Here is a 230686-nt window from a genome sequence, read left to right on the forward strand (position 1 = left end):
GCCCATGCCGATCAGCCAGAACCACTGCATCGGACCGATATGCGTGAGCGTCAAAGGCGCGATGAGCGGCGCGATCAGCGGCAGACAGATCACGCCGACCGCGCATTGCGTGAGCGTCAGCAGATGCGGGCGCATTTCGCCGAGGCTCTTCGCGATCAGCGTGACGCTCGCATACAGCAGCGAGCCGAGCAGCGCTTCGCTCAAACCGATCAGATAGCTGCTGTGGCCTTGCAGGTTTCCGGCCGCGATCACGCCCGATGCGAGCACGAGCCCGACGAACGCCGTCGCGATCCAGCCGAGCCGGTCCGCGCCGAGCCGCTCGTTAAAGAGCGCCGCGCCGATCAGCACGACCCAGAACGGCTGCACATGAAACACGACGGTCGCGACCGCGATGCTGGTGCGATGAATCGCATCGAAAAAGCCGACCCATTGCATGACCATCAGCACACCGGAAATCAGCGCGAGCGCGACCGTGCGGCGCGTGAACTGCGCGCGCGTGAAAAAGCCCTTCCATGCGCAATAGGCGGCGAGCGAGAGAAAGCCGAACAGGCAGCGGAAGAACACGAGCGTCAGCGCATCGAGCCGCGCCTCCTCGACGAAAACGCCGATCGTGCCCATCAGCAGGCCGCCGCTCGCCAGCGTGATCGCGCCTTGTTGACGTGAGGTGAGGGACATGCGCAACGACTCCGTAACATGATGCCTGCGAGTATTGCGCCGCTTGTGGCCCGTTCACAAACGAATTAAATTGAGCAAATCCATAAGCGCGGTTGATAAATCGTGAACCCTGAATTCGACGTCGATCTGTTGCGCAGCTTCGTCGCGGTCGTGGAGGCGGGCAGCTTCACGAAGGCGGCGGCGAGCGTGCATCGCTCGCAGGCGGCGGTCAGCATGCAGATCAAGCGGCTCGAAACGATGCTCGGCACGACGCTGTTCGCACGCAACACGCGCAACCTGTCGCTGACGCGGCCCGGCAGTACGCTGCTCGAATACGCGCGGCGCGCGCTTGCGTTGCAGGAGGAGGCGTGGTCGGCGATCGTGCGGCCCGAGGTGACCGGGCGGGTGGTGCTCGGCGCGCCGGACGACTATGTGTCGTCGCTGCTATCGCCGGTGTTGCGGCGTTTCGCGACGCTGTACCCGCGCGTCGAGATCGAGATCGTCTGCGCGCAGAGCACGGCACTCGCGCCGATGCTCGCGGACAACAAGATCGACCTCGCATTCGTCACGCGCGACCGCAGGATGCGCGGCGAGTTCGTGCGCAGCGAACCGATGGTGTGGGTGGGGGCGTCGGTCGATACGCCGGTGCTGAAGGCCTCGCCGTTGCCGGTGGGGTTGTACGAGCCGGGCTGCGTCGCGCGCCAGCACACGCTGGCTGCGCTGGATGGCGCGCGCATCCGTTATCGCGCGGCGTTCAGCAGCGCGAGCCTGATGGGGCTCGTCGCGACCGTGGATGCCGGTTTGTCGGTGATTGCGCTGACGCGGTGCAGCGTGCCGCCGCGGCTCGCGATACTCGGCGACGCGCAAGGCCTGCCGAGAATCGCGCCGCTCGAAATCGTGGTCGCGCGCAGCGCGAAATCGGATCGGCCGACCTGCGATTATCTGGCGCAGCAGATGGTGCAGGATCTGTCGCTGCGGTAGCCGAGCGTGCCAGCCTTAGCCGTTCAGGCACGCGAATAGGCGGTCACTTCACCCTCGACCGCGAGCCGCACGCGCTCACCCGGACGCGGGCACAGATAACCGGGCACGCGCGCGCGCACCATCGCCCGCGTCGCGGACTGCAATTGCAGCGCGACGCTTGCGTCCTGCCCCTGGAAGATCACGTCAGTGACGAGCGCGTCGTGCTCGGCGCCTGTGCGCGCGGTTTCATCGGCGCGCAGCAGGCGGATCTGCTCGGGACGCACCATCACGTCGACCGCACCGTGGCCGACGGGCGCGACCAGTGCGAGTTCACCGAGCTCGCAACTCGCGCGATCCTGTTGCGCGATGCCCGGCAACAAGACCGCCTCGCCAATGAACGACGCAAGCTCGCGCGTCACCGGCCGGCGGTATAGCACTTCGGGCGTCGCGGTCTGGATCAGCCTCCCATTCCACAGCACCGCGACCTCATGCCCGAGCGACAACGCCTCGGACTGATCGTGCGTGACCAGCACGGCAGTCGCGCCGGCCGCGGCCAGCGCACTTGCGACCGCCAGGCGCGTTTCGACGCGCAGCGCGGCGTCGAGCGAGGAGAACGGCTCGTCGAGCATGATCAGCGTCGGCGCGGGTGCGAGCGCACGGGCGAGCGCGACACGTTGCTGTTGACCGCCCGACAGTTGCTGCGGCGCGCGCTCGCCAAAATACGCGGGCAGGCCGACCAGCTCCAGCAACTCAGCGACGCGATGGCGCGCGCGGCGCTGCGCGCGTGGCAGACCGAACACGATGTTGTCCGCGACCGACAGATGCGGAAACAGCGCGCCTTCCTGTGGCACGTAGCCGATGCGGCGTTGCTCCGACGGTACGTGCAGGTTGTCGCCGACGACGCGCCGGCCATCGATCTCGACGCTGCCGCCGTCCGCGCGCTCGAAGCCGCACAACAGGCGCAGCAGTGTGGTCTTGCCGCTGCCCGAGGGCCCAAGCAGCGCGAGCAGCGTGCCGCGCTCGACCGAGAGATCGAGGCCGTGCAGCACCGGGTGACCGTCGAACGATTTCTGCAGTCCGCGGATACGAAGTTCGCTCATGAAAATCCGAAGTAGTCGAACAAAAGCAGCGATGAAAAAGCCGGCGCGTGTCAGCCGCGCTCACCGAGCAGCGCCGAGCGGCCGAGCAGCGCGAACAGCAGCCCCGACGCGCACAGCGAGATGCCGGTCAGCAGCGCCGCATACGGCGCGGCGGCGGCGAACGCCATCGTCGACGTGTCGGCCCACACCTGGGTCGCCAGCGTTTGCGTGTCGAGCGGCGACAGCAGCAGCGTCGCGTTCAGTTCGGTGACGACCGAGATGAACACCATCGCCGCGGCAGCGCCGAGCCCGGGGCCCGCGAGCGGCAGCACGACGCGCACGAGCGTCTGCGTCCAGTCAAGGCCGAGCGCGCGCGCGGTTTCCTCGAGGCGCGGCTGCGCCTGCATGAATGCCGCGCGCACGCTGACGAGCGCGACCGGCATGAACAGGATCGCGTAGGCGACGATCAGCAGCGTCGCGCTTTGATAGAGCGGCTGCAGCGCATGCACGGCGAGCGAGACGATCGCGAGCGCAATCACGAGCCCCGGTACGCCCTGCGCGAGAAACACGGTGCGCTCGAACAGCGTCGCGAAACGCGTCGGATAACGCACCAGCAGAAACGCGAGCGGCACCACGAGCAATGTGGTCAGCGCGGCGGCCGCGAGGCCGAAACCCAGCGACGAACACGTCGCGTTCCACAGCAGTTCGGGCGATACGTCGGCGGGCGTCACGGCGGCCGCGCCCGGCTGCGTGAGCCAGAAGCCGATCATGCCGAGCGGTACGCCGAGCGTCGCAAGCGTCAGCAGCGCAAAGCCCGCGACGACGAGCCAGCGCCACCCGCCGAGCTCGTAGCGCAACACCGCGCGGCGCGTGCCGCGATCGACGCGCTCATAGCGCGCTGCACCGCGCACGCGAAACTCGAACGCAAGCACGACGAGGCAGATCACGATCAGCAGACACGCGAGCAGCGATGCACCGCCGCCGTCGAAACTGGTGCGATATTCCGCGTAGATCTGCGTGGTGAACGTATGAAAGCGCAGCAGCGTGAACGCGCCGAATTCCGATAGCACGCCGAGCGCGACGAGCAGCATGCCGCCGAGCAGCGCCGGCCGCAGTTGCGGCAGCACGACGCGCGCGAAACTCGTCCAGCGGTTGCAGCCGAGTGCGCGCGCGCTTTCTTCGAGTGCCGGGTCCATGCCGCGCAGCGCGGCGGCGACCGGCAGATAGACGAGCGGAAAATACGCGCAGGTCAAGACCAGCAACGCGCCGTTGAAGTCCTGCAAGTCCTCGCTCAACGACACCCACGCATAGCTCGAAATGAAGGCAGGCATCGCGAGCGGCGCGGCGCACAGCACGGCCCACGCGCGCCGTCCGGGAAGATGCGTGCGCTCGACGAACCACGCGGCGGCCGTGCCGATCACCGCGCAAACGAGGGTAGTCGTGACGGTGATCAGCACCGTATTGACGAGCAGCTCGCCGACGAGGGGCCGCCAGATCAGATCGAGCGCGTCGCCGATGCCGAAGCTCGCCGCGCGCCAGAACGTAAACGCAATCGGCAGCAGCACCAGCGAAGCGCTGAGTGCTGCCGCCGCAAAAAGGCTGCGCGGCGCGCGCGTCCGGCCGCGCGCCGGGGCTGGGGGGACAGCCGGCGGACCGGCTGACAGTGCTTCGCTCATTTACAGCAGGCCTGCCTGACGTAGCAGCTTGCCGGCCTGGCTATCGTCGCCGAGCTGCTGGATCGTCAGCGTGGGCGGAGTCAGTTCGGCAAACGGCTTGAGGATCGGGTCCGGCGCGACACCCGCGTGCAGGGGATATTCGAACATCACGTGGCTGTTGGCCATCAGCTGCTGTGCGCGTTCGCTGACCAGATAGGCGAGAAACTTCTGCGCGCCGTCCGCGTTGTGCGCGGACTTCAGCACGCCCGCGCCCGATACGTTGACGAGCGCACCGGCGTCGCCGTGGCCGAAGTGATAGATCGCGCTGCGGGTTTTCGCATCGCCGATTTCCGCATGCAGACGCGCCCAGTAGTAGTTGTTGATCAGACCGGCCGCGACCCCGCCGCGATTGACCGCGGCGACCACGCCTTCGTCATCGTCGAAGATCTGCGAGTTGGCTTTGAGACCCTTCAGCCACTCGAGCGTCTGCTCTTCACCCTTCAGGGCCAGCACCGCGCTCACGAGTGGCAGGAAGTCGGCGTCGCTCGGCGCGATGCCGACCTTGCCTTTCCATTCAGGCTTCGCGAGGTCGAGCACCGATTGCGGCAGTTGCGACGGCTGCAGCTTCGTCGTGTTGTATGCGAGCACGCTCTCTCGCGCGGTCACGGCGACCCATACACCGCTCGGCGAATTGAAACGTGCCGGCACCGCGCGGAGCGTCGCTTCGTCGACCTTCGCGAGCAGCCCCTTTTCCTCGAGCAGCATCAGCTCCGGCGAGTTCTCCGTGAAGTACACGTCGGCGGGCGAGGCCGCGCCTTCCGCGACGATCTGCGCGGCGAGCGCCGGGCCTTCGCCGTTGCGCACTTTCACCGAGATGCCCGACTGCTTTTCGAAGTCCTTCGCGAGCAGATTGACGACCTGCTCGTGCTGCGCGTTGTACAGCGTGATCGACGCCGAGTGAGCCGCCGACGGCATCGTCGCGAGCGCGGTGAGCGACAGCGCGGCCATGCTGCCGAGCGCGCGCAGACGGGTGGCAAACCAGGAATGAGCCATGTTGCAGAAGTCCGTTTTGATTGTGTTGAGTGAGCCAGGCGCTGCACGCCCGGCGTGCTTCATTTGCTGCATCACGTCTCGAACAGCCCCGCGCCGACGTACGAACCCGGCTTCGCGCCCGGCGGCACGACGAAAATCGCGCTGCCGACGTGGGTCGTGAACTGGTTCATCATGTCGAACTTCGCGAGCCGGTCGTTGATCGGGATGAAGCCGCTGCGCGGGTCGCTCTGGTGCGCGATGAAAATCAGCCCCGCGTCGTACTCGGTTTCCTGGCGCCACGGCGGCCAGCGCTCGATATAGAAGTTCGTGCCTTCGTTGTACGAATACGAGCGGCGCAGAATCTGCACGCCGTTGTTGCTCGCCGGATTCGACAGACGCACGTGCGAATTCTCGGGGATCACCGGGTTGCCGTCCTTGTCCTCGGCCTTCAGATCCACCGCGTCGAATTCATGCTTGCTGCCGATCGGCGCACCGCTGTACTTGTGGCGGCCGAACACCTGTTCCTGGAAACCGAGCTCGGTGTTGTCCCAGTGTTCGAGCGTGATGCGGATGCGGCGCACGACCGTGTAGGTGCCGCCTTCCATCCACGGCGCGTCGTCGGTGGCGCGAGCCCACACGAACTGGTTCATCAGCTCAGGCTTCGCGGTCGCCGGATTGTTGGTGCCGTCCTTGAAGCCCATCAGGTTGCGCGGCGTCTGAGCGCGCGGCCCGGACAGGAAACCGGCCTGGCCCCAGCGCATCGCCGCGACGCCGTAGGCACGGCGCGTCAGTTGGCGTACCGCGTGAAACGCAACCTGCGCGTCGTTCGCGCACGCCTGGATGAACAGGTCGCCGCCGGTCTTCTCCTTGATCAGTTGATCGCCGTTGAAGCGCGGCAAATCGACGAGCGCGGCGGGGCGGCGCGACGCGAGCCCGTAGCGGTCCTTGCCGTCCTTCGTGAAGAGGCCGGGGCCGAAGCCGAACGTGACGGTCAGACCGTTCGGGCCGAGGCCCAGCACGTCGCCGGAATCGGGGGCGGCCCGGTCGCCGCCGTCGTCGCCGGCGGGCAGCGCGAAGGCCGTGCCGCCTTGCGTCAGGCGCGCGGCTGCTTCGGTCCACGTGCGCAGCAGGGCGATCACTTCGTCGCGCTTGTCGGTGGTCAGATCGAGCGCGGCGACGTAGGTGTGGCTCTGCTGCGGCGTGACGATGCCGCCTTGATGCGGACCGTAGAACGGCTCGGCCGCGAACTGCGGATCGGCGTTCTGGGCGCTATGCGCGGGCGCCTTCGCGAGCGCGGGCGGCGAGGTCGCGAGGCCCGCGCCGAGACTCGCGCCGGCGGCGACCGCCGCGCCCCCCGCCTTCAGGAAGCCGCGTCGTGACGGCCGTGGGGGGTGATCGTTTGTCATGGTCAGTTCACCTTCTTGAAACCTGCGTGGGTGCCGCCTACTTCGCGAGCACCAGTGTGTTCACGTCGTCTTCGACGTAGTAGAAGCCGTCGCCTTCCGGCGTCATCGCGATACCGAACAGGTCGCCGTTGCCGGGGGGCGATTGCGCCTTGTCGGTATCGATCCAGCGTGCGTACAGCTGCTTGCCGGTCGCCGGATCGATCTCGACGACCTGGCCGTTCAACGCGTTGGTCACCAGCAAGTGGCCATTGGGCGCGGTGACCATCGCGAGCGGACGATGCAGCAGGCCGTCGGCGGTCAACTGGCGGCCGACGCCCGCGCTGCTGTCGCGCGTGAGCGGATCGTCGATCTCGGTGATGCGGTTGCCGATCGCATCGGACACGTACAGCAGCTTCTGATCGGCCGACAGCGCGAGGCCGGTCGGCCCGACGAGGAACACGCCCTTGTCGGCCTGTGCGCCGAAGCCGCTGCCGATCACGGTTTCCTGCTTCACGACGGGCGGCTTGCCTGCCGGCACGTCGAGGTCGAGGCGCAGCACGGTGGCCTGCTTGAACACGGGCGGATTGCCTTGCGCGTCGCCGACGCCGAAGCCCGCGTTGCTGACGAACAGCGTTGCGCTCGTGCCGTTGTCGACGACCGCCATGTTGCCCCACGGATCGTTGATGTTCGGCGTCGAGATCGTCGACGCGATCTTGCCTTGCGGGTCGATCACGATCAGGCAGCCAGCGCCCTTGGTGCCGGTCGTGCCGTCGTTGCTCGGCGTGCTGCCGACGATCACCCAGCCCGACTTCAGCATCGTCATCGCGGTCGACAGGCCGATGCCGCCCGGGCATTCCTTCAGATCGCGCGGCACGGTCGCGAACACCGTCATCTGTCTGGTGTCCGGGTGATAGTCGATGATCGTGCTGCCGGTGCCCTGCAGGTTCGTCGAGTTGTTGAAGTTGCCGACCAGCACGTCGCCTTTCTTCACGGTGCCCGCGCTGACCGGCGCGACCACGAGCGCGTACGGATTCTGGTCGCCGTTATCCGGCACGGTGTTGATCAGCGTCGTGTGATGCTTGATCGTTTCAAGGAAGCCTTGCGGCTCGGCCTGCGCGCTGGCGGCCATCGTGAGAGCGGCGGCGCCGGCCATCGCGGCGAGCAGGGCTCGCGCGGCGCGCGCCGCAAGCTTGCGCGTGAGTTGATTCACGATTGGGCCTCCGTGCGGGTGCACAAAGCGGGAGTGGCGGTGACGATAGAAAGCATGGGAAGTGCTGGTCCGGTTGCGTGGGGTGGCATGTGCTTGCGAGGATGAAAGCGCGCGGCGGGCGGCGTCAGAAGTTGATATTGGTCCGCATACCGACGACGAAGGTGTTGCGCAGCGGCTGCGTCGGGTCGTTCGGGTTCTGGCCCGCACCGGCGTTGAACGTGTATTGCGCGTCGGCCTGCAACTGCCACCACGGATTGACCTGGTACTGGTAGGTCGCCTCGAGCGTGGTTTCGCTGGTGCGCACGCCGTAGGGGCTGCCGTTGAATGCCAGGAAGTCCTTGTCGAGTCCGTTCACGTGACTGCCGACCTTGATGTAGGTCAGCGCGAGACCGGCGCTGTCGTTGTCACGGCCCTTGAACGGCGCCTTCAGCACGACGCCGAGGTTGGCCGCGACTTGCACGAGGTTGCGGTCGCCCGGCGCGCCCATCACGCGCGCGAACACGCCGAGACTGCGTGGTTCGTCGGGGTCGGGGCGCCACACCATCTGATCGGCGACCGCATAGAAGCTGTAGTTGCCGCTGTGATTCGCGGGAATGCCGGTCGACGCCGGATTCGCGAGCGACAGCCCCATGTTGTCGTAGCGCTGATCGGCGAACTTGTTGGTGTTGTACCAGACGCCGAGCTTGTAGGTGCCCGGCAGACCGCCGCCGCCCATGCCGACCATTTCGCCTTCGGCCGGCTGGTTGATCGAGTACTGCAACTCGCCGATCCACAACGCGCCGTTATGCAGGTTGAAGTTCGTGCCGCTCATGTTGTCCGGGTCATTGCCGAGCGGGTCGCCCGAATACACGCCGGCAAGCGCGGTCAACGAAGGGGTGATCTGGCCGCGCACGCGCACGCCGAGACCCGCGAGCGGATAGGCGGGACCGCCCGACGGCATGTCGTACGAGGGCAGCGCGGGCCAGCCGAACATCGTGTTGAGGAACAGGGCCGCATACGTGCTCGTGATGAATTCCTGGTCGAGACTCTGCTGACCGATCTTCACGTCCACGCGCTTGTTCAGGAACGACTGCTGATACCAGAGCTCCCACAGACGCGTCGCGTCGTCGGCCTCGATGCCGCTCGCGGTATTCAACGTGCCGAGCTTGTTCGCGCTCAGGTTCGCGCCGTGAATTTGCAGTGCGCTGACGTTGAAGAGGCCGCCCGGCAGGCCGAACGCCTTTTGCGTATCCATCTGCAAGGTCGCGGTGGTCAGGCCGTCGTAGTCGACGCCGCGCGCGAGACCGCCGCGCAGATTGGCCAGCACTTCGCTGGTTTCGGTCAGCGTGAAGGTCATGCCGTACTTGCCGAGCCACGGACGCAGGCCGCCCATGTCGCCGAGCAATTGCTGGCGGTTCCAGAGGCCCGTCCACTGGTCGGTTTGCGTCGCCTGAATGTTCAGGTCGGCCTCGGGCGCTTCCGGGTTCGCATCGGGATTGGCTTCGGCCAGCGCCGCGTGGCCGCTCAACGAGGCACACGCGAAGGCCGTGCACAGTGCGACGCGCCGCATCGAAGGCAAACGCGTACGATGAGTTGCGCCGGGACCTGCGCAAGCGTCGCAAACCGGACGCGCATTGGCACGCGATCCATTGAGTTGGGCGAACTTCATCGAAATCCTTATGAGTGTTGTTTCGATCGATGTGATCAATCTGCGACTGCCTGGCGCGACATCGCGTGTTGTCCCAGGCTGCCAAAGCGGTTGATGGCGTGATCGTACGCAGGCGTATTGCGGCAGTCAACACAAATGAGAACGATTCGCAACAATATTACTGGCATGTAATTCCCGGATTTACGGACTGCGTCTAAACTTTATGAGGACGTAAACAGATATTCATTGGCGCGTAATGAAAACGTATTGATGTAGTCAGGCCGAACGTGCGAAACGGCGAGGTGTCGAAGCGCACGAGTCACCCCGAAAGTCAAAGTAAGGAGGTAGAGATGGGCAAGCGCATTCTTCTGGTTTCGTTGCTGGTGAGTGGTGGTCTGTTGCTGGGCGGCACAGCGCACGCGCAGTTGAATCTGAAGCAGTTCGGCATCGGCGGGGGCGGCGATAGCGCGGCGGGTGCCGGGGCGTCGTCGGGCGGCGTGTCGCAGTTGCTGCAGAGTTACGTGGGCGCGAACCAGCAGGTGCTGAGCGGACAGTCGAGCCTCGCGTCGGCGATGGGCATGACGAGTGCCGCCGGCCAGGCGCAGCAGGCGGCGGGGCTGCTCAGCGGCGGCACGCCGTCGGTCAGTCAGTTGACGCAGGTCGGCAGCACCCAGCAGTCGCTGTCGCAGAAGCTGACCGATGCGTTCGCGAATCATGCAAGTGGCGGCGCGTCTGCGACGCCGGTCAACAAGGAAGCGTTCACGCAGGGTCTGTCGTCGCTCGGCAAGGGTGTGAGCCAGTATTCGAGCTTGCAGTCGGGGCTCGGCAGCCTCGGTCAGATGAGTCCGTCGTCGCTGCTGCAATCGGGCCTCAACCCGCAGACCGCGCAAAGCGCTTCGTATATCGCGCAATCGGCGCCGGGGCAGTTGCAGTCGCTGATGTCGACGCTGAGCTCGGCCGTGCAGTTCGCATCGAGCCACGGCATCACGGTGCCGTCGATCGCGACGTCGGCGTTGAAGGGCTTGTAGGCGCGTTTTCGCTTCGTCCCGCGCGCGGTCGAGTCAGCGCCGAAAGCCGCTATGACCGCGTCGAACCCGCAACCCAACCGGAATTCCGCCGATGTCCCACACCATCAATCTGGAAAGCTACTTCGCCCGGATCGGCTATCAGGGCCCGCGCGCCGCCACGCTCGACGTGCTGCGGGCGATTCACCGGCTCCATCCCGCCGCGATCCCGTTCGAGAACCTGAACCCGTTGACGCGCCGGCCCGTCAGGCTCGAGCTCGAAGCCGTCGAACGCAAGCTCGTGACCGAAAAGCGCGGTGGCTACTGCTTCGAGCAGAACATTCTGTTCGCGAACGTGCTGATGCAACTCGGCTTCCGGGTCACGCCGATGCTTGCGCGCGTCGTGTGGGGCCGCGACCCCGGCACGATTGCGCCGCGCACGCATATGGTGCTGCGCGTCGATATCTCCGGCGACGCATGGATCGCCGACGTCGGCTTCGGCGCCGTGACGCTGACCGCGCCGCTGCGGCTGACCGCCGGCCTCGCGCAGCCGATTCCGCTCGGCACGTTCCGTCTCGCCGACGCGGGGCGCGACACCGTCTATCTCGAGGTGCTGGCGCCGGACGAGAGTTGGACCCGCGTTTATCACGTCGATCTGCGCGCAGTCGAGTGGATCGACTACGAAACCTCGAACTGGTACACGTCGACGTCACCGGATTCGAAGTTCGTTCATAACCTGCTGGCGTGCCGCGTGTTGCCCGAACTGCACCTGGCGCTATTCAACGATCAGTTCAACGAGCGCGACGCACGAGGGCGGATCGTCAACGAACGGCGCCTCGCGAGCGCCGCCGAACTCGCCGACTGTCTGCGTGAGCGTTTCGGCTTGAATCTGGAGGACATCGATATCGCCGACGTGTTCGAGCGCGTGCGCACGCGCGATGAGGCCGCATGAGCCGACCGCTCAAGGGAGCCGCGATGGTCGCACGTCTGATCCTGCAATCGCTGGCGTGGCTGGTTTTCATGGGCGTGCTGCTGTTCGGCGCGGCCGGCACGCTCGCGTGGCCGGCAGCGTGGTGGTATCTGTTCGAGCTGGCTGTATTGAGCCTGTGGCTCGGCTTGTGGCTCGCGCGTCATGATCCCGCGCTGCTCGCGGAGCGGCTCGCGCCGTTCGTGCAGGCGCAGCAGAGCCGCTGGGATCGTGTGTTCATGGCCGCGATCGGGGCCGCGTGGTGCGGCTGGCTGATCCTGATGGGTTTCGACGCGATGCGGTTTCGCTGGTCCGCGCCGCTGCCGTCGTGGCTCATGGGCCTCGGCGCGTTGTCCGTGTTCCTGTGCATCTTCACGTGCCGGTTCGTGTTTCGCGCGAATAGCTATGCCGCACCGGTGGTCAAGATTCAGTCGAGCCGCGGGCACAAGGTCGCCGACACCGGGCCCTACGCGTACGTCCGTCATCCGATGTACGCGGCCGCGCTGGTGTTCTTCGTCGGCACGCCGCTGATGCTCGGCTCGTGGTGGGGGCTCGTGGCGCTGCCCGTGATGGCGTACGGGATGGGCTGGCGCGCGGTGCGCGAGGAGCGGCTGCTCGCCGGGCAGCTCGACGGCTACACCCAATACATGGCTCGTGTGCGTTACCGTTTCGTGCCGTTTATCTGGTAGCGCGTTCCGGCCGTCTTCCAGCGTCGAACCGGGTAAGATTGGGCCCGGCCGTCGGAGAACCGGCCACGGTGTACCTCATGTACCACCGGCGAACCACCGATGAGGTTTGGAGTGAAAACAACGACACAGGCGCGTATAGCGCCCGCCGCACAGGCCGAGCAGAAACAGCATTCCGCCGAACGCGATCGCGATCGCGACACGCCGGTCAAGGCGATGCCCGCCTACGAGCAGATCAAGCGCTACGTGCTTCAGCGCATCAGCGAAGGCGCATGGAAGCCGGGCGGGCTGATCCCTTCCGAAACGGAACTGGTCAAGGAGTTCGGCGTCGCGCGCATGACGGTGTCGCGCGCGCTGCGCGAGCTGACCGCCGAGCGCGTGCTCACGCGCGTGCAAGGCTCGGGCACCTTCGTCGCGCCGCAGCGGTATGAATCGACGGTGCTGGAGATCCGCAATATCGCCGATGAAATTGCCGCGCGCGGTCATCGTCATTCGGCGCGCGTGCTGACGCTCGAACCGAGCGACGACGCCGACGCGCTCGAAGCGCTCGGTCTCGCGAACGGTCCCGCGTTTCATTCGTGCATCGTGCACAGCGAGGAGGGCGAGCCGATCCAGTACGAGGACCGCTTCGTCAATCCGAAGGTGTTCCCTGAATATCTACAGCAGGACTTCTCGGTCGAAACGCCGAATCACTACATGGTGCGGCTCGCGCCCGTGCAACGCGCCGAGTTTCGCATCTACGCGCAAAAGCCCGACGCCCATGTGCGGCGTCATCTGATGATGGATATCGGCGAGCCGTGTCTGCTGCTGTGGCGGCGCACGTGGGTCGGCGAGAACGTCGCGACGTCGGTGCGGCTATGGCATCCGGCGTCGCGTTTTCATCTGGCGGGGACCGTCTAGTACGGTTTCTGAAGCGCGCGTTATCCCTGGCGCTGCGAGGTCTTCGGCGAAAAGCGGCAGCCGAGCCGGTAGCGCGAACCCGGATGCACGAAACGCGCGAACGTCACGGCGACGCCGCCCGTCCATGTGCGGCGCGTCAGCGTCAGGCACGGCTCTTCGGCGTGAATTTCGAGCAGCGCTGCTTCGGCAGGCGTCGGCAGCGCCGCGTCGACCACGTGTTCGAGATCGTGCATCGGCACGACCGTCAGCAGATACTCGGACGGCTTCAGCGCCGAGAAATCGTGCTGCAGAAAATCCGGCGCGACGGCCGGATTCACATAGCGATCTTCGAGTTGCACCGGCAGACCGTTCTCGCGATGCACGCAGATCACATGAAACACCGAAGCGCCCGGCGCCAGCCCCAAGGCGTTCGACACCGTGACCGACGCGGTCTCGCGCTGCAACAGCACCATATCGCAGCGATAAGCGTGGCCGCGCGAGCGGATCTCGTCGCCGATATGGGCGATCATCAATAGCGTGGACTGCGGCTTGTTCGGCGCGACGAAAGTACCGACGCCCGATAGGCGCGTGACGAGCCCCGCGTCGGCGAGTTCGCGCAGCGCGCGGTTGACCGTCATGCGCGAGACGCCGAGCGTCGCGACGAGGTCGAGCTCCGAAGGCAGACGGTCGCCCGCCTGGCGTTCGCCCGAGCCGATGATCTGGCGAATGTGCTGTTTGACCTGCTCGTAGCGCGCGGCCGGCGCTTCGTCGCTGCCGCGCGCGATTTTGGCCGCGGCGCTGGCCGCGCTGGCGGACGATTTGCCATGAGGCTTGTTGCGAACGGTGGCGCTCATAGGGGTGGGGTGTCGTCGGGGCCGCGCGTCCAGAACGCATTGCGGTCGAAGTAGTTTTGCAGAAACTGCCGCAGACGCGGCTGCGCGGCATCGTGAAACACGTCGCGCGGTTTGCCCTGCACGGCGATGCGGCCTTGATCGATGAACACGACCTTGTCGGCGACCTGCGCGGCAAAGCCCATTTCGTGCGTGACCACGGCCATCGTCATGCCGTCGCGCGCGAGCTGCTTCATCACCTGCAGCACCTCGCCGACCAGCTCCGGATCGAGCGCCGAGGTCGGTTCGTCGAACAGCATGATGTGCGGCTCCATCGCGAGTGCGCGCGCAATCGCGACGCGTTGCTGTTGACCGCCCGACAGTTTCGCCGGATACGCGTCGCCCTTGTGCGCGAGGCCGACCGTCTCCAGCATCGCGCTCGCGCGGCGGCGCGCTTCGCCGTGCGACAGGCGCCGCACGCGCAGCAGCGCTTCCATCACGTTGCCGAGCGCGGTCATGTGCGGCCACAGGTTGAACTGCTGGAACACCATGCCGACGTTGCGGCGCACGCGGTTGATCTCGCCCTGCGAGGCGCGCACGCGTTTGCCGTTGCGCTCGGCATAGCCGAGCAGTTCGCCTTCGATGCGCACGTCGCCGTGATCGTAGGTTTCGAGCGCGGCGAGGCAGCGCAGCAGCGTGCTCTTGCCCGAGCCCGACGGCCCGATGACGCAGACCACTTCCGAGCGCGCGATCTCGAGATCGACGCCACGCAGCACCTCGACATCGCCGAAGCGTTTGCGCAGATCGCGCACCTCGATCAGCGGCGCGACATTCGATGCGTTCGCCGTTGCGCTGGCGGACGGCGCGGAAGATTGCGCGGGGGAGGACATGTCGGCGATGGCGTTCATAGGTGTTCCGGAATCATGCCATGAAGCGTGCGAGGCGGGCTTCGGCCCACATGCCCGCGCGCGAGGTCAGCTCGACTAGAGCGAGATAGCACACGCACAGCACCAGCAGGGTTTCGACGAAAGCGAAGGTGGCCGAGCCGATGCCGGTCAGCACGAACGTCAGTTCGGGCACCGTGACGATCGACAGCACTGCCGTTTCCTTGCTCAACACGATGATCAGATTGGTCAGCGCGGGCACGATCAGCACCAGCATCTGCGGCGCCTGGATGCGTACGATGGCCTGCCAGCGCGTGAGTCCGAGACACGCCGCCGCTTCGAGATGGCCTTTGGGCACCGACTGGAAGCCGGAGCGGAACGCCTCGGCGAAATACGCGCTGCCGTAGAGACCGAGGCCGACGATGCCGGCCGTCATCGGTTCGAGCGTGAGGCCGATGGACGGGCCAGCGTAGTACAGCAGAAACAGCTGCACGAGAAACGGCGTGCCGCGCAGCAGCTCGATGTAGACGCGCAACACGGCGCGCAGCCAGCGTCCGCAGAACAGTTGCAGCACCGCGATCAGAAAGCCGATCGCGAGCCCGATCGCGACGCCCGCGAGCCAGCTGGCGAGCGTCGTCGCGAGGCCGGCGGCGATCGGCTGCACGTTGTGCGTGATGACGGTCGGGTCGAACGTTTGCATGGCGAGGTTCGCTTAAACGTGAGTCGATTCAGGCCTGCTGCAAACGGTGTTCGGCCGCATGCGCGACCAGCGCGAGCGAACCGCAGATCACGAAGTAGATGAGCCCGGCCGCGACATACGCTTCGAGCGGCCGGTAAGTGCTCGCGGCGATGTTCTGCGCGGTGCGCGTCAACTCGGCGACGCCGACCACCGAGATCAGCGAAGAAGCCTTGATCAGCAGCACCATTTCGTTGACGAGCGACGGCAGCGTCAAACGGAATGCTTGCGGCACCAGAATGCGCCGCAGCGTATCGAGCGGGGAAAGCCCGAGCATGCGCGCGGCTTCGAGATGTCCGGGCGGAATGCTCAGAAAACCGCCGCGCAGAATTTCGGCGATATACGACGCGGAGCACAGCGACACCGTGCTGATCGCGGCGACGATCGGCGACACGTTGATGCCGGCGAACGGCAGCAGGTAGTACACGAGCAGCAGCTGCACGAGCATCGGCACGCCGCGAAAGAAGAACACGTAGGCGCCGCCCGCGAGGCGCGCGGCGCGATGCTGCGACAGCCGCGCGGTGCACACGCCGATGCCGACGAAGAATCCGATCACGAGCCCCGTCAGCGAAATGCCGACGGTGGCGAGCGCCGCATGCAGCAGCAGCGGCAGGCCCTGAACGAAGACGGTCGTGTTGAACATGGGTCGCGGCCGATGGAAGGGGAAGGGCGACGCGCGCCGCGCTACGGCGAAACGATTGCACGTCGCGGGACGCCCACGTTGAAGACGCTCAGTAGTTCGGCGTGGGCATCGTGGACGGCATCTCCATCGCGACACCGAACCACTTTTTCTGCAACGCGGCGAGGCGGCCATCCTTCTGCATCTTCACGAGCGCTGCGTTGAACGCGTCGGCGAGCGGTTTGCTGTCGGCGTCCTTACGCAATGCATACGCGAAGTACACCTTTGCGCCGAACGGCGGCTGCACGACCGCGAACATCTCGGGGCGCTGCTTCGCGACATACGCGATGTTGGTCATCGAGTTCGCTGCCGCGGCGATGCGGCCCGCCGCGAGGTCCGCGTAAGCCTGATTGTTGTCGACGTACTCGCGGATTTCAGGCTGCTTCGGTAGCGTGGCCGCGTAGCTCTTCAACTGGTCCAGCTGCGCGGTGCCTTTGCCCGCGCCGACCGTCTTGCCCGCGATATCCGACGATTGCTTGATCGACGCATCGTTCGCGCGCTTGAGCAGCGCGTCGGTCGCATCGGCGACGGGCAGCGTGTACGTGTAGCGTTCCATGCGCGCCTTCGTGACCGTCAGAGGGCCACCGACCATATCGAACTTGCCCGCTTCGAGACCGGGCAGCACGCTCGGCCACGGCAGATCGATGAAGCGCACCTTGACGCCGATTTCCTTGCCGATCTGCGCGAACAGTTCCTTGTTGAAGCCGGCTTGCTGACCGTTCTCGAGAAAGTCGAATGGCGCGAACTGCATTTCGGTGCCGACCACCAGTTCGCCGGCTTTCTTCACTTTGGCGAGCTGGTCTTCGGCGTGCGCGGCGACGCTTGCCGCGCACAGCGCCAGCATGACCAGACGACATTTCCAGCCTGCAAGGATACGCATGGGGTTCTCCGGGGGCGAATTGGTGTTGGGTTGCCGGCGTGTCGAAGTCTTCGTTAGGACCCGCCGCGCCGGCGGCGCGATGCGGGCCTCGCTGGGCAGTATATACCGCGTTTCCGGCGAAAAATAAATGCTCGCTTGAGTAGAGAAAAGCCCTGATCGCGAGGCGTGCGAAGCAACTTGCGGCGCTGCTTTTGGCGGTATATACCACTGCAATACCGATCCTCGAAGGAGCCGCGCGATGGCCGTGACCCGCATTCCGATCATCGATGTCGCCGGCGTGCGCGCGGGCGATCAGCAGGCGCTCCGACGCGTCGCGAAGGAAATTCATGAAGCCTGTACGACGATTGGTTTTTTCTACATCGTCAATCACGGCGTGCCGCAAGCGAAGATCGATGCCGCCGCGCAGGCCGCGCGCACTTTCTTCGCGTTTCCGGTCGACACGAAACGACGCGCGGCGGTCAATCATCGGCATCGCGGCTTCAATGCGCTTGGCGACGCGACGATGTATCAGGCGAAGCGGCCCGATTACAAGGAGTTCTTCAGCATCGGACTCGAACTGCCGGAAGACGATCCCGACGTGCTGGCGGGCCAGGCACTACGCGGGCCGAACAATTGGCCGGACTTCATGCCCGGGTTGCGGCCGGTGCTGTATGACTATTACGAAGCGGTCGGCGCGTGCGGGGCCGATCTGCTGCGCGCGGTCGCGGTGAGTCTCGGCATCGAAGAAAATTTCTTCGCGCCGCGCTACACGAAGCGCATGCAGCGCACGCAAATGGTCTACTATCCGCCGCAGCCGCCACAGTCGGACGAAGATCAGTTCGGCGTCGCGCCGCACACCGACTACGGCTGCATCACATTGCTGTGGCAGGATCAGGTCGGCGGCCTGCAGGTGCGCGAAATCGCCAACGATACGTGGGTCGAGGCGCCGCCCGTCGAAGGCAGCTTCGTCGTGAACGTCGGCGATCTGCTCGCGCGCTGGACCAACGACCGCTTCCGCTCGACGCTGCATCGCGTGATCAATGCATCGCGGCGCGAGCGCTATTCGATCGCGACGTTCTACGATCCGACCTACGGCGCGCTCGTCGATCCGCGTGAGCTCGGCGCGAGCGACGCGCAAAGCAAATATCAGCCGGTCGCCGCGGGCGACTATATCCTCGGCCGCATCAACGATTCGATGGGCTACCGCAAGAAACTCGCCGCGACCGCACAGTAAGGACCTCCTGCATGACAGAACCGAGCATCACCGACGACAAGACGACCCAGACCGCAACCGCAACCGCACCGCTCGCGACGACACTCGAGGCCTTGCGCGCCGCGCTCGGCGTCGACGCGGTGCGCGTCGGCGAGCAGATCGGCGAACGCGCGCTGACCGACTGGACGCGCCACGAGCCGACGCGTCCGGCGGCGCTGCTGATGCCGCGCACGACCGACGAAGTATCGCGTGCGCTCGCGATCTGCCACGCCGCGCATCAGCCGGTGGTACCGCAAGGCGGTATGACCGGACTCGCGGGCGGCGCGATCGCGCGCGCCAACGATATCGCGTTGTCGCTGGAACGCCTGAGCGGCGTCGAAGAGCTCGACGCGGCGTCGGCCACGCTGACCGTACGTGCCGGCACTACGTTACAGGCCGCGCAGGAAGCCGCCGAAGCCGCGGGCTTCGAACTCGCGCTCGACCTCGGCGCGCGCGGCTCATGCCAGATCGGCGGCAATCTCGCGACCAACGCGGGCGGCAATCGCGTGATCCAGTCCGGCACCGCGCGCGACCAGGTGCTCGGGCTCGAAGTGGTACTCGCCAATGGCGACGTGCTCAGTTCGCTCGGCAAGATGGTCAAGAACAACACCGGCTATGACCTGAAGCACTGGTTCATCGGTTCGGAGGGCACGCTCGGCGTGATCACGCGCGCGGTGCTGCGGCTGCATCCGCGACGTGCGGCGCGCAATACGGCGCTCGTCGCGCTCGACGATTACGATGCCGCGGTGAGCCTGTTGCGCCGTCTCGCGACGCGCTTCGGCAACGACATCGGCGCGTTCGAGATCATGTGGCCGGACTTCTACGATTTCGGCGTGAAGCTGACCGGCGCTCGCTCGCCGTTCGACGCCGCGCATCCGCTCTATGCGCTGATCGAACACGCGGGCTTCGATGCCGACGACGCTGGGGAACGTTTCGCCCAGGCGCTGACCGATGCGCTGCAAGCGGGCGCGCTGCGCGACGCGGTGATCGCGCAATCGGTCGCCGATGCGCGCGCGCTATGGGCGATCCGCGAGTGCACCGCGGAGTTTCCGCTCAAGCTCGATCCGATCAACTTCGACGTGAGTCTCCCGATCGGCGAGATCGGCACGTTCGTCGACCGTTGCCGCGCGGCGCTCGATCAGCGCTGGCCCGGCAACGAAGCGTATTTCTTCGGGCATATCGGCGATTCGAATCTGCATTTGACCGTGGATGGTCATTCGATTCCGGGCGTCGAACATCACGCGGTCTATGCGTTCGTCTACGAGATGCTGAGGCCGTTGCGCGGGTCGGTGTCGGCGGAACATGGCATCGGTTCGCTGAAGCGCGAGTTCCTGCCGATTTCGCGCTCACCGGCCGAGCTTGCGGCGATGGTCGCGATCAAGCGTGCGCTCGATCCGAACGGCATTTTGAATCCGGGCAAGCTGTTCTGAGTTTCGATGAGAAGCAAATCAACGACTTCTCCCTCGCGTGCAAGTCCGCCATATTTTCACGATCAGCACATAAAGAACGATCGCCACAATCAGATCTATGGCCGTCATTGCGGCGATGTAAAGCAGTTCATAGTCGGCCACTTCGACACGCCGGCTGCTATCAAAATCTCTTGTTTTATGCCTGGCCTTATTGTCCGAATGCGTGGCGCATCGGCAATGCAGCCGTGTCAATGCGCATTCAGATAGCCGACGATCAACGGATAAACATCGACCGCCGCGTTCTTGCCGAAGATGCAGTCGATATGCCCATACCCTGGGATCAGATGCCGCTCGTACGGCTGCTCGGGGAAGCGCTCGCGCAGCAGGTCGTAAGTGCGCGCGGTGCTGACCGGCAGATAGGTTTCGTTCTTCTCGCCGTGAATGAAGCCGATCGGCAAACGCATGCCCTCGAGTCCTTTCATGCCGTCCGCGCCGGTCAGATACACGTCGTCGCCGCGCGCATCGACGACCTGGCCCGCGCGCACCATCGTGGCCAGATGCTGGAACACGGCCATGTCGTGAATGCCGAACAGTTCCTGCAGGTTCGCATGCAGCGCCTCGTTCAGCTTGTCGTGCTCGTAGAGCAGGCCATACAGGAACGTCGCGCGATGACAGATCGGATTGCCGCAGCCCTCGCCGTGATCGAGCGGATAGAGACGCAGCGCTTCGTCGAACAGGTTCGCGGGCCACGAATCTTCCTGCGTATAGGCGGTGAGGTCGCGTATGCGCAGATGCTGCATCAGGTCGGGAATATGCAAGCCGGCCTTGATCCGTTGCAACGTGCCCGGCACCGGATGCGCGGACACCTGCGAAATCACCGCCGAGCGCACGCCGTCGAGCCCATGAAGAAGCGACATGCTGAGCGCGAGGCCGCCCAGGCAGTGGCCGAGTACCTGAATGTTCGGCGCGCCGGTCACTTCGCGAATCTTCGCGACGGCGGCGGGAATGTCCTCGCGCGCGACTTTGTCGACGTTGGTCGGCACGAGCACGCTCGGCAGTTCGATGCTGACGCGCAGATCGACGAGCCACACGTCGTAGCCCGACGCGTACAGATATTCGACGAGGTTGGTCGGTATCAGATCGGTCGAGAAGATGCGGCTCGATACGCCCGAGCCGTGGATCAGCAGGATCGGCTTCGCGGCTTTGCCCGCGGCCGGATCGCAGTAGCGCGTGAGCTTGAGCCGCGTGCGGTCGGGTGTGTCGAAGTACGTGACCTGCGGCGCCGGCGCGCGCAGCGTGCGTTTCGCGCGCGGCGGTATGTATGGATCGTAGAACTGCAGCGGCGCGGCCACGCCGCCGTATTCGGTGAACAGCACGCCCGCGAAGAACTTGCCGAACTTCAGCGTCCATTCGAGGCGCGTCTTCAGGTCGGGCGCGTGTGTGACTTCGAGCGTGCGTTGCTGCTTCAGGAAGTTTTCGGGCGTGATGATCAGCGTCGCGGTGCCGACGATGGGCGCATCGTCCTGCGCCGCGGCGCGAATCTCCGCATACAGCGTGTTGGTCTGCTCCCACAGGTTGATCGGCGACGTGCGCGTGATGATCTTCTTGCCGGTCAAATACCAGGTGTTGCCTTCAACCGCGTCGAGCGTCATCCGGTAGTTCATGTTGCGTTCGTCGACGTCGGATGCGTCGACGACGAACAGGTTGAAGGTGCCGTCGCTGATCGTCAGCGGTTGGGCGGACAGGGCGGGGCAGGTCAGTGTGCCGGCGGTGCGCGCGAGGTGATTCGGGTTGCTCAGCATGTCGGCGAGATCGTCGGACTCGACCGTCAGCGTGAATTCGATCGCGCTCTTCGCGGCTTCGCCCGCCATGCTGGGCGTGTAGGTGCCGACCATCGTCTCGGTGAAGCGCAGGCCGATCTTCTGTGCGGGCGGCGCGGCGGCGGTGCCCTTCGAGATGTAGTCGATCGACCAGTCGTGCGCTTTGGCCAGTAGCGCGCAATTGCGCTCTGCGAGCGCGGAGATGGTCAGGAGCGGATTGACGCCGAGCGACATCGGCATCACCGCGCCGTCCATCACGTAGAGGCCGTCGTGCACCGCGACGCCGGCCGTGCTGCTGAACACGCGGCCCAGATGATCGACCACGCCATGCGCGGCGTCCTCGCCCATGCCGCAGCCGCCGAGCGGATGCACGGTGACGGTGTGCCGGCCGGCGATCTTCGTCGAAATCGGGTTGCGCAGATATTTGCCGCCGAGCGGTTTGGTCGCCTCGATCAGCACGTTCTCGATGCTCTGGAAGATCGGCTGGCGCCCCGCGTTTTTCCATTCGATGCGCGCACGGCCTTTGTCGCCGACCGTGATGCGGCCGCTTTCGTCGTCGTGCGCCATCACGAGGTAGCTTTGCGTGTGATTCAGCGCACCGTGGTACGGGCCGCGGATCAGGCTTTCGAGCGCACGCGCGTCATAACTCATGCGCTCGAGCAACGACGGGGCACCAGCCGCATCCACGCCTTCGAGCGGCGCGAGCGCGCCGAGCATGCCGACGAGCGCCTCGCCGACCGCACCGGCCAGCGAGCCTTCCTCGATCACATAGCCGTCCTTGACGTTTTTCTCGTCGGCGCGATTGTCGATCAGGCCGGTGATGGTCGGCCCGACCGGCGGAATCTGCCCCGGCTTGTGCTCGCCCCAGCCGACACCGTTGATCGTGTCGCTGGTGTTGTACGCGAAGGCGAGCACGTCGCCGTTGCCGGTGAAATGCTGGCCGAGCATCTCCGACGTGCTCAAGCCCGCATCGCGCGAGCGCAGCAGCAGCGCGGTCGAGCCGATCGTGCCCGCCGCGACGATGACGACATCGGCCAGCACGAACAGATCGGGCGCGTCGTAGCTTTCGCGGCCGAGCTTCACGAGCTGGAAGTTGAGCTTCCATTGCTGCGTGTCGGGATCGCGCAGCACCGAATGCACGGCCGTGCCGGTGAAAATCTGCGCGCCGTGGGCGACCGAGTCGGGCAGATAGTTCATGTGGGTCGAATTCTTCGCGTCGTAGTTGCAACCGGAGTTGCAATCGCCGCAACCGACGCAGCGCTGCTGCTCGACGCCGGCCGCGTTCGGGCCGTCCTTGAACGTGACCGTGATCGGCGGACGACTGAAGCGGTCGGCCATGCCGAGCGCCTGCGCCGATTTTTCGAGCGCCTGCAGCTTCGGCAGCGGCGGGAAGTCGTCGGGCACCGGCGACGGTGACAGCATTTTCCAGGCGAGCGCATAGCCGTCGTCGCGTCCGGCTTGGTCGGCGCGCAGCGCGGCCGGCCAGCGCGGGTCGTCCCACAGGCGCGGATCGGCCTCGAGCGCGACGTTCGCATTGATCAGAGACGTCCCGCCGAGCCCACAGCCCACCACCGCGTTGACGTCTTCGTTCACGTGCACTTCGATCAGCGCGAGCGGCGAACCGATCTGCGCCTCGGCCGTGTTGTACTGGATCTGCTCGACGCCCTGCACGGGCGTGCGCGGATACTCGCCGGCCATGAATTCGCGGCCGCGCTCGAGCACGCACACGCGACGGCCCGCGCGCGCCATGCGGCTCGCGGCGATCGCGCCGCCGTAGCCCGAGCCGATCACGACCACCTCGTAATGCCGTTGCAGCGCCGTCGGCGCGCTCGATAAGCGGTTCATCAGGACCACCTCGTCTGGAATCGGATGCGGGGAACGGAAGCTCGACTTCGGAACAAAGACGGCGTGCTGCGGGAGCTTTTTTATCGTAGGCGGAATATCGGCGCAAAAAAAGCGCGCCGTGGAGGGCGCGCCGAAGTCGTAGCGTGCGACGTTCAGGGCGGCACGCCCGGCCGGCCGTTGCCGGGTGTACCCGGCCGTACGGGCATGCGCACTTATCGCGCTTCTTATGTGGCCTGTTGGTTATCCGAACTATTACGCGGCCACTTCATGGAATTCGCTATCGCTCGATTCCGCCGCGAGCAGATTCAGCGCAACCAGAATCGCCGCGCGATTGTCGACGTCGATCTCGATGCCGAGCGCGTCGGTGAGCCAGCGGCCGAGCTTGGTGTTGGAAAATTCCTCGGCGCCGGCCGTCTTTTTCATGGTGACGCCGAGTTTGACGGCGCGATAGTGATAAGAGGGCACCCGATGCCGAGCCGCGACCGCCGAAAGCCCGCCTTTGCCTTCGGAGCACCAGCCGAGGCTGCCGGCCAGCACGATCCGCTCGGGTTCGTCGAGCCCTTCGATGAACTCGCGTGCCGCGCGCCGCACGCGCTGTTCGTCGAGGCCGTATTGCAGCAGCACGCTTTCCACCGGGTCTTCGAGCGCGTGCGCGTGCAGATCGATTTCCTGCGCGACGCCCTCGGTCTCCATCGACACATTGCGCTGATGGCACGCGCTGCGCAGGCAGTCGATCAGATAGCGGCGGAAATACGCGCATACCGCGTAGCTGTTGGACGGTGCGCTGTCGGCGCGCGCGTTCGTTTCGGTGTGGCCGGGCGCGAGGCGCAACACCTTCGCGTAGATGAACTGAGCGACCAGTTCTTCCTTGTCCTCGCCGAGCGCCTGCAATTCGAGCGGGTGGTAGGTCCGCAACGCGCGCTTGACCAGTTCGACCATCGACACCATTTCGTCCGCTGAGAGCCGGGTGCGCCTGCGCCACAGATCGGGGAGGATCGCGTCGTCGAGTTGGCGGGCGAACTCGTAGCTCGGGACTGCGCCCATGGAAAACCTCCGTCGATTGGCAGGGAGCGCGGCGAGCCGCGGCGCGTGGGCCGCGAGTCGAGGGAAGGTGGTTGAAATGCCGCGCTGAAACGTGAATGCAGTATGGTTCGCGGCAAGGCCGTCGCCTATATGGATTAAGTGTTAGCCGATGGGTAAACTGCCGGGTAAACCTTCCGGTGGATTGCTGACGATTCGTCTGAAGAGCGGGCATTCGCCGTAGAATAGACCGCGCGGGCGGCGCATTAGGTCGCCCGAATCGACCCGCGATTGCCACGAAGTGCCGGAGCGCCGCTGCTTCGTCAGTGTTTCGTCTCAACGAAGTTGCCATGCCCCCGCGATAAAGCTGCGTGGGATCGGCGTAAGCGCTAAAGCGCTCACGCCGATCGACAGAGGAGACCGCCCCATGCGGGCCGACCCGATCCAGCGTGCCATCGACGAAGACCTCGTGCGCGTGCTCTACGCGCAGGATCCGATCGCGTTCTTTTCGCACTGGTTTTCGATCGCGGTGCTGGTGGCGATCTACTGGCCGCATGTGCCGGCCCCGCCGCTGTTTATCGCGTGCTTCGTTTTTTATGCGCTCGCCAATTGCGCGGGCCTGGCGCTGTGGATTTGCAATCGCCGCTATCCGCAGCTCGTCTCGCCGCGCGACTGGATCTATCTGCACGCGCTGCGCGGCGTGCTCCTCTATAGCGGGCCGGGCTTCGCGGTGTGGTTCGCGTTCCAGAGTCCGCAAACCGATCTGCCGTTATTGCATACCGTACTGCTGGTGACGCTCGCGGCCGGCGTGTTCATGTCGAATGGATTCGATCTCCTCAATTTTTCGACCTCGATTCCGTTTCTGCTGCTGCCGTCGATCGTGCTGCATTTCGGCTCGCATACGTTCGATCGCACGATTCTCGCGATCGTGCTCGCGTTCTTCTTCTGCGCGATCAACGTCTACGCGATGAGCTATCGCAAGCTGTTTCGCCAGGTCGTGCAGGCGCGTGTCGATCAGCAATACCTCGCGGAATCGCTGGCCGCGCAAAAGCGCGTCGCCGAAGAAGCGAGTCTCGCGAAGACGCGCTTTTTCGCGGCGGCAAGCCACGATCTGCGTCAGCCGCTGCATGCGATCGGCCTGCTTGCGGCATCTCTGAACGATCCGGCGGCGACGCCCGCGCAGCACGCGAAGACGGCCGGGCACATCGTCTATAACGTCGAGGCGCTCAATCAGCTGTTCAACCAGGTGCTCGATCTGGCCCGGCTCGAAAGCGGCGTGACCCAGGTGATCCGGTTGCACTTCCGGCTCTCCGAGCTGTTCGAACGGGTCGGTAGCCAGTATCGTCCGCAGGCCGCGGCGAAGGGGCTCGCGCTGCGCATCGCGCCTACGACGATGGTCGTCTACGACGATCCGGTGCTGCTCGAACGCGTGTTGAGCAATCTGCTGTCGAACGCGGTGCGTTATACGGAGCAAGGCGCGATCTGGCTCGGCTTCCGGCGCGCGGGGCGACAGAAGGGCGGCTATATCGAGGTGCGCGATTCGGGCGTCGGCATTGCGCCGCAAGAGCACGAGCGGATTTTCGAGGAGTTTTACCAGGTCGAGAATCCGCAGCGCGACGCGCGTCAGGGGCATGGGCTCGGGCTGCCGACCGTCAGGCGGCTCGTCGGCCTGCTCGGCGGCGAGTTGCAGCTGCGCTCGGCACCGGGGCGCGGCTCGGTGTTCCGCTTTGCGGTGCAGGCGGGCGACGCGAGCGGCATCGTCGCGAGTCTGAACGATTCGGTCGCGGGCGGCCCGGCCGCGCAGGGGCGGCGCGTGCTGTGCATCGACGACGAGCCGTCGATACTCGAAGGCCTCGCGAGTCTGCTCGAGCGCTGGGGCTGCGACGTGCGCGGCGCGCGCGACGAAGCCGGCGCGCTCGCCGCGCTCGCGGACGGCTTCGTGCCCGACGCGGTGCTGTGCGACTACCAGCTCGCCAATCACCGCACCGGCGCGCAGGCGCTGAGCGCGATACGGGGCGTGCTTGCGCGGGAGGGGCACGGCAATGTGGTGACGCTGCTGATCACCGGCGATATGGCGTCGGCGGAGCTGACGGCGCTCGCGTTGCAGGGGATTCCGGTGCTGCACAAGCCGGTGACGCCGGCGCGCTTGCGGCGCACGCTGGAAATGCTGTGGCAGCAGGCGGAGCTCGATCAGGGGCGGCCGGCGGGTGCGGTGGTGTTGGGGGGCGGAGCGCCGGACGACCCAGCGCCGTCGCCCGCCGCGGCCGGCTCGCCGCAAGCCGAAGCGGGCTCAGGGGCGCAAAGCGAAACGCAGCCTTAGAGGCTGGAACCAAGACGGGTTGGGCTTGCGGCGCAGCACAAAGCGCTACAACGTCTTCCCGGCCTCCAGCCATCCATTGATTACGGCGATCGCCGTCGACCGGTTATGCACACCAAGCGCCCGAAAGATCACCGACAGATGCACCTTCACCGTGCCTTCGGCGACGCCGAGATCGCGCGCGATCATCTTGTTGGTCCAGCCGCGATGCACGAGCCGCATGATGTCCTGCTGACGTGGTGACAGGTTCTCCAGCAGATGCTGCTGATGCGGCTGCAGCGACGGTACCTGCGTGACCGGTTCGAGCTGCGGGACGGTGCCGGGGCCCGGCCCGCGGACGGCTTGCGCGGCGGCGCCTGGGGCCAGCACACGTGCCGATCCATCCGCATCGGTGCTCGCCCGCGTCTCGCGCGAGCCGAGCAGACTCAGCGCCTCCATCGGCACATAGGCACCGCCGGACAGCACCAGTTCGATCGCCTTCAGCATCACGCTGGCGGGCTGGCGCTTGGGGACGAAGCCGAGCGCGCCGGCCGCGAGCACCGCGCGCATCTCGTCGGGCGATTCCTCGGCGGACAGCACCACGACCGGCAGCGCCGGATTCGCCTTCAGCAGCGTTTCGAGCGACGTCGCGCCGCTCATGCCCGGCATATGCAGATCGACGATCGCGAGATCGTGATTCGCGTCGGGGCGCGCGGCGGCCGCAAGGGTTTCCCAACTGTCGGCTTCGTCGAACTGGGCGTCGGGATCGAAGCCGCGCAGCATGCCTTTGACGCCTTGCCGGATCAGTTCATGGTCGTCGGCTACAAGAAACTTCATGATGTCTCCGCGAGTCGAGCCCGTCCGTTGAGGGCTGCCGCCGTTGCACATGCCGCAGTTGCAGGCTGCGCAGTTGCGCTGCGACGCGCGTGGCCGGCTGCCGGCATCGTTCGATGCGCTTCGTGATGTTAAGGCAGGTCTCCCGCGCATAGGTTCCGGCTTGCTACGTAGACGAGCCGCGCGCCCCGTTTTTGAAGCGCTGACGCGCACGATCCGGAAGGTTATGCCCGCCGGATCGACACGGGTTCGCGCGCCGCTATCTGACCGCGAACAGCGTCGCATTCATGAGAAGCCTGAAGGCGAAGCCGAGCGACATCGCCGCGCTCACGCCGAAGCACCATAGCGCGATGAACCAGAGCCAGCCCGGCAGTTTGCGGCTGGGCGTCGCGGCAGTGGCGGTGGGAGCCGACGCACTGGCACCCCGCGTTTCAGTGATAGTGATGTTGGTCGCCATGGCGCACCTTGCCTCGAAAGACCCAGTAACCCATCGTCGTATAGGCGACGATGATCGGCAGGATCACCGCCGCGCCGGCCAGCGTGAACGTCTGGCTCGAGCGTGGCGCGGCGGCTTCCCATAGCGTGATGCTCGACGGAATCGCATACGGCCACAGACTCACGAGCAGCCCGAGATAGCCGAGCAGCACGAGCGCCAGCGCGAGCACGAACGGCGTGTTGTGATGGCGCTCGCGCACCGCGCGATGCATGAAGAACGCGCAGATCGCGACGAGGAACGGCACCGGCAGCAGACGGTAGAAGATCCCGTCATGGAACCAACGTTGCGCGATGCCCGCATCCATCAGCGGTGTCCACAGGCTCACGAGCGCGATGAAGCCGAGCAGCACCAGCGTCAGCGGCCAGACCACGCGATGCAGCCGTCGCTGCAGATCGCCCTCGGTCTTCGCGATGAGCCAGCAGCAGCCGAGCAGCGCGTAGGTCGCGACGAGTCCGAGGCCCGTCAGCAGGCTGAACGGCGTGAGCCAGCCGAACGCGTCGCCGGCATAGGCGCCATCGGCGACCGGAATGCCTTGCAGGAACGCGCCGAGCACGATGCCCTGGAAGAACGCCGCGCCCGCCGAGCCGCCGATGAACGCGAGATCCCACAGATGCTTCGTGCGACGCGACTTCGCGCGGATCTCGAACGACACGCCGCGAAAGATCAGGCACACGAGCATGAACACGAGCGGCAGATAGAGCGCCGACAGCACGGTCGAGTAGACGACCGGAAACACCGCGAACAGCGCGGCGCCGCCGAGCACGAGCCAGGTTTCGTTGCCGTCCCACACCGGCGCGACCGTGTTCATCATCAGGTCGCGTTCCTTTCCGTCGGGGAAGAACGGAAAGACGATGCCGATGCCGAGGTCGAAGCCGTCCAGCACGACATACATGAAAAGGCCCAGCGCGATGATCGCGGCCCATACGACGGTTACGTCCATTTTTTCTTTCTCTCGAAGCGTAGGTTAGACGGCGTCGATCATCTGATCGGCGGCGGACAGCGGGCGGCGCGCGGTCTGCGCGGGCGTCGGCCGCGGCAGGCCGTGGGACATCTCGTTCGCCTTGCCGCCAGGCAGCGTGGGACCGGAGCGCATCAGCTTCAGCATGTAGTAGATGCCGGTGCCGAACACGAGGAAGTAGACGGCCACGAACGTCATCAGCGACAGACCGACCTGCTGCGTGGTCAGCGGCGACACCGCCTGCGACGTGCGCATCACGCCGTACACGACCCACGGTTGACGGCCCGCTTCGGTGGTGACCCAGCCGGCCAGCAGCGTGATGAAGCCGCTCGGCCCCATCGCGACGCACAGCCGCTGGAACCACTTCGCTTCGAACAGGCGCCCGCGCCGGCGCAGCACCCAGGCCGCGATCGACATCGCGATCATCAGCACGCCGAGGCCGGCCATGATGCGGAAGCTCCAGAACACGACGGTCGCGTCCGGCCGGTCCTGCGGCGGGAATTCCTTCAGGCCGCGGATTTCGCCGTCCCAGCTATGCGTGAGGATCAGGCTGCCGAGGTGCGGCACCGACACCGCGTAGCGCGTGGTCTCCGCCTTCATGTCGGGGATGCCGAACAGGTTCAGCGCGGTGCCGCCTTTTTCGGTATCCCACAAGCCTTCGATCGCCGCGATCTTCGCCGGCTGATACTTGCGCGTATTGAGGCCGTGCTGATCGCCGACGAATGCCTGGATCGGCGTGAGGATCAACAGCAGCCACAGCGCCATCGAGAACATCTTCTTGACGGCGGGATCGCGCCGGCCGCGCAGCAGATGCCACGCGCCGACCGCCGCGACCACCAGCCCCGCGACGATGAACGCCGCGAGCGCCATATGCGCGAGCCGGTAGGGGAACGACGGATTGAAGATGATCTTGAACCAGTCGAGCGGCACGACATGACCGTCGACGACCTCGAAGCCCTGCGGCGTCTGCATCCAGCTATTGGACGCGAGAATCCAGAAGGTCGAGATCAGCGTGCCGATCGCGACCATCAGCGTCGCGCCGAAGTGCGCCCGCGGACTCACGCGCTGCCAGCCGAACAGCATGATGCCGAGGAAGCCCGCTTCGAGAAAAAATGCGGTCATCACCTCGTACATCAGCAGCGGACCGGTGATCGGCCCTGCGAAACTCGAGAAGCCCGACCAGTTGGTGCCGAACTGATAGCTCATCACGACGCCGGAGACGACGCCCATGCCGAAGGCCACCGCGAAGATCTTCGACCAGAACAGACAAAGATCTTTGTAGTAGGCCTTGCCGGTTTTCAGCCAACGCCATTCGAGAACGGCGATGAAACTGGCGAGACCGATGCTGAGCGCGGGGAAAACGATGTGAAAAGAAACGGTGAACGCGAACTGAATGCGCGCGAGATCGAATGCCGATAGTGCGGAGTTCATGATCCTGTTGTGCGTGATGGCCGCGTGAGCAGACTTACGCGCGTCGACCGATGTCGGTGCGCACTGCGCTGGGCAGATGGCGCAAGAGTAGGGGATCGAAACAAAAAGTGTTGCGATGCGATGTGCGTCAAAAAACCGCCTTGTTTTATGCGAAATACGCTTATCGATGAGGCAAGCCGTTGTTGAATATCAAGTTTCTTTTGGCGGTTGATACGTGGCCGTGTGTGCCTCGTCGCGTGAGCTGCGTCAATCGACCGCGCTGCAGCAATGCGTTTCGCGCAGCCTTGCGCGGCAAGGTCGCGGGCGGTGTCTGTCGCCAGCCGACAATCGATCCATCCAAACCGACTTCGTCGGTGGGCGTGCTGGTCAGGCGATTTTTTTACTTCTACGATGCACGCTGCCGCGTGGCCGTTTCAGCTTTTACTCTTCAGTATTCGTTGCGCATTATCCGTTCGCCATTCGTTTGGCGTTGATATTATTTCGCGGCGGAATTTCTCAATAGGTCATGACTCATAGCCGCATTCGCACGGCGTTCTGTCATGCGTCGCGCGCATGCTTCGTGAGCAGCTTGCGCTTCATCCACCTGCCGGCGACGGCAGACTTCATCGACAAGGAGTCAGCAGATGAGCACGATCAGGACGAAAGACGGTACCTCGATTTTCTACAAGGACTGGGGCCATGGCCGCCCGGTCGTGTTTTCGCACGGCTGGCCGCTGACCGCCGATGCATGGGATGCGCAGATGCTGTTTCTCGGCAGCAAGGGCTTTCGCGTGATCGCGCACGACCGGCGCGGTCACGGCCGCTCGGAGCAGCCGTGGGACGGCAACGAGATGGACACCTACGCCGACGATCTCGCCGCGCTGATCGAACATCTCGATCTGCAGGACGCGACGCTGGTCGGCCATTCGACAGGCGGTGGCGAAGTTGCGCATTACATCGGCCGGCATGGCACGGGGCGCGTCGCGAAGGCTGTGCTGATCGGCGCGGTGCCGCCGCTGATGCTGAAGACCGCCGATAATCCGCTCGGCCTGCCGATCGACGTGTTCGACGGCATCCGCAAGGGCGTCGCGGACGATCGCTCGCAGTTCTTCAAGGATCTGGCCGTGCCGTTCTACGGCTACAACCGGGAGGGCGCGAAGGTGTCGCAGGGCGTGATCGATTCATTCTGGCGCCAGGGCATGGCCGGTTCGATCAAGGGGCTATATGACTGCATCGAGCAGTTCTCCGAAGTCGACTACACCGAAGATCTGAAGAAGATCGACGTGCCGACCCTGGTGCTGCACGGCGACGACGACCAGATCGTGCCGATCGACGCAGCCGGCCGACGCACCGCGGAGATCGTCAAGAACGCAACGCTGAAGGTTTATCCGGGCGGCCAGCACGGCATGTGCACGGTGGAGGCCGACAAGGTCAATGCCGATCTGCTCGAATTCATCGGCGCCTGAGCGAACGTAACGATGTGATCTGTTGAGGGCGCGGGCGGCATACGGACTCCGCTCGCGTCGGACGCCACGCGCCCGCTGGCGTCGGGTAAATCCACTCCTGGAACAAAAATTCACTCAGGTTATACGATGTCGCACGAATGCGATGTTCCTATGCCTTTGTTTTTTAAAGAGGTACGAAACTGCCGCGCAATAATTTAAGGGTAAATGCGGAGTTGAAATCCGCTTGTGCATCGTTGATAGTACGTTATCGTACAACTTGAGTGTGTTATGCGACGCGCGCAGCGCGATTCGCCGGCCGCTCAGATCCTCTGTCTGTTCTCTGAAGACCTCGCGCGCGGCGCAGTAAAAGGAACCCCTATGAAGAAGATTGCCCTGAGTGGCGCCGGCGGCCAGCTCGGCTCCGTGGTACGTGCTGAATTCGTCGCGCGTGGCGTGCCGTTGCGCTCGGCCGCGGGCTCCAAAGTCCTGACGCCGCTCGTCGACGGCGAAGACGTGATGAACGGCGACCTGCGCGATCCGGCGGTGGTCGACCGTCTGCTGAACGGCGTGGACGTGCTGATCCATTTCGCCGGCACGAGCGTCGAGCGTCCGCTGCCCGAGATCATCGAGAACAATCTGCGCGGCCTCGTCGAAGTCTACGAAGGCGCGCGCCGCAACGGCGTGAAGCGCATCGTGTTCGCGAGCTCGAACCACGCGATCGGCATGTATCCGGTCACCGAGCATCTGAGCCTCGACTGCGAACTGCGCCCGGACGGCTTCTACGGCCTGTCGAAGGTGTGGGGCGAAGCGCTCGCGCGCATGTACTGGGACAAGCACGGCATCGAAAGCGTGTGCGTGCGGATCGGCAGCTGCCTCGAGCGTCCGACCGAGCAGCGCCATCTGAGCACCTGGTTCGGCCACAAGGACCTGATGCATTTCCTCGAGCGCTGCATCGAAGCGGAAGACGTCGGCTTCCTGACCATCTGGGGCGTGTCGGCCAATACGCGCAGCTGGTGGGACAACAGCGGCGCCGCGCGTCTTGGCTACGAGCCGAAGCAGAACGCCGAGGACTACGCGCAAGACATCCTGTCGCGCCCGAATCCGCTCGATGAGCTGTGCCAGCGCTACCAGGGCGGTAGCTTCGTCGGCATCGACTATTCGCGCAAGGCTTGAGTCCCGTTCGGCTTGACGGGCAATGCATCACGAGGAGTAGCAGCAATGAAGATCAAGGGTATTCGCTGGTGGATGGTCGCGCTGGTCGCGGCCGGCCTGATCATCAACTACCTGGCGCGTAACACGTTGTCGGTTGCGGCTCCGACGATGATGAAGGAGCTGAACATCACGACCGAGCAGTATTCGCACGTGGTCGTGGCATGGCAGCTCTGCTATGCGTTCATGCAGCCGGTCGCCGGTTTCGTGCTCGACACGATCGGCACCAAGGTCGGCTTCGCGGTGTTCGCGCTGGCGTGGTCGGTGGCTTGCGCGGCGGCGGCATGGGCGACGGGCTGGCGCAGTCTCGCAGTGTTCCGCGGTATCCTGGGTCTCGCCGAATCGGCCGGGATTCCGGCTGGCGTGAAGGCGACCAGCGAGTGGTTCCCGGCGAAAGAGCGTTCGGTTGCGATCGGCTGGTTCAACATTGGCTCGTCGATTGGCGCGGTGCTTGCGCCGCCGCTCGTCGTGTGGGCACTGTTTCACGGCCGCTGGCAACTCGCGTTCGTGATCGTCGGCGTGGCGGGTATCGTATGGAGCGTGCTGTGGATGACCATCTACAAGCATCCGCGCAACCAGAAGCTGCTGGCCAACGCGGAGCGCGAGTACATTCTGAGCGGCCAGGAAGCGAAGCATCACGATGACATCAACGCGCCGAAGCGCAACTGGCGCGCGATGCTGGCGAGTCGCGATTTCTGGGCGATCGGTATTCCACGAATTCTGTCCGAGCCGGCCTGGCAAACGTTCAACGCGTGGATTCCGTTGTACATGATGACCGAGCGTCACATGAACCTGAAGGAAGTCGCGATGTTCGCGTGGATGCCGTTCCTCGCCGCCGACATCGGCTGCGTGCTCGGCGGTTATCTGAGCCCGCTGTTCCACAAGTACGCGAAGGTGTCGCTGTTCACGTCGCGCAAGATGGTGTTCGTGGTCGGTGCGCTGTTCATGATCGGGCCGGCGTGTGTCGGTCTCGTCGAGAGCCCGTACATGGCGGTGGCGCTGCTGTGCGTCGGCGGCTTCGCGCACCAGACGTTGTCGGGCGCACTGTACGCGATCAGCTCGGACATGTTCGGCAAGCACGAGGTCGCGACCGCGACGGGCATGGGCGGCATGGCTGGATATCTGGGCGCCGCGGCGTTCACCGCGCTGTTCGGTGTGCTCGTCACGCAGATCGGCTATAGCCCGCTGTTCGTCGTGCTGGCGGTGTTCGATCTGATTGCCGCGGTCGTGGTCTGCCTGATGGCCAGGAGTTCGGAAAAGATGCCGGAGCCGAAGTGGGCGTCGGCCGGTGCGGTGACGGCGAAGTAAGGCGAAGTGCGGTCGGCTTTAGTGGGCCGATGTTGTGAAAGAAGCGGCGCCCATGAGTGGGCGCCGTTTTTTTGGTGCGCCAGGCATGGCGCGTAGCGCCGTGACTGGCGCTGTCCGACCCGCTGTGGTGGCGAGCCGGATGACTTGGGGGTGAAAGTCCTCTGCACACCCGGCAAGGGGAAGTGCTAGCTGAACGGCAAGGGTGTCCGTCGTAAGGCGGAATCTGAAGGAAGCCGCAGGCAAAATGCTGGCCTGACGAACAGGAAGCGGATATCAGGCGGTGTGGCGGGGTGAGCAGTCCAAGATCTGTAAAGCCCAATACTTGCACGGAACGCCACGACGTAGATCCGACAGGCATAAGCAGGAAGGTCGCGCGCATTACCCTGGGAGCCCCGTCAGTCTGCCTTGTGCTACTGGCATCGCAAGGTGCCGGGATGGGCTGGCGGGAGTCAGCAGAGGCCATAGTAGCGGCTCGGAACCGGAGCAGTGAAGGGCCGAACCTGACGAGAGTGGATAGTCACGCGTGCTCTCTGAGCGTTTGGGCACAAGTCTCGGCACAGCCGGGAGCCTGCGATCAAACTTGACGGCCGGAAGCCTGAGAGAGGTTGGGGTGTCCATTGAACGACAGGCGACACGACGAACGAAACGAAGCTCGCTGGAGCAATCCAGTCGTCAGGAAACGCCGGATACGTGATCCGTACGTCCGGTGTTGTGGGAGGACGGCGGGGGCAACCCCGCCTCCTACCCGATTCGGTTTTGCGGCCGTTTGCAGGATGGCGCTGTTGCGCCGTGAGCGTTGCAGCCGGCAAGCAGATTAGTCGCCCAGCAGACGTTTTAATTCGTCAAAGAAGGATGCGGTAGTGTATCCCCACAATTTCGGATGGAAATTAAATCCATAATCTTCGTAAAACTTTTGGTCAAGATTTTCGCCTGCTTCTTTTTTATATTTATCTATTTCGCGCAGCGTCTCTGCAATTTCTTCTGTAGAACTGTCTCCCTTGAAGCACGATACAACCTGCTCCAGAGTGTCACCCCAGAGATCGCTATCTTGGTTGAGATATCCCCCGAACAGGACATAGAACTGGGGATATGATTCTTCGTTCATCATTTCAGTAGATAAGACGTCAAAATGTAATATGGCATTCCATTGTATTTCTCATATTTCAAGACAACCTGAACCATACTCATACCCTTTACTTGCCCGGTTTCTCGGTTAATTCCATAACCTACAGTTTTTCCAACGTTATGGAATAGAGTTAACGCATGTCTCGGATTTGATTGAGCCCAACTCCTGATTTTCAGTGTGTTGGATTCCATAACCTTGGAGATCGCCCATTCCGCCGTCGGTAAATCCCGAAACGACGATACTACGTCTCTTTTGGGTTCCAAGCGCAGCCTCTCGCGCAATTGCGCCTCAGTCCGCCCGACATGCTTTTCGATTGTATGCCCGCCGATCCGGCTACCGTCCTTCGCTTCGTGCTCCATCAGTCCGATCCGGCCCATCACGATCTGCGAAGTCCGTACAGCCTTGATCGAACCAGCAAAGCCAAACGGCACGACCATATCGAGCCACAGACCGATATTGTTCGCCATCTCGGGACTGGCATTCATCGCTTCGGCGAGTTTCGTCGTGCCCTGCTGGGTTAGCGTCGCCGTATCTCGCGCCGTCCAGATCTGACGCAAGCCAGCGGCCGCTGTGTTTGAGCCGTGTACGCCGAACACAACGCATCCGGCCTTGCTTGCCATGGTCGGTTCTGGCATCACACACAGCGCGCCGGCCCCGACCATTTCCAGCAGACCGCCGACAAGTTGCAATCCGCCCCATAGCCGGTTGGAAAGCATTTCGCTGTGGCTGATCGATTGGCGGGTCAGCACCGCCGCCAGTTGTGGCGCACTGAGTACGACGCGCACGCCATCCGAATCCTGGTTATATGACACTCCGGACTGGGGCTATCAAGCTAACAGCCGGGTACAGAGCGAGGGAATGGGCGAAGGATGATTCTTGTGCCAGCCAGTGCGTCCCGATGGTTCGCTCGATCGGACGTTAGTTGGATTGAATGGCGCAAGGGCATGGGGGCGAATGCCATGGCAGCCCGGTCACTACCCACGCCGTACGCTGTGACAGGCGCAAGAGGGGCGCGTAGCTTGCAATAAAATTGCGAGAGCATCTGCCGTTAATGAGGAGACTAAAGGTCGCGAGCTATGCTCACGCGGTGATGGTCATACGCTGGTTAGAAGCGTTGGATCAGGCGGCAATTCAGAGCGATGCCGCGGCGGAAGCCGTCATGGTCGACCGTGAGAAGAGCATCGCTCCCGATCAGACGACGAATTGCGATCGAGCCGGCCATCGGTCACATGCGGACAGACGGAAAACCCGATCGCAACTGTGAAGTGGCGCCGTGCAACAGCGCGCTTACGCGCTCTTCTGACCGATCTCGTGATTCGCGAGCACTTCAAGCGCGCGCACCATCGCCGAGTGGTCCCACGCCTTGCCGCCGTGCGCGACGCACGCGTTGAACAGCGCCTGGCAGGTGGCGGTGTTCGGCAGCGACACGCCGAGCGCCTGCGCGGTCGACAGCGCGAGGTTCAGGTCCTTCTGGTGCAGTTCGATGCGGAAGCCCGGATCGAACGTGCGCCTGGTCATGCGCTCGCCGTGCACTTCGAGAATGCGCGACGATGCGAAGCCGCCCATCAGCGCCTCGCGCACGCGCGCCGCATCGACACCCGCCTTCGACGCGAGCAGCAGCGCTTCGCCGACCGCCTCGATGGTCGCCGCGACGATCACCTGGTTGGCGACCTTGCACACCTGGCCCGCGCCGACCGAACCGATCAGCGTGACGTTCTTGCCCATCATGTCGAACAGGGGCTTCACGCTGTCGAACGTGGCCTGTTCGCCCCCGACCATGATGGTCAGCGAGCCGGCCTTCGCGCCGACTTCGCCACCGGACACCGGCGCGTCGAGATAATCGGCACCGGATTCGCGCACGCGCGCCGCGAAATCGCGGGTCGACATCGGCGAGATCGAGCTCATGTCGACGACGGTCTGGCCGGCGCGCAGCGCGCTCGCGAGGCCGTTCTCGCCGAACAGCACGCGTTCGACGTCCGGCGTGTCAGGCACCATGATGAAGATCACGTCCGCGTTGGCGGCGACCGCGGCGGGGTTGTCGCATGCGAGGGCGCCGGCCTGCGTAAGCTCGGCGGGCACGCCGCTACGCGTAAAGGCGGCCAGCGACACGCCGTTTTTCAGAAGGTTGGCGGCCATGGGCTTGCCCATGATGCCGAGTCCGATAAAGCCTGCTTTTTGCATGGAATGCTCCGAAGATGTCGTGGCGGCCGCGTTCAAGCCTCGCCCGCCGGTTTCTGCATGAAGTGTTTCTGTGCCGCCTGCGCGGCGCCCTTGAGCAACCCGAGATCCGCGCAGACCGCGACGACGCGCGCGCCCATCGACAGATACCGTTCCGCGTCGGCCTGCAGCGGCGCGAGAATGCCGCTCGACTTGCCGGCCGCCTGCGCGCGTGCGAACACATGCGCGATCGCCTGCTGCACGTCCGGATGGCTCGCATTGCCGAGGTGGCCATACGACGCCGCGAGGTCGGACGGACCGATGAAGACCGCGTCGATGCCGTCCACCGCGAGGATGCTGTCGATATTCTGGACCGCCTTGCGGCTTTCGATCTGCGCGATCACGCAGACGTTGTCGTTGGCGATCGCGAAGTAGTCGGACACGGTGCCATAGCGATTGCCGCGATGGCCGACCGATACGCCGCGAATGCCCTGCGGCGGATAGCGTGTCGACGCGACCGCGCGGGCGGCGTCGTCGGCGCTGTCGACGAAGGGCACGAGGAAGTTCGAGAAGCCGCTGTCGAGAAAACGTTTGATCACGACGCTGTCGTTGGCCGGTGGTCGGACGACCGGTGCGCTGCCGCTGTCCTTGAGCGCCATCAACTGCGGGATCAGCGTGAGCACGTCGTTGGGCGCGTGTTCGGCGTCCAGCAGCATCCAGTCGAAGCCGACCGTGCCCAGCAGTTCAGTGGCGATCGGGCTGGCGAGCGACGCCCAGCAGCCGATCTGGGTTTTTCCCTCGCGCACCGCGCGCCGGAAGCGGTTGGGCAAGGATTCGTAAGGCGTGACGGCGGGCATGCGGTGTCTCCTCGAACTGCGATGGATCGGGAAAAGCTGCGACAATGCTAAACCGCGAAATGCGAGTTATAAGTCGTCGTATGACTGGCTACAGATTAGCACCGCACGGCCCGGTTGTAATGGGCGAGTATACCCGTATGCGCCTGTCAGACAAGCGTTTCGGGTTGCATAGGGACCCCGCGACGTTGTAGGATGACCTATATCTTTAGCCTTCATTAAAGGAAAGTCAAAAATGCCTATTACCGGCGAAATGCTGATCGGTCGCAAAGCCGTGCGCGGCGAAGAAAAACCGCTGCGCGCGTTCAATCCTGCCACGGGTTCGGAGATTGCCGAGCCGGTGTTCGGCAGCGGCACCGTCGAGAACGTCGAGCAGGCCTGCACGCTCGCGCAACAGGCGTTCGACGCCTACCGTCAACTGCCGCTCGCAGTGCGCGCCGAGTTCCTGGACCGTATCGCTGACGGCATCACCGCGCTCGGCGACGAGCTGATCGAGCGCGCGCAGGCTGAATCGGGACTGCCGAAGGCGCGTCTGGAAGGCGAGCGCGGCCGCACCACCGGCCAGTTGAAGCTGTTCGCGCAGACCGTGCGCGCGGGCCAGTGGCTCAACGCTACGCTCGATTCGCCGCTGCCGGAGCGCAAGCCGCTGCCGCGCTCGGATCTGCGCATGCAGAAGATCGCGCTCGGTCCGGTCGCGGTGTTCGGCGCGAGCAACTTCCCGCTCGCGTTCTCGGTAGCGGGTGGCGACACCGCCGCGGCGCTGGCTGCTGGCTGCCCGGTCGTCGTGAAGGCGCATCGCGCTCACCTCGGCACGTCGGAGCTGGTCGGTCGCGTGATCCAGCGCGTCGCGCAGGAAATGGATCTGCCCGAAGGCGTGTTCTCGATGATCGTCGGCGCGGGTAACTCGGTCGGCGAGGCACTGGTTGCGCACCCGGCCATCAAGGCGGTCGGCTTCACCGGTTCGCGCGCGGGCGGCACTTCGCTGATGCGCGTCGCGGCGGCGCGTCCGGAGCCGATCCCGGTGTACGCGGAAATGAGCAGCATCAACCCGGTATTCCTGCTGCCCAACGCTCTTGCGGCACGCGGCAACGGCATCGCGCGCGGTTTCGTCGACTCGCTCGTGCTCGGCGCGGGCCAGTTCTGCACCAACCCGGGCCTCGCCATCGCGATCGACAGCGACGCGCTGAAGGGCTTCGTCGCGACGGCATCGGAAGCGCTCGCGGCGAAGCCGGCGCAGACCATGCTGACCTCGGGCATTCACGCCGCGTATGAGGAGGGCGAAGGCAAGCTGGCCGCGACGAAGGGCGTCGAAGTCGTGGCACGCGGCGTCGCCGCGACCGGCCCGACCCAGGCTTGCGCGGCGCTGTTCGTGACCGACGCGCAGACGTTCCTCGCGAACCCGGCGCTCGAAGACGAAGTATTCGGCCCGGTGTCGACGATCATCCGCTGCAAGGACGAGCAGGAAATGCTGAAGGTCGCCGAACACTTCGCGGGCCAGCTGACCGCGACGCTGCAGATGGACAGCGCCGACGTGGCGGCTGCCAAGAAGCTGGTGCCGATTCTCGAGCGCAAGGCCGGCCGGATTCTGGTCAACGGCTTCCCGACCGGTGTCGAAGTGTGCCACGCGATGGTCCACGGCGGCCCGTTCCCGGCAACGTCGGATAGTCGAGCGACCTCGGTCGGCACCACGTCGATCGATCGCTTCCTACGCCCGGTTTGCTACCAGGACTTCCCGGCCGAGCTGCTGCCGGAAACGCTGGTTGACGGCAATCCGCTCGAACTGTGGCGTCGTCGCGATGGGGAACTCACGCGCGGTTAATCGCGTGACGCCGTCCTGAACGGATGCGCGCCCGGGCCGGCCGGGCGCGCATCGAAGTGAGGGGCGGACGCAATCGCAAGATAAAAAAATGGCCGGGAGATTCCCGGCCATTTTTTTCGCCCGCGAGCTTCGTGAGAATCAGCTGTTCGCTTCGCTCGCTTCATTCGCGCGACGCAGCCGCTCGCGGCTATTCGACAGATGCATGCGCATCGCCGCGCGTGCGCCTTCGGCGTCGTGCCGGCTGATCGCCTCGAGGATGCTTTCATGCTCGAGGTTCACGAGCGACAGATACGCATCAGGATCGGCGCGCGCGATGCCGGCCGAGTCGAGCCGGTTGCGCGGAATCAGCGCGCTGCCCATTTGCGACAGGATGTCGACGAAATAGCGGTTGCCGGTTGCGCGTGCGACCGAGATGTGGAACTGCAGGTCGGCCTGCACGCTGTCGAGCCCGTTGTGGCGCGTGGCCTCGATCGCGTCGAGCGCCGCGCGCATGCGCGCGAGGTCGTCCGGTTTCGCGCGTTGCGCGGCGAGACCGGCGCATTCGGTTTCGAGGCTGATGCGCAGCTCCAGAATGCACAGCACGTCGCGCAGCGTGGTGGCGGGCACCATGTCGATGCCGAGCTTTTCGCGTTGCGGCTCGAGCACGAAGCTGCCGATACCGTGCCGCGTCTCGATGACCTTGCCTGCCTGCAGGCGCGAGATCGCCTCGCGAATCACCGTGCGGCTCACGCTGAGTGTGCTCATCAGCTGCGATTCAGTGGGGAGTTTGTCGCCCGGCTTCAGCAAGTTGGCCGCGATCTGCTCGGTGACGTAGTTGACGACGAACTCGGCAAGATTGCGAGCGCGTCGTGGCGGTGCCGCGGATGCTAGTGGTGTAGCCATCGAAAACGCTCCTTGTTTGAAAGATCGCTGGGAATCGTGCATTTTTATTATATCGTCGTCTGACGACTGATTATAGAAGGCCGGATCGTTTCCGGCGCAAATGTCACGCATATCGGCGCAGGCCCGAAGTTCGGCGCCTCGGCGCGGATAGATCGCGCGAGGCGCCGGGTCGGTCGGCCGGAAGTACGATAACCGCGACGATAACCGCGACGATAACCGCGACGATAACCGCGACGATAACCAAGCCTATAACGGGCTCACGCCGGGCGCAACTCGACCCGCCGGATGTCCTTGACGATCACCAGATAGCTGATCACGGTCAGCAGCGCGTTCGCGCCGACGAACACCAGCGCGCCATTGAACGAGCCCGTGCGCGCGACGAGATAACCGATCACGATCGGCGTCACGATGCCGGCGATGTTGCCGAACATGTTGAAGATCCCGCCGGACAAGCCGAGCGCTTCCTTCGGCGACGTATCGGCGACGACCGCCCAGCCGAGCGCGCCGATGCCCTTGCCGAAGAACGCGAGCGACATCAGCGCGACGACGACCCAGTCGGTCGACACGTAGTTGCAGCCGATGATGCAGGTCGACAGCAGCATGCCGCCGACGATCGGCACCTTTCGCGCGACGGTCAGCGAACAGCCGCGGCGGATCATTCCGTCCGACAGCACGCCGCCGAGCACCCCGCCGAGAAAGCCGCAGATCGCCGGCAGCGAGGCCACGAGGCCCGCATGCAGGATCGTCATGCCGCGCGCCTGCACGAGGTAGATCGGAAACCACGTCAGGAAGAAGTAGGTCAGCACGTTGATGCAGTACTGCGCGAGATAGACGCCGAGCAGCATGCGGTTGCTGAGCAACTGACGCACGAGCGTCCAGCCGCCGGCTTTCGAAACATCGTCCGGGTGCGTCTTGCGCGCACCGCTGACGAGGCCGCCGCCTTGCTCGATGTACTCGAGCTCGGCGCGCGACACGCGCGGATGGTCGGCGGGATTCTTCATGACCTTCAGCCACGTCAGCGCGAGCAGCAGCCCGGCCACGCCCAGTACGACGTAGACCATTTCCCACCCGAACGCGTGCGTGAGCCACGCCATCAGCGGCGTGAACACGACCGCGGCGAAGTATTGCGCGGCGTTGAAGATCGCCGACGCGGTGCCGCGCTCGTTGGTCGGGAACCAGCTCGCGACGACCTTCGCGTTCGCCGGGAACGCCGGCGACTCGGCCGCGCCCATCACGAAGCGCAGCGCAAACAGGCCGGTAATCGCCGCACCGGCGCTGCCGAGCAGGCCGACCGAGCTCTGCAGCAGCGTGAATAGCGACCACGAGAAGATGCTCGCCGCGTACACGCGGCGCGCGCCGAAACGGTCGAGCAGCCAGCCGGCCGGCAGTTGCGACAGCACGTAAGCCCAGCTGAATGCGGAAAAGATATAGCCCATGCGGATCGCGTCGAGGCTGAACGCGGTGCGCATTGCGGAACCGGTGACGGACAGCGTCGCGCGGTCGGCGTAGTTGAGGGTGGTGATCACAAAGATCAGCAGCAGGATCCCGTAGCGGACCTTGGTGCGTGCCGCGCTAGAAGCGGCGTCGGTGGAACTGGCCGAGCGGCTCAAGTCCATGGTCATCTCCTGTATTGTCGGGCGAGGTGTAGTCTGCACACCGGGTGGCCCGCAGACCACCTGCCTGTCGGGCAAACACACGAACGCCCGGCGACGTTGCTGTGCCGGGCGTTCGCCACGCGGCCGTCTAGGCGGCCCTCATCGATGAGGCTCGCGAGCTACTTCGCTCGAAGCCCTGACGCCGGTGCCTTACTGCGGTCCGAGCTTCTTGATCAGCGCGTCGAGCTGTTCCATTTCTTCCGGCGTCAGATCGGTCAGCGGTGCGCGCACCGGACCTGCGTCGTGGCCGACCAGCTTCGCGCCAGCCTTGACGATGCTGACCGCGTAGCCGGCACGGCGGTTGCGGATCTTCAGGTACGGCAGGAAGAATTCGTCGATCAGCTTGCCGACCGTCGCGTGGTCGTCAGCGGCGATCGCGCGATAGAAGTCCATCGCGGTCTTCGGAATGAAGTTGAACACCGCCGACGAGTACACCGGCACGCCCAGCGCCTTGTAGGCGGCAGCGTAGACTTCCGCGGTCGGCAGGCCGCCGAGGTACGAGAAGCGCTCGCCGAGGCGGCGGCGGATCGTCACCATGTTTTCGATCTCGCCCACGCCGTCCTTGAAGCCGATCAGGTTCGGGCAACGGTCTGCCAGACGTTCGAGCATGTCGGCGTTGAGCTTCGAGTTCGCGCGGTTGTAGATGATCATGCCCATGCCCGGAACAGCCTTGCAGACCTCTTCGGCGTGCTCGGCGATACCGTCCTGGCTTGCTTCGGTCAGGTAGTGCGGCATCAGCAGGATGCCGTGCGCGCCGAGGCGCTGCGCTTCCTTCGCGTAGGCGATCGCCACGCGGGTCGGGCCGCCGGCGCCGGCGAGGATCGGTACCTTGCCCTTGCAGACCTCGACCGCGGTCTTGACTACTTGCGTGTAGTCGTCTTGCGTCAGCGAGAAGAATTCGCCCGTGCCGCCGGCGACGAACAGCGCCGATGCGCCGTACGGAGCGAGCCATTCGAGACGCTCTGCGTAGGTGTCGGCGCGGAAGTCGCCTTTAGCGTCGAAGTCGGTGACGGGGAAGGACAGGAGGCCTTCCGAAACGATCTGCTTGAGTTCCTGCGGTGTCGTCATGATCAAAGTATCCAGGCGTCGGATTGGGTCGTTGTTAGTTCCAACCAGTACAACGGACGTCGTACTAGTAGAAAATCTTTGGAAGTCAGATTTCTTATACGTCATCGTACAACAACAAATCCGGTAACTCAACGGGGTTTTCACGGCATAATTCACGCTATAGGGTAAATACGGAACATCCGGGCGAAACTTCGCGTTGTAGGATGACGTATGATTACTGGCGAAGCAGGTCTATCACGCCTCAAGGATCGATCAATGGAACAAACTCCGCTCTACATCCGCGTTCATCCCAATGACAATGTCGCGATCGTCGTCAACGACGGCGGTCTGGGCGAGGGCGCGGTATTTGCCGATGGCCTCAGGCTGCGCGAGCGTGTGCCGCAGGGCCACAAGGTCGCGGTGGCCGATCTCGCCGAGGGCGACGAGGTCATCCGCTATAACGTCGTGATCGGTTATGCGCTGAAGCCGCTGCCGAAGGGCAGCTGGATCAACGAGCACGTGATCCGCATGCCGAGCCCGCCGGCACTCGAAGACCTGCCGATCGCCACCACCAAAGCGCCGGACATGCCGCCGCTCGAAGGCTATACGTTCGAGGGCTACCGTAACTCGGACGGCTCGGTGGGCACGCGCAACATCCTCGCGATCACGACCACCGTGCAGTGCGTCGCCGACGTCGTGCAACACGCGGTCACGCGCATCAAGGCCGAGCTGCTGCCGAAATATCCGAATGTCGACGATGTCGTCAGCCTCGGTCACACCTACGGCTGCGGCGTCGCGATCGACGCGCCCGACGCGATGGTGCCGATCCGCACCGTGCGCAACATCGCGCTGAACCCGAACTTCGGCGGCGAAGTGATGATGGTGAGCCTCGGTTGCGAGAAGCTGCAGCCCGAGCGTCTGATGCCGCCGGGAACGATTCCGATCGCGGCCGCGGCGGTCGTCGACGACGTCGCGGACATCGGTAATGTCGCGCTGGACCAGAACGGCGACGTCGTGGTGTTGCAGGACGAATCGCACGTCGGCTTCCAGTCGATGATCACGTCGATCATGAGGATGGCCGAAGGGCATCTGAAGCGCCTGAACAACCGCCGTCGCGAAACCTGTCCGGCGTCGGATCTGGTGATCGGCGTGCAGTGCGGCGGTAGCGACGCGTTCTCGGGCCTGACCGCGAACCCGGCCGTCGGATTCGCAACGGACCTGCTGGTGCGCGCCGGCGCGACCGTGATGTTCTCGGAAGTCACCGAAGTGCGCGACGGCGTCGATCAGCTGACCGCGCGCGCGGCCAATGCGGACGTCGCACAGGCGATCATCCGCGAGATGCAGTGGTACGACGATTACCTGAAGCGCGGCGGCGCGGACCGCAGCGCGAACACGACGCCCGGCAACAAAAAGGGCGGCCTCTCGAACATCGTCGAAAAGGCGATGGGCTCGATCATCAAGTCGGGCAACTCGGCGATCTCCGGCGTGCTGTCGCCGGGTGAGAAGGTCAATCAGAAGGGCCTGATCTACGCGGCGACGCCGGCCAGCGACTTCATCTGCGGCACGCTGCAGGTCGCCTCGGGCATCACGCTGCACGTGTTCACGACCGGCCGCGGCACGCCGTACAGCCTCGCCGAAGTACCGGTCATCAAGGTCGCGACGCGTTCGGACCTCGCGCGTCGCTGGCACGATCTGATGGATATCAACGCCGGCACGATCGCGACCGGCCAGTCCAGCATCGAGGAGGTGGGCTGGGAACTGTTCCGCCTGATGCTCGAAGTCGCGAGCGGCCGCAAGGAAACCTGCGCGGAGAAGCTCGGACTGCACAATGCGTTGACGCTGTTCAACCCGGCGCCGGTGACCTGAGCAGGCACCGTGCCCCGTCAATACTCGGGCGAGCGCCGGTCCAGCCGGCGCTCGCTTTTCCGTTCAGAAGACCCGATCGCAATCACAACATCCAAGAGACATGACCGATTTGAACGTTGACCGCTCCGCGGCAAAGAAACCCTTCCGCCGTCTGCTGCTCACCGGCGCCGCGGGCAACCTCGGCAAGCAACTGCGTCCCGCGCTCGCGCAATGGGCCGACATCGTGCGCGTGTCCGATATCGCTGCGCTCGGCGAAGTCGCCGCGCACGAGGAAGCGGCCGTCGTCAATCTCGCCGATGAAGCAGCCGTGCACGCGCTGCTCGAAGGCGTGGACGCGGTGGTGCATCTCGGCGGCATCTCCGTCGAAGCGCCGTTCGAAGACCTGCTCGAAGCGAACATCCGCGGCCTCTACAACGTGTACTCGTCGGCGCAAAAGCATGGCGTGAAGCGCATCATCTACGCGAGCTCGAATCACGCGGTGGGTTTCCATCCGGTGACGTCGGTTATCGATACCGAAGTGCCGCTTCGTCCGGACGGCATGTACGGCGTGACGAAGTGTTTCGGCGAATCGTTGTCGCGCTACTACTTCGACCGCTTCGGTCTCGAGACCGTGTGTTTGCGGATCGGCTCATCGTTCGAGCAGCCGAAGACCGCGCGCATGCTCATCACGTATCTGAGCTACCGCGATTTCATCGAGCTCGTGCGCTGCTCGCTGTTCACGAACCGCGTCGGTCACGCGATCGTCTACGGCGTGTCGAATAACCGCATCTCGTGGGTCGACAACACGAACGCCGCGTTTCTCGGCTACCGTCCGCAAGACAGCTCGGCGCAGTTCGAACACCTGTTCCCACCGAGCGCCCCCGACACGCGCTTCGATGACCCGACCCAGCTGTACCAGGGCGGCCCGTTCGTGCTAGCCGGTCCGATGGAGCCGAAGCGGGAGCCTAAGCAATGAGCGCGAATCCGCAAGTGGAGCGCTTCGAAGCGGCCGGTCGGTTGCCCGCGGCCACCGGTGAAAGCCCGGTCTGGCGCGCGGCCGAGCAGGCGCTGTACTGGGTCGACATTCCGGCGAAAAAGATCGTGCGCGGTTCGCTCGCGACGGGCCAGCGCAGCGAATGGCTGCTGCCGGAGCAGGTTGCCTGCATCGCGTTCGATCACGCCGGCACCGTGCTCGCCGGCTGCGAGACCGGGTTGTTCGCGCTCACGCTCGCGGACGCGTCGAAAGCGGCGAGCGGCGAGCCGCTGACAGCGTCGCTGCGCAAGCTCGCGGCGCCTGAATTCCCGCACGGCGGAATGCGTTTCAACGACGGCCGCTGCGACCGGCAAGGGCGTTTCTGGGCCGGCACGATGGTGATGGACATGGCCGCGGCGATCCCGGGCGGCGCGCTGTACCGCTTCGACGAGAAGGGCGTGCTGTCAGCGCCGGTCGTCGCTTCGCTGATCACGCAGAACGGCCTGGGCTGGTCGCCGGACGGCACGACGATGTATCTGTCCGACTCGCATCCGCTGCGCCGGCTGATCTGGGCGTTCGACTACGACGTCGACAGCGGTGAGCCGCGCAACCGCCGCGTGTTCGCCGACCTGCATCACTATTCGGGCCGTCCGGACGGCGCGGCGGTCGATGCCGACGGCTGCTACTGGATCTGCGCGAACGACGCCGGTCTGCTGCTGCGGTTTACGCCGCAGGGCAAGCTTGACCGGCAGGTTCCGGTGCCGGCCATCAAGCCTGCCATGTGCGCGTTCGGCGGCCGCGATCTCGATACGCTGTTCGTCACCTCGATTCGTCCCGCCAACGGCGCGAGCGAGCACGACGGCCACGTGTTCGCGCTGCGGCCCGGCGTGAGCGGGCTGCCTGAGCCAGAATTCGCAGGGCAACTGTAACGTTGCTTGCATGAAGCATGCGCCGGGATGAAGTTTTTCTCCCGGCGTTTTGATTTTTCAGGACCATTCGTGTGGCCCTTTATTTGTCACTCGTCGTACAACGTGTTGTGTGAAGACCACGCCGCCACGTATTTCTTCAGCAAAAATACCACAGCTCCGCAGACTGTACCGATTCCGTCCCCATCCAATGCCGGACGGCGTGGGACCTTGTGGCATGCCACGCCGGTCATCCGTACCGGCGCTTTTCTTGATGCGGGTAAATACCGTCTGTACAAGATAAAACCCCTTTTATAGACTTCGTATGTTGTCGTACAACATATAAGCCCAAACAAATGGCTTTCTGTGTTGGTGTGACAGTGCAATTCGGTGGGTTTCAAGGCATTCGTGCCGCCGCGGTCGATGCGGCATGCATATCCGAAGCCGGCCGGCGTGATTGAAGTAAGTAGTCGAGTAGTCGAGTTGTCGACTGGAGTGCTGGGTCAACTGTGCCGGGGAAGTCGCACAGCCAGTACGGCCAACGCCCGCACCTGCGAAGGCAGTGAGCGTGAAGCCGGAGACGCGTCAAAACCATGTCACATCCGCTGTTGCTGGGATGGTCTATTTTTCAAGGAATGTCACGATGAACAAGAAGTTTGCCTCTTCCCATGTTTCGATGATCGTCGCGGCCGCGGCGTTGGCGTTCAGCACGATGTCGGCTGAAGCGCGCGTGTTCCGCGTCGCCGATGTGCACGGCGACACCTTCCCGACCAACATGGCCGTGAAGTACATGGGCGAGGAGATCAGCAAGGCGACCGGCGGCAAGGACTCCGTGAAGGTGTTCGGCAACAGCGCGCTCGGTTCGGAAAACGACACGATCGACCAGGTCCGTATCGGCGCGCTCGACATGGCCCGTGCCAACGGTGCTGCGTTCAACGAAATCGTGCCGGAATCGATGATCCCGTCGCTGCCGTTCCTGTTCCGCGACGTCGACCATTTCCGCAAGGTCATGTACGGTCCGGAAGGCCAGAAGATCCTCGACGCCTTCACCGCGAAGGGCATGATCGCACTGACGTTCTACGAGAGCGGCGCACGCTCGATGTACGCGAAGAAGGCGATCAAATCGCCGGCTGACATGAAGGGGCTGAAGGTCCGCGTGCAGCCGTCCGACCTGATGGTCGACGAAATCAAGGCAATGGGCGGCACGCCGACCCCGATGCCGTTCTCGGAAGTCTATACGGGCCTGAAGACCGGCCTCGTCGACGGTGCCGAAAACAACCTGCCGTCGTACGAAGAAACCAAGCACTTCGAAGTTGCTCAGATCTACTCGGAGACCCAGCATTCGATGACGCCGGAAGTGCTGGTGTTCTCGAAGAAGGTGTGGGACACGCTGTCGCCGCAAGAGCAGCAGATCATCAAGAAGGCCGCGGCTGACTCGGTGCCTTACTACCAGAAGCTGTGGACCGCGCGCGAAGCCGACGCACAGAAGGCCGTCACGAAGGGTGGCGCAACGGTCATCGCGGCTTCGCAGATCGACCGCGCGGCTTTCGTGAAGGTGATGCAGCCTGTGTGGGCGAAGTACGAAAAGACCCCGCAAATGAAGCAGATCGTCGACGAGATCGAAGCAATCAAGTAAGTCACGCGTCCCGGACGCAATCAGCAATAGCAACGCTTGTCGCAACAGCGGCGTGAATGGTCCCGCGAGGAAACTCGCGAGACCTTCCGCCGCGCGATTTCGCGCGCGCGTGCGGATCGCGTCGCATCGGGACGGCTGAATCTCAAGCACAGGTCGGTCGTAAGCAAGGACAGGGTCATGAGTTTCCTGAAACGCCCAAATGATTTTCTTTTTCGCGTGCTGCTGGTCGTGGCGTCGCTTAGCCTCGCCGTGCTTTGCCTGCTCGTGATTTATAGCGTGGTGATGCGCTACGTGTTTAGCGACGCGCCCGATTTCGTTGAGCCCATCGCATTGTTGCTGGTGATCCTGATCGCGATGTTCGGCGCCGCGCTGAAGGTTCGCGAGGGCGGTCACATCGGACTCGACTCGCTCGTCAAGAAATTGCCCGAGAAAGGCCAGGTGATCGCGAAAGGGATTCAGCACCTGTGTCTGGTCGCTTTCGCGGTGGCGGTCTTCGTCGGTTGCCTCGAGATGGCGGAAACCACGATGGGCGACCGCATTCCGATCATCGGCGTGCCGGAAGGCGTGCGCTACTGCATCCCGATCTTCGCGAGTGTGTGCATCGCGTTGTTCTCGATCGAGCATCTGCTCGAACTCTTCGCGGGGAAACGGGAAGAGCCGGCGCTCGAACTCTCCGCCACGGAATAAAAGTAGAACCATCATGGAACTTGCCCTTCTTACCGCCAGTTTTCTAATCTTCCTCTTCCTCGGGGTTCCGGTTTCATTCGCGTTGGGCCTGTCCTGCGTTCTGACGTACCTGTTCGAAGGCTTGCCGACCGCGACCGCGATGCAGTCGATGATCTCGGGCATGAACGGTTTCTCGTTCCTCGCGGTCCCGTTCTTCATCTTCTCCGGCGAGCTGATGCTCCACGGCGGCATCGCTGACCGCATCCTGCGTTTCGCGCAGGCCTCGGTCGGCCATTTCCGCGGTGGCCTCGGCATGGCCAACGTGGTCGCCTGTACGCTGTTCGGCGGCGTGTCGGGTTCGCCGACCGCGGATACGTCGGCCATGGGCGGCGTCGTGATCCCGCTGATGAAGCGCGAAGGTTATAGCGCCGCATACGCGGTCAACGTGACCACGCACTCGTCGCTCGCCGGCGCGCTGATGCCGACGTCGACCAACATGATCATCTACGCGTTCGCCGCGCAAGGCGTGAGCGGCGTGCTGAACGGCAAGCAGATGAGCGGCGTGTCGATCGGCGATCTGCTGTTCTCGGGTCTGTTGCCGGTGCTGTGGGTGATGGGCCTCGTGCTGATCGCCGCTTACTGGCAGGCCGTCAAGTTCGGCTACCCGCGCCGTCCCGACGGTTCGACGGAACTGCAGCGTTTCCCGGGCTGGATGGCGGTGCTGCGCACGTTCGTCGGCGCGGTGCCGGGTCTGATGGTCATCGCGATCATTCTGTTCTGCGTGGCGCGCGGTATCGCCACCGCGACGGAGGCGGCCGCAATCGCCGTGGGTTATTCGCTGATATTGACCATCGTCGTGTATCGCTCGCTGTCGATGAAGAAGCTCGGCCATGCGCTCGGCAAGGCCGCGAAAACGACCGGCGTGGTGCTGCTGCTGATCGGTGTGTCGAACATGCTGCGCTACCAGATGGCCTATCTGGAGATCCCGGAGGCGATCGAGCGCATGCTCGACGGCGCGACCTCGCTGCCGTGGCTGATGTTGTTGTACATCAACGTGATTCAGGTGTTCCTCGGTACGTTCGTCGACATGGCGGCGCACATCCTGATCACAACCCCGCTGTTCCTGCCGATGGCCATGCACAACGGGGTGGGCCCGGTTCAGTTCGGCATCATGATTCTGCTGAACTGCGCATTGGGTCTCGTGCATCCGCCGATTGGCTCGGTGCAGTTCATTGGTTGCGCAATTGGCAATGTGTCGATAGGGGAAACTACTAAGGTGGCTTGGCCGTATTACCTCGCTATCTTCTCGGCCATCAATATTGTCACCTATGTCCCGTGGTTCTCGACCTGGTTGCCGAGCATCATCAACGGCCATCCGGTGTTCTGATCCAAATAAAACGTCTTACCCACACTCAGCGGCGCTCGCATAGGCCGCATTAGAAAGTTTTTAACAGAGGAGTAAAAATGAAAAAGACTCTCTTAGCTTCGGCCTTGGGGTTGGTCGCCCTGGGCGCACATGCGCAAAGCAGCGTGACGCTTTACGGTATCGTCGATACGGGCCTGGGTTGGCAGAACAGCTCGGCGTCGCTGACCACGGCGGCGAAACCGCAGACCGTCGCTGGCAACTCGCAAGTCAAGATGATCAACGGCATCTGGGCAGGCAGCCGTTTCGGTTTGAAGGGCTCGGAAGATCTGGGTGGCGGCACGAAGACGATTTTCCAGTTGGAAGAAGGCTTTAACAGCGCAACTGGCGCGCAAAGTGTGTCGGGTCTGGCATTCAACCGCCAGGCATGGATCGGTCTGACGAACGCTCAGTTCGGTACGGTGACGGCAGGCCGCGGGTACACCTCGTACTACACGCTGCTCTCGCCCTATAGCCCGACCACGTGGCTGACCGGTGCATACGGTGCGCATCCGGGTGATATCGACTCGCTGGATACGACGTTCCGGGTGAACAACCAACTGGTTTATACGTCGCCGAGCTTTGCCGGTCTGACGGTTAGCGGTTCGTACGCACTGGGCGGCAACGCGGGCAGCTTCGCAGCCGGCCAAACCTGGAGCGTTGCGGCACAGTACCTGAACGGCCCGATCGGTCTCGCGGCAGGTATCCAGCGCATTGACAACGCGGCGACCGTTGGCACCCCCGCGTGGAATTCCACGGCGTCGAACAACGGCGCTCAGCCGTCCGTCTCGGCAATCAACAACGGCTTCCAGACCGCAGCGAAGCAGCAGCGCATTGCGGTGACGGGTGGTTACGCGTTCAACTCGCAGTGGGACGTTTCGTTCGCATACTCGAACGTTCAATACGCTGCGGGCCAGGCTTCGCTGTTCCACGACACGCAGATCTGGAATACCGGTGGCGCAGTGCTGCACTGGAAGCCGATCTCGGTGCTGGACCTGGCCGCTGGCTATAGCTACACCCGTGCAACGTCGTCGAACGGCATTGAGAGCACGGCTAGCTACAGCCAGTTCAACCTGTCGCAGTACTACTCGCTGTCCAAGCGCACCGGCCTGTACGCACTCGAAGCGTATCAGCGCGCTAGCGGCCAGACGCTGTCGGGCAACGGCAAGTCCATCATCAACGCAGTGGCAAGCATCGGTGACGGCCAGAACGGTTCGCCGTCCTCGTCGCGCAGCCAGACCGCGGTTGGCGTGGGTATCATCCACAAGTTCTAAACAGTTACTGAATACGTGGCGGCACGTTGTTTTGCCGCCACATCGACGCGTTTTTTTCGCGTCGTCAGTCTCGCAAAGCTGCGCACATTACGTGCGCAGCTTTTTTTTGGTGCGCCAGGCATGGCGCGTAGCGCCGTGACTGGCGCTGTCCGACCCGCTGTGGTGGCGAGCCGGATGACTTGGGGGTGAAAGTCCTCTGCACACCCGGCAAGGGGAAGTGCTAGCTGAACGGCAAGGGTGTCCGTCGTAAGGCGGAATCTGAAGGAAGCCGCAGGCAAAATGCTGGCCTGACGAACAGGAAGCGGATATCAGGCGGTGTGGCGGGGTGAGCAGTCCAAGATCTGTAAAGCCCAATACTTGCACGGAACGCCACGACGTAGATCCGACAGGCATAAGCAGGAAGGTCGCGCGCATTACCCTGGGAGCCCCGTCAGTCTGCCTTGTGCTACTGGCATCGCAAGGTGCCGGGATGGGCTGGCGGGAGTCAGCAGAGGCCATAGTAGCGGCTCGGAACCGGAGCAGTGAAGGGCCGAACCTGACGAGAGTGGATAGTCACGCGTGCTCTCTGAGCGTTTGGGCACAAGTCTCGGCACAGCCGGGAGCCTGCGATCAAACTTGACGGCCGGAAGCCTGAGAGAGGTTGGGGTGTCCATTGAACGACAGGCGACACGACGAACGAAACGAAGCTCGCTGGAGCAATCCAGTCGTCAGGAAACGCCGGATACGTGATCCGTACGTCCGGTGTTGTGGGAGGACGGCGGGGGCAACCCCGCCTCCTACCCGATGATGCTTCATTTTGATGCATCGCAGGCGCTGGTCTCGCCAGCGGTGCCAGATCTCGGTTGGGATTGCCTCGCGCGCGGGCTTTCGCGTTACGATGAAAGCCCGGCGCGCTTTCCTGCGCCGTTTCGCGAGGAGACGCCGATGCGTGAATTACGATGGGCTTCGGAAGAGGGCGATGGCATCGAACATCTGGTATTCGATGCGCGCGACGATGGCTTCGCCGTTGAAAGCGTCGTGGTCGGGCAGCGCTACGGCAAGGCGTACGGGCTGCATTACGCGGTGCGCTGCGATGCGCGCTGGCGCACGCGCTACGCGCGGCTGAAGATCGTCGGCGGTGGCGAGCTGGAGCTGCATGGCGATGGCGACGGCCACTGGCACGACGGGCACGGCCTCGCGCTCAGCGCGATCGAAGGCTGTATCGACATCGATATCGCGGCGACGCCGTACACCAATACGTTGCCGATCCGTCGGCTGCAACTGGCGCAAGGCGAACGTCAGCCGATCGAAGTCGCGTATATCTCGACGCCGGACTTGCAGGTCACGCGCGCCGAGCAGGCCTACACGTGCATCGAGTTGAATGGCGAGTACCGCTACGAAGGCATTTTTCGCGAATTCACCGCCAATTTGCGCGTGGATAGCGATGGTCTCGTGATCGACTATCCGACCTTGTTCACGCGTTTGCCGCGCGCGCGTTAGGTTGTGCGTTCGGCGTCGCCTGCTGCGTTTGAGTCGTCGTCGGGCCCAGTCGATGCGCCGCGGCCGAGCGGGCGTTGCATCAGCGTCGTGTCGAGCCAGCGGCCGTGCTTGTAGCCGACAGCCTTCAACGTGCCGGTCAGCTCGAAGCCGAGTTGCGCGTGCAACGACAGTGAGCCGCCGCTGCCGCCATCGGCGATCACTGCGATCATCTGACGCCACGGTCCGGTCTCGCAACGTTCGATCAGCGCCTGCAGCAGCACGCGTCCGATGCCGCGTCCGCGATACGCGTCGTTGACGTAGATCGAGTCTTCGATCGTGTTGCGATAGGCGGCGCGCGGGCGATACGGCGTCGCATAACAATAGCCGGCCACGTCGCCGTCGATCTCCGCGACCATATATGGCAGTCCGTGGCTGCGCACGCTTGCGAGCCGCGCGCGCAGATCGTCGACGGACGGCGGGGTTTCTTCGAACGACGCGACACCGGTCAGCACGTGATGCGCGTAGATCGCCTGGATCGCGGGGAGGTCGGCTTCGCTGGCGTCGCGGATCCGCGGGGCGTCGAGCGGAGGGCGGGGTGAACTCATGCGGGGTCCTGTCGTGGCGGGCGCAGTTTGGCGGAAGTCTTCACTATGCCTGTCGCCGGGGCGGATTTGAAGCGGGTCAAAGATCGCATTGATCGAACTCGCTCTGCAGCTCGCGATTACGCGCCACGCGTTCGTCGATAGCCGGTCCACGCCGTTCGACGACCGCCGAGATCAGCGAATCGACGTAGGAACCCGACATGCCGTCCGAATAGAACACGCGCGGGCGGATGTATTCGAGATAGCTGTAGAACGCGTTGCTGATGCCGCGCGTCGATTGGATGCCGAGGATGTAGACCGCATCGGCGTTCGCCATGCGCTCGGCGACGCGCGCGAAGGCCGGCGAGCGCGCGAGTTCATACACGTGCCGGATCGCGCCGATCTCGAGTTCGAGCGATTGGGCGAGCGCGGCGTCGCGCGGCGAGGAGCCGTCAGCGACGCTCGGTTCATGAAGCTCAACGGTTTGCGCGCAGTCGCTCGGGCCACGACGGAACGCGGCGCGGGGCGCTGGTTGTGCCAATCTGCGAAATGATGACAGATCGATCCACGGCTCGCGCAATTCGATCCTGAAAAAGTCTGTTCGCCGTGCGACGGTCGAGCCGCGTCAGACCGGCCGCCGCACCGGCGCGGCGCGCGAAAAATGCCGTGCGCCAGCCACGCAGGCGACCACGATCACGGTGACGATGATCATCGATGGCGGTACCTGCTCGTGCAGCAGCACGCCGGCGAGCAGCAGCCCGAAAAACGGCTGCAGCAGCTGCAGTTGGCCGACCGCCGCAATGCCGCCGAGCGCGAGCCCGCGATACCAGAACACGAAGCCGATCAGCATGCTGAACAGCGACACGTACGCGAGTCCCCACAGCGCGGCGGCGCCGACACCGTCGAACGACACGGGCCGCGTCCACCATGCGAGCGGCAGCATCAATGGCAGCGACAGCACGAGCGCCCACGAAATCACCTGCCAGCCGCCGAGATGACGCGACAACCGCGCGCCTTCCGCGTAGCCCAGCCCGCACACGACGATCGCCGCGAGCATCAGCGCGTCGCCGAGCGGCGAGGCGTCGATGCCGTGACGCAGCGCGAACGCGGCCACCGCCGCGCTGCCGAGCGCCGAGAACAGCCAGAACGCCGGCTGCGGCCGCTCGCCGCCGCGCAACACGGCGAAGATCGCGGTGGCGAGCGGCAGCAGGCCGATGAACACGACCGCATGCGCGGCGCTCACATGACGCAGCGCGAGCGCGGTCAGCAAAGGAAAGCCGACCACGACGCCGAGCGCGACCACGACGAGCGGCAGCAGATCGCGCCGCTCCGGGCGCGTCTCGCGGAACACCAGCAACAGCAGCAGTCCAAGGATGCCCGCGATCGTCGCGCGCGCCACGGTCAGAAACACCGGATCGAGGCCCTGCACGGCAAGCCGCGTGGCCGGCAGCGAGCCGCTGAAAATCAGCACGCCCGCGAAACCGCTGAGCCAGCCGTTGGTGGTTTTGTCCATGGCAAACGTCCCTGCGCTGAAAGAGTCTCATGATGCGCGCCGCGGCCGTAAACGTTAAGCTACAGATCAGTACAGTTCGTACAAACTGTACCGAACATGGGAGCAGTACAGATGGCGGAAAGCGAGAACAACGAGACGGTGCCGGGCACGCGTGTCGGCCTCGTGATGAACAATCTGCGGGAGCGTATCGCGAGCCGCTCGCTGATGCCGGGCGCCCGCGTGCCGTCGATCCGCGCGATGACCGACACGCTCGGCGTGTCGAAGTCGACCGTGGTGGAAGGCTACGACCGTCTCGTTGCGGAAGGGGTGATCATCGCGCGGCGCGGCTCGGGCTTCTTCGTGTCGGGCCATGCGCCGCCGCTCGCGCTCGCCGATCTCGGGCCGCGGCTCGATCGCGAGGTCGATCCGCTGTGGCTCATGCGGCAGTCGCTGGAGACCGGCTCGAAAGCGCTGAAGCCCGGCTGCGGCTGGATGCCGGCTTCGTGGTTGCCGGAAGATGGCGTGCGGCGCGCGCTGCGCGCGGTTGCCCGTGATCCGCAATCGCTGCTCGCGGATTACGCGAGCCCGGCGGGCTTGCCCGCGCTGCGTCAGCAGCTTGCGTGGCGGCTTTCCGCGCACGGGGTCGATGCGCCGCCCGAGCAGATCCTGCTGACCGACGGCGGCACCCATGCGCTCGATCTCGTGTGCCGCTTCCTGCTCGAACCCGGCGACACGGTGCTGATCGACGATCCTTGCTATTTCAATTTTCAGGCGTTGTTGCGCGCGCATCGCGTGCGGATCGCGAGCGTGCCGTACACGCCGCAAGGACCGGATCTCGCGGCGTTCGAGCGCGTTCTGGTCGAGCAGCGTCCGCGGCTCTACGTGACGAACTCGGCGATCCACAATCCGACCGGCGCGACGCTCGCGCCGGCCGTCGCGCACCGGCTGCTGAAGCTCGCCGGTGAGCACGATCTGCTGATCGTCGAGGACGACATCTTCGCGGACTTCGAAGACGAAGCCGCGCCGCGCCTTGCCGCATTCGATGGCCTCGCGCGCGTCGTGTCGATCGGCAGCTTTTCGAAGACGCTGTCGGCGGCGGTGCGCTGCGGCTATATTGCGGCACGCGCCGAATGGGTCGAGCCGTTGATCGATCTGAAGCTCGCGACATCGTTCGGCAACGGTCAGCTCGCGGCGAGCGTCGTGCATCGGATGCTAGTCGACGGCACCTATCGGCGTCATCTCGAGGCGATGCGCGCGAAGCTGGCCGATGCGATGGGAGAGACCATCAGGCGTCTCGGCTATGCGGGCCTCGATATCTGGACACGGCCGCGCGCGGGCCTGTTCGTGTGGGCGCGCTTGCCCGGGGCGCTCGATGCCGCCGACATCGCCCGTCATGCGCTGACGGCGGGCGTCGTGTTCGCGCCGGGCAACGTGTTCAGCGCGTCGCAAGCGGCGGCGGGCTTTCTGCGTTTCAACGTGTCGCAATGCAATTGCCCGAAGGTGTACGAGGCATTGCAACGGGCGATGCAAGCGTGCACGGTGTCGGCCGGCGCGGGGCGCGAGCGGGTCTGAGACGAACTCAGGCGAAGCAGGCGTTCGCGGTCCCCCGCTACAGCGTTATTTGCACAGCAGAAGCATCCGTTCTTCTTCCGAGCAAGGCGTGTGCGGTTTCGGCGCGGGTTGCGCGGCCGCCGCGCTCATCGCCGCGCTGCGGTTCGCGAGACACGCGCGCAGATGCTTCTCGACCGGACCGTAGTACTTCCACCCACGAACGAGCGTCGGCAATTCGAGCTTCACCTGTTTCCATTTCGGATGGCCATGCTCCTGCAGATTGTCGAAGTTCGCGCACAACGAGTCGGCGAAATGATCCAGATTGCTGACTGTGTCGCGCAAGCCGTAATCGTAGGTGACCAGAAACGCTTTGACGGTCAGACCCGGCACGTCTTCCTTCAGCCAGCCTGGGTAGCTGCTTTGGTGGATCGTAGTCGGAAAGTAGGTCTGCTTCGCGCGGTTCGTCTCCGGCGCGTTGGGATCGACGGGCAACAGACGCAACTGTGACAGCAGGTCGGGTTTCATGTCGTTGAACAGCTTTGCCGGCTGCCCGACCACGATGATCGCGACGTCGATCTTCTTCACGATCAGCGCGGCGAGCGCGTCCTCGTTGCTCAGATGCACGACGTTCTGCTCCGGAATCGGCTGGCCGAACATCAGGCGGTAGAGCGTCGTCGCCGACTGCGCGGTGCCGCTGCCTAGCAGGCCGACGCTGATGGTCTTGTCCTTGATGTCGGCGAGCGTTTTCAGCGGCGAATCCGCCCGTACGACGACGTTAATTTCCTCGTCGTAGAGCGGCATGATCAGTCGCAGCGGCCGGATCGTCGTGCCCGCATCGGGGTTGCCCGAGTTGGCCATGTCGATGAACGCCTGGTACACGTCGGACTGCACGAGCGCGAGCTTCACGCCGGGCTCGAAACGCATGCGCTGCACGTTTTCGGCGGAGCCTTTCGACGCCACCACTTCGAGGTCGATGCCAACCGGCTGGGCCACCCATTTCGACAGGTCATTGCCGATCTGGATATATGTGCCGCGCTCCGGCCCGGTGACGATCTTGTAGTGCGCCGGTTCCGCGCCGGCCAGCGAACATACGACCAGTACCACCAGGCCCAGCCAGCCCGCGAGGAGTCTCTTCAGCATGATCTTTCTACCTATCGGTCAAATTGATCCCGCTTCACGCGTGGCGCGTGGAAGCACCAGTGATCCGGTTGCCATGTCATGTTCAAACTGCTGCCAGGGTCGCTCCGTCTGTTTCCGCTCAGAGGACGCACGATAATGTGCGAATCGGCACAGACGGCGGCCATTTGATCTGGTATGCGAAGCAATGTTTTTGCGCGACGGCGCAGCAGTTTGCGTCTCCGGGACCCGGTTCGGACCGTCGCGTCGCGCGTGAGCGCTAGTTGCTCCGCGGCGTCGCGGTTCTCACGACGCCGACGTTCGTTGCAGTCACGACCGGTTCGCCGTGCGCTTGCATGCCGACGGGCAGCGGTGCCTGCGCTTGCGCTTGCGCGAGCGGCGCGCCCGGCGCGGCATCCGTCGTCGCCGCATGCGGCGGAGTCAGCGGCGCCCAGCCGGTCTCGCGAATGACGCGCTCGAGGATCACTTTCGCCGCGTCGTTGCCGCTGTCGATCGCGAGCGCCTCGTTCGCGTGCTGACGCGCGCACGGCCACGACTGCTGCGCGACGCAGGCCTGCGCGGCCTGTAGCGCAGTATCGCGACGCTGGACGAGCGGCCGCATCTGATCGGCCAGACCCTGCGCGTCGCTGTTTCCGGGTTGTAACGTTTGCGCGGCGGCGAGAGCGGCTTGGGCGGCGGACAGATCGTTCGCGCGGAACGCTGTCTTCGCGACCTGCAATGCTTGTCCGGCGTCGTGGAATTGCGGCGCGGGCCGCATGGGCGTCGCGGCCATCGGCGGCGCGGCAGGCGGCGCGGCTGGTGTCGCTGGAATGACAGGAGCCGCGGGCACGACGGGCGCGGGCTTCGCCGCCAGTGCGGTCACGGGCGGTGGCGCAGGCTTGGCCGCGGCCGGCGCGTGCATGGTCTGTGCTTGAGCAATCACCGGGGCGGACACAAGCGGCGCGATCATGCCGGTCGTTGTTCTGGCATCCGGCGTAATCTGCTCCACGCCTTGATCCTCCGATTCGCCGCCGTCGCTGAATAGCGTATAAGCGACATACGTCAGGCCGATTGCGACAACCGCGCCGATCACGTACAGCACGCGCCAAATCGTCTGCGCAGTGTTGGGCGGCGCATACATCGGATCTTCGTAAGGTGGGATAGTGGTGTCGGTCGACACGAGCGCCGTGTGCATGACCGGCTCGGTCTGCAACAGGGGTTCGGACGCCATCGCGGCAGCGGCGATGGCGGGCTCGTCCCGTGTGCCGAGCTGGTTGTCGAAACGGGGCAGGGGCTTGTGCGTGGCGCTCGCACGGCTGCCTGGAATACCGGTGCGGATGTGCGGATCGTCCTGGTCGAACGGATGCGCAGCGCCACAGTAGGGGCAGGCGTCGACTTGTCGGTACAGTGCGCCACCGCAGCGTTTGCAGGGCGTGGGGAAAGTTTGGCCGGTTGCTGTCTGGGTGGACATGCCGTGGACCCACCTTTGGAAAACGATGCCGTAAAGGCATGCTTCGGATCGTGTAGAGGCAGGAGCCTTGTCCGCGGAATCACGATCCACATGCGCCGGAAGTCGTGGAGACGTAGGCAGCGGCCGCGTTTCCACGGGTTCCAATATGTGGCGTTTCACGGGGGACGTCAACGCGGTTGGCCCCTGGATTGTGTGCGCTACCGCTCATTTGGAGGTATGAAGAAACCTTGGCCATACATTCGAAACGAGTGTATGTCTCTGTTGTTTCACGACAAATGGAAGGTAACCGGAAGCATCGCGCTGCATGAAGCGAGCGCGACAAAAAAACAACGAGGCCGACGCGTCGTGCGTGCGGCCTCGTGATCGACCTTCTATCTGGCGCCTGCCGGTACGCGTTTACATCAGCTTCCCGATCAGGCGTCGAAGTACGCTCAGTGCTTGCGCAACGGATGATCCTTCAGCAGCCATGCGAGCACGAAGGCGAGCACCACGACGCATGCGGCCGACAGATACACGGTGTGCAACGCACCCGCGAACGCATGCAGATAGTCGTTGCGCAATGCTTCGGGCAGCTGATGAATCGCTGCGGGACCCAATGCCTGCGGAAGTTCGGTGTCGGGCGGGATCAGCTTTTCGAGGCGTCCGGCGAGGCCGTTCGAGAACACCGCGCCGAAACCGGCCACGCCGATCGAGCCGCCGATCGAGCGAAACAGCGTGACGCCCGACGTCGCCACACCCATATGCTTGAACTCTACGGTGTTCTGGACCGCGAGGACCAGCACCTGCATCACCATGCCGAGGCCGCAGCCGAGCAGACCCATGTACAGATACATCACATGAATCGGCGTATCGATCTGCAGGCGCGCGAGCAGCAGCATCGCCACGGAGACGAGGAACGTGCCCATGATCGGGAACAGCCGGTACTTGCCGATCTTGCTGATCACGCGGCCCGTCACCATCGACAGGATGAACAGGCCGCCCATCATCGGCAGCATCTGCATGCCGGCTTGCGTCGGCGTCGAGCCCTTCACGACCTGCAGATAGAGCGGAATGAACGTCACGGAGCCGAACAGCGATACGCCGATGATGAAGCTCACGAGGCTGCTGATCAGAAACGTGCGCTGTTTGAACAGTCCGAGCGGCATGATCGGTTCGACCGCGCTGCGTTCTTCGTGAATGAATCCCCAGATCGCTGCGAGGCCCATGCCGAGCGTGAACCACAGTTGCGGCGACGACCACGGCAGGATCGTGCCGCCCTGACTCGTGAACAGGATGATGCAGGTCAGCGCGCCGGCGAGAAACGCGGCACCCATGTAATCGATCGTGTGCTTCACGTGGCGCACGTGCGGCTTGAACACCGCGCCGATCACGATGAGCGACACGATGCCGAGCGGCAGGTTGATGTAGAAGATCCAGCGCCACGTCAGACGCTCGACCAGAAAGCCGCCGAGCAGCGGACCGATGACGGTGGCAAGACCGAAGATGCCGCCGAACACGCCCTGGTAGCGGCCACGCTCAGCGGGCGGAATCACGTCGGCGATCGCCGCCATCGTCACGACGAGCAGGCCGCCGCCGCCGAGCCCTTGCAGCGCGCGCAGCACGATCAGCTGGCTCATGTTCTGCGCGATGCCACACAGCGCCGAGCCGACGAGAAAGATGACGATCGCCGTCTGCAGCACGATCTTGCGGCCGAACAGATCGCCGAACTTGCCGTACAGCGGCACGACGATGGTCGAACTGAGCAGGTAGGCGGTCACGACCCACGACAGGTTATTGAGCCCGCCCAGTTCGCCGACGATGGTCGGGAGCGCGGTCGAGACAATCGTCTGGTCCAGGGCGGCGAGCAGCATGACCAGCAGCAGCGCCGGAAACAGCAGCCGGATCGGCGGATGGTCGGCCGCGGGGTCGACTGACAGGGTCGTAGCGGGTTGTTCCATGGCGGCAACGCGTTGAAATTAATTAACTGAGAGATTAATATATGTGACATCGTCTCTCACGTCAAATTCAATGCAATGACAAGGATCTCGCCTGACGACGCCGCGGCGCACAATGCCGTGGCAGATACGGGGCCGCCCGCGCGAATTGCCGCGAAAGAGCGCGACGCGTCGAAGCCCAAACTCACGGCAGCGCCAACGGATATTCATGCCGCGAATATCGGCAGCAGCGCACCGGCTGGATCGGCCGCCCGCCGCCCCGGCCGGCCGTCGGGCGCCGCGCGCGGTCCCGCGCAGCGTGCGCGCTTGCTCGACGCCGCGCTGACGCTGTTCGCGAGGCAGGGCATCGTCGAGACATCGCTGGGTGAGATCGCCCGCGAGGCCGGCGTCACGCCCGCGATGGTGCACTACTACTTCAAGACGCGCGATCAACTGCTCGACGTGCTGATCGACGAGTGTTTCGTACCGTTGCGCGCGAGCCTCGGGCTGCCGTTTCAGGAGAATCCCGACGATCCGGTCGCGGCAATCACGCAACTCACGGAGCGGCTCGTGCAGATCGCGAGCGACAACCCGTGGTTCGCGTCGCTGTGGGTGCGCGAAGTGATCAGCGACGGCGGGCTGCTGCGCCAGCGCATGCATGAGCGCTTTGGTTTCGCGCATCAGAAGGCGTCGCTGCTGGCGATCGCGCGCTGGCAGAAGGAGGGGCGCCTGAATGCATCGCTCGAACCCGCGCTCGTGTTCGTCACGCTGCTCGGCATGACGATTCTGCCGCTTGCCACCTCGAAGCTGTGGCGCAACGATCCGTTGCGCCACAGTATCGGCGGCGCGGAGATTGCGCGGCACGCGGTGGCGTTGCTGGTGCAGGGCATCGGGCCCGGCAAGGGCGATTGAACTGGCGCCCGGTGTGGCGCACCGGTCGCCGCGTCGTTTGAAAACGCCCTAGCTTTTGCGATTTTTCTTCCACTCGTCGAACGCCGCCTTCGTCTCGTCGTTCGGCGGATAGGTGCCGGGCAGAGCGGCGCCGGCACGAATCCTTTCGGTGAGAAACGCCTCGAGCTGTTCCTGTCCGGCGGCGGCTTGCGCGACGTCGTCGGCCATCTTCAGCGGAATTACCACAACTCCATCCGCATCGCCGACGATCACGTCGCCCGGAAACACCGCGACTCCACCACAGCCGATCGGCACGTTGATATCGACCGCATGATGGCGGATCAGATTGGGCGGCGCGCTCGCGCCGGCGCAAAACACCGGCATGTCGAGCGCGGCGATCGTCGCGCTGTCGCGCACCGGGCCGTCGGACACCATCCCGGCAACACCGCGCACCTGCAAACGAAGCGACAGAATCGAACCGAACGACGCGCTGCCGCGCTCGCCGCGGCAATCCTGCACGAGCACGTGGCCCGGCGCAATGGTCTCGACGCATTTGCGTTGCGCGTACTCAGGGTCCGCGAACAGTTCCAGTACGTCGATGTCTTCGCGCGATGGGATGTTGCGCAGCGTGAACGCCGGCCCGACCAGATTCGCGCCGCGCCGCGGACCGAGCGGCGCGACGCCCTGCATGAAGGTGTTGCGCAGACCGCGCTTGAATAGCTGCGTGGTCAGCGTGGCGGTGCTGACGTGACGAAGGATGTCGAGCGTCGCGGCGGAAAGCGCGGGCGATGTGGCGGACATGGTGTCGGTTGACCTCGGGTTGAGATGAGGGGCATCGGTAGGCGCGCATGCGCGCCCACGATGATAGCGCCGCGACACCACCGGTTAGCAGGCCAGCGCCGTTCATCGCGCGACATCGGCAACCGCGACCGAGCCCTTCTTTACGTGACGCGAACCGCTGCAATGAGGCACGCGACGTGCTTGCAGTGTCGTCGGATGCGAGCGACGCAAAACGAACGGCAGCGCCGCGTTGTGCAAACAATACGAAGGGCAGAATCGATACCGGGCGGCGAAGGCCGTACGAACGGGGTTCGTACGAACCGCGCCGGAACATCGGGTGCCGGCGATCGGCGAGCCGCGGAAAAACTGCGGACACTGAGCAGCTAAATCGCGGTGTGCGTCGAGCGCCGTTTTTTCATCGACGTGCAATTTTGGCGCGTTACCGTGCGCAAGCGTTGTACTCGGGAAGATGTGGCGCAATGTTTTACAAGCGCGGACCTGTCTGCAACTCGGCGTGCGAAATCGGGTCGGAATCATGGACAGCAACACCGTGGCCGCGCGAATCGGCTGCAATCAGCAAAGTGAAATACAAAGTGAAACCTCCGCCCCCTCGGACGGCCTAACCGGTTTTTCAGAGCAACAACATACGATGAACGCAGCAATGAGGCTCGATCAGGCCACGATCGTGCTGGTGGAGGACGACCCGGACAGCCGGGAATCGTTGACCTTGTTACTCGAGGCGGAAGGCGCGAAGGTTTGCGCGGTCGCCGATGCGGAAGAGGGCGTCGTCGCGGCGATGCGGTTGCTTCCCGACGCGGTCGTCTGCGACCTCGACTTGCCGGCCATGGATGGCTTCTATCTGATCCAGCGGCTGCGCGACCACGAGATTTGCGGCGGTCATTCCCCCTCGGTGGCAGTGGCGCTCACCGGCCATACCGACGACGCATACCGCCTGCGCAGCATCGGCGAAGGCTTCCAGCATTTCATGACCAAGCCCGCGTTACCCGAAGCGCTCGTGACGCTGCTGCACGACGCGATCGACGCCCGCGCGGCGGGTTGATCGACGCTTCGCAGCTTCGCAGCGGCTCTCGTGGGAGCGGGTTTTAGACAGAGCAGGCCGGCGCGCGGCGGGAGATGTCGTTTCTCGAAGCAGCGCACGGCCATCGACGCTTGGCAGCGCGTCACACAGCGTTGCGCACCCAATATGGCGCGCCGCTATTTCGCCGCGGCCACCAGCGCGGCCGCGCTGGCCGCTTTGGCCGCCTGACAGGCGGCACACAATCCCTTCAATTCGATTTCGTCGCTCGCGAGCCGATAGCCCGCCTCCTCGATCTGCGCGACGAGGGCCTGACGCAGCTTCGGTTGATGCAATTCGGTGACGCTGCCACATTGCTGGCATACGACGAGAATGCCGTGCTGGCATTGCGTCAGATCATGGCAGACCGTGAACGCATTGATCGATTCGATCCGATGCACGAGCCCCACCGACAGTAAAAAATCCAACGCGCGATAGACGGTCGGCGGCGCCGAGCCGGCGTGGATCTGGCGCATTTCGTCGAGCAGCGAATAGGCCTTGGTCGCGCGTCCCGAGTTCAGCAGCAGTTCGAGCACCTTGCGCCGGATCGGTGTGAGTTTTTCGCCGCGTTCGCGGCAATATTCCTCGGCGAGTGCGAGAGCCGCTTCCTGCGACGGGCCATGTGCGTGCGACGGCTCGTGCACATCGTGATGCGCTCGACGATCGTGTGCATCGGCGGCGGGGGCGGCGGGGGCGGCAGGTGTGGGAGCGACCGAACGGCCGGTCGCGGCGGGCTTGGCGGTTTTCATGCGTCGATTATAGAGGCAGGGGGATGCAAGTGCCGCGCCGGTCGAAGCGTCGAGAGAATCGGGATTGCCCAGATTTGGCTTACAACTGACAACAAACGAAAAATAGGGTCTTTACTGGCAAAAAATGCCTATTCTTTGTCAGTCAGTCTCTGAATGTGTTTGATGGGATCTCGATGAGACAACTGCTTCACCCATCGCGGGCAGTAGCCTTAGCTTTTCTCTTTGCGATTGCCGCAGGGACGCTCCTTTTGAGGTTGCCCTTGTCGCAGGCCCAAGGTGAGGCAGCGCCGTGGCTGAGCGCTTTTTTTACCGCTACCTCCGCGGTCTGCGTGACTGGACTCGTCGTTGTCGATACGGGCACCTACTGGTCGAGCTTTGGACAGTGGGTCATCCTCGGCCTGTTTCAGATTGGCGGTTTCGGCATGATGACCGCAGCCACCTTGCTGGGACTCATGGTCAACCGGTCCTTGCCGCTGCGAGCGAAGCTGATCACCCAGGTCGAGACGCACACGCTCCGTCTCGGGGACATCGGCAGCGTGGCGCGCCTGGTGCTCGTCGTGACGCTCGTCACTCAACTGACCACGGCACTCTGGCTGACGGTCAGGCTTCATCTCGGGTACAACATCCAATGGGGCGAGGCCGCATGGAGTGGATGGTTCCATGCGGTCTCCGCGTTCAACAACGCGGGCTTTTCAATTCACCCGGACAGTCTGATGCGCTATGCCGCCGACGCGTCGATGCTGGTACCGGTGATGGTCGCGATTGTCGTCGGCGGAATCGGGTTTCCGGTTCTGTACGATCTGCGGGAAAAACTTCGGGGTGCCCGTCGGCTTTCATTGCACACCAGGCTCACTTTAGTGGTCACGGGGGTGCTGCTGCTCGGCGGATTTCTTGCGTTGCTGCTGTTCGAATGGACCAATCCGCAAACCCTGGGTCCGATGCCGTTCGGAGAGAAGCTCCTTTCGGCAGCGTTCGCCTCGGTATCCGCGCGCACGGCGGGTTTCAACTCGCTCGACATCGGCGCAATGCGTCATGACAGCTGGGCCCTGCATTTCTTCCTGATGTTCGTTGGCGGGGGCAGCGCGGGGACGGCAGGGGGTGTCAAGATCGGCACCATCGCCATTCTGGCCTTGCTGGTGATCGCAGAGATCCGCGGGCGTGGCGATATCGAAGCGTTTGGGCGCCGTGTCAGCGTGTCGGCGCAGCGGCAAGCGATTACCGTGGTGGCGCTGGGTGGCGTGATGATCACGCTCGGCACACTGATCATTTTGCACATCACCGATTTTCCTACCGATCAGGTCATCTTCGAAGTTGTTTCGGCGTTCAGTACGGTCGGTCTGTCAACGGGTATCACGGGTGATTTGCCTGCGCCGGCACAGTTCGTGATCATCGCGCTGATGTACGTCGGCCGGGTTGGAACCATTACCTTTGCGACGTCGTTAATGCTGGTTGAGCGGCGTGCGCAATATAGCTACCCGGAGGAGCATCCAATTGTTGGCTGACCTGTTCAAGATTTCGCTCTCTTTTTCGAAAGGCGACAGTGTGGTCGTCATCGGTTTGGGGCGGTTCGGCTGTGCCGTGGCCCAGTCGCTGCTTCGGCTTGGCCATGACGTGATGGGAATCGACCGGGACGAGCAGCAGGTGCAGTTATGGGCGGACCGCTTGACGCATGCCGTCCAGGCCGATTCGACCAACGTGAATACCCTGCGCCAATTGGGTGTTGCGGACTTCCCTCATGCGATCGTGGGCATTGGAAGCGACCTTTCGGCGAGCCTGATGACCTTGATGGCCCTAACGGAACTTCAGATCAAGGACATCTGGCTGAAGGCGGTGACCGCGGAACACGGCCAGATTGCCCAGCGCATTGGCGCGCATCACGTGGTTTATCCGGAAGCGGAAATGGGTGAACGGATCGCTCACCTGATCGCAGGCCGAATCGTGGACTACATTGAATTCGGCGAAGGATTTGCCGTCGCCACGATTCATGCCCCGGCGCCGACACACAACCGTCCGCTTGCAGATTGCGGCGTTCTGGAGGCGTTCGGTGTCATGGTCATGGCCGTCAGGCGCGCTGGCGAAGAGTTCCAGCACGCGGGGCCTGACACGGTTGTTGTGCCGGGGGATCTGCTGATCGTGTCGGGCCCCGCGAGCAAGGTTGAAGAGTTTGCAGGTCGCGCGCATACCTGAACTGTTTCAGCCGACCCGCGCCATGCTCAGGTCAACGGGAAATCCACATACTTCTTGAACCCGGAACGCGTCGTGAGACGCGAATACCAGCGCTCCAGATTCGGCAGCGGCGGCCGCTGCAAACCGTCGAGGCCGAACCAGCGCTTCGCGTACGCGCCGATCACGATATCGGCGAGCGTAAACTTGTCGCCTTCGAGAAAGAAGCGGCCCTGCAGATGCGTGTCGAGCAGGCGCCACAGGACGGTGACAGCCTTCGCGTCGGCGGCGAGTTTGGCGGCGTCGCGCTCGGCCTCGGGCGTGCGCACGAGGGTCCAGAACACGGGACGTTCCACTGGCTGCAGCGTCGACAGCGACCAGTCCAGCCAGCGGTCGATGCTCGCGCGCAGTTTCGGGCCGGCCGGATACAGCAGGCTCGATTCGCCGTATTGCATCGCCAGATAGCGCAGGATCGAGTTGGATTCCCACAGCACGAAGTCGTCGTCGACCAGTGTCGGGATCTTGCCGGTCGGGTTCATCGCGAGATAGTCGGGTTCGTTGTTGCGGCCGAATTGCAGGCCCGCGTCGATGCGATCGAATGGCAGCACGAGTTCGTCGCAGCACCACAAGACCTTCTGGACGTTGACCGAATTGGCGCGTCCCCAGATCGTAATCATCCGGTAAATCCTTTTCTCTTACGGTTGGCAAGCCGCGCGGCATGCGTGGCGTTCAGCCAGTAACGATACACGATGTGCGCGCCTTTGCGCGACGGGCCGCCCGGCCGACATTGCGTTGCGTACAATGACCGCACTGCGGATTGCCCGCTGAAAACACGCATCCCAACTCATTGAGGCATTGCATGGCCCGCATTGTTCCCGACGACTGGAAGAGCCTCGAAGCGACCGGCGCGGCGGCGCGCGAACGTGAAACGCTCGCGCTGCTCGAAAAGGCACTGCCCGCCGACTACACCGTCTACCACGGCGTGCATTGGACGCGCCTGAACCAGAACTTCTCCGTGTTCGGCGAGGCCGATTTCGTGATCGTGAGTCCCGCCGGGCGCCTGCTGATCATCGAGCAGAAGACCGGCTTTCTGCGCGAAACGCCGAAGGGGCTCGTCAAGGTGTATCTGCAAACCGAGCGAAACGTCGCGATCGCGCTCGCGCATACGATCGAGAGTCTGCACCGGCGTTTTACCGCGGCGTTCGGCGCGGGCGCCTATTTCATCGAGGAACTGCTGTACTGTCCCGATCACATCGTCAAGGATGCGGCGATCGCCGGCGTGAATCCCGCGCGCATCGTCGACGCTACGCGGCGCGAGCGTCTCGCGGCGATCGTCCGCGAAGCGCTGCCGGCCGATGAACCGCGGCTTCCCTGCGCGGCGAAAATCCACCACTTTCTTGCCGACGAACTCGCGTTGACGCCCGACACGAGCGCGCTCGTCGGGCAGGCGGGCACGCTCGTCACGCGCCTTTCGGGCGGACTTGCGACATGGGCCCGGCGGCTCGAATTCGCGCCGTTCCGTTTGCGCGTGATTGGCACGGCGGGCTCCGGCAAGACGCAACTCGCGGTGCAGGTGATGAAGGACGCGGTCGCGCGTGGCGAGCGGCCGTTGTACGTGTGCTTCAACCGGCCGCTCGCCGATCACATCGCGCGGGTCGCGCCGCCGGAGGCGAAAGTCGCGAACTATCACCAGCTTTGCGACTGGATCGCGCGCGACGCGGGCCGCGCGCCCGATTTCCGGTCGGCGCAGGTGTTCGATCAACTGGAGGCCGTATTCGCCGACACGCCGATCGAACCGCGCTGGCAATTCGACGTACTGATCGTCGACGAAGGGCAGGATTTCCAGCAGCCATGGTTTGCCGCGCTCGAGCGGCTGCTGCGGCCGGGCGCCGCGTGGTGGTGGCTCGAAGACCCGCTGCAGAATCTGTACATGCGTGAGCCGGTCTCGTTGCCCGGCTGGACCACGCTGAGAGAAACCACCAATTACCGCAGTCCTCGCGACATCCTCGATTATCTGCGCGACGTGCTGGGCGCGTCGGTGCCGCTGGCCGCGGCACTTACGTCGGGCAGTCCGTTCGACGGCTCCGAGGTTTCGGTGTCGGTCTACGACGAAGCGCAGGGCGTCGATAGCAGTATCGACGCAACCAAGCGCGCCATCACGCAGGCGCTATCGCTCGGTTTTCGCAAGCAGGACATCGCGGTGCTGTCGTTCCGCGGCCGCGAGGGCTCGGCGATGAGCGCGCTCGATCATCTCGGACCGCATCGGCTGCGCAGTTTCACCGGCAAATACGATCTGTTCGGCAACCCGGAGTATCGTGAAGGTGACGTGCTGTTCGAGTCGATCTACCGCTTCAAGGGGCAGGCGGCGCCGTGCGTGATCTTCACCGAGATCGACTTCGACGCGTTCGACGAACGCAGCGCGCGCAAGCTGTTCGTCGGCGCGACGCGCGCGACGATGAAGCTGATCGTCGTCGCGTCGCAGCGGGCCGCGCGGCATTTGCAGTTGCGCGAGGCGAAGGACAGGTAGCGGCGGCGTTCGGGCGCTGCGCCCACAAGGAACGTTGCGCTCAACTCCACGCCCTTGCGCTCACCAAAATCCCCGTGCGCGTCAGCGCATCCCACCAGATCACGCGCAGCAGCGGCGCTTGCTGCGCGATCAGCAGCGCCTGCACCGGATCGCTTTCGACGAAGTGCGTGACACCCGCGCGCAGCGCCGCGCTCGCCTTGTGCGCGGCCGCGCCGGCGGGGCTGTCGTCGTGCCGGCCGGGCGTGCGCATCGCCAACTGCATGTGAGCGAAGCCGTGTCGCGCGAGCCAGGCTTCGGTGCGCGCGCGATCCATCTCCGGGCGGCCCGTGATGATCGTGCGCACCTGCTGCAGGTCGATGCCGGGCAGCACCTCGAACGGCAGCAGCGCGTCGCGCTCGGCGAGCGCGGCGGCGAGGTCCTCGTCGTAGCGCGCGAGTGGTACGTCGGGCAGCAGGATGCCGTCGAGGTCGATCGCGTAGGCCGCGTACTCGTGGTCGTTGGCCATCGCGGGCGCGGCGCCGGCTTCGACGCGCGCCCAGTCGTCGCGGTAGCGCTCGGTGTACGCCTGGCGCTCCCATGGAAAGAGGGCGAAGTAGCCGCGCGCATCGATCGCGTAGTCGGGCTGTGCGCGGCTCAGATCATCGAGCGCGGCGGTCAGGGTTTTGACTTCGAGCCCGTGCGCCTGCAGAAACGCGATGCAATCGACGAGCGTAAAACCGCGTCCCGCGATGTCCTCGCACAACAGCACTTTCGATCCGGCGGGCGGGATCGGCAGTGTCGAATCCCATGCGACCGCGCGCGTCTGGCGATCGTAGCGCAGGAACGCGACCGGCGCGCCGACCGCGTGCGACACCATCAGCGCGAGCGGCGCGCCGCCGCGCAGAATCCCGAGCGCCATCGAGAAACGCTCGGCGAGCAACGCGGGTTGCAGCGATTCGATCCAGTGATCGAGCTGTTCGTACGTCAGAGGCAGGACCGGCTTGTTCATGACTATCGAGGCGCCGCGTGGCGCGATGGAAGGCAATGGTCCGCGGGGATGCGCGCGCGGCGCGCGCTGACGCACTGGCGCGACATCGCGGGTCCCCGTTTTTGAGTCAGCGCATTTTGGCGATATTATGCATGCGGGTCAAAGGTCGCGTGTCGGGGTGGCACGCGTTTGACGGCACGGTACGGCGCAACACTTCGCGTGGCATGAGATCGGCTGACCGTGGCGCCGCCCGCGGTCCGGCGAATCAACGAAATCGGATAAAAAAAGCAAATGGCCAATCTGATTGCAACGCTGCGCAACGCAGCCAGCGGAACCGGTGGGCCCTGGCGGATGCGCTGGCTGACGGGGCTGGCGGCACTGATCGTCGGGCTTTCCGTCTGTTGCGCGCATGCGCAGCCGGGCGCGCGGCAGTCGCCGGCGCTGGCGCTCGACGTGCAGGGCAAGATCGCCAATACCAACGACGCCGCGCATCGCACCTATCACTTCAACGAGGCTCAACTGCTCGCGCTGCCCGTGCATACGATCACGACCTCGACCACCTGGACGCCGCGCTCGACGTTCACCGGGCCCAGGCTCGCCGACATCCTGAAGGCCGTCGGCGCGCACGGCACCCAGATCGAACTCCACACGTTCGACGACTACACCTACACCGTGCCGGTGTCGGACTGCGAACGCTACGGCGTGATCGTCGCGTACAGCATGAACGGCCAGCGCCTGAAACTCAGCGACTTCGGGCCACTGTTTCTGATCTATCCGCGCGACGCTTTTCCAGATGAACTGACTGGCGCGGTCGGCGACTCGAAATTCGTATGGCAGATCAAGGCCCTCATCGTCAAATAGCGCGCCGTCCGTGGCGGCGCGTGTTGAACGTGCTGATCTGGCTGATGGCGCTCGCGGCGCCCGCCGGCGCGATCGGCTATCTGCTCTATGCGAACCTGTTGAACCCGCGCGCGACCGAGCAGCTGACCGGTACCTACGACGGTTTCTACTGGGACGCCGCGCAACTGCAGATCGCGTACGCGCGCTTCGAGAACCAGCTGCTGCTGTATCAGTCCGGTGCCGACGACGATTATCAGCAGTTGCAGCTGCGCTTCCAGCTGCTGCAATCGAAGCTGCGCGTGATGGCCGGCTCGACGCATCGGCTCTCCGCGCAGCTCGCTCTGTTGCAACGGCAGCTCGACGAAATCAAGACGCTCGAGACTGTGCTCGACGACATCCAGCCCGAGATCGACGTACTGCAGCGCGACCGTGCGCGTGCCGCGCGGATCGACGCGCAGCTGCGCCAGCACTGGAGCGAGGTCAACGATCTCGCGCTGTCGCGCCGTTTCGCCGATGTCGCCGACCGCGAGGCGATGAACCGCGATTTCATCGACAAGCGCCGCATCCTGTTCGCGGGCGGTCTGGTGCTGCTATTGCTGTCGGCGGCGGCGACGCTGCTGCTCGTGCTCAACGGCCGGCGCCGCACGCGGCTGATGCGCCAGCAGCGCGCGGCGCTGGAAGCCGAGCATCAGGCGAGCCGCGCGGCGCGCGAGGCGAGCCTCGCGAAGGATGCGTTTCTCGGCATGATCGGCCATGAACTGCGCACGCCGCTGCATGCGATCGTCTCGTCGGTGGAACTGCTCGGCTTCAACTATCACTCGGAGGCCGACCGCAAGGTGATCCAGCGGCTCGAAACCGCGGCGCGCCATCTCGAGGCGCAGATGAAGGACCTGACCGACTACGCGCGCCTTGGCGCCGGCAAGCTCGAACTGCGGCACCAGCATTTCGAGCCGCGCGAGCTGCTGGCGTCGATCGTCGATGAACACACGATCTCCGCCAGGACGCGCGGGCTCGAGCTCGAAAGCGAGGCGAGCGGCGCGAGCGGGCTCGTCGAGTCGGACCCGCACCGCATCCGGCAGATCGTCAACAACCTCGTCACCAACGCGATCCGCTACACCGAGACCGGCACGGTGCGCGTCGAACTGCGGCAAGAGCCGGCGCTGCTGATTTTCGTCGTCAGCGATACGGGGCCGGGCGTGCCGTCCGAACAGATCCCGCTGATCTTCAAGGAGTTCACGCAGCTCGACGCGTCGCGCACGCGCCGCTTCGAAGGCGCGGGGATGGGGCTCACGATCGTGCAAGGGCTCGTGAAGCTGTTCGGCGGCACGGTGGATGTTGCGAGCACGGTCGGCGAGGGCACCAGCTTCACGGTGACGATCCCGGTCGTGCCGGTCGCAACCGTCGAGCCGGCCGAGGTCGCGGAGCAAGCCGAGCCGGACGGCGCGCAGCCGTGCGTGCTGATCATCGACGATAACCGGCTGATCCGCGAGTCGCTCAGCGAAATGGTCGCGCACATGGGCTACGACTCGCTCGCATTCGGCAATGCCAACGACGCGCTCGCGTGGCTCGACACCCACCGCTGCGAAGTGGTGCTGCTCGATCTGCACATGCCGGAGCGCGATGGCTACACGTTTCTCGAAGACTTCGCGATGCGCGACGGACCGTCGGCGGGCGTGCCGGTGATCGTGGTCAGCGCGTACGCGCCGGAGGTCGTGCGGAATGGCGAAAGTGGCGCGACTGGCGTGCCGTCGGTGTTCGAGGCGCTGTTAAAGCCAGTCCATTACGAGGATCTGAAGCACGCCCTGCAGCGGGCGCTGGCGGCGCGGCATCAGGCGTGAGCGCGTGAGCGCGTGAAGGCGGCGCTGCCGCGAACGGGGCGCGCATCGGCGCCCGCGCTTCAGGGGCGGTTCAGCCGCTTCGACAGATCGGCGACGAGGATCGCCATGCGCGCGGGCTTCTCGTAGCACGCGACGTCGTAATCGCGGATCACCTCGCTGATCTCCGATTCGCTGGCCTTGCCGGTCAGCAGTTCTCCGGTGAGCACGAAGATCGGCGCGTCCGGGTTCTCCGACGCGCGCACCGCGCGAATCGCGGCCGCCGAGGTCTGCGAGCCGAACAGCCAGTCGATGATCACGCCGTCGAACACCTGCGTCTGCAACTGCTCGCTGAAGGCCGCGAGCCCATAGATCGCGACCGCCGTGAAGCCGCTGCGCTCCAGATAATCGCGCAGGTTATCGGCGCTTGCACGATCGTCGTCGACCACCGCGATGGCCGGCTTGTCGGTCTCGGCGCGGCGCGGATAGATCTCGATCTTGTGGACTTCGTACGCGCTCTGATACAGCGCGCCATCATGACGCGAGACGCGCCATTGACCGAGCCGCGAATAGGCGACGAATTCCGGGCGGCTACCCGGTTCGAGCGCCGCGCCGACCCACGCGGTGCAGGCGATTTCGGTCGCGCCGATGCAGAACACCGCCTCCTGGGCGATCGCGCCGACGACGCCCGGATCGAGCGACTGCGCGCCGAATAGCTGCGCCGCGGGTTCGTCGAATACCTCGGCGACTTTCTTGATCTGCGACAGCGTCCACGGACTATTGCCGCGCAGTTTGCGGTGCCCCTGAGAAAAACTCAGATCGAGGATGCGGCATAGCTCCGTGGTTTGCTGTCGCTTGCCGATTCCATGCCTGCTCATCAACTCGCGCACGCGCTCGGCAACCGCGATGGAGTCGGGTGAGTGTGTTTCGTTGGCCATGCTGGGTGAAAATCCGCCGGGTTAAAAGGTACATCTGGAGCGCGGTCGGCAGGCGCAAGCCGACCCTGCGCATGCTATGCGCATGAATCGGCCACGCGGGGACAGCAAATGTACCGTAAAAAAATCACCATTTATGATTTTGTCAGACCGGCCGCCGAGTCCGCTGATGCAAGCGACGCCATGGCCGTGCCGGTGACGTTTGATGCATTGAGCATCAAAAGGCATTCTACCGGTGAAACGATGACGAAACCGTAGGGAATCCACGAATGAGTAGTGCGCAAGGCGACGGATCCGGCCGCTTGCCGCAAAGCCCGGCAGGTCCGCCCTTGCGGAAAAGCCAGGCGAGAGGCGCAATGAAAAGTGTTCAGCTTGCCGGCATCGTGTCGAGCCGGGCCGCCGAATTTTGAAGTCCTTTGAAAATCCGCTCGGCGACCTTGCCCGGAAAGCGCTCGGGCAACTCCGCCGAGACCCGCTCGATCACGCCGGGTGTCTGCTCGATCAGACGCTGGAGCAGCGGCTCGGCGTCGGCGCCGTACGAGCATTTCAACGCCATCGCGTTGAAGTGTCGCCGCTGCACGTCGCGAAACGCATCGTGCTTGCTGCGCGACCATAGACCCATCGCAAGCCGCGCCTTGTACCACGACCACTGGTTCGGGCCGTTGCCCTCGACCGGCCAGATCGACATCACGTCGTAAAGCGGTGTCAGACGGTACTGGCCACCGGCGAGCAGGCGGATGCTGAAGTTCTTCGCGTGGCCGTCCGGCGCGGCCAGCATCCAGAACAGGATCTGGCTCGCGAGCAGGGTCTCGATGTCCTGCCGCGCCTCGACCGATTGCTGCAGAATCCGCGCGAGGTCGAGCACGCCGGGGCCGCCCTCGTTTTCGTACTTGCGATGCGACGGCACGCCGAACACCTGGCAGAAATCTTCCTGCGGCAGACGCAGCAGCCAGCGGCCGCTCGAATGCATCTGCCGGTCGAAGCGTTCGACGGCGAGCACGCGCTGCTTGCCGAACCTGAGCACCTCGGTGTTCGCGACCGGCAGGCCGAACGCGCGCAGAATCTGCAGACACAGCCACTCGTTTTCGACCGACGTGCTGAGATCGGCGAGCCGGTTGCCGACCAGCCCGAGCGGCAGCTTGAAGATATGCGTGGTCGGCGTCGCGCCGTGCGGCCGTTGCCATTGGCCGTCGTGCCACAGCAGCGCGGTTTTCTCCTGCGCGCCGGCGAGCGAGATGCGGAAATCGTCAAATTCGTCGGGCGCGCCGAGCGTCGGTTTGCCGACCGTCTGCGCGAGCAGCGCCTCGATGTCGTCGTCGGAAAGCGGCGTGCCTTCGATGCGCTGGACCCCGGCCGGCGCGTCGTCTTCGGCGAGCAACTGGACCGCGCCGACGCAGTCGCGGCCGATGGCCTGCAGCAGGTCGAACGCGTTGAGCGTTTCGGTCCGGTAGCGCTGCGCGATGCGTTTGCGGATGACGTCGCTGTCGGGCAGCAGGTTGTCGAAGTAGTTGAGCACCCGCGGCCCTTTGTGCGTCATGTTGCCGGGCGTGAACGGCAGCGACAGAGACAGCGGACGACCCGCGGGCGACGCGATCCAGGCGGCGTCGTAGGCGAACTCCATCGGGCCGCGCGCGGGCAGCCGCCAGAGCCCGACGCGCTCGCCGTTGGCCCACACCGACAATGCCTTCGAAGCGGTTTGCCGGGCCATCTCACCACTCGACGTTCGGTGCCGGCTCGGAGCTCGGCTGATTTTTGTCGCGCAACTGCAGTTGCAGGCCGTAGGCGCCGCACAGCGCGAGCAGCTGGGTGAGCGTGAGCCCGCTCGCATCGGTTTCGAGCGCGGAAATGCGGCTTTGGCTCACGCCGACGCGCGCGGCGGCCTCGGTCTGCGTGAGGCCGGCCTGGCGGCGGCTGGCCGCTAGCAACTGCGCGAGCTGGTCCGACGTGGCGATCAGATGGAGCATGGCGGATTATCTGCGAGACGAATAAACGCAATTTATGCGTGAGATGAATATTTGTCAAATATTTGTGTGACGCATAATCGACGAATATTCGTGTGACGGATAATCGGGCATTCCGGCAGGCGCCGGCCGCGCCGTCCCGGCTGCGACCAGCCGCGGTGCCGACTGTCGCTCGTCATTGCGGACGATGGCTCCCACTGCGAAGATGACACCCACATCTCCAACCCGCCCACCCATGACCACGACTTACCCGCTGCACTCGACCTTCACGCCCGCCGACCAATCGTTTCCCAGCCACGCCGACGTCGTGATCGCCGGTGCCGGCATCATGGGCTGCGCGGCCGCTTATTACCTGGCGCGGCGCGGCCTGTCGGTGGCGGTGCTCGACAAGTCGCGGATCGCCGGGTAGCAGTCATCGCGCGCGTGGGGCTTCGTGCGTCAGCAGGGTCGCGAAGCCGCGGAGGTAAACCCCGCGCAACCCAGCCCGATGCAACCCAACCCGACCGATACCGCCGATGATCGAACCCGTTCTCCGCCACGCCGACGTCCCGTACTACACGCAATGGGGCAGCCCCGAGTGGGTGCGCGCCATCGTCGAACAGCAGCGCGACCCGTGCGACGATCCGCACTGGCAGCGCAGCGGTTTCGCCGACCCCGAGCGCTATCGCTTCTGGGCGCAACGCCTGTGCGGGCTGACGTGCCTCGAGTCGGCTCTCGACTACTGGAGCATCGATCACGCGCCGCGCGCCGCACTGCTCGACGACGCGCTGCGGCACGGCGTATACCGGTTGCGCGACGATGGTGGCGTCGACGGTCTGATCTACCGGCCGTTCGCCGACTGGGCGGGCCCGGCGTTCGGCCTCGATATCGAGGTGCTGCCGCAGGCGTCGCTCGAGGAGATCGCGGCGCGGCTCGACGACGATACGCTCGCGATCGTGTCGGTGAGTCCCGAGATCCGCTATCCGGAGCGGACGAACCAGCGGCGGGGCGGTCATCTGATCCTGCTGCACGGGCGGGATCGCGGCGGCGTGTGGTTTCACAACCCGTCGGGCGTCGCGCCGCATCAGTCCGACGTGTACCTGCCGTTCGCGACGATGTCGCGTTTCTATGCAGGGCGGGGGATGACGCTCAGCCGCGGCACGAGCTAGCCAGCGCGCTGGGCATCAAGCGGAGTTCGCGATTCGGCGGGCAGTAGACGTCCACACGACTGGTCAATTTTTTCGCGCTCGGTTACGGTGACGTCATGCCCACTCCATCCCCCATTGGATCGTTCCGCCCATGACCCGCCCGACCACGCAGATCTTCGACGCCGCCGCCACCGCGCGGCTGATGCCTTACGCAGCGCTTGTCGACGCGTTGAGGCGCGCTAGCATCGACTACGCGCAACGACGCATCGTGTGCCCCGAGCGGCTCGTCGTGCCGCTGAACGCCGGCGGCGTCATGCTGTCGATGCCCGCCACCGCGCCCGATCTCGCGATCCACAAGCTCGTCAATGTGTGCGCGAGCAACGGTGCGCGCCATCTGCCGACGATCCACGGTCAGGTCATGGCCTTCGATGCCGATACCGGCGAGACGCTGTTCATCCTCGATGGTCCGACAGTGACGGGGCGCCGGACCGCGGCGATGTCGATGCTCGGCGTCGCGACGTTCGCCGCGCGCGCGCCGCGTGAATTCCTGCTGATCGGCACCGGCACGCAGGCGCTCAATCATCTGGAGGCGATCGGCGAACTGTTTGCCGACGCGCGCGTGTGGGTCAAGGGCAGCGCGCCCGCGCGCGCCGAAGCGTTCTGCGCGGCGCAGCGCGGCAAGGTGCGTGAGCTGCGGCCGCTCGCGGATGCGGGCGCGACGATTCCCGCTTCGGTCGACGTCGTGATCGCGTTGACCACGAGCAAACAGCCGGTCTACGACGAGACGGCGCGCGCCGAGCGGCTCGTGATCGGCGTCGGCGCTTTCACGCCGCAGATGGTCGAGATCGGCGCGACTACGATCGCGGGCAGCGCGCTGTTCGTCGACGATCAGGCTGGCGCAATGCACGAGGCCGGCGATTTCATCCAGGCCGGTGTCGATTGGGCGCGGGTGGGCGGGATCGCCGCGGTGCTCGAGCAGACGCAGCCCTTGCCGGCGGGGCCGGTGGTGTTCAAGAGCGTCGGCTGCGCGGCGTGGGATCTGGCCGCATGCCGGGTCGCGCGTGACGCGCTGGCGCGCGGCTGACCGTCAGCGGCCCAACCGGCAAATAATCCCGCAAAATATCCGGAAAAAACGACTGTCTGGCGCGCAAGGTTGGCAACTTGCGCTAACCTGCGGCAGATGCTGCCGTGCAAACTATCTCAAAACGTTGCACCATGGATGTTTGCCGGAAAAAGCGCCATAGCGGACGTGAGCCGTAGCCCGTCCGCCCGCCGCCGATTCCTGATCGACGCCTTCCCCCTAGACGCTGCGACCGTGCCATGACGACCCAACAAGCTCCTGCCACACCCGACCTGCCGCTCGACATGATCATCTTCGGCGGCACCGGCGACCTGTCGTTCCGCAAGCTGCTGCCCGCGCTGTACATGGCGCATCTGCACTGCAACCTGCCGCCCGACACCCGCATTCTGACGATCGGGCGCAAGCCCTGGTCGCGCGAGGAATACATCAGCGAATTCATGGAGCAGAAGGCCAAGCCCTTCATCGACGAAAAAGCGTTCGACGCGTCGGCGTGGGACAAATTCCTCGCGATTTTCGAATACGTGCGGATGGACGTCGATGCGGCCGAGGACTACCTGCGCCTGAAGGAAGCGTCGCGCGACGGCGTGAACCGCTGTGTTCTATCTCGCGACCTCGCCGGATCTGTTCACCCATATCTGCGACAACCTGTCGTCGGCCGGGCTCGTCGACGGCAATTCGCGGGTGGTGCTCGAAAAGCCGCTCGGCCACGATCTCGCGTCCGCTCAGGAGATCAACAACGCGGTCGGCAAGCATTTCGAAGAAGCGCAGATCTACCGGATCGACCACTACCTCGGCAAGGAAACCGTGCAGAACCTGATGGTGCTGCGCTTCGGCAATCCGATTTTCGGGCCGCTGTGGCAGGCGCCGTACATCAAGAGCGTGCAGATCACAGTGGCCGAAACGGTCGGCGTGGGCAGCCGCGCGGGGTTCTACGACAAGACCGGCGCGCTGCGCGACATGGTGCAGAACCACCTGCTGCAACTGCTGTGCATCGTCGCGATGGAGCCGCCGGTGTCGCTCGATCCCGACGCGGTGCGCGACGAAAAGCTGAAGGTGCTGCGCTCGCTGCGGCCGATGACGCCCGAGGACATCGCGCGCGACACGGTGCGCGGCCAGTACACGGCGGGCGCGGTGGATGGCGAGGCGGTCAAGGGCTACCTCGAGGAAGACAACGTGCCGGCGGGCAGCCGCGCCGAAACCTTTGTCGCGTTGCGCGCGCGGATCAACAACTGGCGCTGGGCCAACGTGCCGTTCTTCCTGCGCACCGGCAAGCGGATGCAGAAGAAGCTGTCGGAGATCGTCATCGAATTCTCCGATCTGCCGTTCTCGATCATCCCGAGCGGTGGACGAACCTACGGCAATCGTCTGGTGATCCAGTTGCAACCCGAAGAGTCGATCCAGCTGCAAGTGCTCGCGAAAGAGCCGGGCAGCGGCATGCACATGCTGCCGGTGAGCCTGAACCTCGACCTGCAGCAGGCGTTCACCGAGCGTCGCGCGGAAGCCTATGAGCGGCTTCTGATCGACGTGATCCGCGGACGTCTGACGCACTTCATGCGCCGCGACGAACTCGAAGCGGCATGGGCGTGGGCCGAGCCGATTCTCGAAGGCTGGGCGAAGTCGGGCGAGCGGCCGCGCTCATATTCGGCGGGCACGTTCGGACCGGCGGCATCGACCGCGTTGATGACGCGGGAAAACGCCGTGTGGGCGGAGGAATCGCAGTAACGGGCTTTTGACAGCGCGCTATTCGAAGCGGCTCGCGACGTTGCAGTGGCGTCGCGAGCCGCTTTTGCGTGTGCTGTCGTTGCCGCGCTGATCATTCGTCATTCATACGGCTTGCGCCTATGATGGTTTCCTTGTCCGCGTCACTCAGCGGCATTCCAAACGGGGCATCGATGGGGCGAATTCTCGTGGCATTGATCTGGGCGGCAAGCGTGGCAATCACCCTCGATCTCACGGCTTGCGCCAGCAGCAGTCTCGATGCCCGGAGCGATCCGCCGAAGGTGATCATCGACAGCGACTACAACACGCTCGGCGACGACGGCCAGCTCGGGGTGATGGCCGCGCAATTGCAGGCGCAGGGCGCGCTGAAAGTGCTCGGCCTTACCGTGGTGTCGGGCAATCAGTGGCTGAAGCAAGGTGTTGCCGATGCGCTGAAATCGGTCGAACGACTCGGCGTCGAACAACAGATCGGCGTCTATGCGGGCGCCAACTACGCACTGACGCACGACTTCAAAACGATCCAGCGGGAACTGAAGGAATTCCCCGGCGGCGATGGCTATGTTGGCGCATGGAGCAAGCCCGAGCCGAAATCGGCTAGCGACCTCGTCGCGCCGCCGGACGGCTTCGCGACGCACACGAAGGTGCAGAGCCAGAGCGCGATCGACTTCATCGCCGAATCGGTCAAGCGGTACCCGGGCGAGGTGACGATCCTCGCGATCGGCCCGCTGACCAACATCGCGTTGGCCACGCGCGAGCATCCCGAGATCGTGCCGCTGATCAAGCAGATCATTTACATGGGCGGCGCGATCGACGTGCGGGGCAATACCACGCCCGCCGCCGAATTCAACTGGTGGTTCGATCCCGCAGCGGCGAAAGCGGTGCTGCGTCTGCCGATCAAACAGACGGTGATTCCGCTCGACGTGACGGATACCGTGAAAATGGACAAGGCACTGTACGATCGCGTCGCGCACGATCCGGCGAAGCAGACCATCATCACGCAACTGTTCAGGACGTTGAACGGCTACGGATACGACGGCAAGAACGGCTTCGAGACCGATCCGAACTACACGACGAACATCTGGGACACGCTGACGCTCGCTTATCTGATGCATCCGTCGTTCGCGACGCAGACCGTCGAGGAGTGGGTGGATGTGGATACGGGCTTCGGCGCCAACGATGGCAAGGCAAGGGGCTACACGAGTTCGCCGCCGCCGGGTTTGCAGAAGATGACGGTCGTCAAACGATTTGATAATCCGGCGTTTTTTAATTTCTATGTCGATCTGCTGACGCGGCCGGTGCCGGTGCGGCCGTTGGACTAGTCAACGCGCGAGCGCCGCGCGCCCGGACCCGCACCCGCTTCACGCGGGATGTAGGCCGCGCAGCAACTGACGCACGCGCGACAGATCCTGCTCGACGTGCCCGGCTTTCTCGAACAGCTCCGCGAGCCAATCGACGAACGCGCGCACGCGCGGCGACACGCGGCGGTTCTTCACATACGCGACCGAGACCGGCATCGGCACGGGTTTCCATTGCGGCAGCACCTCATGCAGCAAGCCCGAATCGAGGTAAGGCTGCGCGGCGATGCGCGCGGGCTGGATTATGCCGAGGCCTTGCAGTCCGCAGGTCAGGTACGCCTGTTCGTCGCTGACTTGTACGAAGCCGTTGAGCTTGACCTTGCGCGCTTCGCCGCTCACTTCGAAATCGAAGTCGCATTCGCGGCCGCTATGCGGCGACACGCAGTTGACCGCGACGTGCGCGCGCAGATCATCGAGATCGGCGGGCGTGCCGTGGCGGGCCAGGTAGGCCGGACTCGCGCAGGTGACCTGATCGAGCGTGCCGAGTTGCCGCGCGACGAGATTGGAATCGGGCAATTCACCGAGCTGGATGCTGCAGTCGATTGCTTCGGAGACCAGATCGACGGTGCGGTTGCTGACGCCGATCGCGAGGTCGAGGTTCGGGTAACGGGTGTGGAACTCGTCTAGCGACGGCAGCACGATTGCACTCGCTACCGCGCTGGGCATTTCGATGCGGAGGCGGCCGGTGAGGTTGTCGGTCGAATTACGGAGGCTGGCTTCCATTTCGTCGATGTCGGCCAGGATTTGCGCGCAGCGTTCGTAGTAGGCGGCGCCCTCCGGCGTGATGCTCAGGCGGCGCGTCGTACGGACTAACAGCGCTGTGCCCAGCAGGGCTTCCAGGTTCTGGACGATCGTCGTCGCCGTTGCGCGCGGAATGTTTAATGACTCCGCTGCGCGGGTGAAGCTGTTGGTGTCCACAATTCGGATGAATGTGCGCATTGCAGTTATTCTGTCGATCACTGGGATGCTCCAAATGGTTTTCTCTTTTTTTGCCTGCGGCGGATTTGTCTTTGTTCTTGTGGTGTTGGCCTTTCCTTGCTGACTTATCGGTCTATTAGCGTTGCCCCTGTGCGGGGCGGCACCTACTTTCTTTGCTGCTGCAAAGAAAGTAGGCAAAGAAGACAGCTCAAACCGCTAATTCTTAAGCGGGCACCGTGCTCCACGAATGGCAGTGGTGCATCTGGAATCCGTGCCCCCGCACATTCCACGGCAGTGACAAAGCCGTCATCCATCCCACTCCGCACTACGTGCGTCGCGGACGGGTACGCAAGGAAAACCAGAGTGTTTTTTTAGGTTAGTGGGACCATTGGCCGCGCCTCGGCAGTACGCCGAAAACGACCAATGGTTTGAGACCAGCGCTTCGGCGCGCGCAGCGCCGCCGGAAGAATGATGGCCTTGTCACTAACGCGGAGTGTGCGGGAACACATATTCCAGATGCACCACTACCCGAGGTGGACAAAGGGACCCGCTTAAGAGTTAGCGGTTTGAGCTGTCTTCTTTGCCTACTTTCTTTGCAGCAGCAAAGAAAGTAGGTGCCGCCCCGCACAGGGGCAACGCCAATAGACCGACAAGAAATCAAGGAAAGGCCAACGCCCTAAGAACACAGAAAAAAAGGGCGAAGGCAAAAAAAACACAACAACAAAACAGAACCCCGCGCCGCAGGCGCAAAAAAACCACCCGCTGCGCGGCCAAAAAAGTTGCTATTACTTCCGCATCGAATCCATATCAACCACAAACCGATACTTCACATCGCTCTTGAGCATGCGCTCATAAGCTTCATTAATCTTCTGCATCGGAATCATTTCAATATCAGAAGTAATGCCATGCTTGCCACAGAAATCGAGCATCTCCTGCGTCTCGGCAATACCGCCAATCAGCGAACCAGCAAGGCGCCGCCGCTTGAAGATCAGATTGAACACCTGCGGCGACGGATGATCGTGCTCCGGCGCACCCACCAACGTCATCGTCGCGTCACGCTTGAGCAGATTCAAAAACGGATTCAGATCATGCTGCGCAGCCACCGTATTGAGAATGAAATCGAAGCTATTCACATGCGCTTCCATCTCCTGCGGATTCTTCGAAACCACGACTTCATGCGCGCCAAGCCGCTTCGCATCCTCGATCTTCGACGGCGAAGTCGTAAACAGCACGACATGCGCGCCCATCGCCCGAGCGAGCTTCACACCCATATGGCCGAGTCCACCGAGGCCGACAATCCCGACTTTCTTGCCCGGGCCCACGCCCCACGTGCGTAGCGGCGAATACGTGGTGATGCCCGCGCACAGCAGCGGCGCGACACCCGCGGCGTCGAGATTCCGCGGCACGCGCAGCGTAAAAGCCTCATCGACGACCAGTTGCGTCGAATAGCCGCCGTAAGTGACCTGTCCGTCGACGCGATCGACACCGTTATACGTGCCCACCCAACCGTTCTCGCAATACTGCTCGAGACCTTCCGCGCAGCTTGAACAGGTGCGGCACGAATCGACCAGACAGCCGACCGCGACCAGTTCACCGACCTTGTACTTCGTCACGTTCGGACCAACCGCGGTCACACGGCCTACGATCTCGTGGCCCGGCACGACCGGGTAGATCGTGTTCTTCCATTCGTTGCGCGCCTGATGCAGGTCGGAATGGCACACGCCGCAGTACAGCACTTCCATCTGCACGTCATGGGCGCGGGGTGCGCGGCGCTGGATTTCAAATGGGGCGAGCGGCGCGGTCGCGTCGGTCGCTGCATAGGCATACGTCGTGCTCATGGATGGCTCCAGCAAAGAGGGTGATGGCGCAACATGCGACGCGCCGACGATGCGCAACACTGGGTTGCGGATGCGGCGGGCCGCAGCATGAACCGGGATCGGGGCGCGAGCGTTGGGGGCCGCCGTTGGCAAGCTGTCGGCGCATGGCGGTCGATGACCGCGCACGCTGCGCGCGTCGAAAAAGGCGATCCGGCAGGGTTCCCATCTTAGGGACCCGGCGCTGCCCGGGGAATACCTGATCGTCTTGAAGGTTTGCCTAAAACTCCGGAGGGGCAGCGCGACAGGCTGTTTGATGCTAAATTTCAAGCATTATTCTCTTGGCCGTCGCCATATCGTCATGTCCACTCAAGCTGTCGGTTCCATTCCGGAAGACCCCGCGCAACGCCGCTTGCTCGAACTGTTCAACCTGCTCGCGCCGAATGCCGGCATGACGCGCTCGAGCCTCGAAGGCGTCAGCCTGCTGCGCGCGAATCGTCCGATGCCGCGCATGCCGGTCATGTACGAGCCGAGCATCGTGATCGTCTGTCAGGGGCGCAAGCGCGGCTATCTCGGCGATCAGGTGTTCCAGTACGACGCGCAGCAGTACCTGGTGCTGTCGGTGCCGTTGCCGTTCGAATGCGAGACCGAGGCAAGCGAACAGGAGCCGTTTCTCGGCATGTCGGTGCGCGTCGATCTGACGATGGTCGCCGAACTGCTGATGGCGCTCAACGAAACCCAGGGCCTCGCGCAATACGAACCGGCCGGCATGTATTCGACGCCGCTCGATGCCGCACTGAGCAGCGCGGTGCAGCGTCTGCTGGAGGCGCTCGCGTCGCCGCTCGACGCGCAAATCCTGGCGCCTGGCATCGTCCGGGAAATCTGTTATCGCGTGTTGACCGGCGAGCAGGGCGGCGCGATTCGCGCGGCGCTCACGCATCAGAATCACTTTGGCCGCATCGCGAAGGCGCTGCGGCGCATTCATGCGGACTACCACGCGTCGCTCGACGTCGATACGCTCGCGGCCGAGGCCGGCATGAGCCTCGCGGTGTTTCATGCGCAATTCAAGGCGGTCACCGCGACCTCGCCGATGCAGTACGTGAAGACCACGCGTCTGCATCACGCGCGTCTGTTGATGGTGCAGGATGGCTTGAATGCGGGCGCGGCCGCCGTGCGGGTCGGTTACGAAAGCGCGTCGCAGTTCAGCCGCGAGTTCAAGCGGCTGTTCGGCCTGAGTCCCGTCGACGAGGTCAAGCGCATGCGCGTCGCTCACGATGCGCCGCCGCCGCGCGCGCACAAGCCGGTGCCGCGTTATGTGACCGCGGTCTAAAGCCCGCTGAACCAGTTGTAGCCCTGATCTTCCCAGTAGCCGCCCGGGTTCGTGTTGGTCACGAAGATCGCGGCGATGTGCTTCGGGTTCTTGAAGCCGAGCTTGGTCGGCACGCGCAGCTTCAGCGGATAGCCGTATCTGGCCGGCAGCGGCGCGTTGCGGAAATCGAGCGTCAATTGCGTTTGCGGATGCAGCGCGGTCGCCATGTCGAGGCTCGAGTAATAGCGGTCCGCGCATTTGAAACCGACGTAGCGCGCGCTCAGATCGGCACCGATCAGCTCGAGAAACGTGCGAAACGGCACGCCGCTCCATTGTCCGATCGCGCTCCATCCTTCGATGCACACGTGACGCGTGATCTGCGAGACCTGCGGCAACCTGCGCAGCTGCTCGAGACTCCAGCCGCGTTTATCCGCGACGAGCCCCGATACTTCGAGCCGATAGGTCGAGCCGTCGATATCGGGCGCGTCGAACTCGGGATAGAACGCGTTGAACGGAAACGGATCGGTGATATCGCGCGCCGAATAGGTCGGCGCGAGTTTGTTGCGATTGAACAGCCACGCCTGCACGCGGTCGTTCCAGCGCGACATCGCCCATAGCACCTTGTCGACGGAATCGTTGTCCTGCAGGTTGCAGCCGGACAGCATCGCGAGCGCGCCGATCGATAGCGACGAGCGCAGAAACAAGCGGCGTTGCAACTGCTCGATCCGCGGCCGGTGCTCGGCAAGCACGATGCGTGAGCGGCGCGCGTCTTCTGTATTGGCGTGCGTATCGTTCGCCGTGTCGGTTCGTTGCGGGGCGCTCATGCGCGAGTCCTCTCGGAGGCTTGATCGATGCGCTGCGCGTTGCGCCGGGCGCGTCCGGTGACCATCGGCGGCAACGTGCGAGGCACCAGCAGCACCAGCAGCAGATGCACGACGACAAAGCCGACCACGCCGGCCATCGCGACGAAATGCACGCGGCGCGCAAAATCGAAGCCGCCGAACAGCGCGGTTAGCCACGACAATTGCACCGGCTTCCAGATCGACAGTCCCGATGCGACCAGCAGCAAGCCGAGCAGCAGTACCAGCAGATACAACGCGCGCTGCACGGCGTTGTACTTGCCGGTGTCGTGCGGCAGTCTGAGGCGCAACGCCAGCGCCGCGTCGCGCGCCAGCTCGCGGGCACGCACCGGCAGCAGCTTGCGACGCAAATGGCCTCTCGCGACGCCATGCGCGAGATACAGCAGGCCGTTCGCGCACAGCAGCCACATCGCCGCGAAGTGCCATGCGATCGAGCCGCCGAGCCATCCGCCGACCGTCGCCCACACGGGGAACCGGAACGGAAAGATCGGCGACGCGTTATAAATCGCCCAGCCGCTCATCACCATGCAGACCATCGCGAACGCATTGATCCAGTGCGTCACGCGAACGACGAGGGGATGAACGACCAGAAATGCTTGCGAGTCGGGCATAGTCTTCAAAGACGAGGGGGAGGAAGACGAACGACGCGCCGCTTTACATCGGCGGCGTCACGCCATGCTCGCCGGCCGAAATGAAATTCGCCGCCATCGCGCCGTCCGCTTCCTTGTGCGCGAACAGCACGACCTTCGTGCCGGGCGTGAGCAACGCGCGGTTGCCCGGCTCCAGACTGACGATGGGCACGTCCTGCGGAATCACGATCTTCTTCTCGCCATCCTTGTACTTGATGGTAATCGTGCGGCCGTTGCTGACCACGAGCGAGCCGACCGTGCCGTTCGTCATCGTGCTGTTCGCGCCGAGATCCCACGGCCGATGACCTTCGCCCGAACCGCGCATGCTCGGCGGGAATACATGCACTTCGAGCGCCTTCAACGTGCCGTCGGGCTGCGGAATCGCGGCGGTGCCGACGTAGCTGTCCGGCTTGATGTCGCTGACGTTGGCGAGCGTGACGCCGCGAATCGGCGTGTCGGCGGCCAGCTTCACGTCGACGTCCTGACCATTGCGCGTGTGGACTTTGAGCAGATCGCCCGACAGCGACGTCACCGTGCCGCGCACGCCGGTCGGCGCGGCGGTCTGGGCCGAAGCCGCGAATGTCGTCGCGAGCAGCACGGCGGCGAGTGCGGGGACGGCGAGGGCGCGCAGCGTTCGTGCGCGGGCGATCTTCATGCGGGTCTTCATGAGGCAACTCCAGGAAGGGATGCAGCGTGGTGGACGGTGCGTTCAGACTAGCCGTCGCATCGGCTCATCAGAGTGACGGGAGGATGACAAAAACGTCATCAAGGGTCGATGGCGGCCACGTAGAATGGCCGCCGGGAGCGCTGCGGTTGTTCTCGAGCGCTGTCATCAGGCTTTTTGCGCGTGCGAGCGCGGCCTTTACGGTCGCATCGCGCGAGAGGAGCAGCGGGCATCATGAGCATTCTGGTCATCGAAGACGATCCGAAAACCGGCGACTATCTGAAGAAGGGCCTGCGCGAGCATGGCTACGCGGTCGACCTCGCGCGCACCGGCACGGACGGCCTGCATCTGGCGCTCGAGCATGAATACGAACTGGTCGTTCTCGACGTGATGCTGCCCGGCATCGACGGATGGGAAATCATGCGGGCGTTGCGTGCGCGGCGCGATCTGCGGGTGATTTTCCTGACCGCGCGCGATCAGGTCAGCGACCGCATTCGCGGTCTCGAACTCGGCGCCGACGACTACCTGGTCAAACCGTTTTCGTTTACCGAGCTGGTGCTGCGCGTTCGCACGCTGTTGCGCCGTGGCGTGATCCGCGAGAGCGACGTGTTCGAAGTCGCCGACCTCAAGCTCGACGTATTGCGCCGCCGGGTCACGCGCGAGGGCGTCGACATTGCGCTGACCAACAAGGAGTTCATGCTGCTGCATCTGCTGGTGCGCCGCGAGGGCGAAGCGCTGTCACGCTCGCAGATCGCGTCGGAAGTGTGGGACATGAACTTCGATAGCGACACCAACGTGGTCGACGTGGCGATCAAGCGCTTGCGCGCGAAGGTCGATCACCCGTTCGGGAAGAAGCTGATTCACACGGTGCGCAGCATCGGCTACACGTTCGGCGACGGCGCATGAAACTCTGGAGCGAACGCTCGCTGATCGCGCGCACCACGTTGCTGTTCGCGCTGATCGCCTGCGCGGTGATCGGCTCGCTCGGCGCGTATTTTTATCATTCCGCCGAAGTCTCGCTGCAACGCCGCGCCGACGTCGTGCTGAGCGGCCGTGTCGAGCATTTCAGCCGCATCGTGCACGACCTTTATTCGGTTAGCGAATTAAAAAAGCGCCCGCTGCTGTTCGAGACGATGCTCGGCGCGGAAGAGGACGTGCTGATCTTCCGACGGCCGGGCGAAGCACCGTTCGTCGACGTGAATCCGGGCAGGCTCGCGGTGCCTGATCTACAGGTCGGCCCGGCGGGCAATCCGCCGGGTGCCGCCGACATGCGTCAGACGCGCCTCTCCGACGGCGTGCCGGTGCATTGGGCGATTGCGACCGCGACAGCGCGCGAGGATGGCGCCGAAGTCGAGGTGATCGCAGGCCATCCGATGACGAACGAAATGCGCATGCTGGACGAATACCGCAACCGCATCGTGCTGGCGACGCTGAGCGGCATGCTGGCCGCGACGCTGCTCGCTTACGGCGTGCTGCGCCGCGCGCTGCGACCGGTTCGCGAGATCGCCACGCGGGCCGCGCAAATCAGTCCGACGAACCTGGCGGTCCGGCTCGACGACGAAGCGGCGCCGGTGGAACTGCGTCAACTTACGCACGCGTTCAACGCGATGCTCGATCGTCTCGCCGACGGCTATCAACGCCTGCAGCAGTTTTCCGCCGATCTCGCGCACGAGATTCGCACGCCGGTCGGCGCGCTGGTCGGCCAAACCCAGGTGGCGCTCGCGCAGCCGCGCGAACCCGACGAATATCAGCACCTGCTCGAATCGAATCTCGAGGAGTTGAATCGCCTGAGCCATATCGCGGAGAACATCCTGTTTCTCGCGCATGCGGATCATGCGGCGTTGTCGATCGAGCGGCAGCCGGTCGATCTGCGTGGCGAGCTCATCAGGATCGCCGACTATTTCGAAGGCCTGGCCGACGAACGCGGGATGCGTTTCGAAGTCGACGCGGCGGGCGTCGCGTCTGCCAATCCGATGCTCTGCCGCCGCGCCATCAACAATCTGGTCGTCAACGCGGTGCGTTACGGCGCGGGCGACACGATCGTGCGCCTGCGCGGCGCGCAGGACGAAGCAGGCGCGCTGGTGACGGTCGAAAACGAGGGCGAGCCGATTCCCGCCATGCAACTCGACCGGCTGTTCGACCGCTTCTATCGCGGCGACGCGGCACGCAGCGCGTTCACCGAATCGAACGGACTCGGGCTCGCGATCGTGAAGGCGATCATGCATCTGCATGGCGGCAGCGCGCGTGTGGTGTGTCCGCTGCCAGGCGTCGTGCGCTTCGAGCTGCGCTTTCCGGGCGCGTGACTTGCTTGCGGGGTAAGTCCGGCGCCGCCTCAGCCGACGCCGCCTATACTTTTCAAAGCGCTTTGAAAGGACCGTTCGCTGCCGAACTCACCAGGAGTCGCATCATGGTCAAGCTCGCTTTGTATGTCCGTCTGGAAGCCAAGCCCGGTAAGGAAAAGGAAGTCGAGGCGTTTCTGCTCGGCGGCCTGCCGCTCGTCGAGCAGGAGCCGGCCACCGCCGCGTGGTTCGGTCTGAAGCTCGGTCCGTCGACGTACGCCATTTTCGACGCGTTCGAAGACGAAGCCGGCCGCGACGCGCATCTGAACGGCAAGGTCGCGGCCGCGTTGATGGAGAAGGCGGGCGAGCTGTTCGCGTCGCCACCGAGCATCGTCAAGCTGGATGTGCTCGCGGCCAAACTGCCGGGCTGAGGTTGAGCGTTGCGTTGGCGTGGTGAACGCCTGACGCCGGCGAGCGTTACTTCGCCGCCGCGTCCGCCCCCGGCTGCGCCCCGTAGTGCGCGCGCTTTTCCTCGTACATCAGCAGGTCGGCGCGCTGCACGCCCGCTTCCAGCCGATCGCCGCGCTGGCAGGTTGCCGCGCCCATCGAGAAGCTCAGCGGCGAGCCCGGATAGAACTGGTTGTTCATCTCGACGAGCTGGCGGATCGCGTCGATCATCGCCGCGCCGCCGCGCTCGTCGGTATCGGGCATCAGGATCGCGAACTCGTCGCCGCCGATGCGGGCCGCGTGGAACGGTGATTCCATCGCCTTCGCGAGCACTTCGCCGGCACCCCGCAGCAGCGCGTCGCCGGCCGCGTGACCGAGCTGATCGTTCACGCGCTTCAGGCCGTTCAGGTCGGCCATGATGATCGTCACGGGCCACGGTCCCTTGCGTTCGAGCCGGTTCAGCTCGTCGACGTAGAACGAGCGGTTGCGCAGCTTGGTCAGCACGTCGTGCTTGCCGAGGAATTCGAGGTAGGCCTCGGCCTTCTTGCGCGCGGTGATGTCGGTCAGCGCGACGAGTACGAGGTCCCAGTCCTGTTCGTGGCCTGGCAGCACCGAGAATTGCAGGTGTACGTGCACCTCGTTGCCGTCGAGTGAATAGTTGAGCACCTCGCGCTGCTGGAACAGCTTGTTGTCCCACAGCTCGATCAACTGCTCGCGGAAATGCGGACGCATGTCGTCGCGGAACACCGAGGCGAGATTGCTCGTCAGCGTGTCGAAATCGGCGGCCTCGAATTGCGTGAGCGTCTGGCGATTGACCTTGATCACGCGGATGCGATGAGCGCATTCGGCGACGCGGCGCGGGTCTTCGGCGAAATGGGCGCGCAGATCGGTCACGCCGGCGGCTCGCCACCCGTCGAACAATGCGCGCACGCCGCTGAAATCTTCGAGCCACAGCGACACGGGCGCGAGTTCGAACATCCCGGAGTCGTCGTTGATGGGCGCGGAGCCGCTCGTGAGAGTATCCAGCATGAGGTTCTCGGGGGCGGAAGTGCGGCTATTTTAGACAGGTTGGCGCCGGCCGAAAATGAAAGACGATTGGCCTGTCGTTTTTGCGCAGATGTGATATGAAGCGCAGGCGGCGACCGAGGTCCGCTATTTCTGATCGTCGCGCGCCGCGCGCGTGCCGATGTACTCGTACTCCTCGGTATTGAGCCGCGACATGCGCAGTTCGACCGCGCTGCGGCGATACGAGTACGCAATGCGCCGGATCTCGAGCAGCGGCGCGCCGACTTCGACGCCTAGTTGTGTGCTTTCGAGCTCATTGGCGAGCGCAACGCTCACATGCTCATCGGTCTCGACCACGTTGATGCCGAAACCGTCCTGATAGAAGTTGTACAGCGTGTTCGGCCGGTTGCGCAGCTTGCTTTCCGTCAAGCCGGGAAACAGCGCTTCGGGCACGGTGATATGTTCTATCAGCACGGTCTTGCCGTGCAGCGCGAGCCCGTTGACGAACTGCAGAACGCGCGCGCCGGTGTCGATGCCGAGCGCGGCGGCCGCCTCGCGCGAGGCACGCGCCTTCCTGAACCCGATCAGCGTGACGACCGGGTAGGCCTTGTCGCCGTCGCGCCGCACGATGCGAAAGAAGCGGAAGAAGTGCCGGTCGCGCTGATGCATCGCCACGAACGTGCCGAGCCCCTGATGACGGATCAGAATGTTCTCGGCGCACAGTTCGTCGATGGCTTTGCGCAGCGTGCCGATCGACACGCCGAAGCGTTCGGCGAGGCGCTTTTCCGAAGGAATGCATTCGCCGCCTTTCCATTCGCCGGCCGCGAGCGCCGCGAGAATCGCGCTCTTGACCTCCTTGTACCGTGTGCCTCCCACTGCGGGCGGATTGATCGCGAGCGTGCTCATGAAAACCTCTGGGATACGCGAGTCGTGCCGCTCGCCGGGGTTGAACCTGCCCTGATTCTAAACGACCAGGTCATCTAATCCATCTGGATGAATCGTATGTTGTCGGTGAATCGCGACAACAGCCCGGTTCTCGCCCAGTCGTCTAACACATATATATGATCTAGTTGACATTGGGTAAGTCGCCGCCTAATATCGATTCACCGCGGCGCACCTGGCTGCGCTGCCCCGGCGGCACCCTCACCGCATTCAAACTACGAATGGAGAAGCTCATGGGCAATCCCACGGCAGACATCAACGACACCGCAGCGGGTGCGTCGGCGCCGCGCAGAACGATCCACATCGTGCTGCACGAGGCGAAAGACACGGTCGGTGTGGCGGTGGTCGAGGGCATCAAGGCGGGGACGCTGCTCAACGCATGGATCATGGACGACGACGAAATCGTCACCGTGCCGGCGAAGCAGGACATTCCGATCGGTCACAAGATCGCGCTGAAGGACATGGCCGTTGGCGACACGGTGTTCAAGTACGGCGTCGACATCGGCAAGGTGGTCGCGCCGATCAAGGCCGGCGAGCACGCCCACGTGCACAACATCAAGACGAAGCGCTGGTAGGCCGAGCAGCGCCGCGCGCGCTGAGCGGCGCGAACTTCGGCTGCGAAGCGGGCTGGTTCCTGACCGAGGAGGGCGAGCGCTCGCGCATCGGCCACCTGTTCTGGGTGATCGACCCGGGCGCGCTGGCCGGCGACGACGCGTATCTGTCGCGTGTCGAGGCGCTGATCGAGATGATGCTGATGGATGACGACGTGCGCCTGCCCGGTTATCGCCGGGAGCAGCTTGCGCAGGCGGCATACGAGGAGGGCGTCGAAATTCCGGATGCGCTGATCGCGCAACTGGAGGGCCGCGCTTAAACGAGCGTCCCACCGCACCCAACCGATCTCACCCGACTGGACACGCCGTCGAAAAAAGCGCATAGCTGAAAGCGAAACCGAAACTATCGGTGCGCCAGATAGTTTTGCTCGCAAATCGCGATTTCCCTTGTGAGGCAGGTGCGAATACGATGGTCGGTATTGGATGAGCAGCGCGTATGACGCGCGCTTCGGCCCACCAGAAGCAACGACGGAGATGGCCATGGAGCACCACGCCCGCACGCAGAACGAACGGCTCGATGTCAAGACCACCACCTGCTACATGTGCGCGTGCCGCTGCGGCATCCGGGTGCATCTGCGCGACGGCGAGGTGCGCTATATCGACGGCAATCCGGAGCATCCGCTCAATCAGGGCGTCATCTGCGCGAAGGGTGCCTCCGGCATCATGAAGCAGTACTCGCCCGCGCGCCTTACGCAGCCTTTGATGCGCAAGGCCGGCGCGCAGCGCGGCAGCGCGCAGTTCGAGCCGGTCTCGTGGGACACCGCGTTCGACGTGCTCGAAAAGCGTCTCGCCGCGATTCGCTCGAGCGATCCGAAGAAGTTCGCGCTGTTCACGGGCCGCGACCAGATGCAGGCGCTGACCGGCCTGTTCGCCAAGCAGTTCGGTACGCCTAACTATGCGGCGCACGGCGGCTTTTGCTCGTCGAACATGGCGGCCGGCATGATCTATACGATCGGCGGTTCGTTCTGGGAATTCGGCGGACCGGATCTCGACAGCGCGAAGCTGTTCTTCATGATCGGCACCGCGGAAGATCATCATTCGAATCCGCTGAAGATCGCGATTGCGAAGTTCAAGCGCGCGGGTGGCCGCTTCATCGCGATCAATCCGATCCGCACCGGCTATGCGGCGATCGCGGACGAATGGGTGCCGATCAAGCCTGGCACCGACGGCGCGCTGTTCATGGCGTTCCTGCACGAACTGATCGCCGCCGACGCGTGGGATCACGAGTTCGTGCAGCGCTACACGAACGCGGCGGAGCTGATCGATCTCGACGAAGCGAGCGAAAACTTCGGTTTGTTCGTGCGCGATCCCGAACGGGCCGAAGGCAATCCGCTGTTTCCGCAGAATCATCTGTGGTGGGACCCGGCCACCCAGCGCGCGGTGCCGCATCATGCGAGCGGCGTGAGGCCCGCGCTCGACGGCCGTTACACGCTCGACAACGGCAAGCCGGTAACGCCGTCGTTTGCATTGCTGCGCGAGCGCGTCGCCGAGTGCACGCCCGAATGGGCGGCGGCGATCACCGGCATCGCGGCCGAGACGATCCGCCGGCTCGCGGGCGAGATGATCGAGACGGGCCGCCGGCACCGCATCACGCTGCCGATCCGCTGGACCGACGCGTGGGGCGAAACGCACGAGACGGTCACGGGCAACCCGGTCGCTTTTCATGCGATGCGCGGGCTCGCCGCGCATTCGAACGGCTTTCAGTCGATCCGCGCGCTCGCCGTGCTGATGTCGCTCCTGGGCACGATCGACCGGCCCGGCGGCTTTCGTCACAAGTCGCCGTTCCCGCGCGCGGTGCCGCCATCGGCGAAACCACCGAACGACCCCGCCGCGGTGAAGCCCAATACACCGCTTGCGACGGGCCCGCTAGGCTGGCCCGCCGCGCCCGAGGATCTGTTCATCGACGAGCACGGCGCCCCGGTGCGCATCGACCGGGCGTTCTCGTGGGAATATCCGCTCGCGGTGCACGGCGTCATGCACAGCGTGATCACCAACGCGTGGCGCGGCGATCCGTATCCCATCGACACGCTGATGATTTTCATGGCCAACATGGCGTGGAATTCGTCGATGAACACGATGAAGGTGCGCGAGATGCTCGCCGACAAACACGCCAACGGCGACTACAAGATTCCGTTTCTCGTCGTGTGCGACGCGTTCCAGTCGGAGATGACCGCGTTCGCCGATCTGATCCTGCCGGACACGACTTACCTCGAACGTTACGACGCGATGTCGATGCTCGACCGGCCGATCTCCGAGTTCGACGGCCCCGTCGATTCGGTGCGTGTACCGGTCGTGCCGCCGACCGGCGAATGCAAGCCGTTCCAGGAAGTGCTGATCGAACTGGCGTCGCGCCTGAGGTTTCCGGCGTTCACCAATGCGGATGGCAGCCGGCGCTTTCGCGACTATCCGGACTTCATCGTCAATCACACCACGTCGCCCGGTTCCGGGGTCGGCTTTCTGATCGGCTGGCGCGGCAAGGATGGCGACAAGACGCTCGTCGGCGAGCCGAATCCGAATCAATGGGAGCAGTACGCGAAGAACAACTGCGTATTCCATTACCGCTTGCCCGAGACCTTGCAGTACATGCGCAACTGCAACGGACCGTATCTCGACTGGGCGGTCAAAAACGGTTTCCGCAAATTCAGCGAACCGATTCTGATCCAGCTTTACTCGGACGTGATGCAGAAGTTCAGGCTCGCCGCGCAAGGACGCACGAGCGGCCGGCAGCCGCCCGACCATCTGCGCGCGCGCGTCGACAGGTACTTCGATCCGCTGCCGTTCTGGTACGCACCGCTCGAAAGCGCGGCGACGGATCTCGCGCGATTCCCGCTCGCCGCGGTCACCCAGCGGCCGATGGCGATGTATCACTCGTGGGATTCGCAGAACGCGTGGCTGCGGCAGATTCATGGGGAAAACTACCTTTATGTGAATCCGAAAACGGCGAGCGCGAACGGCATCGCCGACGGCAGCTGGATCTACGTCGAATCGCAATGGGGCCGCGTGCGCTGTATGGCGCGCTACAGCGAGACCGTCGAACCGGGCACCGTATGGACGTGGAACGCGATCGGCAAAGCGGCGGGCGCATGGAATCTCGGTCCCGACGCGAACGAGTCGCAGCGCGGCTTCCTGCTCAATCACCTGATCACCGACGAGCTGCCGGGCTGCGACGAGGCACCCGCGCGCATGTCGAACTCCGATCCGGTGACGGGCCAGGCCGCCTGGTACGACGTGCGCGTGCGCATCTATCCGGCCGAAGCCGACGCGCGGCACACGCTGCCGCAGTTCGAGGCGATGCCCGAATTGCCCGGCGCGGTTGCACAGAAGAGTGTGGTGTCGCGCATCGTCCAGACCTATTTCGCGGGACGCGGAGAATTCGCGGCTCGCCTGCGCGGGACGTTGCGCCGCGCCGAACATAACGGCGACGACCGCTAAAGCCACGGCAAGGAGCTTGCAATGACCCAGATGGCGCTGGTGATCGATCTGAACGTATGCGTGGGATGCCAGGCGTGCGTGACGAGCTGCAAGGAGTGGAACACGTCAGGCGAATCGGGCAGCCTCGCCGATTTCAATCCGTACGACGCGGACCCGTCCGGCACGTTCTTCAACCGTGTGCAGAGTTTCGAAGCGGGCAGCTTCCCCGACACGGAGATGATCCATTTCCCGAAGTCGTGCCTGCATTGCGAGGACCCGCCGTGCGTGCCGGTGTGTCCCACGGGCGCGAGCTACAAGCGCAAGGAAGACGGTCTAGTGCTGGTCGATTTCGATCGCTGCATCGGCTGCAAGTATTGCGCCTGGGCGTGCCCGTACGGCGCGCGCGAACTCGACGAAGCGCGCAAGGAGATGACCAAGTGCACGCTGTGCGTCGATCGCATTCATGACGAGCATCTGTCCGAGCGCGATCGCAAGCCGGCCTGCGTGCTCGCATGTCCGACATCCGCGCGGCTGTTCGGCGATATCCACGATCCGGAGTCGGTGGTGTCGCAAGCGATCCGCGAGCGCGGCGGCTATCAGTTGATGCCGGAGTGGGGCACGCGTCCCGCGAATCACTATTTGCCGCGCGTGCCGATCGCGTCCGCGAGTTGCGGCGGCGACGGATGCTCGTGCAAATCGTCAGGAACGACCACCGGCGATGCCACGCACACGTCGGGCTCGCCCGACTCGCAGCTCGAGGGGCAGCTCGCGCATGGCGAAGTGCATCTCGCGTCGATCGCGAAGCGCATTTGAACGACAACGAGGCCATACGATGAATCCGGCTTTTTCCGTAGTCTTCCTGACCACGCTGAGCGGCGCGGCGCAGGGGCTGTTGATCGCGCTCGTCGGCGTCGAGAGTGCGGCGTGCCTGGGCGTCGTTGCGCAACCCGCCGCCACCGCGTTCTACGTGAGCGGCGCGGCGCTCGCGGTGCTGCTGGGCGGTCTTGGTCTGATCGCGTCGTTCTTCCATCTTGGCCATCCGGAACGCGCGTGGCGCGCGATCGCGATGTGGCGCACCTCGTGGCTGTCGCGCGAATGCCTGTGCCTGCCGGCGTTTCTGGCGTGCGCGTTCCTGTACGGCGTCGCGCACTGGCTCGGCTCGCCGTGGTCGCTCGCGCTCGGCTGGCTCGGCGTGCTCGCGAGCGCCGCGCTGTTCGTCTGCACCGCGATGATCTATGCGTGCCTGCGCTTTCTGCAGGAGTGGGCGACGCCGCTGACGCTGGTGAACTTCGTGCTGCTCGGCTGCGCATCGGGCTTGACGCTCGCGACCGCACTGAGCGCATGGTTCGCGCCCGCGCTGACGGCGGGACTGGCGGTCTGCGCGTGCCTGCTGACGCTCGCCGGTTGCGCGAGCCGCTACGCGTCGCTCATGCGCAATGCGCGCTTGCGGCCGAAATCGACGGTGCAGAGCGCGACGGGCATCCGCAATCCGAAGCTCGTGCAGGTGTCACGAGGCTTCACCGCCGGTGCGTTCAATTTGCGCGAGTTCTTTCACGGCAAATCGGCGCGGACGTTGCGTGCCGTCAAATGGGGCTTTCTCGTGAGTGCGTTCGTCGTGCCGGTCGTGTTGATCGTGCTGGGCGCGGGGCTGCGTTCGCCCGGCGGGTCGTTCGGCTTGCTGGCCGCGGCTTGTCTCGTGCAGTATGCGGGGCTCGTGGCGGAGCGCTGGTTTTTCTTCGCGGAGGCGAAGCATCCGCAGAATCTTTACTACGCGAGGGTGGGGTGAGGCATAGCCTTCAACGAGCGCGTTTGGCCTCCGGGCCAGCGCGCTCCTCGCCTCACACTACCCGCACGCCCCCACCTCCCCACACGCGGTACAAAAATCGCAGCCGTCCTTGCGAATCACCGCATTCGCGCCACACGAAGCGCATTTGCGTCCGAGCATCGTGTGCAGTCCTTGCGTGCCGTTCGGCTGCAGCAAGGTGTCGGCGCTATCCGCTGGATTCGGACGGATGCCGAAATCGGCGGACAGCGCCATGTCGGTTTTCATGTGCCCGCGCGGCAAACGCGCGAGCATCCGCGACGCGACCTGATTGCCCTCGGCGTCGAGAAAGCCGCGTCGATACAGGATTTGCTGGATCGCGAACGCGAGCGCCGCCACTTCGGAATCGTGCCAGCGCGGCGCGCGATGACCGTCGAGACGCTGCACGTCGCCAAGCCGCACCTGTCCGCGATCCCATGACACCTTGCGCATGTCCTGCAGATTGCGCGCGACGAAGCCGCCGCGCGCGGCCAGCGACAGCGAACGCATCGTCGCGGTGATCCACTGCTGCGACTCGTCGCGCTGACCGGTCGGAATGAAGAACTCGATCGGCCGCTCGATCGTCACGTCCTCGCCGCCGAGCCGCCCCGTCACCTCGATGAAGGACGCCGCGACGTACAGCGACTTCTTGCCCGCCTGGGTCAGATACTCGACCTTCTCGATGATCGCCGGCAACTCGCCTCTGGGCCGATGATCGATCGCGATACGCAGCGGGTCCTGGTCCATCTCGGCGAGCGTGTCGTCGGCCTGCGCGGGCGTCACGCTCAGCACCGCGCCGAGCGTGTCGTTGGGGCGATAGGTGGCAAGGCCCTTCAGCCCGCTTTTCCATGCATCGAAGTAGAGGCTTTCGAACGCGTCGAACGGATAGTCGGCTGGCACGTTGACGGTCTTCGAGATCGACGTGTCGACGTATGGCTGGACGGCCGCCATCATGTCGAGATGGTCGCGCGCCGACATCTGCAGCGCGCTGACGAAATAGTCGGGTAGCCGGCTCACGTCGCCGCCGAGCTCGCGATAGAGCCGGTACGCGTAGTCCTCGACGTCGAACGATTCGCGGCCGCCGTCGGCCATCACTTTCACGCGCGTATAAGTCCACGAGAACGCCGGCTCGATGCCGTTCGACGCGTTGTCGGCGAACGCGAGGCTCACGGTGCCGGTCGGCGCGATCGACAGCAGGTGGCTGTTGCGAATGCCGTCGCGGCGGATCGCCTGCTGAATGTCATCGGGCAGGCGCGAGGCAAACGTGCCGGCTTCCAGATAGCGCGCGGCGTCGAACAGCTCGAACGCGCCGCGCTCCTTCGCGAGTTCGACCGACGCGCGATACGCCTCGTCACGCATCAGCCGCGCGATGCGCACCGCGAAATCGCGGCCTTCCTGCGAGTCGTAGCGCAGGCCCATCATCACGAGCGTATCGCCGAGGCCGGTGAAACCGACGCCGATGCGCCGCTTCGCGCGCGATTCGTCGTATTGCTGCGGCAGCGGCCACAGCGTGACGTCGAGCACGTCGTCGAGAAAACGCACCTGCGTGCGGGTGCGCCGCGCGAGGCCGTCCCAGTCGAACGAGGGCTGGCGGCCCTGCAACTGCGCAAACGGATCGACGACGAAGCGCGTCAGATTGAGCGGCCCCAGATTGCAGCAGCCGTACGCGGGCAGCGGCTGCTCGCCGCACGGATTGGTGGCGCGGATCGTTTCGACGGCGCGCAGATTGTTGTCCTCGTTCATCCGCGAGATGAACACGATGCCGGGCTCGGCGACGTCGTACGTCGAGCGCATGATGCGGTCCCAGATCGCGCGCGCAGGGTGTTCGCTGTAGACCCACAGGCCGTCTTCGCGCTGCCGCACGTCGCCGGCCGCGCGCAGCGCCGGCGACGGCTCGGCGCGATGGACCAGTTGCCACGGCTCGTCGTTTTCGACCGCGCGCATGAACTCGTCGGTGACGCTGACCGACACGTTGAAGTTGTTCCAGCGTCCCTTCGAATGCTTGGCCTCGATGAATTCGAGCAGGTCGGGGTGGTTGCAGTCGAGCACCGCCATCTGCGCGCCGCGCCGCGAGCCCGCGCTTTCGACGGTACGGCACGACGCGTCGAACACGTCCATGTAGCTGCACGGACCCGAGGCGGCCGAACTCGTGGTGTGAACGCGCGCGCCCTTCGGCCGGATCGCGGAGAAGTTGTAGCCGACGCCGCCGCCGCGCCGCATCGTTTCGGCCGCCTGCAGCAGCGCCACGTAGATGCCGGGCAAGCCCTGTTCATCGACGCCCTGGATCGAATCGCCAACCGGCTGCACGAAGCAGTTGATCAGCGTCGCGGCGATGCCGCTGCCCGCCGCGCTCATGATGCGGCCCGCGCCGAGCGCGCCGTGGCGCATGTTGTCGACGAACTGTTCCTCGACCGACGCGCGCAATTCGGGCGGCTCGGCCTCGGCGACGCCGCGCGCGACGCGGCGATATACATCGTCGGCCGATTGCTCGTCGCCTTTCGCATACTTTTCGAGCAGCACGTCGAGAGAGAACTGCTGCGGCGGGATTAGCAAAGCGGGAGGAGCGGAGGAGGCGGGAGGCGTGGAAGCGGCGTTGGCCGCGCGGGTTTGCGGCGTGTCTTCTGCCATGATCGGCCCTCAAACGGCGTCGCGGCGGGCGCGGCGCGGTGGTGGAAGGCGCGCGGCCGGCACCGGATAGCGAGCCGGCGGTCGGGCGGGCGCAACGAGTCCACCTTAACGCACGAGGCGCGGGGCGGCAACCGGCAGCGGGGCCGGCGCGGCGCCGCATCTTGCGATGCCGCGGCCGCCGGGCACGCGCTCGCTAAGGGCACGTGGGCAGTAGGGAGATCGCCGCCGGAACAACGGGTTGAAACCCGCGCTTAGTGCGCGGGACTCGGGAACGTTCCGTGCGTCAGGCCGCTTCAAGCAGCGGTTCGAGGATTTCCGCGCAGATCATCGCGGACGCATTCGACGGCGCCGGGCGCTCGGCCGGCTTGAACACCGGGTCACCGCGACGGATCTTGCGGCGCGACACCGCGCAGGTGCCGGAAGAATGCGCCGAGCGACGGCGCCAGCGCTGCTCACCGTAGTGGCAGCGGCCCGGCTCGACCCAGCGGATCACCAGCGTCGTGACGGAGCTCTCGAGAATTTCGATGCGCACGCCATTGCTACCGTCGAGGGGGATGGACTCCAGGGTCATCATCGGCTCCGTGTTGTGGAGTGCCGAATGTAGTCCCGCGCGCGCCGGATAGCTATTGTGTCACCGTTGAAACACCGTTCCGGAATTAGCAATAATCAGACTTGACATTCGCGATTTGCCGAAACCACAGGCGTTGCAAGCATTTTTTATGTGATTTTTTAATAAGGCATATTTTTGCAACGCTGTGTTGCCTGTGGCGCGACGAGGAGGGCGGCCGGGAAAGAGGCGGCAACGCTTCCTTTAAGATGTCGAATGTCGGGCGGCGAACTGAGCCGTCAGTGTAGCGGGTTTGAATTTTTCAGGTCGGCTCGCGCGCGCACCGTTCAAAAACACAAGAGTTCACATGATTCCACGCCCTCCCGCCGTCCCCCCCAACTCTCCCGAAGCGTCGTCCGTCGCCGCCGAGCGCCTGAAAAAGCAGAAGGCCGCATCGATCGCGCTCTATATCGGTCTCGCGCTGCTCGCATTGTGGGTGGTGCGCGATTTCATCGTGGTGGTGGCGTGGGCCGGGGTCGTCGCGATCGCGCTGTGGCCGCTGCTGCACAAGGTGGCGGGCAGCCACTGGTTCAAGGGGCGCGCGACCTTGCTCGCGACGGTCTTCACGCTGGTGATCGCCGTGCTCGTGCTGCTGCCGGTCGGGCTCGGCATCGCCCAGGCGCTGCGCGAGGCGCACGATCTGAACGACTGGTTCCGCAGCGTGCAGGAGAACGGCATCGCGCTGCCGGACTTCATCAACCGTCTGCCGTTCGGCGTGCAGCAGATCACTTCCTGGTGGCAGGCCAATCTTGCTCAGCCGCTGCGCGACTCGGCCGCGATGAAAGGCTTGCACAGCAATACGGTGATGACGCTCGGCCGGCATTTCGGCGCGCGCGCCGCGCATGCGGCAATGGTGTTCGCGTTCATGCTGGTCACGCTGTTCGTGATTTTTCAGGCGGGGCCGCGGCTGTCCGGCTCGCTGCTGAAGGCCGCGCGACGCGGTTTCGGCGATAGCGGCGCGGACCTCGTCGCGCATATGGGTACCGCGGTGCGCGGCACCGTGTCGGGGTTGATCGTGGTCGGCGTCGGCGAAGGCCTGTTGCTTGGCGTCGCCTACTTCGCGACCGGGCTGCCGCATGCGGCGCTGCTCGGCTTCGTCACGGCGATCGCCGCGATGCTGCCGTTCTGCGCGCCGATCGTGTTCGGTCTTGCGGCGCTGTGGCTGCTCGTGCAGGGCTCGATGGTCGCGGCGGCCGGGCTGCTGGTGTTCGGCGCGGTCGTCGTGTTCGTCGCCGAGCACTTCGTGCGGCCTGTGCTGATCGGCAACTCGACGCGCCTGCCGTTTCTGCTCGTGCTGTTCGGCATTCTCGGCGGCGCGGAGACGTTCGGGCTGCTGGGGATTTTCATCGGCCCCGCGTTGATGACGGTGCTGATGGTGCTGTGGACCGATCTCGTGGAGTAGCGCGGGCGTCGAGGGAAGCGGGGCTGGGCGGCCGTGCGCCTCGCGTGCCGCGCCGGCTCAAGGGCGCTGATTCGACGGATGCTCCTGCGCCGGCGGCTTCACGCAGCCGAGCGTGTATTTGAGCGCGGCGGGCAACAGCGCGCTCCACACGTCCCACGTGTGGCCGCCGTCGATGATGCGCAGCGCCGCCGGATTGCCCGCGAGCCGCAGGTGCGTGTACAGCAGCGAGGCGTTGGCCTGGATGTCGAGGTCGTCGTCGCCGGATGCGATGAACATCGGCAGGCGGTACGCCTGGCTCATGTAGCGGTCCCACTGCGCCGGATAGTTGAGCTCGTGCCACACTTGCGGATCGAACTGGCGCTCGCCGAATACGCCGACCCGCCGCGCCGCCGACGCGCGCGGCGGCTCGTTCGCGTAGATCGCCGGACTGAGCAGCAGCGCGCCGCAAAACATCTCGGGCTGCGTCAGCGCGTAGCGCAGCGCGCCGAAGCCGCCCATCGACACGCCGCCGATCATCCGGCCGCCGCGCTGCGTCGCGACCGCGTAGTGCGTTTCGATCTCGGGCAGCAGATCGTCGAAGAACGCGCTCTCCATCTTTTCCTTGCGGTCGACGTACCAGTCCGTGCCGCCTTGCGGCATCACGATGACGACCGGGGCAATCTCCTTGCGCTTGATCAGCGTGTCCGCGGCGTTCTGCAAATGACCTTGCGTGAGCCAGTCGTTGGCGTCGCCGTTATTGCCGTGCAGCAGGTAGAGAACCGGCAGGCGCGGACCGTCCGCGCGATAGCCGCCCGGCAGGTAGATCGTGTAGTTCCAGTCGCGGCCGAGCGCATCGGAATGGAAGCTGCGGCTCGCGACCGTGCTCGCGAACGCGAACGCGGGCGCGCCGACGGCGCAGGCAAGCAGTGCGAGGGCGAAACTGAGGAATCGACGCATGTCAGTAGGGAAGGCCGGCGGGCGCGGGACTCGCGCGCGGCCGTCATGCTATCAGCATTGGCGCCAGATTTGAGATGGAAAGCGGCGCAGAGAAGGACGGCGCTTTATGCGCGCAAAGTTCTTCGGGCGCCAAGGGGACGTCAAGTGCCCCGAAGATCGCGACGCGTCAGGGACGCGCTCGAAGGGCGCTCGAAACGTTGCCGAAAAGTTCTTCAGCCCGACGTCCGCAGCCGCCCGTCCACGAGCCGCCCGACGACCCGCTTCAGCGGTTCCACGGCCAACGCGACGGCAAACAGCGCGCCGACCGCGGCCGCATCGGCGAGCAGTCCGAGCGGATAGTTCAGGTAACCATCGGTCGCCGCGTAGAGCAGCGAGTCGATCACCAGCGAAATCACCGCGCCGGCAATGAAGCACAGCAAACCCTGACGCCCGATCACGCCGACCCACGGCAGCCGCCGCGCGACCTTCTTCGCCCAGCCGAGCTCGACCAGATTGGCGACGAGCCACGCGATCGCGAGGAAGTTCCCAGCGCGCAGGTAGGACAGGTTCTGCTTGAGGCTCGCGGCAAGTGGCGCATCCAGCAGAACGAGCTTGTAGTACGCGGCGCCCACGACCACCGCGAACGCCAGCACGCTGACGAGCCACCCGGATCGATGCGCGCTGGTGCGCTGATACACCGGCTGGCAGCGCGCGAGCACGCCGAGCACGAACATCAGTTGCCACGCGAACGGGTTGAAGTCCCAGTGCATGTCGGGCGCGGCGGGAAGGTACTGGCTGACCGCCGGTGCGCCGGCCCACAGCGCGACGCTGCCGGCGACCAGCAGCCAAGGCTTGCTGCGCGCGAGCGGCAGGATCGCGGGCACCAGCAGCGCGAACAACGCGTACATCGGCAGCACGGACGCGAGGTACGGCTGGCGGCGTAGCAGCACGATGTCGCGCAGCGCGGCAAGCGGCGTGTCGATCAGGTCGTCGAGATCGGTCGTGGCGAGATTCGGCCCGTCGATGCTGAATGCGGTTAGCACCGCGCTGACCAGCAGCATCAGCCCGGCGGTGACGAGAAACGCGCGATAGATCTCGAACGAGCGGCGCAGGAAGCGGCCGCGTGCGATCGTCTCATTGCGCCGCTCGGCGAGCGTCGCATAGGCGGTGGCGGTCGCGAAGCCGCCGAGGAACACGAATACTTCTGCGGCATCGCACAGCGCGTACGCGTGCAGCGTCACGCGCGACAGAATGCTGCCGCCGATGTGATCGACGACGATGATCAGCAGAACCAGTCCGCGGAAAAAGTCGAGCTCGATCAGGCGGGAAGATGACTTGGCCATTGTTTGCGTCAAAAGCAGCCCCGTGCGACGGCGCGCTGATCCAGCGCGGCGGGCGTCTCACAAGGCTTTTTAATATGGGATTGGGTGCTGCGGCGGTGAGGTGATCCGTGCTGGCGTCGCCTGTGGCCCATCTCGCCACGCTCGACCGGTATCGCAAGGCGGCCGTGTCAGCGGGCTGTGAAGATGACCTTCGCGGTGACGCCGAGTTCCGTTGCATCGCAGCAAGGCGCAGGATTATATTTCTTTTCATGACAATGACGCAGCGAGACGGGCAGCAGCGGCTGCTGTTTACCTGAAGCGACGTTACGAAAAAAGAGGCAGCAACACGCAGTGGAGAATTAGCAACATTCTCGATGCTTGGCGCATCCACTCATGGACGCCCGGACGATGTCATGTGAGGATTTCCGGAAAAGCGCAGCCATTGGAGCAGTCTTCAGAACTGCTGGAAAAGTGACGAGAATAAAGAGCAAAGAGAACAAAGCGGCCGGATCGAGTTGTCCTATCACTCGCGGTGCAGGGAGATCATCATGAACAAGCAAGTGTTCGCGCTGGCTGTCTCCATTGCTGCGTCTGCCGTTCTTGCCGCGCCTGCCGCCGCGCAGACTAGCGTCACGCTGTACGGCGTGATCGACGAAGGCATCAACTACACGAACAATGTCGGCCACGGCCATGTTTATGAACTCGCCAGCGGTCTTGCGCAGGGAAGCCGCTGGGGCCTGAAGGGTTCCGAAGATCTCGGCGGCGGCCTGAAGGCGATCTTCCAGCTCGAGAATGGTTTCGATCTGAATTCCGGGCGGCTCGGGCAGGGCGGCCGCCTGTTCGGCAGGCAGGCTTTCGTCGGACTCAGTTCAGAGGCGTACGGCACGCTGACGTTCGGCCGGCAATATGACTCGGTCGTCGATTATCTCGCGCAGACCACGGCCAACGGCAACTGGGGCGGCGAGCTGTTCTCGCATCCGTACGACAACGACAACACCGACAACACGTTCCGCCTCGACAACACCGTCAAGTACACGACCCCGTCGATCTCGGGCTTCCAGTTCGGCGGCACCTACAGCTTCAGCAACGACACGAACTTCGCCAACAATCGCGCCTACAGCTTCGGCGGCCAGTACACGTACGGTGGGCTGCTGGTCGCGGCCGCCTATCTGCAGGCCGACAATCCGGGCAACGGCTCGAACGGGGCGATCACCGCGAACGACGCCGGCTTCGTCGCGACGCGCCTGCGCGTGTTCGGCGGCGGCATCACCTATACGTTCGGACCGGCGACGGCGGGCTTCGTCTATAGCAATTCGAACTACCTGGAGCCGACCGCAAACGGCTATCTCGGCATCGAGCCGCTGGTGCCGCTCGTGCCCGTCACACCGCCGGGCGTGCTGCTGAATTCGCTCAAGTATCAGAACTTCGAGTTCAACGGCAAATATCAGATTTCGCCGGTGCTGTTCGTCGGCGCGCAGTACGTGTACACGATGGAAACCTACGACGCATCGAACGGCGGCGTGAAGCCGCGCATCCATACGTTCGGCCTGATGGCCGACTACAACCTGTCCAAGCGCACCGACCTCTATCTGCAGGGCGCCTATCAACAGGTCACCGGCGATTCCACCCTATCGATCCTCGATTTCGCATTCATCCCCGGCACGCAGTCGCCGTCGTCGACGTCGAAGCAGGTCGTCGTGCGCGCGGCGATCCGGCATAAGTTCTAGTTCGGTGCCCTTCAAACGCAGATCGGCCAGCCTTCGGATTTCGAAGGCTGGCCTTTTTTGCGCCCTCCGACGCGACGCATGGCTATTCAAGTTCCCCTCCCGCCTGCCGATAAGTCGAATGTCAACAAGTCTGAACGCGCCGCGGCGAAGCGGTGATGTGTGCGTCGTTGGCGTCCCGATACACGTGCGGGTCGTAACGCGGAAATACGGCTCGTAAGGTGTGTATCAGAGTGTGTGGGGCAGGCGTTTCTATTAAACGACACTTTAGAATTCCGCGAGAAATTTGATCGGCCAGCAGGCAGGAAATGAGCGCCATACGAGGCGGCTTCGCCGTGCCGTCGGGAAGGCCGCGCGGCCGAAGATCGCGCACCTCGTCCGCGGCATCGGGCTATCCGGCTTGCGCATTCATAGAGCAGGAGTCGAACAGGATGAGAATGCGTTTCGACAGAACGTTATTGGCCAGTCTCGCCGGCGCGTGGGTCGCGCTGGCCGTCAGCGGTTGTGCGAACGTCGGGCAGCCCAATGCGCAGAACGGTGCGGCAACCAGCGCCAATGCGGCGTCCGGCGTGCCGGCGGCGAATGCGACAGGAGCGGCGTCCGGCGACCCGGCGGCAGCCGCGCCGCTGTCGATCGACGCCAGCGATAACGCGCCGCTGAAAAAGTCGCCGCCGCTCGTGTATCGGGTCAGGCGCGGCGACACGCTCGCGCGGGTTGCGCAGCATCATCACATCAGCGTCAAGCAGTTGCAGGTATGGAACGGGTTGAAGGCGTCGGCGCGGCTGAAGCCGGGGCAGGTGCTGCACGTTGCGTCGCCGGAAACGGTGCGCGCGGTGCAGGCGGCCAATGCGGCGGCCGCCGCATTGGCGGCGGCGCAATCCGCGGCGCAGCGTGCGTCACAAGCGACAGCGCAAACGTCGGCGCAAGCTTCGACACAGTCCGCCGCGCCGGCTCCGGATGCCACCGCAGTGCGCGAAGTCACGCAGGAAACCCGCCGGCACGCGAGCAGCGTGACGCTCGCGTGGCCTGCCGCGGGCAGCGTCGTCGAAGCGTTCCAGCCCGGCGAAACACGCGGCATCGAAATCGGCGGCAACGCGGGCGATCCGGTGCGAGCCGCCGCCGACGGCAAGGTGATGTACGCGGGCACCGGACTGAACAGCTATGGCAGTCTGATCATCGTCCAGCACAACAAGGATTTTCTGACCGCGTATTCGCACAACCGCAAGCTGATGGTCAAGATGGGCGACATTGTCCGCAAGGGACAGCAGATCGCGGAGATGGGCGACGAGAACAGCTCGCGTGTGTCGGTGGGGTTCGAAGTGCGGCGCGACGGCAAGCCGGTCGATCCGCTGCCTTATCTGCCGCAGGGGCGCGGCTGAGCTTCCACGTTCCCGCAAAAGCTCACCTTGAATTTATTCAGCTAAACCAGGTAATTTGATCGACCGCGCATTCCGGCGGTCGACGAATCGTTGCAAAAGTACCTTCACGTCAGAGCATTCCGCTCGATCTGCGCAAGAATACCGACGATCAACCATGCGGCCTCGACCCGCAGCCGTTTATGAACGGTGAGGCAATGCAGGAGCCGGCAGGCAGCGCACGCGCCGCCGCCGTGCCTGTGCGAATCGCCGTTACGTCGTTTGCCCTCCGCGCAGCAGCCGCGCTACCTCGCCGTGGTAATGCAGGATCGCGGGATCGGCCTGCAAGAGCGGCAGATAACGCGGCAGGAAGTGATTGTGCGGTTGCTCGGGCGAGAACAGGCCGACCACGGCCTCGGCGGTCGCGAGACGGTCGCCGGCCTCGGCTTCCGCGTCGTCGAGAACTTCGTCGACGCTCGCGATCACCGTCGACAGCGGCGTCAGCCAACGAAACCCCGAGCCGTTGATCAGCACCTGCAGGAATGCCGCCGGCGTTACCGGGCCGAACTCCTTTTCGTACGCGGCGCGTTCGTGATCGAGAATCGCCTTGTGCAGCGCAAGCAATGGTCGGCGAATGTCCGTGAGGAATTGAGTGCATTGCGGGTCGTTCATCGGCGGCTCCAGCGGCTGAGGTGATTCGACGGAATCGTGCGTCGCAACACCACTCAGTGCGATGCAGCGGGTCGCGCGATCACGCTAACGGATCGATTCGTCGATGGTAACGCATCGCTCCAGCCCACACATGCGATCCACCGCGCACAGCATGCGATGTGCCGCCTGACACCGTCAAAGCGAACTTCTTTCGACACGACTACAATCGGCCGGTTTTCTTGCGACACCCGCTCGCTCACAGGCCGCATTTCATGGCTTATTAGCGCGACACGCCGAACAAAACCGGTGCATGTCGGCGGTCTGGTGCGGTGTCGCGATCTAAACCGCGTGACCACAACAACATCCCCATCCGGAGCCGCTCATGACAACGCTCAATATCAACGGCGAAACCCATACCGTCGATGCCCCGCCCGACATGCCCCTGCTGTGGGTGCTGCGTGATCTCGTCGGGCTGACCGGCACCAAGTTCGGCTGCGGCATCGCGCAATGCGGCGCATGCACCGTGCATCTCGATGGCGTCGCGGTGCGCTCGTGCGTGTTCCCGGCGGCGGCGGTCGGCGACCGCAAGATCGTCACGATCGAAGCGCTCGGCGCCACGCCCACGGGCCAGAAAGTGCAGCAGGCCTGGCGTGAGCTCGACGTCGTGCAATGCGGCTACTGTCAGTCGGGGCAGGTGATGTCGGCGGCGTCGCTGCTCGCGCGCAATCCCAATCCGAGCGACGCCGACATCGACGCCGCGATGGCGGGCAACATCTGCCGCTGCGGAACCTATCACCGCGTGCGCGCGGCGATCAAGCACGCCGCGAAGGGGGCCTGACATGTCCCAGGGATTGCTCGATGCACAGAACGGCGCGCAGCCGGCTGACACCGACACGCGGCACGCACGCGGCATCTCGCGGCGCGGCTTCCTCAAATTCGGCGTGACGGTCGGCGCCGCGGCCGGCGGCGGTCTGCTGCTCGGCTTCAGCATGCCGGCCGCGAGCCAGGATCAGAAGGCGGGCAAGAGCGTGATCGGCGGCGATGCGAACGAGGCGCCGCAAAGCGGCGTGTTCGCGCCGAACGCGTTCATCCAGATCGACAACGCCGGCAAGGTCACGCTCGTGATACCGAAGGTCGAGATGGGTCAGGGCGTCTATACGTCGATTCCGATGCTGATCGCCGAGGAACTCGAAGTGCCGCTCGGCACGGTCATGCTCGATCACGCGCCGCCCAACGAAAAGCTCTTCATGGACCCGCTGCTCGGCGGCCAGTTGACCGGCGGCTCGACGTCGATCCGCTTCGCGTGGGAGCCGATGCGCCGCGCGGGCGCGACTGCGCGCGTGATGCTGATCAACGCGGCCGCGCAGCAGTGGCAGGTCGATCCGGCGAGTTGCCATGCGCAGGCCGGTCAGGTGATCCACGCGGCCAGTAATCGCAGCGCGAGCTATGGTCAGCTCGCGCAGGCCGCCTCCGCGCTGCCCGCGCCGCAGAACGTGCCGTTGAAAGACCCGAAGGACTTCAAGCTGATCGGCACGCCGGTGAAGCGTCTCGATTCGCCGGAGAAAGTCGACGGTACCGCGCAGTTCGGCCTTGACGTGCGCTTGCCCGAGATGGTTTACGCGGCGATCGCGAACTGTCCGGTGTTCGGCGGCACGCTCGCGAGCGTCGACGATACGCATGCGAAGACGATCCCCGGCGTGCGCGAGGTCATCAAGCTCGACAACGCGGTCGCGGTGATCGGCGCTCACACGTGGGCCGCGAAGCGCGGCCTGCAGGCGCTCGACATCAAGTGGAACGAAGGCGCGGGCGCGCAGTTATCGATGAAGCGCATCGTCGACGATCTCGCGGCGGCCTCGCAACATGGCGGCGCGGTGGCGCGCAAGGACGGCGACGTCGGCCGCGCGTTCGGCGATGCGAAGTCGCGCGTCGACGCGGTCTACCAGCAGCCGTTCCTCGCGCACGCGACGATGGAGCCGGTCAACGCCACGGTCCACGTGCGCGGCGACGCCTGCGAAATCTGGCTCGGCTCGCAGGTGCCGACGCGTGTCGTCGATGCGGCGGTCGCGGTCACGGGCTTGCCCGCCGACAAGATCATCGTGCACAACCATCTGATCGGCGGCGGCTTTGGACGGCGGCTCGAAACCGACATGGTCACGCAGGCCGTGAAGGTCGGCAAACAGGTGCCGACGCCGGTCAAGGTGCTGTGGACGCGCGAGGAGGACATCCAGCACGACATGTACCGGCCGTACTACTACGACACGATCTCGGCCGGGCTCGACGCGAACGGCAAGCCGATCGCGTGGCAGCATCGCATCGCCGGGTCGTCGATCATGGCGCGCTTCGCGCCGCCCGCGTTCAGGAACGGGCTCGACCCCGATGCGGTGGAGGTCGCCGCCGATCTGCCGTACGACCTGCCGAACCAACTGGTCGACTACGTGCGCGTGGAACCGCACGCGGTGCCCACCGCGTTCTGGCGCGGCGTCGGGCCGACGCGCGGCACGTTCGTCGTCGAGAGTTTCATCGACGAACTCGCCGCGCACGCGAAGATCGATCCGGTGCAGTACCGGCGCGATCTGCTCGGCAAATCGCCGCGCGCGTTGAACGTACTCAACCTGGCCGCGCAAGCGGGCAACTGGGGCAGCGCGCTGCCCAAGGGGCAAGGGCGCGGCATCTCGGTGATGCACGCGTTCGGCAGCTTCTTCGCGATCGTCGTCGAGGTCGCGGTCGAGCAGGGCGAAGTGACGGTCAAGCGCGTCAACTGCTCGGTCGATTGCGGGATGTTCGTCAACCCGAACACGATCGAAGCGCAGGTGCAGGGCGGCATCATCTTCGGCATCACGGCGGCGCTTTATAGCGAGATCACGATCAAGGACGGTCGCGTCGAGCAGAACAACTTCACCGACTACCGGATGCTGCGCATCAACCAGACGCCGCCGATCGACGTGCATATCGTGAAGAGCGGCGAGGCGCCCGGCGGCATCGGCGAACCCGGCACCGCGGCGCTCGCGCCCGCGCTGACCAACGCGATCTATGCGGCCACCGGCACGCGGCTGCGGCAATTGCCGGTTGGCCGCCAACTGCACAACGCCTGACGCGAAAGGAGCCCGACATGAAAAAAATGCTGAAGGGTCTTGGCGCGGCGCTATGCGTCGCGTTGCCGTTTATCGCCCAGGCGCCTGCTGATGCCGCAGCTCCGTCAGCCACCGGTGCAGCCGATCAAACGCTCGTGCAACGCGGCGCTTACCTCGCTCAACTCGGCGATTGCGCCGCCTGCCACACCGCGCCGAAAGGCAAGCCGTTCGCCGGCGGCCTGCCGATGAACACGCCGATGGGCCGCATCTACGTGACCAATATCACGCCCGACGCACGGACCGGCATCGGCGGTTACACCGAAGCTGACTTCGCGCGGGCGCTGCGTGAGGGCGTCGCGAAAGACGGCCACAACCTGTATCCGGCGATGCCGTATCCGTCCTACGCGAAGGTCGACGACGACGACGTGAAGGCGCTGTACGCGTTCTTCATGCACGGCGTCGCGCCAGTGCAGCAGGCGAATCGCGAGTCCGACATCAAGTGGCCGTTGAACATGCGCTGGCCGCTGATGTTCTGGAACATGGCGTTTCTCGAGAAGGGTGCGTATCGCGACAAGCCGGGCAAGGACGTCGCGTGGAATCGCGGCGCGTATCTGGTGCAAGGGCTCGGACATTGCGGGTCGTGTCACACGCCGCGCGGTGTTGCGTTCCAGGAAAGTGCGCTCGACGAAAGCGGCAGCGCATTCCTGAGCGGCGCGCTGCTCGATGGCTGGTTCGCGTCGAACCTCACGGGCGAGCACAACACCGGGCTCGGCCGCTGGAGCGACGAGGATCTGCGCACGTTCCTGAAGACCGGCGCGAATCGCCATGCATCGGCGTTCGGCGCGATGACGAGCGTGATCAACAACAGCACGCAAGCGATGAGCGATCAGGACGTCGCGGCAGTCTCGACGTATCTGAAGTCGCTGCCGCCGGTCGGCGGCACCGGCGCGGCCGCCTATACGTACGATCCGCAGGCGACGAAGGTGTCGCTCGATCGCCCCGCGAACGATGCCGGCGCACGCGTCTATACGGCGTATTGCATGCATTGCCACGGCGTCGACGGGCACGGCTTCGCGCCGATGCTCGCGCCGCTCGCCGGCAATCCGAACGTGCTCGCGAAGGACGCGTCGTCGCTGATCAACGTCACGCTGAACGGCACCGGCGATCTCGTGATCGACGGCGTGCCGTCGCCGTTTCCGATGCCCGGCTTCGCCGCGGTGCTCGACGATCAGCAGATCGCCGATGTGCTGAGCTTCGTGCGGACTGGCTGGAACAACGGCGCGCCGGCGGTCGGTGCGGCGGAGGTGGCGAAGTTGCGGCAGTCGACGCAGGCGGGGCGTTGATCGGCCGCTAAGTGCGGCGCAGAAGCGCGCTTGCCGACCTCGCGCCGTTTCAGGTTGTGGGCCAACCGACGGCAGCTATCATCGTGGGACGGCACACCGCGCCTTCGTCGATGGACTCGCCGTCGGCCAATGCCGACATTTGCACCACGACCGATACAGGCGCATTGGTCCTATGGGAGTCCCCGTCGTGTTCGAACGGCTCTCGGAATTGGCAACGACCTTCGTCCGCCGTGCGGCGTCGAAGTCTCTGCGCGAAGCTGATGGACTTCCGACATGACCCTATCCAGTCAAGCCCGAAACGTGTCGGTCACACCGTCGGCTTCTCGCCTGTCGACGCTCAGTCACATACAGATCGCGTCGCTGTGGTTTGCGCTCTTTACCCAATGGATGACGGTCGTTCCGGTGCTCGTGCCGGCACAGGTCGCCGATATGCTCGGACGCGATGCCGCGTTGAAGGAAGGCGTGGCCGGCTCCGTCATTGCGTCCGGCGCATTCATTGCGATGATCGTGGCGCCACTGGCCGGCGCGCTTTCAGATCGCTGCTCTGCAAAACATGGACGCCGGCGACCGTTTCTCGTCACCGGCGTGTTCGGCATTGCGGTTGCACTGGTATGGCTTGGTTCATTCAACGGCGGGGGGAGTCTATGGATGTATACACTCGCGTTCCTGCATCTCCAGTTCTGGTGGAACTGGGCGGCGGGGCCGTACGCCGGGCTGGTGCCCGATGTCGTGCCAAAACAGGAAACCAACCGCGCGAGCGCGTGGCTCAACGTGATGACCGTGCTCGGCACGATCACTGGCAACGTGGTGCTCGTTGTCCTCTATTCGCCGGGCCACCTGTATCCTACGGTTGCCGCGTTCATTGCGATCATGTTGCTCTGCCTTTGGCTGACGATTCGCGGCTCGCGCGAGCCGACACCTGTCAGATCCCGACAACGGTTCGAGCTCGTCACGTTCATGCGCTCGTTCTATCTCGATCCACGCCTGCACCGAAACTTTTACTGGGTGCTGGTAACCCGTCTGTTCGGCAACATGGGAATCTGGTCGATCTTCGCCTTCATGTTGTACTACCTGCAGGACGTGATCGGCATTCGTCATCCGACCAGTCTCCTGAATGGGCTGCTTGGCGTCGGCGTGGTGCTAGCGATCCCGGCCAGCCTGCTGGGCGCATGGCTCGCCGACCGGCACGGTGTCGTTCCCGTCGTCCGCCTGACCAGCTGGATCATGGCCGGAGCCGCGATTGGCTTTGTCCTGCTGGCGTTGCATCCAAACCTGTTGCTGGTGATCGCGGTCGGGCTGGTTTTCTGCGCCGCTTACGGAACCTATCAAGCCGTCGACTGGGCACTCGCGTTGCAAGTGTTGCCAGACGATGCGTCCAGCGGCAAGGACATGGGCATCTGGCAAGTGTCGATGGTGCTACCGCAGATCCTCGGCCCTGCCGCCACCGGGTGGATGCTGTCATGGGTCAAGGCGTTTGCCGGTGCCGGACCCGCCTATGTCGTCGCGTTCGTCGTCGCAGCGGGGTGGTTCGTGCTCGCGGCGTGGTTCGTCTCGCGCATCAAGATTGCTTCCCGGCAGCACGTATCCGTGACTTGAACTACAGACCGCGAATCACCTCACCTCACCGATGCTGTCCCGCCTTCTGCCGCTTTTCGAGCACGCGAGCATACCAGGTCAGCGGAAAACACATCGCGAAGTAGATCATCGCGACCATGCCGTAGATCGGAAACGGCCGGAACGCGGCATTCGTGATCATCGTGCCGGTCTTCGTCAGTTCGGCGAAGCCGATGATCGACGCGAGCGCGGTGCTCTTGACCACCTGCACGAGAAAACCGACGCTCGGCGCGACCGCGATCTTCAGCGCCTGCGGCCACACGATATAGCGCAACTGCTGGCCGAACGTCATGCCGAGGCTCGCACCCGCGGCCCACTGACCGCGCGGCACCGCTTCGACGCAGCCGCGCCAGATGTCGACCAGATACGCGCTCGTATAGAGCGTCAGCGTGACGGTCGCGGCGGCCCACGGCGACACGTCGATGCCGATGAGCGGCAAGCCGAAGAAGGCGAGAAAAAGCTGCATCAAGAGCGGCGTGCCCTGAAACACCTCGACGTACAGCACGACGATGCGGCGCAGCCACGCGATCGGCGACACGCGCATCGCGAGCAGCACGAGCCCGACGATCCCGCCGCCGACGAACGCGATCAGCGACAGCAGCACGGTCCAGCGCGCGGCGAGCAGCAGGTTGCGGGCGATGTCCCACAGCGTGAATTCGACCATGATCAGCGCTCCGTCGGCAGGGTGCGCGCGCCGCGCCACATCAGGCGGCTGCGCCAGTTGCGCGGCAAGCCGTCGTTGCCGCTACTACTGCTGTTGTTACCTCGTGCCGCACGGCCCGCGAACAGCCCGCGGCCGAAGCGGTTCAACAGCTGCCGCAACACGATCGACATCAGCAGATAGGCAGCCGTGATGATCACGTAGCTCTCGAACGAGCGGAAGTTGCGCGACTGGATGAAGTTCGCCGCATAGGTCAGGTCGGGCACCGAGATCTGCGACACGACGGCCGAGCCGAGCATCACGATCAGCACCTGGCCGAGCAGCGCGGGAAACACGTTGGCGAGCGCCTGCGGCAGCACGACGTAGCGGAACACCTGGCGCCCATGCAGGCCGAGCGCCTGTGCGGCCTGCACCTGACCGCGCGAAATCGAATCGATGCCGGCGCGCACGATCTCGATCGCGTACGCGCCGAGATTGACGGTCATCGCAAGAATCGCGGCCTCTATCTCGTCGATATGAATGCCGAGGCTCGGCAGGCCGAAAAACACGAAGAACAACTGCACCAGAAACGGCGTGTTGCGGATCAGCTCGACGTAGCTCGCGACGAGCCAGCGCGCCCACTTCGGCCCGGCCGCCGCGATGCTCGCGCCGGCGATCCCCACCATCCCGCCCGCCAGGGTCGACACGGCCGTGAGGCCGAGCGTCACGGCGGCGCCGCGCGCGAGCATCCCCGCATACAGGCCGAAGCCGCTGAAATCGAACGCGTAAGTCATGGCCTCGTGCCCATCGTAGGATCAGATCGCGGCGCGGCCTTCACGGCGCCACGCCACAGGTTTCAAAAATCGGCCGGCAGCGGCGCGCGCAGCCACTTCTGCGAGATCGCGTTCATCGTGCCGTCCTTGCGGGCCTTGGCAATCGTTTCGTCGACCTTCGCCTTCAGGCGCGGCTCGTTCTTGTTCAGACCGACGTGATCGGGCGAGCTGAACAGCGCGAACTTCTGCTCCGGATCGTTCGCCGGATGCCGCGCGAGAATCGTCGCGCCGACGTCGTTGCCGACCACCATCAACTGTACCTGACCAGAAAGAAACGCCGAAATAGCGCCGTTCGGATCGTCGAAACGTTTGATGTTCGCCGACGGCGGCGCGATCTTCGTCACGCTCAGGTCTTCGAGCGTGCCGCGCGCGACCGAGATCGACTTGCCGCCGAGGTCGGCGGCGGTCTTCACCGGCAGCGACTTCGGGCCGAACACCGCGAGGTAGTACGGCGCGTAGGGTTGCGAGAAGTCGATCACTTTTTCGCGCTCGGGCGTCTGGCCGACCGACAGCAACATGTCGGCCTTGTGGTCGGCGAGAAAGGCCATGCGGTTGTCGCCGGTGACCGGCACCAGTTCGACCTTCGCGTTGAGCGCCTTACCGATCAGATTGGCGACGTCGATGTCGTAGCCGACCGGTTTCATGTCCGGACCGATCGAGCCGAACGGCGGATAGTCCTCGAATACGCCGATGCGCACGGTGCCGGACTTCGCGATGTCGTCGAGCGCGTCGGCATGCGCGGCCGACGGCAGTGCGCACAGCGCGCCGAGCGCGGTCATCGCGAGCGTCGCGGCGAGCGTCGCGAACACGCGGCGGGTCGATTGGAGAGCGGGGCGCTGGTTCATGATGGGTTCCTCTGTCGTAATACGGTAGTTATTCAGGCAAAGCCGTATGATGGGTTCGGGTATCAGGCGGCGCGCGCGGCGATCAGCTTGCACGCGTGCGGCGGCAGCTCGGCGAGCACCGGCATGCCGAGCGCGAGCCCGGGCGTTTCGCGCGGCGTGGTCGCGGCGGTCAGCGTGAAGCCCACGCAATCGATCGTCGCTTCGAGCGAGGCGCCGACGTCGCGAATGAACGTGACGGTACCGGGCAGCCGGTTCGGGTTCGGTGCTTCCGTGGCCGCCTTCACGCAGATGTCCTCGGGGCGAATCAGCAGGCGGATCGCGTCGCCGGCCGCACCCGGCTGCCGCGCATCGGCGAGCGGCGCGCCCGGGTTCGGCGTCACCGCGATGCGCCGTCCGCCCGGCAGGCTCACGACGCCCGCGCCGTCGTACCGCACCGGCAGAATGTTGCCGAGCCCGATGAAGTCGGCGACGAACTCGCTGACCGGATCGCGGTAGATGTCGAGCGGCTTGCCGACCTGCGCGATGCGGCCTTTCTCCATCACGACGATCTCGTCGGCCATCGTCATCGCTTCGCGCTGGTCGTGCGTGACCATGATCGTCGTGATGCCGAGGCGTTGCTGCAGCAGGCGGATTTCGACCTGCATCGCTTCGCGCAGCTTCGCGTCGAGCGCGGACAGCGGCTCGTCGAGCAGCAGCAGTTGCGGCTCCGAAGCGATCGCGCGAGCGATCGCGACGCGTTGGCGCTGACCGCCCGACAGTTGCGTGACCGGCCGATTCGCCATGTGCGGCAGCTGGATCAGCTCGAGCAGTTCGGCGACGCGGCGCGTTTGCCGTGCTTTCGCGACCTTGCGCAGCTTCAGCGGATACGCGACGTTCTGCGCGACCGTCATATGCGGAAACAGCGCGAGCGACTGGAACACCATGCCGAAGTCGCGCCGGTTGGCCGGCAGTCGCGTGATGTCGCGGCCGGCGAAATGGATGCTGCCCTCGGTCGGCGTTTCGAGGCCTGCGATCATCCGCAGCAGCGTGGTCTTGCCGCAGCCGGACGGGCCGAGAAAGCACACGAGCTTGCCGTCGGGCACGCTCAGGTCGACGTCGTCGACGGCATGCACGGCGCCGAAGCGCCGCGTGACGGCCTGCAAGGTCAGATGGGTCATCGGAAGCTCCAGCAAGGTGACGGGTTCACAGCGCGACGCCTTCGTCGCCGATCAGCTTTTCGAGCAGCCAGATCAGCGCGAAGTCGATCGCGACGATGACCACCGCGAAACAGAACACGGTCGGATCGAGCGACGACACCGTGCGGCTATAGAGCCACACCGGCAGCGTGATCGTATCGATGCTGTACAGGAAGAACGTCACCGTGAACTCGTTGAACGACACGATGAAGGCGAACAGCATGCCGGCGAGAATGCCGGGGCGCATCAGCGGCAGCACCACGTCGATGAGCGCGCGGCCGGGGCTCGCGCCCATCACGAGCGCGGCTTCCTCGAACTCGGGGCCGATCGACGCGACCGACGCCGCGCAGTTCTTCACCGTGAACGGCAGCGCCAGGATCACATGCGCGATGATCAGACGGCCGACGCCCAGCTCGACCGGCAGCACGTTGAACACCAGCAGCAGCGACAGGCCGAGCATCACGAGCGGATAGACGAGCGGCAGCGCGACCAGTTGCTCGACCATCGGCTTGCCGCGAAAACGGTAGCGCGACAGCGCGTACGCGGCGGGCACGGAGACCAGCGTCGCGATCAGCATCGTCGCTAGCGCGACGACGAGACTCGTGCTCAGCGCGGCGCCCATCGACAGCGTATCGGTCGCGTCCGGTGACACGAAGCTGTGCCACGCCGCGCGGTACCAGTGCAGGCTGTACGCGTGCGGCGGGAATTCGAGCGTGTCGGCCGCGCTGAACGACATCGCGATCATCGTCAGGATCGGCAGCGCGGCGAGAAACAGCACCACGCCCGCGACGAGCGCGGTCGCGCGGCCGAGCTGGCCGGGCATCGTCTGCGGCAGGCGCGGGAAGCGCGGGAAGCGCGGCGAACGAGGTTCGGTGCGCGGCAGGCGCGAGGTCGGCAGCGGCGTGCTCATGCGTGAGGCTCCCCGGTCAGACGCTGGGTGCGGCGCACGAGCCGTTGCGACAGCGCCATTACGGCGAGCGTCGCGATCATCAGCGCCACGCCGGAAGCGGAGGCGGCCGGCCAGTTCAAGAGCGGCGCGACCTGATCGTGCACCAGCACCGCGAGCATCGGCACACGCCGGCCGCCGAGCAGCAGCGGCACCGCGAACGCGCTCGCGTTGTACGCGAACACCAGCAGCGCGCCCGACACGAGGCCCGGCATCGCGAGCGGCAGCAGCACGTGACGCAGCGTTTGCCAGCGCGTCGCGCCGAGCGTCGCGGCGGCTTCCTCGTACGAGATCGACACCGCGCGCATCGCGCTGGACAGCGGCAGCACGGCGAGCGGAAACGCGGTCTGGATCAGCCCCAGCAGCACGCCATGCTCGCGATACAGCCACATCACCGGACGCTCGACGAGTCCGCTCGCGAGCAGCGCGTGATTGAGCAGACCCGCCGGGCCGAGGATCACGAGCCAGCCATAGCCTTGCAGCAGCAGATTGACGAGCAGCGGCAGCAGCACACCCGCGAGCAGCAGCCGGCGCGCGAGCCGCGATGTCGTGCGCGCCATCGCGAGCGCGACCGGAATCGCGAGCACGACCGCGCACAGCATGCTCTGGAACGCGAGCCGCAGCGTCAGCCACAACGATTTCAGGAAGTAGCCGTCGAGCAGGTCCGCGTAGTTCTGCAGCGTGAAGCTGCGCCATTCATTGCCGGACGTGCCGAAGCTCATGCGCAGCACGACCAGCGCAGCCGCGCCGAGTATCGCCAGAAACAGCAGGATCGGCGCGAGCAGCAACCACGGCCGGGCTTTCGCGAGCGTCGTTGCGCCGGCAGCGGGGTCGGTCACGGCAGTCTCGACGACTGCGCAAGCGCAAGCAGCGCCGCCGGGCGTCGGGCCCGGCGCCGCTTCGTCCGGCATCATCGCGGCACGCCGCGGGAAGCGCGCGAGCATCGTGGTTACGCCGAGAAGATTTCGGTGTAGCGCTTGATCCATGCCGGCTGCACGGCGGCGAGCGCCTTGTCGTCATGCAGCACGGCTTTCTCGGCGATCTGCTGCGGGCTCGGCACGAACGCGCGGCTCGCGGCCGGAATCATCGCTTTCGAATTGACTGGGCCGTTCAGCACATCGGCCGCCATGCGGCCTTGCACGCCGGCGTCGAGCGAGTGATTGATGAACGCGTGGATCAGGTCGGTGTCGCCCGGGTGCGCTTTCGGAATCACCGTGAACATCAGTTGCGTCGCGAAGCCTTCCTTCATGCCGTAGGTCACGCCCATCTTGTATTCGGGCTTGCGGATCTGATCCGGGAAAAACGCGGGCGAGTAGATGCCGCCGATGTCGAGCGAGCCCGTGCGGAACAGGTCGGCCACCTGGTTCGGGTTCTCGCCGAGCGTCATCACGCGGTCTTTGAGCTGCGCGAGCTTCTTGAAGCCGGGCTCGATGTTCTGCTGCGAGCCGCCGTTCATCTTCGCGGCGATGATCGCGAGATCGACCGCTTCGGCCCATTCGGGCGGCGGCAGGAAAATGCGGCCGGCGTATTTCGGGTCCCACAGCGCCTCGTACGACGAAGGCGGCGTCTTGACCGTCGCGGTGTTGTAGATGAGGCCGTCGGACCACAGCAGATAGCCGACGCCGAAACCGTTCGCGCCGGTGCGGTATGGCGGCGCGACTTCTTTCAGGTTCGGCAGGCGGTCGAGGTCGGGCTTCATCAGCAGGCCCGCGTCGGCGAGGCCGGAGGCGCCGACACCGGCGAGCGTGATCACGTCATAGGTGGGGCGCTCGCCCGCTGCCTTGACTTTGGCGACCATGCCGGAGGTGCCGTCGGCGCGGTCGGCGATCACCTTCGCGCCGGTCTTCGCCGTGAAGGTCGCGGCGATGTTGCGCAGCGCGGCCGTGCCGGTATCGTCCGACCACGTCAGGATGCGCAGCGTCTTGCCGCTGAAGTTGTGCTCCTGCGCGCGCAGATTGAGGAACGGCATCGGCAGCGCGGATGCCGCGAGCGCCGTACCGATCGTCTTGATGGCCTGCCTTCTACCCCGTTTGATCTGCTGCATGGCGGTCTCCTGTGTTGAACGCCCGTTGCCCATGATTCGCCGTGACCGCTGCCGGATATACCGTGCGTGGATGCACTGTAGGTTTGCCAAAATCACGCAACAATCGAAATATGCGCATGGATCGCATGACGTACGCTCATGGCTCGCCGCCGGCGAACGCGGTGGCGAGCGATTGGGCGACGCGCCGGGAAGCTACGGGCGATGGCTTATCCGGGTTAACGTCCATATCTGGCTGAGGAATCCCAGCGCGCGTCGAGGTATGAGGAAAGCTCGGTTCTGGTGCGGTTGCTGAAGGCTTTTTTGCACCGCGCCGGTGCGACATTCCTCGGTACGGGCGTTTTTCACGCATGCCATGAGTCGAACGCATGCGGGTTTGCCTGCGCGCCCACTCGTGCGCGCATAGCCGATCGCGTATGCTGTGGGCTTGGCGGGCAGGGCGGCGAGGGGCGCTGCCGCAGCCAAGCAATGATTTTTTCTGATCCTGGACATCCGATGCGACGCCTACCGCCGCTCAACGCGCTGCAGATTTTCGAAACCGTCGCGCGCCATCGCAGCTTCACGCGTGCCGCCGACCATCTGTGCCTGACGCAAGGCGCGGTCAGCCGGCAGATCATCGCGCTCGAGGAGTACTACAAGTTTCCGCTGTTCAAGCGGCACGCAAAGGGGCTGACGCTGACCGCCGAGGGCGAAATGCTGCTGCCGGCGGTCAAGGAGAGCTTCGCGCGGATCGAGGAAATGTCGCTGCGCTTGACGAGGCAGCGCACCGATCTCGCGCTGAAGGTGCCGACCTGCGTGATGCGCTTGATGCTGCCGAAGATCATGCGCTTCCAGTCCGACTATCCCGATCTGCACGTGCAGATCACGACCACCTGGCAGCACGACGTCGATTTCCAGAGCGAGCCGTTCGACGCGGCGATCATCTATGGTTCGTCGCCCGGTGCGGACGTGCAGGCGGTGTCGCTGTTCGAGGAGCGTCTGACGCCGGTCTGCACGCCCGAGCTGCTGAAGGACAAGCCGCTCGCGCAGGTGGCCGATCTCGGGCGCCACACGCTGCTGCATCCGACGCGCGATCACCGCGACTGGAAGATGTGGCTCGCGAAAGTCGCGGAAGCCGATTCGGCGGGCGCCGCGACGATCGACGCGGAGCTCGGCCCGAGCTTCGATACGCTCGACATGGCGACCAACGCCGCCGCGCAGGGCTTCGGTGTCGCGATCAGCGACCTCGCGCTAATCGACGAGGACGTCGCCGCCCGGCGCCTCGTGCGGCCGTTCGATACCGTGCTGAAGACCGGCTGGCGCTATTACTTCGTGTATCCGGACTCAGTCGCGCAACAGCAGAAGCTGAATCTGTTCCGCGACTGGATCGCCGAGCATTGGGAAGAGTGAGGTTGCCGTCCGCCCGTGCCGGATAAGGCATCGCGTCACGGCGCGAACGACAGAAACAGATAAGCCGCGAACAGCGACAGATGCACGGCGCCTTGCAAAATCGTCGTGCGCCCGGTGCTGAGCGTCAGCGTGGCGACCACCAGCGTGAGCGCGAGCAGCACCATGTCCTTGCCATCGATGCCGAGCACGATGGGCTGACCGATGTACAGGAACACGCCGGCAACGGTGGGAATGGTCAGGCCGATACTCGCCAGTGATGAGCCGAGCGCAAGGTTCAGGCTGGTCTGCAGACGGTCGGCGCGCGCTGCGCGCAGCGCCGCGAGTCCTTCCGGCAACAGCACCAGCGACGCAATCACGATACCGACCACCGCCGGCGGCGCGCCCGCGCTCAGCACCGCTGACTCGACCACCGGCGACAGCACTTTCGCGAGCAGCACGACCGCGACGAGGCTCACGAGCAGCAGCACGCCGCTGATGGCGGCGAGGCGCGCGCCGGGCGGCTCGGCATGGACGTCTTCGTCGGGCACGCCGGCGAGGAAGTAGTCGCGATGGCGCACCGTCTGCACGAACACGAACACGCAGTACAGCACCAGCGACGACACGCCGGCAAACGCGAGCTGCGACGGCGACAGGACAGGCCCGGGGCTGGTGGTCGTGAAATTCGGCATCACGAGCGTCAGTACCGACAGCGACGCGAGCACCGCCAGCGCGGCCGCCGCGCCGCGGCTCTGGAAGTCCTGTTCCAGATGGCGGATGCCGCCCACCAGCAGACACAGCCCGACGAGCCCGTTGCAGACGATCATCACGGCCGCGAATACCGTATCGCGCGCGAGGCCGGCTTTCTCGGGACCGGACGTCAGCATCACCGAGACGATCAGCGCCACCTCGATCACCGTGACGGCGACCGCGAGCACCAGCGTGCCAAACGGCTCGCCGACGCGATGCGCGACCACTTCGGCATGATGCACGGCGGCAAACACGGCCGCGCATAGCGACATGCCGGTCAGTGCGAGCAGCAGCGTGTTGCCCGGCATCGCGTAGGCGGCGCCGAGCACGATCCAGCTAACGATCGGCGCGACGAGAGTCCAACGAGGCAAGACGGTCGCGGACGAAGTCATGCGGCCTTCCTTTCGGTGCATGTATAAACTTGAAGTAATATCTTAACAAGTGACGTTAAGCTATTAAATTATCGGGAATAACTCGTTACGAGAAGCCGTCGCCACGCGGTCGGGTGGTCATCGCGACGCGCATAGCGCATTAAAAATATCGCGGTTTCGGGGGCGCGGGGAATCGCCGCGTCGGATGGTGCGATGGCCGCACCGTGAGGCAATGGTGTCGAGCGCTGCATCGGAGGGTGAATTGGCGTCCCGGCGGAGCTTTCCGCCGTCGACGCCAGCTTGCTGCTGTTATCGCAACTTCTTCGGCCGTTCGACCGGATTACTGGCCCATCGCGCGGATCGACAGCGCGCTCTTCACCGACGTCACGCCTGCCACGCCTTGAGCGGCGTTCGTCGCGAGTTCGATCTGAGCCTGTTCCGGCACCGAGCCTTCCAGCGTGACGGCGCCTTCGCGTGCGCGCACGGTGATGTTGCCGACGGTCAGGCCCTTCGTACGTGCGAGCGTCGCGCGGACCTTCTTCTGCAGCGCGCGATTAGCCGCGCGAGTCTGCTTGGTGGTCGGTGCCGTTGCCGCCGGCGCTGCGGTCGCGGCCGCCTCGCTGCTTTGCGCGTACGCATTGAGGGAAGCGAGAACGACCAGCGCGCCGCCGATCATCTTGATTGCCGAGAATGCTTTCATTCAACCATCTCCTGTTGTCGTAGAACGTCGATCCCCGGATGGGATCGATTTTTTTTACACCAGCGGGTACGGCGGGATTCCATGCCAATGGAACAGGTACAGCAGTCTGCGAACGCTTTCAGCCGACACGCGGTTTCAGCGAGCCGCGAAGCGCGCGCCGAAACATGCAAACGGCCGTGTGACCGGCCGGATGAACACAATACAACAATTGGTGCCATGTTGACTTCCATGGCGCAGAAAATGAGGCTTCGGTACAACGAATTTGTCGAGCGCAACCGGTCGATGACGTGAGAGTAGGGCGACTGCGCGCTTGTCGCGAGGCCGTAGGTTTCAGCACCGATTTCAGCACCGACTCAAGGACACCCAGCGCATGCGAAACGAAGCTCTTCCGATCCGACCGTTGCGCCGCGAGGATCTGCCGATCGATACCGTGGAACTCGCGCGCTTCATGGTCGGCAAATATCTCGTGCACGATCTGCCCGAAGGACGCCTGAGCGGACGCATCGTCGAGACCGAGGCGTATCCGCTCGGCGACTCGACGAGCCATGCGTTCATCGGACGTCGTCCGTACAACGGGTCGATGTTCCTCGCGCGCGGTCATGCTTATGTGCGGCTGACCTACGGCGTGTCTTACATGCTCAACATGTCGTCCGAAGCGGAGGAGGTCGGCGCCGGCATCCTGCTGCGCGCGATCGAACCGCTCGAAGGACTCGCGCTGATGGAAGCGCGCCGTCCCGGCGTGCCGCTGCGCGATCTCGCGCGCGGACCCGGCCGGCTGACGGTGGCGTTCGGCATCGGCCAGGCGCTCGACGGCCGCGATTTGTGTACGGGGCGGGGGCTATGGATCGGCGTGATCGAGACTGGCGACGCGCCGATCGGCGTGACGACGCGCATCGGCCTGTCGCGCGAGATGCACCGTCCGTTGCGATTTTTCGAGCCGGGCAGCGCGTTCGTCAGCGGCCCGCGCAAGCTACTGACGATTCCGCATTCGGGCGCATGACGTCGCAGCTACGCGCGTACATCGATTCAGACGTTTCGGCGTGCGGGGCGGGCGAATTTTTTCTTCGATCAGACGTATTTCGGAAACATCAGACGCAAAGGTGACGATCCGGGCAATTGTTACCCCGAAGATCATGCTAACGGAGGCGGTTCCACGATATTTCCCGAGATCGTTGCGAACCGAGCAATTTTCTATCTCGAAATTAAGGGTTTTCCCTTGGCAGTGCGGTGACTAGACTCAAGTGATTCGCTGGACACCGAAGTGTCGGCGATGCAGATAAAACCACATTGGAGGGAAGTCACCATGAAATCGCTGATCAAGGCAGTTGCCATTGCGGCCCTTGTCGCCGCGCCGGTCGTATCGTTCGCGCAGTCGAGCCAGCAGCCGGTCACCCGCGCGGAAGTCCGCAGCGAACTGATCCAGCTGGAGCACGCGGGCTACAACCCGTCGACCTCGAGCGACCCGAATTATCCGGCCGACATCCAGGCCGCCGAGCAGCGCGTGCAAGCGCAAAATCCGGCCGTCGCGCAAACCCAGCCGAGCGCTGATACCAGCGGTTACGGCGCGCCGATGAGCGGATCGACCCAGGCGGGCGGCATGAAGCAGCCGATGAGCGGCCCGAAGAGCGTCTATTTCGGTAACTAATTTCGGTAACTAATTTCGGTAACTAAGCAGGCAGCAGAATCTGTGTGCGCGTCGTTTGACGGCGCACACAGCGTTTCATACCCGGTACTGTTTCAAACGAGCGCGCCGCACTCATGCGCCCGAGAGCGTGTTATCCGCGCGCGTTGCGTTCCTCTTTCCGAAGGAACCTCCACTGCCGCAAGGTAGCTTGGCCCAAGCTCTTAGAGGTTTGGGCTTTTTTTGCGTCTGGTCCCGCGCGGATGATCGATGCGGTGTCGCTCAGCGAAAACCGTGCTGCCTGTCAGAGCCGTTCGCCGTGAATATAGAACTCGAGTTGCTGAATCGTGAACTGCTGTTCCGCGATGATGTCCTTCACGAGGTCGCCAATCGACACCATGCCGACCAGCCTCTCGTTGTCGATGACAGGCAGGTGACGCATGCGCCGCTCGGTCATCAGCGCCATGCACTCTTCAGTCGTCTGGTTCGGACGAACGAAGCGCACCGCCTTGCTCATGATGTCGCGCACCGGCGTCGCCTTCGACGACCGGTCCATCAGCACGATCTTGCGCGCGTAGTCGCGCTCCGTGATGATGCCGGCGATGCTGTCGCCGTCCGTCACCACCAGCGCGCCGATGCTTTTCTCGGCCATCAACCGGATCGCCTCGTAGACGGAATCGTCGGCGCCGATCGTGTAGACGTCGGAGGGGTTCGGTTTCGTTTTAAGAAGCTGTGCAACGCTTGTCATGGAGCGGCTCCGTTTCGCAATGCAGCACGCCGAAGTGGCGCACTGTCGTGAGGGACAGGCGATACCAGTATAGGCGCGACGTGCGCCCGCGGTACACCGGGAATACCTCGGGCGCGCCGGACGATGCCCGCTGGATTGACGCGGTCCGCGCGGGCTTGTTTCGGGTCTCGGGCTCGTGTTTCTCGTGATGCGCGTGTGCCTGGTGCGGCTTGTCGCGGGGCAGCGTCCCGTGCAAGCGAAGGGGCATCCACGTGCTGCATGCGGATTAGCGGTAAACTCGCAGTCCACACCTTATCCCCGGCTCGACCGGGTTCATGCCAGCACCATTGTTCAACGCCATGCTCACGTCTCAGGATCCATCGCCCGCAGCGGACGGCGCCGTCACCGGCGAATGCGTCGTGCTCGACGCCACCGCTACGCTGCCCACGCGCTACGGCACGTTCACTTCCTATGTGTTTCGCGTGGTCGACAGCGGCGCCGAACATCTCGCGCTCGTGATGGGCGATGTCGCCAACCAGTCGTCGGTGCTGACGCGCCTTCATTCGGAATGTCTGACGGGCGACGTGCTCGGCTCCTATCGCTGCGACTGCGGCGAGCAGCTCGATCTCGCGCTGCGCTATATCGCGGCAGAGGGTTGCGGCGTACTGCTGTATCTGCGCGGCCACGAAGGACGCGGCATCGGTCTGTCGAACAAGATCCGCGCGTATGCGCTGCAGGAGCAGGGGCGCGATACCGTCGAAGCCAACCTCGATCTCGGCCTGCCCGACGATTCACGCGAATACGATTCGGCCGCGGGCATCCTGCGCACGCTGAAGGTCACGTCGGTACGGCTGATGAGTAACAATCCCGAAAAGTTCGACACGCTGTCGAAGCACGGCATTCCGGTGTGCGAGCGTGTCGCGCTCGCGATTCCGATGCGCGAGGAAAACGAGCGGTATATCCGCACGAAGCAGTTGAAGTTCGGGCATTACTTCGACGAGAACGAATAGCCATGTTTTCAGGCTTGCCTCGGTAAGGCCAAAGCCTTCCCGGGATATGCCGCAAGTAACTGAATTTTAAGAAAAATATTAACACTTCAGGCCCATCGGTTGGTGTGTCGATGCGTGTCTCCGCTTACCCAAACTTGTGATGCTGGCATAGGTTTTTGTGCCGTTATGCAGAAAACCTGCGCCGAGGGAAGAATGCGCTTTGATGCACGTGCCGTGGCCAGGCTGCCGAGCGGCGAGCACATGACGTTTGAGGGATTTCCAGGCCTACGCCTACCAGGCTTCAACGAGCCGCAAGTCATGGACGTATCGCTATAAGTCGCCGATCGACGGTCGCATGCGACAGGTGAAGTTCGTGAGTGGCCGTCGACCTCATTTGCCGCAGCGATCGCTGAGTGGCAAACGAAGCGCGTCGAACGCGATTCCGGTGCCGAACCTTCGACACTGCGGAGAACGGGAATCAGCGGCTGCGCACCCAGGCGATTACACCGTCAGACAGCTGTGCCGCGACTATCTGGAAGGGTATGTAGAAGTAAATCGGAAGACCAAGGGAGCGGTCGAGGTCGCACGTATATTCAAGGCGATGCTGGGGCCTATAGGGGATATGCGCGTCACAGCCGTCACACGCGCCCAGGCTTTCGATTTCCTCGAGTCGTACCGGTCGACGCCGGCGCCTTCGCATGGAACTGGATAGCGCCTGGCATTACGCGCTTGATGCTGGTCGTCTTCCTGAACAACATCAGCAAGAAGTGGATGATGCCGATCCGCGACTGGAAGGCCGCACTGAACCGCTTCGCGATCCAGTTCAAAGAGCGGCTGGTGCCGGGTTAAACCTCAACCCGTTTACACAAAATTCCGGACACCCCCCGCGCTTGCCCGTCACGCATTGGTCCGCCCACGACCTTCGACGCGCAACTCGGACGCTTCTTGCAACGCTGGGATGTCCCAACGATATTGCCGAGGCAGTCCTCGGCCACGTACAGCCCGGAATCATCGGCGTCTACAACCGCCATACTTATCACAGGGAAAGGCGTGAGTGGCTCACGCAGCTGTCGCATGGCCTGGCGGCTCCAGCGCCGCCCAGATCTCGTTGCTTATTTTTCGTCTTGTCGTCCTGCCAGGATATGGCGTTTGGGCCCAGCCGCGCTGTCCAGGTTGTAGCTGATCACGTCGGGTGGAAATCGATAGCCAACATAGGAGAGCGGGTTGTCGACGGCGGTATCGTTCTGTTGGGCGGCTGCTTTCATGAACGAAATCATCGCCGGGCCCCCTTAAACCTGCCGATACGTGAACAAAGCCTGGAGAGTATCTCCGTCTTAAGCATCCTTTCAGTTTCGTCTGCATACCATACGATTGTCCATTTCGTCCGGTGGCCCAGCCGATGTCCACGTGATTTGGTGGCGGTCGAATTGATCACCAGGAAAAGAGTCCAGGGGCACCTTCATGACCTTCGGGGACTTTCGTGTTCCGCCTGACTCGCGGCGGTTCCCATGATCCATAAAAGTTCGACCGTTAGCGTACCGGCCGTGACCGACGTGCCGCGGCACATTGCAATCATTATGGACGGCAATGGCCGCTGGGCGGCACAGCGCAAGCTGCCCCGAGTGGCCGGTCACGTGAAGGGTGTCGAAGCGGTCCGCGCGATCGTCGAGGGCTGCGCGCGGCGCGGCGTCGAATTCCTGACGCTGTTTGCATTCAGTTCGGAGAACTGGCGCCGGCCGGAGGACGAAGTGTCGTTCCTGATGCGTCTGTTCGGGGCGACGCTACAGCGTGAAACGGCACGGTTGCACAAGAATGGCATCCGCTTGCGCGTCGTTGGTGATCTATCGGCGTTCGATGCGCACCTTCGGGCGCTCGTGAAGCGAGGGGAAATCAGAACCGCCCACAATACACGTATGACGCTGACCATTGCGGCGAATTACGGCGGTCGCTGGGATATCCTTCACGCTATAAGCGAGCTACCCGCACGGAGTGCCGTCGATGGTCACGCCGTGCCGGTCGACGAAGCCAGCTTCGCGCAATATCTGGCGATGGCGTACGCGCCGGAACCCGATCTGCTGATCCGGACCGGAGGTGAGCAGCGCATCAGCAACTTCCTGCTATGGCAGCTCGCGTACACTGAACTCTACTTCACCGACATATTCTGGCCAGATTTTGACGACGCCGCGCTTGATGCAGCGCTCGCATCATATCGGGCGCGCGAACGTCGTTTTGGGCGCGCAAATGCATGACAGAGGTGTGAAGTATTCACTCATGCTAGACGCCTACTTTATCGGGAGGAGAGGGGTCACTCAGACAATCTCCTGCTGTACGAAATGGCCGGTGCCATTCTGTCAGCCGCGCCGCGATCGCGGCACGCCACTGGCGAATTGCGCAACCGCTACTTTTCCCCGCTCGTCGAAGTGCTTGAGGCCGTCGAGGCCTGTTTCCGACACTGGATCAGGTCAAACGAGATTTTGCGAAGATTATGCTGCATTATTCAAGACGCTCTGTTTAGTTATCGCGACCCAGCGACATTTGGCTCAAAAGCTGTGATTTGCAGGAGACGAACTATGGGCTACTGGGCTTATAAGGAGGTTCGGTCCATGCATTTCCTTGGGACTCGGTGCTCGCCGTGCAGGATTCGCTCAGGCGGGCTGGCCTGTGGTTGCTGCAATGCGGAGACGCCGGGTCATTTGACCAACGTCAAAACCCTGCGGTGCAATGAGAAGAACGTGAGAGAAGTCCAGGATGCGAAGCTTATCTGATGCTTAGCGACGTCATGTTTGGGATGACTGAACAAACCGGAGCGATGCTTCGAGCCGTGGGATTTCTCATGTAATCAGCGTACTCCTGGGCAACTTAAGGCGGAGGTTAACGATGCGCATCAACGGCGAAGGTGTCGAAGCGTGCATTGTCGGCGCGCTATTGGTGTTCAATGCCGCGCCCGGCCTCTTTCAGGAAGAGCAGGCAAATGGTGTCGTCGATGCATTGAGGCAGCGCAGAGTCGGCTCGGTGTCGATCCGGCTCGCGCGTTATCGTGATGATGTGGGCCGCCGGCCTTCAATGCTTCAGGCAAGTGTCGGCGTTCTTCCATGTGCAGACGTCGAGTCCGGTGTGAATGACCGGAGGTACCGACTTCCCTTCCGCGAGGTCACGCATGACCATCGCGGCGCGGTAGCCCATTTCCTCGGGCCGCTGGCCGACGAGCACATTCACCTTGTGTTCCTTGAGCGCTTGCAGTTCGGGCCCGAGCGTATCCGCCGAGACGATCACGAACTTGCCGTTCTTGATCTTGTCCATTATCGGCGCGACAACCTGCGAATAGGCCTGCGGCGCAAAGAGAGGCCAGCCGCCCGCTAGCAGAAAGGCGTCGAGACCGGTAGGGTGGGCGGTCAGCGTGTCCTGCATCATCTGGTTCGCCTTGGCGGCGTCGTCGTTCACGTAGAGCGGACAGCCACTGATCTCATGCCAGCCGTTCTCGCCAGCGAGCTTCGTGATCCCTTTCTTCCCGGAGAGCACATCGCGCGCGCCCTGGGCCCGCTGGTTGATGTTCTCCGCTGCCGGATTGCCCATCACCAGGCAGACATTGCCGCCTTTGGGCATCAGCATCTTCAACTGCTCGCCAAGCTTGGCGCCCAGTTCGTAGTTGTCGGTGCCGACATAGGCCTTGCGCAGCGACGCATCCTTCGGCAGCAGATCGGCATCCGCGGTGATGATCGGGACCGATCCGCCGCGGCGGCGCAGCACCTCCGCCACAGCCGGCGCGTTCGCGGGCGAGATCGCCATGCTCGCGACGCCCTTGGTCAGCAGGTCGTCGATGATCTGCACTTGCGCGCTCTCGTCCGCGGCGGTCGCGGGACCGGTGTAGTAGCAGTTGTAGCCTTCCTTGTTGAGTTCCTTGTTCGCCCGTTCGCATCCTTGATGCATGAGGTCGAAGTACGGGTTGTCGAGACCCTTCACCACCAGCGCAAGGGTCTTATCGGCCGCGAAGCCAGAGGACGCCAGCATCGCGAGTCCTCCAGCCGCGGCAAGACACATCCACAGTTTCTTCATTGCTTCCTCCTGTTCGGCGCCGGCTCTACGGTGCCCATGTGGGCCTACACAGTCTTCATAACGATCCAACGTCAGGCCCGAAATCGGAACTCGGCCTTGGAGCGGATCCTCGCGGTCTTGTGAACCCATGCGTGCGGCAGTTCCGCGCCTGATCCGGCCGCACCCGCTTCCCGCGGCACCGGCCGGGAAGCGGCCGGCGCGTCCAACGACATTTCAATCTCCTTGCCGCTCGCCACCGAGCCTGTTAAAGAGCACCGCGACGACGATGAAGCTGCCGACGACCGTGCCCTGCCAGAACGCGTCGACGCCGAGCAGGATCAGGCTGTTGCGGATGACCTCGATGAGCGCCGCGCCGACGATCGTGCCGAAGGCGCTGCCAACCCCGCCGATCAGATTGGTCCCGCCGACCACGGTAGCAGCGATCACACGCAGTTCGTCGCCGGTGCCGAGGCCTGTCGTCACCGCGCCTAGCCAGCCGACTTCGAGAATCGCCGCGACGCCCGCCATGAGGCCGCAGAGCATGTAGACGGAACAAACGATGCGGCGCACCGGTACGCCGGTGAGAGTCGCCGCATGACGGTTGCCGCCGATCGCGAACACGTAGCGGCCCCAGCGGGTCCAGCCGAACGCGAACCAGAACAACAGCCCAAGCAGGATCAGGAACCACACCGGATTGGCGACGCCGAGCGTCGCGCCGCCGCCGAGCGCGAGGAGCTTGCTGCCGTCGGGGCCGAAATCGAAAATGGTCCGGCTGCGGGAGATCACGAGTGCGAGGCTGCGGCCGACGCTCAGCATGGCGAGCGTCACGACGAAAGGCTGCATGCCGAGATACGCGATGAGCAAGCCGTTGACGAGGCCGACCAGCCCGGCGGTCAGTAGTCCCATGCCGATACCGGCCCAGATCGGGTAGCCCGCGTTCATGACGACCGAGAGCACGATACCGCTGATGCCGATCGTCGAGCCAACCGAAATGTCGATGCCGCCCGTGACGATCACCGCCATCATTCCCAGCGCCACGATGGCGACGAAGGCGAAGTTTCGCGTAACGTTGAAAAGATTCTCGGAGGTCGCGAAGGTCGAGGTCGCGAAAGACAGGGCGATACAGGCGACGATCGTTGCCAGCACGACCCAGAACACCTGGCTTGCGAGCATTCCCGACCAGCGAGTATGCGTCCTCGCGGACTGTGGATCATCGAGCAATGGCGGGGTTGTAGGGGGCCTTCGCGGCGCGTCGTTCAATGTGGTGGCTCCGATGCGAGGCAGTTTCAGGCAGCGGCGATGGCGCCGGTGATCAGTCCGGTCACTTCTTCCGGGGAGGACTCTTCGGTCTTCTTGTCCGCGACCTTGCGCCCGCGCCGCATGACAACCACCCGTTGGGCAACGGCGAATACGTCAGGCATGCGGTGGCTGATGAGGATGACGGCGATACCGTGTTCGGACAGGCGTCTGATGAGATCCAGCACCTCGACGACCTGGCGCACACTGATCGAGGCGGTCGGCTCGTCCATGAGGACGAGCCTTGCTTCCGAGAGACGTGTGCGGGCGATGGCCACCGCCTGCCGCTGTCCCCCCGACATTTGCCTGACGAGGTCGCGCGGGCGCGTCTCGGACTTCAGTGCCTTGAACAGTTCACCCGCACGCCGATACATGGTCGCGTGATCGAGCACGCGGATAGGCCCGAACCCGACCCGCGGTTCGCGGCCAAGGAAAACGTTGGCGGCTGCCGTCAGGTTGTCGCAGAGCGCGAGATCCTGATAGACGACTTCGATGCCGCGCGCGCGCGCGTCGACCGGCTTGTTGAAATGCACGGGATTTCCATCGATGAGAATTTCGCCGTGCGAAGGTGGAAAGTTGCCGGCGACGACCTTCACCAAAGTCGATTTCCCGGCCCCGTTATCGCCCATGAGCCCCACGACCTGACCTGGCTCCAGACTGAGCGTCACGTCGGTCAGGGCCTGAATGGCGCCGAAATGCCTGGAAACGCCTCTGAGCTCAAGAAGACTCATGGACAGTCGTGCTCGCTGGAGTGGGGGCGTCCATGGCATTGGCCGGACGGCCAGTAGACACGCGAAGGAAGTAAATATTTTTTAGCGCACGATAGGGCATTTAGCAAGGCACTTTGGCCACCTGTCGAACGTGCCGCCGAATCGGAAGGCGCGTCCAGTGCGGCTGCGCACGAAGCGGCGAGCGGTGGCCGCTGAGGGGCGTCGAGCCGCTCGCGTCCATCGGAAAATGTCATCCAGCGGACTTCGCGCCACAGGCGCCGCTCCTGGCATGACAAGTACGATCGCCCCAATTGAGGCAGGCCTGAAAGCTTCTGGCGCGTCCGTGCGAGGGTAATCACCCATTAGCCCAAGCGGTCTTGGATGTCTTGAGAATGGGTCGTACGGACACGGGCTAAAGGGCTGGCACGCGGAGATCGTCGCTGGCGCGCCGGCCGTCGACGAACGCTCATCCCTGGCGCCGCTGCAAGATCACCAATCTGGCGATTTGGCCGCTGCGCCAACCAGTGGTGTCTGTTGAACCTGAAACTGCCCCAGCGCCCAACCGAATGACTCGATTTCCCGCTTGTGCAGCATCGCGAGCTTCAACAGGCACCGCTCGCCTTTTTCCGTCAGGTGGACCTGCACGAGTCGCCGGTCGGAAGCGTCGGGGCGACGCTCGACGAACCCGGCGGCTTCGCAGCGGGACACGAGCGCCGCGGTGCCGTTGGGCGCGGCCTGCAACCGTTCAGCCAGTTCGCCGATACTGGCCCAGGAGCGCTCGGGAAATCCCCTGACGTGAAGGAGCATCTGATATTGCAGAGGCGTGACTCCTTCCGCGTGAGTAATTTCTTCCGAATACCGCAGGAACCTGCGTAACTGGTAACGGAATGCCGACATGGCTTCGAGATCCTGCTTGTTGGGCATGCCGACCCGGATGTGCGGTGATGTTTGCTTCACTTTGCTACCTGTCTCGTTCGGAACATGGACCAGGCGCCTGAAACCGGATTCTCTGCAGCCTTGCTGAAATCCTGTTGCTCTATCGCAAAGCGCACCGGCAATGCGGCGTGACGGGGTGACAGCGCAAAATCGTATCAGATGGATTGCGTGCCCGCGCCGGATCTGGATGCGGTGAACGGTGGGTGTTCCGTATCGCCACGACCATCAAGGTTGGTGAACACGCGTTGATAGGACTATAGTGCATGGCACGGCATGACATGATTGCCGAGGCCTGTCTACCCGGTCGCACCGACCGATTCAGGCGGGCGGTGCGATGTTCGATCATCCCCCAAGACCGCTCGGCTTCTTTCTGCGTGGACCTTGTATTGCGTGCATGGGACCGCTCGAGGCTCCCGCGCCGAACGATGACGCGGTGTTGTCATGCGAGGAGAAGCGGGATATGGCCCCCACGAAGCTCGACGGCAAGGAAGGAGATTCGGCGCCTCCTGAAAACGCGCAAGAAGTCGTGAAGCCGCTCGACCTCTATCGCATGAGCATGCTGGGGTTCTGCCTAGGGATCGTGACCGGTTTTGGCGCGGTCGTGTTCAGGATGCTGATCGGCACTATCCATAATGCGGCGTTTCTCGGACGCCTTTCGCCGCTCTACGACGCGAGCCAGTTTACCCCGCCGTCGCCGTGGGGCGCATGGGTGATTCTTGTGCCGGTAGCAGGCGGCTTCGTGGTCACGTGGCTGGTAAGCCGCTTCGCACCGGAAGCAAAAGGGCATGGCGTGCCAGAAGTGATGGACGCGATCTATTTCGGGGGCGGCGTGATCCGTCCGGTCGTGGCGGTCGTCAAGTCGCTCGCATCGGCGATCGCGATCGGCACCGGTGCGGCGGTGGGCCGGGAAGGTCCGATCATCCAGATCGGTTCGGCAATGGGCTCGACGCTGGGTCAGTGGCTGCGGATGCCCGCCAGTCAGCGGATCATTCTCGTTGCGAGCGGCGCGGGGGCCGGCATTGCCGCGACGTTCAATACGCCGATCGGCGGCGTACTGTTCGCGACCGAACTGATGATGCCGGAAATCAGCGTGGGGACTTTTCTGCCCGTCGCACTGGCAACGGGCACCGCCACGTTCGTGGGACGGCTGTTCTTGGGCGGAGCAGCGGCTTTCCTGGTTCCCCCTCAGCTCGGAGCGCTCGATAACCATCTCGCGAGCGGCTTCACGCTGCTGCTTTACGCGCTGCTCGGGGTCGTGGCCGGCGTGGCGGCCGCGTTTCTGATTCGCGGATTGCACTGGGCGGAGGACGCCTTCGATCGCGTTCCGGGGCGTTTTGCGCGCCACGCGCTCGGCATGCTGTTCGTCGGCGTAATGATGTATCTGCTGATGCGCTACGCAGGCCGCTACTACGTGGAAGGCGTGGGCTACGCAACGATCCAGGCGACGCTCAATGAACAGTTGCAAGGTGGCCTGTTCCTGCTGCTGCTTGCGCTGTGCAAGATGGCCGCGACGTCGGTTAGCCTCGGCTCCGGCTCGTCGGGCGGCGTGTTCTCGCCGTCGCTGTTCATCGGCGCGACGTTGGGCGCCGCGCTGGCGTCCCTGTTCCATCTGCTGGTGCCGGCCGCTCCGGTCAGCGTGCCTGCATTCGCGATGGTCGGCATGGGGGCGGTGGTCGCGGGCGGCACGGGTGCCGCGATGACGGCAGTGGCGATGATCTTCGAAATGACGCGCGATTACGACATCGTGCTGCCGATGATACTTGCGGTTGCGTTCAGCATCGGCACCCGCCGGCTCCTCTCGCGCGAGACGATCTACACGATGAAACTCGTCAGGCGCGGTCATGTCATTCCCGATGCGTTGCACGCCAATATGTTTCTCGTGCAGAACGCGGGGGCGATCATGGAGGCCGACATACTGGTGCTCGACGTGGAGGTCCCGTTTCGCGATCTCCTCGATCGCATGGGCGTCGCGCCGTTCCGGCACATCGTCGTCACGAAGGCAGGCATGCTGTACGGCGTGCTGCGCATCAACACCGGCCTGCGCCGCGCGGTCAGCCATGACAATCCGACGGTCACGATCGGGCAACTCGCGAATCGCAACTTCATCGTCGTGAAGCGATCCGATGCGGCGTTCGAAGTGATCAGCGAACTCCGGCAGCGCCGCGCGGTGATGGCGGTGGTCCTCGTCGATGCCGCTGTCGATGGCGCGTTCGACGTGTCCGGCGTGATTGCGAAGGAGCATATTGCGGACGCCGTCGCCCGCAGTATCGATATTTTCCAGCCCCGGGCTCGCGGCAGGACCGCCACGCCGATGCAATCCGTGCGCGTCAACGACGCTTCGTATGCCGTGCACGGCAGGGGTCTCAAGGTGAGCGACCGTGAAGCTGAAAACTGAGTGGCGGACGTTGCGCGAGCGGCTCAAGGCCGCGGTGCACCTTGCGGATTCCGGGAGTACACGGGAAGACCGTTCGCCCGACGCAACCCCCGACCCGCGCGAGTGGGTGATCGTCTATCGCACCGAGCGCGGGTTCTGCTGCATGTACCGGGGCGAGCCGGTCGAATTCGACGAGATGCTGGACGTGCAGATATGGTCGGAGGAAGAGGACGTGCGGCTCTGGTACTTCGGGCTTTGAACTGGTCCGCGCGTCGTGCGCTGCGCGATTAGCGGTACACCAGGTCGGCGCGGCGATTCTGCGACCACGACGCCTCGTCGTGCCCCAGCGCAACCGGTTTTTCTTTGCCCAGGCTGACAGCTTCCAGTTGCGTCCCGGGCACGCCAAGCGTTTCCAACTCACGCATGACGGCCTGCGAGCGCCGCTCGCCCAAGGCGAGATTGTATTCGGTGGTGCCGCGCTCGTCGGTGTTGCCCTGTATCAGCACATGCTGGGACGGATGCCGGCGCAGATAGTCCGCATGTGCCTGGAGTAGCGCCTGATAGTCATCCCTGACCGTATAGCTGTCGAAATCGAAATAGATGCTTCGCTTTGCAAGCGGACTGTTGGGATTGTTCAGTGCGTCGATCGTCGAGGGACTGGTACTGAGCGCCGACGCATTGGCAGCCTGGCCGCTCGATGTGACCGTTTGCGGCGTTTTCGTTTCATGACATCCGGCGAGCAGCGCGAGCATCACGAACGTGAGCCGGATCGTGCATTTTTTCATTCTGTCTCCCAGAAAAGTGACGACGTGGAGCAGGGCAGTACGTCGAGGGAAGCGACGTCTTGAAGTCTATGTGGCGTTTGCGTGGTGTGCCTCCGTATTTTCCCAGGCGATGCCGCCATCGGAGCAGCCGCCGTTATCTCGCGAAGGTCATCTGAATGAACTCCTGCCGTGTTCCCCCTTCCTGGTTTTCCGAAGAAGGTGCAGGAATCGCTTGAATGAATGTCACAACGTGCTTATCCTAGGGGCTAGTGGTGTGGGACCTGGCGTGCCGATATTGCATGTTATGGCGTATGGTCCGGCAGCAAGCCCACTCGTTTTCAGGCGACAGAAGGCGATTCCCCTCCGCCCAGCTTCACGGCTGGGCTTTTTTTTTCGTTGATCCCTATCTGACGTTGAAACCGTCTGCCACTTTCTTCCGCATCCTGGACAGAAGAACGCTGCAACATGTTCGGCGGCTTTGGTTCCACTATGGAATCTTCTGGGTGGGCCCGTTGGTCACCGCTCTCGTCGCAGTGCTGGAAGCGCATCTGATTGATGCAGATTGTGACATATTGCGGCGTGCCGACGATCCACGTCGGCGCATCGCTGATGCTTAACCTGCGGCACTTCCATCCCGCGCGATTTCGGACCATCCGCTACTCGCCGTCGCGGTGCTGCTGATCGGCGTCGTCTCCGGGTTGGCAAGGCCTTCGTGATTGTCATCGCGATGATCAATAGGAACGCACTGGTCATTCGCTGATGGCGACCGCGCTGATTGCCAGCCGCATTTCGAGGTTTTTGCGCCACCACTTTACGAGGCACGGGCGGAGCGTTACAGATATATCGGCATGTAGTACTGGATTTCGGATGGGCCGCTTTGAGGCGAGCGTTGCCTTGCGACATCCGTGCAATGAAGTTGTTCATGGCATATGCGCTGAGTTTGCGCAAATTGTCGGACAGGTGGCTGGGCAAGGCATGCGCGGCCGCTGCGGGGCCATATCCGATCATCGGGGTAAGCACCGGGTGCGGGATCCATCGGTGCGCTGCACTCGCAGATAGGGAGTAAACACAGATTTATTTGGCAGAGGCCACCCGCTATCATGCAGCGACTGTGCCGTGAGGCGGCAAGTTCCAAACGTCTGAATTCTGAAGTGACACAGCGATCATTCATGAAGTCTGCGCCAGACTCATCAAAACTCCTTCGCAAGCTCACCAAGGCCGTGCTGTTGGTCGCGACAGCCATTTGCGGCAGCGTGAACGCGATGACAGGTGATCGTATGCTGGACGAGTTAGTGCCGCTGGATTCCTCTGGTCCATGGGCCAAGATGAGGTCTTCGAGCAGAGGCTCGACCTCTGAGGCAGTATCCTCTCCAACGACACCATGGTATCCGGAGCGCGCCGATCCGTATTCCCGGTCTTCTTTGGCGGACATATCGCTGGCAGCGCACGGCGAAATCCTGGCGTTTGACGATGCATACACGCCGTCACGTAATGCGTTTGGCGCAGGAAGTTTCGCACTTAGCGCATTGGGTTTCGGGGCTTCGAGCCTCGATTAATCATCTCAATCGCGGTAGCGAGGGCCGTGGCTGGTCTTGCCTGATTGCGGAGGGGAACTCACCCATTCGAAATCGGCCATCTCTGTAACGGATGCCGCGCACGAAACGCCGATGTGGTCCCACAATTTCGCGTTCGCTTTGGCGCAATCTTTGACAGCGGATCGGTTGCGAGCGCGACCACTGCCTACGATGCTGCCAGATCTCCCAACACCCGGCGCGAGCATCGGAGTTGTTCCAGATGCCTCAATGGAGGAAGGGTTCTTCAGAATGGAGGTTTTCCCGAGTCTCTTTCATGCGCATCCCGGGACATTTACTGAAGCGCTTTACCCGCGCACCGCGCCGGTGTGCGTTGAATCACCGCGATAGACCGGCTGGCACTCAGACGTTTCGTTACATCTCATGGAATTATGTCATATCGTGCACTAACATTTGATATGCGTTGGAAATCCGAAGCGTAGAAATCGGAACCAGCTTTCCCAGGAGGAGAGCGCGAGCATTGCTCGGACGTGTCCATTCTGTGGGAGACCGAAATGGGAAGACTATCGACCGCGGGCCGACGGCATCGCCGGCTCGTACTGAAGGCTGCTGCCGCAGCCGGAATTGCGCAGATCGGCGCACCCTTCATCATCAAGGCGCGCGGAGAGGTTCCAATCAAATTCGGGCTCGACGACCCGCTGACAGGTACCTATGCCGAACTCGGCAAGAACGAGCAAATGGGTTGCGAATACGCGATCGATCAGATCAATGCGCGCGGGGGCATATTGGGTCGTCCGGTTCAGCTCATCGTGGAGGATTCCACCAGCGCGGATACTGGCGCTGCTGTACAGAAGGCGCGCAAGCTGATCGAACGTGACAAGGTGGACTTCCTGCTTGGCAATGTCAACTCGGCCATGGCGCTTGCGATCGGGCAGGTTTCAAACGAATTGAAAACACTGCATATCGTGACGGGTGGGCATACCGACGCCGTGACCGGTAAAGATTGTCACTGGAACGTCTTTCGGGTCTGCAATACGACGAGGATGGAAACCAACTCGGTATCGAAGGTCCTGTTCGACCGGTACGGAAAAAAATGGTTTTTCATCACTCCAGATTACGCATTTGGCCACACCTTGCAACTCGGCTTCGAGGCGAGCCTGAAGAAGTTCGGAGGGGTGGAGGCTGGAGCCGCGTTGGCGCCGCTTGGCACCACCGACTATTCGTCATATTTGATCAAGGCGCAGGCTGCCGATCCTGACGTCATCCTGTTTCTTACCGCAGGTCAGGATGCTGTCAATTCGCTTAAGCAGGCGGTGCAGTTCGGCCTTAACAAGCGTTTCCACATCGCCGGGGCGCAGCAGGAACTGGAGGTGCTCGAGGGCTTGCCGCCGGATGCGCGAATCGGGACGTGGGTATTCGAATGGTACTGGGACCAGCCCAATGTACCCCACGTAGCGGAATACGTGGCCGGCATCCGTAAGAAGGCCGGGAGAGTGCCGACTGCCAGACACTGGTTCGGGCACGTCGCTGTCAATAGCGTTGCACTCGTCGCTAATCAGGAGAAGACGCTTGACGCGGTGAAACTGGCGCGGGCGCTCGAAGGCTTCAAGTTGCCGCCGGACGTAGGGCTGATGCCGGACACACCGTTCTATCGGGCCGGCAACCATCAGCTCATGCCGGATCTCTATGTGGGACATGCGGTAGCGCAGGGACCTAGACCTGATGATTTATTCCACGTCGATCAGCTGGTAAAGGGCATCGACGCGGCGCTGCCGGTCAGCGAAACCGGCTGCCGTCTCACATGGGCATGACCGGTTCGGGGAGCCAGACAGGGGACTGAGTGCCTAATGATGTCGCGCTGCCGCAATCGCCGCGCGACCGATGAGCCGGGACATCGGAAGCGGACGTCGGCAGCACAGGTAACGGTATGACGCAATTGATCCTGTTCAACGTTTTCAACGGTATCGTCATTGGCGCGTTTTACGCGCTAATGGCGCTTGGCCTGTCGCTGATCCTGAATCTGAGCGGTGTCATCAACTTCGCGCACGGCGGATTCCTGGCAATTGGCGCTTACCTCGCCTACACGATCATGCCGTATGTCGGCTTTTGGGCGGCGCTTGTTATTGCCCCCTTGCTGACGGCTGCTCTCGGACTGCTGATCGAGCGGGTACTGATTCGCCGGCTGTATGGAAGAGATCCCCTATACAGTCTGCTGCTCACGTTCGGGCTCGCGTTTCTGCTGCAGGACGGTAGCCGCTATATCTGGGGGCCTCAGACATTGCCATACCAGATTCCGGACGCGCTGAACCGGCCATTGACGTCCTCGTTCTTCTTTCTAACGGGCTATCGTGTGTTCATGGTCGTTCTGGTTGTGATCGTCGTGGCGGCGCTCTTCATGTTCCTGAAGTTCACTCGATCCGGCATTCGTATCCGCGCTGGTGTCGGAGACCTCGAAACGGTCGCGACACTGGGCGTGAATGTACGGTGGCTTCGCAGCATGAATTTCGGCCTCGGCATCTTTCTCGCGGGGCTGGCTGGCGTACTGGCAGCCGGCATGCTCGGACTGCAACCGACCATCGGTGATTCGCTCATCATGCCGAGTTTCGTTGCGATCATCGTCGGGGGACTGGGCAGCCTGCCGGGTACGCTGCTCGGCGGCATTCTCATTGGCGTCGCTTCTGGCCTGACTTCTGTCTTTTTCCCGTCCGCGACCGAAGCGGTGATTTACGTCCTGATGGGGCTAGTGCTGCTCGTACGTCCGCGCGGACTGCTGGGTGAGGAAGGGAGGGTCCAGTGAGATCATCACTGCAACTCGCGGGGAATGCGGCGGTCTGGCTGGCGCTCGCAGCCATGCCGTACTGGATCACCTGGCTCGGCGGCTATACGGCACTTGGTACACGCGTAGTAGTAATGGCATTGGCGGCGATGGCGCTCAATTTTCTACTCGGTTTTACTGGCGTGTTGTCGTTCGGTCACGCGGCATATTTTGGTCTCGGCGCGTATGGCGTTGGTATGACGATCCGTTATCTGGTGCCGAATACGCTGCTTGGTATCGTCATTGGGGTCGCGGCCGGCACGCTGGCGGCGGCGCTCATCGGCGCGCTGATTGCCAGGCTTCGGGGCGTCTATTTCGCGATGGCGACGATCGCATTCGGCCAGGTGTTCTACTTCGTCGCCTTTCGCTGGAACGCCGTGACTGGCGGCGACGATGGGCTCTCCGGATGGCATCGCATGCCTCTCCACTTTGGCCAGCAGAGAATCGACATTCTTGGCAACAGCACCGTGTTTTACTATTTCGTTCTGCTTTGCTTTGCCGTGTCGGTTGCCGTCATGACTGCGCTGTTGCGCTCTCCGTTTGGCCGTACGCTTCTGGCGATACGCGAGAACGAAAAGCGGGCGCGCTTCCTGGGGCTGCCGGTGGAGCAGCATATCTGGCTGTCGTTCGTGATCTCCTGCTTTTTCGTGAGTTTTGCCGGTACCTTGTACGCGCTGCTCAATAACTTCGCCGATCCGCATGATCTGCGGTGGGACCAGTCAGGCGATTTTGTGATCATGGCCGTGCTGGGGGGAATGCGCTCGTTGTGGGGACCGCTGATCGGCGCGGCCGTCTTCGTGCTGGTTCAGGATTACATCTCCACACGGACTGAGAACTGGATGTCGTTTATCGGCCTGCTGTTCATCCTCGTCGTTCTGTTCTTTCCCCGTGGCGTGCTGGGCATCCGGACGGGCGGGGTGCGTTCATGAGCCTGCTCGTAGTCGATCACGTATCTCACCGGTTCGGCAATCTTCGCGCGGTTAGCGATGTTTGCCTGACTGTGGAAGCCGGTGAGCTTCGCGCGGTAATTGGACCTAACGGTGCAGGAAAGACGACGTTCTTCAATCTGATCAGTGGGTTCTTTCCGCCTACGTCGGGGCGTATCGTGTTCGACGGACGCGACGTGACCCGGCTTGCGCCTCATCGCCGCGTTGCCATGGGAATGGCGCGGACTTTCCAGATTACGGAAGTTTTTCCTGAGTTGTCCGTTCGCGATAATCTGCGGATTCCGGTCGAACTTCGGGCCGGGCACAGGCTCTCGCCGTGGCTATCGAGGGCGGCGCGCGCGACCGTCAACCAGCGGCTGGAAGAATTGCTCGTGCTCGGCGGACTCGAGCAGCGTGCGCGCCGGTTGGTGGGCGAGCTGTCGCTTGGCGACCAGCGAGCCACGGAAATCATCATGTCGCTCGCACTCGAACCCAGGCTCCTGCTCCTCGACGAACCGACCGCGGGGATGGGAGATCAGGAAACCTACGACGTGACGCGACTGATACGACGCCTGCACCGCGATCGATCGCTGACGATGATTCTGATCGAGCACGACATGCGCGTCATCTTCCAACTGGCACAGCGCATCATGGTGCTCGCCGAAGGCAGGATTCTGGCAGAAGGAACGCCGGAAGAAATCACCGGCAATCAAGCCGTGCAAGCAGCCTATCTGGGAACAGCAAAATGAGTGCCCTGGTTGCCGAGGGACTGCAGACCTGGTACGGCAAGAGCCACATTCTGCATGGCGTATCGGTGGACGTTGACGACGGCCAGATTGTCGCCCTGGTAGGGCGCAACGGCGCCGGCAAGACGACAACCATGCGAAGCCTGATGGGATTGACCCGGCCACGCGCGGGAAGGGTGAACATTCTAGGCCGCGAAACGACCGGCTGGCCGCCAGACCGGGTCGCGGCGCTCGGTGTCGGATATGTGCCGGAGGGTAGGCGCATATTCGCGGGTCTCAGCGTGGAAGAAAATCTGCTTGTGCCCAACGGGCGCACCGGTCCTTGGACGATCGCACGTGTGTTTGAGCTTTTTCCCCGGTTACGCGAGCGTCGGAACAGCAAGGGCCGGCAACTCTCCGGAGGGGAGCAGGAAATGCTCGCGATCGCACGCGGCCTGCTGCTCAACCCACGCGTACTGCTTCTCGATGAGCCGTCTCAAGGTCTCGCACCGCTGATGGTGCGGGAAGTGTTTGATGTTATCGTCAGAATGCGCGCCGAAGGCATGTCGGTGCTTCTGGTTGAGCAGAACGTTCGAGCGGCTGTCGAGATTGCCGACGCGGCTTGCGTGCTGGACGATGGTCGGGTCGTTTTTTCCGGATCCGCGCGAGAACTTGCGCGCGACGAAGCTCGTGTGCGTACTCTGGCCGGGGCCAGTGCGAGCGATTGGCGCATGCTCGACGATGCTTGAATCGCATGAAGCCATGCACGAATTTGAAATGGCACAGTGTGAACTAACGCTCGTCGAAGCGCACAGGCATTTCCAAGCCCTTTAATTGTCGCTTCGGTTCACGGCGGGAATTTTATCGCCGTTTATGCGGTCGAAGCGTTCAGGATGAGCCGTTCATGTATGACGGTGCGCGGATGCGCACCGCCTCTTTCGCGCAACGCCGGTTCAAAAACCGAACTCCGGGGCAGGCGCAAGGAGACCAGAAATGAGCACGATTTCCGACCTGACGCTATCGGGCAAACTGCGTCGCGATGCTGGGATAGTGGGGTTGCTGTTCGCAAGCACCACTAGCATGATTGGTTCAGGGTGGCTGTTCGGCGCCTACCATGCATCGAGAATAGCCGGTCCGTTGAGCATAGGCAGTTGGGCGCTTGGCGCTGTCATCATCATGCTGATTGCGCTATGTTTCGCGGAGCTTGCCGCCGTTTTTCCACGTAGTGGGGCGCTGGTTCATATGAGCCACGCGAGCCATGGCGACGGACTTGGAAGGTTGTGGTGCTGGCTGCTCTTCCTCGCCTATGTCCCGGTGCCTGCAGTCGAAGCCGAAGCAATCGTCACTTATGCAAGCAACTATCTGCCATGGCTGATCCGTCCTGGCTCCGCCGGGGTGCTGAGTTTGGCGGGCTTCTTCGTGTGCGCCGGTTTGCTCGGAATCACCGCGCTCCTGAATCTGATGGTGATCAGATGGCTGCTCAACGTCAATTCAACCATTACGTGGTGGAAAATTCTGGTACCGATACTGACCATCGTTGGCTTGATGGCAGCGAGCACCCACTGGGATGTCGTGCGTGCGGCGCCTGACACCTACAAGCTCTCCGGCATGTTCACGGCACTACCCGCAGCAGGTATCGTTTTCAGCTATTTGGGCTTCCGTACTGCGATCGACCTCGGCGGCGAAACGGCCAATCCACATCGCGACATTCCGCTAGCCGTGATTGGCTCGGTCGTGCTCGCTGCAGTGGTTTACATCATGTTGCAAGTGGCCTTTATCTGGGCGCTGTCGCCGGTCGATCTCGCGCACGGATGGGCACACCTCAGCTTCAAGGGGGAAATGGGACCGTTCGCTGGACTTGCCGCGACGCTCGGGCTCGGCTGGATGGCGACGCTTCTATACATCGACGCCTATATATCGCCTGGCGGCACGGGGCTGATGTATGTAACCGGCGGATCGCGCGTCCTCTTTGCTACGGGCGAAATGGAGGCAGGTCCCCGCGTGCTGACAAAGCTGAACCGCAACAAGGTGCCATGGCTGGCGGTTCTCGTGATGTGGGTGGTTGGCACCATTTTCCTGCTGCCGTTTCCTGCATGGCAGAAGATGGTCGACTACATTACGTCGGTTACGGTGCTGACATATGGTCTTGGTCCGATCGCGTTGCTGGTGTTACGCCGTAACCTTCCGGAACTGCATCGTCCATTTCGCATGTGGGCCGCGCCCGTGCTGGCGCCAGCCGCATTTATCTGCAGCAACCTCGTAATATATTGGACTGGCTTTGCAACGAACACCTTTCTGTTTGCGCTGGTGGCGATCGGTTTCGTACTCTACGCGGCGTACTATCACATCGTCTTGCGCAAAGCTGCGAAAGACTTCGGCTGGAACAACATTGCGTGGCTGTTGCCGTGGTTTGGGGGCATCTGGTTATTGTCGTGGCTCGGCGGCATCGGTGGCGGACTCGGTGTGATCGGATTCGGTTGGGACATTCTTCTAGTGGCGCTCTGGAGCGTGATCGTGATGAGGCTCGCAATGCGCTGCGCGTTGCGCGTCGAGCAGACGCGAGCAATGATGGAGCGAATGGACGCGACGAGTTGACTGGCAACGCCATCGTTCAGCGAGGGAGGAGTCAACGGAAGCTCGATCCGTTAGCGGGGCGCTTGAAGGGACTACCCGAGTACCCGCCTGAACTGCAAGCCAGACTTCCAACGGTGAGATCTGGTCAGGGAGTCGCGCTCATGTAATGAGCGGCGATCGAGCAAGACTTGTCTAACCGGAAGCGACGGGCAGAATGAGCGCCCTCTAACGCCGATGATCACGAGTATGTGCGATGAACCTGACGTCATTGCGCATCAGAAGCGGCAGTGGTCGCTTCGCGCTGCTAGCACATCATGCGAACGCTAACTGGCGAGGTCCGGTTCTTCGCACTACCCAGTGCTGCCGCCTTGCGTCCGGATGGCTCCTTATTAAGCGTCCTTTAAGCACCACGGCCTAGCTTTAAAGCGTCAACTGTTCGAAGTTCAAGCCCTGTGAAAGTCTCGCATGCCATATGCGCCGCCGATGTGAGCGCGCAAGGCCGCATGCGACGTCTGGAACTGGACACTCGCTGAGGAGAATGAACCATGAAAAGGCATCAGGTTATCGCTGTCACGTGCGCGTTGCTCTCCGCCGCCTATTGTGGTGCGACCGTGCAGGCCGCCGAGTCCCCGCGGGCCGTCGCGTCGGACATGGGCAAAGTCTCGGGGAAAGGAAACGAGGCCTTCCAGCAGATCGAACTTGCGCGACTCGCAATCTTCAACGGTAACGGTTCGGAGGCCGCCACGCTTGTAAAAGCCGCCCAGAAATCACTGCAGGAAGCGCAGGCTGACAATACTGCTTTTACCAAGGCTGAAAAAGACTTGAAACTTCCACCCACGGCTTCCGGCGCGCCGCATGTCCAAGCGGACGTCGCTCACGCTTCGCAGGAGCTGACGTGGCTTCCGGTTGGCGCTGACGTAACTATCACCGACAATCTCGCCCAGTCTTCCGAGAAATCCAAAGCGGTGGCATCCGCGAATGAGCACATCAAGCAAGGTCAGCGGGATCAGGCGCTCAACGCCCTGAAGGTCGCGAATATCAACGTTGCCTACACCATGGAACTCGTTCCGCTAAAACTGGTGATCGCGGACGTCAATGACGCTGCGAGGCTGATCTCTCATCACCAGTACTATCAAGCAAATGACGCCCTCCGGCAGGCGGTGGCGAGCGTGCGGTATGACTGGGTCGACCTGGACGCCATTCCTCAGCACGCACAAACCGCACAAATGGCTTCGAAGCCTGCCGGGCATCCCGCCTCGTCCGCGAGCGCACGATGAATCTGTCCGCGATGCCAAAGCGTCCCTGGCGGTACAGAGGGACAATTTAGCGTTCGCTTATTCTGGAGGGTCATCACGCCCCCAAAGAGCAGTCGATCATGGCATTTATTGCCTCCGCTTATGCCACAACACAACGAACGTCGTGCGCAGCTAATGAGCGCTGCCCGCGAGTTAGATTCATGTCGACCTGCCTGCGCGCCGGTAAGGTACGGTCCGCGCATCTGATCTTTATATAGCACAATGTGACATATTGGCCTACACTTTGGATATCGAGATTAGCGCAAGCCTCGTTGCTGGTTATAAGCGTCGATTGCATCAGGCGGCCGCCTCGGCGGCACAGTTGTCCTTCGCGGAGAGGTCTGTATGCTTGTTACGTTCAAGTGCCGTTCAACTCCGGACGTCGTCATGCTGCGGAACCTCGCGGAATATCTCCTCGCAGCCATTGGTAAGCAAGTCGCCACTCGTGGCGTCATCAGCCACGACGAACTGGGTACGATGATAACGCGACTTGAACGCGCTATCGAAGATCAGACACGCACTGAATTAGCCCTCAACGTCCTCCATCACGTGCCGAACGACCATAGTTCAAACAGTGCGGCCGCGACCGTCGAACATCGCGCCTGGCCATTGCTCGACATGATGCGCGAGGCCCATCGCCATGGCGACGATATTCTCTGGGGTATTTAGACCGTTGGAGCGCTGAGGTGCCGGCGCATGTCCTCGTTATCGCGAGACAGCGCCGATGCCGTTGTCAGCGCAAGAGCGTTCCAGGGGATAGACGCGATAAGTCTGCAGATGCGACCTGACGTTCATTAGCGACCTGCCGCATCGGATCAATAATTCTGGCTCTTTTAAAAACTCAGTGGGTAATGCGGCTCACGAGGCATGCGGATTGAGTGCTGAGAAGTCGAGCTTGCCCGCGATGAGAAACAGCACGGTGCGCATGGTCTTGAAGCTGGCGTATCCCCGTGCCTTGCGTTTGGCGGCCTGAAACAGGCCGTTGATCGCTTCGATGAATCCGTTGGTCTGACGCGTCTGCGCCCACGCGATGATGCCGTCGAAATGACGACGGATCATGCGCGCGACGTCCTTCATGGGTTCGACTTTCGAGCGCATGACGTTGCCGCACCACCGGCGAAGCATTTTGGAGACGACGTGGATCTGTTTGCGATCGAGAATCTCGCGCAGCTGCTCGCGGTACATCCACGCACGCGCGGTGCGGTTGGTGGTGTACTGGCTGATCAGGGCCTCGAGATCGGTCAGTTGTGCGAGATCGAGCTTCCCGGCATCCTTGAGCAGCGACCAGCGCATACCCTTCAGCGACGGATCGGTTTTCTGCTGCGCGCGGCGCACGCCATCAAGCGCTTTGGACGCGTGCGCGACGACGTGAAACTTGTCGAAGGTCACCCGCGCATCGGGCAGATGCTCCTCGACGCCCTTGATGAAGGCGGGCGACATGTCGATGCTGACCGACTCGATCTGCGCAGGCGTTGCGTTGTGTTCCTCCAGGTGCCGGGCAAAGCGTTCGACAACGCCGGCATCTTTGCCTGGCGTGACGAAGACCACACGCCGCCCGTCCATGTCGGCGACCAGCGAAACATAGTCGTGGCCACGCCGGCACGAAGTCTCGTCAATAGCCACCGCAGTGACTTCGGACAGGTCAGTCGCGGCCACGGCCAGGTCCACGTAACGGTCACAGATGGCTTTCACCCGATGCCACGACAGGTTCACCACGCGTGCCACCGCGGCAAATGTCATCTCCCGGCACAGCGCCAGCACGAGTGCTTCAAACAGCAGCGTAAAGCCGTCCAGCTTGCCCATCCAGTCGGGTTCGATCAGGCGCACCGAGCCGTCCGGCAGACGTACCCGCGGCACCCGGACCTCCAGATAGCACTCATGTTGAAAGAAGTTGAGGTGCCGCAGCCGCTTGATCTGGGTGTCGTGAGCCGGGTGTTCGCCCGCCACACCGGGATATGGAAAGCGCGTACCCGCGACAAAGTCCACGGCAATGGTCAGCTCACGCCGCGCGGCATCGAAATCGACGCCTTGCACGTACCACGGCGCCTTGATCCCCAAGGCGGCTTCAAACAGTTGGGTCTGGTTCATCGGTTCACGTTGTCTTGCAGGGCTGGTTGCCGCATTCTGCCGCAACCAGCCCTGTCCCAGCTTACTTCTTCAACGCGCGTCAAGTATTCGCTTCGCCGGGCTGACGCCCGTACTTGACCCGCCAAACCAGCCACTCGGATTTTGAAAGAGGCATAATTCTCGACATGTCGCGAAGCTAAATGATTGCGATCCGACGTAATCTGCGCGAGCGGTAAATCGCGCGTGCCCTTCGTCATGCGGCCGTAGGACGAGAGGTCCGGCCGCATCCGACTCGCTTCCGGGAGCGGGAGCCCTCGCAGCGCTCAGGGTTCCAATGACCGTCTGGGGATCGTCGAAGGCCGCATAAAAGAGAGAGCACGCCGTCCCAGATCACCAGGGTCTCAAGCAGCACGCCGGCTGGCTCACGAGCCGGGTTTTAAGTTTCGTTTAAGTTTTCGCGTCTAAATTCCTGGAAATATCATGTCGTGCCATAATATTGCACCAGGCTTTCAGCGGGTGCGGCGCGGAATCGCGTGACTTCGACGTGTCCTCAGCTTGCCGGTCAAGCACGTCCGACTGCAGCATCGGCAGCTATCTTCACCCAGCGACTGCTGGGTTTTTTTTTACACGATATGAGCGCAACTTCCACATCGGCCACTTCCCGCTCGCGCATGAGTGCGCTTGAGCTGCGAGCGACGCTGTCGCTCGCAGCGATCTTTGCACTGCGCATGCTCGGTCTCTTCATGATCATGCCGGTGTTTTCGGTGTATGCGAAAACCATTCCCGGCGGCGACAATCTCCTGCTGGTCGGCATCGCGCTGGGGGCGTACGGCGTCACTCAATCGCTTTTCTATATCTTCTACGGCTGGGTTTCCGACAAGGTTGGCCGCAAGCCAGTTATCGCGACGGGTCTCGTAATATTTGCGATCGGCAGCTTCGTCGCCGCGGGGGCGCACGATATTGTTTGGATAATCGTCGGTCGCGTGATCCAGGGAATGGGCGCCGTTTCCTCCGCGGTGCTCGCTTTTATTGCCGACCTCACTGCCGAGCAGCACCGCACAAAAGCAATGGCGATGGTGGGTGCCTCGATCGGCATTTCTTTTGCGGTGGCGATCGTGGGTGCGCCTCTGGTGTTCCACTGGCTCGGGATGAGCGGCCTGTTCTCGCTGGTCGGCGCGCTCTCGATTCTCGCGGTGGGCGTGGTGATCTGGGTCGTGCCGGATTCGCCGAACCGGCCCGTCCACTTGCGGGCGCCATTTGCGGAAGTGCTCCACAACGTCGAGCTGCTGCGCCTGAACTTCGGCGTGCTCGTACTGCACGCCACGCAAACGGCGCTGTTCCTTGTGGTGCCTCGCCTGCTCGTCGACGCAGGGCTGCCGGTCTCGTTGCACTGGAAGGTCTATCTGCCGGTCATGGGTATTGCGTTCGTCATGATGGTGCCGGCCATCATTGCCGCGGAGAAGCGGGGGAAAATGAAGGCCGTGGTCGTCTCTGCAATCGGTCTGATCCTCATTGGCCAGCTATTGCTTGGCTCGCTCGAACATACACTCGTTATCGTGCCCGCCGTCCTGTTCGTGTATTTCCTCGGCTTTAACATCCTCGAAGCGTCGCAGCCCTCGCTCGTCTCGAAGCTCGCGCCGGGCGATCGGAAGGGTGCGGCCACGGGCGTATACAACACCACGCAGTCGATCGGCCTTGCCCTCGGCGGCGTGGTTGGCGGCTGGCTTCTAAAACACGATGGCGCGAACGCGGTGTTTTATGCGTGCTCCGGGCTCATATTGTGCTGGCTCGCAATCGCGTTCAATATGAAGGTTCCGTCACCGCGGAAAGCCTGAGTCGCGCTTCTGGCGCGAAATGCAGCCCGTGAGGGCGTCGCCGGAAAAAACCCAGAAGAAAAACAGGGGAACAGATCGTGCGCATTCTCGCGCTGATGGACCGTCGAAAGCTGCAGCGCATCAACCGGTTATGGCTCCACTATGGCGTGTTCTGGCTGGGGGCGATCGCCGTAGGCCTGGTCGCGGTGCTTTACGCGAAGCTGATCGATTTCGGCTACGCTGTGTTCCTTCGCTATGCGGCTGACCGGTTCTGGCTGCCTCTGATTGTGGCGCCCGCAACAGGCGCCGTTACGGTGTGGCTTACACGGCGCTTCTTTGACGGTTCCGAGGGCAGCGGTATCCCCCAGGTGATCGCCATGCTGCACGGGCCGAACGAACTCGGGCCACGGCTGCTCACACTGCGTATTCTCGTTGGAAAGATTCTGGTCTCGTTCCTGGCCCTGCTCGGTGGCTTTACCATCGGCCGCGAAGGTCCGACCATTCATGTTGGCGCCGCCCTGATGTTCAGCCTGAGGCGCTTTTACCCGAGTCGTTTTCTGGCGATCCGGCCGGGCGTGCTGGAGCGCAGACTCGCGCTCGCGGGTGCGGCCGCCGGTTTGTCGGCGGCATTCAATGCTCCGCTCGCAGGCGTGGTGTTCGCCATTGAGGAACTCATGCGCAGCTTCGAGCAGCGCGCGAGCGGCGTGCTGATCACGGCAATCATCTTCGCTGGCGTCGTTTCACTTGGGCTGCAGGGAAACTATGTGTATTTCGGCACGATCGATATCGGGTCGGGATTGCCCCGATGGCTCAGCCTCGCCGTAGTGCTGATCGGTGTCCTTGCGGGCGCGCTAGGGGGATGCTTCTGCTGGCTGTTGCTCAACACGAAGCGCTGGATGCCCGAAGTTCTGCTCGAACTGCGCGTGAAGCGGCCTGTGCTGTTCGGCGCGCTATGCGGCCTGGTCATTGCGCTCGTCGGCGTGAGCGCCAATGGCCATACATTTGGCAGCGGCTATGCCGAAGCGCGGAGCATGCTGGAAGGCAGCGCGCATGTCAGCGCGGCATACCCGCTCCTGAAGATGGTCTCGATGGTGGGGTCGTATCTGCCAGGCGCGCCCGGAGGCCTGTTCGCCCCGTCGCTCGCGATCGGGGCTGGCATCGGCAACACGGTTCACATGGCGTTCTCGCAGATCCAGCTTCCGATGCTCATCGCGCTCGGCATGGTCGGCTATCTGGCGGCGGTCACCCAGAGCCCAATCACGGCGTTCGTGATCGTCATCGAGATGATCAACGGGCACGCGCTCGTTATCTCGCTGATGGCCACGGCGCTCATCGCGAGTCGCGTCTCGCGCTTTTTTGCGCCACCGCTGTACGAGGCGCTCTCGGAGCGTTATCTGCGCAAGCCGTGAGGCAAAGGCGACGGTAGGTCGAACAGACATCGACGGAGTTCATATGGGGATCGCAGACAGAATCGAAAAGCGTCTATTGGGCATGGCGCGCGTGCTATGTCTCGTCGCGCTGGTTGGCGCCATCCTGGCGATGATCGCATTAATGTTTGCGCTTGGCATTCCGAGGACGGCAGCTGTTATCACAGATCCGCCCGTCAGCGCGAGCGAGGTACTCTCTTCGATAGCGGGTTCGGAGGCGGCCAACGACGGTCTGAAAATCGGCAGCGCGAACGGCAACGCCATGGCGAATGTCGCTGGCGCCGCGGGATTCATTATCCCCGCTCCGCTTAATGCCCTGTTGAACCAGAATAATGCAAGCCAACCGCTGCTCAAGGCGTGGCTCGAGCGTATTCCCCAAGCCGACCGACAGCAGTTCCTGGATGAACTGTCCGACGTTGTTGCGACTGCCGGGCAGCACGCTGCTACGTGGGAATGGGACAACCGCGAGCGGTATGTTGCAGCGGCCATGGATCAGTATGCCCGTGTCAAGATTGGGCGGATTGATGCGGCCCAAAGCGCCGTTCAGGCGGCAGAGGGCAAAAACGCTCAGTTCGGTTCGTCGCTGGGAATTCTTCTCGCGTTGACAGGTTTCCTGACTTTGCTGCTACTGCTCACAGCGATCGAGCGCAATACGCGTAACAGCGCGGTGAAAAGACAGGAATGAGCTGGCGCGACTTGAGATGGGATGCCGATGTAAGGTGTTTTCTGTTGCACCAGCTGTTCTGAACCGGCGCGACCTCTCGCCACTCGCATAGCGCGGGCCGGAGACGCACGCCGGATTGAAGTCGAGACAGGTGGCGCAGTCGCTCCTCTGACGGCAGAGTCGATCGCTCGACCTACTGGTTTGATCTGTCGGAGCGTTTCGGAGGCCGCGCCAACGCGAGGCCAAACTCACTTCTTGCGATTCTGACCGATGGCCCGGGCAACGTGCCGAGCGGGATCGTCGCTATTCTCTGATCGTCCTTTTCGCGCCCCGGCGACGTGCTTAACGATGCATCGCGACCGTTCGGTTGACGTGCAATCTCGCTTGGTCATCAGGAGACCTGTAACCCGGCGTCTGCCCGAATCCAGCCGTTGTTCATCAGCCAATCTTGCAGAGCCGGAACGGCAGTCGCTCTTCTGTGCGCTATCGGTGCAAAGCCTTTCAAGACCAACGATGACTTACGGTACTTTTCCAGCCTGGCTCCATAGTCTGTCGATCGCCTGGATTGTGTTAGGCGTGGTGTGTGCCGTCATCATTGTGACTGACGAGGTAAGACATCCGCAGAAGATGTGGATCATGAGCCTGGTTTGGCCGCTGACCACGCTATTCGGCACAGTTCTCTGGCTTGCTGCCTATTATGCATGGGGACGCAACGTGCTCGCCGCCGAAGCTGGCGATAAAACGCAACCGTTCACAGTGATCGTGATGAAAGGCACTAGTCATTGCGGCGCTGGTTGCACACTCGGCGACATTGTTGTCGAATGGTCAGCGTTTGCGTTTCCAGGGTTGGCGGTGTGGTTCGGATGGCACAGCGTATTCAACGAGAAAACTTTTGCCGTCTGGATCCCAGACTTCATGATCGCCTTTCTGCTAGGAATCGGTTTTCAGTACTTCACCATAAAGCCGATGCGCGACCTGTCAATTGGACAGGGCGTGATCGCTGCAGTCAAAGCGGATATTGCCTCGATAACCGCGTGGCAGATTGGCATGTATGGAGCAATGGCGATCATTCAGTTCCTATGGTTCAAGCCGGTTTTTGGCGGCATCGCGAACGTGACAAGTTCGGAGTTCTGGTTCGCCATGCAGATCGCCATGCTCGCGGGCTTCGTAACGAGCTACCCTGTGAACTGGTGGCTGATTCGTTCCGGTGTGAAGGAGAAGATGTAGACCAAACCCTCAGCGAAAAGGGCGCTGATGGCGACAGGCAAAATCGCAACTGACGTGAAGGCGGTCCCACAGCCTCACCCCCGTTCCGCGTCCAGAAAATACCCATTGACCGCATGAAATCCGCCGCGCTTCGGAGCGGGTTGATCGCCACTGCTCTGTTCGCTGCGCGTGCAGGTCCGCCAGCGCGAACCGAAGCTTGCCGGCGGAATGTCACAGCAGACCGATCGTAGCTAGCGCGGCTACGTAGCGGCGCTGCATTAAGACCTCAGCTCGTGGTTGTACCTTAAAAGTCGTCGTTGTGGTCAGAGAAGCTCGAACCCTGGTTCAGGGTTGATCGCGTTGAAAAAGGCCGTGACCCGACTGTATCGCTGACGGTATCAACCTCTCAGTGGTCCGGCGTAAGCGTTGGCGTAGGTTTGTACGAGAAGGCTCGCCCGCGTCACCATTTCGACGAGAACGAGTAGACCGCCTCGATAAGCGGGTTGGCGGCGGCTAGCGGTGCTTGCCACCAGGCCAGCACCTTCAGCGCCGCTTGAGCCGCCCGCGGCTCATGACTGAGAACCTAGAACACGCCGAAATCGTCATTGCTGTCGGGAATCGCGGCGAGCAGGTTGGCAAGCGCGCGCCAGCCCATGAAGCTCGATAGCCTTATCGCTATGCGCAGCCAGCGCTCGGCGCGTGAGCTCGGGTGCGTTGACGGTGTTGACGCTACGCACTTCATCCGTCGCATTGCGTTTTTCGTTGATCTGGCGTCGATCGATGCGCGAAGCAACGGGCAGGTCTGCATGCTGTCTCTCCAGTGTTGAACGCCTTCGACGCTGTTCGCGCCGCGCCACGCCGTCCGCTTGCCCTACATCCACGCGGATCACCGCGCCGCCGCTGCCGTACCGGCCACGCCCGATAGCAGCGCCCTCAACACCTGTCGCAACGTGGTGGCGCCGAAGCGTCGCTCGCTGATATTCGCCTCGACGTCGATGCGTCCAGCGTTGTGCGCGTCGTACAGATCGACGATCAGTTGGGCGTGCCGCTCGCCGCGCCCGGCGCCGCGCAGCACGGCACTCCATTCGTCGCGCGGCACCCGGTGGGCGATAACCGGCCGCCCGGACAGATCCGCCAAGGTACGCGCGACGTCGAGCGCGCTTACCCGCTCTTTCCCTTCGATACTGACCACCCGTGGCGTCGCGCGCGAAGGCCCTTCATCGAGCAGCAACTGCGCGGCAAGCTCGCCGACGTCCTGCGCCGCGACGGTCGGAAACAGCTTGTCGAGCGGATCATGCAGACTCGGCAGCGCGCCCCGGCCGAGCGCGACCGGCAGCACGCGTGCCCAGTTCTGCATGTGCTCGGCGGCGCGCAACAAGATCAGCGACGACGCGACGGTGCGCAACTGCGTTTCGAGGTAGTGGAACAGCGTCGTGATGCCGGTGCCATCCGCGTGCTCGGCGCCGTAGTCGGACAGCGCGAGGAGCCGCGGTGGCGCGCTCATGCGCAAAGCCGCGACGCCCGCGTCGATGATGCGCCGCATCGCGGCCGCGGGATCGTCATGCGCTCGCGGCACCGGACAGAGCCATTGCACTGCCTGCGCGCCGTCGATCGCGCGCGCGACCAGCCGTGGGTCGTTCAGGTCGGCGATCGCGAGCTCGCAGCCGATTGCCGCGAGCGCTTCGGCTTGCGTGGCGTGGCGCACCACCGCGCGTACCTGGTGGCCCGCGCGACGCAAGGCGGTTGCGCTCGCCTGTCCCACGTGACCGGTCGCTCCGAAAATGACGAACACGTTGTGCTCCTTTTGAGGATCGCTATGACGTGATGGTACGGACGCGGTGCTCGCGAGGCGCTCAGATCTGGATGACTTTGCGCAGATCTGGATGATTTTTTACGCCGATGCCGCGCAGGTCGCGCAGGTCGCGCAGGTCGCGCGAATCGCGTTGGCTGTTCGCGAGCTACGAAATTCCGTCACGCCGGCGAACCTGCCAAAAACGCCGCACAATGCAGGCATCTCGCCGTCATTCAGCTCACTCAGGAGACAAGCGATGAACGCCGTCACCCCGATTCCCGCGCCTGCGCCGCACAGCGGCTCGCGCATCGCCGTGCGCACGAGCAGGGCGCTGGGCTGGCAAGGCTTCGGTGCGGAGCTGGTCAACGTGTCGGCCGGTTTGCATCGGATGTCCGCGTTTCGCCATCATCGCGTGGGCGTGCACGTTGGTGCGCCGGTGACTGCGCGCTGTCTGTGCGATGCGCGCCGCCACACGCGGATTCAGGCGCACGGCGACGCCGACGTGATCCCCGCGGGGCTCGAAGGTCAGTGGAACGATGACGCCGCCTGCACGATTTTCAGCGTCTGGTTTGCCGAGGACTTCGCGCGACGGACGGTCGAGCAACTCGCGTTGAACTCGGCCGACGCGCAGCTGCGCCCGCGCTTCCAGATGCGCGATCCGCGCTTTCAGCATCTCGCCTGGGCGCTGCGCGCGGAGCTCGAAGCGGACGATGCGTCCGATCCGCTCTATGCCGAAAGTCTGTGTACGGCGATGCTGGTGCGTCTGGTCGGCGTCGAACCCCTGCCGGGCAACCGGCGGCGTACGCTCGCGCCGCGCACGGCCGCACGTGTGATCGAGTTTATCGACGCGCATCTCGATCAGCGTCTGACGCTCGACGAGCTCGCCGCGCAGGCGCAACTGAGCGTGCCGCATTTCAAGGCGCTGTTTCGCGACACGCTCGGTGTGCCCGTGCATCAGTACGTGGTACAGCGCAGGGTCGAGCGCGCGCGAACGCTGCTGCTACAGGGACGCCTCAGCGCAAGCCAGATCGCGCTCGAAACGGGCTTTGCGCATCAGAGCCATATGGCGCACTGGATGTCGCGTTTGCTCGGTGCAACGCCGCGTGAGCTGCGCGGCGCCGCGCGCGATGACACGGCCATGTCGGGGCAGGAGAAGACACGACGTTGATGCGCGAACCGCGCGGCGCGGAACCCATCCGCTTCAACCGGGCGCGGCCCCCGTCAACTGCGCATAGACATCATGCGCGAGCTGCAGCAGCTCCTTGCGATCGATCCCACCCGACACCGCATAGCCAAAATCGCCGTCGACCCAATAGAACACGTTGACGGGCCCCGCCTGATACAGCTTGAACGCGGTCGTATTCGCGTTCTCGCGACGGTGCGAGATGCACAGCGTGACGCGCTCGCCGTTCGGTCCGCGATACATGAACTGCGCGGTCGGACCGTCGTCGCCGGGCAGCAGGCGGCCGCCTGACAGCATGAATCCGCTCTTCGACAGCATCGGCGGATGGACCTCGGTGCCGAGCCGGTTCGCGAGCCATTGCACGAAGTCCTGCTCGCGATCGGCGCTCATGTCGCCCGGCCGGTCGATCGCCGGCATGTAGACGACGTGCGCGAGCGCCGCCTGGCGCGCGAAGCCCTCGGCGCTGTCCGCGCTGACCGGACGATTTCCGGCTTGCGTTTCGGCCCCTGGGTCGGTTCGATCGATCGCAACGGGTGGAATCAGATCGTTCCTGTGCATGCCGATGCCCAGGCCGAGCACGAGCGCCGCGGCCATGCCCGCGAACTGCGCGGCAAAACGCGGCCAGTTCGCGGCTGCTCGCGCGCGGCGCGGCGCACCGGTCTGCAGACGCTTCGGCACGGGCTCGCTGAGCACGCGGTCGTAGCGCTCGTGAAGCAGACCATTGAGCGAAAAGTAATCGCTGACGCGCGCGGCTAGCTCCGGATTCTGTTCGAGCGCGCGCTCCACCTCGTCGCGCCGCTCGCCGGACAGCGTGCCGTCCACGTACGCGTGCAAGTCTTCTTCGCCGATCGGCATTTGCGGCTCGCTCATCGCACCACCTGTAATTTCGCACCGGGCTGGGCGCCCGCCATCAAAGCTCGCAGCCGTTCGCGTCCGCGCGAGAGCCGTGACATCACCGTGCCGATCGGAACGTTCAGCGCGAGCGCGACATCGGCATAGCTCATCTCCTCGAGACCGACCAGCAGCACCACCTCGCGCTGTTCGACCGGCAGCCGCTGCAACGCGTAGTCGAGGTCGCGCATTTCGAGCGAACGCGTCTGGCCCGACGGCACCGCGAGCTCGCTTTCGGCGATGCTGTCGTCGTCGACCGCGACGTGGACCGCGCGCGCCGACGCCTTGCGCGCCTGATTCGCGAAGACGTTGTGCATGATCGTGAACAGCCACGCGCGCAGATCGGTGCCCGGCTGGAACAGACGGGTGCGGCCGAGCGCGCGCTCGAGCGTGTCCTGCACGAGGTCGTCGGCGAGCTCCCGATTGTTGATCAGCGCCCGCGCATAGCGCCGCAGACGCGGCACGTGCTCGATCAACTCGTCACGGACATCCATGGTTGATCCCGGTCAAGGGGCGTGGGGGTGGCATCGGCTTCACTCGCGTCGGTATCGGTACGCGCCGGACCGGTCGCGGAGGCTTCCGTCGCACGATGCGTTCGAACTGCAAACACCTGTCAGCGCATTTTATTCCGCGAGGGCCGCGCGCACCGGCGTCAGCGAGCGCTCATCACGTCGGCGGCGCGCATCAGGCCGTGGGTGCGCGCATTGCCCGCGACGACGAAACGCTGCCGCTGCGCGGTCCACGTCAACAGCCGCAGCTCGCCGATGCGGCGCGCGGCCCACTGCGGCTCTTCCCGCGCAAACGGCGCCGCGGCCGACAGCACGACCACCGGTTGCTGATCGCCGTTCAGATAGACGAGTTCGTCCGCGCGCTGCAATGGCCCGAGCCGCAGCACGCGTTGCTCGACGAGGCGCAGGCCGATCGCGCCGAGATCCGGCGCGGCTGGATCGACGCGCGTCGGCGATGCCGAGGAAAAGGGCCGTGCGGCGGCTTCGGCGAGCGCCATCACGGCGGCATTATCGAGCGCTCGTGCCGACACCTGAGTCGCCAGGAGCCAACCGCTGATGGCGCTCAGCATCAGCGCGAGCGCGACGAGCGCGACCAGTGTTCGGCGTGCGCGACCACCCGGTTGCGGGCGCATGCGCAGCGGGCGCGATCCGCCGAGGCGCCCAGGCGCGGGCTCCTCGGCGGTCTGAAACGTGGCCTGGATCTGCGCGTTCAAGCGGTCGTAAAAGGCGACACGCCGTGCTTCCGCCGGATGCTTGCCGAGATAGTCGCGCAGCGACGCGGCGCGCTCGGGCGTCAGCGTGCCGTCCGCATAGGCCTGAATGTCGTCTTCGGAGAGCGGAGCGCCGCAGGGGCGGTGAGTCGAGGTCATGATGATGCGCGGTCTTGATTGCTGCTATCGGACGGCAAACACGGCGGCGGGGACATTTATTCCCCGCGCCGGCGATGTTTTTTTCACGCCACGAATACAGGAATAAACGCTGCCCACCCGTGGTTCTCCCTGGTGCGAACCCGCATAACTCTCCAAGGAGTCGATCATGAAAAAGCTTTCGTTCGTTGCTTTGTCGCTCGTCGTTCTCGCCGCTTCGTCGAGCGCGTTTGCGCAGGGCAAGACACGCGCTCAGGTGTACCAGGAACTGATCGAGGCGCAGCAGAACGGTCTCGACTACATCACCGACGCGTCGTATCCCGATGTCAGTCCCGTGTTCGCACGTCAGGTCGAGCAGCGCAAGCAGGCGCTCGCCGCGCAAGCGGCGCTCGCCGCGAGCCACGTCGCGAACTCGGGAGCGCCGGCTGTTGGCACCCATTGAAGCAGCATCGGCCACTGGCGCGCGAATGGGTTTGAATGTGCGCGCCAGGGCCGGATGGAATAGACCGTAGCGAGGCGTGTTTGCCCGTACGTTGGTCGATTCGTCGACCGAATCGTCGATCCATCCGGCAAGGAGTTTCCGTGACACCACCCTTCGCACCCAAACCCAACCCCGCCGGCTCCGACCCGCGCCCGATCTGCGTGCCATGCCGGCTCGCCGCGATCGGCGCGGTCGCGCTCGCGCTCGCGGGCGGCTTCGCCTACACCGCGGGGTGGCTGACGCCCGCGCGTCTGACCGCCCCGCGCATCATCGATACGTTCGAGGCGGTCGCGGGCCCGCATCCCGGCTATCGACGCAATCATGCCAAGGGCCTGTGCGTCGACGGCTATTTCGACAGCAACGGCAATGGCGCGGCGCTGTCGCACGCGGCAGTGTTCGCGCCGGGCCGCACGCCGGTGTCGGGTCGCTTCGCGGTGCCCGGCGGCAATCCGTCCGCGCCCGATACGAGCTCGCCGGTGCGCAGTCTCGCGCTGCAGTTCCGGCTTCGCGATGGCGAACAGTGGCGTACCGGCATGAACTCGACGCCGGTGTTCGCGGTGCATACGCCTGCACAGTTCTATCAGCAATTGCTGGCCGCGAAGCCCGACCCTGCGACCGGCAAACCGGACCCCGCGAAGCTGAAGGCGTTCTACGCGGCCAATCCCGAGACGCAGCCGTTCCAGCGCTGGGTCAAGTCGCACGCGCCGTCGTCGAGCCTCGCGAACGCCGCGTACTACGGCATCGACGCGTTTCTGTTTACCGATGCCCACGGCACGACGCGCGCCGTGCGCTGGGCCGTCGTGCCCGACACGCCTTACGCGCCGATCACCGCGGCGCAGCAGGCCGAAAAGAACTTCCTCGCCGCCGATCTCGACGAGCGTCTGCAACACGGACCGTTGCGCTGGCATCTGCTGTTGACCGTCGCGCAACCTGGCGACCCGATCAGCGACGCGACGCTGCAGTGGCCCGACGACCGCCAGCGCGTCGACGCGGGGACGCTCGTGATCGAACGCACCACGTCGCAGGAAGACGGCGCCTGCCGCGACATCAACTTCGATCCGACGATCGTGCCCGCCGGCATCGCGCCATCGGACGATCCGCTGCTCGCCGCGCGCTCTGCGGCCTACGCACAGTCGTTCCAACGCCGCACGCGCGAGGAGGCGCTGCATCCCGAGATCCATCGAACCCAGCCAAACGGAGAGCCTTCATGACGCGCACCCGCACTCACTTCAGTCCGCTCACGCGGCTGCTGCACTGGACGATGGCGCCGCTGATCGTCGCGATGCTGTTTATCGGCGTGGGCATGGTGGCGACGGTATCGCGTGCCCATGATGCGTTGGTCGCGCTGCATCGGCCGCTCGGCATCGCGTTGCTGCTGCTCGTGCTGGTGCGGCTCGCGGTGCGCGTGATGCGCGGCAGTCCGCCATTGCCCGCGCGCATGTCGAAGCCGCAACGAATCGCGGCGCATGCGTCGCACCTCGTGCTGTACGGGCTGATGCTCGCGATGCCGCTGATCGGCTGGGCGATGCTATCGGCGGCCGGCTATCCGGTCACGCTGTTCGGTCCGCTGCATCTGCCGCCGATCGCACCGCACGACGTCGCGCTGTTCGCGCTGCTGCGCGCGCTACATACGTGGCTCGCGTTCGCGTTGTTCGCGACGGTGCTGCTGCATCTGGCGGCGGCGTTGTTGCATGGGCTGATCCTGCGCGACGGGGTGTGGGGCAGCATGGCCCGCGGCGAACGCTAATATGGGTCGAGCCGCAGCTTGACCGGGTTGCTGCCGAACTGTCCAGATCGCCCGCCCTGGCGATTTTCGTCCAACGCGTAAAATGGCCGGTTATCACTGGCAAATCGCAACTGGACAGAATCGGCCGGGCGTCGCGCGGCGCCCCGTCATGGTCCACGCGCGCTTGCCTTCGCCGGTTTGAACAGGAATGCACGCGGATGTCATCAGTTTTCTTCGATCGGGAAAGGATTGCGGAATGGCTCGGTGAGCACACCGTCGCCAAGGCGCGCTCGGTGGGCGCGGTCAGCAACGTCAAATGGCAGGGAGACACGCTGTCGGGCGAAGTGCAGGGCTCGCAGCCGCGGCCGTACCTGACGCGGGTTCGCTTTCGTACCGATGGCGGGTCGCCGTCGGCCGAAGGCAAATGCACGTGCCCGGTCGGCCGCAATTGCAAGCACGTCGCGGCGCTGCTGCTCGCGGAACTCGACTACCACGACGAGATGGATCACATCACGCAGGTCGAGGACGGCAGTGACCCGGCGACGTCGGAGGTGTTCATCGCGCGACGGATTACGGTGCCGGGCGCGCCGCCGGCGCCATCTTCATCTCAAGGTGTGCGACCCGAACTGGTCAGCTGGCTCGAGCGTTTTCGCGCGCGCGCCCGCGCGGCCGACGCCGCCGGAAAAGACGCCGCCCGAAAGCTCGACGCCACGCGCAGGGAAACGCTCGCCTATCGGCTCAATTGGTCGCGTTTTCATATGCGCCACGAAGTCGTGCTGCATCGCGCGCGTTGCGACGCGGACGGCGTGATCGTCGAAGTCGGCGACAGCTGGGGCGACGTCGAAGGCGCGCTGCTCAGGCAGCCGCGCTTCGTGTCCGACGAAGACCTGTCGATCCTCCGCGGCCTATGGCTCGGTCGCTCGCGCGAGGACCTGGGCCAGTTCGTGCTGCGAGGCACGAGTGGCGCGGAAACGCTGCAGAAGCTGATCGCGACCGGGCGCCTGTTCTTCGACTTCGGGATCGCGCCGGGCCAGGCCGGACCGACGCCGCTCGCGCGCGCCGCCGACCGCCTCGGGCGCATCGAATGGGAGCCGCTCGCCGACGAGCGCCTGCGCCCGGTACTGCGCACCGAACCGCGCGCGAGCATGGTGCTGCCGACCGAGCCGGTCTGGTACGTGGACGGCGTCGCCAACGAGGCGGGCGTCGTGCCACTGTCGCTGCCGTTCCAGCAACTGCCCGACTACCTCGCGATGCCGCCGATCTCGCTCGCCGAGGCGCCGCTCGTCGCGTCGGTGCTGCGCGAGATCGCGCCCGAGCTGCCGCTGCCGCCGACCCACGACGCGCCCGCGATTCGGGTGATCGACGTCGAACCGGTGCCGGTGCTGACGCTGAACAGCCATGCGCTGCCCGGCGCGGGGAAGGGCATCAAAACGGCAAAAACCGCGAAGGCCGCGAAGGCCGCGGAGCGCAAGTCCGCCGCGGTAGAACTGGCCGCCGCGAGCTTCGACTACGACGGTGTCAGCATCAACGCCGACAGCAGCGTGACGCTGGTGCCGTTGCCGGGCGGCGATGTGATTCACATCCGCCGGCGCTACGACGCCGAGAAAAAGCGTCTGCTGGAATTGCGCAAGACCGGTCTGCAAAAGGTGCCGACGCGCAACCTGCATGCGTCGCGTCTGTTGCCCGACACGATGCTCGGTCTGCCCGACACCGACGCGTGGTCCGAGTTCGTCAACGACGCGGTGCCGGATCTGGTCGCGAAGGGCTGGCGCGTGACGATGGCGCCCGAGTTCCGCTACAACGTGATCGAGATCGACGCGATCGACGGCACCGCGCAGCAGGCCGGCGACGGCTGGTTCGATCTGGAGATGGGCATCCGCGTCGGTGAGCGCAACGTGCGGCTCGAACCGCTGCTGGCCGATCTGTTCCGGCGCGACCGGCGCTGGCTCTCCGGCGCGCTGGAGCGTATTCGAGACGACGAGCCGATCGAGCTGAAGACCGAGGAGAACAAGCGCCTGCGGTTGCGCGCCGATCGTCTGAAGCCGGTGGTGCGCGTGCTGGTCGATCTGTTCGATTCGCTCGGCGGCGCGCTTGCCGAAGGCGCGCCGCTGCGCGTGCCCGCGGTCGATGCGGGTCGCCTCGATGCGCTGCACGACACCGGCCGCTGGCAGTTCAGCGGCGACGATTCGATCCGCGAGCTCGCGCGCCGTCTGCAAGCCGGTCCGGGCCTGCGCGAAGTGCCGGTGCCGCGCGGGCTGAAGGCCGAGCTGCGCGGGTACCAGCACCAGGGCCTGAACTGGATGCAGTTCCTGCGCGAACAGGATCTGGCCGGCGTGCTCGCCGACGACATGGGCCTCGGCAAAACCGTGCAGACGCTCGCGCACGTTCTCGCCGAGAAGGAAGCGGGGCGGCTCACGCATCCCGCGCTGATCGTCGTGCCGACCACGCTCGTGCACAACTGGCGCGAGGAAGCGCGCCGCTTTGCGCCGGAGCTGAAAGTGCTGGTGCTGAACGGGCCGCAGAGAAAGGAGCGTTTCCAGCAGATCGGCGAAGCCGAGCTGATCCTGACCACTTATGCGCTGTTGTGGCGCGATCAGAAGGTGCTCGCCGAGCACGACTATCATCTGCTGATTCTCGATGAGGCGCAGTACGTGAAGAACGCGACCACCAAAGCCGCCCAGGCGATTCGCGGCTTGCGGGCGCGGCATCGGCTGGGCCTGACGGGCACGCCGCTCGAGAATCATCTCGGCGAGCTGTGGTCGCAATTCGATTTTCTGCTGCCGGGCTTTCTCGGCAGCCAGAAGGACTTCACGCGACGCTGGCGCAATCCGATCGAAAAGAACGGCGACGACGTGCGCCGCGCGTTGCTCGCGCGCCGCATCCGGCCGTTCATGCTGCGCCGTCGCAAGGACGAGGTCGCGAAGGAGCTGCCGCCGAAGACGACGATCGTGTGTCCGGTCGATCTCGAAGGTGCGCAGCGCGACCTGTACGAAACCGTGCGCACCGCGATGCAGCAGAAGGTGCGCGCGGCGGTCAGCGCGCAGGGGCTCGCGCGCAGCCACATCATCGTGCTCGATGCGTTGCTGAAGCTGCGCCAGGTGTGCTGCGATCCACGGCTCGTGCGCACCGCCAGCGGTATCGCGGACGGCGCTGCCACGGGCGGCGGCGAGCGCGCGATGCGCTCGGCCAAGCTGGATCTGCTGCTGTCGATGCTGCCCGAGCTGATCGAGGAGGGACGCCGCGTGCTGCTGTTCTCGCAGTTCACCGGCATGCTCGCGTTGATCGCCGAGGCGCTCGACGAAGCCGCGATCCCGTACGTCATGCTGACGGGCGACACGGCCGATCGCGTGAGCCCGGTCGAGCGGTTCCAGCAGGGCGAGGTGCCGCTGTTCCTCATCAGCCTGAAGGCCGGCGGCGTGGGGCTGAACCTGACCGCCGCCGACACGGTGATCCACTACGACCCGTGGTGGAACCCGGCCGCCGAGAACCAGGCGACCGACCGCGCGCATCGGCTGGGACAGGACAAGCCGGTATTCGTGTACAAGTTGATCGCGGCCGGCAGCATCGAGGAAAAGATCGTCGCGTTGCAGGAGCACAAGGCCGGGCTCGCCGACAGCATTCTCGCGGAAGATGCGGCCGGCGCCGCAAAGTTCTCGGACGACGATCTCGACGCGCTGTTCGCGCCTATGCCGGACATCGAAGGCGCGCGTTGAACGCGCGGGCAAGCGACCGAACGAGGCAACGCAGACGGGCCGCGCAGACACGCAGGGGGAAAATCTGACGCGCCGCAGCAACGCCAATCGGGGCCACACTGTAACAAGGCGTCTGTGTATGTAAATTACCGTCGATGGGGACTTCAACTCATACCAATTTCGAACTCGCGCTGTGTAGGACTTGCGCGTCGCGCGCCGCTGGTGCGGCGCGTAATAACTACTTCGCCAACGGTTACAAAGGAAGTTCTTTCATCTTGAGCACGGCTTTTCTCTCGGCTAACGTGACGTTACTCGTGCGGTTAGACCCCGGCGAGCGTGTGTAGTGTTTGTGAGCGGCGTTGCTTCGACAGGGGCAGCGCCGCATTTTTTTTTCCGGCGGCCCTAACGCTGCGCATCACCCGCTGATGGTCCGTCTCGCGGCGCGTCATCGCGTCGGCCAACAATGTGAAGCAGTCGAATGCCTCATTCAAAACGAGGGCTTTGAGTTGCTCGCCCGACCAGGCCGACTGCCTCGAATGACAACTCGACCGGGACAAAATCTAACAATGTTTAAACGATTGTGTTGCGCCTTTTTCAGAGAGGATGTTGAGGGAAAGCTACGCTAAAACCGACGCAGTGCAGAATTTAATCTATGGTCCGTGCGTTGGAATCGTTTCCCACTTCGCCAGATCAGGGGCGCTGATCGTCTCAATGGTAGTGGGGCTCTGACTCTCTGGCGCGTGTGCTAGCTGTTCTCTTGCAATGCGAGCATTTCGAATGCTTTCCACCGGCGTTGAGCCCGTGTTGCCGGCAGAAATTGTGAACTTCGCCGCGGGAAAAACTTTCAAAAGCGCACTGCCGCAGGACCTCCTCTGCATTGATGTTTTCGATGTCGATCGGTGCCAAGAGACTCGAATGTCTGAAATCAATTGCTTGACTTTAAATAAAAAAATTGCGTAATCGATTTTATGTATACGCGTAGATATACGCGAAGCAATTGGACTCCATACGACGCTGTTCCAAGGCGGATGTTTCCAACGGCGCGGCGCCGGGCAAGCTCTTCAGCTTGGGGGAATTGCTGCTTTCATGGGGTGCAGGTGGTCGGAGGTTCAAATCCTCTCGCCCCGACCAAAGAAATCAACGGGTTACAGATTTACGTCTGTAACCCGTTTTGTATTTCTGGCTTGCGTGCCCGAATGGTGCCCGAAAAAGCGCGCGTTACATGCCTAGCGGCCAGCACTCGAGCAACGACAAGACTGTGGCTAGGTAACGTTACAGTTTCGTGCCATACGGGTTGCCGCCAACATCAACACCACTGTATTCCTCGGTAGTCGTCGGCAAACCTGTTGCGGGATTGATTGGATATACGGACATGTTTTGCTCTCCTTAATGAGTGGTTGGAATTGCCCCGCCGTCATCGACGGGGCGGGTGAAACTTAGTCTTCTTCAGGCATCAGAATCGTGATGACGGGTTCGGCGTCGTCGCCAGGACCGAGGTGCAGGTTCAGAGTGACAGGCCGGGGTCGTGTCCCTCGACCGCCGCGCGGCACGCGGTGCAGTTCAAACGGGATACGCTGTGCGCCACGTGCGCGCTTTGCTGCTAGTGCACCCATCCAAAGCACGTCCCAAAGCCGACCGCTTTCGCCCCTTTCGCTGTCGGCGTCGGTCCACGCTACGCAATCTGCCCATACTGCTGATATCACCGCGACCGGAATGCGAAAGCCGGCTTCTCGCGCCAGAGCACTCACATCGACCAGCACGCCATCGGCAATCGCCTGCGCGCGGGTGTAGCTCGAAATTGTCTTGCCGAAAACGTCGTCGGGGTTGTGTGCGTTGTCCTGCATGGTGTTCGCTCCTTGAAAGCTGACCGGGTTCCTGATGCAGAGCCCCCTCACACCGTTTCCGGTGCCGGCGCGGGGTGGCGCTGTGCCTGCCGCCGTTCTTCCCTCTGCTTCGCCCTGGTGCACCGGCGACGTCAGGCATCAGGGCCGTCATGCAAGGTCACGTCCGCAGGCCGCAGTCCGAACGGAACCGGGCGAGGAACTTGCGCGTAGCGCTCGGGCTTGCATGGCGGCACGCCTGGCGTAGGTTCACCAGGGTCAGGCGGAGCAGAGGGAGGAACGACGGCAGGCAGTCATCGCGACGGGACCGGCGTCGCGGGCGAACGGGGACAGGTGGACACGAGCGCGCGCGACCTCTGCACGCGTAGCGTGCGTGACTCGCAAGCCAACGGCGCGCAGCCGGCGTGCATCGGCACGGCGGCGAAGGGGGCGCCGCGTCGCGCAGCGGCGTGGGGCTAGCGCATGCAGCGCGCAGCACAGACTGGCGCACCGTTCCCCAGGACGGTTGCCTGCTGAAGAGGTCCGCGAACCACCGAGACACGAATGATTTCCCGCAACGTTGTGACCTTCACCGTGGACGCGTCTTTCGTGCAAATCGTCAAGGCCGGCCAGGTGGCAACGATGTTTCTTGCCAACCAGCCTGAACCATCCGCGGCTATCAAAGCGGCGCAAAGGCAAGGTTCACGATGTCATCTTGGCAGCCAGCTCCTTTGTTTCCGGAGTTGACCTCGGATAAATTGGTCCACGGTACGCACGATGGTCCGACTGCACAGGTTCATGGGTTTAGTTGAAATGCGGAAGGGCTGGGGGCTCGCCGGCGCATATGCCATCATCACCTCGGTATGGTTTGATAGCGGACGCGTTCGTTGCTCAGTTCGGGACGGCTTTGCTCGCGCGTTTACCGGTGCGTGCTATGTCCACGGCAATCGCACACACTGGTAACGACATGCCGTTTTCTGACGAGGGGGCTAGCATTTTGCCGAACATTCCCGATGCCGTCGCGTCGCTGACGAGAAACGCTACGTAGCGCCCACAGACGGCACAACGGACCCTCGCGGCGGGACGTGGCGCCGAATATGAAGGCCGGCGCGGCGGCAACTGCCCGCTGAACGAAGCGGACTGGGTCGTGATGAAGCACGGCGTGTCGCTCGTCGGCTACACGAACGTCCCGTCGATGGTCGCGGCCGACGCGTCGTCGCTCTGCGCGCACAATCTACTCGACTCTGAATCTGATCGTCACGAAGGAAGGCGCGCTGAACATTGATCTCTCCGACGATATCGTCGCGGCCACGTTTCTGTCCCGCGACGGCGAAGTCGCGCGCAGGTCATAAAGGAGAGCAGGGATGGAAGTCATCAATCACACGGTGATCAACCTGACCATCTTCGTGCTGGCGATCTACGTCGTCACGCTGCTGTATCCGATCGCTTCGGTCTGCTTCATTCAGGCCCTCAAGGGGCTGTCGAATACGAGGATGGCGCGTATCGGCAACACCTTCGGCATGGTCCGGATGGCGATCGCTATCCTCACGACCGTCGCGCTGATCGCCAAGCAGGCCGCAGCGGTCGGCTCGAATCTCGGCCCGGGCTCGGCCTGCTGCTGGTTGCGCTGGTGGATCGGCGGCGCAGTGGGTGCGTTCCTCGCGGCGCGCGTCGCCATAGGCATGAAAATAGCGGTGCCGGAGGCCGACATGATGTTCTTTGCCGTGTCGTTCGCCTCCATGCTCACATGCCTTACGCATCGTTAATGCGTCATGTACTTCGTTTTCTATACCGATGTGCTGCGGCTTCAGTGGCGGTTTTCCATTGTTGCACAGAGTGCATCTACCGTAGGATTAACCGGGCCGTGCTAAGGTACCGACGTCCGAGTAGTTTGTCTGGGCATGAAGCCCGGCGGTCTTTTAACCTCGCACCCTAACCGTGGTCCGGACCAATATCGGGGCAGCTCTATATGAATTTCGACCGTCAACAACTGGAAACATTTTTTGCAGTCGTTGAGTTTCGACATTTTGGGCAAGCGGCGCGCGCGTTAAACATTACTCGTGGTGCTGTCTCCCAGCGAATAATCGCTCTGGAAGAGTCGTTTGGTACGCCGTTGCTTGTGCGTAATGGGGCTACGCCTGAGCGTGAGCACGTAAATCGATGGGGCAATGAGCAACATAAATGATGTTCGAGGGACGAAGTAAAACGGGAGCCATGAATGGCTCCCGTTGTCGTTTCAGAATGGCTCGTCGATGCTCTGGTGTGGCGGCTGTGTCGGACCGCGGTACCAGGGCTCGCGATAGCGGCGGATCTGGGTCGCGTAGGCGCGGCTGAACCACAGATAGAGGTCTTCGATGAAGAACTGCATCATGTAGGCCGCCTCGTCGGAGAGCTCGGGCAATGGCAGGCGCCGGGAGGCGTTGGGTTTGTGAGGTGATGCTTTGGGGGACATGTCATCGGGCTCCGTTGGGTTGACGCGCTGGCGTGCGGCGCGAGGACTGTGTTGATGGTGCAAAGACCTCGAAGTACAGCTTCTCGTCGAGTTCGGACAGTTCGCGCTGCGCGGCGGTGGTGAGCAGTTCGTTGGCGAGCGTGGTGAGCACGCGGTAGTTGCCCAGCGCGTGTTCGCACAGCGTGTGGCGCAGCGGCGGTGTCATCAGTTGTGGTGCGCCGGCGCTGGCGAGCAGATGATCGAGGCAGGCCAGCAGATCGTCAGCCGAAGCCTTCTCGGTCCCCAGGCGCGAGCGGATACGGCTGCCCAGTGGCAGCAGTTCGTCGCGCCGCAGCTTGTCGGTCAGGCGCGTGTCGCCGGCGAGCACCACACACAGCAGGGGCTGCGAATCGAAGCGGGCGCTGGCCATGAGCCGCAGTTCGTTGAGCACGCCGGGACTCATTGCCTGCGCTTCGTCGATCAACAGGATTGGGCGCCGGCGCGTGCTTTGCAGGTGCGACATCCACCGGTCGCGCAGCGCCCTGAAGCCGCCCCAGCGGTTGTGCGGCCGGAGTTCCAGACCGAAGATGTCGCCCATCTCGCGATAGAAGTCGGCGAGGTTGCTCTGCGGATGATTGATCGAGACGACTGTCAGATCGGTCAGTCGCTCGAGCTTCTCGGCCAGCACGCGCATGACCACGCTCTTGCCGGTACCCGGCTCGCCGTGGATCATCGCGAAGCCGCCTTCGCGCACGAGCGCGTTCTCGATGCGCCAGCAGAAGTTCTCGACGCGCGGCGGCACGTACAGCGCCTCGAGGGGAAGCTCCGGCGAGAACGGGTTCCACTTCAGGCCGTAGAGGGCTTGCAGGCGCTGGCTCATGCCTGCTCCTGCCAGTCGGCGGGAATCCAGATCCTATGAGCGAGGGGCGTCGACGAACTGATACTTAAAATCAGCGTGTCAAGTCCCGTTCAAAGGAGGAGCATCATGCGCACGAATCAGACGTTCACGGCGGGTGGCGAAGAACTGGTATTGGCGATGTCACTCGAGCTCGCCGCAGCAACCTGGAAGGTCGCGCTGCACGACGGCCGACGCGAGAAGCCCGCCGTGCACGCGGTCGCGCAGCCACAGGCCGCCGCCCGCCTGCAGGCGGTGCTGGACCTGATCGAACGGCACAAGGAGAAGTGGTCGCTGCCCGCGGGCGTGCGCATCGTCGTCAGCTACGAGGCCGGCCAGGACGCGTTCTGGATCTGTCGCGCGCTGCAGGCGCACGGCATCGAGTGCTACGTCGTCGATCCGGCGAGCATTCCGGTCGAACGCCACAAGCGGCGCGCGAAAACTGACCGGCTCGATGCCATCAAGCTTGTGATGAATCTGCGCGCGTGGCTACGCGGCGAGCGCGATCGCATGCACGTGGTCCACGTGCCGTCGCCACAGGACGAGGCGTCGCGCCAGCTGATGCGCGATCGCGGCCAGTTGCAGAAGGAAGTGCTGCAGCACCGCGACCGCATGCGCAAACTGTTAGCCACGCTCGGCTGCTGGGATGAGGTCGACCACCGGGCCTTCGCTGGCCGGCTCGCCCGTAACGAGGTGAAGTGCCACGACGGCACGCCGCTGCCGCCCGAGCTGCGTGAGCGGCTGCTGCGCGAGTGCGAACGACTGGCGCTGGCGCAGCAGCAACTCGCAACGCTGGAGAAGACGCGTAAGGCGAGCGTGTCGCCTCCTGCGCGCGAACGAAGCGATGCCCTCGCGCGCCTGAAGGGGATTGGCGAAGTGGGTGCGTCGCGCCTCGCCCTCGAGCTGTTCTGGCGGGAGTTCAGCAACCGCCGCCAGGTGGGCGCCTGCGTCGGACTGGTGCCGCAGCCCTACGACAGCGGCCAGAGCCATACCGATCAGGGCATCAGCAGACAGGGTAACCGGAGGGTACGCGCGTTACTGGTTGAGATGGCGTGGACCTGGCTGCGCTATCAGCCCGGCAGTGCACTGACGCAGTGGTTCGACCAGCGCACCCAAGGCACCGGCGCCAACCGCCGCGCGCGCCGCATCGCGATCGTCGCGGTGGCGCGACGTCTGGCGATTGCGCTATGGCGCTACCTGAAGGACGGCATCATCCCTGAAGGCGCGCAGCTGAAGTCAGTGTGACCAGCGAGATATCGTAATAAGGCAATCATGCAACCCCGCGGAGCCAATGTATGACGGTTTGAAGTGGACATGCCCGCCCACCCGCCGGGTTACCGACGTAGCCGCTTTGACAGATGGGGCATGCTCCCCGGGACAAGGTTCCGGCGTAATGCGCATGCAGGATGAGGCTGGCAAAGTGCCAGCGGATAGAAGGTAGTCGGACGTCAGGTCCGACGCGCGCGACGAGCGGCTTCAGACCAAGGACGCAGACCGGCTTGCATGCTGACGAGCGCAATAACCCGCGCTCACCAGCCTTCGCCAGCATTCCGAACCCTTCGCCGCGTCAAGGGTCCGCTGGCGCCAGGCTGAAGCCCGCCCTTGACCCGATTACGCGCCTCCGCACGCACGTGGAGGCGCAGAAGGACCTGACCGATGATTCATGAGACTGTTCGCGAAAGACGTTGACAACTTCCTGCTCATAGAAGGCGGGTGGCAGGCCGGTCGCCGCACGTTCAGCGAGTAACTGACGCATCAGTGGCGCGATGCCGGGCGCACTGGCCGGTGGCGGCTCGACATTGACGGCATCGAGTCGCCGACGCTGGCCATCAGCATTGGCGGCCTTGTCCAGCGGCCGCAGCGGGCACAGCACGGCGCCGCTATCGGCGTCGACGAGATCGACGCCGCTCAGGTCCCAGCGCGCGTAGCGCAGGTGCACGCGCTGCAGGTGCCGGTAGGCCGAGGGAATCTCGAAGCGCGTGCCGGCCAGACTCACGGTGCCATCCGAGCGCCGCTGGGCGCGCGTCACGTCGATACGGAATGCGGCGCGCAGCGCGTCACTCGACGGGCATTCGCGGCCCACATCGGGGCCGGCCAGATAGCGTTTGAGCGGCGTGCCACCGATCTCGGAATGATGCGCGTGGTGGTACTCGCGCTCGATCCATGCGTGGGTGGCCTGATTGAGCAGTTCGAGCGTGAGATTGGGCTCGCCTTCGAGCATGGCCATCACCCGCCCTTCGATGCGGGCCCAGAACGTCTCCTGCTTCGCGTTCTGGTACGGCGAATAGGGCAAGGTCGTCTGGTGCAGCACGCCGAGCGCGAGCAAGCCGGCGGTCGTCTCCTCGGCAAGCATTGCTGCGCCGTTGTCGGTCATCAGTGCGCGAGGCCGGCCACGACGCTGGAGTGCCTGGGTGAGCCCATGGATCAGACTACGTGCGGTCTCATCGAGAAACCATTGCGCGTGACAGACGACGCGCGAACGGTCATCGAGCACGCACAGCAGCATCGGCGTGATCCACTGGCCATCATGCTTGAGCAGCTTGCGCGAGCCGTGATGGAAATCGAGATGCCAGAGCGCGTTGACGTGCTCGACCTCGAAGCTGCGGACCTCGAGCTTCTCGAGGCGATCACGTGCGAGCATCGCGCCGGGCTGGTATGACGCGGCTTGCGTTCACGGTACAGGCCCTGCGCACGCAGATAACGACGCACCGTCGTGTACGACGGCAGGTTCGCCGGGCCGAGCGTGACCTTGAGATTGTCGAAGTGCAACTGGCAGGTCCAGCCGGGATGTTCCCGGTACTGCGCGCGAATCGCCTGTACCGCCTGAGGCGACAGGCTTGCGCCGGCGCCGTTGGGGCGCTTGCGGTCGCGCAGGCTCGCAACCGGATCGTGGGCCGCCTTGCGGGCCCGGTAGAACCACCGCTCAACGGTGGAGCGGCCGAACTGGACATCGTCGCCAGTGACGGGATGACGCCAGCGTTTGGCGGCCAGCGCGGTGATGAGTTCGCGCACCTGCCCGGGTTCAGGCGGTGCTGCCAGCAAGGGGCCCACGACCGCAAAGCGCAGGCGCGCCCAACGATCCCGCAGGGGTAAATCGTGAAGTTCAGTCATGCTCTCTCCAGGGATGCGGCGCACCGCGCCGCGATTCGGGGGAGAGGCGAGACTACCGGCGCAGTCCGAGGGGGGCGAGCGACAAGTTCTGCGGGCGGTTACCGTCCCTCACGCAGGGTGCTCACGGCGCTGCCGCTGGTGAGCGGTGAGAGCCAGCGCAGCAGGCATGGCAATGGCTCGGCAGGCGTGGTAGCGAAGCGCTCGAGCAGGCTTGCCGGCACCTGTGCGGTCTCGACGGGCGGCACGAACGCCCCCCGTCCGAGCGCCTAGAACGGTGTGCCGACAAACCCGGTCATCCACCAGTGCCGCCATCGCGCGATCGTCGAGGGCGGCACGCCCAGCGCATCGAGCTGGCGCATTGCCGCGGCCGTACCGGCGCTCGCACGCGTGGCGCTGACGACAATCATGATTGCGGCGGTGTAGACGCGCCGGCCGAGAAAGCGCACCGAGAATGGCGTGGTACGACGGCGACAGTCGGCGCAGCAGAAGCTGTAGCGGAACTCGCAGTGGCAGCGGGCTTCGTATGAAATTCCGCGCGGCTTGCGCGGGTAGCGGGCGCTATGGAGTACGCCACCGCAGCGACAACGCTGCGCGCGGGTCTGTTCAGCGTAGTCCTGATCGATACGTAACAGCAGGTGATAGAAGTTGGGATCGCGGGCACTCACGTGGCACACTCTGGCAGTCTCGGTTCTTGGCAGACACGAGACTCTCCCTTGGGCGTCGTTTGTGCAAGATGCCAGAGGGAGACCCCCTCCGCTACATCACGCAGGCTGCTCAAAACGCCCCGAATTCCCATCGATTTACGTGCTCACGCTCACTACGCCAACACCGGCTGGTGAAGCGCTCCTTCGGCATATCCATATGCTGAGGTCATTGGAGGCGGATACTATTCAGCAAATCAAGCCAGATGTACACGCGCGGGCAAAGATCGCAATTGCGGTCAATGCAGATTCGCTGGCGACATGGTTTGGCCCCGCCGCCTGTGCTATAGCGAAGGCGAGTTTCGCGCTGGAACTTGTAGTCGACGACCAGGATCACACCCTGCCGGTATTGGCACGCGGAGAGGCTATCGGGTGTGTTTCGACGGCGAGTACTGCGCCGACCGGATTTGTTGCAGAACCTCTTGGCGCGATGGAGTATGAGTGTGTGGCTGCTCCGGAATTTTCTGCGGCCTGTTTTACGCATGGACTCAATATGCACAATATCCTGGCCGCCCCCGCTGTGCTCTTTAATCGAAAGGATGGCTTACATGCAGCGTTCCTTGAACGCCTGCTCGGTTTCCCAGTGAGCGGTTATGCCACGCATTATTTCCCCTCCCCAATGGCGCTCTTGACGGCGATTCGGGCGGGTGTCGGGTATGGCCTTGTTCCGTCCATGCAGGCTCAATCTCTGATTGATTCCGGTGATCTGGTTGGCTTGGCGCCGCGTAACAGGATTGCCGTTGATCTGTATTGGCATCATTGGGAGGTGGCACCGCCCAATGCGACCGCGATTAGCGAAACTGTGATGCGTGAGGCCCGTCGAGCATTGGTTCAACCAGCGCCCGCGTCGTCCGGTAAGGGGGATGAGGGCGAAGTCGCGGACTGACCATTTGAGGACCCCGTCGGCCAATATGGTAGTCGATGCCCAGAGCGGGTAGCTGAAGCAAAGTTGTTGGATCGGCGAACCATCAAAACTCCAATCGCAAGCGAAGTCGGCAACGCGAAAAGCATGGGGGCCGCTTCAGGTATTTCTGTTGCCCCTGTCCAGCGCATCAGGTAACAGGTCATGGCGATGCAGATTCCGGTCACCATTGTTGCGTTGGCAGTTGCATGCGAGACGGACGTATGTAGTAGGCCGAATATTAGAAGGGGACCCACTGCGGCGATGTAGACCATATTGAGGTCGATCATCATGTCGACGAGACTTTGTTCGCGCGTGGTGACGAGGGAACCCAGTACGACGGGCAGGACGCGGGACCAGATTGGTCCTGTCATGGAAGGTGGGCCGAGTGTGGCCATAGCTTCAGCCATCGCTCGCAGAATCGAGCATCCGGCACCAAGAGCTGTTAAGCCTAGTACGGCGACAACGAGACCGCTCGCGGCGCTCACTGCGTAACTCGAAAGGGTATGCATCAGTACAATCGGAACAACCTGTACGGGATCGACGACGTGCTCCAGATGCCAGACCGGGGCAGCCGCGATTACAGCGGAGGCCGGCAGAAATCCGATAAGGAATACTAGCGCTGCTGCAAACAGGCAACCAGCGCGGGCGGTCGCAGGAGCCCGCGCTGCGACCACGAACTGCTGATAGTCTGCTCCACATATGACCATCACCACGACTGAGACGACCGTAAATCCGGTATGTGCCAGCGTCGTTGTGCGAAGCCCATCTAAGAACTGCATTGGCGCATGCACCCAGACACTGAACCCATCCGTTTCGAACAGCGTGCGCACGAGTCCGACGTTGCACGCAAGCATGCAGATAGCGAATCCTGCCGCAAGCCAAGAGAGTCGCATCAGCGAAAGGCAGATCAAAAGAGCGTCTATCAGTAGGAGTGCGGAGGTCGGTGGCAAGCCCGCTAGCGTCAGTATTGCGGATCCTCCGCGCATCTGCGCAGCAAGCACACCAGTCATCCAGACAAGCGACAGTAGCGCCACGCTGCGGCTGACCGTGGCACCGTAGAGTTGATCAAATCTGGCCCAGATGGATTGCCGTCCAACCGACAGGGCCGGGGCACATGCGGCGAGCGCGATCAGACCCAAGGCGCTCGCGATTGCGTAGAGGCAGCCTGCCATCCCGCCGCGGAGGGCGAGTTCGCCTGTGCCCAGGAAAAAGCCAATACCGCAGCTCGTGGAGACCAGCAGGCTTGTTACCTGTGCCAGGTTCAATGTTCGTTCAGACATGAGCTGCTTCCCAACCCTTTACGCTGGCGTGTACGCCGCTCAGGTAGGTGTCGCAGATGATCGCGCGGCGATTGAACGCGGAGATCTGCTTCAGGTGACGTTCTCGCACGGCGTGCCGACATTGGTGCACATGGTGCTGTCGAGCCCGGCTGCCGCCCGCGTCGATCTGAGCGGCTGGAAGGTGATCGTCGGCGGCTCGGCGCTGCCGCGCGGCCTCGCGCAGGCAGCGGTTGAGCGCGGCATCGATATCTTCACCGGCTACGGCATGTCCGAGACCTGCCCGATCCTGACTCTCGCGCAAACCGGGGCGTCGATGCCCGGCGATCCCGAGCGTGAGCTGGACGTGCGCACGAAGACGGGCCTGCCGATCCCTCTCGTCGACCTGCGCATCGTCGACGGCGAGATGAGCGAGGTGCCGCACGACGGCAAGTCCGCCGGCGAGGTCGTTGCACGCGCGCCCTGGCTGACGCAGGGCTACGTTGGCAATCCGGCCGCATCCGAAGCACTCTGGAACGGCGGCTATCTGCACACCAACGACATCGGCGTGATCGACCGTGAGGGCTAGTGGACGACACGCTCGTGCGCTGACAACAACTCGTTACCGGATGGTCCTGGTCGGCGACTGCTTCCCTCGACTGGGCGTACGCATGACGGCGACTTTGGCGGGTTGACCATGGCCGCGTTGGCCGATCCTTGCCGCCAGTTAAGCCCTGCACCTTTTGATCGCTGCACAATTGTCCTAGGATACAAAAACTGAGGCGTCACAGTCGGCTCGCCGAGCGCCGACAAGGAGCACCATGCCATGCACGCTGAACCCGTGGAATACAAGGCATCGACGATCATGCCTCTCGCTCCGGTTTCCATCCTAGGCTACGCAGCAACTGCGATAGTCACGCACCGGAACGGTAAACGCGAAACATTTGGCATTCTTGGTTACTTCGCATCCGAGAGTGCAGCATGCAGGTTTGCCATCGAATACGCGAAAGCCCATATCGACGGTCGGCGACGCCCGAGACCGCCGTTTTCCCTTCTGTAAGTCCGCGCCGGCCGTTCGTGCCGTCGGAGTTGGCGGCGGCGGATGGCTCGCGCAAATGCCGGAGCGATTCCGGATACATAAAAAAAGCCGCAGACATTGCTGCGGCCCAAACACACACGACGCGCAAGGAGCGCTGACGTCGGCTCCATCTTACACATCCCTGTTTCTGAAGCAATCAGGCGTCTCATCTGAATATTTGCGAGCGGCTGCATTGCCGCATCTGTCGTGGCGCGGGCTTTTGTCAATCGCTGATGCAGGCGTTGCAGAATGGCGACAGGGCCGGTCGTCCGGCGCCCAAATGTCACAAGCGACGTCACTGATCAAGGACTGGCGATGTCCCGCTGCAACGGCCGTCGGGCAAAGGCACACTACTAGCTAGCGATTTCAGACGCTGGTCGAGTGGCCGCTGAAAGCCGGATCTCGGACGCGCACGTTCTCATTTCGAAGGGCGGATCAGGATCGCGTGCTGCCGATCGCCGTCAGGCAGAGGGCGGCCATGAAGCGACGGTCGCCCTTTAGCTTCGAGCGGCCGAGGTTCGACCGATAGCGGACGACGGGCAATCGGCGACTTGAATAGTTCCGAGCGTGCCTCTGTCGACATGACTCTGGCGAAGACACCGACGGATTGCACGCTGTCCGCACTCGGGCGCCAGACCATCAGCTCAGCAACGGCGTAGAAACTGCACTTGTGCCGGTGACTTCGAGGGTGGTTGCCGGTGCTCCGTCCATACGTTGGTATGATGGGAACCTGGTCGCTTTGGCACTACGCTTCACGGTGAAGCGTTCATGTTGGACGCTGGCGCTCTTCGCCTCGAGAGCGCCCCACACCAGGCGATCCCTATGGGTCCTGTCCGGCTTGTTTCGATTGTCGACGACGACGAGTCTGCCCGCCTGGCCGCCGAAAGCCTGGTGCGCTCGCTGGGGTGGCCGACGCGTACGTTCGATTCGGCCGAGGCATACCTGCAGTCGATGCCGCCAGCGGGCGCCGACGGGACGGGGTGCCTGATTTCCGACATGCGCATGCCCGGCATGTCGGGCATCGAGATGTTCGAGCACCTGCTCGCGCTCGACGCTGCGCCGCCGACGCTCCTCATGACAGCATTTCCCACCGATGCACTGCGCGCGCGGGTGGCCGCGACTGGCGCCCTGGCCCTGCTCGAAAAGCCGCTCGACGCCGCCGCGCTCGAGCATCATCTGACGCGTGTGCTCGGCACGCCGTAATCAAAAGCCGGTGGCGTGCCGGCGTCATTGTCGCCGGCGGCTCGTGCCACGAGCGTCAGGTGGGACGTTCGCCGAACCCGTCACGGCGCCCTTGCGCGAATCTTCAAGTCCACCGGGCGAGGAGCGCCAGTAGGGCGGCGTGCTCGCCGGTCGATCGGACCGCGCCCGCTACGAGCGCAGCGCCTCCTGGCTCGCGTGCGTTTTCTCCTCGGCCGGCAGCGTGAAGCGGAAGACCGCGCCGTGCGGCTCATTCAGCGCGACCTCAAGCCGTCCGCCGTGCACCTCGACGATGGACCGGCTGATCGCCAGGCCCATCCCCATGCCCTCAGCCTTCGTCGTGTAGAACGACTGGAACAGGCGGTCGAGGTGCACGGGGTCGATGCCGGTGCCCGTGTCGCGTACTTCGACCATGGCGGTGTCCGGGCCGACCCTGGCTGTGCTGACTGTCAGCTCGCGCGGCCTGTCGTGCACGCCGGTCATCGCTTCAATGCCGTGTATCCGTCAGCGTAACCCGTCAGAAGTGGAAATTTAGTACGAGACCAACAACGCCGCGAGAGATCAGGACGAGGTGAGCGAGATCCCGCTGCGACAGTGCGACGGCTCTCTGGATGTCAGAACGCGTAACCTTGATCGTGCCAGTAGTGCCAGTCAGCGACGGCGAGTCGTGTCGGTTTATCGCTGTCCACCGGGACGATCTGAGCCAGGGGTGCCACCACGTCACGTTGGCCCCACCGGGCCCAGACGAAGATGCCAACCCGACACAGGTCTTCATGAGCGAGTCCGGTGACCGCGACGTGTTCACCCGGGTGCAGTGGTGAAGAGGCCATTGCCTGGCGAATGCCGGCCTCGAATGGAAACGAGAGCTGCTCTTCCAGATAGCAGTACCACGACATCGCCCGCTCTTCCTCAGTATAGGCGTCGACCACCACTTCCATCTCAATGCGATGTTCACGTTTTGCGTCGATCCTGGGCTTGGCCATGATGTTGTCTTCCGACCAGAGTTGATAGGGCTATAGATCGACGATACGCCGCAGCAGACCGTAGGAAACGCGCCAGTGACCCTCGGAATCTGTCACTGCAATCGAGGCCGTTTTCGAGTTGAGTCTGACGATGGTGCCGACACGCTCGCTCAGGTGTTTGTCGGTGAAACCGACGGTGTCGCCGACGAGGAACTCTTCGCGTTGTGCGCGCGGTGGCAGTGCCGGTTCAGAATGAATCGGGGCTGCGCTTTCGGGAACGATCGCCGCGTACGGTAGCGCCCAGCGGCGCCGGCTCGCATTGTCCTGAACGACCGCCTGTGTTTGCCGAAGCTCAACGACGGTTCCCTGCAATGGAGTCTGCCGCGGGTTGTCTGCGATATAACTCATAGCCATGCCGAGGTGCAGGCGCTGCCGTACTTCCAGGATGCGTCGGGGATCGTCGAGCATTTTTCCGACGGCGAGATAAAGGCGATAGAGTTCGGCGCTGGGCGCCTGCCGAAGTGAGTCGAGAATGTCCATGAATGTGATGGCATTTATACGATGCCCGCAGAACAGTATGAACGACACGCCGAAAAGCCGGCCCCGTCGCCTTGTGCTCCTTGACGAGATCCTTTAGGGTCTGCAACCCGACGACCGGGTAGAGTGCCTGTTTGACGGAGTCATCCGGATGATCGACGGCCGCCTCCGCCAGACGAAACAGCACACCGGTCTTGCCGCGCACGCGACGGAAATCTTCCAGCAATTGCTCCTCGACCTTCTTCTCGGCCTTGTTGTCGATCTTGTGGATGATCTGCATCAGCAGATCAATCAGGCCATCGACGATTTCGTGCTACCGCTGAAAGCAGAACGAGGCCGCCAGGCCATAGGGGATGTGTGTAGGATGTCGCCGCAAATCCCAGATCGATTCAACGCTTGCCCGCCGACGGAATTTCTGCAGCCATTTCGGTGGCACCGTTGCCAGCGTGACTGTCGGCAGCACAAGTCCGCGGATCGCCTTCAGCTTCGCCAGTTCCTGCAACCAGGGTTTCGAGACTGACGCGCCCCGCGTCGCGGCGCAAATGCGAAAAGCTGATTTCCCGCTCCGGCGCCGACGTATCGCCACTCTCCGGTTCGTCGACACCATCAATGGAGGAACGCCGCCATTGTGGACGGCGGCCACTGTATCGTCTGAGGTTAGTGAAAAGTGCGGAAACGTATGTACTTCTCGCCTCCGGGGCACGGTTCGGGTCGGCCTTGGCCACGGAAGCCGCGTCGGTGGCGCGCCAGGCCCCACCCATTCGACGGCACAGTCCGAGCAGCGTGCAGGTCCTCACCGCGGCCCTCCGACCCAATCCCGATGGCGCCAGGTCGCCGAGGTGTATCCTGACGAGACGCTTGCGAAGGTAGAACGTTGCAGCCCATAGCGATGCCGTCTCACCACTTGCTTTTCGAGCGCACCCGGCCTGTTCAGGCGGACGGATGTTAACGTCCTCTTAACTCAATAACAGGCGGCAGTCTGACGGCAGAGTGCGACAGATAAACGCCTACGTATGGTTCCGGCGCGATGCGTAACAGCTTTCAAATCTTGTGGGACGATGGCGAGCGCGTCTTCTCTCGAGGGCGGCGCCCGGGCGATGGCGATGGTGGTGGCGACGACAACGTCCTGATTGCGCGGCCCGCCGCCGAACATCCACCATTCGGCATCCTCGAACGCCTCGCGCACGAATTCGGATTGAAGGACGAACTCGATGGTGGGTGGGCAGTGCGGCCACTGGCGCTGGTGCGCGAAGGCGGCCGGACTCTGCTGGTGCTCGAGGATCCGGGCGGTGAGCCGCTCGCGCAGTTGCTCGGCGCGCCCATGGAGGTGGGACGTGTGTTGCGGCTCGCTGTGGGTATCGCCGCAGCGCTCGGCAAGCTCCATCAGCGCGGCCTCGTCCATAAGGACCTCAAGCCGGCCCATATCCTGGTGAACTGCGCGGACGGCCAGGCGCGGCTCACCGGCTTCGGCATCGCCTCGCGGCTGCCGCGCGAACGACAGGCGCCCGAGCCGCCCGAGACCATCGCCGGCACGCTCGCCTACATGGCGCCCGAGCAGACTGGCCGGATGAACCGCTCGATCGATTCGCGCAGCGACCTCTATTCGTTTGGCGTCACGCTCTATCAGATGCTCACCGGCGCGCTGCCGTTTACGGCCGCCGACCCCATGGAATGGGTGCACTGCCATATCGCCAGACAGCCGGTGCCGCCAAACGAGAGGGTGGAGAGGATCCCGGTTCCGCTCTCCCAGATCGTCATGAAGCTGCTCGCCAAGACGGCCGAGGCGCGCTACCAGACCGCGGCCGGCGTCGAGCGCGACCTGCAGCACTGCCTGGCCGATTGGGAGCGTCAGCACCGCATCGACGACTTCCCGCTCGGCGAACACGACACGCCCGACCGGCTGCTGATCCCCGAGAAGCTGTATGGGAGAGCGCGCGAGGTCGAAACCCTGCTCGCGTCCTTCGACCGCGTCGTCAAAGGCGGCGCCCCGGAGTTGATACTGGTGTCCGGCTATTCGGGAATCGGCAAATCCGCGCTCGTCCATGAGCTGCACAAGGTGTTGGTGCCACTACGCGGGCTGTTCGCCTCCGGCAAGTTCGACCAGTACAGGCGCGACATTCCCTATTCGACGCTGGTGCAGGCTTTTCAGAGTCTCGTAAGGCCTCTTCTCGGCAAGAGCGACACGGAGCTGGCGATCTGGCGCGACGCGTTGCTGGAGGCGCTAGGCCCGAATGCGCGGCTCATGACCGACCTCATCGCCGAACTAAAGTTCATCATCGGCGACCCGCCGCCGATCCCGGAACTAGAGCCGCAGCAAGCACAAAGCCGTTTCCAGCTCGTGTTCCGCCGCTTCATCAGTGTATTTGCCCGACCGGACCATCCGCTGGCGCTCTTTCTCGACGATCTGCAGTGGCTCGACGCGGCGACGCTCGACCTGCTCGAGGATCTGCTGACCCAGTCGGATCTGCAGCACCTGATGCTGATCGGCGCTTACCGCGACAATGAGGTCGATGCCAGCCATCCCCTGATGCGCAAGCTTGAATCGATCCGAAACGCCGGTGCGAAGATCGAGGAGATCACGCTTGAGCCTCTCGCCCCTGACGACCTCGAACAGTTGATGGCCGATGCGCTTCACTGCGAACCTGACCGCGCCGCGCCGCTGGCGCAGCTGGTGCATGAGAAGACCGCGGGCAACCCGTTCTTCGTGATTCAGTTTCTGCACGCACTTGCGGACGAGGATTTGCTCACCTTCGAGTATGACGCGGCGTGCTGGTCCTGGAATCTCGATCGCATTGATGCCAAGGGTTACACCGACAATGTCGTCGACCTCATGGTTGGCAACGTGACCCGCCTGCCGGCCGACACGCAGGAGGCGTTGCAGCTACTGGCCTGCCTCGGCCACACCGCCGCGATCGCGATGCTTGCGATCGTTCTCGGGACTTCGGAGGAGCAGGTGCATGCGGCGCTGTGGCCGGCGGTCCGTGAGGAACTGATCGAGCGCCTGGAAGGTTCGTACAGATTCATCCACGACCGGGTCCAGGAAGCCGCCTTTTCGCTGATCCCGGAAGCATCCCGCGCCGAGGCCCACCTCCGGATCGGTCGCTTGCTCGCGGCGCACACACCTCCCGAGAAGCGGGAGGAGGCGATCTTCGACATCGTCAGTCAGTTCAACCGCGGCGCCGCGCTGATCACCGACCAGGAGGAACGGGACCAACTCGCCGAGTTCAACCTGATCGCAGGCCAGCGCGCCAAGGGGGCCACCGCCTACGCCGCGGCGCTCGCCTATCTCGTCGCTGGTGCGGCGCAGTTGGCGGAGGATGGCTGGGCGCGCCGGCATGAGCTGATCTTTGCGCTGGAGCTGAATTGGGCCGAATGCGAATTTTTGACCAGCCAGTTGCCGGTCGCAGAGGAGCGATTGGCGGCGCTGTCGCCTCGCGCCACGACAACTGTCGAACAAGCCAGCGTCGCGTGCCTGCACATTGATGTCTGCACGGCCCTCGATCAGGCCGGCCGCGCGGTCGCTGTGTGTCTTAACTACCTCCGGCAGGTCGGTATCGCGTGGTCGCCCCATCCGAAAGACGAGGAGGTGCGACGCGAATACGAGCACATCTGGTCACTGCTGGGGGACCGGACAGTCGAGGATCTCATCGATTTGCCGCCGATGCGAGACGCGGCATCCTTCGCGACCGTCGAGGTTCTGAGTAAGGTCTTGCCGCCGGCCTTGTTTACGGATGCGAACCTGGCTGCCTTGACGACCTGCAAGGCGGTCAGTCTCAGCATCGAGCGCGGCAACTGCGATGCTTCGTGTCTCACCTATGTATGGCTCGCGAGGATCGCCGGACCGCGTTTCGGCGACTACCAGGCCGGATTTCGATTCGGCCAGCTCGGCTACGAGCTGGTCGGACGACGCGGGCTCAAACGTTTCGAGGCCGGCACGTATCATCGCTTCGCGGTCTTTGTCGCGCCCTGGATGAAACACGTGCGGGCCTGCCGTGATCTGCTGCGCCGCGCTTTCGAAGCGGCGAACCGGATCGGAGATCTCACGTGTGCAGCCTATGCGTGCAACATTCTAAACTCGGACCTGCTCTTCGCCGGCGATCCGCTGCCCGAGGTGCAAGGCGAAGCCGAACACGGCCTCGCGTTCGCCGAGAAGGCGCGCTTCGGCCTCGTCATTGATTTGATTACCACGAAACTCGCGCTGATCCGGATGCTCCGGGGCTTGACGCTGAAATTTGGCTGCTTTGACGACGGGCAGTTCAATGAGCCTCGCATCGAACGCCATTTATCCGGCAACCCGGCCCTGGCGACCGCTGCGTGTTGGTACTGGATCCGGAAATTGCAGGCGCGCTATCTGGCCGGCGACTATGCGACCGCCCTGGATGCCGCATCGAAGGCGCAACGGCTGCTCTGGACCTCAGTCGCGTTCTACGAGGAAGCCGAATATCACTTCTACGGCGCGCTGACGCAAGCCGCCTGGTGCGACACCGTACCGGCCAACGAGCGGCGGCCGCACCTGGACGCTGTCGCTGCGCATCACAGGCAACTGCAGGTCTGGGCGGAGAATTGCCCGGAGAATTTCGGGAACCGCGCCGCGCTGGTGGGCGCCGAGATCGCCCGCCTGGAGGACCGCGATGGTGACGCGATGCGCCTCTACGAACAGGCGATTGGTTCGGCGCGTGACAATGGCTTCACCCACAATGAGGCAATCGCCAATGAACTCGCGTCCCGTTTTTACGCGGCGAGCGGTTATGAGAAGATTGCCCGTGTGTATTTGCAGGACGCCCGCTACGGCTACCTGCGTTGGGGCGCCGACGGCAAAGTGCGACAACTCGAGGAGATGTATCCGCACCTTAGGACAGAAGAGTCCGCGCCGCCCGGCCCGACGAGCACGATCGCGACGACGGTCGAACATCTCGATCTCGCGACCGTGATCAAGGTGTCGCAGACCGTCTCGGGTGAGATCGTGCTGGAGAAGCTGCTGGATACGCTCATGCGCACGGCCAGAGAGCAGGCGGGCGCCGAGCGCGGCCTGTTGATTCTGTCGGACGGCGGCGAACAACGGATAGCAGCGGAAGCGACGAGCGGCGGCGACGCGACCCAGTTGCAGCTGCGCGATGTGCCGGTGAGCGCCGCGATGCTGCCGGAGTCGGTCCTCTACCACGTCCTGCGCACCCGCGAGAGCGTCATTCTCGACGATGCCGTGGCCGAGCCCCCGTTTGCAACCGATCCTTACATCCGTCAGCATCGTGCCCGTTCGATTCTCTGCCTGCCCCTGATGAATCTGGCCAAGCTGACCGGCGCGCTCTACCTCGAAAACAATCTGACCACGCGCGTGTTCAGCCCGGCCCGGATCGCCGTGCTGAGGCTGGTGGCCTCGCAGGCCGCGATCTCGCTGGAGAATGCCCGTTTGTACCGCGACCTCGCCGGACGCGAAGCCAAGATCCGGCGCCTCGTCGACGCCAACATCATCGGGATCATCGTGCGGAATCACGATGGTGACATTCTCGAGGCTAATGACGCGTTTCTTCGGATGGTAGGCTACGACCGTGAGGACCTTGTTGCAGGCCGCATAAGGTGGACGGACCTGACGCCGCCGGAATGGCGTCAGGGCGACGAACGGGTCCTGCGAGAGATCAGGGAGACGGGGCGCGCGCAGCCCTTCGAGAAGGAGTACATCAGGAAGGACGGCAGCCGTGTGCCCGTCATGATCGGTACGGCCGCGTTCGAAGCAAGTCGGAAGGAAGGTGTCGCGTTCGTGCTCGATCTGACCGAGCGCAAGCGCGCCGAGGAAGAAGCGCACGAAAGCGAACGGCGCTACCGCGAAGTGCAGACGGCGTTGGCGCATGCGAACCGCGTTGACACAATGGGCCAGCTCACGGCCTCGATCGCCCATGAGGTCAAGCAGCCGATCGCCGCGATGGTCACCAACGCCCGGGCGGCGCTGCGGTGGCTCGCCGCCCAGCCTCCTGACACGGAGGAAGTCCGGCAGGCGCTTAGCCGGATCGTCAATGACGGCAATCGGGCGGGGGACGTCATCGGCCGGATTCGTGAGCTGATCAGGAAGGCGCCGCCCCGGAAGGAACGGATGGACCTCAACGAGGCGATCCGCGAGGTGATCGAGCTCACGCGTGGCGAAGCAACGAAGCGCGGCGCCTCGGTGCAGACGCAACTCGCGGGGGGCTTGCCGCATATCGAAGGCGACCGGGTGCAACTGCAACAAGTCCTCCTCAATCTGGTCATCAACGCGATCGAGGCGATGAGCAGCGTCAGCGATGGCGCACGAGAATTAATCGTCACCACTGGGACAGCCGACGCTGGCTGCGTGCTCGTAGCGGTGCTCGATTCGGGGCCGGGCTTTGCCGCGGACAGCACCGAACACGTTTTCGCCCCGTTCTACACAACGAAGTCCGCCGGTTTAGGGATGGGACTGTCAATCTGCCGTTCGATCATCGAAGCACACGGCGGCCGATTGTGGGCGAGCGCCAACGTGCCGCGCGGCGCTGTCTTTCAGTTCACGGTGCCGGTTTATCCAGAACTTTCATCGTAATTGCACGCAGCGCGAGCAATTTTCTGGCGGTTGCGGCCCGCGAGCCGGCTGAGCCGGCGATGCGGCAGCTAGGGTCGATCGGCCAGCGTCCGCTGTCTGACTCGAAGCCGACGTTGCAATGTCCGCCGCGGCGCGCCTACGAGTGTCTCAAGATGGCCGGGCAGTACGCGATCATCCACCTCGCTGGAAAGCTGCCTATAAGGACTTCCTATAAGGACTTCCCTTTTTTTGCAAGCTGGGGTTGATTTATCCATCCATCCTCGTCCATCCATTCGATTGCCATGTCATCGGGGTACACATTCGGCATTCAGCGGCGAGACAGACTGCACACCTATAAACGGCCTTGTTGAGCACTATCATTGCGGGTGCCCGGGCCCGGATAGTAACCGCGCAGCAGGACTCCATCCGTTGGACGGCGAATACATTTCGTGTAGCGCCTCACAGCTTTTCGAGTTCGCCCGCTGCCTATAAGGACTTCCCTTTTTTTGCAAGCTGGGGTTGATTTATCCATCATCCTCGTCCATCCATTCGATTGCCATGTCATCGGGGTACACATTCGGCATTCAGCGGCGAGACAGACTGCACACCTATAAACGGCCTTGTTGAGCACTATCATTGCGGGTGCCCGGGCCCGGATAGTAACCGCGCAGCAGGACTCCATCCGTTGGACGGCGAATACATTTCGTGTAGCGCCTCACAGCTTTTCGAGTTCGCCCGCTGCCTATAAGGACTTCCCTTTTTTTGCAAGCTGGGGTTGATTTATCCATCATCCTCGTCCATCCATTCGATTGCCATGTCATCGGGGTACACATTCGGCATTCAGCGGCGAGACAGACTGCACACCTATAAACGGCCTTGTTGAGCACTATCATTGCGGGTGCCCGGGCCCGGATAGTAACCGCGCAGCAGGACTCCATCCGTTGGACGGCGAATACATTTCGTGTAGCGCCTCACAGCTTTTCGAGTTCGCCCGCTGCCGGTCTGACCTGTCGCTATCCTTGCCTTTGCGTCCTGGATTACGAAGTCACGCTTTTAGGTGACGCTGCGAATTTACCTGTTCATGCTGTTGTCCTACCGTGGCTGGCCCGGTGTTGAGGGAGTGGAGACATACGAGGGATCGAAGCGCTCGCCCTTGGCCAGAATTGCCCAGAGGATGCGCGCGTGCTTGTTGGCGACAGCCACCAGCGTTCGATACCAACCCACGCGTGCCTGGAGCTGAACGATCCAGCGCGAGAGCCGGTCGGTTCGTCGATGGGCGCTCGTTACTGCCGAGCGCGCGCCTTGGAACAGCAGCGTGCGCAGATACGTGTTGCCCTGTTTGGTGATGCGGCCCAGGTGGGTCTTGCCGCCGCTGCTCTTCTGTTTGGGCACCGTGCCGATCCAGGCGGCAAATTGGCGGCCGTTTTTGAACAGGCGAGCGTCGCCGACGGTAGCCACCGTGGCCGACGCGGTGAGCGGCCCGATGCCGATGACCGCCATCACGCGCTGCGCGTTGCTGTCGTGCTTCACGTGCGTGGCGACTTGCGCGTCGCACCAGGCGATTTGCTGGTCGAGGCCCTGCAGGTGCTCCCAGCCTCGCAGCAGCGCAGTGCGCGCGACACCGTTCAGTTCGGTGGCCCCGTCCTCCAGTGCCTCGACGAAGTGGGCACGAAATGCATTGATGCCTTGCGGCAGGAACACGCCGAACTCGACCAGCTCACCGCGCAGCCGGTTGACGAGCGCGGTACGCTCCTCAACGAAACCGTCCCGCATCCGGTGCAGCAGCAGCACGTTTTGCTGCTCTGCCGTTTTGACGGCCACGAAGCGCATGTGCGGTCGGCCCGCGGCCTCGCAGATGGCCTCGGCATCGAGCCTGTCGTTTTTCACGTGTTTGCCGCCCTTGCGGTAGGGCGCGGCGAGCTGCGGCGCGATCAGCCGAACCTCGTGGCCGAGCGCGCGCAGCTTGCGCCCCCAGTAGTGGGCTGCGCTGCACGCTTCCATTGCGACCAGGCACGGCTCGAGGTTGGCAAACCATTCGAGAAACTTCTGCCGTGAAATGGCTTTCCTGACCACCACGCGTTCCATGCTGTCCACGCCGTGTACCTGGATGATGTTCTTGGCCAGATCCACGCCGATACGAGTAATCTTGTCCATGACTTTCCCCTTCCCAGATGAGTTGTCTAGCACCAACCATCCTGGCATATCGCTATGCCACGAGATCGGGAAAGTCCTTACTAATTCGTTGACGACTCCAACGTCAGCTTCTATGGGGACTTGTATGTCAAGCCGTTTTTGATCACGTGAAGGGCTTGGATTTCATGGTGGCTCCTGTAGGTTGTTGAGCGCGTGATGCCTTGGCGCGACATGGCTGTGCCATCCTGGTCCGGGGTCGGGGTGTGATGAGCGTTCGAGCCAGTGCCCGAACGAACTTCTATCCGTGCAGGGCGCCAACACCCTGCACCTCATGCAGCATGCGCGCAAGGCGCGCTGGCAAACCCCGGTTATGGGCGCGCCCCATCTCTGCGAGACGGTCACGGGGTGCCGTGACCCGCCGACGTTCCGGGCGCGTCGACCCTGGATCATGATGACGTGTTGCGTGCGAAGGCGTTGCGTGGTACCCGTGCTGCCCGGAATTTCAGGCAGCTGCCGGCTTGAGCGAGGCTCCGGCCGGAATCTCGCCGTGCTCGAGGTAGTGCCACAGCGCGATAGCCAGGCGCCGCGCCAACGCCACGATGCCCACGCGCCGCATGCGCTTGCCGCCGCCGGCAAAGCGCCGGTTGAACCACTGGGTCAGGAGGCTGTCGGGCTGCAGCTGCAGCCAGCGCCAGGCGAGTTCGACCAGCATCGTGCGCGCTCGCTTGTTGCCCGCCTTGCTGATGCCTTGCTCGATCTGACTGCCGCCACTGTCGTAGGGTGTCGGCGTGAGCCCCAGGCTGCCGGCCAGCTCGCGCCGGTTGGCGAAACGTCGCCAGCCAAACACTTCCTTGACCAGCACCCAGGCGCCCTTGGGGCCGATCGCGCGCAGCCGTGCCAGTTGCGCCACCAGCGGATGCTTGCCCTCGGCCAGTTCCTGGCGCCGCGCCGCTTCCAGCACCTTGAGCTGCTGCCTGACCAGCGCCAGCCGCGCGCTCTCGCGCTCGATCTCGCCGCGCAACACCGGCGGCACCTGCTCGCGATGGCGCTTCTATGGGGACTTGTATGTCAAGCCGTTTTTGATCACGTGAAGGGCTTGGATTTCATGGTGGCTCCTGTAGGTTGTTGAGCGCGTGATGCCTTGGCGCGACATGGCTGTGCCATCCTGGTCCGGGGTCGGGGTGTGATGAGCGTTCGAGCCAGTGCCCGAACGAACTTCTATCCGTGCAGGGCGCCAACACCCTGCACCTCATGCAGCATGCGCGCAAGGCGCGCTGGCAAACCCCGGTTATGGGCGCGCCCCATCTCTGCGAGACGGTCACGGGGTGCCGTGACCCGCCGACGTTCCGGGCGCGTCGACCCTGGATCATGATGACGTGTTGCGTGCGAAGGCGTTGCGTGGTACCCGTGCTGCCCGGAATTTCAGGCAGCTGCCGGCTTGAGCGAGGCTCCGGCCGGAATCTCGCCGTGCTCGAGGTAGTGCCACAGCGCGATAGCCAGGCGCCGCGCCAACGCCACGATGCCCACGCGCCGCATGCGCTTGCCGCCGCCGGCAAAGCGCCGGTTGAACCACTGGGTCAGGAGGCTGTCGGGCTGCAGCTGCAGCCAGCGCCAGGCGAGTTCGACCAGCATCGTGCGCGCTCGCTTGTTGCCCGCCTTGCTGATGCCTTGCTCGATCTGACTGCCGCCACTGTCGTAGGGTGTCGGCGTGAGCCCCAGGCTGCCGGCCAGCTCGCGCCGGTTGGCGAAACGTCGCCAGCCAAACACTTCCTTGACCAGCACCCAGGCGCCCTTGGGGCCGATCGCGCGCAGCCGTGCCAGTTGCGCCACCAGCGGATGCTTGCCCTCGGCCAGTTCCTGGCGCCGCGCCGCTTCCAGCACCTTGAGCTGCTGCCTGACCAGCGCCAGCCGCGCGCTCTCGCGCTCGATCTCGCCGCGCAACACCGGCGGCACCTGCTCGCGATGGCGCTCCCACCACGCCGCCCAGTCGCGCCCGCCGACGATGACCGGCACACGCAGGTTGTGCAGCACCAGCAGGGAGCGGATGCGGTTCGTGTGGGCGGTACGCTCCTGGCTCAGCCGGGCCAGTTCACGGTGCGTGCGGCGCGCGTCTTCCTGCTCGGGCGTGGGCTCGTGCACCACCGACCAGATGCGCTCGCCAGCGTGGTGGCGCCTGAGCATCACCAGCAGCTTGTCGCCGTCGAGCCGGTCGGTCTTGGCCCGTCTGGCGCGTCGGTTCACTTCGATGCTCGCCGGGTCGACCACGAGGTTGTCAATGCCTTGCCCGCTCAACCAGCGATGCAGCCACCAGCCATCGCGGCCGGCCTCATAGCACGAATGCACCGGGGCCTGCGGTTCGAGCTGGCAGCGCTCCTTGGCGCGGCGCACGCAGTCGAGCACCGCAGCCGTGTCGCCGGCGTGCACGCTGAAACGGCTCGGGCCGCGCCGGCCATCGCTGGCCGTCAACTTCCACGACTTGTCGCCGAGTTCGAAGCTCATGTAGAGCTGGACTTGGATCGCCGTATCATTGCCTTGTGGGACTGTCTGGGTCGCCGACATTTCCGTCTCCTTTGCACAGGGTTGGAAATTCCGTTTTAGCTAAACGGGTCTGGCTTGGGTAGTCCCACATAGCATCTCTGTAGAAGGCTCACGGAACTGGTGCTCTCGGCCCATGACCCGCCGTTCGCCGGAAATTAGTGACTGCCGGTTGACACCGAGGATGAGACTGTCATGAAAGCCGACTCGGCCTTTCGCTCGCATCGCAAGTTCGGCGGGGCGCGCGTGCACAAGTTTCCTGGTCCGACGACTGATGTGCACGTAGACAGGCATGCTCTTCGAGCGAATTGATGCGAGCAGTCCGCTCGTCGGCGGACAGCCCTGGTGATAGGCCAGATTGACAGGACGGTCGTCCCCGATGAAAGTAGGGCTAGGGCGAACGCCGCGGCGTCGGGCAGCGCGGGCACGCACCGATTCTCCGAGTACCGGATACCGCGAGCGCTTGGTTCACCGTCTGCCCGTGACCGAGGGAGGCGAGTCGGCGATTCGACTTGCCATTCAAGGCGTAAATTGAATGAAAGATCTCATTGCGGACGGTGCCTGGCGGGCGATGCACTCTGGTCAAAAGACCAACGGGATCGCTCAATTGCGCTCGGTTGCCGCGATCTCGTTCGTCTGCGGTATCGGCTTAGCGATCGCGACTTGGGTGTGCTTCAGACTGGGCACCAACTTTCGGGTCGCTGAGTCCGTCTACCTTATACAGATCTTGCTGCTTTCCCTGATGGACAGCCTCGTTGCATCGCTCATTTTTTCGGCGATTGCGGTTGGTTGCCTCGACTTTTTCTTCGCAAAACCACTATTTTCCCTCTGGGTAGACTCGGCGCGTGACATCGCAGCGTTAATAGCTTTTTCTTTGACGTCGTTCCTCGTCACTGCTCTCGTGCAGAGGGCGCGTGGACTGGCAGCGGTCCATCACGAGCAGGCCCAGCTTCTGGACCTTACCCACGACAGCGTGGTGGTTCGCGATATGGACGATGTGATTACCTACTGGAACAACGGCGCCGAAGCGCTTTACGGGTGGAAGAAACATGAGGCGGTCGGCCGCACTGCTCAGCCTCTTTTGCGCACTCGTTTTCCTACAGCAATCGAGGATATCAAGAAGACTTTGATTGCGATGGGCCGCTGGGAGGGCGAAATCATCAATACCAGGCGCGACGGTTCGCAAGCCGCAGTGGCCAGCCGATGGGCGTTGGTGCGAGACAAGCAGGGACGACCGATCGCGACCCTCGAAACGGGCACCGATATCACCGAGCGCAGGCGGATCGAAGAAACACTGCAACGTGTGTCTCGTCTGACGTCGGTTGGCGAATTGGGTGCGTCGGTGGCTCACGAAATCGCACAGCCTCTTGCGGCGATTGCCACTCAGGCTGCCGCCTGTCTGCGATGGTTAGATCGGGACACGCCCAACCTGGAGCGAGTGCATGCCGGTGTGCAACACATACTTCATGACGACCAACGCGCGACAGAGATTGTCCGGCGTATCCACATGCTTGCCACCCGGGCTGCCCCTGAGATGACGCGGCTGGAAATCAACGGTGCAATCAATGACGTTGTGGCGCTGGTCCAGCGCGAGGTCTTGAAGTACAACATCACGTTGCGGACGGTGCTTGTTCCGGGACTGCCGGCGGTGCTCGGCGATCGGATTCAACTGGCCCAGGTCATTACCAATCTGGTCATGAACGCTATCCAGGCAATGAGCAACATCGAAGACCGGCCGCGCGAGCTGGTAATAGAGTCGCGTCGCGGCGACGCAGGCCATGTGACCATCTCGGTGCAAGATTCCGGGACTGGAATTGACGTGCAGCACGCCGATCGGCTATTCGAGCCCTTCTTCACCACGAAGCCCGAAGGTATGGGCGTAGGGCTTTCTATCTGCCATTCGATTATCGATGCCCACGGTGGGCGGGTGTGGGCAGAGAACAATGCCGGATACGGCGCGACTTTTCGCTTTACTATTCCAGTGATCGGCGATAGCGGATCAAGCGAATAACCGTCTGCGGCCCAAAGATTGCAAGCCTCCATTCAAAGGTACGAGGCAAGAGTGTCACCACAAACGTCGGCTTTTGGCTTTGAAGCGGCCGCCCGGCGACCGACCATGGATGTCCGGGACGGGTCGCGTGCAGCCGATCACAGCCTTGCGACGTTCGGGCTGCGCATACCTATTGCATGAGGCAGCACACGGCCACAACCGTTAAGGGTTATTCGATGCCTGCCTTCGGCCGCAGGAATGAGAGGGTGCCTCTGCGCGTGTTGGCAGGCGTCGAATAAGCCCCGATGGAGGAAACCGCGGAGTGCCCCGATGCGGTTGGAGCCTGGCGGCTATGGCGATTGATCGGTCAGGATGCCCAGCGATGCCGGATGCGGCGCGGCCAGGCGGGATGCTGGATGGGCGCTGACGCCATGACGAAGCGGTGCAGTTGCGCCATCGTGACGGCGAAGCGGACGTGCGAGGGCCTGTGCGAAGCGACGCGTGCATACGTCCCTTCGTGGGCCGCGTTGCCGCAAAGCCGACGGTCGGTTCAGATATCGGGGAACCGTTGTGCTCATGTCTACCCCGGCACATCGGCGGTGCGCGGATGGGGGCGCTGCGCGCGAGGATGTCGATGACGATCATCGGTGCACCGCAGTGCCGGCAGATGAAGACGGGGCGGGTTTCGATGACGGCGTCGTCCGGTGACGGGCTGATCCGGGGTGCGACGTGGAGCAGATCGCGCACCTTCGCGAGACTGGCGCGACGCACCGGGTTGGCGAGCAGCCCGTAGTGACGGATCCGATGGAAACCACCGGGCAGCACATGGAGCAGAAAGCGGCGCATGAATTCGCCGGCCTCCAGCGTCATGGTCTTGTAGCGGGTGCGTCCCTTCGCCCGGTAGTCCTTCCAGCGGAACGTCACGCCGCGCTCATCGAAGGCGATCAGGCGCTGGTTGGAGATGGCGACGCGGTGCGTGTAGCGTGAGAGGTACTCGAGCACCGCCTTGGGTCCGGCGAACGGGCGCTTGGCGTAGACCACCCATTCGCAGCTACGTAGCGGCGCAAGCCACCGGGCAAAGGTGGCGCGGTCAGCGAGCCCGGTGTACTCGCCGAAGAACTGCAGCTGGCCATGCCGGTGGGCCGCTTCGAGTGCTTCGAGGAAGCGCCGGCGGAACAGGCGTGACAGGACGCGTACCGGCAGGAAGAATCCCGGCCGGCAGGCGATCCAGCGCTCACCGTCAGGCGACAGCCCGCCACCGGGGACGATGCCGTGCACATGCGGGTGATGCGTCAGCGCCGAGCCCCAGGTGTGCAGTACGAGCGTGGCGCCGATCTGGGCGCCGAGATACCCGGGATCCCCGGCGATCGTGCGCAGCGTGTCAGCGGCGATGTCGAACAGCAGGCCGTAGATGATCCGTTTGTTGTACCAGGCGATCGAACTGATGGGTGCGGGCAGCGTGAAGACGACGTGGAAGTATTCGACGGGCAGCAGATCGACCTGGCGTGCCTCCAGCCAGCGGTGTGCGGCGCTGGCCTGGCACTTTGGGCAATGGCGGTCCCGGCACGAGTTGAAGGACACCTCTGTGCTTGCGCAGCCTGAACAGCGCAGCACATGTCCGCCCAGTGCCGCCGTGCGGCACCGTTCGATGGCCGACATGACCTTCAGCTGCCCCAGGCTCAGATGTGTCGTGGCTCGCCACGCTGGCCCGTGGCTGCGGAAGATATCCGCAACCTCCAGCATGAGGCGCTACAGCGCGCAGCTTACCCGGCAGGCAGGCGGTCCAGCGGACTCGTGACCTCGTGCAGCAGGTCGGTGGCCACCTGGACGTAGAGCGCGGTGTTCTCGAGCTTCGCGTGGCCGAGCAGCACCTGGATCACGCGGATGTCCACCTTCTGTTCGAGCAGGTGTGTCGCAAAACTGTGCCTCAAGGTATGCATGGATACGCGCTTGTCGATGTTCGCAGCCTCGGCGGCGGCATGAATGGCACGGTTCAGCTGTCGCGTGCTTAACTGGTCGAGCGGATCGAGCCCGGGAAACAGCCACCCACCATCGGGCATCCTGCCCTGCGCACGGGCCACGCGCCACCACACACGCAGACGCTCGAGCAGCACCGGGGAGAGCATTGCGTAGCGGTCACGGCGCCCCTTGCCCTGCTCGATACGCAGTGTCATGCGTTCGCTGTCGACGTCGGTGACCTTCAGCGCGACCACTTCGCCGGCGCGTAGCCCCGCGCCGTACGCGACCGACAGCGCGGTCTGGTGCTTCAGGTTGCCGGCCGCCTCGATGAGCCGCCGAACTTCATCGGGACTGAGCACGACGGGCAATATGCGGGGCACGCGCACCGGTTGCATCCTGACCATCAGCTCGGGGCGGTCGAGCGTGACTGTGAAGAAGAACTTCAGGCCGGTGATCGCGTGGTTCAGCGATACGGCCGATGTGCCGTGGTCGACCAGATAGAGCTGGTAGCGGCGCAGGTCCTCGACGGTGGCGGTGGCAGGTGAGCGCCCGAGAAACCGGGCGAACTCACGCACAATGTGCAGATAGATGTCCTGCGTCTTGGGGGCAAGCTGGCGCATGCGCATGTCGTCGGTCATGCGTTGGCGCAATCGGCTGACGTTTGCCGGTGAGGAGGTCATGATTCGGCTCCTGTTGAAGAACGAGGCGGATTGCCTCATTCGCCAACATAAAGCCGCGTGATCGACCTCTTCCTGACCTCCAGCTTCAGACCGTAGCCCCTACCGCGCGAGCGGTTTAGTCCGTCGGCCGTTCGCGGCCGGTTCGTGAGTGTCCGTTCACCACCGACCATCTGCCGTTCGCAGCGGCGGGGGACCTACAGTTTGTAGGCCTTTCCGGGCGGTCGCGGATTGGAGGCCGAGGCCGACCGGCACTGTGACGGGGCCGCCGCTTCCGGAAACGCTGAGGGGGCACTTCCAACCGATTCCGGTCGATCACGTGTTCAGAAAACAGCCTCCTCAACGTTATGGTTCTGAGTAGAGCGGAGACGCCTGCCGTCTACGCGCGGGCTGACCCTGTATGCAGTCCGCGCCCGGATCGAACTAGCCCCGACACCCTGATCACCGATGCGGATGTAACGGGCGCTCATGCTCGTTGTCCTCCGTTCTCGAATCAAGCCTCACACGGTGTCGTCAACGTGGCCCATCGTTCGACAATTTTCCGGTTCGCAAACCGCCACAGGACAAAGCCGTGAAACTCGATCTTTTTCCCGGAGATAACGTCGGTGGCGCGCCACGTGTTTCTGACCATCACCTTGTCACCTTCGGAAATCATGTCTTCGATCGTGACATGCAAGTCCGGCCACTTTTGATAAGCCGCCTTCATCATGGCCATCGCGGCTTCGGGGCCGACCTGAGGACCCGACGGTTCGTCGTGGTCGAGGAAATCCGCGCTGAAGTTCGCCGATGCGACTTCCGGTTTCTTCCGGTTGACGAAGTCTTCGAAGTGATCGGCCACGAATCGCTTCATCTCTTCCAGCGTCAGACCGGGATCACCCTTCAGCGGTACTTGAAGCGGCTCCATCGCTTCTCCTTAGTTCGTCAGCATCTTGAACGCATGCTGCCAGTCGTTCCTGAGGAATCCCGGCAGGCACCACAGCATGCATAGCGGCTCGATCGCGCGTGCCGATACGATGCTTCCGCAGTCGTAGGGCTCCCATCCGAACTGCCGGGCGATTGCGCCAACCCGGGCCTTCGCATCGTCGCTGTTGCCGCACAAAAACATGGTCGGCGTGCCTTGAGAAAAATGGGGATTCACCATGAGCGCGTTGCCGACGCTGTTGAAAGCCTTGACCACGTGAGCGAGGTGAACCTTCGCCTGAATCCTCTCGCCGAGCGACTCGTTCGGTCCCGTCGTATATTTCAGGACCCCGTTGACCGGCGACTCGTCGGCGAGCGGGTTGGTTGCATCGATGACGGTCTTGCCGGCGAGATTCTCCGGCCCCGCAAGCTCGATCACGCTCTCAGCGATGCGGCCGAGCACGGCTAGCACGACGATCTCGCCAAACCGGGCGGCTTCGTCGAACGTCCCGGCCCTGGCTCCGGTTGTATTGCGGACCCAGTCCTGTATCTCCTTCTTGTGCGGATCTCGGGTGCCCAGCATCGTGTCGTGGCCATGCTTGACGAAGCCGGCGCCCAGTGCCCGGCCGACATCACCTGATCCCAATACGCCTACGTTCATCTCATCCTCCTCGGTTGGTCATAGCCAGCCCTACGTCAATACTCAGGTACGCATGTCATGAGGCACGCTCGCCGCTTTCTCGTGGAGTAACGACAGCCCGATTCTGGTGCCGAACCCGTGTGCGTAAGCCAGTTGCACCAGCAGCATGGCCGCCGGCTCCGCGTAGCGCGCAAGGGCGAGCGGTCCCGCATCGACCGGCTCGGCGTCGATGTCGCCGACCAGTCTTGCGACCACGGCCCGCGCATCGCTGTCATCGCCGCACACGAACACGCCCGCGCGGTTGCCGCCTATCAGCATGCTGGGCGAATGCATCAGCTCCGCAAAAGGCGGGATGGCCTTGACCACCGTCGCCCATGGTGCGAGTCTCGCGATCTCTTCGGCGCCCGACGTGGTTGTCCCGACGAGCAAGCCGCTCATGTCAGGTTTCAGTGCATTGGTGCAATCCCACAGGATTTTTTTCTGGGGTGCCTTTCCAACCTGCTCGAGTGCTTCAGGTGCGGCAGTCCACGGTGTGGCCAACACGATCACGTCGGCGAACTGAACCGCTTCGGCGACCGTGCCGACGCTCACACCAAGCCCGGCCGCGGTCGTTCTGAGTTTTTCGATATCGAGGCTGAAGCTCAGCATCACGGAATGACCTCTGGGGACGAGATGCTTCGTGAGACCGGTTCCCACGTTACCGGCACCGATGATTCCGATTTTCACGATTGAGTCTCCTTCAACATTTCATGGTCTGCCAATGGAGCGGGGTGGCGATCCGGCGGCGAGCCGGTGCTGTTCTCACGCAGTGTTGACCCATAGGGTTTTGTACTGCGTATAGCTATCGAGCGCCTCCCCGCCTTGCTCGCGTCCGTAGCCGGACATTTTGTATCCGCCGAAAGGCCCGTTCGGATGGTACTTGTGCCACGTATTGATCCAGACAGTGCCCGCGTTGATGCGGTCCGCCAGGCGAAGCGCCCGGCCCAGATCGCGAGTTTGAATGCCGGACGCGAGTCCATAGGGCGTGTCATTCGCAATGCGTACGGCCTCGTCTTCACCATCGAATGGAATGACCGGCAGGACCGGACCAAAGATCTCCTCGCGGCTGATTTTCAGGTCATTAGTGGCGTCAGCAAAGACCGTGGGTTCGATGAACAGCCCCTTGCCGTTGATCTTGCGCGTTCCACCGCCGGCGACCAAACGGGCCGTCGACGCCTTGCCGGCCTCGACGTATTGCTTCACCTTATCGAATTCCGCCCTGGAGGCAATCGGGCCGACCTGGGTTTGCCGCTCAAGCGGGTCGCCCAACACTGCGGCCTGCGCCATTTTGGCCAACTTCTCAACGACCTCGTCGTAGACCGGACGCTCGACTAGGAGCCGTGAGCCCGCGACGCAAACTTCGCCCTTGTTCCAGAAGATCCCCCGGAACGCCGCCTGGACCGCGGTATCCACGTCGGCATCGGCAAAAATGATGTTCGGGGACTTCCCGCCAAGTTCCATCGTCGTGTGCTTCAGCGTGTCCGCCCCGTTGCGAATAATGGTCTGCCCCACGCTCGTGGAGCCAGTAAAGGCGATTTTGTCGACGAGGGGATGTTTCACTAGCGCGTCGCCCAACGATCCCCCCGGTCCGGTGATCAGGTTGTAGACGCCTTCCGGCACGCCGGCGTCGAGTGCCACCTGAGCCAGGGCCAGCGCTGTCAGCGGCGTGTCGGAGGCCGGTTTGTGCACGATCGTGTTGCCGGCAGCCAATGCTGGGGCCACCTTGGAGCAGGTCAGGGCCAAGGGGAAGTTGAATGGCGTGATAGCCGCAACCACGCCGAGCGGTTCTCGGCGGGTCAGAATCCGCGTATACGCTTCGTATGAGGTGCGATAAGCGCCATCCATCGCGTGCATCGCGAGACCGCCGAAGAAGCGGAACAGTCCTGCGCAGTGCGGCATGACGATCTCCACGAAGTCGCCGTACGGCATGCCCATATCCATCGCTTCACGCAGCCCGAAATCCTCGGCCCGCTCGTCCAGCAGATCGGCGATCCGGAACAGGATTCTCGCGCGCGCTTCATGATGCATGCGCGGCCAGTCACCCGTTTCGAAGGCCCGACGCGCAGATTCGACCGCTGCGTTGACATCCGCGAGGGTCGCCTTCGCGAAGTCCGCTATCTTCCCCTCGGTGGTGGGATCGAAGGTCGAAAGCGTCGCACCGTCTGACGCGTCGCGCCACTTCCCGTCGATTAGAAGCTGTCCGCGCGAAAGGCTCTTTCGCTGCGGGGACTGTGCCGATTCGTGGTCCATGGCCGACATCCTGGCGGTTGCAAGACAAGGGTAATTCTCGGCGCGACGACGAGGCTGGTCTATGCTACAGAGCAGGAAAACAGTTGTGAGTTTGGGGAAAAGATGAAGACCGAAAGCGGCGGCTCTCTCGACCTGCTCAGGGCCTTGAAAATGTTCGGGACAGTGTACGAGTCGACCAATTTTTCCGCAGCAGGCCGTCAGCTAGGCGTGACACCTGGCGCCGTAAGCAAACAGATCGGCATGCTCGAGACGTTGCTAGGCTGCCGGCTGTTCCAACGTACCACCCGCCAGTTGTCTGTCACCGAGGAAGGGCGTCGTCTTTACGCGATGGTGCAGCAGCCGGCACAGCAGATCGAAGACGCGATCGCGGCTTTGTCCTCTGATGACACCCACATCAGCGGGATCGTCAAAGTGTCGTTGCCGATCGCATTCAGCCGCGTCGCTTTGCTACCGTTGTTGAACAGGTTCCAGGAGCGCTTCCCGCAGGTCACGCTCGACCTGCATTTCGAAAACCGTCATGTCGACCTCATTTCGGAAGGGTATGACTGCGCGATCGGACAGCTGCAGGATACGGACTCCAGTGTGGTCGCGCGCGCCCTCGCGCCGTTGACGCTCATCCTGTGTGCGGCACCTTCTTACCTGGAGCAGCACGGCGAGCCGCGTTCCGTCGAGGAACTCGAGCGTCATGAACTCATTTTGTTCCGCTCGCCGAACTCGGGAAGAATTCAGACGTGGCGACTGCAAACGCGGAACAAGGAAGTTGTGTTCCAGCCTCGCTCCCGGCTCGTCGTGACAGACACTGAAGCGTTGGCGGAACTTGCAGTCGCCGGGTGCGGGATCGCTTTGCTCGGCACACACCACGCGCTCCCTCTTATTGCCGCGAGCAAGCTGAAGTGTGTCCTGGCGCGATTTACCGCGCGACGCAGCGACATCTGCATTTACTACCCGGCAAGGAAGCATCTGCCGCCGCGCGTCACGGCCTTCGTCGAGTTCGTGGTTGGGGAGGTCCGGGAGAGCGAGGTCGTGAAGCGCTCCAGAGCGCTCGTTCGACGCAAGGAACCCGCTGTCACCGGAACGGCATCGCCGCGGCCAGCGACCCCTGCCTGACCTCGTGGTACGGTTCCCACACTGAACGCTAGTCGCGATATACGGCCCTCAGCATCGGCAGAACTTCATAACGAAAGCCCCGTCCGGAAAGAATCGCCGGGTCGGCATCGCACAGCGCGTGCATTTGCGCCTCGCCCGATGCCCGGAATATGCCTACACCCCAAGCACCGGCAGGGTCGGCAACCGGGCCGAACACGACGGCCACACCCTTGTGCAGGAGTCCCGTCAAATACTCGGCGTGATGTTTCATGACTTCCGCCTCGTCCGCGTCCATGTCGTGCGCAAAGGTTGCCCGCGGCGGTAACAAGCGACATAAAAAGTGCTGCTGCGCCGGCGCTGGAGGCGTCACGTGGCCGGCAAGCCAACCCAGTACGCGCTCCCAACCTGCGCCATGACCACCGCACGATTCGGGGTGCCCTGAAAATCCCTTGTGCCACAGCGTCAGGCGTGTGCCGCCTTCGATCGGATCCAATCGGATGGTGACGGTTGTCGTCGTATTCCTTTCATCCCAATCGGGCCGCCACGTCTGGACCAGTTTTCGCGCCGGGATGACTTCAAGGAACTCGCCTCCTACACTGAAAGGCTTCCCGTCAACGCCTACGCCATTGGCGCGCCATCGCCCGCCTGGGCGCACTTCGCCGGTCCACTCGGTGGTGCGATAGGTATCGGACGATCCCCACCAGCGTAGAACTTCGTCTCCCGTGGTCAACGCCTCGAATATCCGCTCCGCCGGCGCTTCAATCTCGACAGTTGCCACGATAATGCCTTCCGTCAGGTCCGCCACCGCACGGGCCTTGTTTGCCATGTGGTTCATGTTTCCTCCACGTGTCGTTTCAGGTTGGTGAGACTGATGTGCCAGAATGCCCGGTAGCCTTCGATCCACCCAAGCACCTGTTGCAAGGGCATAGGTTCCAGTTCATACAGTCGCTCCCGGCCTACGCGTGCTCCGGAAACCAGTCGTGCCTGCCGCAGGACGCGCAGGTGCTTGGAAATTGCCGGACGGCTCTGATCGAACTCATTGGCCAGAGCGTTCACCGCTGTCGGTCCAGCACGAAGGCGGTCGAGGATCGCTCGACGCGTGGGATCGGCAATGGCACGAAAAACGTCGGAATGGGCTGCTGACCGATGCATATCCGTATCCTAAAGGTTACACGTATGTGAAGTTTTGTCTGCTGCAGCGGTCTCGTTCTTGGCTTTATTCGTAACCATTTGGTTACCAGTGTAGAAGCACAAACTACACTCGTCAATCGGCCGCACGTATATCGGCATGGGACTCGAGGAAGGGGGCTGCGACCGACAGCCTGGTCCAGACGGTCCGCTTCCAGTGTGCGCAGTCATCCGGTTCTGGTCAGAGGTGTTCCCGGAGCGTTTCCGGAAGCGAACTTCCGCGGCACGGTTGGGTCCGCCTCGGCCAGCGATCCACAACCGTTGGGAATGGCCAGAACACAGCGGTTTAGTGCGGACGTCGTCAGTGACTGTCCGGTGTGCGGCGAAACAGCGGACGCTCGCGGAGCCGAGGCGGATGGCTGGAGTGGGTCGGTACCGGGCATTCGCTGACAGGTCGCGGGATTCCGAAGATAGCGAATGACATGCTCAGACCGCTAGCGATGGCGGATCATCTCCAGGCGAGGTTCCCGCAGGAGTTCGCCTGACGCAACATGACGCGGCTCTGGCGCCAAGCATCGATTGACGGCAGGCGGAAGCGCGGCAATGACGCGCGTCCTGCGCCCGAGATGTCAGCGGTGATCTCGCCATCGACCGTCAGTCGGTAATCGATAGACAAGTCTTCGCCGGGCCCGATTGCGGTGATTGCATGGATCACTACGCGATCGCCCTTCTCGATGCCTCCGCAGTTGTGTGTACACGCGTGGTTTCGGAATCAGGCACTGTTGCCACCGAGACTGCCGTCGATGAAGCATCCGTCGGAGAGGGCAATTCCGAAAGTGTGTCCGACTTCTGACCGGTGACGGGCAGCGGCATGTCGCCAGGTGGCGCCTTCACCCTTGTGTTCGACGAGCCGCTCGCCTGCGGCGATGGGCGGCGGCGCAAACAGGCTCTGCCGTGCACAGACGAACGTCATGCCGTGATGCGTTGCAGTCCCATTGTGTCGGTTTCCTTCCGTTAGGCCTGTCGGCCTCTTCATTAACCCTGGCGGCGCGAAGCATAAAGCTGCGGTCGCCCGCCTTAAATGAGCGATGGTGTAGCGCGCAACTAACGGTCAGCTGCGGCTGGGCACTTTGCCGGCTTCGCCATATCCCGGACAGCAGACGATGCCGCGCGGCTCGGCCCGGGATTGACAGTATGGACGGCACAAATGGCCCGACCCGAAGCGGATCGGCTCAGCCGTTTCATCCCGCATGGACGCCGTCAACGCTGCCCGACCCATTGGTTCATGCCCGCAGCAGGCCGCACCTGAGTCGGGAGGCGTCATTTCGAGCCGTCAGGGGCGCGCGAAATCATCCAGCGTCAGTTCCAGACGCGCGGCTGGATGGGCGAGCAGCTTTCGTTCGGCGATTGCCCGGATGCGCCTGTATCCGGTCTGGAAAGTCTTGAGGATGCGGGCGTCGCTCGCCCGTGGTTCAAGCCAGAAATACGCTTCCAGGGCTGCGATCGTGACGACGCATTCGACGGTGCTGTTCTGACGCACGAGGGCAAACGACACACCGTGGCGATTCGCCAGAAGCTGTGGTTCAAATTCAAGTGTTGCCATTGCAGGGGGAATGCGTTGCAGGGTGTCGCGATGATTTTTGCACAGGTAAGGCAATCCGGGAGTCGCCCCACGCCCAGTCCGTGGAGTCGTCAATGCGCCATCTGTCGCGGTAAGCGATAGCGGCTGATAACAAATGCTAACGGGCCGCTGTTTGCTTGTTTGCCTTGCCATAAAAAAACCCGCCGGATTGGTGGGCGGGCTGAATCCACATCGGAGGAGGCACGGATATGTATGAACCGCTAAAAGCGGAGCCCTGATGCGGCGTGTTTCTCTGAACGACCGCGGGGGCGTCCGAAAGCTGAAGCAAGCCCGCGTCCTTCGCGTGTTTCCGACGAACCTAAGCGTGTCCGAGACAACGCGGGCGTGCCACCCTCAAAACGCGCCCGACTGCTCAACCAGCCTTTCCACCAGTCGCTCGACATGAGGGGGTGGACGCAATACCGTACCAGTGGTTGGAACGAGCATTTTGCGTGTTTGCAGGGCGCGGACGTCAGGATCGCTTGCGGGCAGCTGACCCGGTGACTGTGCGGCAATCAGAGAGTTTTGCGAGCTCGTGCAAACTGAACATTGGTTACCTGAAAGTGGTTTCGTTAGCGTAATGCAAGATGGAGCGGCGTCGACGTGTCGAAATGTGCGCAATACTGCACGACCGTAAAAATAGCAGGGAGCAGTGTCAGTTTCAGGTCGTGGCTCAGCGGTGTCTGGCACGCCGCCCTCACAGGTGGCATGCTCGGCGCATGTGGACCGAACAGTTTCCGTTACCAGCTAAGACAATGCTGTGCCGGCTTGCTCAACATTGTGAACGTACCGTCGCGAATCATGTAATTCAAGTCGTAACTGAATGTTAGCGGACCTCGTTGCCCGGACCCTCACCACCCGCTCCTGTCTGTTCACCAGCCGCCGCTGTGCTGCTGCTCGAGGAAAGAATAATGTTCGGCCGGCCGCTGCGGGGATAAGCCATGCTAAATCATCGCGCCAAAGAGCGCCACAGCGGGAGTGAACCAGCCGCACTCCAGAAAGACGACGGATTTCGCCAAACTGGCCAGTCTCGATAGCGACCATCCGGTCTCGGCGTTGTCCCGGTGGATAACCGTCTGGCCGCTTAAATTGCCCACGGAGGACGCCATAGCGGTGCCGTTTCAGTGCTTCCTTCCGAAGCATGCCTCCGCGGCTTCAGCCGGCGACAGGCCGGCGTAAAAGTAACCCCGAAGACGCTTTATCGTCGTGGCGTCGGGATGATACGGTGGGCGCATAAAATTCGCTGCGATGACTTGGTCGAACCAGGCGTGCGTCCATGCGACTAAGTCTCGAGCGCTCTCGGGCGTGAGCGGTTGCAACCCATCAAACATTTTGAGCTCCGTTCACTTGCGGACTTGCCAGGCGTTAGATCTGGCTCAAAGATCGCCCAATCGCGCTACACACGAAGGAAACGCTCATCGCCGGACGTTGCCGCGTGCACCATCCCGTGCAAGCGCGTGCGGATAAAGACCTTCGCCAGGCAGTTCAGCGCCTGCCATGCGAGACGCGGATGCACGAAGCAGGCTTGCACCTGTTCACTGCACGCCCGGCCATACAGGCACCACGAGCAGAAGTGCTCGCAATTGTTCGTCAGCAACCTGTAGCGGTTCTCGCCCAACCTCGAACGCGCACGCCGCACGGCCTCCGGGCCGACGTATAGCGCGAACGGGTTCGCCTTGACGGCAACTTCGTGGCCCGCGGCGAAACGCTCGACGGTCAGTTCCTCGACCGGGCCGCAATGCGACGAGCGGCAGAGGCCCGCGTAGTGCACGACCTTTCCATGGCCGACATAGATGCCGTGATGGCTATAGCCGGTGCGACGAGTGACGAGTTCAGCGCCGAGCGGCCATTCGTCGTCAGCCGGGACAGACCGCGACGACGTTTGCACGGCGTCAGCGCACAGGACCGCCTGGTCCGAGCTTGCGCATTGCAGTAGAGTGGTCATGACTGGCTCCGTTGGCATTCGTTGGGCGCCGGATGGAAGCACGCACCAACTACCGTTAACGTCGCGGAGGAAAGGATTGCAAGCGCGATCCCTCGACGCACACGGATGAGCGTGATGAGCTTGCCGTCCTTATCCGGATTTGCTTGATCAACTGCTATTGGATGCGAATGGGGCTCAGCTCCACTGTTCTTCGATAGATGTTCCTGTTCAGCCACGGGACGAAGGTGTACTCGTCGTACGCGTTGCTACCGATAAAAATCCAGTTATGCAGAACGTTGAACATGGCCGCCTCTCAAACAGAGTCGCACCGCCCATGGAATCAAGATAGGCGGACGACCCAAAGAAAACCATTCTACGAACGGTTGCCGCAGTCCTCCGTGAGCATAGGGCTCTCATACGTGTGTATGCATCGAGGAGTCCAGGGAGCATTGAACGCGGCTATCAGCTCCGACCGGGTCGAACCGGCCAAACTGTTGCGCCTGATCGTCCTGGAAGCCGATGGAACCATTGTCACCGTGTTTTACGGCCTCGGCCGGGGGTAACGACTGTGCAATGCAAGAGATCGAACCCTCGTGGATGCTTGGCCGTCGTGCGTGAACACTGGTTATTTCGCGTCCCGTCGGCTACGCCGTGAGGAATTCGAACTGATTTTGCCGGGTCGGCCGGTGGAATTTCACCACCAGCCGCCCACAGAACCGTACGTAGTCGCCCCTGAACAATTCGTTTCTCGCGTCGGCGGCGTCGCGAACATCTGGTGAAGGCCGCAGCGCGGCACGGACTGAAGCTCAGGCAGAACTACAATCGGGAAGCAACACGGCTTGCATTGCAGATTGGCCGCTACGCGCACGTGAAGCAGTTCAAACGAATGAGAAAGGCACTGCGCACGCTGCGCTCCCGGGTTAGTCGCGTCATGCGTGACGTGGAACGACAGGCCGTAAGCGATCCATTTTCGGCGTCTAGCCGCTGGGGACAGGAGCGAAGAGCATAGGTGTCCACCTATTCGGAGGTGGACACCTATGGCTGACAAAGATCCAGAGTTAAGAGTAGTTCGACGCAGCAGCGACGGTCGCCGTCGTTACGACGATAAAGGCAAGCGTGCGCTCGTTGAGGAAGCGCTGCGTTCTGGCGTGTCGGTTGCCCGCCTGGCGCAGGAGCACGGGATCAACGCCAACCTGCTACGCAAGTGGATCACGAAGTACCTGCTGGAGCGCGAGAAAGGCATCTCGCCGGCATCGCAGGATGATGCTACCGGCGAACAGGAACGTCCGCATGCCCCGGAGGAAATCGTACTGGAGGGCGCGCTCGCGGTGATTGATGGCGCGCCCATTGACATTCCAGGTTCGCGCAAACGCTCCCCACCTGTCGCCTCGCCCACGGCATTCGTGCCTGTCGTTGCAGCACCACCAGCACTGCCAATCGCACCGCCGTCGCCGTCGCCATCGCCGTCGCCATCGCCATCGCCATCGCCATCGCCGTCACCATCGCCATCGCTGACGCTCGCACTGCATGTGCGACTGTCCAACGGCGTCGAGTTTGATCTCGGCGAGGCGAGCATCGACGAACTGACCGCCGTGGTCCAGATGCTGGGGAGGATGCCGTGTTCCGGTTCGACGAAGGCCTGAAGGTCTACCTGCATCGGGTGTGGCGCGACAATCTGGATGAGAGACCTCTCATCTTGTTTGACGCGCGGCAGTTGAATCGCTATCGAGTGCCGCGAGTTCGCCCAACATGTTTCCCGCGGTAGTGAACAGTACCGTGTGCCCATGCACGAGCGCCTGATGCGCGACGTTCCTGGCCAACGTCGATTTGCCCACGCCGTTCGGGCCGATGAGCACGACGTTGGCTGCGTCCTTCAGGAACCCCAGCGTCATCAGCTCTTCGATGGCGCCGCGATCACACCGCGACGGCCAACTCCATTCGAAGTCGCACAACGCCTTGAAGCCACCCAGATGCGCTTCCTTGATGCGCCGCTCGAGTGATCGGCGCGCCCGTTCGTCTTCCTCCCACTGCACCAGCGGCGCGACCCGCGGCTCATGCGCAACTTCGGGCCAGTGGGCAAGCAGCCCGTGCAAACGCAATTCCTGCGCGCGCGTACGCAATGATTCAAGCGAGCTCATCGGAGCCTCCGGCAAGTTGGTCGTAGGTATCGAGCCGGTGGGGTTGAACCGGCGTGTCCTTCTGGCGTACGTGTGGCGGCAGGCATACGGCCAGCGGCGGGGGTAATTGACGCGCTTCGCGACGGCGCTCCAGCGCCAGGCGCACGGCATTCGGGTGCGGCACACCGCTTTCGAGCGCATCGCCGATCGCGGCCTGCAATTGCGCGGCACCGTAGCGTTCAAGCAGGCGCAGCAACGACGCCGTGATGGTGCCCAGGTTCGCATTGCGTTCGGCCGCGCGGCGCAGCAGATCCTGACTGGCGGGTGCAGCCTTGGCCAGGCGGTCCATGCCGCGATGATGACGGGCCTCGCGTTTGACGCCGACCAGTGTCTCGATGTGAACGGGCTCTTCGATTTGCGCGCCGCGATCGAAACTGCGAACGTGGTGCGCAATGATCTCGGCGCCATCGAGCACGCGTACCTGTTCGAGATCGGCGCGTACCGTGAGCGTGCGCCGCACGTGCGTGTGTGGAATCGAGTACCTGCACATCGTGCGTGAGTTCGCTCGGTTTCTCGGGCGCTCACCTCACACGGCCCCCGTCGAGGACCTGCGCCGCTACCAGCTGTATCGGGTCGACCACGGCACATCGGCCGTATCGCTGAACCACGCGATCACCGGCCTGAAGTTCTTCTTCACAGTCACGCTCGACCGGCCCGAGCTGATGGTCAGGACGCAACCGGTGCGCGTGCCCCGCATATTGCCCGTCGTGCTCAGTCCCGATGAAGTGCGGCGACTGATCGAGGCGGCCGGCACCGCTGAACACCCTGGCCTATCAATCGCCATAGCCGTGAAGCTCCGAGCGCATCGGAGCACTCCGCGGTTTCCTCCATCGGGTTTATTCGACGCCTGCCAACACGCGCCGAGGCATGCACATTCCTGCGGCCGATGGCAGGCATCGAATAAACCTTAACGGTTCCTGCCGATTGACGCCTCGGCTATACCCCGCACAACGTGACTTCGAAAGTCGCAGCCGGATTGCCGCTCAGTCGCAGCCGAGTAGCGACCACGTGTTCAACGTTCTTGCGCGCGTTTATCTGGAAGATCCCACGGGCCATACCCGTGCAAGTCCCGCGGCGCCACATCAAAGGCGCGACGGAATGCACGCGTAAAGCTCGACGCACTATTGAAATCAAGCCCCGCGGCGATGTCCCCCACTTCAAGATGCGGAAAGCGGACCAGTTCATCCGCCGCCTTTCGCAGCCTGCGACTGGCGATATAAGCGGCCAGGCCGCCTTCATGCTCGAATAGGCGGTACACGCTGGCGCGCGAAAAATGGAGCGACGCCAACACGCTGTCAGGCGACAAATCCGGGTCGTGCAGCTTGGCCTGGACGTAGCGTCGCACTTGTCCGTACGCAGCTGCCCGCACCGCAGCGTGGGCGTTGCCGGAAAGGCCCGCTTGTCGGCTGAAAGCCGCGGCCAGCGGGCCGACTGCGCTAAGAACGGGCTGATGTGCCTCGTCTTTGCTCAGGCCGACGATTTATCGATTGAGCGCCACTAGATGTGCTATCAGCATGGGCGTCACGGGGGTTGTGGCTTGGACCTGGCGGCCATGCAGGGCTGCGGCGTCGGGGAACGCCCTTTTCGACCAGGGCGCGTGGCACAAAGAGCAACAGTATCCGGCCATGAAAACTCCGGATAGTACATGGCTGATCCATGTCCAGCGCGAGGATGGTTGGGACGGACGGTACCTGCGGTGCGTCGAGCCGTTGCTTGCCGCCCAGGAATTGTCCAGGCGGACCTTCCAGGTACACGGTGAAGCTAACGTCGCGAATGTTTTCCGTCGATACGCGCCCCAGCGACCGCACGGCCAGGTTGGGGCTGAACACTCGCTTCCGGGGCCACTCGAAGCATACTCACGTATGAATGCGGCAACCGTTCGTAGAATTGCTTTCTTTCAGTCGTCAGCCTACCTTGATGCCATGGGCGGTAGATTCATTTGAGTGGCAGCCATGTTAAGAGTTCTACATAACTCGATTTATATCGGTAGCAGTGCGTAAGACGAGTACACGCTCGTTCCCTGGCTGAATAAGAACGTGTATCGCCGGACTGTTGACCTTAGCCGCATCTATATCCAGTCAGGGCCACGATGAGCACGAACGCAAGAGATTTGGTCGAGCTTCGCCGAGATGATCCGACGTCGGCAGAACTGCGGAAGATGGACGCGAACATCATCATCGCCGTCGGAGATCAACGCGGGGGCTGCTGACATGAACGCGCTCGAACAATGGCGCTCCCGACCAATGCAGGTCCGTGTGCTTCGCCAAAATGACCGGCGAATGAGCGGATTTGCAGCCTGCTAACGGTCCACAAGCGCTCGGACGTTCGCGAGGCGGACTGAGCACCAAACTGCACTTGGCGGTAGATGCGCCACTCATACGGAAATGAAAATGTCAGGAACCCAGCACCTTCGTTCCGAGCGCACGACGCTCCCCCTGCTGCCGTTGCGGGATGTTGTGGTTTTCCCGCATATGGTCATCCCGCTGTTCGTGGGCCGGCCGAAGTCGATCAAGGCGCTCGAGGTGGCGATGGAGGGCAGCAAGCAGATCATGCTTGTCGCACAAAAGACGGCGGCGCAAGACGAGCCGACCGAAAAGGACATGTATGACGTGGGATGTATCGCTAACATCCTGCAGATGCTGAAGCTGCCCGACGGCACGGTGAAAGTGCTCGTCGAGGGGCTGCAGCGCGCCAAGGCGTTGTCGATCGAAGAGCAGGGAACGCAGTTTTCGTGCAAAGTCATGCCGCTCGAGCCCGACCACGCGGACAGTGCCGAAACCGAGGCGCTGCGCCGTGCGATCGTTTCGCAGTTCGATCAGTGCGTGAAGCTGAACAAGAAGATCCCGCCGGAGATTCTGACGTCGTTGGCGGGCATCGATGAAGCGGGCCGGCTCGCCGATACGATTGCCGCGCACCTGCCGCTCAAGCTCGACCAGAAACAGCACATCCTCGAAATGTTCCCGGTCGTCGAACGTATCGAGCATCTGCTCGCGCAGCTCGAAGCGGAGATCGACATCCTGCAGGTCGAGAAGCGCATCCGCGGGCGCGTGAAGGATCAGATGGAAAAGAGCCAGCGCGAGTACTACCTGAACGAGCAGGTCAAGGCGATCCAGAAGGAGCTTGGCGAAGGCGAGGAAGGCGCGGATCTCGAGGAGCTCGAAAAGCGGATCGAAGCCGCGCGCATGCCGAAGGAAGCCAAGAAGAAGGCCGATGCCGAGCTGAAGAAGCTCAAACTGATGTCGCCGATGTCGGCCGAAGCGCCCGTCGTGCGCAACTACATCGACACATTGATCGGCTTGCCGTGGCGCAAAAAGAGCAAGGTCAACAACGATCTCTCGAACGCAGAGCGCGTGCTCGATGAAGACCACTTCGGGCTCGAGAAGGTGAAGGAGCGCATTCTCGAGTACCTCGCGGTGCAGCAACGTGTCGACAAGGTGAAGGCGCCGATTCTGTGCCTCGTCGGGCCTCCGGGCGTCGGCAAGACGTCGCTCGGCCAATCGATTGGACGCGCAACCAATCGCAAGTTCGTGCGCATGGCGCTCGGCGGCGTGCGTGACGAAGCCGAGATCCGTGGTCACCGCCGCACCTATATCGGCTCGATGCCGGGCAAGATTCTGCAGAGCCTGACGAAAGTCGGCGTGCGCAATCCGCTTTTCCTGCTCGACGAAGTCGACAAGATGGGGATGGATTTCGGCGGCGATCCCTCTTCGGCATTGCTTGAGGTACTCGACCCGGAGCAGAACCACACGTTCGCCGATCACTACGTCGAGGTCGACTTCGACCTGTCGGACGTGATGTTCGTCGCCACGTCGAACTCGCTGAACATTCCGCCGCCGTTGCTCGACCGGATGGAAGTGATCCGTCTGTCGGGCTACACCGAAGACGAGAAGGTCAGCATCGCCCAGCGTTACCTGGTGCCGAAGCAGAAGAAGAACAGCGGCCTGAAGGAGGGCGAGATCGAGGTCGCCGAAGTGGCGATCCGCGACATCATTCGCTACTACACGCGCGAAGCAGGCGTGCGTTCGCTCGAGCGGGAAGTGTCGAAGATCTGCCGCAAAGTCGTGAAGATGCTGCTGCTGAAGAAGGCCAAAGGTGCAGTCAAGGTCGACAGCGGCAGCCTCGGCACGTTCCTCGGCGTGCGCAAGTACGACTTCGGTCTCGCGGCCAAGCAGAACCAGATCGGACAGGTCACGGGTCTTGCCTGGACGGAGGTCGGTGGCGATCTGCTAACGATCGAAGCGGCAGTGATGCCGGGCAAGGGCAACGTCATCCGCACGGGGTCACTCGGCGATGTGATGAAGGAATCCGTGGATGCGGCGCGCTCGGTGGTGCGCTCACGTTCGCGGCGCCTCGGCATCAAGGACGAGGCGTTCGAGAAGCAGGACATCCATATTCACGTGCCTGAAGGGGCAACGCCGAAGGATGGTCCTTCGGCCGGTATCGCAATGACCACGGCGCTGGTATCGGTGCTGACGGGCATTCCCGTACGCGCCGATGTGGCGATGACGGGCGAGATCACGTTGCGCGGCGAAGTCCTGCCGATCGGCGGGCTCAAGGAGAAGCTGCTCGCGGCTCACCGCGGCGGCATCAAGCTCGTGCTGATCCCGGAAGAGAACGTCAAGGACTTGACCGAGATCCCCGATAACGTCAAGAACGCCATCGAGATCGTTCCGGTGCGCTGGATCGACAAGGTGCTCGAGTGCGTGCTCGAGCGTGTGCCCGAGCCACTGCCGGAGGAAGAGCCGGAGGCGGCGCCCGTTGCCGAGCAAGCCACCGACAAGGCGGCGACCGGAGTCGTCAAGCACTGACTTGGCGCGCGAATACGTCGGCGCAAAAGCCCGCGGGACTGAGCCTGTCAGAATTTTAGTGTGTCGAGGTCATGAGACGATACATTCGGGTGCTGAAACTGGGAAACGGCTGCTCGCGCAGCCGGGGATGTGGATTGCTCGCTTGACGCGGGCCCGCTAATGGGTGTCTCCCACGGGAACACGCGCTCGATCGTACGAAACCGCTCCTTAAAAATGGTCCGATCGAACAGCGGCTTGCGACCTCGCTTCGTACGTTTCCTGCCGCGCGGGTTCGGATTGATGTTGGGCACCATCGCGCGGTTGAATATCGCCTTGCGGTTGGCGCGACAATCGTAGACGCCGTCCAGGCTGACCACGCTGTCACGCAGGTCCAGGTTTGCTTCACGGGCAATCTGTATCACCCGCGGCAGCGCGTCACGCAGCAGTGGCGATTCGTTGCGATTGCCTGGTGCTGGCACCCTGGTGCTGGCACGAACGGCGCAATCACATTGCAGTTCCGGTCGCAGAAGGCAACGACCTTGTCATCCTTCATGTTCCTGTGGCCGCTGAAGCCAATGTTGTCGCCGCCTTTTTTTCGCCGCCGTCGTGGTACCGTCGCCATGGATGATGCTGGTGTCCAGCAACTGGTCGTGGCTAAGCCGCACGACCGACGCGAGGAAGACAGCGTCAAAACATTCGCATGCCTGCCAGCGGCGAAAGGCCCGATAGATGCTTGTGTAGTGGATCTCCGGCCTGCCGTGCCGATCCATTGCAATCGGCAGCGCCTTCCATTGGCAACCCAGGTAAAGCAGTTTCAGGATGTAGTTGAAGATCGCGTGCGCGGTCAGTTTGGATGCCGGTCCGCGGCTTTCTGCCGTGAGGTGCGGCAAGACAAATTGTTCGAACTGCCCGAGGCTCAATTCCGTTGGAATCCGTTGCCGTTGCTGGCTTTGCGCCATTATCGACCGCCAAAGATCGGGAATTCTAGCGGATCCGGCAGAAATCGGCGAAAGTCATACCCACAAACGACTTCAGGCAAATTCAGCAGCCTTGAGAAACCCGCGACCAGTTGCGACACAATCACGCCAGATCGCGTCCGCCGGTTTCTTCGAGCATCATCACGGCACCGAGCGAAATGACAACGCACGCGATCATGTACCATGCCGGCGCCATCGTATTGCCCGTCACCTTGATGAGCCACGCGACGACGAGTTGCGCCGTGCCGCCGAACACCGACACCGCCACGGCATACGCGCTTGCCAGATAGCCTGCGCGCACATGCTTCGGAAAGTTTTCCGGCATGAGCGCATATGCAGGCGCCGAACCCATCGTGTAGAAGAACATCAAAAGGACGATCAGGCCGATGACGACCGGCAGCGTCGGAAACTGGTTCATCAGCCAGAACGCGGGATACAGCAGCGCGATCAGCACCACGCGTCCGAACACGGTCAGCGGTTTTCTACGGCCCATGCGATCCGACAGTGCGCCCCAGATCGGGCACATGATCAGCGAGACACATGCGGCGCCGATCGAGACCAGCATCGACAGCTTGGGCGGCATCTTCAGATACTGAATCGAATAGGTCGGGATGTAGTACATCAGAACGTAGGTCGCGACCGTCATGCCCATGATCGCAAAGACGGTCAAAAACCATTTGCGCACGAGGGTCGGTTCGAAGCGCGAGCGCTCTGTTTTGATGGGCTCGTCGTCCACGATATGCCGGCGCAGATACACGCCCACGGGCATGATCAGCGTGCCGGCCAGAAACGGAACGCGCCATCCCCAATCGAGCAGTTGCGGACCAGTCAATTGATAGGTGAGCAACGCAGCCATGCCCGAGCCGAGCAGGGCGGCCGCACCCTGGCTTGCCAGTTGCCAGCTTGCGCGAAAGCCACGCCCTTTTGCGGAGCCGGTTTCCAGCAGCGTCGCGGTGGCCGCGCCAAACTCTCCGCCTTGCGCAAAACCCTGCACGAGGCGCGCTATCACGATCAACGCGGGCGCGGCGATGCCGATCGTCTCGTAGGTCGGCGCGAGACCGATCGCTGCGGAGCCGACGGCCATCAGGAAGATCGTCAGCGTGAGCGCGGCCCGGCGCCCGTGCTTGTCCGCGTAATGGCCGAGCATGAAGCCACCGACGGGCCTGGCCACGAAGCCGATCGCGAACGCCGACAATGCCGGCAGTGTCGACACGATGGGATCTTGCGACGGAAAGAAAAGCTTTGCGATGGTCAGCGCGAAAAAGCTGTAGACCGTGAAATCGAAGAATTCAAGCAGATTGCCGATGACGGCCGCCACGACAATGCGGGTCTGCGAAACCGCGGTCGTGCTGGACGACGTAAGAGGCTGGGTTGACATGGTTTAGGTCCTCGCCGTAGGCGTATTTATGATGATTCCGTCTGCGCTTTCTGACGCGCGTTCAGACGTTCGACACAAGAAACCGCTCGACCAGTCGCGTCCAGAATGCGGCGCCGACCGTCAGATTGTCGTCGTTGAAGTCGTACTTCGCGTTGTGCAGCATGGGTGTGTCCATGCCATTGCCCACGCGCAGGAAGCAGCCCGGCTTCTCCAGCAGGTAAAAGGCGAAGTCCTCGCTGCCTGCGATCTGACCAAAGCCATCGACCACGTGTTCGTCGCCCACCAGTTCGCGTGCGACCTGCAACGCGAATTCAGTCTCTTGCACGCTGTTGACGAGCACTGGATAGCCCGGCACATAGTCGATATCGACGCTGGCGCCGTGCGCTTGCGCATGCGCGTTTGCGAGCGCGCGGATGCGTGTTTCGAGCAGCTTGCGCACGTCCGGATCGAACGAGCGCACGCTCAACTGAAGGCGTGCCGTTTCAGGGATCACATTGGGTGCGTGTCCCGCATTGAACGCTCCGATCGTGACCACGGCGGGTTGCATCGGATCGACGTTGCGCGACACGACGGTCTGTAGCGCAGTCACGAGTCCTGCACCGATCACGAGTGGATCGGTGGTGAGATGGGGGCGCGCAGCGTGACCGCCGCGGCCGTGGATCGTGATGTCGACGGTATCGCATGCGGCCATGAACGGACCGCTGCGGAACATGAACGTACCCGTCGGTGCACCGGGATGGTTGTGCAGGCCGAAGATGGCCTCGCAAGGGAAGCGCTCGAACAGACCGTCGGCGATCATGCGTTGTGCGCCGCTATCCGAGCCGATTTCCTCGGCGGGCTGGAAGACGAGATGGACGGTTCCGTCAAAGCGGCGTGTGCGCGCCAGGTGCAGCGCTGCCCCAAGGACCATCGCCGTGTGACCGTCGTGACCGCATGCGTGCATCTTGCCTGGGTGAGCGCTGGCATAGGGCAGGCCCGTGGCCTCGGTGATGGGCAGCGCGTCCATATCGGCGCGTACGGCAACGGCCCGCGACCCCGTTCCGGACTTCAGCGATGCGACCATGCCCGTTCCGCCCAGACCACGTGTCACTTCGTAGCCCCAGCTTTCGAGCGCTTCGGCGACAAGATCCGATGTCTGGAACTCCTGGTAAGCCAGCTCAGGGTGCTGGTGCAAACGGTGACGAATGCCGCGCAGTTCGTCGTTCAGGTCGCGGGTTTCGTCGAGCGTGCAAAATTGTTGGGTATCGGCCATTGGATTGACGTACATATGGAAAGCGAAGCGTCAGTATTTCGCTGCAAAAACGTGCGATCAATGACGTCTCAAGGTCGATAATGTTGACTTGAATGTCAACGGTCCAGAAAACATGTCAAACGACGCCGATATCTCTCAACAAGGCGCCCTGAGCCTGCGCAGCCTCCGCTATCTGCATGAAATCGCCGTGCAGGGTGGCGTGCGGGCGGCGGCGGATGCGCTCGGCATCAATGCGTCGGTGATCAGCCGGCAGGTCAAGCAACTGGAGCGCGCGCACGGTGTTGCGCTGCTCGAGCGGCAGGGCCGGCGCGTGACGCTCACGGAAATCGGCCTGAGTCTCGTCGATCACTTTCGTGAAAGCCAGCGCCGCGACGCCGAGATGCTGGCGCAACTGGAGGATTATCGGGGGCTGCGGCGCGGACGGATCGGTATCGGGTGTGGGGAGGGGTTCGTCGGCAATCTGCTGGCGATCGTGCTCGAGCGTTTTAGCGCGCAGTTTCCAGATATCGTCGTCGATCTGCATACAGGTGCGACGTCCGAAATCATCGCGATGGTTCGCACCGACGAGGTCGATCTTGGCCTATACGCGGGCGGGGCGAAGGACCCGTCGATACGTTCGCGCACATTTCGTGCCGCGCCGTTCTGTGCGTTCGTGAGCCCGCGTCATCCGTTGGCGGGACTTCAACGCATCCGCTTCGAGCAGCTTGCCGATGCCCGCCTGATTTTCATGCCACCGCGTTTCGGCGCTCAACAGTACGTCGACTCGATCATTCGCGCGGAGCGGCTCAGCCTGTCGCCGCCTTACCGGTGCGATATGTTCGCCGCGGCGCAGGCGATCGCGGCGGCGGGTCTTGGTGTCGCGTTCATGTCGACCGATGCCGCGCGGCAATATCTCGACGCGGGCAAACTCGTTGCGCTTGAAATCGATCATCCGATTGCACGCGACTTCAGCAGTCAGGTGATACGCCGGGTTGGCCGGCGCCTGTCGCCTGCGGCGGAGTTCTTGTGGAAGCAGCTAGTGGAGGCGATGCAGAGAGGCTGGGCGGCGGCTGGGAAAGGCCGATGAAAGGAGTGCTGGAATTGCAGATGCGCGCGCATTTTGCATTGAGCCAGTGTGGCGTCGAGAACGCACCGGCTTACTGTAAGTGGCCGATGGAGCTCTGGGAATTCGGATCGCGGAAGGTTGCGAAAGCAACTTCAATCGAGAAGCGCTGGTTTGCAGAATTTTGTTCCTGATTATCGGGCCGCCAGTTGCGCCCCGCCGACATGCTGAGAACAAAATTGCTTCAAGGAAATTTGCATGACACTGTTCCCCGTGGACGCGATTGAACCAACGTTGTGTCCGCGCCGACGCATCCTTGACAACCCAGGAAAGGACCGAAGTGGCAATGCCGTTGCCATGCCGGCTCGCAACCGGCGACGAGATGCTTACCAGTGTCATGCGCGGCCACCGGGAACAAAATTCTGGAAAAGGCAGGAACAGATTTATGCAAACCAACGGGTACAGAAAGAAGGCGGCCTTATCTGACTTGACATAAAAGAAATGAGCAAAATTTTGACATGACATGATTGATGTCAGAGCTTCATTCCATATCCTATTATCGTGTTCTGCGTAGGCTCAGTGTTGGGCATCCAGTTCAGTGCGTCGGCGACGAATACGACGCGTACGACCACGATGACGACGCGGAGGCAGCGCGAACCACCCTCTGGAATTCAAGCGTTGGCCCCCTGGGCGCCCAAAACCGGCGATAGCCTATCCTGCCATCATTTTTTGAATCTTGTTTTTCAGGCGTGCAGTTCGCCATTTTCTGCGAGACTGATCCGCTGAGTTTGTGAAGTCACCACTGTGATTCCGTTGACCCTTTGCAGAAATTCTGTCGGCGTGTCGGGGCGATTCTGATCATGGAATCTAGCGCGTCGGTGAGACCGACGGTGTCCGTGTGTCGACTCCTTGCCTAAATATCGCGAAGTTGTCGATGCGAGTACGAACACGGCAATGCTGCGGGTCGTATCAACGCATAGCATGAGTCTGACGGGTCGCTGCTCAACGTCGGCCAGATCAAGTTTGCAAGTTTGCGATGTGCGCTCAAACAGCCCGCCGAACTACACGACCATGTTTGCCGGTTTGGTCGCTCTACTTTTCAGGGCGCTCCATTCGGAGTTGCTCACTACTTGGCCCCGAGTTCGCAAGCTTTTGGTCCTAAGCCAGCATGCCATTGCGCACCAGTTTGCTTACCCGTCAACCCGGGTTTGTGACGAGGCCTCTTGTAAGCGGTTGATCTGCGCAGCACAACGAAAATATTTTTCCGCTCCGTCGGCTCCCTGTGTATTCCGACTTGTTCCGATCGTGCGGCCTAGCCATTGGAAGGGGTATTGACGAGCCTCTTCCCGGTTCTCATGATGGTGACGAAGGTGATCCATGGGAGCGAATCGTGCCGGGCGCAAAAAGCTACACACGGGCGCAGTGGGATGGGTTTGTTGGTGCGCTTGAAGCGCTACCTGAGAAGCCCCGGAGCGAACAGCGCGTCACGGTGAGCGATGCGATGAAAGAGATTCGGGCGCATATCACTGCCACCCAGGCGAAAGGGTACACGCTCGATGAAATCGTCCAGGAAGCCGGGCGCAACGGGCTCGATGTCAGCATTGGCGCTGTCAAGTATGCGCTGTATCGTCCAGAACCTTCCGGTGCGGCCTCCAGATCGGCCAATCCGCAAGGGAAGAACGAGGCGGGGCCGTTGTCCCGTCAGAAGCGGACTGTAAAGCGAAAAGACACGCGCGCGGGTGACCGGCATGACGATGCACGACAACCAAGGGGAAGGGAAGTAAGCGAGCCGGGATCAATGGAGATTCAGGACAGGTTCTCGTTCGAGATCCGGCCTGATATCGAAAACCTTTAGGAGGTCGGTCATGGATATAACTCATCCCATTTATCTGGTCGGTGGCAGTAAGGGCGGTGTTGGGAAAAGCATGGTAACGCTCGCGCTGGCTCATTACCTGCAGCGGCAGGACATTCACGCTGTTCTGGTCGAAACCGATACGTCGAATCCCGACGTCATGAAAGCGCTTAGAGACGAGTTCACATGCGCGGCTTATGACCTTGATGATGCGGACGGCTGGATTGGATTCGTCAACTTCTGCGATATGCATCGGAGTGCGGCAGTGATTGTCAATACCGCGGCACGTAATCAGACGGGCGTGACACGATATGGCAGCACACTCGCACGGACACTGGATGAACTGGGGCGAGAGCTTGTCGTGCTATGGGTGATCAACCGGCAGCGCGACAGCCTGGAGTTGCTGCATATTTTCGGGCAGACGTTTCCGGATACCGTGACGCATGTCGTTCGCAACGGCTACTTTGGTGCACCCGACAAATTCGCTTTGTATCAGGAATCCCAGCTTCGCAAAACGATCGAGACGAAGGGCCGCTCACTCGATTTTCCTGATCTGGCGGATCGCGTTGCGGACGAACTACGCAGTCAACGTGTCTCGATCCGCAGGGCGGCAGAAACCATGCACATTGGACAGCGGGCGGAGTTGTTTCGCTGGCGGGAGTTGTGCGACGCCATGTTCTCAAAAGTCATCAGCAGCGAGAGGACGCCCCATGACCAATAGGCGGTCGAAACCGGTCGATCCGATCATTCACCTGTTTCGCGAGGTGTCCGGCGACGTCCCGGACGGAGCCAGTCTCGCCCGCATGCACCGGGTCTCGAACGCATTGAACCTGCATGACAATGACGCGCTATGGTCGATCATTGCGGTGCTCGAATACTACGCGCGCCTGTATGAGGCCATGCCGGAGCGAATCCGGTGGGCGAGCGAGGGTAGCCTCGAAGCCGCGCGTCGCGAGGTCGGCGGCGCGACCGATGCGCTGATGCAGCAGCACCGGGACGCGCTTGAGCGATGCAAGGCGACGATCCAGTTGGCGGAAAACCTGATGCGGGAGCATGAGGAACGGTACCGGGCAGCACTGGCAGCCCTCAATGAGACTGCCATGATGGCGTTGACCGAGGGTATGGCAAATCAGGTCGCGCGTACGGCGGGTAACCGGCTGATCGGTGCGGCGGCGCTTTCGGCGCGGGAGCAGCGCCAGCGGCTGGAAAGCACAATCCACACGTTCGTTCGGGCGGTTGAGGCAGCGACGGAGCGGGTAGAGGCGATGGCTACAAGGGTGGAAAGGCGTTTCGCGCGCTCGATGTATCGCCTGCTGCTGGTGGGCGGTGCCGTCCTCTGCCTTCTGCTCGCCGCAGGCGGGCTGGTTGGCCGGCGGACGGGATGCCAACCGTCGGCCACGGACTGTCGCGCAGTTCAGTTCCGGTCGGCAGACGGCAGGCCCTGAATGGACTGTGCCGTCTGCCTTGCCTGGTTACCGGACGAGGGCTGGAGCTTACGCTGCCCGCGAGTCAGCTTGCGCGGGGTCAATGCATGTAATCAGTCGGGAAAGGCCACGGCGGCTGATTACTGTCGGTGGTGGGAGGTACTTGCGCGTCCCGCGGCGCGCTGCTGGTGTACTCGCCGCCGCTCTCCGCATCAGGACCATTGCTGGCGTCTTCGCCGTCCCGTGTATCGCCGGTGTTGCCTACAGCATCCGGGTCGCCTTCGTCCTCGTCCTTGTGGACAGCCAGGAGGGCGTGGCCGGGACTTCGCGATCGGTGAGTATTTCCGGGAGCCGTGTGTCACGAACGCAGACGTAAGTCTGCGGTGCTGTACTGAAGATGGGAGAAGGCCTCCCGAAGTCGGCTTTCAGGAGCAGGCTTCAAACCGCCCGGTGCTGCTGCGTCCAAAAGGCGCGGTGGTGAGCGACCGTGGAAAAGTCACCCGGAGAGGGTGGCAGGTACGTGTTGAGAAGATGAGCGAAAGCAAACCGTCCGATGACGCATCGTTAGAAATCTAAGGTACTGCCAAAACTGGAGCAGGGCTCCCGCTCCAGGATCAGTCGGGACGTCACCTGATTACGGACCCGATGGCAGTCGGTGTATAGGCGGCATGAGCTCAACACAGGCTTTGGTACGGAACGTGAGAACCTTGTCCTGAATGTGAAGGGAAATGACATCGCGCCAGGAAAAGCCTGGGAAAGGGGAAAGTGAAAACGGAAACCTTTCATTGGAATCCAGAGGGTTCGACTCCCTCCCGGCAAAGGCTAGCCACCAGCCGGAAGCAAGTCTTGCATGGGGTACGGTAACGTACTTCGTGAAGCGTAGATAGCAGATGCTGAAGCCGCGTGATTGAGTCTCGAAATACCTTTGTTGCTGGTGTCTTCGCCTTTGTTATAGCGGGGGCATTACTGTGCTGACCGTTACGGTGAGGTCAGTCGGGCCGGCCGGGATCTGAGAGCGGGGCAAAGGCATAGGATGGATTCCCCAGGAACCTGGGAGATCCTGCGTACGACCAGTTCAAGATGCCGAAGGCAACAGGCGATAAAAGGGCCAGGCCCAAGCGGAAGTCTCCACCGCATGGGAGCGAACGAGGAGAGAAGGACTGGGGCGAAGAAGCGAATCCATAAGCAACTTCGTGTTCGGCGCAGGAAGTCTTAGCGCCTTGATAGTACTGTCGACGCTGGGGAACACCGCTCGGGTGGACCCAGTCGAGGGAAGCGAGGTGTCGTTGCAACAGAATCGCTCGTGAGAAACACGGAGGTGCCTTGAAACCTGAAAGCGTGTCAACGAAACAGGAGCGAATAGCCGAATTGGCAAGGATGAACCCGGCCATGGCATTCACCTCCCTGAATCAGCATCTCGATTATGATTGGCTGTATTACGCGTATGCATGTACGCGTAAAGACGGTGCAGTCGGTGTGGACGGTCAGACCGCGGAAGATTATGCGACTAACCTGGAGCAGAATCTGCTGGGCCTGATCGACCGCATCAAGTCTGGTCGCTACCAGGCGCCGCCAGTCCGAAGGCACTACATCGCCAAAAGCGATGGCGGGCAACGCGGTCTCGGCATACCCTGCTTCGAGGACAAGGTAGCGCAAAGAGCCATTTCGATGCTGCTAGAGCCGATCTACGAGCGGGACTTCATGGACTGCTCATACGGATTTCGGCCTGGACGCAATGCGCATCAGGCGATACAGGCGGTGCGTAACGGGATCATGAAACATGGGGGGCGATGGGTGCTGGACGTTGATATTCGTAAATACTTCGACAGCATTCCGTTCGCCGAACTGCGGTCAATCCTCGCCAAACGAGTCACGGATGGCGTCGTCAGAAGGATGATCGACAAGTGGCTGAAAGCTGGCGTACTGGAAGAGGGGAATCTGCTTTACCCCGACGCCGGTACACCCCAGGGTGGGGTGCTTTCGCCGATCCTCAGTAATGTTTACCTTCACCATGTGCTGGATGTGTGGTTCGCCGAGCAGGTGCAACCGCGCTTGCGCGGTCCGAGCACGCTGGTTCGCTATTGCGATGACTTTGTCATGCTGTTCGCCTACAAGGACGACGCAGACCGTGTGTTGACGGTGCTCGGGAAACGACTGGGCAAGTACGGGCTGCAACTGCACCCGGATAAAACCCGTATGGTGGATTTCCGTCACCGGCCCACACGTCAGCAGACAGAAGAAGGTGGCAAACCGCTCGCAACAGTCTTCAACTTTCTTGGGTTCACCCATATCTGGGCGCGCTCGCGATGGGGCAAGACCGTTGTGCAACAACTGACGGCGAAAGACCGATTTGCGCGGGCGCTCCAGGCAATCAATGAGCAGTGCCGCCGTATGCGGCACTGGTGCGTGCGAGACCAGCACCAACGGCTGAGCCGGATGCTCAGGGGGCACTTCGCGTACTTTGGTATCGCTGGCAATAGCCGTCGTCTTGGCAGTATGGTCTTCGAGGCCAGGCGACGGTGGCACAAGTGGCTGAAGCGGCGTTCGCGAGAACGCTCCCTCACCTGGGCTGCCTTCAATCAGATTCTTGTGATCTTCCCGTTGCCGAAACCTCGCATCAGGCATCGGCCTGCTACGCCGTGAGCGAACCTGTGCAATGAAGAACCGGATGCCTTAATTGGGCTCGTCCGGGTCTGTGAGGGACGAGGGGGGTAACCTCCTCGTCTACTCGGAAATGGCAGACACCATGAGGAAGAATACCGATGTCAGGGCAAGGGGCGGAGTTGCCCGTAGTAGCGTTGAAGCTCTTGTAATGAGGGCGGAGCGAAGGGGCAACGTTATCCAGTTGACGAAGGTCGCCAACCTGCATCTGCGGGGATGAGCGGCATGAAATCAACGAAACCGTATAAGCTTGCGAAGCGCACGGTGTGGGAGGCCTATCAACTGGTAAGGGCCAACCGCGGAGCTGCTGGCGTGGACGATGAAACGATCGCCATGTTCGAGCAGAACCTGTCAAGGAATCTGTACAAGCTGTGGAACCGGATGTCGTCGGGGTCGTATTTCCCGCCACCCGTGAAGCAGGTTGAGATACCCAAGGCAAAGGGCGGAACCAGGAAACTGGGGGTGCCTACCGTGTCGGATCGAGTTGCCCAAACTGCCGTCAAGCTGATGATTGAACCGATTCTGGATCCGCTATTCCATGAGGACTCTTATGGATACCGACCGGGTAAATCGGCGAAACAGGCGATTGCGGTAACGCGCGAGCGTTGCTGGCGATATGACTGGGTTGTTGAGTTTGACATCAAGGCAGCGTTTGATCAAATAGATCATACGCTGCTGATGAAGGCAGTGAGGCGCCACATTCGGGAGGACTGGATTCTGCTGTACATCGAGCGGTGGCTAACTGCGCCGTTCGAAACAGCGGAGGAGGTTGTGCCACGCACGCGCGGAACACCGCAGGGCGGGGTCGTCACGCCATGGACGCAATAGGTAACTTCGGTCGATTTTAGTGCCTGACGACGATCCTGGCGAGCGGTGCGGATCTCCGTCCCCGGGCGATCGAGCAGTGGCAGGTATCGAGTGGCGAATGGTGATGCGGTCATCGGCAACTACGACCTCCTTGACGAGCAATCTTGTGATGCGCTGTCGGTCCTGAACGCCGAGGGTCGTCGCACTGCTGCGCAGGCGGCCCAGGAATGCCGTTACCGTTTCCGCCAGTCGTAGGTAAGCCGACTGATCGACCAACTCGGCACTGAGCGCTTGCAGTTCATTCTGAAGGCTCTGCTCACGCTGGCGCAGTGCAGGCATGCGTCGCCGCAACTCGTTCAGAGAGAGCAGGTCCTCCTGGTACGCAGTAAGCAATCGATCCATGCGCTTCTGCGCTTGCGCCAGATCCTGGGTAATGCGGTCCTGCAGACGCTTGGCCGGACTTGAATTGCGCGCCATTTCAAGGCGCCGGTTCAACTCCGCCTGAATGAGCGCGGGATCCTCCAGCAGACGTGCAATTTCCGACCACACGATGTGCTCCAGCAGGTCGAGCCGAATGGGTTTCTGGTCACATCGGGCGTGGCCATCGTAGCGCCAGGCGTCACTGCCCAGACAGCGGTAATAGTAAATTTTGCGCGCGCTGCTGCGCGTCGCGGTCCGGTACAGGGCATAGCCGCACTGGCGACAGTGGACGAGCCCTTGGAGGATACTGGGTTCGCGTGTGCGACGCGAAGCGTGCTTCCTGTTGCTTTCGAGCCGTTCCTGCGCCAACGCGAAGGTATCGGGATCGACCAACGCGGGAACCGGAATGCCGATCCATTGATCGCGCGGCTGTTCGTGATTGGCGCTATTGCGCACAGGCAGCCCGCCGCGCTGGCGCAACTTCCGGTTATTGGTCCGCTCTCGCTCGGCCAGTTGCGTCTTGCCGAAGCATGCCATGCCGTAATAGGCAGGATTGCGAAGGATGGCCCAGACGGTGGAATGCTCCCAGCATGCCGCCCCCTTCCTGGTCGGAACGCCCAATTCACTCAACCGGCGCGCTATCGCATTGATGCTCAGCCCGGCCACTGTGTATAGCTCATAGACCTGGCGGACCACGCGTGCTTCGGCGTCAATCACCGTATAACCGGCTGGCTGGTCCTCACTTTTGCGTTCGTAGCGGTAGCCATAAGGCGCGCCACTGAGCACACTGACTTCGCCTTGCTTCGCCCGGTGCCGCTTGCCTCGTCGCGAGCGCTCGAGGATTTGGGCCCGTTCGTACTCCGCTATCATGCCCTGGAACTGCAGCAGCAATTGATCTTCCGGCGTACCCGATTGCGGCGCCTTGATGAATACCACCGCCACCCCATGGCGAGCCAATTCCTCGATAAGCAACACCTGGTAGGCATATTTGCGACTCAGGCGATCAGGGGCGAGTGCCAGCACCGCCTGAATTTCGCCCGCCGCCGCCAGGTCGCGCACCCGCTCCAGCCCAGGTCTCACCAGGCTTGCGCCGCTGTAGCCTTCGTCCTGGAAGACCCACTCATCCGGCACGCTGTAGCCTTCGCTTCGGGCAAACTCTACCAGCGCCGCCGTCTGGCTGGCGATGGTCTTCTCCTCCCTCTGTTGATCGGACGATACCCGGGCGTAGATCGCGGCTACCTTCATCTGTCTCTCCATTCAGTCCAGATTGCTCGCCAGTGCGGCGCACACGATCCGGCACCAGGATGTCATAGACCTGCTCCAGCTTCTTCGCAAGCAGGCGGTCAAACGCATATTCAAGGTCAACGTGATGGCTGCGCGGGCGGCGATTAGCCACGCCCGACTGCCTTCGCTAGCAAAGCGTGGACGGCACGCGTAAGCGTTTCGCCCATCGTTAAGTCATTGGCCTGCGCGTACGCTCGCAATGTGACAGCAACGGTTTCAGGAACCTTGAGCGTGATGGGAATGGTAGGCTCGGCCACGGCAACCGGAGACGACATATGCTGCGCCTCTTGCAAATAACGGTAGGCCTGGCGCCGCGAAATCCTGTGCTGCTCGGCCATGGCAGCGGCTGCCTCGTTGAGGCTGCAACCATCAGAAAGCAGATGAAACGCAGCATTCAAACGCTGAGCCCTGACGGAAAGAGTTGAGCGCGACATATGACATTTTTATATTACTTCTTGCGACGCAAATCAAGGACTGAATCGGATCGGCACAGCGGAATCTGCCGCTCAAACTCAAAGTTATCTTTTGCGTCCATGGCGTGGTCAGTCCGATCCTGATGAACCTGTTCATGCACTACGCATTTGACAGCTGGATGAAGCGTGAATATCCACGCTCTCCGTTTGCACGCTACGCAGATGACGCGGTGGTTCACTGCCGAACTCGAGCGCAGGCGGAAGCCGTGATGCAGGCTATTGCATCACGGCTGGAAGCATGTGGACTCATGATGCATCCGGAGAAGTCAAAGGTAGTGTATTGCAGGGACAGCAATCGCACCGGACAGTATCCGAACGTGCAGTTTACGTTTCTGGGCTTTACGTTTCGTCCGCGGGCGGCGATGAATAAATACGGTCGGCGATTCACGAATTTCTTGCCGGCAGTGAGTAATGACGCGCTGACACGGATGAGACAGAAGGTGCGAAGCTGGCGGCTGAACCGACGAACGTCGGTGACGCTGAACGATCTCGCTGAGCAATGTAACGCGACGATACGAGGGTGGTGGAATTACTATGGGGCATTCTATCGGACGGCAATGCACAAGCTCTCGGTCTATCTAGACTTGAGGCTTGAGCAATGGGCCAGACGCAAATACAAGAAGCTGTCGCAGCGCAAGCGGCGCAGTGTGCTATGGCTCAGCAAGATGAAAAGAATTTCTCCGCTGTTGTTCTACCACTGGCGAGTTGTTCGCAGTGCGGTTGGGTAACGGGAGCCGTATGAGGCGAGAGCTTCACGTACGGTTCTGGGAGAGCCTCGGGGTGCAACTCCCCGGGGCTACTCACCATGCAGACTTCGCAAGTCGCAGTTCCGCTGCCGCTGCGGCGTCGACCTTCTTCATCTTACTGAGGTCGGAGGCAACCTTGGGCGACAGGGCAGTGGTCACCACTTCGGCGATGCGCGCTTTGCTGACATGATCGAAATACGAAGCGCGCGTGGGCGTCCAGTATCGCGTCATATCGAGTTGCAGCGCGGTGCTGATGGCGTACTGACACAGGATAGTCGGCGGTGATATGGCCGTTCGCGTACAGCAGGTCGAGCGCTGCATGACGGCGCTGACCCGCGCGTACGCCGTGTCTGCGCGCCTTGCCACGTGACCCCTTCATTTCGTGTACAACAAGGTTCTGTAACAAGCCCTTCGCGCGGACGGCAGTGGCTTCCGCTGTCGCTCCGTCGGAAGGCGTTGTACTGGTTTGTGCGATGACTTCGGATTTGCATGATCGACTCCAGAATGACTGACAGAGATCGTCCGGGTCACGGTGTTCGGATCACGTCAGGACTGGACCCGGGTAGGTATCCTGATCGCCAATCTGCTGGGAGGGCGGCGATGCACGGTCGCCCCTCCGGTCCTTACGCCTTCATCTGGCGCATTGCATCGGCAAGCATCCAGAGCGCGCGGTTCAGCTTCACGTTCTGATCGATGCCGACGACTGGGCGCGTGGACATGGCCCGACCAGTGCGCGAGCGGCCGTGCAGACCTCCCCTGGTCATGTTTTCCTGAACGCGGTTGAAGACGGTCCAGAGGTCATCACGGTGATCTTCGAAGCGGCGCACGTTGAGCAACTGGCTCCCGGTGATCGGAGCCGGCGTGTTGGCGTCAGTCGGGTCGTAGCGCAGGGCGAGGGCGGAGCGGGCAAACGCGTGCTGTTCGTCACGGGTGAGTTTGGCGGCGCGCATGCCGTCCTTCTGCTCGCGGATCAGGTCGAAGCCGTCGAGCACGTCGAATGCACCATTGATGACGTTCTGCACGATGTCGCCCTTGTGCGGCACGCGCACCTCACCCACTGTGTCGCCCGCGACCATGCCGTTTTGGCAGACGAACCTGAACGCGCCAGCGAGCATCTGATAGCTGCTGGTGCCATCGTGCGAGTTGAGGAGGATGATCTCGTTGGCTTCCTCGCCAGTAATTTCGTCGGCGTGGCGCATGCGGATCATGTGTTTCGTGAATTCGCGTTTGTCCTGATCGCGCACACGTGTCTGGCACACCATGAAGGGCTGGAAGCCTTCGTTGCGCAGGCCCTTCAGTACATCGATGGTCGGAATGTAGGTGTAGCGTTCCGAGCGGCTTTGATGCTTGCCTTCGGCGAAGATGGACGGCGCGATGCGACGGATCTGGTCATCGGAGAGGGGCGAGTCGGAACGAAGCATCGGGGAGCCGTAGCGGAACGAGGAAGCGAGTTGCATGGCAATCTCCACATCAAGAAGTTGATCGGTGTTGCGCTGACCGGGCTCCAAGATTCCGCCCCGTCGTAGGGGTTGGTTTCATCCTGGTCGAAGCTGGAGGTTGGCTTTGCTGCCGCCAGTCTCCTGAGTTCGCGCCCGTGCGACTCAAGGAGCCGGCGCCGGGCGGCCGTCAAGGAAAGAAGTGAGGGGTGGGTGCGGGACGGAGCGAAGCGCAGGACACGGCCCCGAACGCCTTGACGGCCGTCTGGTGTCGGCTACGGTCGCGGGTTAGGGCGGGAACGGTGGAGACTGGTAGCGGCGAAACTGCGCCGTTGAGCGGGATGAAACGCCGCGCGGCGAGCGCGAATGTGGAGGCCGCGTGCGGCCTTCACCTGACTAGTCTTTGAGGGGTAGGGCTCTTTCGGGGATTGACGCTCTGCAGAGTCGAGACGCCCGATGAGGCTTAACGGATGCGCGAAAGCCGATCCAACGGCGCAGGGATATGCCTGGGAGGGCTCCTTGCAATCCGAATCGTGATAGACAGCGCTCATCGTGGTCGTCAGTCCGGATCCTCCTCGCGGGAGAAAGGGATACGTCGGAAGCAAGGAAAGGGAACGCCGGAACCGGCGCCGAGCGGATCGATCGGCGCAGGAGCGCAGATGTTTCATTGGTTCCCGAGCTTTTGGCGGCGTTGTGCGACCGTCTCAAAGTCGGCCATAGCCGACGGGCGGTGATTAGGAGCCCTGCGGCGGCCGCACCTTGCTTTGCGGACATTCACAAACCGGCGTCGACGAATGGCAGCTCTCACAG

Annotated in this window: 199 protein-coding genes and 14 pseudogenes (1 of these 213 running past the window's edge); 104 read left to right on the forward strand and 109 right to left on the reverse strand. The window is 63.3% G+C overall.

What is annotated here, in order from left to right; translation table 11 throughout:
- On the reverse strand, positions 1–675 hold the 5' portion of the coding sequence (locus OKW39_RS40680; protein WP_429565229.1) for a DMT family transporter. 258 nt of this gene lie to the left of the window's left edge; the window shows 675 of its 933 coding nt (coding positions 1–675); its start codon is at positions 673–675; its stop codon lies off the left edge, out of view.
- A 102-nt stretch (positions 676–777) separates the two neighbouring features.
- On the opposite strand from OKW39_RS40680, the gene OKW39_RS40685 reads away from it, so the two are divergent.
- A complete protein-coding gene (locus OKW39_RS40685) occupies positions 778–1635 on the forward strand; it encodes a LysR family transcriptional regulator (RefSeq protein ID WP_090806141.1) in 858 nt (285 codons plus the stop codon).
- Positions 1636–1658: 23 nt separating this feature from the next.
- On the opposite strand, the gene OKW39_RS40690 is transcribed toward OKW39_RS40685, so the two are convergent.
- The 6 genes from OKW39_RS40690 to OKW39_RS40715 form a co-directional block, all read right to left on the reverse strand.
- The gene (locus OKW39_RS40690) at positions 1659–2714 is read right to left on the reverse strand and encodes an ABC transporter ATP-binding protein (protein WP_429565230.1); all 1056 of its coding nucleotides are present in this window, start codon (positions 2712–2714) and stop codon (positions 1659–1661) included.
- A 50-nt stretch (positions 2715–2764) separates the two neighbouring features.
- Complete coding sequence (locus OKW39_RS40695) at positions 2765–4369, reverse strand: ABC transporter permease (protein ID WP_090806137.1); 1605 nt, start codon at positions 4367–4369, stop codon at positions 2765–2767.
- A complete protein-coding gene (locus OKW39_RS40700) occupies positions 4370–5401 on the reverse strand; it encodes an iron ABC transporter substrate-binding protein (protein WP_429565231.1) in 1032 nt (343 codons plus the stop codon).
- A gap of 71 nt (positions 5402–5472) precedes the next feature.
- Positions 5473–6786, reverse strand: a complete 1314-nt coding sequence (gene efeB / locus OKW39_RS40705) for an iron uptake transporter deferrochelatase/peroxidase subunit (RefSeq protein ID WP_429565232.1) — start codon at positions 6784–6786, stop codon at positions 5473–5475.
- A gap of 37 nt (positions 6787–6823) precedes the next feature.
- Positions 6824–7918 (reverse strand): hypothetical protein, encoded by a 1095-nt coding sequence (locus OKW39_RS40710; protein ID WP_429555255.1) that lies wholly within the window; start codon positions 7916–7918, stop codon positions 6824–6826.
- Positions 7919–8099: 181 nt separating this feature from the next.
- Entirely contained in the window at positions 8100–9623 is a 1524-nt protein-coding gene (locus OKW39_RS40715) for a carbohydrate porin (RefSeq protein ID WP_429565233.1), read from the reverse strand.
- 329 nt (positions 9624–9952) lie between these two features.
- Here OKW39_RS40715 and OKW39_RS40720 point away from each other — a divergent pair, with 329 nt between their 5' ends.
- From OKW39_RS40720 to hutC (OKW39_RS40735), 4 genes are all read left to right on the forward strand, one after another.
- Positions 9953–10630, forward strand: coding sequence for a hypothetical protein (locus OKW39_RS40720; RefSeq protein WP_184068386.1), 678 nt, complete (start codon positions 9953–9955; stop codon positions 10628–10630).
- Positions 10631–10721: 91 nt separating this feature from the next.
- A complete protein-coding gene (locus tag OKW39_RS40725) occupies positions 10722–11558 on the forward strand; it encodes an arylamine N-acetyltransferase family protein (protein ID WP_429334035.1) in 837 nt (278 codons plus the stop codon).
- A 23-nt stretch (positions 11559–11581) separates the two neighbouring features.
- Positions 11582–12262 (forward strand): methyltransferase family protein, encoded by a 681-nt coding sequence (locus tag OKW39_RS40730; protein ID WP_429565501.1) that lies wholly within the window; start codon positions 11582–11584, stop codon positions 12260–12262.
- Between the two features lie 111 nt (positions 12263–12373).
- On the forward strand, positions 12374–13159 hold the full coding sequence (hutC, locus tag OKW39_RS40735) for a histidine utilization repressor (protein ID WP_090806124.1): 786 nt from the start codon (positions 12374–12376) through the stop codon (positions 13157–13159).
- A 20-nt stretch (positions 13160–13179) separates the two neighbouring features.
- Here hutC (OKW39_RS40735) and hutC (OKW39_RS40740) read toward each other — a convergent pair whose 3' ends face one another.
- The 5 genes from hutC (OKW39_RS40740) to OKW39_RS40760 all read right to left on the reverse strand — a co-directional run bounded on the left by hutC (OKW39_RS40740) (position 13180) and on the right by OKW39_RS40760 (position 17147).
- Positions 13180–13992: a histidine utilization repressor gene (hutC, locus tag OKW39_RS40740; RefSeq protein WP_429565234.1), complete on the reverse strand. Its 813-nt coding sequence runs from the start codon at positions 13990–13992 to the stop codon at positions 13180–13182.
- Positions 13989–14876 carry an amino acid ABC transporter ATP-binding protein gene (locus OKW39_RS40745; protein WP_429565235.1) on the reverse strand — a complete coding sequence of 296 codons (888 nt, stop codon included), beginning with the start codon at positions 14874–14876 and terminating at the stop codon, positions 13989–13991. The genes hutC (OKW39_RS40740) and OKW39_RS40745 overlap by 4 nt, the downstream gene beginning before the upstream one ends.
- 13 nt (positions 14877–14889) lie before the next feature.
- Complete coding sequence (locus OKW39_RS40750) at positions 14890–15552, reverse strand: amino acid ABC transporter permease (protein WP_429565236.1); 663 nt, start codon at positions 15550–15552, stop codon at positions 14890–14892.
- 28 nt (positions 15553–15580) lie between these two features.
- A complete protein-coding gene (locus OKW39_RS40755; protein ID WP_429565237.1) occupies positions 15581–16231 on the reverse strand; it encodes an amino acid ABC transporter permease in 651 nt (216 codons plus the stop codon).
- Between the two features lie 88 nt (positions 16232–16319).
- Positions 16320–17147, reverse strand: coding sequence for a transporter substrate-binding domain-containing protein (locus tag OKW39_RS40760; protein WP_090806118.1), 828 nt, complete (start codon positions 17145–17147; stop codon positions 16320–16322).
- Between the two features lie 238 nt (positions 17148–17385).
- Between OKW39_RS40760 and OKW39_RS40765 the strand changes: the two genes are divergently transcribed.
- Together OKW39_RS40765 and OKW39_RS40770 are read left to right on the forward strand one after the other, a co-directional pair.
- Positions 17386–18360 carry an isopenicillin N synthase family dioxygenase gene (locus tag OKW39_RS40765; RefSeq protein WP_429565238.1) on the forward strand — a complete coding sequence of 325 codons (975 nt, stop codon included), beginning with the start codon at positions 17386–17388 and terminating at the stop codon, positions 18358–18360.
- Between the two features lie 11 nt (positions 18361–18371).
- A complete protein-coding gene (locus OKW39_RS40770; RefSeq protein ID WP_429565239.1) occupies positions 18372–19808 on the forward strand; it encodes an FAD-binding oxidoreductase in 1437 nt (478 codons plus the stop codon).
- Between the two features lie 227 nt (positions 19809–20035).
- On the opposite strand, the gene OKW39_RS40775 is transcribed toward OKW39_RS40770, so the two are convergent.
- Positions 20036–23452, reverse strand: coding sequence for an alpha/beta fold hydrolase (locus OKW39_RS40775; RefSeq protein ID WP_429565240.1), 3417 nt, complete (start codon positions 23450–23452; stop codon positions 20036–20038).
- Positions 23453–23704: 252 nt separating this feature from the next.
- The gene (locus OKW39_RS40780) at positions 23705–24496 is read right to left on the reverse strand and encodes a hypothetical protein (RefSeq protein ID WP_429565241.1); all 792 of its coding nucleotides are present in this window, start codon (positions 24494–24496) and stop codon (positions 23705–23707) included.
- Between the two features lie 403 nt (positions 24497–24899).
- Between OKW39_RS40780 and OKW39_RS40785 the strand changes: the two genes are divergently transcribed.
- Positions 24900–26792 (forward strand): hybrid sensor histidine kinase/response regulator, encoded by a 1893-nt coding sequence (locus OKW39_RS40785; protein ID WP_429565242.1) that lies wholly within the window; start codon positions 24900–24902, stop codon positions 26790–26792.
- Between the two features lie 45 nt (positions 26793–26837).
- Here OKW39_RS40785 and OKW39_RS40790 read toward each other — a convergent pair whose 3' ends face one another.
- From OKW39_RS40790 to OKW39_RS40805, 4 genes are all read right to left on the reverse strand, one after another.
- Complete coding sequence (locus OKW39_RS40790; RefSeq protein WP_429565243.1) at positions 26838–27605, reverse strand: response regulator; 768 nt, start codon at positions 27603–27605, stop codon at positions 26838–26840.
- 256 nt (positions 27606–27861) lie between these two features.
- Positions 27862–28059 carry a hypothetical protein gene (locus OKW39_RS40795; RefSeq protein ID WP_429334024.1) on the reverse strand — a complete coding sequence of 66 codons (198 nt, stop codon included), beginning with the start codon at positions 28057–28059 and terminating at the stop codon, positions 27862–27864.
- The gene (gene cydB / locus OKW39_RS40800; RefSeq protein ID WP_429565244.1) at positions 28034–29038 is read right to left on the reverse strand and encodes a cytochrome d ubiquinol oxidase subunit II; all 1005 of its coding nucleotides are present in this window, start codon (positions 29036–29038) and stop codon (positions 28034–28036) included. The genes OKW39_RS40795 and cydB overlap by 26 nt, the downstream gene beginning before the upstream one ends.
- A gap of 24 nt (positions 29039–29062) precedes the next feature.
- Positions 29063–30487, reverse strand: a complete 1425-nt coding sequence (locus OKW39_RS40805) for a cytochrome ubiquinol oxidase subunit I (RefSeq protein WP_429565245.1) — start codon at positions 30485–30487, stop codon at positions 29063–29065.
- A gap of 182 nt (positions 30488–30669) precedes the next feature.
- Between OKW39_RS40805 and OKW39_RS40810 the strand changes: the two genes are divergently transcribed.
- The 4 genes from OKW39_RS40810 (at position 30670) to OKW39_RS40825 (ending at position 34428) form a co-directional block, all read left to right on the forward strand.
- Positions 30670–30960 (forward strand): hypothetical protein, encoded by a 291-nt coding sequence (locus tag OKW39_RS40810; protein WP_429565246.1) that lies wholly within the window; start codon positions 30670–30672, stop codon positions 30958–30960.
- Between the two features lie 150 nt (positions 30961–31110).
- A complete protein-coding gene (locus OKW39_RS40815) occupies positions 31111–31932 on the forward strand; it encodes an alpha/beta fold hydrolase (RefSeq protein ID WP_018420811.1) in 822 nt (273 codons plus the stop codon).
- Positions 31933–32289: 357 nt separating this feature from the next.
- Positions 32290–33084: an NAD-dependent epimerase/dehydratase family protein gene (locus OKW39_RS40820; protein WP_184067005.1), complete on the forward strand. Its 795-nt coding sequence runs from the start codon at positions 32290–32292 to the stop codon at positions 33082–33084.
- A 45-nt stretch (positions 33085–33129) separates the two neighbouring features.
- Positions 33130–34428 (forward strand): MFS transporter, encoded by a 1299-nt coding sequence (locus OKW39_RS40825; protein WP_429565247.1) that lies wholly within the window; start codon positions 33130–33132, stop codon positions 34426–34428.
- A gap of 814 nt (positions 34429–35242) precedes the next feature.
- Here the strand turns inward: OKW39_RS40825 and OKW39_RS40830 are convergent.
- Entirely contained in the window at positions 35243–35533 is a 291-nt protein-coding gene (locus OKW39_RS40830) for a contact-dependent growth inhibition system immunity protein (protein ID WP_260321424.1), read from the reverse strand.
- A complete protein-coding gene (locus tag OKW39_RS40835; RefSeq protein ID WP_429565248.1) occupies positions 35533–36366 on the reverse strand; it encodes an RNase A-like domain-containing protein in 834 nt (277 codons plus the stop codon). The genes OKW39_RS40830 and OKW39_RS40835 overlap by 1 nt, the downstream gene beginning before the upstream one ends.
- 277 nt (positions 36367–36643) lie before the next feature.
- On the opposite strand from OKW39_RS40835, the pseudogene OKW39_RS40840 reads away from it, so the two are divergent.
- Positions 36644–36813 (forward strand): annotated as a pseudogene (locus tag OKW39_RS40840) (IS5/IS1182 family transposase); the annotation flags it as partial.
- A gap of 28 nt (positions 36814–36841) precedes the next feature.
- On the opposite strand, the gene OKW39_RS40845 reads toward OKW39_RS40840, so the two are convergent.
- Both OKW39_RS40845 and garL read right to left on the reverse strand, forming a co-directional pair.
- Positions 36842–37771, reverse strand: a complete 930-nt coding sequence (locus OKW39_RS40845) for a 2-hydroxy-3-oxopropionate reductase (RefSeq protein WP_429565249.1) — start codon at positions 37769–37771, stop codon at positions 36842–36844.
- Positions 37768–38568: a 2-dehydro-3-deoxyglucarate aldolase gene (gene garL, locus OKW39_RS40850; RefSeq protein ID WP_429565250.1), complete on the reverse strand. Its 801-nt coding sequence runs from the start codon at positions 38566–38568 to the stop codon at positions 37768–37770. Before garL ends, OKW39_RS40845 begins: the two co-directional genes overlap by 4 nt.
- Before the next feature lie 232 nt (positions 38569–38800).
- Between garL and OKW39_RS40855 the strand changes: the two genes are divergently transcribed.
- Entirely contained in the window at positions 38801–40384 is a 1584-nt protein-coding gene (locus OKW39_RS40855; RefSeq protein WP_429565251.1) for an aldehyde dehydrogenase (NADP(+)), read from the forward strand.
- Between the two features lie 138 nt (positions 40385–40522).
- Here the strand turns inward: OKW39_RS40855 and OKW39_RS40860 are convergent, their stop codons facing one another.
- The 3 genes from OKW39_RS40860 to kdgD form a co-directional block, all read right to left on the reverse strand.
- Entirely contained in the window at positions 40523–41266 is a 744-nt protein-coding gene (locus tag OKW39_RS40860; RefSeq protein ID WP_429353881.1) for a FadR/GntR family transcriptional regulator, read from the reverse strand.
- A gap of 257 nt (positions 41267–41523) precedes the next feature.
- The gene (locus tag OKW39_RS40865; protein WP_429334015.1) at positions 41524–42882 is read right to left on the reverse strand and encodes an MFS transporter; all 1359 of its coding nucleotides are present in this window, start codon (positions 42880–42882) and stop codon (positions 41524–41526) included.
- Between the two features lie 189 nt (positions 42883–43071).
- A complete protein-coding gene (gene kdgD, locus OKW39_RS40870) occupies positions 43072–43989 on the reverse strand; it encodes a 5-dehydro-4-deoxyglucarate dehydratase (RefSeq protein WP_090806087.1) in 918 nt (305 codons plus the stop codon).
- Positions 43990–44244: 255 nt separating this feature from the next.
- Here kdgD and garD point away from each other — a divergent pair, with 255 nt between their 5' ends.
- The 9 genes from garD (at position 44245) to OKW39_RS40915 (ending at position 54148) form a co-directional block, all read left to right on the forward strand.
- Complete coding sequence (gene garD / locus OKW39_RS40875; protein WP_429565252.1) at positions 44245–45834, forward strand: galactarate dehydratase; 1590 nt, start codon at positions 44245–44247, stop codon at positions 45832–45834.
- A 100-nt stretch (positions 45835–45934) separates the two neighbouring features.
- Complete coding sequence (locus OKW39_RS40880) at positions 45935–46789, forward strand: NAD-dependent epimerase/dehydratase family protein (RefSeq protein ID WP_090806082.1); 855 nt, start codon at positions 45935–45937, stop codon at positions 46787–46789.
- Positions 46786–47715 carry an SMP-30/gluconolactonase/LRE family protein gene (locus OKW39_RS40885; RefSeq protein WP_090806080.1) on the forward strand — a complete coding sequence of 310 codons (930 nt, stop codon included), beginning with the start codon at positions 46786–46788 and terminating at the stop codon, positions 47713–47715. The genes OKW39_RS40880 and OKW39_RS40885 overlap by 4 nt, the downstream gene beginning before the upstream one ends.
- 27 nt (positions 47716–47742) lie before the next feature.
- The gene (locus OKW39_RS40890; protein ID WP_184069222.1) at positions 47743–48009 is read left to right on the forward strand and encodes a hypothetical protein; all 267 of its coding nucleotides are present in this window, start codon (positions 47743–47745) and stop codon (positions 48007–48009) included.
- 325 nt (positions 48010–48334) lie between these two features.
- The gene (locus tag OKW39_RS40895) at positions 48335–49327 is read left to right on the forward strand and encodes a TRAP transporter substrate-binding protein (RefSeq protein ID WP_429565253.1); all 993 of its coding nucleotides are present in this window, start codon (positions 48335–48337) and stop codon (positions 49325–49327) included.
- Between the two features lie 177 nt (positions 49328–49504).
- The gene (locus OKW39_RS40900) at positions 49505–50014 is read left to right on the forward strand and encodes a TRAP transporter small permease (RefSeq protein WP_035470962.1); all 510 of its coding nucleotides are present in this window, start codon (positions 49505–49507) and stop codon (positions 50012–50014) included.
- A gap of 13 nt (positions 50015–50027) precedes the next feature.
- Positions 50028–51380, forward strand: a complete 1353-nt coding sequence (locus tag OKW39_RS40905; RefSeq protein ID WP_429403243.1) for a TRAP transporter large permease — start codon at positions 50028–50030, stop codon at positions 51378–51380.
- Positions 51381–51457: 77 nt separating this feature from the next.
- Entirely contained in the window at positions 51458–52669 is a 1212-nt protein-coding gene (locus tag OKW39_RS40910; RefSeq protein ID WP_429565254.1) for a porin, read from the forward strand.
- Positions 52670–53593: 924 nt separating this feature from the next.
- Positions 53594–54148, forward strand: coding sequence for a putative glycolipid-binding domain-containing protein (locus tag OKW39_RS40915; protein ID WP_026225863.1), 555 nt, complete (start codon positions 53594–53596; stop codon positions 54146–54148).
- Here the strand turns inward: OKW39_RS40915 and OKW39_RS40920 are convergent.
- The 3 genes and pseudogenes from OKW39_RS40920 to OKW39_RS40930 form a co-directional block, all read right to left on the reverse strand.
- A complete protein-coding gene (locus tag OKW39_RS40920; RefSeq protein WP_429565255.1) occupies positions 54145–54732 on the reverse strand; it encodes an N-acetyltransferase family protein in 588 nt (195 codons plus the stop codon). The two genes, OKW39_RS40915 and OKW39_RS40920, sit on opposite strands and share 4 nt — an antisense overlap.
- A gap of 76 nt (positions 54733–54808) precedes the next feature.
- Positions 54809–55177, reverse strand: a pseudogene (locus OKW39_RS40925) (hypothetical protein); the annotation flags it as partial.
- Between the two features lie 156 nt (positions 55178–55333).
- On the reverse strand, positions 55334–56221 hold the full coding sequence (locus OKW39_RS40930) for a DMT family transporter (RefSeq protein WP_184049973.1): 888 nt from the start codon (positions 56219–56221) through the stop codon (positions 55334–55336).
- Positions 56222–56332: 111 nt separating this feature from the next.
- Between OKW39_RS40930 and OKW39_RS40935 the strand changes: the two genes are divergently transcribed.
- Positions 56333–57772: a PLP-dependent aminotransferase family protein gene (locus OKW39_RS40935; RefSeq protein ID WP_429565256.1), complete on the forward strand. Its 1440-nt coding sequence runs from the start codon at positions 56333–56335 to the stop codon at positions 57770–57772.
- A 45-nt stretch (positions 57773–57817) separates the two neighbouring features.
- Here the strand turns inward: OKW39_RS40935 and OKW39_RS40940 are convergent, their stop codons facing one another.
- The 3 genes from OKW39_RS40940 to OKW39_RS40950 form a co-directional block, all read right to left on the reverse strand.
- Positions 57818–58891 carry a TAXI family TRAP transporter solute-binding subunit gene (locus OKW39_RS40940; protein WP_429565257.1) on the reverse strand — a complete coding sequence of 358 codons (1074 nt, stop codon included), beginning with the start codon at positions 58889–58891 and terminating at the stop codon, positions 57818–57820.
- Positions 58892–59147: 256 nt separating this feature from the next.
- Entirely contained in the window at positions 59148–60338 is a 1191-nt protein-coding gene (locus OKW39_RS40945; RefSeq protein ID WP_429565258.1) for a hypothetical protein, read from the reverse strand.
- 431 nt (positions 60339–60769) lie between these two features.
- A complete protein-coding gene (locus OKW39_RS40950; protein ID WP_429365334.1) occupies positions 60770–62275 on the reverse strand; it encodes an MDR family MFS transporter in 1506 nt (501 codons plus the stop codon).
- A 75-nt stretch (positions 62276–62350) separates the two neighbouring features.
- Here OKW39_RS40950 and OKW39_RS40955 point away from each other — a divergent pair, with 75 nt between their 5' ends.
- Complete coding sequence (locus tag OKW39_RS40955) at positions 62351–63163, forward strand: TetR/AcrR family transcriptional regulator (protein WP_090806061.1); 813 nt, start codon at positions 62351–62353, stop codon at positions 63161–63163.
- A 48-nt stretch (positions 63164–63211) separates the two neighbouring features.
- Here OKW39_RS40955 and OKW39_RS40960 read toward each other — a convergent pair whose 3' ends face one another.
- Positions 63212–63943, reverse strand: coding sequence for a ribonuclease activity regulator RraA (locus OKW39_RS40960; protein WP_090806059.1), 732 nt, complete (start codon positions 63941–63943; stop codon positions 63212–63214).
- Between the two features lie 514 nt (positions 63944–64457).
- Here OKW39_RS40960 and OKW39_RS40965 point away from each other — a divergent pair.
- The gene (locus OKW39_RS40965; RefSeq protein ID WP_429565259.1) at positions 64458–64982 is read left to right on the forward strand and encodes a response regulator; all 525 of its coding nucleotides are present in this window, start codon (positions 64458–64460) and stop codon (positions 64980–64982) included.
- Between the two features lie 155 nt (positions 64983–65137).
- Here OKW39_RS40965 and OKW39_RS40970 read toward each other — a convergent pair whose 3' ends face one another.
- Positions 65138–65746, reverse strand: coding sequence for a Fur family transcriptional regulator (locus tag OKW39_RS40970; RefSeq protein WP_429565260.1), 609 nt, complete (start codon positions 65744–65746; stop codon positions 65138–65140).
- A gap of 260 nt (positions 65747–66006) precedes the next feature.
- Here OKW39_RS40970 and OKW39_RS40975 point away from each other — a divergent pair, with 260 nt between their 5' ends.
- Together OKW39_RS40975 and OKW39_RS40980 are read left to right on the forward strand one after the other, a co-directional pair.
- Positions 66007–67248, forward strand: coding sequence for a TrkH family potassium uptake protein (locus OKW39_RS40975; protein WP_429565261.1), 1242 nt, complete (start codon positions 66007–66009; stop codon positions 67246–67248).
- The gene (locus tag OKW39_RS40980) at positions 67241–67933 is read left to right on the forward strand and encodes a potassium channel family protein (protein ID WP_090806052.1); all 693 of its coding nucleotides are present in this window, start codon (positions 67241–67243) and stop codon (positions 67931–67933) included. Before OKW39_RS40975 ends, OKW39_RS40980 begins: the two co-directional genes overlap by 8 nt.
- Positions 67934–67959: 26 nt before the next feature.
- Here the strand turns inward: OKW39_RS40980 and OKW39_RS40985 are convergent, their stop codons facing one another.
- The gene (locus tag OKW39_RS40985) at positions 67960–68586 is read right to left on the reverse strand and encodes a glutathione S-transferase family protein (RefSeq protein ID WP_429403233.1); all 627 of its coding nucleotides are present in this window, start codon (positions 68584–68586) and stop codon (positions 67960–67962) included.
- A 182-nt stretch (positions 68587–68768) separates the two neighbouring features.
- On the opposite strand from OKW39_RS40985, the gene OKW39_RS40990 reads away from it, so the two are divergent.
- Positions 68769–70436, forward strand: coding sequence for an ATP-binding domain-containing protein (locus OKW39_RS40990; protein ID WP_429565262.1), 1668 nt, complete (start codon positions 68769–68771; stop codon positions 70434–70436).
- 40 nt (positions 70437–70476) lie between these two features.
- On the opposite strand, the gene OKW39_RS40995 is transcribed toward OKW39_RS40990, so the two are convergent.
- Positions 70477–71424 carry a phosphoribosyltransferase gene (locus OKW39_RS40995; RefSeq protein WP_429565263.1) on the reverse strand — a complete coding sequence of 316 codons (948 nt, stop codon included), beginning with the start codon at positions 71422–71424 and terminating at the stop codon, positions 70477–70479.
- Between the two features lie 270 nt (positions 71425–71694).
- Here OKW39_RS40995 and OKW39_RS41000 point away from each other — a divergent pair, with 270 nt between their 5' ends.
- Positions 71695–72264 (forward strand): molybdopterin-dependent oxidoreductase, encoded by a 570-nt coding sequence (locus OKW39_RS41000; protein WP_090806044.1) that lies wholly within the window; start codon positions 71695–71697, stop codon positions 72262–72264.
- Positions 72234–74081: an ATP-binding response regulator gene (locus OKW39_RS41005; protein ID WP_429565264.1), complete on the forward strand. Its 1848-nt coding sequence runs from the start codon at positions 72234–72236 to the stop codon at positions 74079–74081. The genes OKW39_RS41000 and OKW39_RS41005 overlap by 31 nt, the downstream gene beginning before the upstream one ends.
- 59 nt (positions 74082–74140) lie before the next feature.
- Here OKW39_RS41005 and OKW39_RS41010 read toward each other — a convergent pair whose 3' ends face one another.
- Positions 74141–74995, reverse strand: a complete 855-nt coding sequence (locus OKW39_RS41010) for a helix-turn-helix domain-containing protein (RefSeq protein WP_090806040.1) — start codon at positions 74993–74995, stop codon at positions 74141–74143.
- Positions 74996–75103: 108 nt separating this feature from the next.
- Between OKW39_RS41010 and OKW39_RS41015 the strand changes: the two genes are divergently transcribed.
- On the forward strand, positions 75104–75250 hold the full coding sequence (locus OKW39_RS41015; protein ID WP_167368686.1) for a hypothetical protein: 147 nt from the start codon (positions 75104–75106) through the stop codon (positions 75248–75250).
- A 109-nt stretch (positions 75251–75359) separates the two neighbouring features.
- Here the strand turns inward: OKW39_RS41015 and OKW39_RS41020 are convergent, their stop codons facing one another.
- Positions 75360–76700, reverse strand: coding sequence for a type II toxin-antitoxin system HipA family toxin (locus tag OKW39_RS41020; protein WP_429565265.1), 1341 nt, complete (start codon positions 76698–76700; stop codon positions 75360–75362).
- A gap of 1 nt (position 76701) precedes the next feature.
- Complete coding sequence (locus OKW39_RS41025) at positions 76702–76956, reverse strand: helix-turn-helix domain-containing protein (protein WP_090806037.1); 255 nt, start codon at positions 76954–76956, stop codon at positions 76702–76704.
- A 232-nt stretch (positions 76957–77188) separates the two neighbouring features.
- Here OKW39_RS41025 and OKW39_RS41030 point away from each other — a divergent pair.
- The 5 genes and pseudogenes from OKW39_RS41030 to OKW39_RS41050 form a co-directional block, all read left to right on the forward strand.
- A pseudogene (locus tag OKW39_RS41030) lies at positions 77189–77359 on the forward strand (FAD-dependent oxidoreductase); the annotation flags it as partial.
- Between the two features lie 109 nt (positions 77360–77468).
- A complete protein-coding gene (locus OKW39_RS41035; RefSeq protein ID WP_090806035.1) occupies positions 77469–78101 on the forward strand; it encodes a C39 family peptidase in 633 nt (210 codons plus the stop codon).
- Between the two features lie 130 nt (positions 78102–78231).
- Entirely contained in the window at positions 78232–79164 is a 933-nt protein-coding gene (gene lhpI, locus OKW39_RS41040; RefSeq protein WP_429565266.1) for a bifunctional Delta(1)-pyrroline-2-carboxylate/Delta(1)-piperideine-2-carboxylate reductase, read from the forward strand.
- A 236-nt stretch (positions 79165–79400) separates the two neighbouring features.
- Positions 79401–80883, forward strand: a pseudogene (gene zwf / locus OKW39_RS41045) (glucose-6-phosphate dehydrogenase).
- A gap of 170 nt (positions 80884–81053) precedes the next feature.
- Positions 81054–82199, forward strand: a complete 1146-nt coding sequence (locus OKW39_RS41050; RefSeq protein WP_429565502.1) for a nucleoside hydrolase — start codon at positions 81054–81056, stop codon at positions 82197–82199.
- 39 nt (positions 82200–82238) lie between these two features.
- Here the strand turns inward: OKW39_RS41050 and OKW39_RS41055 are convergent, their stop codons facing one another.
- Positions 82239–83195 carry a LysR family transcriptional regulator gene (locus OKW39_RS41055; protein WP_429565267.1) on the reverse strand — a complete coding sequence of 319 codons (957 nt, stop codon included), beginning with the start codon at positions 83193–83195 and terminating at the stop codon, positions 82239–82241.
- A gap of 743 nt (positions 83196–83938) precedes the next feature.
- Positions 83939–84991: an NAD(P)-dependent alcohol dehydrogenase gene (locus OKW39_RS41060; protein ID WP_429565268.1), complete on the reverse strand. Its 1053-nt coding sequence runs from the start codon at positions 84989–84991 to the stop codon at positions 83939–83941.
- A gap of 337 nt (positions 84992–85328) precedes the next feature.
- Here OKW39_RS41060 and OKW39_RS41065 point away from each other — a divergent pair, with 337 nt between their 5' ends.
- Complete coding sequence (locus OKW39_RS41065; protein ID WP_026225869.1) at positions 85329–86297, forward strand: AraC family transcriptional regulator; 969 nt, start codon at positions 85329–85331, stop codon at positions 86295–86297.
- Here the strand turns inward: OKW39_RS41065 and OKW39_RS41070 are convergent.
- The 3 genes from OKW39_RS41070 to OKW39_RS41080 are packed head-to-tail and all read right to left on the reverse strand — an operon-like array spanning position 86294 to position 88432.
- On the reverse strand, positions 86294–87100 hold the full coding sequence (locus OKW39_RS41070) for a molybdopterin-dependent oxidoreductase (protein WP_184049935.1): 807 nt from the start codon (positions 87098–87100) through the stop codon (positions 86294–86296). The genes OKW39_RS41065 and OKW39_RS41070 overlap by 4 nt on opposite strands.
- Positions 87097–87747 (reverse strand): cytochrome b/b6 domain-containing protein, encoded by a 651-nt coding sequence (locus OKW39_RS41075; RefSeq protein ID WP_429565269.1) that lies wholly within the window; start codon positions 87745–87747, stop codon positions 87097–87099. The genes OKW39_RS41070 and OKW39_RS41075 overlap by 4 nt, the downstream gene beginning before the upstream one ends.
- Positions 87748–87790: 43 nt before the next feature.
- On the reverse strand, positions 87791–88432 hold the full coding sequence (locus OKW39_RS41080) for a hypothetical protein (protein ID WP_090806023.1): 642 nt from the start codon (positions 88430–88432) through the stop codon (positions 87791–87793).
- Positions 88433–88663: 231 nt separating this feature from the next.
- Here OKW39_RS41080 and OKW39_RS41085 point away from each other — a divergent pair, with 231 nt between their 5' ends.
- The 3 genes from OKW39_RS41085 to OKW39_RS41095 all read left to right on the forward strand — a co-directional run bounded on the left by OKW39_RS41085 (position 88664) and on the right by OKW39_RS41095 (position 91139).
- On the forward strand, positions 88664–89335 hold the full coding sequence (locus OKW39_RS41085; RefSeq protein ID WP_090806021.1) for a heavy metal response regulator transcription factor: 672 nt from the start codon (positions 88664–88666) through the stop codon (positions 89333–89335).
- A complete protein-coding gene (locus OKW39_RS41090) occupies positions 89332–90732 on the forward strand; it encodes a heavy metal sensor histidine kinase (protein ID WP_429565270.1) in 1401 nt (466 codons plus the stop codon). Before OKW39_RS41085 ends, OKW39_RS41090 begins: the two co-directional genes overlap by 4 nt.
- A 104-nt stretch (positions 90733–90836) precedes the next feature.
- Positions 90837–91139 carry a putative quinol monooxygenase gene (locus OKW39_RS41095; RefSeq protein ID WP_090806017.1) on the forward strand — a complete coding sequence of 101 codons (303 nt, stop codon included), beginning with the start codon at positions 90837–90839 and terminating at the stop codon, positions 91137–91139.
- 46 nt (positions 91140–91185) lie between these two features.
- On the opposite strand, the pseudogene OKW39_RS41100 reads toward OKW39_RS41095, so the two are convergent.
- Together OKW39_RS41100 and OKW39_RS41105 are read right to left on the reverse strand one after the other, a co-directional pair.
- Positions 91186–92136, reverse strand: a pseudogene (locus OKW39_RS41100) (diguanylate cyclase domain-containing protein); the annotation flags it as partial.
- Positions 92137–92307: 171 nt separating this feature from the next.
- Entirely contained in the window at positions 92308–93066 is a 759-nt protein-coding gene (locus OKW39_RS41105) for a GntR family transcriptional regulator (RefSeq protein WP_429565271.1), read from the reverse strand.
- A gap of 269 nt (positions 93067–93335) precedes the next feature.
- Between OKW39_RS41105 and OKW39_RS41110 the strand changes: the two genes are divergently transcribed.
- From OKW39_RS41110 to OKW39_RS41130, 5 genes are all read left to right on the forward strand, one after another.
- Positions 93336–93677 (forward strand): UxaA family hydrolase, encoded by a 342-nt coding sequence (locus OKW39_RS41110; protein WP_208524309.1) that lies wholly within the window; start codon positions 93336–93338, stop codon positions 93675–93677.
- Between the two features lie 20 nt (positions 93678–93697).
- Positions 93698–93973 carry an Ldh family oxidoreductase gene (locus tag OKW39_RS41115; RefSeq protein WP_429565503.1) on the forward strand — a complete coding sequence of 92 codons (276 nt, stop codon included), beginning with the start codon at positions 93698–93700 and terminating at the stop codon, positions 93971–93973.
- Positions 93974–94193: 220 nt separating this feature from the next.
- Positions 94194–97145 (forward strand): molybdopterin-dependent oxidoreductase, encoded by a 2952-nt coding sequence (locus tag OKW39_RS41120; RefSeq protein ID WP_429565272.1) that lies wholly within the window; start codon positions 94194–94196, stop codon positions 97143–97145.
- Between the two features lie 21 nt (positions 97146–97166).
- On the forward strand, positions 97167–97937 hold the full coding sequence (locus OKW39_RS41125; protein ID WP_184049921.1) for a 4Fe-4S dicluster domain-containing protein: 771 nt from the start codon (positions 97167–97169) through the stop codon (positions 97935–97937).
- A gap of 19 nt (positions 97938–97956) precedes the next feature.
- Positions 97957–98910, forward strand: a complete 954-nt coding sequence (locus OKW39_RS41130) for a dimethyl sulfoxide reductase anchor subunit family protein (RefSeq protein WP_429565273.1) — start codon at positions 97957–97959, stop codon at positions 98908–98910.
- 57 nt (positions 98911–98967) lie between these two features.
- On the opposite strand, the gene OKW39_RS41135 is transcribed toward OKW39_RS41130, so the two are convergent.
- Positions 98968–101553, reverse strand: coding sequence for an adenosylcobalamin-dependent ribonucleoside-diphosphate reductase (locus tag OKW39_RS41135; RefSeq protein ID WP_429565274.1), 2586 nt, complete (start codon positions 101551–101553; stop codon positions 98968–98970).
- A gap of 283 nt (positions 101554–101836) precedes the next feature.
- Positions 101837–102124, reverse strand: a complete 288-nt coding sequence (locus OKW39_RS41140; protein WP_429565275.1) for a DUF3331 domain-containing protein — start codon at positions 102122–102124, stop codon at positions 101837–101839.
- 343 nt (positions 102125–102467) lie between these two features.
- Here OKW39_RS41140 and OKW39_RS41145 point away from each other — a divergent pair, with 343 nt between their 5' ends.
- Positions 102468–103562: an AI-2E family transporter gene (locus OKW39_RS41145; RefSeq protein WP_429565276.1), complete on the forward strand. Its 1095-nt coding sequence runs from the start codon at positions 102468–102470 to the stop codon at positions 103560–103562.
- Positions 103563–103619: 57 nt separating this feature from the next.
- Here OKW39_RS41145 and OKW39_RS41150 read toward each other — a convergent pair whose 3' ends face one another.
- Positions 103620–104498 carry an alpha/beta hydrolase gene (locus OKW39_RS41150; protein ID WP_429565277.1) on the reverse strand — a complete coding sequence of 293 codons (879 nt, stop codon included), beginning with the start codon at positions 104496–104498 and terminating at the stop codon, positions 103620–103622.
- Positions 104499–104710: 212 nt separating this feature from the next.
- A complete protein-coding gene (locus OKW39_RS41155) occupies positions 104711–105820 on the reverse strand; it encodes an OpgC domain-containing protein (protein ID WP_429365351.1) in 1110 nt (369 codons plus the stop codon).
- Positions 105821–106031: 211 nt separating this feature from the next.
- Here OKW39_RS41155 and OKW39_RS41160 point away from each other — a divergent pair, with 211 nt between their 5' ends.
- The 3 genes from OKW39_RS41160 (at position 106032) to OKW39_RS41170 (ending at position 108902) form a co-directional block, all read left to right on the forward strand.
- Entirely contained in the window at positions 106032–106274 is a 243-nt protein-coding gene (locus tag OKW39_RS41160) for a hypothetical protein (protein ID WP_143037192.1), read from the forward strand.
- A 73-nt stretch (positions 106275–106347) separates the two neighbouring features.
- Entirely contained in the window at positions 106348–107526 is a 1179-nt protein-coding gene (locus tag OKW39_RS41165; protein ID WP_429565278.1) for a porin, read from the forward strand.
- A gap of 428 nt (positions 107527–107954) precedes the next feature.
- Positions 107955–108902, forward strand: a complete 948-nt coding sequence (locus OKW39_RS41170; protein ID WP_429565279.1) for a peptidoglycan DD-metalloendopeptidase family protein — start codon at positions 107955–107957, stop codon at positions 108900–108902.
- A gap of 249 nt (positions 108903–109151) precedes the next feature.
- Here the strand turns inward: OKW39_RS41170 and OKW39_RS41175 are convergent, their stop codons facing one another.
- Entirely contained in the window at positions 109152–109550 is a 399-nt protein-coding gene (locus OKW39_RS41175) for a hypothetical protein (RefSeq protein ID WP_429333979.1), read from the reverse strand.
- A gap of 361 nt (positions 109551–109911) precedes the next feature.
- On the opposite strand from OKW39_RS41175, the gene OKW39_RS41180 reads away from it, so the two are divergent.
- The 4 genes from OKW39_RS41180 (at position 109912) to OKW39_RS41195 (ending at position 115539) form a co-directional block, all read left to right on the forward strand.
- On the forward strand, positions 109912–110367 hold the full coding sequence (locus OKW39_RS41180; protein ID WP_018420878.1) for a (2Fe-2S)-binding protein: 456 nt from the start codon (positions 109912–109914) through the stop codon (positions 110365–110367).
- A 1-nt stretch (position 110368) separates the two neighbouring features.
- Positions 110369–112621 carry a molybdopterin cofactor-binding domain-containing protein gene (locus tag OKW39_RS41185; RefSeq protein WP_429565280.1) on the forward strand — a complete coding sequence of 751 codons (2253 nt, stop codon included), beginning with the start codon at positions 110369–110371 and terminating at the stop codon, positions 112619–112621.
- A gap of 17 nt (positions 112622–112638) precedes the next feature.
- Positions 112639–113943 carry a c-type cytochrome gene (locus OKW39_RS41190; protein WP_429565281.1) on the forward strand — a complete coding sequence of 435 codons (1305 nt, stop codon included), beginning with the start codon at positions 112639–112641 and terminating at the stop codon, positions 113941–113943.
- Between the two features lie 273 nt (positions 113944–114216).
- Positions 114217–115539, forward strand: coding sequence for an MFS transporter (locus OKW39_RS41195; protein ID WP_429565282.1), 1323 nt, complete (start codon positions 114217–114219; stop codon positions 115537–115539).
- Positions 115540–115564: 25 nt separating this feature from the next.
- On the opposite strand, the gene OKW39_RS41200 is transcribed toward OKW39_RS41195, so the two are convergent.
- The 7 genes from OKW39_RS41200 to OKW39_RS41230 all read right to left on the reverse strand — a co-directional run bounded on the left by OKW39_RS41200 (position 115565) and on the right by OKW39_RS41230 (position 122040).
- Positions 115565–116221: an amino acid ABC transporter permease gene (locus tag OKW39_RS41200; protein WP_429365362.1), complete on the reverse strand. Its 657-nt coding sequence runs from the start codon at positions 116219–116221 to the stop codon at positions 115565–115567.
- A gap of 2 nt (positions 116222–116223) precedes the next feature.
- Positions 116224–116991 carry an amino acid ABC transporter permease gene (locus OKW39_RS41205; RefSeq protein ID WP_090805988.1) on the reverse strand — a complete coding sequence of 256 codons (768 nt, stop codon included), beginning with the start codon at positions 116989–116991 and terminating at the stop codon, positions 116224–116226.
- Positions 116992–117053: 62 nt separating this feature from the next.
- Positions 117054–117875, reverse strand: a complete 822-nt coding sequence (locus OKW39_RS41210; protein WP_090805986.1) for a transporter substrate-binding domain-containing protein — start codon at positions 117873–117875, stop codon at positions 117054–117056.
- 62 nt (positions 117876–117937) lie between these two features.
- Positions 117938–119032 (reverse strand): ABC transporter ATP-binding protein, encoded by a 1095-nt coding sequence (locus tag OKW39_RS41215; RefSeq protein ID WP_429333974.1) that lies wholly within the window; start codon positions 119030–119032, stop codon positions 117938–117940.
- Between the two features lie 25 nt (positions 119033–119057).
- Positions 119058–119960, reverse strand: coding sequence for an ABC transporter permease (locus OKW39_RS41220; RefSeq protein WP_429365365.1), 903 nt, complete (start codon positions 119958–119960; stop codon positions 119058–119060).
- Positions 119957–120940, reverse strand: a complete 984-nt coding sequence (locus OKW39_RS41225) for an ABC transporter permease (RefSeq protein WP_429565504.1) — start codon at positions 120938–120940, stop codon at positions 119957–119959. The genes OKW39_RS41220 and OKW39_RS41225 overlap by 4 nt, the downstream gene beginning before the upstream one ends.
- A 5-nt stretch (positions 120941–120945) precedes the next feature.
- Positions 120946–122040, reverse strand: coding sequence for an ABC transporter substrate-binding protein (locus OKW39_RS41230; RefSeq protein WP_090805980.1), 1095 nt, complete (start codon positions 122038–122040; stop codon positions 120946–120948).
- A 492-nt stretch (positions 122041–122532) separates the two neighbouring features.
- On the opposite strand from OKW39_RS41230, the gene OKW39_RS41235 reads away from it, so the two are divergent.
- Positions 122533–123426, forward strand: a complete 894-nt coding sequence (locus OKW39_RS41235; RefSeq protein WP_018420889.1) for a LysR substrate-binding domain-containing protein — start codon at positions 122533–122535, stop codon at positions 123424–123426.
- A 35-nt stretch (positions 123427–123461) separates the two neighbouring features.
- Here OKW39_RS41235 and OKW39_RS41240 read toward each other — a convergent pair whose 3' ends face one another.
- Positions 123462–124544: a calcium:proton antiporter gene (locus tag OKW39_RS41240; RefSeq protein WP_090805977.1), complete on the reverse strand. Its 1083-nt coding sequence runs from the start codon at positions 124542–124544 to the stop codon at positions 123462–123464.
- A 319-nt stretch (positions 124545–124863) separates the two neighbouring features.
- Positions 124864–125223 carry a BON domain-containing protein gene (locus OKW39_RS41245; RefSeq protein WP_429333972.1) on the reverse strand — a complete coding sequence of 120 codons (360 nt, stop codon included), beginning with the start codon at positions 125221–125223 and terminating at the stop codon, positions 124864–124866.
- A gap of 370 nt (positions 125224–125593) precedes the next feature.
- On the opposite strand from OKW39_RS41245, the gene OKW39_RS41250 reads away from it, so the two are divergent.
- Both OKW39_RS41250 and OKW39_RS41255 read left to right on the forward strand, forming a co-directional pair.
- Entirely contained in the window at positions 125594–126223 is a 630-nt protein-coding gene (locus OKW39_RS41250) for a DNA-3-methyladenine glycosylase (RefSeq protein ID WP_184067218.1), read from the forward strand.
- A 303-nt stretch (positions 126224–126526) separates the two neighbouring features.
- Positions 126527–126868 (forward strand): DUF4148 domain-containing protein, encoded by a 342-nt coding sequence (locus OKW39_RS41255; RefSeq protein WP_090805972.1) that lies wholly within the window; start codon positions 126527–126529, stop codon positions 126866–126868.
- A gap of 280 nt (positions 126869–127148) precedes the next feature.
- On the opposite strand, the gene OKW39_RS41260 is transcribed toward OKW39_RS41255, so the two are convergent.
- The gene (locus tag OKW39_RS41260) at positions 127149–127592 is read right to left on the reverse strand and encodes a CBS domain-containing protein (RefSeq protein WP_090805971.1); all 444 of its coding nucleotides are present in this window, start codon (positions 127590–127592) and stop codon (positions 127149–127151) included.
- Between the two features lie 338 nt (positions 127593–127930).
- Between OKW39_RS41260 and ribA the strand changes: the two genes are divergently transcribed.
- The gene (ribA, locus tag OKW39_RS41265) at positions 127931–128581 is read left to right on the forward strand and encodes a GTP cyclohydrolase II (protein WP_090805969.1); all 651 of its coding nucleotides are present in this window, start codon (positions 127931–127933) and stop codon (positions 128579–128581) included.
- A gap of 1091 nt (positions 128582–129672) precedes the next feature.
- On the opposite strand, the gene OKW39_RS41270 is transcribed toward ribA, so the two are convergent.
- Entirely contained in the window at positions 129673–129825 is a 153-nt protein-coding gene (locus OKW39_RS41270; protein WP_429565283.1) for a hypothetical protein, read from the reverse strand.
- A 243-nt stretch (positions 129826–130068) separates the two neighbouring features.
- Between OKW39_RS41270 and uppS the strand changes: the two genes are divergently transcribed.
- Entirely contained in the window at positions 130069–130809 is a 741-nt protein-coding gene (gene uppS, locus OKW39_RS41275) for a polyprenyl diphosphate synthase (RefSeq protein WP_090805968.1), read from the forward strand.
- Between the two features lie 811 nt (positions 130810–131620).
- Here the strand turns inward: uppS and OKW39_RS41280 are convergent.
- The 4 genes from OKW39_RS41280 to OKW39_RS41295 all read right to left on the reverse strand — a co-directional run bounded on the left by OKW39_RS41280 (position 131621) and on the right by OKW39_RS41295 (position 135522).
- Positions 131621–132613 carry a sugar-binding protein gene (locus OKW39_RS41280; RefSeq protein ID WP_090805965.1) on the reverse strand — a complete coding sequence of 331 codons (993 nt, stop codon included), beginning with the start codon at positions 132611–132613 and terminating at the stop codon, positions 131621–131623.
- A gap of 213 nt (positions 132614–132826) precedes the next feature.
- The gene (locus tag OKW39_RS41285; RefSeq protein ID WP_090805964.1) at positions 132827–133765 is read right to left on the reverse strand and encodes an ABC transporter permease; all 939 of its coding nucleotides are present in this window, start codon (positions 133763–133765) and stop codon (positions 132827–132829) included.
- A 113-nt stretch (positions 133766–133878) separates the two neighbouring features.
- On the reverse strand, positions 133879–134619 hold the full coding sequence (locus OKW39_RS41290) for an ATP-binding cassette domain-containing protein (protein WP_090805962.1): 741 nt from the start codon (positions 134617–134619) through the stop codon (positions 133879–133881).
- A gap of 468 nt (positions 134620–135087) precedes the next feature.
- Positions 135088–135522, reverse strand: a complete 435-nt coding sequence (locus OKW39_RS41295; RefSeq protein ID WP_429334610.1) for a MarR family winged helix-turn-helix transcriptional regulator — start codon at positions 135520–135522, stop codon at positions 135088–135090.
- 472 nt (positions 135523–135994) lie between these two features.
- On the opposite strand from OKW39_RS41295, the gene OKW39_RS41300 reads away from it, so the two are divergent.
- Both OKW39_RS41300 and OKW39_RS41305 read left to right on the forward strand, forming a co-directional pair.
- On the forward strand, positions 135995–137929 hold the full coding sequence (locus tag OKW39_RS41300; RefSeq protein ID WP_090810060.1) for a chloride channel protein: 1935 nt from the start codon (positions 135995–135997) through the stop codon (positions 137927–137929).
- A complete protein-coding gene (locus tag OKW39_RS41305; RefSeq protein ID WP_184067236.1) occupies positions 137913–138167 on the forward strand; it encodes a hypothetical protein in 255 nt (84 codons plus the stop codon). Before OKW39_RS41300 ends, OKW39_RS41305 begins: the two co-directional genes overlap by 17 nt.
- A 28-nt stretch (positions 138168–138195) precedes the next feature.
- On the opposite strand, the gene pal is transcribed toward OKW39_RS41305, so the two are convergent.
- Positions 138196–138693 (reverse strand): peptidoglycan-associated lipoprotein Pal, encoded by a 498-nt coding sequence (gene pal, locus OKW39_RS41310; protein ID WP_429365371.1) that lies wholly within the window; start codon positions 138691–138693, stop codon positions 138196–138198.
- Between the two features lie 317 nt (positions 138694–139010).
- The gene (locus OKW39_RS41315; protein ID WP_429565284.1) at positions 139011–139325 is read right to left on the reverse strand and encodes a hypothetical protein; all 315 of its coding nucleotides are present in this window, start codon (positions 139323–139325) and stop codon (positions 139011–139013) included.
- Between the two features lie 516 nt (positions 139326–139841).
- Here OKW39_RS41315 and OKW39_RS41320 point away from each other — a divergent pair.
- The 9 genes from OKW39_RS41320 (at position 139842) to OKW39_RS41360 (ending at position 149208) form a co-directional block, all read left to right on the forward strand.
- On the forward strand, positions 139842–140228 hold the full coding sequence (locus OKW39_RS41320; protein WP_184069008.1) for a hypothetical protein: 387 nt from the start codon (positions 139842–139844) through the stop codon (positions 140226–140228).
- 530 nt (positions 140229–140758) lie between these two features.
- Complete coding sequence (locus tag OKW39_RS41325) at positions 140759–142015, forward strand: ABC transporter substrate-binding protein (protein WP_090805956.1); 1257 nt, start codon at positions 140759–140761, stop codon at positions 142013–142015.
- 116 nt (positions 142016–142131) lie between these two features.
- Entirely contained in the window at positions 142132–143001 is an 870-nt protein-coding gene (locus tag OKW39_RS41330; RefSeq protein WP_090805954.1) for a branched-chain amino acid ABC transporter permease, read from the forward strand.
- 53 nt (positions 143002–143054) lie between these two features.
- A complete protein-coding gene (locus OKW39_RS41335) occupies positions 143055–143948 on the forward strand; it encodes a branched-chain amino acid ABC transporter permease (RefSeq protein WP_244168782.1) in 894 nt (297 codons plus the stop codon).
- Positions 143945–144694: an ABC transporter ATP-binding protein gene (locus tag OKW39_RS41340; RefSeq protein ID WP_184068999.1), complete on the forward strand. Its 750-nt coding sequence runs from the start codon at positions 143945–143947 to the stop codon at positions 144692–144694. Before OKW39_RS41335 ends, OKW39_RS41340 begins: the two co-directional genes overlap by 4 nt.
- Positions 144691–145419, forward strand: a complete 729-nt coding sequence (locus tag OKW39_RS41345; protein WP_429403198.1) for an ABC transporter ATP-binding protein — start codon at positions 144691–144693, stop codon at positions 145417–145419. The genes OKW39_RS41340 and OKW39_RS41345 overlap by 4 nt, the downstream gene beginning before the upstream one ends.
- 244 nt (positions 145420–145663) lie before the next feature.
- Positions 145664–147265, forward strand: coding sequence for an APC family permease (locus OKW39_RS41350; RefSeq protein ID WP_184068996.1), 1602 nt, complete (start codon positions 145664–145666; stop codon positions 147263–147265).
- Positions 147266–147789: 524 nt separating this feature from the next.
- Positions 147790–148521 carry a YfdX family protein gene (locus tag OKW39_RS41355; RefSeq protein ID WP_429333968.1) on the forward strand — a complete coding sequence of 244 codons (732 nt, stop codon included), beginning with the start codon at positions 147790–147792 and terminating at the stop codon, positions 148519–148521.
- Between the two features lie 363 nt (positions 148522–148884).
- The gene (locus tag OKW39_RS41360; RefSeq protein ID WP_429565285.1) at positions 148885–149208 is read left to right on the forward strand and encodes a DUF1840 domain-containing protein; all 324 of its coding nucleotides are present in this window, start codon (positions 148885–148887) and stop codon (positions 149206–149208) included.
- A 189-nt stretch (positions 149209–149397) separates the two neighbouring features.
- On the opposite strand, the gene OKW39_RS41365 is transcribed toward OKW39_RS41360, so the two are convergent.
- Entirely contained in the window at positions 149398–150627 is a 1230-nt protein-coding gene (locus OKW39_RS41365) for an ISL3 family transposase (RefSeq protein WP_429562555.1), read from the reverse strand.
- Between the two features lie 650 nt (positions 150628–151277).
- Here OKW39_RS41365 and OKW39_RS41370 point away from each other — a divergent pair.
- The 4 genes from OKW39_RS41370 (at position 151278) to OKW39_RS41385 (ending at position 155738) form a co-directional block, all read left to right on the forward strand.
- Positions 151278–152441: an MFS transporter gene (locus OKW39_RS41370; RefSeq protein WP_090805943.1), complete on the forward strand. Its 1164-nt coding sequence runs from the start codon at positions 151278–151280 to the stop codon at positions 152439–152441.
- A 95-nt stretch (positions 152442–152536) separates the two neighbouring features.
- The gene (locus OKW39_RS41375) at positions 152537–153829 is read left to right on the forward strand and encodes a chloride channel protein (RefSeq protein ID WP_187610308.1); all 1293 of its coding nucleotides are present in this window, start codon (positions 152537–152539) and stop codon (positions 153827–153829) included.
- A 43-nt stretch (positions 153830–153872) separates the two neighbouring features.
- Positions 153873–154532, forward strand: coding sequence for a hypothetical protein (locus tag OKW39_RS41380; protein WP_429565286.1), 660 nt, complete (start codon positions 153873–153875; stop codon positions 154530–154532).
- 327 nt (positions 154533–154859) lie between these two features.
- Complete coding sequence (locus tag OKW39_RS41385; protein WP_429565287.1) at positions 154860–155738, forward strand: DUF4396 domain-containing protein; 879 nt, start codon at positions 154860–154862, stop codon at positions 155736–155738.
- Positions 155739–156300: 562 nt separating this feature from the next.
- Here the strand turns inward: OKW39_RS41385 and OKW39_RS41390 are convergent.
- Together OKW39_RS41390 and OKW39_RS41395 are read right to left on the reverse strand one after the other, a co-directional pair.
- On the reverse strand, positions 156301–156468 hold the full coding sequence (locus OKW39_RS41390) for a hypothetical protein (protein WP_429565288.1): 168 nt from the start codon (positions 156466–156468) through the stop codon (positions 156301–156303).
- A 135-nt stretch (positions 156469–156603) separates the two neighbouring features.
- Entirely contained in the window at positions 156604–157509 is a 906-nt protein-coding gene (locus OKW39_RS41395; RefSeq protein WP_429565289.1) for an NAD(P)H-binding protein, read from the reverse strand.
- A gap of 256 nt (positions 157510–157765) precedes the next feature.
- On the opposite strand from OKW39_RS41395, the gene OKW39_RS41400 reads away from it, so the two are divergent.
- Positions 157766–158677, forward strand: a complete 912-nt coding sequence (locus tag OKW39_RS41400) for a helix-turn-helix domain-containing protein (RefSeq protein ID WP_429565290.1) — start codon at positions 157766–157768, stop codon at positions 158675–158677.
- A 33-nt stretch (positions 158678–158710) separates the two neighbouring features.
- Here the strand turns inward: OKW39_RS41400 and OKW39_RS41405 are convergent, their stop codons facing one another.
- The 3 genes from OKW39_RS41405 to OKW39_RS41415 all read right to left on the reverse strand — a co-directional run bounded on the left by OKW39_RS41405 (position 158711) and on the right by OKW39_RS41415 (position 160961).
- Positions 158711–159562, reverse strand: a complete 852-nt coding sequence (locus OKW39_RS41405) for an anti-sigma factor family protein (RefSeq protein WP_429565291.1) — start codon at positions 159560–159562, stop codon at positions 158711–158713.
- Positions 159559–160077, reverse strand: a complete 519-nt coding sequence (locus OKW39_RS41410) for a sigma-70 family RNA polymerase sigma factor (protein ID WP_018421072.1) — start codon at positions 160075–160077, stop codon at positions 159559–159561. Before OKW39_RS41410 ends, OKW39_RS41405 begins: the two co-directional genes overlap by 4 nt.
- A gap of 158 nt (positions 160078–160235) precedes the next feature.
- Positions 160236–160961: an anti-sigma factor family protein gene (locus OKW39_RS41415; protein WP_429365379.1), complete on the reverse strand. Its 726-nt coding sequence runs from the start codon at positions 160959–160961 to the stop codon at positions 160236–160238.
- Positions 160962–161127: 166 nt separating this feature from the next.
- Here OKW39_RS41415 and OKW39_RS41420 point away from each other — a divergent pair, with 166 nt between their 5' ends.
- The 5 genes from OKW39_RS41420 to OKW39_RS41440 all read left to right on the forward strand — a co-directional run bounded on the left by OKW39_RS41420 (position 161128) and on the right by OKW39_RS41440 (position 167817).
- The gene (locus tag OKW39_RS41420) at positions 161128–161400 is read left to right on the forward strand and encodes a DUF4148 domain-containing protein (protein WP_184049825.1); all 273 of its coding nucleotides are present in this window, start codon (positions 161128–161130) and stop codon (positions 161398–161400) included.
- Positions 161401–161594: 194 nt separating this feature from the next.
- Positions 161595–162650, forward strand: coding sequence for a catalase family peroxidase (locus OKW39_RS41425; protein ID WP_429365579.1), 1056 nt, complete (start codon positions 161595–161597; stop codon positions 162648–162650).
- Positions 162647–163186, forward strand: a complete 540-nt coding sequence (locus OKW39_RS41430) for a cytochrome b (protein ID WP_429565292.1) — start codon at positions 162647–162649, stop codon at positions 163184–163186. The genes OKW39_RS41425 and OKW39_RS41430 overlap by 4 nt, the downstream gene beginning before the upstream one ends.
- A gap of 197 nt (positions 163187–163383) precedes the next feature.
- Positions 163384–166878 (forward strand): SNF2-related protein, encoded by a 3495-nt coding sequence (locus OKW39_RS41435; RefSeq protein ID WP_429565293.1) that lies wholly within the window; start codon positions 163384–163386, stop codon positions 166876–166878.
- A gap of 756 nt (positions 166879–167634) precedes the next feature.
- The gene (locus tag OKW39_RS41440) at positions 167635–167817 is read left to right on the forward strand and encodes a hypothetical protein (protein ID WP_429565294.1); all 183 of its coding nucleotides are present in this window, start codon (positions 167635–167637) and stop codon (positions 167815–167817) included.
- A gap of 476 nt (positions 167818–168293) precedes the next feature.
- Here OKW39_RS41440 and OKW39_RS41445 read toward each other — a convergent pair whose 3' ends face one another.
- Positions 168294–168701, reverse strand: a complete 408-nt coding sequence (locus OKW39_RS41445; RefSeq protein ID WP_429565295.1) for a DUF6573 family protein — start codon at positions 168699–168701, stop codon at positions 168294–168296.
- Between the two features lie 540 nt (positions 168702–169241).
- Here OKW39_RS41445 and OKW39_RS41450 point away from each other — a divergent pair.
- From OKW39_RS41450 to OKW39_RS41465, 4 genes and pseudogenes are all read left to right on the forward strand, one after another.
- Complete coding sequence (locus OKW39_RS41450) at positions 169242–169424, forward strand: hypothetical protein (RefSeq protein ID WP_429565296.1); 183 nt, start codon at positions 169242–169244, stop codon at positions 169422–169424.
- A 322-nt stretch (positions 169425–169746) separates the two neighbouring features.
- Positions 169747–170029, forward strand: a pseudogene (locus OKW39_RS41455) (NAD(P)(+) transhydrogenase (Re/Si-specific) subunit alpha); the annotation flags it as partial.
- Between the two features lie 57 nt (positions 170030–170086).
- A complete protein-coding gene (locus OKW39_RS41460) occupies positions 170087–170443 on the forward strand; it encodes an NAD(P)(+) transhydrogenase (Re/Si-specific) subunit beta (RefSeq protein ID WP_429565505.1) in 357 nt (118 codons plus the stop codon).
- 203 nt (positions 170444–170646) lie between these two features.
- Positions 170647–170862: a LysR family transcriptional regulator gene (locus tag OKW39_RS41465; RefSeq protein ID WP_429565297.1), complete on the forward strand. Its 216-nt coding sequence runs from the start codon at positions 170647–170649 to the stop codon at positions 170860–170862.
- Between the two features lie 51 nt (positions 170863–170913).
- Here OKW39_RS41465 and OKW39_RS41470 read toward each other — a convergent pair whose 3' ends face one another.
- Together OKW39_RS41470 and OKW39_RS41475 are read right to left on the reverse strand one after the other, a co-directional pair.
- Entirely contained in the window at positions 170914–171129 is a 216-nt protein-coding gene (locus OKW39_RS41470) for a hypothetical protein (protein ID WP_429565298.1), read from the reverse strand.
- 1 nt (position 171130) lies between these two features.
- Positions 171131–171988, reverse strand: a complete 858-nt coding sequence (locus OKW39_RS41475) for an ExeA family protein (RefSeq protein ID WP_429565299.1) — start codon at positions 171986–171988, stop codon at positions 171131–171133.
- A gap of 105 nt (positions 171989–172093) precedes the next feature.
- On the opposite strand from OKW39_RS41475, the gene OKW39_RS41480 reads away from it, so the two are divergent.
- Complete coding sequence (locus OKW39_RS41480; protein ID WP_429563147.1) at positions 172094–173248, forward strand: IS110 family transposase; 1155 nt, start codon at positions 172094–172096, stop codon at positions 173246–173248.
- A gap of 460 nt (positions 173249–173708) precedes the next feature.
- Here OKW39_RS41480 and OKW39_RS41485 read toward each other — a convergent pair.
- A pseudogene (locus OKW39_RS41485) lies at positions 173709–175114 on the reverse strand (helix-turn-helix domain-containing protein); the annotation flags it as partial.
- A gap of 266 nt (positions 175115–175380) precedes the next feature.
- Positions 175381–175779, reverse strand: coding sequence for a hypothetical protein (locus OKW39_RS41490; protein ID WP_429565300.1), 399 nt, complete (start codon positions 175777–175779; stop codon positions 175381–175383).
- Positions 175780–175918: 139 nt separating this feature from the next.
- Here OKW39_RS41490 and argP point away from each other — a divergent pair, with 139 nt between their 5' ends.
- Entirely contained in the window at positions 175919–176701 is a 783-nt protein-coding gene (gene argP / locus OKW39_RS41495; protein ID WP_429565301.1) for an HTH-type transcriptional regulator ArgP, read from the forward strand.
- On the opposite strand, the gene OKW39_RS41500 is transcribed toward argP, so the two are convergent.
- Complete coding sequence (locus OKW39_RS41500; RefSeq protein WP_429565302.1) at positions 176647–177999, reverse strand: hypothetical protein; 1353 nt, start codon at positions 177997–177999, stop codon at positions 176647–176649. The genes argP and OKW39_RS41500 overlap by 55 nt on opposite strands.
- A gap of 16 nt (positions 178000–178015) precedes the next feature.
- Here OKW39_RS41500 and OKW39_RS41505 point away from each other — a divergent pair.
- A pseudogene (locus OKW39_RS41505) lies at positions 178016–178561 on the forward strand (AMP-binding protein); the annotation flags it as partial.
- A 910-nt stretch (positions 178562–179471) separates the two neighbouring features.
- On the opposite strand, the gene OKW39_RS41510 reads toward OKW39_RS41505, so the two are convergent.
- Positions 179472–179777 (reverse strand): carbohydrate porin, encoded by a 306-nt coding sequence (locus tag OKW39_RS41510; RefSeq protein ID WP_429565506.1) that lies wholly within the window; start codon positions 179775–179777, stop codon positions 179472–179474.
- A gap of 44 nt (positions 179778–179821) precedes the next feature.
- Between OKW39_RS41510 and OKW39_RS41515 the strand changes: the two genes are divergently transcribed.
- On the forward strand, positions 179822–180256 hold the full coding sequence (locus tag OKW39_RS41515) for a response regulator transcription factor (protein WP_429565303.1): 435 nt from the start codon (positions 179822–179824) through the stop codon (positions 180254–180256).
- A gap of 168 nt (positions 180257–180424) precedes the next feature.
- Here OKW39_RS41515 and OKW39_RS41520 read toward each other — a convergent pair whose 3' ends face one another.
- The 3 genes from OKW39_RS41520 to OKW39_RS41530 all read right to left on the reverse strand — a co-directional run bounded on the left by OKW39_RS41520 (position 180425) and on the right by OKW39_RS41530 (position 181755).
- Entirely contained in the window at positions 180425–180736 is a 312-nt protein-coding gene (locus OKW39_RS41520) for an ATP-binding protein (protein WP_429565304.1), read from the reverse strand.
- Between the two features lie 131 nt (positions 180737–180867).
- The gene (locus OKW39_RS41525) at positions 180868–181236 is read right to left on the reverse strand and encodes a calcium-binding protein (protein ID WP_429565305.1); all 369 of its coding nucleotides are present in this window, start codon (positions 181234–181236) and stop codon (positions 180868–180870) included.
- Positions 181237–181266: 30 nt separating this feature from the next.
- Positions 181267–181755, reverse strand: a complete 489-nt coding sequence (locus OKW39_RS41530) for a hypothetical protein (protein WP_429565306.1) — start codon at positions 181753–181755, stop codon at positions 181267–181269.
- Between the two features lie 148 nt (positions 181756–181903).
- On the opposite strand from OKW39_RS41530, the gene OKW39_RS41535 reads away from it, so the two are divergent.
- Positions 181904–182272 (forward strand): hypothetical protein, encoded by a 369-nt coding sequence (locus OKW39_RS41535; RefSeq protein ID WP_429565307.1) that lies wholly within the window; start codon positions 181904–181906, stop codon positions 182270–182272.
- A 507-nt stretch (positions 182273–182779) separates the two neighbouring features.
- A complete protein-coding gene (locus tag OKW39_RS41540; protein ID WP_429565308.1) occupies positions 182780–188299 on the forward strand; it encodes a trifunctional serine/threonine-protein kinase/ATP-binding protein/sensor histidine kinase in 5520 nt (1839 codons plus the stop codon).
- 1071 nt (positions 188300–189370) lie between these two features.
- Here the strand turns inward: OKW39_RS41540 and OKW39_RS41545 are convergent.
- The 3 genes and pseudogenes from OKW39_RS41545 to OKW39_RS41555 form a co-directional block, all read right to left on the reverse strand.
- The gene (locus OKW39_RS41545; protein WP_429359779.1) at positions 189371–190432 is read right to left on the reverse strand and encodes an IS110 family transposase; all 1062 of its coding nucleotides are present in this window, start codon (positions 190430–190432) and stop codon (positions 189371–189373) included.
- Between the two features lie 481 nt (positions 190433–190913).
- A pseudogene (locus OKW39_RS41550) lies at positions 190914–191456 on the reverse strand (transposase); the annotation flags it as partial.
- 377 nt (positions 191457–191833) lie between these two features.
- On the reverse strand, positions 191834–192970 hold the full coding sequence (locus OKW39_RS41555; protein ID WP_090812128.1) for an IS110 family transposase: 1137 nt from the start codon (positions 192968–192970) through the stop codon (positions 191834–191836).
- A gap of 511 nt (positions 192971–193481) precedes the next feature.
- Here OKW39_RS41555 and OKW39_RS41560 point away from each other — a divergent pair.
- The gene (locus OKW39_RS41560; RefSeq protein ID WP_429565309.1) at positions 193482–194957 is read left to right on the forward strand and encodes an ATP-binding protein; all 1476 of its coding nucleotides are present in this window, start codon (positions 193482–193484) and stop codon (positions 194955–194957) included.
- Positions 194958–195527: 570 nt separating this feature from the next.
- On the opposite strand, the pseudogene OKW39_RS41565 reads toward OKW39_RS41560, so the two are convergent.
- The 6 genes and pseudogenes from OKW39_RS41565 to OKW39_RS41590 form a co-directional block, all read right to left on the reverse strand.
- Positions 195528–196679, reverse strand: a pseudogene (locus OKW39_RS41565) (IS91 family transposase); the annotation flags it as partial.
- Between the two features lie 20 nt (positions 196680–196699).
- The gene (locus tag OKW39_RS41570) at positions 196700–197575 is read right to left on the reverse strand and encodes a tyrosine-type recombinase/integrase (RefSeq protein ID WP_429565310.1); all 876 of its coding nucleotides are present in this window, start codon (positions 197573–197575) and stop codon (positions 196700–196702) included.
- A gap of 490 nt (positions 197576–198065) precedes the next feature.
- The gene (locus OKW39_RS41575; protein ID WP_429565311.1) at positions 198066–198476 is read right to left on the reverse strand and encodes an ester cyclase; all 411 of its coding nucleotides are present in this window, start codon (positions 198474–198476) and stop codon (positions 198066–198068) included.
- 9 nt (positions 198477–198485) lie between these two features.
- A complete protein-coding gene (locus tag OKW39_RS41580) occupies positions 198486–199133 on the reverse strand; it encodes an NADPH-dependent F420 reductase (RefSeq protein WP_429291275.1) in 648 nt (215 codons plus the stop codon).
- Between the two features lie 42 nt (positions 199134–199175).
- Complete coding sequence (locus tag OKW39_RS41585) at positions 199176–199838, reverse strand: NADPH-dependent F420 reductase (protein WP_429565312.1); 663 nt, start codon at positions 199836–199838, stop codon at positions 199176–199178.
- A 75-nt stretch (positions 199839–199913) separates the two neighbouring features.
- Positions 199914–201401, reverse strand: a complete 1488-nt coding sequence (locus OKW39_RS41590) for an aldehyde dehydrogenase family protein (RefSeq protein WP_429565313.1) — start codon at positions 201399–201401, stop codon at positions 199914–199916.
- Positions 201402–201503: 102 nt separating this feature from the next.
- Here OKW39_RS41590 and OKW39_RS41595 point away from each other — a divergent pair, with 102 nt between their 5' ends.
- Entirely contained in the window at positions 201504–202508 is a 1005-nt protein-coding gene (locus tag OKW39_RS41595; RefSeq protein ID WP_429565314.1) for a LysR family transcriptional regulator, read from the forward strand.
- 28 nt (positions 202509–202536) lie between these two features.
- Here the strand turns inward: OKW39_RS41595 and OKW39_RS41600 are convergent, their stop codons facing one another.
- The 6 genes from OKW39_RS41600 to OKW39_RS41625 form a co-directional block, all read right to left on the reverse strand.
- A complete protein-coding gene (locus OKW39_RS41600) occupies positions 202537–203322 on the reverse strand; it encodes an SRPBCC domain-containing protein (protein ID WP_429565315.1) in 786 nt (261 codons plus the stop codon).
- A complete protein-coding gene (locus OKW39_RS41605) occupies positions 203319–203639 on the reverse strand; it encodes an ArsR/SmtB family transcription factor (RefSeq protein ID WP_429565316.1) in 321 nt (106 codons plus the stop codon). Before OKW39_RS41605 ends, OKW39_RS41600 begins: the two co-directional genes overlap by 4 nt.
- A gap of 484 nt (positions 203640–204123) precedes the next feature.
- Positions 204124–204351: a hypothetical protein gene (locus tag OKW39_RS41610; RefSeq protein WP_429565507.1), complete on the reverse strand. Its 228-nt coding sequence runs from the start codon at positions 204349–204351 to the stop codon at positions 204124–204126.
- Positions 204352–204387: 36 nt separating this feature from the next.
- Entirely contained in the window at positions 204388–204588 is a 201-nt protein-coding gene (locus OKW39_RS41615) for a hypothetical protein (RefSeq protein WP_429565317.1), read from the reverse strand.
- Positions 204589–204948: 360 nt separating this feature from the next.
- Positions 204949–205218: a DUF1488 family protein gene (locus OKW39_RS41620; protein WP_429565318.1), complete on the reverse strand. Its 270-nt coding sequence runs from the start codon at positions 205216–205218 to the stop codon at positions 204949–204951.
- A gap of 1414 nt (positions 205219–206632) precedes the next feature.
- Positions 206633–207181, reverse strand: coding sequence for a lecithin retinol acyltransferase family protein (locus OKW39_RS41625; RefSeq protein WP_429565319.1), 549 nt, complete (start codon positions 207179–207181; stop codon positions 206633–206635).
- Positions 207182–207917: 736 nt separating this feature from the next.
- Here OKW39_RS41625 and OKW39_RS41630 point away from each other — a divergent pair.
- Positions 207918–208112, forward strand: a pseudogene (locus tag OKW39_RS41630) (IS5/IS1182 family transposase); the annotation flags it as partial.
- A gap of 85 nt (positions 208113–208197) precedes the next feature.
- Complete coding sequence (locus OKW39_RS41635; RefSeq protein ID WP_429565320.1) at positions 208198–208803, forward strand: transposase; 606 nt, start codon at positions 208198–208200, stop codon at positions 208801–208803.
- Positions 208804–208860: 57 nt separating this feature from the next.
- Here OKW39_RS41635 and OKW39_RS41640 read toward each other — a convergent pair.
- Both OKW39_RS41640 and OKW39_RS41645 read right to left on the reverse strand, forming a co-directional pair.
- A pseudogene (locus OKW39_RS41640) lies at positions 208861–209298 on the reverse strand (ATP-binding protein); the annotation flags it as partial.
- Positions 209285–209827: a Mu transposase domain-containing protein gene (locus OKW39_RS41645; RefSeq protein WP_429565321.1), complete on the reverse strand. Its 543-nt coding sequence runs from the start codon at positions 209825–209827 to the stop codon at positions 209285–209287. The gene OKW39_RS41645 and the pseudogene OKW39_RS41640, both read right to left, overlap by 14 nt.
- Between OKW39_RS41645 and OKW39_RS41650 the strand changes: the two are divergent.
- A pseudogene (locus tag OKW39_RS41650) lies at positions 209817–210140 on the forward strand (phage integrase N-terminal SAM-like domain-containing protein); the annotation flags it as partial. The gene OKW39_RS41645 and the pseudogene OKW39_RS41650 sit on opposite strands and share 11 nt — an antisense overlap.
- 209 nt (positions 210141–210349) lie before the next feature.
- Here OKW39_RS41650 and OKW39_RS41655 read toward each other — a convergent pair.
- Entirely contained in the window at positions 210350–210682 is a 333-nt protein-coding gene (locus OKW39_RS41655) for a helix-turn-helix transcriptional regulator (protein WP_429565322.1), read from the reverse strand.
- 1045 nt (positions 210683–211727) lie between these two features.
- On the opposite strand from OKW39_RS41655, the gene lon reads away from it, so the two are divergent.
- Positions 211728–214145, forward strand: a complete 2418-nt coding sequence (gene lon / locus OKW39_RS41660) for an endopeptidase La (RefSeq protein WP_429565323.1) — start codon at positions 211728–211730, stop codon at positions 214143–214145.
- Positions 214146–214192: 47 nt separating this feature from the next.
- Here the strand turns inward: lon and OKW39_RS41665 are convergent, their stop codons facing one another.
- The 4 genes from OKW39_RS41665 to OKW39_RS41680 all read right to left on the reverse strand — a co-directional run bounded on the left by OKW39_RS41665 (position 214193) and on the right by OKW39_RS41680 (position 217731).
- Positions 214193–214603, reverse strand: a complete 411-nt coding sequence (locus OKW39_RS41665; RefSeq protein ID WP_429565324.1) for a hypothetical protein — start codon at positions 214601–214603, stop codon at positions 214193–214195.
- Between the two features lie 63 nt (positions 214604–214666).
- The gene (locus OKW39_RS41670) at positions 214667–215083 is read right to left on the reverse strand and encodes a transposase (protein WP_429565325.1); all 417 of its coding nucleotides are present in this window, start codon (positions 215081–215083) and stop codon (positions 214667–214669) included.
- A 121-nt stretch (positions 215084–215204) separates the two neighbouring features.
- Positions 215205–216479: an MFS transporter gene (locus OKW39_RS41675; protein WP_429565326.1), complete on the reverse strand. Its 1275-nt coding sequence runs from the start codon at positions 216477–216479 to the stop codon at positions 215205–215207.
- Between the two features lie 61 nt (positions 216480–216540).
- Positions 216541–217731 carry a M20 aminoacylase family protein gene (locus OKW39_RS41680; RefSeq protein ID WP_429565327.1) on the reverse strand — a complete coding sequence of 397 codons (1191 nt, stop codon included), beginning with the start codon at positions 217729–217731 and terminating at the stop codon, positions 216541–216543.
- 112 nt (positions 217732–217843) lie between these two features.
- Here OKW39_RS41680 and OKW39_RS41685 point away from each other — a divergent pair, with 112 nt between their 5' ends.
- From OKW39_RS41685 to OKW39_RS41715, 7 genes are all read left to right on the forward strand, one after another.
- Complete coding sequence (locus OKW39_RS41685) at positions 217844–218797, forward strand: LysR family transcriptional regulator (protein WP_429565328.1); 954 nt, start codon at positions 217844–217846, stop codon at positions 218795–218797.
- Positions 218794–218967, forward strand: a complete 174-nt coding sequence (locus OKW39_RS41690) for a hypothetical protein (protein ID WP_429565329.1) — start codon at positions 218794–218796, stop codon at positions 218965–218967. The genes OKW39_RS41685 and OKW39_RS41690 overlap by 4 nt, the downstream gene beginning before the upstream one ends.
- 1196 nt (positions 218968–220163) lie before the next feature.
- The gene (locus OKW39_RS41695) at positions 220164–220628 is read left to right on the forward strand and encodes a hypothetical protein (protein WP_429565330.1); all 465 of its coding nucleotides are present in this window, start codon (positions 220164–220166) and stop codon (positions 220626–220628) included.
- A 10-nt stretch (positions 220629–220638) separates the two neighbouring features.
- The gene (locus OKW39_RS41700) at positions 220639–221346 is read left to right on the forward strand and encodes a P-loop NTPase (RefSeq protein ID WP_429565331.1); all 708 of its coding nucleotides are present in this window, start codon (positions 220639–220641) and stop codon (positions 221344–221346) included.
- The gene (locus OKW39_RS41705) at positions 221336–222070 is read left to right on the forward strand and encodes a hypothetical protein (protein WP_429565332.1); all 735 of its coding nucleotides are present in this window, start codon (positions 221336–221338) and stop codon (positions 222068–222070) included. Before OKW39_RS41700 ends, OKW39_RS41705 begins: the two co-directional genes overlap by 11 nt.
- Positions 222071–223438: 1368 nt before the next feature.
- Positions 223439–224692 carry a group II intron reverse transcriptase/maturase gene (ltrA, locus tag OKW39_RS41710; protein WP_429565333.1) on the forward strand — a complete coding sequence of 418 codons (1254 nt, stop codon included), beginning with the start codon at positions 223439–223441 and terminating at the stop codon, positions 224690–224692.
- 243 nt (positions 224693–224935) lie between these two features.
- A complete protein-coding gene (locus tag OKW39_RS41715; protein ID WP_429565334.1) occupies positions 224936–225538 on the forward strand; it encodes a reverse transcriptase domain-containing protein in 603 nt (200 codons plus the stop codon).
- Here the strand turns inward: OKW39_RS41715 and OKW39_RS41720 are convergent.
- Both OKW39_RS41720 and OKW39_RS41725 read right to left on the reverse strand, forming a co-directional pair.
- The gene (locus tag OKW39_RS41720; protein ID WP_429565335.1) at positions 225449–227182 is read right to left on the reverse strand and encodes a recombinase family protein; all 1734 of its coding nucleotides are present in this window, start codon (positions 227180–227182) and stop codon (positions 225449–225451) included. The genes OKW39_RS41715 and OKW39_RS41720 overlap by 90 nt on opposite strands.
- A gap of 143 nt (positions 227183–227325) precedes the next feature.
- A complete protein-coding gene (locus OKW39_RS41725; protein WP_429565336.1) occupies positions 227326–227655 on the reverse strand; it encodes a hypothetical protein in 330 nt (109 codons plus the stop codon).
- A 104-nt stretch (positions 227656–227759) separates the two neighbouring features.
- On the opposite strand from OKW39_RS41725, the gene OKW39_RS41730 reads away from it, so the two are divergent.
- A complete protein-coding gene (locus tag OKW39_RS41730) occupies positions 227760–228422 on the forward strand; it encodes a group II intron maturase-specific domain-containing protein (protein WP_429565337.1) in 663 nt (220 codons plus the stop codon).
- 75 nt (positions 228423–228497) lie between these two features.
- Here OKW39_RS41730 and OKW39_RS41735 read toward each other — a convergent pair.
- Both OKW39_RS41735 and OKW39_RS41740 read right to left on the reverse strand, forming a co-directional pair.
- Positions 228498–228698 (reverse strand): annotated as a pseudogene (locus tag OKW39_RS41735) (hypothetical protein); the annotation flags it as partial.
- Between the two features lie 365 nt (positions 228699–229063).
- Complete coding sequence (locus OKW39_RS41740) at positions 229064–229897, reverse strand: DUF932 domain-containing protein (RefSeq protein ID WP_429565508.1); 834 nt, start codon at positions 229895–229897, stop codon at positions 229064–229066.
- Positions 229898–230686: the final 789 nt, after the last annotated feature.

Origin of the sequence: Paraburkholderia sp. MM6662-R1, assembly GCF_050436245.1 — a bacterium.
In the GTDB taxonomy this organism is placed as follows: Bacteria; Pseudomonadota; Gammaproteobacteria; order Burkholderiales; family Burkholderiaceae; genus Paraburkholderia; species Paraburkholderia tuberum.

Coding starts and splice junctions, on each gene's coding strand:
- OKW39_RS40690 (WP_429565230.1), bottom strand. CDS start 2,714: ATGAGCGAACTTCGTATCCGCGGACTGCAGAAATCGTTCGACGGTCAC.
- OKW39_RS40695 (WP_090806137.1), bottom strand. CDS start 4,369: ATGAGCGAAGCACTGTCAGCCGGTCCGCCGGCTGTCCCCCCAGCCCCG.
- OKW39_RS40700 (WP_429565231.1), bottom strand. CDS start 5,401: ATGGCTCATTCCTGGTTTGCCACCCGTCTGCGCGCGCTCGGCAGCATG.
- efeB (WP_429565232.1), bottom strand. CDS start 6,786: ATGACAAACGATCACCCCCCACGGCCGTCACGACGCGGCTTCCTGAAG.
- OKW39_RS40710 (WP_429555255.1), bottom strand. CDS start 7,918: ATGGCCGGCGCCGCCGCTCTCACGATGGCCGCCAGCGCGCAGGCCGAG.
- OKW39_RS40715 (WP_429565233.1), bottom strand. CDS start 9,623: ATGAAGTTCGCCCAACTCAATGGATCGCGTGCCAATGCGCGTCCGGTT.
- OKW39_RS40720 (WP_184068386.1), top strand. CDS start 9,953: ATGGGCAAGCGCATTCTTCTGGTTTCGTTGCTGGTGAGTGGTGGTCTG.
- OKW39_RS40725 (WP_429334035.1), top strand. CDS start 10,722: ATGTCCCACACCATCAATCTGGAAAGCTACTTCGCCCGGATCGGCTAT.
- OKW39_RS40730 (WP_429565501.1), top strand. CDS start 11,582: ATGGTCGCACGTCTGATCCTGCAATCGCTGGCGTGGCTGGTTTTCATG.
- hutC (WP_429565234.1), bottom strand. CDS start 13,992: ATGAGCGCCACCGTTCGCAACAAGCCTCATGGCAAATCGTCCGCCAGC.
- OKW39_RS40745 (WP_429565235.1), bottom strand. CDS start 14,876: ATGAACGCCATCGCCGACATGTCCTCCCCCGCGCAATCTTCCGCGCCG.
- OKW39_RS40750 (WP_429565236.1), bottom strand. CDS start 15,552: ATGCAAACGTTCGACCCGACCGTCATCACGCACAACGTGCAGCCGATC.
- OKW39_RS40755 (WP_429565237.1), bottom strand. CDS start 16,231: ATGTTCAACACGACCGTCTTCGTTCAGGGCCTGCCGCTGCTGCTGCAT.
- OKW39_RS40760 (WP_090806118.1), bottom strand. CDS start 17,147: ATGCGTATCCTTGCAGGCTGGAAATGTCGTCTGGTCATGCTGGCGCTG.
- OKW39_RS40765 (WP_429565238.1), top strand. CDS start 17,386: ATGGCCGTGACCCGCATTCCGATCATCGATGTCGCCGGCGTGCGCGCG.
- OKW39_RS40770 (WP_429565239.1), top strand. CDS start 18,372: ATGACAGAACCGAGCATCACCGACGACAAGACGACCCAGACCGCAACC.
- OKW39_RS40775 (WP_429565240.1), bottom strand. CDS start 23,452: ATGAACCGCTTATCGAGCGCGCCGACGGCGCTGCAACGGCATTACGAG.
- OKW39_RS40780 (WP_429565241.1), bottom strand. CDS start 24,496: ATGGGCGCAGTCCCGAGCTACGAGTTCGCCCGCCAACTCGACGACGCG.
- OKW39_RS40785 (WP_429565242.1), top strand. CDS start 24,900: ATGCGGGCCGACCCGATCCAGCGTGCCATCGACGAAGACCTCGTGCGC.
- OKW39_RS40790 (WP_429565243.1), bottom strand. CDS start 27,605: ATGAAGTTTCTTGTAGCCGACGACCATGAACTGATCCGGCAAGGCGTC.
- OKW39_RS40795 (WP_429334024.1), bottom strand. CDS start 28,059: ATGGCGACCAACATCACTATCACTGAAACGCGGGGTGCCAGTGCGTCG.
- cydB (WP_429565244.1), bottom strand. CDS start 29,038: ATGGACGTAACCGTCGTATGGGCCGCGATCATCGCGCTGGGCCTTTTC.
- OKW39_RS40805 (WP_429565245.1), bottom strand. CDS start 30,487: ATGAACTCCGCACTATCGGCATTCGATCTCGCGCGCATTCAGTTCGCG.
- OKW39_RS40815 (WP_018420811.1), top strand. CDS start 31,111: ATGAGCACGATCAGGACGAAAGACGGTACCTCGATTTTCTACAAGGAC.
- OKW39_RS40820 (WP_184067005.1), top strand. CDS start 32,290: ATGAAGAAGATTGCCCTGAGTGGCGCCGGCGGCCAGCTCGGCTCCGTG.
- OKW39_RS40825 (WP_429565247.1), top strand. CDS start 33,130: ATGAAGATCAAGGGTATTCGCTGGTGGATGGTCGCGCTGGTCGCGGCC.
- OKW39_RS40830 (WP_260321424.1), bottom strand. CDS start 35,533: ATGAACGAAGAATCATATCCCCAGTTCTATGTCCTGTTCGGGGGATAT.
- garL (WP_429565250.1), bottom strand. CDS start 38,568: ATGCCCGCCGTCACGCCTTACGAATCCTTGCCCAACCGCTTCCGGCGC.
- OKW39_RS40855 (WP_429565251.1), top strand. CDS start 38,801: ATGCCTATTACCGGCGAAATGCTGATCGGTCGCAAAGCCGTGCGCGGC.
- OKW39_RS40860 (WP_429353881.1), bottom strand. CDS start 41,266: ATGGCTACACCACTAGCATCCGCGGCACCGCCACGACGCGCTCGCAAT.
- OKW39_RS40865 (WP_429334015.1), bottom strand. CDS start 42,882: ATGGACTTGAGCCGCTCGGCCAGTTCCACCGACGCCGCTTCTAGCGCG.
- kdgD (WP_090806087.1), bottom strand. CDS start 43,989: ATGACGACACCGCAGGAACTCAAGCAGATCGTTTCGGAAGGCCTCCTG.
- garD (WP_429565252.1), top strand. CDS start 44,245: ATGGAACAAACTCCGCTCTACATCCGCGTTCATCCCAATGACAATGTC.
- OKW39_RS40880 (WP_090806082.1), top strand. CDS start 45,935: ATGACCGATTTGAACGTTGACCGCTCCGCGGCAAAGAAACCCTTCCGC.
- OKW39_RS40885 (WP_090806080.1), top strand. CDS start 46,786: ATGAGCGCGAATCCGCAAGTGGAGCGCTTCGAAGCGGCCGGTCGGTTG.
- OKW39_RS40890 (WP_184069222.1), top strand. CDS start 47,743: ATGAAGTTTTTCTCCCGGCGTTTTGATTTTTCAGGACCATTCGTGTGG.
- OKW39_RS40895 (WP_429565253.1), top strand. CDS start 48,335: ATGAACAAGAAGTTTGCCTCTTCCCATGTTTCGATGATCGTCGCGGCC.
- OKW39_RS40900 (WP_035470962.1), top strand. CDS start 49,505: ATGAGTTTCCTGAAACGCCCAAATGATTTTCTTTTTCGCGTGCTGCTG.
- OKW39_RS40905 (WP_429403243.1), top strand. CDS start 50,028: ATGGAACTTGCCCTTCTTACCGCCAGTTTTCTAATCTTCCTCTTCCTC.
- OKW39_RS40910 (WP_429565254.1), top strand. CDS start 51,458: ATGAAAAAGACTCTCTTAGCTTCGGCCTTGGGGTTGGTCGCCCTGGGC.
- OKW39_RS40915 (WP_026225863.1), top strand. CDS start 53,594: ATGCGTGAATTACGATGGGCTTCGGAAGAGGGCGATGGCATCGAACAT.
- OKW39_RS40920 (WP_429565255.1), bottom strand. CDS start 54,732: ATGAGTTCACCCCGCCCTCCGCTCGACGCCCCGCGGATCCGCGACGCC.
- OKW39_RS40930 (WP_184049973.1), bottom strand. CDS start 56,221: ATGGACAAAACCACCAACGGCTGGCTCAGCGGTTTCGCGGGCGTGCTG.
- OKW39_RS40935 (WP_429565256.1), top strand. CDS start 56,333: ATGGCGGAAAGCGAGAACAACGAGACGGTGCCGGGCACGCGTGTCGGC.
- OKW39_RS40940 (WP_429565257.1), bottom strand. CDS start 58,891: ATGCTGAAGAGACTCCTCGCGGGCTGGCTGGGCCTGGTGGTACTGGTC.
- OKW39_RS40945 (WP_429565258.1), bottom strand. CDS start 60,338: ATGTCCACCCAGACAGCAACCGGCCAAACTTTCCCCACGCCCTGCAAA.
- OKW39_RS40950 (WP_429365334.1), bottom strand. CDS start 62,275: ATGGAACAACCCGCTACGACCCTGTCAGTCGACCCCGCGGCCGACCAT.
- OKW39_RS40955 (WP_090806061.1), top strand. CDS start 62,351: ATGACAAGGATCTCGCCTGACGACGCCGCGGCGCACAATGCCGTGGCA.
- OKW39_RS40960 (WP_090806059.1), bottom strand. CDS start 63,943: ATGTCCGCCACATCGCCCGCGCTTTCCGCCGCGACGCTCGACATCCTT.
- OKW39_RS40965 (WP_429565259.1), top strand. CDS start 64,458: ATGGACAGCAACACCGTGGCCGCGCGAATCGGCTGCAATCAGCAAAGT.
- OKW39_RS40970 (WP_429565260.1), bottom strand. CDS start 65,746: ATGAAAACCGCCAAGCCCGCCGCGACCGGCCGTTCGGTCGCTCCCACA.
- OKW39_RS40985 (WP_429403233.1), bottom strand. CDS start 68,586: ATGATTACGATCTGGGGACGCGCCAATTCGGTCAACGTCCAGAAGGTC.
- OKW39_RS40990 (WP_429565262.1), top strand. CDS start 68,769: ATGGCCCGCATTGTTCCCGACGACTGGAAGAGCCTCGAAGCGACCGGC.
- OKW39_RS40995 (WP_429565263.1), bottom strand. CDS start 71,424: ATGAACAAGCCGGTCCTGCCTCTGACGTACGAACAGCTCGATCACTGG.
- OKW39_RS41000 (WP_090806044.1), top strand. CDS start 71,695: ATGGCCAATCTGATTGCAACGCTGCGCAACGCAGCCAGCGGAACCGGT.
- OKW39_RS41005 (WP_429565264.1), top strand. CDS start 72,234: ATGGCAGATCAAGGCCCTCATCGTCAAATAGCGCGCCGTCCGTGGCGG.
- OKW39_RS41010 (WP_090806040.1), bottom strand. CDS start 74,995: ATGGCCAACGAAACACACTCACCCGACTCCATCGCGGTTGCCGAGCGC.
- OKW39_RS41015 (WP_167368686.1), top strand. CDS start 75,104: ATGTACCGTAAAAAAATCACCATTTATGATTTTGTCAGACCGGCCGCC.
- OKW39_RS41020 (WP_429565265.1), bottom strand. CDS start 76,700: ATGGCCCGGCAAACCGCTTCGAAGGCATTGTCGGTGTGGGCCAACGGC.
- OKW39_RS41025 (WP_090806037.1), bottom strand. CDS start 76,956: ATGCTCCATCTGATCGCCACGTCGGACCAGCTCGCGCAGTTGCTAGCG.
- OKW39_RS41035 (WP_090806035.1), top strand. CDS start 77,469: ATGATCGAACCCGTTCTCCGCCACGCCGACGTCCCGTACTACACGCAA.
- lhpI (WP_429565266.1), top strand. CDS start 78,232: ATGACCCGCCCGACCACGCAGATCTTCGACGCCGCCGCCACCGCGCGG.
- OKW39_RS41050 (WP_429565502.1), top strand. CDS start 81,054: ATGGGGCGAATTCTCGTGGCATTGATCTGGGCGGCAAGCGTGGCAATC.
- OKW39_RS41060 (WP_429565268.1), bottom strand. CDS start 84,991: ATGAGCACGACGTATGCCTATGCAGCGACCGACGCGACCGCGCCGCTC.
- OKW39_RS41065 (WP_026225869.1), top strand. CDS start 85,329: ATGTCCACTCAAGCTGTCGGTTCCATTCCGGAAGACCCCGCGCAACGC.
- OKW39_RS41070 (WP_184049935.1), bottom strand. CDS start 87,100: ATGAGCGCCCCGCAACGAACCGACACGGCGAACGATACGCACGCCAAT.
- OKW39_RS41075 (WP_429565269.1), bottom strand. CDS start 87,747: ATGCCCGACTCGCAAGCATTTCTGGTCGTTCATCCCCTCGTCGTTCGC.
- OKW39_RS41080 (WP_090806023.1), bottom strand. CDS start 88,432: ATGAAGACCCGCATGAAGATCGCCCGCGCACGAACGCTGCGCGCCCTC.
- OKW39_RS41085 (WP_090806021.1), top strand. CDS start 88,664: ATGAGCATTCTGGTCATCGAAGACGATCCGAAAACCGGCGACTATCTG.
- OKW39_RS41090 (WP_429565270.1), top strand. CDS start 89,332: ATGAAACTCTGGAGCGAACGCTCGCTGATCGCGCGCACCACGTTGCTG.
- OKW39_RS41095 (WP_090806017.1), top strand. CDS start 90,837: ATGGTCAAGCTCGCTTTGTATGTCCGTCTGGAAGCCAAGCCCGGTAAG.
- OKW39_RS41105 (WP_429565271.1), bottom strand. CDS start 93,066: ATGAGCACGCTCGCGATCAATCCGCCCGCAGTGGGAGGCACACGGTAC.
- OKW39_RS41110 (WP_208524309.1), top strand. CDS start 93,336: ATGGGCAATCCCACGGCAGACATCAACGACACCGCAGCGGGTGCGTCG.
- OKW39_RS41120 (WP_429565272.1), top strand. CDS start 94,194: ATGGAGCACCACGCCCGCACGCAGAACGAACGGCTCGATGTCAAGACC.
- OKW39_RS41125 (WP_184049921.1), top strand. CDS start 97,167: ATGACCCAGATGGCGCTGGTGATCGATCTGAACGTATGCGTGGGATGC.
- OKW39_RS41130 (WP_429565273.1), top strand. CDS start 97,957: ATGAATCCGGCTTTTTCCGTAGTCTTCCTGACCACGCTGAGCGGCGCG.
- OKW39_RS41135 (WP_429565274.1), bottom strand. CDS start 101,553: ATGGCAGAAGACACGCCGCAAACCCGCGCGGCCAACGCCGCTTCCACG.
- OKW39_RS41140 (WP_429565275.1), bottom strand. CDS start 102,124: ATGACCCTGGAGTCCATCCCCCTCGACGGTAGCAATGGCGTGCGCATC.
- OKW39_RS41145 (WP_429565276.1), top strand. CDS start 102,468: ATGATTCCACGCCCTCCCGCCGTCCCCCCCAACTCTCCCGAAGCGTCG.
- OKW39_RS41150 (WP_429565277.1), bottom strand. CDS start 104,498: ATGCGTCGATTCCTCAGTTTCGCCCTCGCACTGCTTGCCTGCGCCGTC.
- OKW39_RS41155 (WP_429365351.1), bottom strand. CDS start 105,820: ATGGCCAAGTCATCTTCCCGCCTGATCGAGCTCGACTTTTTCCGCGGA.
- OKW39_RS41165 (WP_429565278.1), top strand. CDS start 106,348: ATGAACAAGCAAGTGTTCGCGCTGGCTGTCTCCATTGCTGCGTCTGCC.
- OKW39_RS41170 (WP_429565279.1), top strand. CDS start 107,955: ATGAGAATGCGTTTCGACAGAACGTTATTGGCCAGTCTCGCCGGCGCG.
- OKW39_RS41175 (WP_429333979.1), bottom strand. CDS start 109,550: ATGAACGACCCGCAATGCACTCAATTCCTCACGGACATTCGCCGACCA.
- OKW39_RS41180 (WP_018420878.1), top strand. CDS start 109,912: ATGACAACGCTCAATATCAACGGCGAAACCCATACCGTCGATGCCCCG.
- OKW39_RS41185 (WP_429565280.1), top strand. CDS start 110,369: ATGTCCCAGGGATTGCTCGATGCACAGAACGGCGCGCAGCCGGCTGAC.
- OKW39_RS41190 (WP_429565281.1), top strand. CDS start 112,639: ATGAAAAAAATGCTGAAGGGTCTTGGCGCGGCGCTATGCGTCGCGTTG.
- OKW39_RS41195 (WP_429565282.1), top strand. CDS start 114,217: ATGACCCTATCCAGTCAAGCCCGAAACGTGTCGGTCACACCGTCGGCT.
- OKW39_RS41200 (WP_429365362.1), bottom strand. CDS start 116,221: ATGGTCGAATTCACGCTGTGGGACATCGCCCGCAACCTGCTGCTCGCC.
- OKW39_RS41205 (WP_090805988.1), bottom strand. CDS start 116,991: ATGACTTACGCGTTCGATTTCAGCGGCTTCGGCCTGTATGCGGGGATG.
- OKW39_RS41210 (WP_090805986.1), bottom strand. CDS start 117,875: ATGAACCAGCGCCCCGCTCTCCAATCGACCCGCCGCGTGTTCGCGACG.
- OKW39_RS41215 (WP_429333974.1), bottom strand. CDS start 119,032: ATGACCCATCTGACCTTGCAGGCCGTCACGCGGCGCTTCGGCGCCGTG.
- OKW39_RS41220 (WP_429365365.1), bottom strand. CDS start 119,960: ATGAGCACGCCGCTGCCGACCTCGCGCCTGCCGCGCACCGAACCTCGT.
- OKW39_RS41225 (WP_429565504.1), bottom strand. CDS start 120,940: ATGCTCGCGCGCTTCCCGCGGCGTGCCGCGATGATGCCGGACGAAGCG.
- OKW39_RS41230 (WP_090805980.1), bottom strand. CDS start 122,040: ATGCAGCAGATCAAACGGGGTAGAAGGCAGGCCATCAAGACGATCGGT.
- OKW39_RS41235 (WP_018420889.1), top strand. CDS start 122,533: ATGCGACGCCTACCGCCGCTCAACGCGCTGCAGATTTTCGAAACCGTC.
- OKW39_RS41240 (WP_090805977.1), bottom strand. CDS start 124,544: ATGACTTCGTCCGCGACCGTCTTGCCTCGTTGGACTCTCGTCGCGCCG.
- OKW39_RS41245 (WP_429333972.1), bottom strand. CDS start 125,223: ATGAAAGCATTCTCGGCAATCAAGATGATCGGCGGCGCGCTGGTCGTT.
- OKW39_RS41250 (WP_184067218.1), top strand. CDS start 125,594: ATGCGAAACGAAGCTCTTCCGATCCGACCGTTGCGCCGCGAGGATCTG.
- OKW39_RS41255 (WP_090805972.1), top strand. CDS start 126,527: ATGAAATCGCTGATCAAGGCAGTTGCCATTGCGGCCCTTGTCGCCGCG.
- OKW39_RS41260 (WP_090805971.1), bottom strand. CDS start 127,592: ATGACAAGCGTTGCACAGCTTCTTAAAACGAAACCGAACCCCTCCGAC.
- ribA (WP_090805969.1), top strand. CDS start 127,931: ATGCTCACGTCTCAGGATCCATCGCCCGCAGCGGACGGCGCCGTCACC.
- OKW39_RS41270 (WP_429565283.1), bottom strand. CDS start 129,825: ATGAAAGCAGCCGCCCAACAGAACGATACCGCCGTCGACAACCCGCTC.
- uppS (WP_090805968.1), top strand. CDS start 130,069: ATGATCCATAAAAGTTCGACCGTTAGCGTACCGGCCGTGACCGACGTG.
- OKW39_RS41280 (WP_090805965.1), bottom strand. CDS start 132,613: ATGAAGAAACTGTGGATGTGTCTTGCCGCGGCTGGAGGACTCGCGATG.
- OKW39_RS41285 (WP_090805964.1), bottom strand. CDS start 133,765: ATGCTCGCAAGCCAGGTGTTCTGGGTCGTGCTGGCAACGATCGTCGCC.
- OKW39_RS41290 (WP_090805962.1), bottom strand. CDS start 134,619: ATGAGTCTTCTTGAGCTCAGAGGCGTTTCCAGGCATTTCGGCGCCATT.
- OKW39_RS41295 (WP_429334610.1), bottom strand. CDS start 135,522: ATGCCCAACAAGCAGGATCTCGAAGCCATGTCGGCATTCCGTTACCAG.
- OKW39_RS41300 (WP_090810060.1), top strand. CDS start 135,995: ATGGCCCCCACGAAGCTCGACGGCAAGGAAGGAGATTCGGCGCCTCCT.
- pal (WP_429365371.1), bottom strand. CDS start 138,693: ATGAAAAAATGCACGATCCGGCTCACGTTCGTGATGCTCGCGCTGCTC.
- OKW39_RS41315 (WP_429565284.1), bottom strand. CDS start 139,325: ATGGTCCGAAATCGCGCGGGATGGAAGTGCCGCAGGTTAAGCATCAGC.
- OKW39_RS41320 (WP_184069008.1), top strand. CDS start 139,842: ATGAAGTCTGCGCCAGACTCATCAAAACTCCTTCGCAAGCTCACCAAG.
- OKW39_RS41325 (WP_090805956.1), top strand. CDS start 140,759: ATGGGAAGACTATCGACCGCGGGCCGACGGCATCGCCGGCTCGTACTG.
- OKW39_RS41330 (WP_090805954.1), top strand. CDS start 142,132: ATGACGCAATTGATCCTGTTCAACGTTTTCAACGGTATCGTCATTGGC.
- OKW39_RS41335 (WP_244168782.1), top strand. CDS start 143,055: ATGCCGTACTGGATCACCTGGCTCGGCGGCTATACGGCACTTGGTACA.
- OKW39_RS41340 (WP_184068999.1), top strand. CDS start 143,945: ATGAGCCTGCTCGTAGTCGATCACGTATCTCACCGGTTCGGCAATCTT.
- OKW39_RS41345 (WP_429403198.1), top strand. CDS start 144,691: ATGAGTGCCCTGGTTGCCGAGGGACTGCAGACCTGGTACGGCAAGAGC.
- OKW39_RS41350 (WP_184068996.1), top strand. CDS start 145,664: ATGAGCACGATTTCCGACCTGACGCTATCGGGCAAACTGCGTCGCGAT.
- OKW39_RS41355 (WP_429333968.1), top strand. CDS start 147,790: ATGAAAAGGCATCAGGTTATCGCTGTCACGTGCGCGTTGCTCTCCGCC.
- OKW39_RS41360 (WP_429565285.1), top strand. CDS start 148,885: ATGCTTGTTACGTTCAAGTGCCGTTCAACTCCGGACGTCGTCATGCTG.
- OKW39_RS41365 (WP_429562555.1), bottom strand. CDS start 150,627: ATGAACCAGACCCAACTGTTTGAAGCCGCCTTGGGGATCAAGGCGCCG.
- OKW39_RS41370 (WP_090805943.1), top strand. CDS start 151,278: ATGAGTGCGCTTGAGCTGCGAGCGACGCTGTCGCTCGCAGCGATCTTT.
- OKW39_RS41375 (WP_187610308.1), top strand. CDS start 152,537: ATGGACCGTCGAAAGCTGCAGCGCATCAACCGGTTATGGCTCCACTAT.
- OKW39_RS41380 (WP_429565286.1), top strand. CDS start 153,873: ATGGGGATCGCAGACAGAATCGAAAAGCGTCTATTGGGCATGGCGCGC.
- OKW39_RS41385 (WP_429565287.1), top strand. CDS start 154,860: ATGCATCGCGACCGTTCGGTTGACGTGCAATCTCGCTTGGTCATCAGG.
- OKW39_RS41390 (WP_429565288.1), bottom strand. CDS start 156,468: ATGCGACGGATGAAGTGCGTAGCGTCAACACCGTCAACGCACCCGAGC.
- OKW39_RS41400 (WP_429565290.1), top strand. CDS start 157,766: ATGAACGCCGTCACCCCGATTCCCGCGCCTGCGCCGCACAGCGGCTCG.
- OKW39_RS41405 (WP_429565291.1), bottom strand. CDS start 159,562: ATGAGCGAGCCGCAAATGCCGATCGGCGAAGAAGACTTGCACGCGTAC.
- OKW39_RS41410 (WP_018421072.1), bottom strand. CDS start 160,077: ATGGATGTCCGTGACGAGTTGATCGAGCACGTGCCGCGTCTGCGGCGC.
- OKW39_RS41415 (WP_429365379.1), bottom strand. CDS start 160,961: ATGACCTCGACTCACCGCCCCTGCGGCGCTCCGCTCTCCGAAGACGAC.
- OKW39_RS41420 (WP_184049825.1), top strand. CDS start 161,128: ATGAAAAAGCTTTCGTTCGTTGCTTTGTCGCTCGTCGTTCTCGCCGCT.
- OKW39_RS41430 (WP_429565292.1), top strand. CDS start 162,647: ATGACGCGCACCCGCACTCACTTCAGTCCGCTCACGCGGCTGCTGCAC.
- OKW39_RS41435 (WP_429565293.1), top strand. CDS start 163,384: ATGTCATCAGTTTTCTTCGATCGGGAAAGGATTGCGGAATGGCTCGGT.
- OKW39_RS41440 (WP_429565294.1), top strand. CDS start 167,635: ATGCTTTCCACCGGCGTTGAGCCCGTGTTGCCGGCAGAAATTGTGAAC.
- OKW39_RS41445 (WP_429565295.1), bottom strand. CDS start 168,701: ATGCAGGACAACGCACACAACCCCGACGACGTTTTCGGCAAGACAATT.
- OKW39_RS41450 (WP_429565296.1), top strand. CDS start 169,242: ATGATTTCCCGCAACGTTGTGACCTTCACCGTGGACGCGTCTTTCGTG.
- OKW39_RS41465 (WP_429565297.1), top strand. CDS start 170,647: ATGAATTTCGACCGTCAACAACTGGAAACATTTTTTGCAGTCGTTGAG.
- OKW39_RS41470 (WP_429565298.1), bottom strand. CDS start 171,129: ATGTCCCCCAAAGCATCACCTCACAAACCCAACGCCTCCCGGCGCCTG.
- OKW39_RS41475 (WP_429565299.1), bottom strand. CDS start 171,988: ATGAGCCAGCGCCTGCAAGCCCTCTACGGCCTGAAGTGGAACCCGTTC.
- OKW39_RS41480 (WP_429563147.1), top strand. CDS start 172,094: ATGCGCACGAATCAGACGTTCACGGCGGGTGGCGAAGAACTGGTATTG.
- OKW39_RS41500 (WP_429565302.1), bottom strand. CDS start 177,999: ATGTCTGAACGAACATTGAACCTGGCACAGGTAACAAGCCTGCTGGTC.
- OKW39_RS41515 (WP_429565303.1), top strand. CDS start 179,822: ATGTTGGACGCTGGCGCTCTTCGCCTCGAGAGCGCCCCACACCAGGCG.
- OKW39_RS41520 (WP_429565304.1), bottom strand. CDS start 180,736: ATGACCGGCGTGCACGACAGGCCGCGCGAGCTGACAGTCAGCACAGCC.
- OKW39_RS41525 (WP_429565305.1), bottom strand. CDS start 181,236: ATGGCCAAGCCCAGGATCGACGCAAAACGTGAACATCGCATTGAGATG.
- OKW39_RS41530 (WP_429565306.1), bottom strand. CDS start 181,755: ATGGACATTCTCGACTCACTTCGGCAGGCGCCCAGCGCCGAACTCTAT.
- OKW39_RS41535 (WP_429565307.1), top strand. CDS start 181,904: ATGATCGACGGCCGCCTCCGCCAGACGAAACAGCACACCGGTCTTGCC.
- OKW39_RS41540 (WP_429565308.1), top strand. CDS start 182,780: ATGCGTAACAGCTTTCAAATCTTGTGGGACGATGGCGAGCGCGTCTTC.
- OKW39_RS41545 (WP_429359779.1), bottom strand. CDS start 190,432: ATGGACAAGATTACTCGTATCGGCGTGGATCTGGCCAAGAACATCATC.
- OKW39_RS41555 (WP_090812128.1), bottom strand. CDS start 192,970: ATGTCGGCGACCCAGACAGTCCCACAAGGCAATGATACGGCGATCCAA.
- OKW39_RS41560 (WP_429565309.1), top strand. CDS start 193,482: ATGAAAGATCTCATTGCGGACGGTGCCTGGCGGGCGATGCACTCTGGT.
- OKW39_RS41570 (WP_429565310.1), bottom strand. CDS start 197,575: ATGACCTCCTCACCGGCAAACGTCAGCCGATTGCGCCAACGCATGACC.
- OKW39_RS41575 (WP_429565311.1), bottom strand. CDS start 198,476: ATGGAGCCGCTTCAAGTACCGCTGAAGGGTGATCCCGGTCTGACGCTG.
- OKW39_RS41580 (WP_429291275.1), bottom strand. CDS start 199,133: ATGAACGTAGGCGTATTGGGATCAGGTGATGTCGGCCGGGCACTGGGC.
- OKW39_RS41590 (WP_429565313.1), bottom strand. CDS start 201,401: ATGGACCACGAATCGGCACAGTCCCCGCAGCGAAAGAGCCTTTCGCGC.
- OKW39_RS41595 (WP_429565314.1), top strand. CDS start 201,504: ATGAAGACCGAAAGCGGCGGCTCTCTCGACCTGCTCAGGGCCTTGAAA.
- OKW39_RS41600 (WP_429565315.1), bottom strand. CDS start 203,322: ATGAACCACATGGCAAACAAGGCCCGTGCGGTGGCGGACCTGACGGAA.
- OKW39_RS41605 (WP_429565316.1), bottom strand. CDS start 203,639: ATGCATCGGTCAGCAGCCCATTCCGACGTTTTTCGTGCCATTGCCGAT.
- OKW39_RS41615 (WP_429565317.1), bottom strand. CDS start 204,588: ATGACGTTCGTCTGTGCACGGCAGAGCCTGTTTGCGCCGCCGCCCATC.
- OKW39_RS41620 (WP_429565318.1), bottom strand. CDS start 205,218: ATGGCAACACTTGAATTTGAACCACAGCTTCTGGCGAATCGCCACGGT.
- OKW39_RS41625 (WP_429565319.1), bottom strand. CDS start 207,181: ATGACCACTCTACTGCAATGCGCAAGCTCGGACCAGGCGGTCCTGTGC.
- OKW39_RS41635 (WP_429565320.1), top strand. CDS start 208,198: ATGGCTGACAAAGATCCAGAGTTAAGAGTAGTTCGACGCAGCAGCGAC.
- OKW39_RS41645 (WP_429565321.1), bottom strand. CDS start 209,827: ATGTGCAGGTACTCGATTCCACACACGCACGTGCGGCGCACGCTCACG.
- lon (WP_429565323.1), top strand. CDS start 211,728: ATGTCAGGAACCCAGCACCTTCGTTCCGAGCGCACGACGCTCCCCCTG.
- OKW39_RS41670 (WP_429565325.1), bottom strand. CDS start 215,083: ATGGCGCAAAGCCAGCAACGGCAACGGATTCCAACGGAATTGAGCCTC.
- OKW39_RS41675 (WP_429565326.1), bottom strand. CDS start 216,479: ATGTCAACCCAGCCTCTTACGTCGTCCAGCACGACCGCGGTTTCGCAG.
- OKW39_RS41680 (WP_429565327.1), bottom strand. CDS start 217,731: ATGGCCGATACCCAACAATTTTGCACGCTCGACGAAACCCGCGACCTG.
- OKW39_RS41685 (WP_429565328.1), top strand. CDS start 217,844: ATGTCAAACGACGCCGATATCTCTCAACAAGGCGCCCTGAGCCTGCGC.
- OKW39_RS41690 (WP_429565329.1), top strand. CDS start 218,794: ATGAAAGGAGTGCTGGAATTGCAGATGCGCGCGCATTTTGCATTGAGC.
- OKW39_RS41700 (WP_429565331.1), top strand. CDS start 220,639: ATGGATATAACTCATCCCATTTATCTGGTCGGTGGCAGTAAGGGCGGT.
- OKW39_RS41705 (WP_429565332.1), top strand. CDS start 221,336: ATGACCAATAGGCGGTCGAAACCGGTCGATCCGATCATTCACCTGTTT.
- ltrA (WP_429565333.1), top strand. CDS start 223,439: ATGGCATTCACCTCCCTGAATCAGCATCTCGATTATGATTGGCTGTAT.
- OKW39_RS41715 (WP_429565334.1), top strand. CDS start 224,936: ATGAAATCAACGAAACCGTATAAGCTTGCGAAGCGCACGGTGTGGGAG.
- OKW39_RS41720 (WP_429565335.1), bottom strand. CDS start 227,182: ATGAAGGTAGCCGCGATCTACGCCCGGGTATCGTCCGATCAACAGAGG.
- OKW39_RS41725 (WP_429565336.1), bottom strand. CDS start 227,655: ATGTCGCGCTCAACTCTTTCCGTCAGGGCTCAGCGTTTGAATGCTGCG.
- OKW39_RS41740 (WP_429565508.1), bottom strand. CDS start 229,897: ATGCAACTCGCTTCCTCGTTCCGCTACGGCTCCCCGATGCTTCGTTCC.